The organism is Bacillus sp. FSL R5-0447, from assembly GCF_038606125.1.
GTDB classification, from domain to species: Bacteria; Bacillota; Bacilli; order Bacillales; family Bacillaceae; genus Bacillus; species Bacillus velezensis.
Genome location: NZ_CP152012.1, coordinates 3,492,586 through 3,723,271 on the forward strand (window position 1 = coordinate 3,492,586; position 230,686 = coordinate 3,723,271).

A 230,686-nucleotide genomic window follows, 5' to 3' on the forward strand; every position below is an offset into this window, starting at 1 on the left:
CGCATCTTTCACCTGCTCTAAGACGGCGGATGTCATCATAGAAATGGCAAAGAGCTGCTGGCTGACGGCATCGTGCAGATCGCGCGCCAGCCGCTGGCGTTCTTCAGTGATGACCGATTTTTTCATTTGATCCTGCCATTCCGCCCGTTCGTTGGAGAGCTTTTGCAGCGATGTGACCTGGAGCTCGACCCGCTTGGCCATTTCGTTGAGCTGGTCTGCCGCCAGACCGATTTCATCATCGCCGAGCGGCGGCACCCGATAAGCAAAATTGCCGTTTTCAAATTTCAAAACCGCTTCAATCAGTGTATCCATTCTTGTTTTCAGGCGGCCGCCGTATACATAACCGGAAATCAACCCCGCCGAAAGAGACGCCAAAAGCAGGATGACCACAAACGGAATACCGAACCAGCCGGAAGAAAACAGCAGCATCGGGTCAAGCCCGTAATACAGCAGCATCAGCGTAATAAACACCGCGCAAAGGAGCAGACTGAGTCCCGCGGTCATCCACATGGCGCGCCACTGAATATTGGCGAGTAATTTTTTCCTCATAAATACTTCACATCCACATCGCCGATGAATAACGAAATTGAAATTTTAATCCGCCGCGGCGAGTCGCCGTACTCAGACGATACTTTATACAGATTCGGGCTCATGCCGCTTTTCTTAGAGCCGAGCAGGTTCATATCGCCGATAAAAGCCGATGAACTGACGGACACTTCGATATCCGGCGGGACGTACACATCGACATTGCCGATGACACCGCTGATGGTCATCGTGCTTTCTCCTTCGGGAATCATCGCTTTTGACAAATCAATTTTCACATCGCCGATGAATCCGGAAACATTTAAATCATTCAGCTCAAACGGGTCCTTCATCATCCGGAGCTCGCCGATAAAAAAGCTGCGGAGGTCCGGCTGTCTGCTTTCCGTCTGGGCGGAAGGCTTTGGCTGCTCTTCTTTTTCAAGATTGATTTTCTTCTCTTTATGTTCATACACGCGCTTTCCTTTCAGGAGCCTGTAGCCCGCGTAGATGAGAAAAGCGGCGAAGGCATAGCCGAACAGGTTAAAGGTGGCGCTGAACAGGTTCCTCAAAAATAAAAAAGCGGCGAAGATATACAGGACGGAGCCGAGCCAGCCGCGGGAATATTTATTAAAAATATAACCTGTGATCAGAAAAAAGAGCGGCCAAAACAAGAAGTCGCCGATGCCGATAATACGCAAAAACATGCTGACGCCTAATAAGGCGATGATAAGTCCGAGAATCTGTTTTTTTGCCATCAGCTGCCTGCCCCTCCTTTCCTTGACTATTGCAGTGCAATATTGCCGCTCGTCACTTTTATATCAATCGGCCTGGCGCCGCTGCCTTTCATGCCGGTAAATGCCCCGCCTTCCTTACTCGTTTTCTCAAAGGAATAAGACGGCCGGATCCTTCCGCTTGCCGTCTCGGCGTTCACCGTAAAACTTCCGTCTTTCGGCAGGCTGATCGCTGCGCTGCCGCTCGCAAGCCTGACGGATACGGGAGCATCCGCCGTCTCAAGCGAGGCGTCGACACTGCCGGAAGCGACCCGCACGTCAAGGGCGCCCGACACATGTTGAAGCCCGACATGTCCCGAGGATAAGCGGACAGCCCCCGTTTTTGCCGCAAGGCCTGCTGCTGTGAGATTGCCCGACAGCCCCTTCGCTTCAAACACATCCGTCTTCACGTGCTTCAGCGACATGTTCCCGCTTACAGAACGGACGCCGAGGTGCGCAAGAGACAGCCCCTTGTTTCCGTCAACGGCAATGCTGCCGCTTGATGTATGGACGGTGATGTCCCGATGATAATCATACGGAATGCGGACAATCAGCAGAGGGCGCTGAAAGAGATTCAGAAATTGGAACCCTTTCTCCTTCGCTTTAAGATTGAGGGTCTTTCCCCTGCTTTGGACAAACATTTTCCCCGCCGGTCCCGTCATGTTTGCCGCGATATCATTCCGCGCTTCCGCGATGATTTTTACATCCGTCTGTTCCGATGAAACCGACAGGCTGTTGACGGCACGCGGCGGTATGCTTGCCGATTCCGCTTCTGTTTCGTACAGCGGAAAAAAACGCCCGGCAAACACTTCTTTCACCAAAAACAGACAGCAGATCAGAACGGACGCCGCCATCAGTCCTTTGGCAATCTTACGCTTCATTACGTTCCATCCTTTTTCATTCATTTTATTATAAAGGAAAAGCCGGATAATTGATACGTGCGTATAGGGAAGAGGCGTAAACGCGCCGATCTTCCCTTGTGCACATTATTCATGAGCCGCTTTTTGACGCTCTGTTTTTTCCAGAGAAAGCGAGCGCATTTTTTCAATCTCAGCTTCCACCTCGTCTGAATATTGGGAGCGGCTGTATTCTGTATTCGCCTCAGCTGAAGTGCCGTATTTGACGCGGACTTCCATTTCTTCAATGCGGCTTTCCATTCGAAGGAACTCTCTGTAGGCGCTTTCGCTGTCAATTTTGTCGAAAGAAGCGTTCATATGTTCCTTCGCATTTGCCGCGTTCGCGCGGGCGATGAGCGCCTGTTTTTTATCCTTTACGTCGCGGAGGCGCGTTTCTAAAGTTTCCAGCTGCTCTTTCAGCTCTGCCAGCTGTGTTTTCGCCTGCTCATACGCTTTTTCATGTTCGGCCGCTTTTCCCTCAAGGTATTTCATTTCAGTGAGGGCCTTTTTCGCCAGCTCCTCTTCCCCGGCGTCAAAAGCAAGCTGAGCCTGGTTTTTCCGTTTTGCCGCCGTTTCGGAGGCGTCTTCCTGTTTTTTCTTAAACTGATGGACGATCGTATGCTGTTTGACAATCGTTTGTTTCGCCTTGGCGATGTCACTTTCCATATCACGCACATATTGATTCAGCATGACTTTCGGATTTTCTAATTTATCAAGCCCTTCGTTAACAGATGCGACGAACATATTTCTTATTCTTTTTAAGACCATTTTGTCTTCCTCCTTATTTTTTCTTCAGAAATTCTTCCCATTCAGAGTCAAATCCGGATTGATAGCCCGGTGATGCCGCTTCTGGTTCATACTGGCGGGAAGCGGTGTCTGAGCCGCCCTGTTTCATCATCTTCCACCCGAAATACACCATGGCGCCGGCCAGTCCGATCGCAACGATAAATGGAAGAGAACCGACGAGAATCATAGCCCCGATGACGCCCGCGATGATACCCGATACCGCCCGGCCTTTTGAAAAACGTTTGATTCCCCAGTAAAGCATCAGGCCTCCGATCGCCAGCGGGATGATAAATGCGAAATGGCCTCCTCCGAAAAAGACAGAAAGTCCGAACACAATCAGCAGAAAGCCGCCTGCCGTTTTGCCATTTATATTCATGCAGATCCTCCTTTCGTTTTCCTTGTCTTTACTATAAACAAATCCCGCGGCCGGCAAAACGAGTCAGAGATTGATTTTCATATCAGACCGGAGTCGTATAAGCCCCCGGACCTTCGCATAAAAAAACGCCGCTGCACCGGACGGCGCAGGGCGTTTTACGAAAAATCTATATTCTGATGCTCGCTTCTTTTTCCCTGATGAGATCTGAGCGTTCGGCTTTGGCCAGCTTCGTAAAGAACAATATTCCGAGACCGGACAGGACTTCAACGAGACCGCCGGCGGCAATGACTTTTCCGGGACCGAAGGCGTTAGCCGCATACCCGCAAAGAACCGCGCCGAGCGGAATGGATATGTTTGAGATCATATGGATGACGGCATAGACTTGCGGCTGGTCATCATGGTCCACAGACGTCTGAATAATCGTATATTCCGGCACATTAATCGCGCTGACGGCAGATCCGAACGCAAACGCGGCGAGGAAGACGAGCGGCAGAAAAGTGTTGAGGCCGGTGATGAAAAATGCCGCTCCTTCTATGATTCCCGCTGACACAAACAGGAGACCGTATTTGTTCACCTTCACCTTAGCCAAAATAAAACCCATTAAAAAGGCTCCGCCCGTGCCTGTCGCTTTCAAAAGCGAGTAGATAATCGGCGGCATGTTTAAATCTTCGGCGACATAAACGGCAGAGAGCGCCTCCCACGGAGCGGCCGCAAAATTCATGAAGATACAATAGATGGCGAGCGGGTATAAAATCTGGTGTTTCCTGACAAGAACGAAACCCCGTTTGAGCCTTCCGAAATACGTCCCGCGCTGTCTGACGGCGACTGTATCCTGTTTGGCATGCTGGACTTGGTATGACATAAAGAGTACGAGAAAACCTGATAGAAGATAGAATATAAGAGCGATAAACAAAGAATAAGCGGGACTGATAAATGTTAAGAACACCCCGCTCAGCGTAATGGCGGCAAGCCTGACGATCTGGCCTGATGACTGGATGACCGCATTCGCTTTCTGCAGGCTGTTTTCTCTGACAATATTGGGGATTAATGAGATAGATGCAGGATTATAAGCGGCTCCCGTGGCTGAATGCACAATCATGAGAAGCATGACAAACCATAAAGGAGAAAAACCGTTAAAGTAACAGACCGGAATGATCAACACGACCGCCGCGCGCGTCAGGTCGGAGAAATACATCCAGAATTTCAGCGTATGCTGCTTCATAAAAGGCCCGGTAATCGGCGCCAGCATCGCCTCCGGAAGGAACGTGACCGCAATGAGCAGGGACGTGCCGATCGCGCCTTCCCCGTCAAAAATCAAAAACCACAGAATGGAATTAAAGGCAAAACCGTCGCCTGACAATTTAACCAGCCTTGAGATAAACAGAAGGGTGAAATTTTTATTCCAGATGCTTTCGCTCTTATTATATGTATCCATCTATCAAATCCCCCATTATTTTACAATGTTTCTTATAATATCTCATTTTTTAATTTTTCAGTCAATAATGCATAAGATACATTTTCCTCCTGTCAATAAAGGTTCAATTGATGGATATCTCTATAAAAAAACAGCCGGCTTGCTGATGCCGGCTGAACAAAACGTTATTCATCATCACGGAATACCGCGGCGCTTCTTTCATATTCTATATCCTGAACGCCCTGTCTTGCGTTAATTGCTCTTGCCGCCGCGAAAAAATAATCAGACAGGCGGTTCAAGTAACGCATCACCGTATCATTTATCTCTTCTGTTTTGCCGAGTTTCACGATGAGACGCTCAGCCCGTCTCGTGACGGTCCGCGCGATGTGAAGCTGAGCAGCCGCCTTATGCCCGCCCGGAAGAATAAATTTCTCAAGCGGGGGCGCTTCAGCCGTGTAACGGTCTATACAGTCTTCCAATGCGGAAATAGATGTCTCTCTTAATGCATAGCTTCTATGTTCAGTGACCGTCGCCAAGTCGCCGCCGCAGTCAAACAGCTCATGCTGAATGTTTCGGAGTTCGGCTTTCACATCACTGCAATTCTCACAATCATCAAGCTCCGCAAGCGCCAGCCCGATAAAGCTGTTCAGCTCATCAATCGTCCCGTAGCTTTCAACCCGCAGACTGTCTTTATCCGTTCTGCCGCCGATTAGGCTTGTCTGTCCTTTATCGCCGGTTTTTGTATACAGCTTCATCGTTGTATTCCTCCTTCTTCCGCCGCTTTTACACATGCCGCAGTTCCTCTTCTGACGGCTCTTTCCGCGTGAGGGACGTCCATCTCCTCTCCTGTCTGCAAGGCGCAAATGACAATGTCGCCTTTTGCCTGTCTGCCGGAAAGAGCCTGCATTCTCGCTTCAGCCGCTGCCGTTAACAGCCGTACAAATCCCTGTTCCGATAAACGTCCGCTGGTCAGCACCCAAACGGTATGCTGCGCAGTCACGGCAATTGTGACCGAATCAAACGTACGGCAGATCAAACCAGCGGCCGCTGAGCCGGAAAGCCGGCGGCTCCACGAAAAGCCCGGGCCGTCAGATGCGGTTGACAACATTCTGAACGGCCGTTCTGTATGAAGCGTTACGGTATTTCCGCTTTTGTTTATCAAAGAGGCGAACGGAACGTTGACAGGCTCTCTTTCCTCCTGCGCTTCCGGCATGAAAGCGATCAGCGGTTTCGGCGACGATTGCTGGGCAACAGCGCTGACGGTGATGCCGTAAATGTCTTCAATCGTCTCTTTTTTCAAAGCCTGATCCGGCGTCTGCTTCAGAAAAGCGCGTCCGTCTTTCATCATCAGGAGCTGATCACAATATTGGCCTGCGGCGTTTAGGTCGTGAAAAATACTGATGACCGTCAGGCCTCTTTCTCTCGTCAGCCGCTTCACCGTATCAAGCAGGTCTTTCTGATATTTGAGATCAAGAAAGGTCGTCGGCTCATCCAGACACAGCACCTCAGGCTGCTGAGCCAGCGCCTGCGCCAGATAGACGCGCTGCCGCTCTCCGCCGCTCAGATTGCGGACGGATTGCTGCGCATATCGGTCGATGCCCGTCATTTCCATCGCTTCCCGGACAATGTCTTCGTCATGTTGATCCATCTGTCTGAAGAGTCCTTTTTGATACGGGTATCTGCCGAAGGACACTGCTTCCTTAACGGTAAATGTAAAAGCTTGCTCCGTATGCTGCGGCAAAACGGCCATGATTTTCGCAAGTTCCCGCGGCTTGTATCCGCCGACGGGCCTGCCTGCTACGAGCACCTCGCCTTTTGACGGAGAGAGTATTCCCGTCAGCAATTTCATCAGCGTTGTTTTTCCCGAGCCGTTCGGACCGAGTATGCCGACAAATTCACCTTTTCCGGCGGTAAAGCTGACATCTTCCACAATCATCCGGCCTCCGTACCCGCCGGACAGGCTGCTCACCCTGATCATAAGCGTTTCCCTCCATGATGCTGGCGAAGCAGAATCAAGGCAAACACAGGCGCTCCCGCCAAAGCCGTCATAATGCCGATCGGCAATTCGACAGGCTCAATGACGGTGCGGGAAAACAAATCCGCCAAAATGAGAAAACCGGCGCCCGTCAATGCTGACAGCGGCAGTAAATGGCGATGATCCGTTCCCCATAAAAGCCGTGTCACGTGAGGAATGACAAGGCCGACAAATCCGATCGTCCCCGAGACGGCAACCGCTCCTCCCGTCAGCAGAGATCCGGCGGCGATCATCAGCCATTTTCTTTTTCCCGTACTGACGCCTAACAGCCTTGCCTTTTCTTCTCCATAAGTCATAATGTTTAATTCTCTGCCATTGATAAGCAGAAGCGCCGTCCCGGCCAGAAAAAAAGGCAGAAACAGCGCGACATAGCCCCAGCCCCTCATTGACACGCTTCCTAACAGCCAGCGGACAATCGGGAGCAGATCATTGCCCGTTAAAGCGATCACAAGCGATATGAGAGCCCCGAGAAAAGAATTCATGATGATGCCTGTCAAAATGAGCGTCGAAACCGACATCGACGCATGAACGAGGCGGCTGAAAAACAGAACCGCCGCCATGACCGCAATGGCTGCGGCGATGCTGACAACCGGTAGTGTGAACCGGCCGATGACGGGAATCTGAATGCCGAAAAACAAGGTGATAACGGCTCCCGCCGAGGCTCCCGAAGATATCCCGAGTGTATAAGGGTCGGCGAGCGGATTTTTCAGAAGTCCCTGAAACGCCGCTCCCGCAATGGATAACGCGGCTCCGACAAGAGCAGCCAGAACGACTCTCGGCAGGCGGATATTCATCATAATATTTACATTCATAGGGTCAGCCGAGGATGTCCGGCCGATCCCGATCCAAAAAACGTCGGATAAAGGAATATGCAGACTGCCGATTGAAATGCCGAGTGCCGTACAAACGGCTAAAAACAGCAGGCTGACCGTGTAGGCCAGCGGCCGGTTACTTTTTAAACGTTTCAGGATAAACGCTTTCTGCAAGCTTCTCGACCCCTTTGGCAAGGCGCGGGCCTGAGCGTGTGACAAGGTCGGGATCAACAGAATAGACATTGTGGTGTTTGACCGCATTGACGGCACCCCAGCCGGCGCGTTTTTCCACTTCAGCGGCCTTTACGCCGTCTGTCGTAATGATGACGTCCGGATTCATTTTGACAATCGCTTCATCTGTCAATTGCACCCAGCCGGTCTGGCTGCCGGCAGCATTTTTCGCGTGTATATCTTTAAGCATTTCGTTCATAAACGTGCCTTTCCCCGTCGTGTAGCCGTCAGGAGACACTTCGACGAATACTTTCTTTTCGTCTTTTTCAGAAATGGCCGCCGCTTTCTTTTCTATGCCGGAAAGGTCGGATTTCATCGATTTGATCAGCTTATCCGCCTGCTTTTCTTTGCCGGCCGCTTTTCCGATCATGCTGATTGATTTGTACACGTCTTGGAACGATTGCGCATCATTGACCGTTAAGACGGTGATGCCCGCATCTTTCAGCTGCTTCATCGCATCGGCGGAAGCGGACATAGAGGACGCGTGGGCAAGCACGAGATCCGGCTTCAGCGCGATGACTTTTTCAGCGTTCACATTCATATCTCCGACTTTCGGTTTTTTTACCGCTTCTTTCGGATATGTATCATTTGTCGTGACGCCTGCGACCTTATCTCCCAGTCCGAGCGCGTATGTAATTTCCGTATTGCTCGGCATGAGGGAAACGATTTTTTCCGGTGCCTGCTTTATGGTTACTTTTTCGTTCGCGGCATCCTTAATGGTTACCGGGAATGCTTCGGTTGAGACGGCTTTTTGTTTGGCCGCGCTTCCTTCTTCCTGTGCGCCGGAACAGCCGGCGATCACAAAGGCGGTGACCAAGAGCGCCGCCCAGACGGCAGTGATCTTCTTCATTCTTTTAACTCCCCCTGATTATGGTAAACGATTGTCTCTTTGACATTCGTATCCTTTTTTCGCAGTAATTATACTATAAGTCTTTAAGGCTTGTATATCTGGCCTTTTTGCATGAAAGCAAATTGTTCGTACACACTAAAATTCATCATGTATACTGTTACACAATGGTGTAAAAAGGAGGATTATCATGGAATTACAGCTTGAACGAAAGCTCGTGTTGATTACAGGATCAACCTCAGGCATCGGAAAAGCCGCGGCAAAAAGCTTTTTAGCCGAAGGCGCCGAGGTGATTATAAACGGAAGAAAAAAAGAAACTGTGGAACGGACGGTTGAGGAGCTTTCCGCTTACGGAACGGTCCACGGCATCGCTGCGGATTTATCGCGTCAGGATGAGGCGGATGACTTGATAAAGCGCGCCGGCGGAATCGGGGAAGTCGATATTCTCGTCAATAATCTCGGTTTTTTTGAAGTAAAAGACTTCGCTGAGGTATCTGATGACGAATGGACTCGATATTTTGAAGTGAATGTTATGAGCGCCGTGCGCCTGTGCCGGCGTTTTCTGCCGCAAATGCTCGAGAGAAACAGCGGACGGATTCTGAACATCTCCAGTGAAGCCGGTGTCAAACCGCTTGCGCAAATGATTCCGTATTCAATGACGAAAACGGCGTTAATCAGCTTGTCCCGGGGAATGGCGGAAATGACGAAAGGCACAAATGTCACGGTCAACTCCGTGCTGCCGGGACCGACATGGACCGAAGGCGTCGCTTCTTACATGGAAGGAGCCGCAAAGGCTGCCGGAGAAGACACAGACAGCTTCGTCCGGGATTATTTTAAAGTGAATGAGCCGACATCTTTGATTCAGCGCTATGCAACCCCGGAAGAAGTCGCCAATACGATTGTATTTCTCGCTTCATCAGCGGCTTCTGCCATTAATGGCACCGCACAGCGGGTTGAAGGCGGCATCATCCGCTCCATTTAACACAAAAAAGCCCGGCACAATGGAACTTCCCCATATGCCAGGGCTTTTTTTTACACCATGCCTGCAAACGGAACCGGCTCCCAGCCGCCCGTCTCAAGCTCTGCTGAAAACAGGCCGCCCGCATGCGGCTGCTCAAGTCTTTCGGCTTCCGTCAATTTTTCCGTCGCGGTCGTAATGTATAACGTGTTCAAGTCTCTGCCTCCGAACGCGCAGCAGGTGACGTATTTCGCCGGAACTTCGATAGATGCAATTTCCTTATGCAAAAACGGGTCAATCCGGACGGCACGGCCGCCTCCGAACAGAGCCACCCACAGCATTCCGTCACGGTCAATGGTCATTCCGTCGGGAGATCCTTGCGACTCCGGAAAGCGGTAGACCGTTTTCGGATCTGATACGGCTCCGGTTTCAGGATCATATGAATAACAGACGATTTCCTGCGTCGGAGTATCGATATAGTACATCAGGTTTCGGTCCCGATCCCAATCCAAACCGTTCGAGGTGGAGACCTGGTCTTTTATTTTGGCAAGGCTGCCGTCCGTATTCAGACGGTACAGCGAAGCCTCCTCTTCTTTGCCTTCCATGCTCGTCGTTCCCGCCCATAATCTGCCGGACGGGTCGCATTTTGCGTCATTGAAACGGATATCTTCCCGCATGTCTTTCGGCTGCTTCATCTTCGTCAATGTGTCTTCCCGAAGATTGTACAGGTAAAACCCGTCTTTCATCGTCATCACCAGCTCTTCCTTTGAATATAAGGCCAGAGCCGTGACAAATGATTTGAATTTAACGGAGCGGTTGATTCCGTCAGCCGGAGTGAAGATATGCAGCTGGCTGCCCAGTATATCCACCCAGTACAGGCATTGCTTATCCTTGTCCCATAAAGGGCCTTCTCCGATAACTGCTCTCGTATCTGCTCGTAATGCTGCTTCCATATGTGAACACCTCTTTTGCTTGTCAGTCTTCTATTGTTATTCCCGACAAAGCGGCGTCCAAACTTAATCTTTTTTAAAAAGAATCGTAATCACCGTTCCGGCGCTGATTCTGCTGTTGACATGGATGGTTCCGTTATGAAGGTGTACCAGCTCCTTGGCAATGGCGAGTCCGAGTCCCGTTCCTTCTGACGGTCCCTTCGTATTCGTTCCCCGGTAATAACGGTTAAACAGCTGGTGAATCGTTTCATCGTCCATTCCTCTTCCGTTATCTTTCACTTTCAGAATGAGCTGTTCGGCTGATTCCTCAAGCACGACCCGAATGGCGGTCCCTTTCTTATTATGCTTAACCGCGTTTGCCAGCAGATTCTCCAGAATACGGCGGAACCACGCTTCATCAATGGCGAAAAGAATGTCTTCCTTTTTGGTTTCAAAGGCGATGTCATAGCCTTCCGAGAACGTGTTTTTCGTGAAATCGTTCGTGACGTTTCTGATAAACGGCACGACGTTGATAAGCCGCCGTTCGATCGGGAGGGCCGCGTTTTTGAGGCGGTATGTTAAGTTTAAGTCCTCAATCAGCTTCGACATATATTCTGATTTTTCCCGGACGATCTGTCCCATTTCTTTGACTTCTTCCGGGGTCCAGTCGTATTGCTGCGATTCGAGCATCATGCTGTAGCCGTAAATCGTGCTCAGCGGGGTTTTTAAGTCATGGCTCAGCCCGGCGATCCATTCTTCCCTTGTCGCCTGGATTTTTTCTCTGTTTTTCTTATCCCGCTTCAGCGTGTCTGTCAGCTGATCCATCGATTCGAAAATCTCGGCGAAAAAGCGGAACGGCTGTTTTGTTTTGCCTTTTTTGTTTTTGCTGACCGGCTGTCCTTTGCGGTTCTTCGGCTCTTCAAGCCGGCCCTTTGATAAATTGACAAGCCATTTGATGGTATGAAACAGCGGCCAGCCGAAACGGAAAGAGTACCAGATGGTCAAGATGCAGATCATAAATACTAAGATTCCGATCAAGAGGAAGAGGGTTTTCATCACATTTCTCAAAAATGATTTGTTAAACTCGTGATCGGGGATGTACACGGGGTTCGGCACCGACGCGACCATCCATTTCGTTTTATCTAGTCTTTTAAAAGAAATTTCCCGTTTGTAATTCCACGGCTTGGAACTGTATTTCAGCAATTCAAGCTCATTGACGGTGTTCCGTTCTTTTTTCGTGCTGTTGATATCCCCGAGCAGTCTGCCTCTGTCTTCGAGAAGGTAGACCGCCCCTTTTTCCCGTTTAATATAATCAACCGTGCTTTTTTTATATTGAGAAAGGGAAGCAAGGGATGGCTCCTGTGATTCGATGTAAGTGAGAAGCTGCTCACTGGCGGATTTCCAGCCGAACAGAATCAAATAGGTCTCATCATTTATCGTGACCGTCCAGTAATTCAGCTTGTAGTTGTCAAAATTCCGGTACTGGTAAATGGATAAGAGATCTTTTCTGCTGTAATGGCTCGGGACGTCTTTCGGCACTCTGTACGCGTAGTCCGTTTTTTCATTGTCATTAATGATCTGCAGCCAGCCCTTCTGCTTTCGGACCGACATCTTTAAAAACTCATCGACATCCCATGTGCCGTCTTCGTTTTTATCAAGCCACGCTTCAAACGAGTCCGCGGTCGCTTTGGTCAGTCCCGCATTGGCTTCCGCTTCGCTGAAACGCCAATCCAAATAGAAGAAAGAAGCGACGGCCAAAACGGACATCAGCAGGATGACAAGCAGCAGCTGTCCGAAAAAGTGGAGCAGAAATTTTCCGCGCATTCTCATGAGCGGGTTCCTTTGTCTCCTTGATCGGGAATAAACCGATAACCGAGGCCGCGCACCGTTACAATATAAGACGGATTGCTGGGGTCTTTTTCAATTTTTTCTCTGAGCTTGCGGATATGCACCATGACGGTGTTGTTGTCGCCGTAAGACGGATATCCCCATACTTTTTCATAGATCTGATCTTTTGAGAGCACCACATCAGGGTGTTCACAGAAATATTGAAGCAATTGCAGAAGCTGTGCGGAGCAGCTGACGGGCTCTCCCCCGACGATCAGCTCGGCGTTTTGCGGTGAATAGGAAAAATGACTGTATGAATACGTCTTTACCGCCGTTTTCTCTTCGCGCTTATAGGTTCTCTTTAACGTCGCTCTGATCCGCGCCGCCAATTCGAGCGGATTAAACGGCTTTGTTATATAATCGTCAGCTCCCAATGCAAATCCTGACAGCTTATCCGCATCAGAAGAACGGGCGGTCAGAAAAAAGATCGGAGCGTCGGTATAGTTCCGGATTTCGGTGCATGCTTCAAAACCGGACATGCCTTCCATCATCACATCCAGCACGAGCAGATCCGCGGTTTCATGTTTAACAAACTCGATCGCTTCCTCAGCGCTTCCGGCTGTCTTAATGTTGTGATAGCCTTCTTTGACGAGAACGCGTTTGACCATATCAACGATCGCCTTCTCATCGTCTACAATTAAAATTGACGCATTTTCCACCTTGGACGTTCCTTTCTCTTTGTTTTTTTCATCATATCATTATATGGATAAGATTTGGTACCTTTTTAGTGCGGAGGTCTTGCGGGGAAACAGAAAAGAAAAACGAGACCGGACATCTCTTCTCGTTTTTCTCACGTTGTCAGAGCGGAATATCCATCATTCCGCCGCTTTTGTCAGGAGCTTTCATTTATAAGATGAAGTATAAATTCCCAAAAACCCGGCACTTCCTGGCATAACAGCATGTCCGCTTTTTCAACGATTTTAATCTTCAATTCTTGTTCAAGATCTTCTCTTTCCTGGTATGATGTATTGCTCAGTTTTTTTTTTATCATTGGCGAAAAACGCGAAATCAAAAGTTCCATTTCGTCGGTATCTGTGTTCTCTTTGTTGAAGTCAAATGGCCCGTTCACTGCTTATTTTCCCCCTTTTTTTGCTTGTCCAGCTGCTTTCTGAGATTGTCGAGCCCTTTTTTATGAATATTGGAAATGTTCTGCCGTGATTCACCCAGCGACTCGGCAATCTCCTTCATCGTCGCTCCGTGAAGATAAATATTCGTCAGCACGCTTTTTTGTTTATCGGTTAACGTCTGAAGCGCTTCGTATAAATCACGGTTTTGGACATGCTGGCTCAAATCCCCCTGCTTCCGCAGAAACTCTTCATATGCGTCTTTTCCCATTTCATAGGGAAGCGCTTCACCTCCCTCCGGCTGATCCACCGTCAGCGGATAGCGCTTCTGATTTTTACGGATGCGCTTGTCAAAATCGATGGAGAAAATCCGGATCATAGAGTTCATATATTTGATGATCCGGATTTCCTTATAAAACTGTTTAAAATGGTCGTCCAGTGATTTTGCATCCTTCTCGTCTGAATGTTCCAGCACATTTTTAAATTTCTCGTAATGCTTTGGGTCACTTAAAAAATGTTTAACGATCGGATGTTTCATAATTTCCTTGCATTTTGACCGTAAAAGAACTTGATAGTCCATAAAACCGCCCCCTATTTAAATTAAATGAAAGAAAGCAAAAAAAAGTAAACTACTCCTTTCCGACTAAGATTCCGCACTCCTTATGTCCCGGATTTGCCGGAACAAAAAAAAGACCCTCAACCGGGATATCAGGTTTACAGGAGCCGCTCTTTCTTTCACTTATATACATGACTGCAGGTCAAGTCAGGAGGTGGCTGATAATGGATCAAGTTTTTATAGAAGAAGCGGTCAGACAGATCGGCAATCTCGGCTTTCCGGCTCTGATTGCCATGTATCTTCTCACACGGTTTGAGAAGAAGTTTGACGCCCTGATCGAACTGATGACGGAACTGAAAGATCAGAAAATGAAAAATTAATTTTCACACGAAGTTGACTTTTCATCGGAACGCATCACTTAACAAAGCAGAAGGGAAAACGAAAGGCCTTTCACATTCTCTTTCTGAAAAAACAAAGCTTGAGAGGAGACGATTTACATGTCAAAAGAAAACAACTGCAATATCCCGCAGCCGATCAGAGGAGACAAAGGGGCGACCGTCACGATTCCGCGCAACCTTGAAAGAGACCGCCAAAATCCGGATATGCTGACGCCGCCGGAAACGGATCACGGCACAGTGGATAATATGAAATTCTCTTTCTCAGATGTGCACAACCGGCTGGAAAAGGGCGGATACGCGCGTGAGGTGACCGTTCGCGAGCTGCCGATTTCTGAGAATCTGGCATCTGTCAACATGCGTTTAAAACCGGGCGCCATCCGTGAGCTGCACTGGCATAAAGAAGCGGAATGGGCATATATGCTGACGGGCAAAGCGCGGGTCACGATTGTTGATGAACAGGGACGCAGTTTTATCGATGACGTGAAGGAAGGAGATCTGTGGTACTTCCCGTCAGGCCTGCCGCACTCCATTCAGGCGCTGAAAGAAGGCTGTGAATTCCTCTTGGTTTTTGATGACGGTTCTTTCTCAGAAAACAGCACATTCCAAGTGACTGACTGGCTTGCCCACACACCGCTTGATGTCATTGCCAACAACTTCGGGGTTTCAGAAAAAGACCTCGCCGGCCTGCCCGGGAAAGAAAAATATATCTTTGAAGAGCCGGTTCCCGGGAAGCTGAAAGATGACATTGTGGAAGGCCCGAACGGTGAAGTGCCTTATCCGTTCACTTACCGCCTGCTGGATGAAGGTCCGACTGCTGAGACGGATGGCGGCAAAGTATATATCGCGGATTCCACAAACTTCAAAGTGTCCAAAACGATCGCTTCAGCGCTTGTCGTGGTCGAACCGGGCGCAATGAGAGAGCTGCACTGGCATCCGAACACGCATGAATGGCAGTATTATATTTCCGGTAAAGGGCGGATGACGGTTTTTGCATCGGACGGCCATGCAAGAACATTTAACTATCAGGCCGGGGATGTCGGTTACGTTCCGTTCGCAATGGGCCACTATGTGGAGAATTGGGGAGATGAGCCGCTCGTCTTCCTGGAAATCTTCAAGGATGACCACTATGCCGATGTGTCCCTGAACCAATGGCTTGCCATGCTTCCTGAGAAATTCGTCCAGCAGCATCTGGATCTGGGCAAAGACTTTACGGATATTCTTTCGAAAGAGAAACACCCTGTCGTCAAAAAGAAATGCTGAAGATACACACCGACTTGCAGAGTTCCGTCTCTGCAAGTCTCCTCTGTGTGAAAAGGAGCTGAACAGATGATCAATCAAAACGGGACGAAAATGTTTTTTCTTCAGGTGCTCCGGTATGCCCTGGCAGCCGCTGCCGTATTATTCGGGTATTTTATCGTGATGATGGCTGTATTTTCATTAGCCGGGACGAGCTACGGATCGATGGCGTACGTCCTGCTTTTTTCCATGCTTTTTATTTTTCTCGGTTTATGTTTTGAACCGCTTGAGCGGCTGATGATACATAGCTTTACCTTTTTTGGGACGGGCAGGCTGCCTTTTCTCCTTTTAGCCAGCACCGTTCAGCTGCTGTTCCTCTGGATGACCGCGTATACGACGGATAAACTGATTGAAAAGATTTGGCTGTCAACGACGGAGGAGCTGATTGTGGCGGGGGTTTTTTTCGTTTTGGATAAATGCGTCTCCGGACAAAAGCAGCCCCGGGCGCAATAAAAAAACGCAGGCCGGAATGGCTCTGCGTTTTTTTTCATCATACCGTTGCGCTTTCATGCCGGATTAAATCGTAGGTTAAGCAGACCGGTTTGTTCGTGCGCGGATCTTTTACAATCTGTGCGTCAATTTGAAAAACGTCTTTCAATATGCCGGGAGTCATGACTTCCTCCGCCGTTCCTTCCTTGATGACGCGCCCTTTTTTCAGGGCGATCATGTAATGGGAAAAACGGGCGGCATGGTTCAGATCATGAATGACCATTAAGATGGTGCGGCCCTGCTCCTTGTTTAATTTGTCCAGCAGCTGCAAAATTTCAAGCTGATGGGCGAGATCTAAATAAGTGGTCGGTTCATCAAGAAGCAGCAGCTCCGTTTCTTGAGCGAGCGCCATGGCGATCCACACACGCTGCCGCTGCCCCCCGGAAAGCGCTTCGATCGGCCGGTCGTAAAATTCGGCCATCCCCGTCTCTTCCAGCGCCCATTTGATCATGTCACGGTCTTTATCACTCAAACGGCCCATTCCGGACTGATGCGGAAACCTGCCGTAAGAAACAAGTTCGTACACCGTCAGCCCGCTCGGCGCTTCAGGCGTCTGCGGAAGAATTGCCATTTCCTTGGCGATGTCTTTCGTGGATTTTTGCATGATCGCCTGTCCGTTTAAATAGACGGCGCCGGATTTCGGTTTCATGATTCTTGACATCGTTTTGAGAACCGTCGATTTTCCGCAGCCGTTCGGACCGATCAGTGTTGTAATTTTTCCTTTCGGGATGGCGATATCCAATTCTTTCGCTATCAAACGGTCGCCATAACCGACAGTAAGCTGTTCCGCCGATAATGAGTTCATCGCGGCAGTCTCCTTCCTCTATTTCGTTTTCATCAGCAAATATACAAAATACGGCGCTCCGAGCACGGAAATCACCAGGCCGACGGGAACTTCGGACGGTGCAAGCACATTTCTCGCCAGCGTATCGGCAAGCAGAAATAAAAATGCTCCGATTAAAGCCGAAACCGGGATAAGCGTCTGGTGGCGCGGTCCGGTAAGCCTTCTGGCCAAATGCGGCGCAATGAGTCCGAGAAAAGCGATTCCGCCGGCTGCCGCAACACATGACGCGGTCAGGGCAACGGCGCACATCAGCAGAACGCGCCGCTCCTTTTCAACCCGGGTGCCGAGCCCCGCCGCCAGCTGATCACCGAGCTGAAGCACATTTAAATACCTGGCTTTATAGAGGCTGAACGGTAAAAGAACCAGCAGCCACGGCAAAATGGACAGCACCATTTTCCAATTGGCGTTCCAAATCGAACCGGAAATCCATACAAGCGCCTGCATGAAATCCCGCGGGTCCATTTTCAGCTGAAAAATCAAGAGAAGCGCATTAAACCCCGCATTGACGCCGATCCCGACCAAAACGAGCCGGACAGGTGAAACGCCTTTTTTCCAAGCCATCACATAGATGAGCAGCGCAGCCAGAAAAGCCCCCGCCAAAGCGCTCACCGGAAGCAGCCATGTACCGGCCATGCTTAAATCAACAGCTGATCCTTGGAAAAAGAAGATAAACAGAACGACCGCCAAAGACGCCCCGGCGTTAATCCCGAGAATGCCCGGCTCCGCCAAGTCATTTTGAGACACGCTTTGAAAAATCGCGCCTGAAACCGCGATTCCGGCGCCGACCAGCAATGACAGCACCATGCGCGGCAGTCTGAATTCAAATAAAACGAGCTGATCCCGGGCATCCCCCTGTCCGAAAAAGACACGTAGCGTATCAAGAGGCGCAATCCGGATCACACCCATGTTTAAGCTGATAAAAAAGACGATACATATGAGCAAAAACGTAACGGCCATGACCGCCAGCGGTTTTTTCGATTTTACATTCATTACAGCCCTCTCCTTTCCCTGCGCGCCAAATAAAAGAAAAAGGGAACGCCGATAAGGGCGGTTAAAGCGCCGACCGGTGTTTCAAACGGCGCATTGACGAGTCTTGCGGCAATATCACTGAAGACTAACAGAACGGCGCCGAATACCGCCGAACAGGGAATGATCCACCTGTAATCTACCCCGACTAAAAATCGGGTGATATGCGGAATCACCAAGCCGATAAAAGAAATGGCTCCGGCGACTGAGACTGAAGCCCCCGTCAAGAGGACAACGACAAACATTCCGATTACTTTTACAAGCGATGTGTACTGCCCGAGCCCTTTGGCCAGCTCTTCACCCAAGCTCAGCACCGTCACTGAGCGCGCAATCAGAAATGCCAGCAAAAGTCCGATAACCCCGACCGCCAACAGCAGCTGCACGCCTTCCCATTTCACGGAAGCGACTCCTCCGGCGTACCAGAACTTCACATCCTGGGCGACATCAAAACGGATCGCAATCGCGCTTGAAAGCCCCGTTAAGAAATAGCCGACTGCCGTACCGGCCAGCGCGAGCTTCACCGGTGTCAGACCGCCTTTTGAAAACAGGCCGATGCCAAACACAATAAGCGCTCCGATTCCCGCTCCCGCGAAGGACCACAAAACAAGTCCCGCCGCAGACAGGCCCGGAAAAAAAGCAAACGCCAATGCGATCGCAAATCCTGACCCCGACGTCACGCCCATAATCGAAGGCTCAGCAAGCGGGTTCCGCGTCAGCCCCTGCATAATCGCCCCGGACACAGCTAAAAAAGCCCCGACGAGCGCGGCGGCGGCGGTTCTCGGCAGCCTCAGATCGCGTATGATTTGATGAGATGTATTTTGCGGCTGAAAGTGAAAGAGAGCATCCCACACCGTCCGCAGATGAATATCGGCAGCTCCGATGGAAACAGACAGAGCCGCGCCGATCAATAAAACCGCAATCCCGGCACACAGCAGCACAGCCGCTCTGAATGAACGCGCCGTCCACTGGATTTCACTCCCTGATGCCCCTAGAGCCGTCATTGTCTGTTTCTTTTTCAATAGACCCAACACTCGTTCTTCCTTTCTCAAAACAAGAATGGTAATGATAATGATTATCAATGACTTGTTTCAGTATAGCACTTTTATCTTCTCTTTTAATAGACCTAATTTCATATAAAAAAAGAAAGTTTTTCTTAAAAAAGAGCGTGCTTCTCTATGAAAGCAGTGATATAATCACACTGATAATGATTCTCTTTATCACTAATTTTCATGAAAGAAGGAATGTCAGATGTTCCATACATACAAGAAAATCGGCGCAGCGCTGATTGCCATGCTGCTCATCGCCGCTTTGGCCGCATGCGGCAATTCTTCAGACACGAAAGGTTCTTCTGAAAAAGAAGAAACCATCACGTATAAAGCCGAAAACGGCAATATTAAAATTCCGAAGCACCCGAAACGGGTCGTCGTCATGGCTGACGGCTACTACGGCGACTTTAAACAGCTCGGCATCAATGTTGTCGGCGCGCCGCAAAACGTATTTAAAAACCCTTATTACAAAGGGAAAACAAAAGGTGTGACAAACATCGGCGACGGCACGTCCGTTGAAAAAATCATTGACTTAAAGCCGGATTTAATCGTGGTCTGGACGACACAAGGCGCCGATATTGAAAAACTGGAAAAAATCGCGCCGACCATCGCCATTAAATATGACAAGCTCAGCAACATTGATCAATTCAAAGAGTTTGCGAAAATGACAGGCACTGAAGATAAAGCAGACAAATGGCTGGCTGAATGGGACAAGAAAACCGCTGCCGCTAAAACAAAGGTTCAAAAAGCGGTCGGGTCAAAAACCATCTCCATCATGCAGACAAACGGAAAAGACATCTATGTATTCGGTAAAGACTTCGGCCGCGGCGGAAGCATCATTTATGACAAACTCGGGCTGAAGGCCACAAAACTGACGCAGGAAAAAGCCATTAATCAAGGGCCGGGCTACGCCAGCATTTCACTCGAGAAACTGCCTGACTTCGCGGGAGACTACATCTTTATGGGGCCATGGCAGGCCGGCGGTGACGACAAAGGCGTGCTTGACAGCTCAATCTGGAAGAACCTCGATGCCGTCAAACAAAACCATGTCTACCGCATTGATCCGATCGGCTTCTATTTCTCAGACCCGATCTCACTTGAAGGCCAGCTCGACTACATCACAAAAAGCTTAACAAAGTAACCCCGAAGCCGCTGTCACAGCGGCTTTTTATTACGCTTAAAACTTGACAAAAAAATTTATTTATGCTATAATTTACATTTTTGGATTAACATGTATAATAAGATTCTCCCGGCCGGAGATTGATGTAAATAACGGAGGATCTTTATATGAAAGAAAACAAGGCGAGTATGACTTCCCTGCTGTCCGCTTTCGGAAGGGCGTACCACAGTAAATACGACACCCCGGTGATATTTGATGATTTTATGGCACAAGATCTGATTTCCGAAAAAGAGCATTCGGACATCCGCGATCATCTGATTCAAGGTATATCATTTTTCAGTAAAGACATGGCACAGAGGCTTCAAGGCCAACCGAATGACATCTTAAAATGGGTGACTCAAGTACAGCTGTCTCCTACACCGTTAGCCCGTGCCGCATATTGTGAAGAAGTGCTTTTGAATGAAGTGAAGCTCGGGGCCAAACAGTATGTTATCCTTGGCGCGGGGCTCGATACTTTCTGTTTCAGGCATCCTGAGATGACAAACGCCATAGACATATTTGAAATCGATCATCCCGCTTCACAGGAAGACAAAATAAACAGATTGAAACATCTGAACCTCGGTATTTCCCATCATCTTCATTTTGTACCGATGGACTTCGCCGCTTCGCTTTCTTTCAGCCGTCTGTATCAGGAAGGTTTTTCACGCCAAAAAACCTTTTTCAGCCTGCTCGGTGTGTCATACTATCTTACGAAAGAGCATCTCGCCCGCCTGCTCACACAATTATTTGCCGAAGTCCCGCCAGGAAGCTCTATCGTGTTTGATTATGCAGATGAGTCGCTCTTTGAAGAAAGAGGACTGTCAAACAGAGTGGAAAACATGGTGAAAATGGCTGCAGCAAGCGGAGAACCGATGTTATCGTGTTTCAGTTATAAAGAAATCGAAAAAATATTAGAATCATCAGGTCTGCTTATTTATGAACATTTATCTCCGGCGGACGTCAATGACCGTTTTTTCAGCGGACGCACTGACCATTTAACCGCATTCGAGACCATTCATTATATACATGCCGTCAAAAAGTAATCAGCTGCCGCAAACAAAAAAAGACATCTCACAGACGTGAGATGTCTTTTTGTCATACCGATTGTCTGTTGTTTGCAAATTTCTTTGAGACGAAAGGATATAACAGCAAACCGACGAAGAACAGCCCGATACCGAGAATAAAGGTCGTTAAATCGGCCGTTCCGGTAATAATGACATAAAAAGAATAAATGCAGGCAAGGATGGCGATGATACCGTCTCTTACTCTTGAACCCTTTATCTCGTCATACGTTTCACCCGTAAAAATGAGCTTCAGGCTGTAAAACGCTGAAACGAGATACGGAATCAGATAAGCGAGCGTCGCCGCCGTCGTTAAAAACGTAAACGCGTCACTGATCGTCCGGGAAATAACTGAAAAGATAAAGATCTGTGACATCACGTTCGTTACGATTAACGACACAACCGGGCTGCCCTGTTTATTCGTTTTTGCAAAAGCAGCGGGAAAGTCTCCTGATTTCGCCGCTTGATACGGAACCTCAGAGCCGAGAAGAATCCAGCCGAGCATCGTTCCGAACAGACACAAAATCGCCAGAATCGCCATGATGACGCTTCCCGCATTGCCGACGATCGCGTACAATACGTCAACAAACGGTTTTTCCGAGCCGACAAGCTTACCATGCGGAAGCACGCCCATCGTAATCAATGTCACGATGATATAGATGCCAAGCGCGATCAATAATCCGGTAATGGTGGCGCGTTTCACGTCACGCTGCGAACGGGCGCGCCCGGATAAAATGACTGCCGATTCAATTCCGACGAACGCCCATAATGTTGAAATCGCCGCATTGTGGATCTGTCCGCCGATTCCCTCAACTGTGTGAGGACCTGTTTGAACCGGAAAATAAAAATGATCGAAAAACGACGTTTGAAACACAAATAAACCTGCAATGATAAAGAAGATAAATCCTAATACTTTTGAAAACGTCGTGACAAAATTTAATTTACTCGCACCATTAATGCTGGTGACGAGAATCGTGTGAGTGCCCCATAATAAAACCGTACATACGGCAAACGTCAGCAGCTGGCCGAGCGTAACCGCCTGACCGCCGATCGAAAACATTTCACGCTTATCCGTTAAAATCGGGAAAAATGATGTTAAATATCCGGCAAGGCTCGTGATGATCGCCACGTTGCTGATCCAGCTCGCCACCCAGTAGCCCCAGACCATCGTGAAGCCCGCTGCATTCCCTTTTTTCCGATCGCTGAACAGCGCACGCGCATAGCTTTGCGGCCCCGCCGTCAGCTCAGGCTTGCGGATGGATAAGTGGCCGAAGACCAGCGCGATCATTAACACACCGGCTCCCGTTAAAAGCCATGCCGATGTGGCGCCGAACGGGCTCGCGATTTTTGCGAGCGTACTCGGAAGCGAAAAGATGCCCGAGCCTACCATATTTCCTACGACAAACGCCGTTAATAACCAAAAACCCCATTTTTTCGTCTGTTCCATTCCTGTACCTCCTGGTTGTTCATTCGTACGGACCAGACCCCGAGATCATATTTACACGCAAAAAAAGCCTGAACAAAAGTCCATGCTTAAAGAAACACACACACCCTTGATCTCCGGATAGCCCTCCGCGAAAAAGCACGCGGCAGTCCTGCACTTATTCAGATACAGTCCCAGCATAAAGAAGGATCGGCTTTCTTTACACTTCGGCGCTGATGCCTTTAACACATGTTTTACGGCCCCTATCAGCCTGGCATGTGCGACTCATCATCAAGCGCAACCTCTACCTCACCGAGAAAGAGTGAGGATTTTTATCATTCAATTCTACTCAGAGGTTATCAGAGATAAAAAGATCTGTCAAAGGGAAAAATTAGATGAAAACGGATAGAGCGTTCGCCCTACCCGTCTTATATGGTCAGCGGTTGTTTTTTTTCTTTTGAACAGCTTCTTGAAGCGGATCGTCTTTCAGAGCTGCACCGGCGTCTTCAAGCGCGCCTTGAATGACGTTTTTGTTTTTATCGCTGTTTTTTCCTTTTTCTTTGTTAAAGAAAGCCATCTGTATCACCTCTTTATCAAATATAGGTACACCTATAATGTGTCTTTTTCCGCGGCAGAATATGCGGAATCCCCGTCTCCTTCCTTTTGGCGGAACAGGTAAAGTTTGTTGATCAAACATGCATTCTCTTGATATATTTGTAATTCAGGGGATTTTGGCAAAAATAAAAAGGAGAAGCGAAAAATGACAGGAAAAACACACATCATGGGAGGCATCGCTTCTTGTTCCGCAATTGCGTATTATTACGGGTATGATCCGGTCCTTATGACCTCAGCGGGTGCCCTCGGGGCGCTGATTCCCGACATATGCCATACGAAAAGCAAAATCGGCAGAACGCTGCCCGTTCTGTCCAAAATCGTAAGCACGGTGTTCGGCCACAGAACGTTTACACACAGCCTGCTGTTTATGCTTATTATGTTTTTCATTACGGCAACCTATATTCCGAATCCGAGCATTTCCGCCGGACTGATGATCGGAATGGCGAGCCATCTTGTGCTTGACGCATGGACCGTCAACGGCATTAAACTGCTGTTTCCGTCCGCCATCCGCTTCCGTCTTCCCCTTTATATGAGAACGGGGAGTTTTTCGGAGCAGCTTGTGCTGGCCGGCTTAACGATTGTATCCTGCTATTATTTATACGAACTGGTTCACGGCCGTATCTCTTAAACAAAAAGCATCTTTCGCTTTTAGGGTGAGGAGTCATACATATGAAGAAAACCTTTTTCAGCAATCATCGGTTTTTATGCCTGTCCATCCTGTTCATGTGGATGAAAACCTATGCCGTTTATAAGCTCGGTTTTGATCTGCAGAACAATTCGGTTCTTGAGGAATGTCTGCTTCTCATTAATCCGCTGAGCTTCATTGTGCCGCTGTTCGGCATCGCCCTCTTGCTGACAGAAAAAAAACAGCGGATCTTTCTGCTTTCGGCAAATGTGATGCTGACGGGGATTTTAATCGCGAATACGGTGTTTTACGGGTTTTATATTGATTTTATCACCATACCGGTTTTGTTTCAGGCGAGCAATATGGGTGATATGGGAAGCAGCGTCCAAGAGCTGTTTCACCCGCTTTATATCGCTTTATTTTTGGATATTGCGGTTTTGTTTTACCTTGGTAAAAGGCATAAAGCCGATAAAGGGAAAGCCAGCACCCGTACCGTTAAAGCGTATGCGTGGGCATCAGCCGGCCTCATGCTGTGCAACCTTGCACTGTCTGAGGCCGAGCAGCCGAAGCTGTTCAAGCACCCTTTTGATCGTGAAGCGCTCGTAAAAGGAATCGGCCTGTTCCACTTTCATTTGTATGACACCATTTCGCAGACGCTGAATGCAGGGGCAAAAGCGTTTGCCGATGAAGACAGCCTTGCGGCGGTCGCGAATTACACTCAAGCCGACTACAGCAGGCCGTCCGAATCAAAGTTCGGGCTCGCAAAGGGGCGCAATGTGATTTTTGTTACGCTCGAATCAACACAGCGTTTTGTAATGGATGAGCGGGTCAACGGGCGGGAGATTACCCCGTTTTTAAATAAACTGCGGAAAAAAAGTTATGACTTCACTCATTTTTATCAGCAGACTGAACAGGGAAAAACCTCAGATTCAGAATTCATTACTGCGAATTCGCTGTATCCGTCTTCAAGCGGCGCCGTTTTTTTCACAAAAAGCGGCCACCGGTTCAATACGATGTACCATATGTTAAAAGACCGTCAATACTATTCAGCCGTTCTGCATGCCAATCATAAGGCCTTTTGGAACCGGGATGAGATGTACGGGGCATTCGGAATCGACCGTTTTTTCGACGCGGATGAATTTAAGGTGACACAGGAAAATTCAACAGGCTGGGGCCTGAAGGACAAGGAATTTCTCGAACAGTCAGCGGAAAAATTAAAGAAGCTTCCGCAGCCGTTTTACGCGAGCCTGCTGACTTTGACCAACCATTTTCCTTTTGAAATTGATAAACAGGATCAGCTCATTGAGGAACCGGACACAAGCAGCGAGTTATTAAACCGCTATGTGACGACGGTCCGCTATGAAGATGAGGCCCTGAAACACTTTTTCAAGAAGCTGAAAAAAGAAGGACTGTATGACAACGCGATGATCGTCCTGATGGGAGATCATTACGGTATATCCGAAGCCCATAATCAAGGACTTGCCGAATTCTTAGGGAAAGAGGAAATCACTCCGTTTGATACGGTTCAGCTTCAGCGCGTGCCGTTTATCATTCATATTCCAGGGGTGACCGACCGTGCGCCGGAAACGATTGCTTCCGCCGCGGGACAGGTTGATGTAAGAACGACGCTGCTTCACCTGCTCGGCATTGAAACGAAGGGCAGCATTCAGTTCGGCAATGATCTGTTTTCCGGAGAGCGGACTCCGTTTGCGGTGCTGAGAAACGGCAGCTTTATCACGGATGATCATATTTATACGAAAAATACGTGTTACAGCCGTAAAACGGGTGAACCGCTTTCTGACATGAGCGCGTGCAGCGATGAGAAAGAAAAAGCGGAACAAGAGCTGATGCTTTCCGATAAAATATTAAACGGCGACCTGCTGCGGTTTTATAAGCAATAAAAAAATCCCTCCGTTATATGGAGGGATTTTTCATGTTTCATATATAAGCCGTCCGGTCATTTTCGTATCATATCCGGATAATTGAGAAAGCTGAGACTTGAATTCCTCAGAATTAAGAATGTCCTGCACGCTTTGAACAAGCTCCCGGTTTTGTTTTAAGACGACCACATCGTACTGCTCACTGATCACCGGGATAAAGTCCGTGCCCGCCATATGCGCCGCATGCTGCGACCCGACTCCGATATCCGCCTTTCCGCTTGATACTTGTGAAGCCGCTGACAGATGGTCCGTGACAATGTCATGATAGCCGGCGACATCAGACGGCGTAATGCCGAAAGATCTGAGCTGTTCATCCAGCAGCACCCTCGCACCTGATCCTTTTTCGCGATTGACGATGCGGACATCTTTTCGGCACATGTCCTGAAAACCCTGAATGTTCAGCGGATTACCTTTTTTCACATATAATCCGGCCTGCCGCAGCACGACATGAAAAAGCGCAAACGGCTCCCCTGAAAGAATGCGCTTCACGTACGGGATGTTATACTGCCCCGTCTCCCCATCGTATAAATGCAGACTGACGATGTCACAGGCCCCGCGGTACATCTCGATCAGGCTGTTCAAACTGCCGCTGTACTTGCGGAGCGGAGCCGCCTGTATTGTTTGTTCCAGCTGTTTGCTGAGGAGGTCCATCGACACATCCTGCCCGCTGATGATAACGGACTGCCTTTTTTCCGGCTCCCGCCCGCGGGACGGGTCAGGCGCTTCTGCTGCGGATGGCTTTTTTGACATTCTCATGTTTGCTTTATATTGTTTTAAGTCCTCTTCATCGACCCTCATCTGTCTTCCGACCCTGTACGCCGGAATGAGTCCTTTTTTTATCAAATCATATACTGTCAGTTTGGAGACCTTCAAAAGGCCCGCAACTTCTTCTATTGTATAGGAAGTGGCTTCCGTCATATTATCACGCTCCGTTTTTATTATAACTGTTCAGATATTGAAAAAAAACCGCACCATCACGTACAATTGCGTTATAATTAGTTTGATCTAATGATATTTAGCTATAAGGGGTGCACAATGTTGAAAAAGAAAGCGACACTACTCACAACTGCGGCTATGGCCGTTTTCCTTGCAACTGCGGGCTGCTCATCCGGACAATCGTCCAAAGGCGGACAAAACGAAAAAGTCACGCTGACCGTCTCTGCGGCAGCCAGCGCTCAGGATGCACTTGAAGAAATCCAGACCAACTACGAAAAATCTCATTCAAACGTAACCATTCAAGACAACTTCGGATCATCAGGCACATTGCAAAAACAAATTTCACAAGGCGCGGGAGCTGATTTATTCTTCTCGGCAGCCGAAGATAAATTCGAAAAGCTCGTTCATGACGGAGATATCGATAAAAAGGACAGCACGGATCTTTTGAAAAATGATCTCGTCATGATCGTGCCTGAGAAAAACAGCGCACACCTGACACATCTGAATGACCTGAAAAAAGACAGCGCGGAAAAAATTGCGCTCGGCACGCCTGAATCCGTTCCGGCCGGACAATACGCCAAACAGTCATTGACGGCATTATCCCTGTGGGACAAGGTAAAAGATAAAGTCGTCTATGCAAAAGACGTTCGCCAGGTGCTTTCTTATGTTGAAACCGGAAATGTCGATGCCGGGCTTGTCTATAAAACAGACGCGCTGATTTCGAAAAAGGTGAAAATCACCGATGAAGCGCCGGCGAAAACGCACGATCCGATCGTTTATCCGCTCGGCATCGTCAAGGATACAAAGCACCGTAAAGAAGCAGAAGCGTTTTATCAGTATCTGCAGTCAGATGAAGCGATGAAAGTGTTTAAGAAATATGGATTTACTGCCAAGTAACATTACGGCTTCGGAATTTTTCACCCCAGTCGTATTGTCTTTTGAGGTGGCTTTGGCATCAGGCATCGCCGTCATCATTCTCGGGACGCTTGCCGGCGCCTGGATGGCGAAAGCGCGATTTCCCGGAAAAACGGCTGTGGAGACCCTGTTTATGCTCCCGCTCGTTCTTCCGCCTACCGTTGTCGGCTTCATTCTCATTATTATTTTCGGCAAACACAGCTTTATCGGCCGGGCGATTGAGCGGATTTTTCACCAGCCCGTCATTTTCACGTGGTCGGCCGCGGTGATCGCTTCGGCCATTGTTGCCTTCCCGCTTATGTATCAGTCCGCTAAAACGGGCTTCGCCGCGGTTGATGCCGACATCGAGGGAGCGGCGAAAGTAGACGGAGCCGGCAGGTGGCAGGTGTTCACCCGTATTTCCGTCCCGCTTGCCTTTCCCTCCCTCTTGACCGGAAGCATTCTCAGTATTGCACGTGCGCTAGGTGAATTCGGGGCGACTTTAATGTTTGCGGGAAATATTCCCGGTGTCACCCAAACGCTGCCGACAGCGATTTACGTCGCGATGGACTCCGGCAATGAAACACTCGCCTGGGTGTGGGTGATCTGTATTGTGATCATTTCTTTCCTGATGCTGTTTTTCATCCAATTGAAAAAACCCGCTTGACCGATCCGCCTTCCGCGCACCTTTCGCCGGGAGGCTTTTTGATTTAAAATCGGATGGTATATAATGAAACAAAAAACACACAAAGGGTGCGGCCATGAAGATTAATGTCATTATCGCGGATGATAATTCTTTCATCAGAGAAGGAATGAAAATCATTTTGCATACATATGAGGAATTTACTGTATCGGCAACGTTGGAAAACGGCCTGGAGGCGGCCGAGTATTGTAAACACAATCCCGTCGATATCGCCTTGCTGGACGTCCGCATGCCGGTGATGAACGGCGTCGAAGCCGCAAAACGGATCGCGGAGGAAACGGATACGAAGCCGATGATCCTGACGACATTTGACGACGATGAGTATATTTTAGAAGCGATTAAAAACGGCGCGAAAGGATATTTATTAAAAAACACCGAACCGGAACGGATACGCGATGCGATCAAAAGCGTTTTCAACGGACACAGCATTCTTCAGGACACCGTGCTGGATAAAATAAAAGACAGCCTTTTCCAGCCGGCGGAAGCCGCGCATCAGATTGATGAAAGCCAGTTTACTGAAAGAGAGCTCAGCATCATGTCGCTTATTGCGAAAGGACTGTCGAACAGGGAAATTTCAAAACAGCTTTTCATTTCTGAAGGGACGACGGCCAATTATATTTCATCTATTTTAGGGAAAACGGGGCTTGAGCACAGAACGCAGATCGCGATTTATTATATCACCGGGAAGGTGGATAACGGGCGTTGAACGGTATGGATTTTTGGATGCTGATGAGCAGACTGATTGCCATTTTTTATACGGCTTTTTTGTTCGTATCAGCAGACCGCCCTTACACGCCGTATGCCGTCTTGTTTCTGCTGCTTTATCTGTCTTTGGGCATTGCGGTCTGCATGATCAGGCCGCCCGCTTGGAGGCGCGGGATCACCCTCATGACGCTGGCATTGACTGCTTGGCTTTCCGCCTTAGGCCATCCGGCGTTTCTATTTCTTTTGCCGCCCGCCATTTTTGCCATTCTTGCCGAATATCCGGTTCACCGCTATGTGTTCTGCCTGCTCGTGTTTGTGCCGTTTTTATTTATCCCGTACGGCGACCTTCCGACTTATATCGTCATGACCTTGTTCTGCTTAGCGATATTCGTTTTGGCCGCCCGGTCCAGCGACCGGCTGAAAAAATATGAAGAGCAGTCAGACAATATGCGCTCAAGCATTGAAAAACTGACGAAACAGCTGCACAGCAGCACGGAATATATCAAACAATCGGAGTATACCGGCAAACTCGAAGAAAGAAACAGGTTGTCCCAAGCCATCCATGACAAAATCGGCCATTCCATGACAGGCGCGCTCATTCAGATGGAAGCGGCGAAGCGGATGCTCGGCTCCCATCCGGACAAAGCGGCTGAACTGCTCCAAAACGCCATTACCATTTCCAAAGAGGGCATTGAGGATATCCGCATAACGCTGAAAAATATGAAACCGCCCGCTGAACAAATGGGCATTCACAGATTAAGAACGTTTATTGATGAATTTTCGGCCAAAAACGGGATGCCGGTTCCGTTTACGCATCAAGGCGATTTGGACAGGCTGACGCAAATGCATTGGAGAGTCATTCAGGAAAACGTAACCGAAGCCTTGACCAATGCAATGAAATACGCCGATGCCACGCAGATTTTCATTGATATCCATGTGCTGAATAAAGCCGTGAAAGCGGAAGTGAAAGATAACGGAAACGGCGCCGCCCGCTTTAAAAAAGGCCTCGGCATGCTCGGTATGGAAGAACGGGCGGCCGTCCTGCACGGAACCGTTATTTTTGACGGCACGGCCGGTTTTTCCGTCACGACATTGCTTCCGGTTGAATAAGTGAATGTTTTCATGTGAAAAATATGAAGATTCTCATGTCAAAGGAATGAACAGCTGCACTAACGGCCGTTCATTCTTTTTTTTATAATAAGAGCATCATAAGACATAGAGGTGGAAACATGAACATTTTGGAGCTCAAACAGCTGAGTAAGAAATTCGGTGATTATGCCGCCGTTGACCAGATGTCGCTTGCCGTAAAAGAAGGTGAGATTTTCGGGTTTCTCGGCGCAAACGGAGCCGGAAAAAGCACGACGATCAATATGATCTCAGGCCTTTTAAAACCTTCAGGCGGAGACATTCTGTTTCTCGGAAAAGATATTTTCAAATATAGCAAAGCAACGAAAATGAATATCGGCATCGTCCCTCAGGACCTCGCGATTTACGAAGAATTAAACGCCTATGAAAATGTGAAGTTCTTCGCCGGGCTGTACGGCCTGAGAGGGGCGGCTCTGAAAGAACGGGTCGAGGAGGCCCTGACATTCGTCGGCTTAAGCGATAAACACAAATATTTGCCGAAGCATTTTTCAGGAGGAATGAAGCGCCGGCTCAATATCGCCTGCGCTCTTGCCCACCGGCCGAAACTGATCATCATGGATGAACCGACGGTCGGCATTGACCCGCAATCAAGAAATTATATTCTGCAATCAGTGAAAAAGCTGAATGAAATGGGCTGCACGATCATCTACACGAGCCACTACATGGAGGAAGTGGAAGAAATATGCACGCGCATCGCCATCATCGACCACGGAAAGGTCATCGCAGAAGGCACAAAAGAACAGCTGACCTCCATCATTACCGACACGAAGGACGTCGTGATTGAGCTGTCATCCGGAAACGGCATCAGCCTCGGCGATATTCAGGAGCTGCCCGGCGTCAGAGCCGCCACACTGGAAGAAAACAGCGTGAAAATCAGCTCTGACACAGGGGTCAACAATTTAAACCGCCTGATCCGGTACTTCATGGACAAAGGAATTGAAATCCGCTCCTTGCAGGAACAGGCCCCTGACTTAGAAACGGTATTTCTCACGCTGACAGGCAGAAGCCTGCGCGACTGACCCCGCTGAAAGGAGGATTGCAAATGAATATTCTGCACATCGCCGGGAAAGAAATCAAAATCAGTTTCCGCGACAGACGGACTTTTATTTTCATGCTTGCTTTTCCGATCGTCTTCATGCTGATTTTCACTGCGGCATTATCAAACGCCTTTGATTCAGAGGTGACGGTCGGAAACATCAAGGTGATATATACGGACCAGTCAAACGGCCCTCTTTCTCATGATTTTACTGAGTTTATGAAAGCCGCCAAAAAAGAGCATGTCTATTTTCAAAAAGCGGACACGGAGGCAAAAGGCAAAAACGAGGTTCGAGAAAATCAGGCGGATGCTTTCGTCACTGTAAAAAACACCGGTTTTCAAGTCTTTACAAATGACCGGAGCGGCATAAACGGCACGATCGTCCAAGGCATGCTGACCGCTTTTACCAATCAATACAAAGCAGGCGCCGCCGCTTACAAGGCGCATAAGGCACCTTCCGCCGGACAAATCAAAAGCGATTATATGAAGCAGACGTCTTTACACAAAGCGAAAGAACCGAAAGCGAAAGATTTTTACGCGATATCCATGACGACGATGATCGGGCTGTACGCCTCGATTTTTGCAAGCACCTTATTCCGCGGGGAAAGAATACGGCACACCGCAGATCGCCTGATCGCCGCCCCGCTCCGGAAAAGCGATATCTTTCTCGGAAAGATGCTCGGCATTTTGGCTGTGAATGTTCTGACGATTCTTGCCGTTGTCGCCTTCAGCAAATTTATCTTAAAAGCGAATTGGGGCAGCCACATGGGACTTGTGCTTTTGATTCTCGTTTCTGAAATTCTTTTGGCCGTCAGCTTCGGACTCAGCCTGAGCTATTTGACCAGAAAACCCGAAAGCGCCAGATTAATCACCGTCATCATCGTTCAGGTGATGTCCATTATCGGCGGCGCCTATTACAAATATGAAGGCGGAGGAATTTCCGCCCTGTCGCCCTTATCCTGGATCAATAAGGCGATTAACAACATCATTTACGCAAATGATGTATCAGCGGCATGGCCTGCACTCGGTTTAAATACAGCATTGGCGGCACTCTTTTTGCTGATCGCCGCATTTACGTTTCAAAGACGGGAGGGACTGTAATATGAAAAACTTCTGGTGGCTGTTTGCGCACACTCTCAAAGGGATTACAAAAAGCAAAAAACAGCTCATTCTTTATATCGGGGCTCCGCTGATCGGCGTCTTCCTCTCCTTCATGACCAATGCCAACGGCGGAGCCGAAACGCTCAATATCGGCATTCTCGATCAAGACGGCGGAGAAGTGGCGCAGGATACGGCCGCGTTTTTAAAAGGACTGGATCATGTGAAGATTTCGGAGGAAACGGCTGCGTCCGCCACATCAAAAATCGCTTCAGGAAAAATGGAGGCGCTCATTACGTTTGAAAAAGGCTTCTCCCAAAGTGTAAAAGCCGGGAAACCGTCTCACATCGGCATGACCTCGCTGAAAGGCGCCCAGGTCACCGGATATGTCAGCTCTTATTTGTACAATTATATGAACAGCATCGCCTCAATCGGCAAATCCTCCGGCGGAGACGCAAAGGCCTTTCAGGCGATGTACGCCGATTTCAAGCATTCTCCCATTCAAACGGAGTCCGCTGTTTTACAAGATACATCGAACCATAAAGAAATGACTTACTCAGTCATCGGGTATCTCATTATCATTATGCTCTATTCCGCCGGCAACCTGACGGAACTGATGATTAAAGAGAGAGAAAACAGGACATACTACAGGCTTCTGTCAACGCCGATCACATCAAAGCAGTATGTATTGGCGAACGCGGCGGTGAATATCATTATCATGGCCGTCCAAATTCTATTCGCCGTTCTCTTTATGGGCGCCGCTTTTCATATTCATCCGTCATTCCCGCTGTGGCAGCTGTTCGTCCTGATGATGCTGTTTGCATTAAGCGCGATCGGGATCGCCTTTATTGCCGTCGGTTTTTCCAACAGCAGCGCTTCGGCATCGGCGCTTTTGAATTTGATCGTCGTGCCGACATGCTTGCTGGCCGGCTGCTTCTTTCCGGGCAATATTATGCCGAAAACGGTGCAGACAATCGCCGAATTTCTGCCTCAGCGCTGGGTGCTCGATACGGTGGATCAATTGCAGCAAGGCCGCACGTTCCAAAGCCTGATGCTGAACATCATCATTTTGGGAGCCTTCGCCGCCGCCCTGTTATTAATAGCCGCATACAGGTTCAGCGTAAAACGTCAGACACAGACATTTATGTAAAGAAAAACAGCCCCGTAAAGGGCTGTTTTTTCTTAGAACAGAAGCTCGTCCGGATTCGGGCCGACACGCTCGTCTTTGTTCAATGCGCTGATCTTTTCCATTTCTTCCTGTGACAGTTCGAAATCAAAAATATCGGCATTTTCTATGATGCGGTGCTCTTTAATCGATTTCGGAATGGTAACGACTTCGTTTTGAAGATCCCAGCGCAAAATCACTTGAGCAACCGATTTGTTATGTTTTTCCGCAATTTGTGACAGCACTTCGTTATCGAGGAGCTGTCCCTGCATCAATGGAGACCATGCTTCCACTTGAATGCCCTGCGCTTTGCAGAAATCTCTTACTTCTTTTTGAGTCAGGCGCGGGTGGAATTCAATCTGATTGACCATCGGCTTGATTTCAGCATCTTTCAGCAGCTCTTCTAAATGATGCACTTGGAAGTTGCTGACGCCGATTGCGCGGATTTTGCCGTCTTTGTACAGCTTTTCAAGAGCGCGCCATGTGTCTTTATATTTATCCTTGCCCGGCCAGTGAATCAGGTAAAGGTCGAGGTAATCGAGGCCGAGGCGCTCAAGGCTTTTCTCAAACGCGTCAAGTGTCGTTTCGTATCCTTGATCTTCATTCCACACTTTTGACGTGATGAACAGCTCTTCTCTGGCAACGCCCGCAGCTCTGATGCCTTCGCCGACACCCTCTTCATTTTTGTAAATAGCCGCCGTATCAATGCTGCGGTAGCCGTTTCTGATTGCCGCTTCGACGGAGTCCGCCGCTACGCTTCCGTTTTCCACCTTGAAGACGCCAAGGCCGAACCACGGCATTTCAACGCCATTATGAAGCTTTACAGTATCTTTTAAGCTTTTTGCCACGTTGAACCATCCTTTCTAGTCATTATGTAAACGGTTATTATTATCTCACATTTCCGCCGTAAGAAACCAATTATACGCTCATCGTCATCACAAAAACCATCTTTAGTGCCCAAGCACCACTACCGTTATTATTTTCCTATTTTTCAAAAATCCCGGTTAACCGGGTAACTGTCCGGGTAAATCGCTACTGTAGCCACCACACAATTGAAGGAGGAAATCATATGAAACGTATGCGTATCCCGATGTCCGTTGCCCTTGGCGCCGCTTTGTCTCTGACTCCTCTGTCCTTTGTATCCGCAAAAGAAACCCCGGTCCCTCAAAACATGGCACAGCAATCATCAGATGTCTCAGCAAAAGATGTCGGATTAAACATTGACGTTGACCTGCTCGGCATCGGCAATTCGATTGCTGACGCGATTAAGTCGGCGCAAAACCGTGACGGCTTCGTCAAAAACTTAATGGAATCTTCATTCTACGCTTCCGGACAAAAATATAACGTCATGGTGTTTAATTTAAGCCAGGAATATGAAGATCATTTTAACGGTGTTCAGTTCTACGGTTCCGCCGTTTATGACGGCATCACGTACGGCATTTGGGTGTTTGAAGACGGAAGCTTCACCAATAAAGGTGATGGCGGCTGGATCAACTGGGCCTTCAGAGGCTGGTTTGACCGCGACGGCGATCACGTCGAATTCCATCGTCCGTAATCAAAAAAAGTCCGGCGACAGATGCCGGACTTTTTTGATTTATTCATCTCCGTCAAGCATGGCCGCTTCCACATCATTGATGTATTGGCGAAGCTCATGTGACATATCGCGGGAAATTTCCCGCTCTTCGAATAATGTTTGGATTTCGTTGCGGATGGCCTGCACGGCCCGCAGTTTGATTTCGAGTTTTTGATTTTCAAAACGGCGGCTTGGACTCTGTTCGTGATACGTGTGCCCCAGCCTGAAAATCAAGTGATTGTAAAAGGAAATGACGGCAAGCGTCACATCTTTATTTTCTTCAGTCATGTGTTTTTTCAGGCTTTCAATGGCCGCTTTTGCCGTTTTAACCCTTGTGGTGCGGATGAGGCCTTCTTCATTTAAAATTGACATTTCCGGCTTTTTTTGTTCACCGAAAAAGATCCAGTACATCAGGCGTTTCAGCTTTTTCTTAGATAAGCCGACTTTAAACGGGTTCGTATACAGCACTTCCAGTTCATCAAACCGTTCCTGAAGGCTGTCAGCCGTTTCTTCCGGTATGTCGCCCCGCTCAATCAGCCGCAGCAATTCTTCCTGTTCAGCCTGTATCCCTTGGGCGCGGACTTTCCGCTCATCTTTTTTCGTGCGGTTTTTGACGGTGAACTGCTGAAACCTGAGATTTTTCATTTTCTCATTGTATTCGGCAATAACCGCAAAAGAAGCCGTTTTGTTTGTCTCATTCATATTTTCTTTAATGGCCGTTAAGGCAGCTTTTATCAGCTTCCGTCTCGCTGTCAGCAATTTGACTTTCTTCTCTTTCACATTGTCTTCCGGCTTATCTGTCAAAATCGGCAGTACGATTGTCGCTAGCACCAATGTGCACATAATAACACCCGCGGCTAAAAAGAGAATCAAATTCCGTTCAGGAAACGGTGAGCCGTCAGAGAGCACGTAAGGAATGGAAAAGGAACCCGCAAGCGTGACCGCTCCCCTGACGCCTGAAACCGAAATCAGCAGGGTCGAGCGCAGGCCGGGTTTATAAATGCTCTGATCCTTGTTAAAAAACCACTTGCCGTTCCAAAAAAACAGCACCCACAAAAACCTGAGAATCATTAACGTCAGCGTAATGACGATAATGTACCCGATGACCATCATATTGTTAAACGCGGTATCATTAAAGATGACGGAAACCACATCCGGTATTTGCGCACCTAAAATAACGAAAACAAGACCGTTCAGAATGAACAAAATAATATTCCACGTACTTGAAGAGACGATTTGCAGTTTGACCATCGTTGATTCAAGACGGTCCTGCTCCACCGCATGCGTGATGCCGCCGGCCACAACAGCTAAAATGCCGGAAACGCCGATTTCTTCAGCCGCGAGATAGATGACGAACGGCGTCAGAATTTGAATCAGCATATGCATCGTGACATCCTGCATGCCGAGGCGGCGCAAAAACAGCCGGAAACGGATAATCAAAAAAGAAATGACGACACCGCTGAGTAAACCGCCGGCTGAAATCAGAACGAAACTGAAGGCGGCCTGCGCCAGCGAAAATGCGCCCGTCACGGCAGCCGCAATCGCAAATTTAAAAGCGACCAGGCCGGATGCGTCATTCATCAGTCCTTCTCCTTCAAGGAGACGCAGAATGCCTTTTGGCATCTTCACTCGCCCTGACAGCGCGCTGACCGCGACAACGTCAGTCGGTGACAGTATCGCCGCCAGCCCGAACGCGGCAGCCAGCGGGATGCTCGGAATCATCCAATGAATCGTGTAACCGCCGACAATCACCGTGGCAAACACGAGCCCGAGCGCAAGCAGCAGAATCGGCGCTCTTAAATTCCAAAGTTCCGCACGCGGCGTCCGTTTTCCATCGTTAAAAAGAAGCGGGGCGATAAACAAAACAAAAAACAATTCAGTATTCAGTTCAAAATGAAGCCCCTGCGGAAATGACGCCGCAATGATACCGAGCGCCACCTGAATCAGAGGCACCGGGATAAAGGGGACAAACCGATTTACGATATTTGAGATCGCGATGATGGTTAAAAGTACGAGTACGACTAAAAATATGTCCAAAGCATGACCTCCTTCATCTGCTGCATCATATATTATTGCCTGTTCTCTGCCTTTGCCAAAGGCCGGAGCCGATGATCGGGCAGATTCAATATATTTTCCGTACGCAACCATTCTTCTTTTATTTTACCCGTTTTTATTTAAAATTTCTCATAACGTGCTCACGGCGAACTTTTTTTGCCTTCAGCTACATTTTTTCCGGAAAAAGAAAAAGCCTGTTTTCTCTGAAAACAGGCTTTTTCGCAAGCTGCGTCATCTGTTTCATGACGCGGTGCAGCGTTTATGCTGCTTAGTAAAGGATAGAGAACGCACCGTCAGTGTGTCTCTATACTTGGTTTTAAGTGCTCATCTTATTCGTGAAAATTCGTGCCGTCTGTCGTCGCTTTAATGATGCCGGCGCGGATGACGAAATCGCCGAAGTGTTCGCCTTCCTCACGCTCTTTCGCGTAGCGCGGGAGAATGGTGCGAAGCTCATTCAGAATTTCCTCTTCACCGATATTTTCCCGGTACATTTTGCTCAAACGGCTGCCGTCAAACGCCGCTCCTAAATACATATTATATTTTCCGGGCGCCTTTCCGATAAATCCGATTTCGCCGAGCGCATGGCGGGCGCAGCCATTCGGGCACCCGGTCATACGGATGGTGATTTCTTCATCCCGCAGCCCGTTTTCGTCAACAATGTCTTCAATCTTATCAATCAATTTCGGCAGATAGCGCTCGGCTTCGGCCATGGCGAGCCCGCATGTCGGAAGCGCGACGCAAGCCATTGAACTGCGGCGGAGGGCGGAATGCTGCCGGCCGTCTGTCAGACCGTATTGTTCGATTAATGCGCTGATTTGTTTCTTTTTCTGGCTCGAGACATTGCCGATAATCAGGTTTTGATTAGAGGTGAGACGGAAATCTCCCGTATGGACTTTGGCGATTTCACGTAATCCCGTCATCAGCTTATAATTCTCATAGTCCGTGACGCGGCCGCCTTCGATAAACATCGTAAAGTGCCATTTACCTTTTACACCCTTCACCCATCCGTAACGGTCGCCGTTATGGTCAAAATGATAAGGTTTCGCTTCATCCAGCTGCCAGCCGAGGCGGTTTTCCAGCTCGGCTTTTACGTTTTCCAGCCCGAGACGGTCAACAGTGTACTTGAATCTGGCATTCTTTCTGACGGAACGGTTTCCGTAATCGCGCTGAATCGTAATGGTTTTTTCCGCTACATCATACAGCTGCTCCGGTTTGCAGAAGCCGATGACTTTTGAAAGCTGCGGATAAGTGGCCGTATCGCCGTGCGTCATTCCCATACCGCCGCCGATTGCCACGTTGAATCCGATAAGACTGCCTTCCTCCACGATGGCAATGAAGCCGAGATCTTGAGAAAAGACATCGATATCATTGGACGGAGGCACGGCGATTCCGATTTTGAATTTCCGCGGCAGGTACAGCGGCCCGTACATCGGTTCCGTTTCCGTGTCAGGAGTGCCCGCCACACGTTCCTCATCAAGCCAGATTTCATGATAGGCTCTCGTGCGCGGAAGAAGGTCATCGCTCAATTTCTTCGACCATTCGTATACTTCCGCATGAATTTCAGACTGGTGCGGATTTGAAGCGCACATGACGTTTCGGTTGACATCTCCGCAGGCCGCAATGGTATCAAGCAGCGCCGCATTGATTTTCTGAATCGTTTTTTTCATGTTCCATTTTAAAATTCCGTGCATTTGGAACGTTTCACGCGTTGTCAGCTTCAATGTATTGTTTCCGTATTTTTGCGCCAGTTCATCCATGACAAGCCATTGTTCCGGAGTTGACACGCCGCCTGGCATCCGGACGCGCAGCATGAACTGATAAGCCGGTTCAAGCTTTTGTTTTTGACGTTCATTACGGAGATCGCGGTCATCCTGCAAGTAGCTTCCGTGATGCTTCATCAGCCGGTTGTCATCGTCCGGGATGCCGGCTGAAATCCGGTCGAGCATGACTTCTTTCAATGTGCCGCGCAAATAATCACTTTTTTCTTTAATTTCCTCAACATCACTTGGAGGGCCTTCCGGCGCTTTTAAAATGTTGTTCACCATGCTGAATAAGCTCCTTTCAAACCAAAATCAATATACGTCACGCTGATAGCGTTTTTTCTGCTGCATGTCTGCCAGGAAGCTTTCCGCTTTTTCACGGCTCATGCCGCCTTCTTCCTGAATGATATCGAGAAGCGCCTGGTGCACGTCATGCGCCATATGCTGTTCATCACCGCAGATGTATACGGCGGCTCCCTGCTGCAGCCATTCATAAAGCTCTTTGCTTTGTTCTTTCATGCGGTGCTGCACATATACTTTTTCCTCCGAATCCCGGGAAAAAGCGACGTCCATTTTTGTGAGCACACCGTTTTGCAGCCATTTTTGCCATTCCGTCTGATACAGAAAATCAGTGACAAAGTGCTGATCCCCGAAAAACAGCCATGTTTTCCCTTCAGCTCCGGTTTCTTCACGCTCCTGCATAAAGGAACGGAACGGCGCGATGCCTGTCCCCGGCCCGACCATAATGATCGGTGTATCCGGATTTTCCGGCAGCTTGAAGTTTTGGTTGTGCTGAATGTAAATCGGAAGCGTATCTCCCGGCTGGAGTCTTTCCGCACACAGAATGCTGCAGACGCCTTTTCGTTCTCTGCCGTGCGCGTCATATCTGACCGCTCCGATTGTCAGATGCACCTCTTCCGGATTCGCTTCTAAACTGCTTGCGATCGAATAGAGCCGGGCCGGCATTTTACGCAGGATGGAAATAAAGTCTTCCGCTGTCGCTTCCCACGGCCCGAAATCCCGGACGAGATCAAGCAGATCACGGCCGTTGATGTATGCTTTCAGCTGCTCTTCGTTTCCTTCGGCCAGAAGTTCACTCAGCTTTTGGTCAGCCGTAAACTGTGCGGCCTTTTGCAGGAACGGTTTTGTTAAGACGGTTATTTCAAAATGAGAAGTAAGCGCATCTTTCAGCGGGAGGCACTCTCCTTGTTTATTCACCGCCACTTCCTGTTTTGGGTTCCATTTCAGCTCATTGATCAGCTCATCAACGAGCGCCGGATCATTTTCCGGATAGATGCCGAGGCTGTCTCCGGGCTGATACGCGAGGCCCGACCCTTCAAGCGAAAGCTCGAGATGGCGTGTTTCTTTATTCGAACCGCGTCCGTTCAGATTGATGTTCTCAAGAACCTCCGCCCGAAACGGGTTCGTTCTGGAATAAACGGATTCACCGAGAGCCGGCGTCTCGGCAGGCGCTTCGGCTGTTTGATTTCCCGCTCCTTCGTTCAAACCGCCGATGACCGCGTCAAGCCATTCAGAAAACGGCTCATCATAATCAAGATCGCAATCAACCCGCGGCGCAAGCTGGGTGCCGCCGAGCTCTTGAAGACGCTCGTCAAACTCTTTGCCGGTCTGGCAGAAAAATTCATACGAGCTGTCCCCGAGCGCCAAAACGGAGTAACGGAGCGCTTCAAGCTTCGGCGCGCGTCTGCCGTGAAGAAATTCATGAAAGGCCAGCGCGTTATCCGGCGGATCGCCTTCTCCGTGCGTGCTCACCACGATCAGTAAATTGTTTACTTTTTTCAGATTATTCGGCTTAAAATCGTTCATTGACGCGACGGTGACCTGGAATCCCCGTTCCTCAAGCGTCTTTACCGTCTGTTTCGCAAGACCTTCCGCATTTCCCGTTTGCGATCCGTATAATACGGTCACTTCTCTTGAGACTGCCGGGCTTTCTGCAGGAACCGGAGCAGCGGGTGCGGTTGTTTCACCGGATTCGGACCGGGCCGCAGCCAAATAACCGCTCAGCCAGATTTTCTGTGATTCTGTCAAGGTCGGCAGAAGGCGGTTAAGGAGCTCTGCCTGCTCCTGATTAAACGGACTGTTCATGACCTGAAGTTGCAACGATATCCACCTCACAAGGAATTAAACGTAACGTACGTTATTTCTATAGGAATTGTCAAAATAATATTCTAATTGAAACTTTACCGAAAGTTTGTATGTAAGTAAAATATATAATCATGATGACAATGATTAAGATTACTAATGATAAAAAGCCCTTTGCACTTGGCAAAGGGCTTACACGAATAAGCCGGCGGGCACTTCTTTTATAAAAGGAGAGGGTTCTCCCGGAGACAGCACGGTCAGATGATGCATCGCGCGCGTACAGGCCGTATATAACAGCTTACGGTCATGTTCGCTTTTGTACTGGGCAGCAGAGGCATCAGCGGCAATGACGGCGTCAAACTCAATGCCTTTTGCCAAATAAACGGGAATGACGCATACCCCTTTTTGAAAAGGCTGGTTTTCTTTATTGATCAAGCGGACACCGCTCTCGGCGCTGACTGTCTGAAACACTTTTTTGGCTTCCGCGGCCGTTTTGCAGATGACGGCGACCGTCTCCCAGCCTTTTTGTCTGAGCTCCCGGATTGTATCCGCCAATTGTTCCCGCCGCGCATTTTCTGTATCCGTCCGCAAAACACGCGGTTTTTCCCCGTTCCGGTTAAAAGGTTCAATGTCATCGCCGTCAGCCAGCAGCGCTTTCGTAAATTCAACAATCTGCCGCGTCGATCTGTAAGTCCGCTTCAGGCTGACATACTTTTCTGCACCATTGCGAAAGCAGCCGGCGAGGGAAGAAGGGCCCGTAATGGTGTGGGCATAAATCGACTGGCTGACATCACCGAGCACCGTCATCTTTGCAGCTGGGAAGATGCTTTGAATATACGTCAGCTGAAATGGAGAATAATCCTGCGCTTCATCAATGAAGACGTGCTTCATTTGTGTGTTTTTTCTTTTTCCTTCTAACAGATCCTGCAAATACAGATACGGAGCGGCATCTTCATACGGAAGTGACCGTTCTGCAAATGCGTTTCTGGTCAAAGCGCCGATGCTCTCCCAATGATCGGGCTTTTCATCAGCTCCCCAGTCTGAAAACAGCCGGAGATACATCCGTTTTATATCGAGAAAGCCGAGCCGTCTGACGGCCTGCTTAATCGGTTTAAAGGCTTTGCCGACAATAATGGCGCCAAGCAGCCGCTGTTCGCGCTGATGGTCGTCAAATGCAGGTTCATCATCTGCCGCCTGCTTCTTGAGTGTTTGATAAACCACAGCATAGTCTTCCTTATCAAGCAGCTCGCTCTCCTGCAAGACCCATTCCTTCTTACGCTCCTTTTTTTCGAGAGCGCTGATTTCCGCGAGAAGCCATTCCGCTGTCAGCTCCGCTCTGTTCGGAATCGGCAGCTGCTGATCAAGCGAATAAAAATAGTCTTCAATCCGTTCTTTTGAAATCAGGATGTCTCCCCGGAAGCTGATCTGTTTACACATCAGACCCGAGCCGGAAAGCGAGCCGGCGTAGCGGTCAATCATGGACTGGAAAGCTGATGACGCTTTGTAAGCAATGGCTGCAAGCCTTACAGAAAGTGCGTCCTGGTTTTGTTCAGTCAGGCAATATTCAAGCTGCTCGTACGGGCTTTCACAATCAAACTTTCGTCCGAGCCGGCGGATGATATATTCCTGAAAGGTGGCCTGCTCCATATTCTCTTCTCCCAATTCCGGCAATACGGCGGAAACATAACTGTTGAACAAAATGTTCGGGGAAAACAATACAATCTGACGGGCATCAAGCACCCCGCGACCGCGGTACAGCAAGTAAGCGGCCCGCTGAAGCGCCGCGGATGTTTTCCCGCTTCCGGCGGCTCCCTGAACGATGAGATATTTGCTTTTTTCATCCCGGATGATTTCGTTCTGTTCTTTTTGGATGGTTGACACGATGTTTTTCATATGCTGTCCGGAATGGCCGCTCAGCACCTCTTGCAGCATTTCGTCACCAATCGTCATATCCGTGTTAAACATCGCTTTAAGCGTCCCGTTTTTAATGATAAACTGCCGCTTCAGTGTGATGTCTCCTTCTATCGTTTCTTCGGGAACTTCATAGCGGGCTTTTCCCGGGGAATATTGATAGTAAAGAGATGAGATGGGCGCGCGCCAATCATAAATGAGAAATTGCTCGTTGTTTTCATCCATCAAAGAAGTCAGCCCGATATAAATCCGCTCGGAAGAGGACTCCCCTTTTTCCGTAAAATCGACACGGCCGAAGTAAGGAGAGGTTTTCAGCTTTTGGATTTTTTGAAGCTGCCGGTATTGAAGCCGATGCGTCCGTTCACGTTCTGAAAGCATTTCCGCCTGCTGTTTAATGCTTGAAAATGTCTCAGCCGCTTCATGGGCGTCATCCATATTCACGGTGACATCATCCCAAAACGTTTTTCTCAGCCCGACAATATCCTGCTTCAATCCGCCCGATGAGGCTTCAAGATGAGTTTGTTTCTGTTCCAGTTCCTTCATGACAAAATTGATTCTTTCCTGCTCTTCTTTCCACTCTTTATCACGTTTTGCCATCAGCGGCACCTCCGACATCAAGCTGACAAATCCGGCTTTCATCATACAAACATATATGCAACATATTATTCAGCATTATGGTCAAATACCCTTTTTCTTATCATATCGGGCGTCTTTTTTTATCAGAAGCCGTTATGCAAAAAAAACCGATTTCGTTTGTGAAATCGGTTTTTTTACTGATCTATATGATAGGAACGATTCGGCAGGCGCCACCTGAACACATAACTGCAGATGCGGCATGCCACAAGCACAAGAAACAGCACATACAAACCGGCGGCATCCCCGGCCCAGCCGAGGCCCACGATTAACCCTCCGAGCGCGGCCCAGACCGCGTAAATTTCCGCCTTGAGCACAAGCGGCTTCCTGCCCGCGAGCAAATCCCGTATGATGCCGCCCCCGCTGCCGGTGAGGACCGCTGCCGCAATCACCGCACTGAGCGGATGGCCCATTTTCACGGCATATAAAGCGCCTTGGATGGCAAACGCCGAAAGCCCGATGGCATCGGATAGGTTGCCCCATTTACTCCAATGCCTTAACAGCAGCTTCGGAAACAAAAAGACAATCGTAACTGATGCGAGAGCGATTTGAAAAAACGCGCCTTGCTCCCACAAGGCGGAGACCGGAACACCGATCAGCAGATTTCGGATCGCTCCTCCGCCGAACGCCGTTACAATCCCCAAGATATACACGCCTAAAATATCATACTCCTCTTCCATCGCAACAATCGCTCCGCTGACCGCAAACGCAATGATGCCGATTACACTAAGCAGCTCCCAGGCCATTCCATATGCTCCTTTTTATTTGTTAAATTTTCTGACGACCATTAGATTTTATAATCGCTTTCTCTTAAAATCAACCTTATTTTTGAAAGATTCTGATTCCTAACCCGGGACAACCTCACTCGCAACGGCTGGGAGCAAGAACATTTACCTATTTTATACTATTTTGGGAGGTTTATTGGAAGTTTCATTGAATACTTTCTCTAACAAAAAGGGGGTTATGAGATGAAAATCAGTTCACTTGTTTTTCCTGTTTTATTGGCCGCCGGATTAATTCCCGGCCTGCCGTCAGCCGAAAGCCATACGCATTCGCACACTCATGCGGAGCCGGCGAAAACGGTGTATACGGACCCGCTTCCGAAAGCCGATCATTTTAAAGATCTGAAGGGCCCGGTCCAAGTCGAACAGACGGTTGACACAAAAATTCTGGATGAAAACGGCAAGCAGGTCGGCACGAAACGATTCAATGCCAATGTCAGTCAGGATAAAGCCTCAACTAAAGCCAGCACGGGCAGCCAGAAGGTCAGAGTGCTGGCGGTGGCGGACGCTGAATACCGCGCCAAATACAGCGACTGGCAAACGCGAATCGTCCAGATCGTGGAGCAGGCGGATGTTGCTTTTAACCGTGATCACAACATTGATTTCGTCGTACAGGCCGTGCAGGCTTGGAATTCCTCCGGCTCAAACAGTTCTCAGATTTTATCGAATCTCCAAGGCAGCTTCAGAAATCAAAATTATCATTTTGTCGTCGGTTTTACCGCAAAATCAAGTTTTGACGCCGGCGGGATCGCGTATGTATATAACGGCAAACCGAGCGGCCCGGCTTTCAGCGTGAACCTTGATCAAGGAACGGCCAACACGGCGAAAGCGGCACAGCACGAGTTTTCCCATAACTTCGGACTTCAGCATGACGCCCAAGGCAGCGGCATCCGCTGCGTCATGAATTATGATTATGCCTATTCCGTGGATATTTGGGACAGCTCCCATAACAGACAGATTGCGACAAACAAAGCTTGGTACAAATAATAGAAAAAGAGCCGCTCCCATGGAGCAGGCTCTTTATTTTGCCGTGCGTTCCGTTTTGACAAAACACATACAGATAATAATGAGAATAAATGCCGTCAATGCCAGGAAAGGAATGGTAATGAAACCGAACCAGTTAATATATTCAGATGAGCAAGGCACGCCGTAGACACACGGCTTGATGCCGCTGAAACCGGGCACCTTCTGCTCAAGGTAATGCATGATCGATATAAACGCGCCGATGACGGCCATCGGCAGCACGTATTTTTTTACGCGCGTGTCACCCTGGAAGGTGGCGATTCCTAAAATCAGGACAAGCGGGTACATGAGAATTCTTTGATACCAGCACAGCTCGCACGGTATGAATTTTCTGATCTCGCTGAAATATAGGCTGCCGAGCATGGCAGCAAGAGCTATCACCCAAGAAGCATATAAAAATACGATTCTATTTTTCATTTTTCAGCTCTTTCTTAATCGTTTTTGAAATCTCCTCATAATCAGAGAATTTTTTAATCACTTTGTCATTTACGTAAATCGTCGGTGTCGCCGTTATGTTTAATTTATCATTCAGGTCAGTGTCAGCTTTCAGCTCTTTTGCAAATGTCTCTTTATCAAGGTTTTCCTTCAGCTTGTCAGGATCAACCTTTTTCGCGGTGCTTTTGACCGTTTTTTCAAGCAATGCAGGCGTGACCCATTCCTGTTCGCTTGACGGCTGCTGGTCAAACAGCTTTTCATGGAATGCCCAGAATGATGCCGGGTCTTCCTTCCACACCTCTTCTGAAGCAAGAGCCGCCAGACGCGAGCCGCTTCCGTGGTACATGACGTTCACAAATGAAAATTTCACGTCGCCTTTATCGATAAAATCTTTTTTGATTTTCGGAAAGATATCGCTGTTAAATACTTTGCATGACGGACACTTGTAATCTCCGAATTCAACTACCGTAACAGGCGCGCTGTCTTTGCCGAGCACGGGCTGTCCTTTAATGGAAGGCTGTTCGGCGACTGTTTCGCCCGCTTTTTCCGTTTGGTTGTTAATAATTACGATGGCCGCAAATAAAACGACAACGATTAACGTCAGTATCACCGCAAATTTCGCAGACGATTGTTTCTTTTTCACTCAGACACCTCATTGTTTTTAAAATAAAAAAGAAGCGGATGCCGGATGGCCCGCTTCTCTATTTTACCAAGACAACCTTGTTTAAGAAAACCCTGAAAAACGAATTATCTTTGACAATTATTCCGCTTTCACTCTCATGACGCGCATCGCGTTGGCAACAGCGATCAGCGTGACGCCGACATCTGAAAAGACCGCTTCCCACATGGTGGCGAATCCGAATGCGCCAAGCAGGAGAAAAATCATTTTTACGCCTAAAGCAAATCCGATGTTCTGCCAGACGATCCGGCGTGTGCGGCGTGCAATCCGGATGGCTTCGGCTGCTTTTGACGGCTGGTCTGTCATCAGGACGACATCGGCCGCTTCGACGGCGGCATCAGAGCCGAGAGCCCCCATGGCAGCCCCGATGTCAGCTCTGGCAAGCACAGGCGTATCATTAATCCCATCGCCGACAAACATCAGTTTTTCATTCGGTGAAAGCGCCGCTTCAAGTTCTTCGACGCGGTCTACCTTGTCACCCGGCAAAAGCTCTGTGTACACATCATCAATACCGAGCTCTCGGCCGACAGCTTCTCCGGTCTGCTTTGAATCACCCGTCAGCATCACTGTCCGCTTCACGCCGAGCGCTTTTAAATTGGCAATGGCCTGTTTGGCGTCCTCTTTGATTTCATCGGCGATCACGATCGCCCCCGCATACTGCTGATCAACGGCGACATAGACGACGGTTCCGTTGTTTTCAGCTGTGCCGGAAGCGATTTGTTCTTTTGCCATCAGTTTTTGATTTCCGGCTAAAATCGTTGATCCGCCGGTTTTCACCCGAATGCCGTGTCCGGGTATTTCTTCATATTCTTCAATCTCGTCTGCCGCGAGCGGTTGATTGTAAGCTTCACGGATGGAAGAAGCAATCGGATGATTAGAATGGGCTTCTGCAAGCGCGGCCGCATGAAGCAGGCTGTCTTTCGTAAACCCCGCCGCCGGTCTGATATCAGTAACGGCGAAATTGCCTTTCGTTAAGGTTCCCGTTTTATCAAACACGGCGTATGCCACCTGATTGAGCGCTTCTAAATAGTTGCTGCCTTTCACGAGCACCCCTGCTTTAGACGCAGCTCCGATACCGCCGAAAAACCCGAGCGGAATGGAGACGACGAGTGCGCACGGACAAGAAATCACAAGGAAAATCAGCGCGCGGTACACCCAGTCGGATAGCGCGGCTGAAGGCACGAGAAGCGGCGGTAAAAAGGCGAGAAGCACCGCAACAATGACAACGGCCGGTGTATAATACTTGGCAAACTTCGTAATAAAGTTTTCCGTTTTCGCTTTGCGTCCGGCCGCATTTTCGACCAGATCCAATATTTTTGACACGGCAGAGTCTTCATATCCTTTAGAGGTTTCAATATGAAGCACGCCGTTCTGATTCATAAATCCGGCCATCACATCTTGCCCCGGCTCCGCTTTTCTCGGCACGGATTCGCCCGTTAAAGCGGATGTATCAACCATCGAAGAACCGCTCAGCACCTTTCCGTCCAACGGAATCCGTTCTCCGGGATTCACGACGATGACCTGTCCGACTTTGACGTCCTGCGGCGGAACGGCAGTCATGCCGTTTTCCGTTTTCACATTGGCGTACTCAGGACGGATGTCCAATAACGCGCTGATCGATTTTCTGGATCGGCTGACGGCCGCTCCCTGAAACAGTTCACCGATTTGGTAGAACAGCATGACCGCGACGCCTTCCGGATACTGATGAATCATAAATGCGCCGATCGTGGCAAGCGCCATCAGAAAATGCTCATCAAATACCTGGCCGCGGAAAATGTTTTTTCCCGCTCTGGCTACGATATCGCCGCCGATAATCAAATATGAAGCAAAAAAGAGCAGAAACTCAAGGACGGCGCCCGTGTGTGCGAAGTAAGCGATGACGGCCAAAACGGCTCCCGCTGCCAATCTCACTAACATCAGCTGCAGCTTTTTGCGGTATTCATCCTCGCCGGGTTTGTCTTCGTGCTTCGAACGAACGGTCACATGAGGATCAATGGACTTTACTTTTTTCGCGACTTCGTCTTTCATCCATTGCTCGTTTTTGCCGCCGGCTGAGACCGTGATGGTGCTTGCCGCAAAATTGACAGCACAGCCGTCTATGCCGTCAATGGCTTTTACGCCGTTTTCTATTTTTTTTGCACAGTTGCTGCAATCAAGTCCGTCTAATACAAATTCACCTTTGGCTGCTTTCATTTTCGACTCACCCTACTTTCCGTAATAGGATTCCCATAACATCAATACAGCTAAACGGATTTATATATATGAACATATACTCATATATGTGTTTTCTCTATTATATGCAGGCTTTGAATAAAGTGTCAATAAAAAAGACAAAACAGGCATCAGCCTATTTTGTCTTTTTTCACCTTCTGTAAACGCAAAGCATTAAGGACGACCGATACTGAGCTGAACGCCATGGCAGCGCCTGCCACCCACGGGGCCAGAAAGCCGGACGCCGCAATCGGAATGCCGATGCTGTTGTATCCCAATGCCCAGCCTAAATTCTGCTTGATGTTTCTCATGGTCAGCCTGCTCATGCCGATGGCGTCGGCAATGCCGTTCAGGTCACCGCGGATCAGCGTAATATCCGCTGCTTCCATTGCGATATCTGTGCCGGTGCCGATGGCCATTCCGATATCGGCCACAGCCAGCGCCGGAGCATCATTGATGCCGTCACCGACCATCGCCACGCGCCGGCCTTCTTTTTGCAGCCGGGAAATTTCCGCCGCCTTTTGTTCGGGAAGCACTTCGGCGATCACGCTGCCGATGCCCGCGGCTTTTGCAATGGCTTCCGCGGTGTTTTTGTTGTCACCGGTCATCATGATGACGTCAAGCCCCATATCATTCAGGCGTTTCACCGCGGCCGGAGATGTGTCTTTGATTGTATCGGCGACTGCGATAAGCCCCGCCGCTTTGCCGTCTGCCGCAATAAGCATCACCGTTTTTCCTTCCGCCTCCAAGCGGGCCATGTGAGGAAGCAGCGCCTCATGTTCGATGTGTTCCGATTCCATCAGCCGTCTTGATCCGGCTAGAATCGTTCTGCCGTCAGCCTCGGCGTATATTCCGGAACCGATCCGGGCTTGGAACCGGGTGATTTTCGGGATGACAATCCCCCGTTTTTCGGCTCCTGACACGATGGCTTCTCCAAGCGGGTGCTCTGATCCCGTTTCGGCGGCCGCCGCCAGCCGCAGGAGTTCCTCTTCGTTCATTCCCGCTGCCGGTACGGCGTCTGTCAGAACCGGTCTGCCGTTTGTCACCGTTCCTGTTTTATCCAGTACGATGGTCGTCAGACGCTGTGTTTTTTCTAAATGCTCTCCGCCTTTAAAAAGAATGCCGAATTCAGCTGCGCGGCCGGAGCCCGCCATAATGCTCGTCGGAGTGGCAAGCCCGAGTGCGCACGGACAGGCAATGACAAGCACGGCGATGAATTTGCCGATCGCTTCAGAAAACTGTCCCGGCGCGGCCCATACATACCAAATGAGAAAAGTCAGCATGGCCAGCCCCAGCACAATCGGGACGAAAATGCCTGAAATGTGATCCGCGAGCCGCTGAATGGGGGCTTTTGATCCTTGGGCTTCTTCCACGATTTTAATAATGTGTGCAAGCGCGGTATCTTTCCCGACATTCACCGCTCTGATTTTGAGAAAGCCGTTTGCATTGATGGTCGCCCCGGTGACGGTGCTTCCGGGAGACTTATCGACAGGCATGCTCTCCCCCGTAATCATCGATTCATCAATTGCGGAATGGCCTTCAATCACTTCGCCATCGACAGGAACACGTTCTCCCGGTTTCACATATACGATATCCCCCGTCCGGACCTCGTCAATCGGAATCACCTGTACCTTCCCTTCCCGCTCAACCGCCGCCGTCTTCGCCTGAAGCTTCATTAACTTTTTAATCGCTTCTGATGAGCGGCCTTTCGCTTTCATCTCTAAAAGCTTTCCAAGCAAAATCAAAGTCAGCAAAATGGCGCTCGTTTCATAATAAAGCCCCTCTACATGTCCGTCTCGTCCGAGAGACGCAATCGTCATGTACAGGCTGTATGCGTAAGCGGCCGTCGTTCCGAGCGCCACGAGAACATCCATGTTGGCGCTTTTGTTTCTCAGCGCCTTATACGCTCCCATATAAAAAGGCCAGCCGATGACGAGCTGCACCGGGGTGGCAAGCGCGAATTGCAGCCACGGATTCATCAGGATATCCGGCATCCAGATAAAAGAAGTAAAAGAAAAATGGCTGACCATCGACCATAGAAGCGGAAATGAGAGAACGGCAGAAAATATCAGCCTGATCAGCTGTTTTCGCTGCTCTTTCTCCTTTTGGGATAATCCGCCATCTCCATCAACCGCTTGCTTCTCGTCTAATCTGTAGCCGAGTTTTGCCACGGTCTCTTTCAGCTCTTTCGGTGTCACCTCTTTCGGATTGTATTCAACGGTGACCGTTTCCAGAGCGAAATTCACCGGTGCGCTGTCAACTCCCCCTACTTTGTTCAGGCGCTTTTCAATCCGATTGGCGCAAGCGGCGCACGTCATGCCTTCAATCTGAAACTCGGCTTTTTCCGTCACAACATGGTAGCCGAGTTTTTCAATTTTATCCTTTATGGCGCCAGCTTCGATTTTGTCAGGCTGATAGGAAATATTTGAGGTCTCAAGCGCAAGATTGACGGAAGCGTCATTGACGCCGTCCATCCGTTTCAGTCCTTTTTCAATTCTAGAAGCGCAGGCGGCGCATGTCATGCCCCCCACTTGAATGGTCATTTCTTTCGGTTCACTCAATGTCCTCATCTCTCTTCATAAACCCCATGGGGGTATAAGTATGATAAAAGAAAACCGCGCCCGTTTCCGCAGCGCGATAAATCCTATACGACGTCATAACCTTGATCTTCAATCGCGTCTTTTATATCTGATACGGAGACTTTGTTCTCATCAAACGTCACATCCACCTGTCCGGCTTCCAATTTCACCTGAACCGCCGTCACTCCGTTCAGTTCTCCTACTCCGGTCTCTACTGCTTTGACGCAGTGCTGACAGGACATGCCTTCGACTTGCAGTGTTTTTTGTTCCATGATGATTCCCTCCACGTCTTGTTTTTTCTTCTTCATGTTACCATACCCCTGTAGGGTATTTCAAAACATTTTATTTTACGATTTTGCGATTTTTTTCACAACATCAAGCAGCTCGGCAATCGCCTGCTCCCCGTTTCCGCTCTCAATGGCGCCGGCTACGCAGTGATGGGCGTGATCTTCCAGCAGATGAAACGCGACTTTCTGCATGGCCGCCTGTACGGCTGAAATCTGCACGAGAATATCCACGCAGTATCGTTCGTTATCCACCATATTCTGAATGCCCCTGACTTGGCCTTCAATCCGTTTCAGCCGGTTCAGGATCTGGTCTTTTTCTTTGGCGCTTTTATGATTTAACGATTGATGCTCGGTATGTTTGTCCATTTTCCACCTCGGTTTTTTTCTTCGTTATCTTCATTATACAGACTTGAAAATCCGGTGTAAAAAATTTTCAACACACAAGTTTTACCAGTACGCCCGCGGGGTATATAATGTTATCACATATCAAGAGGGGGAAATTCATTGAAAACGATACAAGTCGGCATATTGGGGTATGGTTTGTCGGGTAAAGTCTTTCATGCGCCGCTTTTGGACGTCCTTGATGATTATCAGATCAAAAAAGTCATGACGTCCAGAACGGATGAGGTCAAACGTGATCTGCCGGGGGCTGAAGCCGTGCGCGCGATTGAAGACATTACCGGTGATCCTGACATTGATCTCGTCATTGTCACGACACCGAGCGGAATGCATTATGAATCAGCGATGAAATGTCTCCTGGCGGGAAAACACACCGTCGTGGAAAAACCGATGACGGCGACTTCAGCAGAAGCGGAGGAACTGAGAAGAACGGCTGAAGATAAAGGCGTCTTACTGAGCGTGTACCACAACCGGCGCTGGGACAATGATTTTTTAACGATACAAAAGCTGATTCGGGACGGGGCGCTTCAAGACATTCATACATATCAAGTCAACTACGATCTGTACAATCCGGTTGTCCAAGAAAGATGGCGCGAAAAAAGCGGACCCGCCACGGGAACGCTGTATGATCTCGGTTCACATATTATTGACCAGACACTCCTGCTTTTCGGAATGCCGGAATCCGTCACGGCAAATGTGATGAAACAGCGGGACAACAGTGAAACCGTCGATTATTTTCTGGCCGCGCTCCATTACGGCAAACTTCAGGTCATTCTTCAATCCGGCTCCATGAATGCGGCAAGCGGCCCGCGCTACCAGATTCACGGACGGAATGCAAGCTTTATCAAATACGGAAAGGACGGACAGGAAGCTGCGCTTTCAGCCGGCCAAAAGCCGATTGACGACAGCTGGGGCGCCGATGACCCTGACAACTTCGGAGAGCTGACAATCGCAGCGGATGAAAAACGGCATACAGAAACAATCCCCTCTGAGAACGGCTCTTACCTTACGTACTACAAACTGCTGGCAGACAGCATCTTAAACGGAAAACCGCTTCCCGTTACGGCAAAAGAAGGCATCGATGTCATCCGTGTCATTGAAGCGGCGATGAAAAGCAGCGAACAAAAACGGACGATTGCCCTTTAATATGAAAAACCTCCCAGCCGTACGGCAGGGAGGTTTTTTTAAGATCAGAATGATTTTCCGGCTTCTTTCGCGCGGGCAATCGCATCTTCTTTAATTTGCTGTGCTTTATTCGGTTCAGCATTATGGCCTTCAACGATTAATCCGTCAAAAGAAGGAACGCCGAAGAAGTTCATCATGATGCCGATGTAACGGTGGCCCATTTCCATGTCAGCCGCCGGCCCTTCAGAGTAATAGCCTCCGCGCGCCTGAATGTGGAGCGCTTTTTTGTCTGTCAACAGACCGATCGGGCCTTGCTCTGTATATTTGAATGATTTTCCGGCTACAGCCACAGAATCAAGATACGCTTTCATAACAGGCGGGAATGAGAAGTTCCAAAGCGGTGTGACGAATACGTATTTGTCAGCTGACGCGAATTGATCGCTCAGCTCGTTCAGACGGCTGACTTTCGCTTTTTCGTTTTCAGAAAGCTCTTCAAAACCTGTGCCGGATTGAAGTTTTCCCCAGCCGCTGAATACATCCGCGTCGATATGAGGAATGTTCTCTTTGTAAAGGTCGATATGTACAACCTCATCATTCGGGTTTGATTCTTTATAAGAATCGATAAACGCTTTTCCTGTCGCCATGCTGTAAGATGTCTTTTCATCATGAGGATGAGCAGTGATATAAAGTACTTTTGCCATTGTAAACAGCCCTTTCGTTTTCAAATTACACACACATTTATTATGAAATATGAATGTTTTTTTATACTGATCAGTTCTGTAATAATTATAGTTACAAAAAATTCTTTTCGCAACAATAATATCTCGAAATCAGTATATTTTTTTGAAAAGGCTGTAAGAAGTACCTCCAGCAAATCGAAAAAACTCGCGTTAAGCAAATTTCGACAAAGAAAAGACCGATTTTGACCATGTTAAGCCTAAATCGGCTGTTTCATTTCAGACAGTTGTGTGGAATTTATCCATGCAAAATGTTCCTGCTCTTATATTAGAGACAAACGAATTCCGCTTCATACGTTCGAATTTATCACACTCTTTTATTGCAGGTCTGCTTGCCAGTTTAACAAACGCTTCATTTTCTGTTCTGTTTCACCTTCTTGGCGAGGTTGGTAAATGGTTAATTTTAGTTCAGGGGCATCGTACACTTGAAGAGTAATATGATCCATAATCATTTCTCCAACTAAAGGATGCAGCAGTGTTTTTTTGCCGCAAGGAGTACCTAGAACTTCATGCTTGAACCACCAATTACGAAACTCAGGGCTCTTATTGGTAAGTTCTTTAATGATATCTTTAAACCACTCATCACCGACAAAACGTGTATAGGCTAAACGAAATTGAGCAATCAAGCGTTGCGCATGATCTTCCCAATTAAGAAAGAGGTCTCGGTATTCTTTAGACGTAAAGCAACGCCAGACTGCATTACGATCTCGATCATTCATTTTATTAAAGTCACCAAAAACCACGGCAGCAGCTTTATTCCAGCTTACTATGTTCAATTTTTCGTCGGTTACATATGTAGGGCAGTATTCTAATTGACTCAATACATTTTTCAGGACGCTATTTACACTTTCAACGAGAGGTCTTCCCACCTTAGATAGCAATGGCCGATTTGCTAATAAAAATAGATGCTCTTTTTCCTCTTCATTTAACCTGAATACACGCGAAATAGCCTCCAATACGTCTGAAGATACCTGTATATCACGCCCTTGCTCTAACCATGTATACCAGGTTACTCCTATTCCTGCCAGCTGAGCTGCTTCTTCTCGGCGCAGTCCTTCTGTTTTTCTGCGCGGACCAATAGGTAAACCAAAGTCTTGAGGAGATAATCGCGCCCGTCGTGTTTTTAAGAAATCCCCTAGTTCTTTCCTTCTTTCTTTGTCACTTAACATGAACTTCTCCCCTTATAAGTAGTAGTTTTAATAATAGGATAAACACACTCCTATTCCCATTATAAACCTTCATCTATTCTAATAAATGAAGGAGGTGAGTTTTATGGTTTTCAAAAATAGGGCTGAGCCTTTCCCAAAAGGATTAGTTCTCCTCATGGCTGCAGCATGTGGTTTTACAGTAGCTAATGTCTATTTAAATCAAACGCTCTTAGTCAGTATGGCAAATACTTTTCACGTTTCTGAAAACTATATAGGAATTGTAGCAACTTTAACTCAAGTGGGATATGCATTGGGAAATCTTTTATTGGTACCATTAGGTGACATTTTTGAACGGAGAAAATTGATCCTAAGTTTATTATCTATTGTATGTATAATTTTAGCCGCAACTGCTTTATCAATGAATGTAACGTGGCTGATTGCAGCAAACTTAATTCTTGGATTTGTTACCATAGTCCCTCAAATTATTGTTCCTCTTGCTGCTAATTTAGCTTCAGAAGAGAACAGAGGAAAAGTGTTAGGGAATGTTGCCATTGGCTTAGTGTGTGGGATTTTAGGCGCTCGATTTATCAGTGGTTTTGCAGATTCCCATTTTGGATGGAGATCAATGTATTGGGCTTCTTTTGCTGGCACAATGATAATGATCATTTTAATGGCAATGTATCTTCCAAAAAGCAAAGGAAATCATGCAATGCAGTATAAAACATTACTTGCATCTTTAGGCCCGTTATTTAAAAAAGAAAAAGTGTTGCAAAAAGCTTGCCTGAGTCAAGGAATGATGTTTGGTTCCTTTAGTGCCTTCTGGACAACTCTTATTTTTTTATTAAATACTTCTCCGTATTCTTATGGGAGCACCGCGGCAGGTTTAATAGGTTTAGTGGGAATAGCTGGAGCCTTTGCAACTCCCATGATTGGCCGGGTGATCGATAAAAAAGGATCAAAATTTGCTAATACCTTATGTATGTTTATTTCTTTAATCGCTTTTCTGACCTTAATATTCTTAGGATATTGGTTACCGGGATTACTTCTTGGCGCACTATTAGTAACAGTTGGCACGCAAGCAAATCAAGTTGCTTGTCAAGCTGCTATCTTTCAACTATCTCCTGAAAAGAGAAGCAGATTAAATGGTTTATACATGGTATCTACATTCTTAGGCGGATCTTTAGGATCATATCTAGGTGTACTTGCTTGGAGCAAATGGCATTGGTATGGAGTATGTACAGTTGGGATACTCATGATAGGTATTGCTTTTAGTTCCTTATTTAGCTTACCTAAAAAAAGAACAGTAAAAAATAGAGAATTCGAGAAAGGAAGTTATATCTAATGTCTGAAAATACAGAAAACTACAAAAAGGGATTGGAAGTTCTATCAAAAATAGATCCGCACAACTATCAAAATATCGTGAACAGTTTTAAAGATTCAGCAGCACCCGACTTGGGAACTTTGGCTGTGGAATTTAATTACGGTCAAATTTTTTCCAGACCGGGATTAGATTTAAAATCCCGCCTTCTTGCAGCAGTTGCTGGTCTGACTGCTTTAGGAAATACGGAACAATTAAAATTTTATATTAACGGAGCTTTAAATGTCGGATGGACCGAAGAAGAAATTGTGGAAGCTATGATGCAAATGTTAATTTATGCAGGCTTTCCTGTCGCATTAAATACCATTTTAACAATAGCTACTGAAGTATTTTCTAAAAGACGAAATCAGCTGTCAGCCAATTTATTGGAAGGAGAGTAAAAAATGATTATTGATAGTCATGCCCACGTAGTTCTACCTGTAGAAAAACACATTGAAATGATGGATTCAAGCGGGATAGATAAAACTATTTTATTCTCTACGCTTGTTCATCCAGAAAAAAGTGAAAGCTACGATGAATTTATTCAGGAAATGGATGTACTGAATCAAATTTTAAATAACGAAATAAATCCCCTAGAAGCACGATCAAAAGCTTTAGAAGAATTGAGGGATGCTATCGCAAAATATCCTGACCGTTTTATTGGATTTGGATCAGTTCCCCTTTTAAGTTCCTCCGGAGAACTGCATGATTGGGTTGAGAAGATTGTAAAAGATTATAAAATGAAGGGGCTTGGAGAATTCACCCTGGGTTCAGGCCAAATTAAAATGCTTGAGCCTGTATTCCAGGCAGCTGGTGATTATAATTCCTTTCCGATTTGGGTGCATACATTCCATCCACTCAATTTAAATGATATTCGGGAATTGTTCGCTTTAACTCGTAAATATCCCACTGTCCCTGTAATCTATGGCCATTTGGGAGGGATTCATTGGCAGCAAGTTATTGCATTAACAAAAGAAACAAAGAACGCCTACCTGGATATTTCTGCATTTTATACAACCTATGCATTATCTTTGGCTATAAAAGAACTCCCAGAGAAAACTTTATTTAGTTCTGATTTTCCATATGGTGATCCATTCCTAAATAAGTTGGCAGTTGAACGCCATGCTTCAAGTGAAGAAGTCGCACAACGAGTACTAGGCGGAAATATTGCTAACCTCTTAAAGATTTAACTTATTTTTATAACAATTTCTTAGGGAATATAAGTTTGAAGGATTGCATTCAACAGGTTTTCATTCCTTACGTCTTTTAATAGTAAAGAGCCGATTTACTCTTAATGGTTAACGGGGTAAATCGGCTCTATTCTTATCCAAAATGCTGGCGGGATCCCTTTAATGACGGGAATGGCAAGCAGCAGAAAAAGCAGAAACATTTAGTTTCTGCTCAAAATCGGATTTGATTTACAGACCGGAATATCCAACCCGAGATTCCCCCGCAGTGTATCGGCCGGATAGCTTTTTCGGTACAGCCCCTTTTCCTGGAGGATCGGTATGACTTGATCCACAAAGGCTTCAAGCATGCCGGGGATGTCAGAGTGAATGATAAACCCGTCCGCCGCTTCCCGCTGAAACCATGTTTCAATTAATGACGCTACACGTTCAGGTGTGCCGATAAAATGGGTTCGCGGAAACGCGGCTTCGCGCGCCACTTGACGCAACGTAAGATTCCGGGCTTTCGCCTCCCTTTTGATACGGTCTGTCGTGCTTTGAAACGCGTTTTTCCCGACGTCGCCCAAATCAGGGAACGGCTCATCCAGCGGAAAACGGCTCAGATCATAATCGTCAAAAAATCTGGCCACATATTTAACGGCGTTCTCTATCGGAATCAGCTCGGCGAATTCTTGGTATTTCGCTTCCGCTTCTTCTTGTGAGCCGGCTATAATCGGACTGATTCCCGGAAAAATCCGCAGCTTGGTAGCGTCCCGGCCGTAATCCGCCGCCCGCTTCTTCACATCATCATAAAAAGCTTTCGTTTCCTCAAGTGAATTGGAGTGCGTAAAGACTGCATCTGCATTCCTCGCGGCAAACGACCGACCGGTTTCTGAAGACCCCGCTTGGAAAACGACCGGCTCTCCCTGTTTGGACCGGCCGATATTCAGCGGGCCCTCCACTTTGAAATACTCGCCTTTGTGATACAGGCGATGCAGTTTGTCAGGGTCAAAAAACTGCCCGGTTTCTTTGTTGCGGACGAAGGCATCTTCTTCCCAGGAATTCCACAGACCGCGCACCACGTCCACATGTTCCTGGGCGATGGCATAGCGCCGGCTGTGGTCGGGAAGGCTTTCTTTGCTGTGATTGCGCGCGGCTCCCGCCTGCGGAGAGGTGACGAGATTCCAGCCCGCCCGGCCGCCGCTGATATGGTCAAGAGACATCAGCTGTCTTGCGATGGTGAACGGCTCAGTGAACGATGTGGAAAATGTGCCGATTAAACCAAGATGGGTTGTAGAGGCGGCAAGCGCCGATAAGATAGTGATCGGCTCAAACCGATTTAAGAAATGCGGGATGGACTTTTCAGAAATGAACAAGCCGTCCGCAATAAAAGCAAAGCTGAACAGCCCTCTTTCTGCAGTCTGCGCTTTTTGCCTGTAAAACGCCGCATTCGTGCTTGCTGTCGGATCGGCGTCGGGATGACGCCAGCCGTCCGTTGTGCCGCCGACACCGTGAATCATGGCTCCGAATTGAATAAGATCCGTCCGGCTCATTTTCTCTCCCCCTTTTTCCCCTCGTAATCGGCAAGCGCCCGTTCTACATGTTCAATGCCGACTTGAGTAACGGCCTGATACACACGGCTGTCACCGCTGCCGAGTTCAACGACGGGGACATGACGGATGCCGTATTTCATCTGCAGCACGTCACGCAATTCGTCCCGTTCTGTCACATCAATTGTTTCGTACGCAATGGCCTTTTCCCGCAAATATCCTTTCACTTCATCGCAATACGCACAGCCCTGTTTGCTCCAGACCACAACGTTTACTTCATGACTCATGTTCATCCCTCCTGTAATTGTGGGGCCGGCTGCACCGCTTCGCTTAACAGCCGGTAAGACAATCGTTTTTCCTCAGCGTTTTTGATAGGCGACAAAATCACAAAATCAGTAATGCTGTACTGAACGGATAATCGTCGCAGCTCGGCGGCAGTCTCTTCTTTTGTCCCGGCAATCACACCCGTCTTTTGTGTAATCAGCTTATACGGCTGCGTGACTTGTTCAAGAAACGCTTCCGCTTGTTCCCGGGAACCGACATTCACCTTTTTGCCGTCTTCGAGAATGATTTTGACCGACTCACGCGATACGACGTGTTTTTCCGCTTCTGCTTTTGTATGCGCGGTAAAGACCATCGGCGCAAGGTGAAATTCCGCCTTCGATCCTTTCGGCAGATGCTCGTCAAAGGCGTGGCGCGCTTTTTCTAACGCAGCCTCTTCACCGTTTATGAAATAGGCGAAAACGAAGGAAATGCCGAGTTTGGCCGCGGATATCGCGCTTTCCGCGCTGCCGCCGAGCAAAAAGAGGTCAGGCGCATACTCAGTATGCGGCGCCGGCCGCAATGACGCATAGCGGTGTGAGTCCGGAAAATCATTTCGGATGAAATGAGTCAGCTCCTCAAGCTTTTCTTCAAATAAACGGGCGGGCTGGATAAGCTCCCGCTGCAGCGCATCGGTTGACAGCTGAAATCCGCCGGGCGCTTTGCCGACACCAAGCGCCACACGGCCGGGAGCAAGAGCGGACAAAACCCGGAACTGCTCCGCCACTTTATAAGGACTGTAATGCTGCAGCATCACCCCGCCGGATGCGAGACGGATTTTTTTCGTGCTTGCGGCAAGATACCCCAGAACAATTTCCGGAGCTGATCCTGCTATCTCTTCATTGTTATGATGCTCCGCCGCCCAGAAACGGTCATATCCGTATTGTTCGGCCTCCTGAGCCAATTTCACCGTTTGCCGCAAGGCTTCTTCTGCGGTTTGGTTTTCCGCGGTGACACTTTGGTCTAAAATGCTTAAACGAATCATACGACAGGCTCCTTTATGCGCTCTTTTATGTCATAACCGTAATCAGGCAGCACGCGGCGGAGGAACTTCTTCGTTCTTTCTTTTTTCGTCTTGTAAAAGACTTCCTCAGGCGTTCCTTGTTCCACGATTGCTCCTTCATCCATAAACACAATTTGGTCGGACACTCTTCTGGCGAATTCCATTTCATGTGTGACAATGATCATGGTGGCGCCGGTCCGCACAATGTTAAGCATCACATCGAGCACCTCGCCGACAAGCTCCGGATCAAGGGCTGCGGTCGGTTCGTCAAACAGCATCACATCAGGATGAATGGCAAGCGCCCGGGCAATTCCGACCCGCTGCTTCTGTCCTCCCGATAGCTGATTCGGATAGGCGTGCAATTTATCCTGAAGCCCCACCTTGGCCAGTTCCCGCTCGGCAATGGCGTACGCATCTGTTTTTTTCATTTTCCTTGCGACCGTCAGGCCTTCCATGACATTTTGAATCGCCGTTTTATGCGAAAACAAATGATATTGCTGAAAAACCATCGCCGTCTGTTTCCTCAGTCTGAGAATGTCTTTTTTGGCAGGCTTTTTGCAGTTAATGACTTCACCGTGCAGCGAAATGGCGCCCTCATCCGGCCGCTCAAGTAAATTAAGGCAGCGCAGAAAAGTGGTTTTCCCGGAACCGCTCGGGCCGATGATGGTCACGACTTCTCCTTTCCGGACACTTAAATTGATCCCCTTTAGCACGTGATGACTGCCAAAATGTTTCTGAATGTTTCGGATTTCGATCATAATGCGCCTCCTTGATATCTGGCCGCTCTTTTTTCCGCCAGACTGTTTACAGCTTCGAGAATCAGCGTTAATCCCCAATAAATCACGGCCGCCCCGATAAATGCTTCCAGAAACGCATAGTTATCGGATGCCGCAATCGTCGCCGTTCCTGTAATTTCAGGCACTGCAACAATTGCCGCGATGGAAGTGGTATGCAAAAAGCCGATGCCTATATTGGTGAAGTTCGGCAGCGATATCATGAACGCCTGCGGCAGAACCACGCGCCGAATCATCTGTCCCCGCGTCAGGCCGATTGAATATGCCGCCTCCGCCTGCCCTGTATCGACGGCCATGATCCCGGATCGGAGAATTTCCGTCATATAAGCGCCTGCCGTTAATGACAGTGCCATGATGACAAACACGGCGACCGGAATCTGATTGGCCGACCAGCCGAGATGAAACGCGCGGCTGAATTGATCGGCAATCAGCGGAATCCCTAAATAAATCAGCATAATATGGAGAATCGCCGGGGTGCTGCGGAAAAAAGACACGTAAAACGATGAGCAGGCCAGCAGCCATTTGATGCGGAATATACGCACCGTGATATTGCCGAGAGCTATGAAAAATCCGGTGATAATCGGAATGACCGTCATCGCCAATGTAAGCGGAACGGTTTTCACCATTTGTTTTATCGCAGTGCCGATAAACGGAATGTCCAGCTCCACTGTTCTCCCTCCTTTTCAGCCGTGCGCGCTCATGTCAAAAACCGTCACAAGGCGCGTCTCATCTTTCTTGATTCGTTTTTCGGCCCATCTGAAGACACATTCAAATAAAAGGGCGGCCGCATAATACAGAACAGAAAGCGAGATATACACTTCTAAAGAATGATTGCTCGATGTAATCAAGGTCTGTCCTCTGCCCGACATATCCATCACCCCGATCGAAAAAGCGAGTGATGTATCTTTTAAGAAACCGATCACCATATTCCCGATGTTGGGAAAGGCCTGCACAAGCGCCTGCGGCAGAATGATGCGCCGGAATGTCTGCCCCCCGTTCAGCCCGATGCTGAACGCCGCCTCCGCCTGCCCGCGGTCGACGCTGTTCACACCTCCCCTGATGATTTCGGCCGCTCTTGCCGCGCTGCTCAGCGCATACGTGGCGATGGCCGCATACAAAGGGTCCATTTTGGAGGTATCAATTCCGGCGAGCGCCGTGAGCGCCGGAATGCCGTAAAATACAATGAACAGCTGCACCATGATAGGCGTTCCTCTAAAAAAAGAGATATACAGCTTCGCAAACTGATTCAAAACGGGAATGCGATAGATGCGGGGCAGCGCCAAAAGCAGCCCCAATAGAAAGCCGAACAGCAAAGACACCGCCAATATATACAGCGTGACGGGCAAATACCCGAGCAATGTCGGCACAAAGGACGCGATCATACTGATATCAAACGCTTTTTCCATTGCCGATCCCTCTCTTTTTCACTTAATATTGCTCCTTTGAATAATCCGCGCCGAGCCACTTTTCACTCAGCTTTTTAAGCGTGCCGTCATCAATGATTTCCTGCAGGGCTTTATCAATGTCATCGCTCAGCGTTTGTTCATTTTTGTTAAACATAAAAAACACTTTGGCATTTGACAGCACCCCGCCGACTGTTTTTTCTTTGATCGCGCTCGTTTTGTTTTGGAAATCGACGGCAAACGGCGTAGAAATCGTCGCATCGGCGCGGCCGGATTTCAGCTGATTGGCCGCATCGTTTGAACCTTGGCCGGCATAAGCGATTTCAAACGGACTGCCGTGTTTTTCATTCCATTTTTTCAGCACAAGCGCGCCGTTTGACGTCGGACTCGTAATGACCCGCTTCCCTTTCAAGTCCTCAATGCCGTGAATGTTCCCGTTATCTTGGAGCACCGTGATTTTCAGCGGGAAGTTGTTATACGCGACTTGATTGAACAGAAATTTTTTCTCCCGTTCGGCGCTTTTCTCCATTTGATGGGCTACGATATCGACTTTATGCTGGCCGAGGCTGACAAGCAGGTTGGAGAAATCCATCGTTTTAAAAGTGAAACGATAGTCCGGCAGGCGCCTGTCAAGCTCTTTCACCAGCTCAACGTCGTAGCCCGTCAATTTGCCTTTATCATCAATAAAGCAAATATTCGGAAATTGAGTTCCCGTGCCGACCGTGATGTTCTTCACGTTTTTCTGATTGCCTGATGCCGCCTCCCCGCCCGCGCCGCAGGCTGATAACGCCGCCGTTGCGGCAATTGTTAATGACATGACCGCCAGTCTTATTTTCATGTGATCGCCCCGTTTTCTGCTTCAGTTATTTCGTGAAACTTGATTTTGAATAATCCGCGCCGAGCCATTTTTCACTCAGCCTTTTCAATGTGCCGTCCTTCTCAAGCTTTTGAATCGCCCGATCCGTATCGTCCGCCAGGGTTTGGCTGTTTTTATTGAACATAAAATACACCTCGGTATCCAGCAGCACATCACCGACCGTTTTTTGTTTGAACGCGTGCGTCTTATTTTGAAAATCGACGGCAAACGGCGTGGATACGGTGGCGTCAGCGCGTCCCGTCTCAATTTGGTTTGCTGTATCATTGCTGCCCTGCCCGGCGTATTTCAAATGTATCGGGCTGCCGTGGGTTTTGTTGTATGCCGTCATATAGTCCGCCGCGTTTGACGTCGCGCCGACGATGACGGTTTTCCCTTTTAAATCCCGGAGCGTGTGTATCGCGTCATTATCCGCCTTCACCGTGATGTACATCGGCGAGTAGTTATACGGGATCTTGTGATACAAAAAGCGTTTCTCCCGTTCCTTATTTTTCGCCATATTGTGCGCGATCACGTCAATTTTCCGGTTTCCGAGACTTGTGAGCAGATTCGAAAAATCCATCGTCTTAAAGACAAATTTGTATTGCGGCAGCTGTTTATCAATGGCTTTCATCACTTCAATGTCATAGCCGGTCAGCTCGCCTTTTTCATCCATAAAAGCAATGTTCGGAAAATCAGTTCCCGTGCCGACAATGACGGTCTGCACGCCGCTCCCCGCTTTTGTGCTTTCTCCTTGCCCGCACCCGGCCAGCACGCCGAGCAGCAGAAGCAGACAGCCGGCTCTGATCCGTTTTTTTATCATTGCGCCCAGCTCGGTGTGCCTAACAGCGACGCGTCAAACCGCTCCGGTATGAGCACCTTTCTCATCATGACTCCGATGTCTCCGTCTTTCTCCTGCTCAAAATACACTTCATACCCCCTCCGTCTGTACATATCTACAAGCCAGGGATGCTTGCGCGCCGAAGTGCCGAGCGTGATGGCCGGGGCCTTCAGCGTATCCCGCAGCACGTGTTCTTCCACATAAGTCAAAAGTTTGCTGCCGATGCCCTGCCCCTTCAGCTCAGGAAGCGTCGCAAACCACCAGACAAACGGATATTTTGACGGAGGCGTGTCACTCTCCCACGGAAAACGGATCGTAATTGTTGAAAGAAGCCGTCCGTCCCGTTCGAGCACGACGGCTGAATGATTTTCAATATTTTCTGTTACCATATCGATGTCGGCCCGCGCCGACGGCCAGTCAATCTCCAAATTGCGGATCGGCTGAAACGCGCTGTACAGCAGCTCTAAAAACTCCGGCGCATCCTTTTTCTCAGCCAATCGAAATATGTCTTCACTCATTCCGGTCACTCTCCCCGCAAAAATATATAATTCCAATTTGTTTACTAAGCTTTGATTGTTTATACTATAAAACAAACTGATTTATTTGACTAATCAAAAAAAGTAAAGGAAAGGTTCAAGAAAATTAATGAACAGCCGGGAGGGGATTTCGTTGGAATTACGCACCATTAAAACGTTTCATACCATCGTACAGTCAGGCAGCTTTTATAAGGCCGCCGAAATTCTGAACTACTCACAGCCGACGATTTCAATGCGGATTAAACAGCTGGAACAAGATGTAGGCGCGCAGCTGTTTGAACGGGGAAAGAAGCTGAAACTGACAAGGGCGGGGCGGCTGTTTCATGAGCGGGCCGGGCAGCTTCTCGCGCAATACGAGGTGCTTGACCATACTTTGGCCGACATCAGACAGGGCCAGGCCGGCCTTATTCAGATCGGCATATCCGAACCGACGGCAAGCCTGATCTTCCCTGCCGTACTGCGGGGTTTCTTACATGATTATCCTGACATGTCGGTCAATGTCAGCGTGGATGATGCCAATACATGCAGCCGCAAACTGCTGGAGGGCGCCATTGATTTTGCCGTATGCGGCGAGCCGGAGCTGATTCTGGAAAATTATTTCGATCCGTTTTTCCATGACTCGCTCAATGTCATCGTGTCAGACAGACATCCCCTTGCCGACAAAGCAAGCGTCAATCTCGAGGATTTAGAAAATGAATGCCTGATTTTCACGCCCGCCAATTGCCCGATCCGGATTCAAATTGAACAGCACCTGCAGCGTGCCATCGGGAGCCGCTATCGAAAAATGGAGCTGACCAGCAGCATGGCTCATCAATACTATGTCAGGGAAAATATCGGCGTCTCAATCTTTACGGCGACGGCGCACTCAGAACCGATCGAGGGCACGAAGGTCATTCCGATCAATAACTTAACAATTTCACCACCGGTCGGGCTGTTGACAAACCAAAAAGAAGAGCATTTTGACTGCGCCACAAAAGATTTAATCAGCAGGATCATCGGCCGGTTTCAGCGTGATCCGCATTAAAAAAACCCCCGCTTTACGGGGGTTTTTTTACGTTCATCTTATATAATGCTCCGCACCAAGCCGCCGTCGATCCGCAATGCAGATCCGTTAATGGCAGACGACAGCGGGCTGCTTAAAAAGGCGACAAAGTGGGCGATTTCTTCCGGACGGATCAATCGCTGAATGATCGACGTCGGACGATTTTCCTTCATAAATCGTCTCTCCGCCTCCACCGCGGTCAGGTTTTCACCGGGATAAAGCGACTCGAGCATTGTTTCGACGCCCTCTGTTTTCGTGGAGCCGGGCATGACCGTATTCACCGTCACATTCGTCCCTTCCGTGAGCTCGGCCAGACTGCGTGACAGCGACAGCTGCGTCGTTTTCGTAGCGCTGTAATGGGCCATTTCCTGAGAAGGCATGACGGCCGCTTCACTCGCGATAAAAATCACCCGCCCTTCCTTCCGTTCAATCATCCGCTTTGCATACCGGCGTGTCAGCCTCACGCCGCTCATGATATTCACCTCGAAAAACCGGAGCCACTCTTCGTCAGGAATATCAAAGTATTCCGCAGGTTCAAAGATTCCTAAATTGTTGACGAGAATATCCACATCCGGATACTGCTGAAAAATCGCGCCGCACCCTTCCGCCGTGCCTAAATCAAATGCGGCCGGATAGAGACGGGCATCCGGCGTCTGTTTCTCTAGTTCCCGGATCGTTTCGTTCACCTTTTCTTCACGGCGGCCGTTAATGATCACGGCCGCACCTTCTGCAATCAGCGAAGCCGCAATCGCCTTCCCGATGCCTGACGTAGATCCTGTCACAAGCGCCGTCTTCCCTTTCAACTGCAAATCCATCATCCATTCCTCCCTATCGCAAGTCTCTTCTTATATATGGACAGAAATCGAAAGCCTGAAACCTTCCGTCCCTATTATCGGATAGAAAAATAGATGAGGGGAAGTACGCACTTTTTAGTGCCTGTCCGTTGTCCCGGCTGACGGCTGATCGATTTGAATGACAAATCGATTCCCTAACTCTTCCTGAGCCTCTTGAAGCAGCTCCAAGACATCGTCCGCATCCGAACCCAATGCCTTTTGACTGGCCTCAAAGTTCTTCCACACCAAAGTCAGCGGAAGTTCGATCCAGCCTGTCAGACAATCCCATAAGGCATTCAGATTTTCACCATAATAGTCCGGGAAATCTAATTGATCTTTTAAGATTCGGTGTAATGCTTCTGTGCTTGTAACATCTTTTCCGTCTATGATGACTTTTAACATCAATAACACCTTCCACTATTTTATTTTATGAAATGTTTTATAATGGTCTGTTGTTTTATAGATTAACCCATCATTAGAATAAAGAAGTCCGTCCCTATTATCGGATAGAAAAATAGATGAGAGGAAGTACGCACTTTTTAGTGCCTGTCCGTTGTCCCGGCTGACGGCTGATCGATTTGAATGAAAAATTCACCATCTAATTCTGCCTGAGCCTTTTTTAATATCCTTAATACATCATCAGCATCCGAACCCAATGCCTTTTGACTGGCCTCAAAATTCTTCCACACCAAAGTCAGCGGATATTCTATCCAGCCTGTCAGACAATCCCATAAGGCATTCAGATTTTCACCATAATAGTCCGGGAAATCTAATTGATCTTTTAAGATTCGGTGTAATGCTTCTGTGCTTGTAACATCTTTTTCGTCTATGATGACGATTTCCATTCACTTTCACTCCTTGATTTCGGCATGAAAAAACCGCAGTGCGTCATGTGACGGCACTGCGGTTCCTCTGTTATGTATGGAGACGGTGGGAGTCGAACCCACGTCCAGAAACATCGATTACTTAAGCGTCTACGAGCGTAGCCTGCATATTTCGTGTTTCACTCGTCTTCGTGCCTGCGGGCGGGCCTTCCGAGAGCTAGTCTGTCAGTCTCTTCTTACGTTCTCAGACGGGAACGCAAGCGTAGCCTACTTGGATGTGCTCTTCACGGACACATAGGCAATGTCAGGAAGAGCTCGCTGCGTTTATTAGGCAGCTAGTGCTAAGTTTTGGTTAAAACTTTTAGTTTTGCCAGTTATATTTAGGTGCGTGTTAACGAGATCGCCTCTCGGCTCGCAGCTCAAGCTCGATCCATCCCTGTCGAATCCGTAACGTCCCCTTGTTAAGGGTATACGGGAGATCTATCAAGCTCTTGCTCAACTGGCTGTACTGTTATTATACCATGATCACAGGCAAATTCAATTGGGAATGTCTTCAATAAACAGCCTGTGAATCTGATGTGTGAACAGTATAGCACAGGGCATATCATCACATCAAGGCTCATGCATCAGAAGCCTTTTTGTCTGTCTCTGAACGCTCTTTCGATTTCTCTTTTTGCGTCTTTTCGTTTTAAATCTTCGCGTTTATCGTATGTTTTCTTCCCTTTTCCGAGGCCGATTAACACTTTGGCGAAGCCGTTTTTCAAATACAGCTTCAGCGGCACGAGGGAATAGCCTTTCTCTTTCGTCAGGCCGATCAGCTTATTGATTTCTTTCCGGTGCATCAAAAGCTTTCTCGTCCGGAGCGGGTCGTGGTTATAGCGGTTTCCCTGCTCGTACGGGCTGATGTGCATGTTGTGGAGGAACACTTCGCCGCGCTCGATTTTCGCAAAGGAATCCTTCATGTTTACGCGGCCGGCGCGGATGGACTTAATCTCCGTTCCCTGCAGCACGATGCCTGTTTCATAGGTTTCTTCTATAAAGTAATCATGGTTTGCTTTTTTGTTTTGCGATAATACTTTGCCTGATCCTTTTGGCATGCCTTATCCTCCTCTCTCCGCAAAAACCGTTCATGTGTGCGATACGCTTTATTTTAGCAAATGGAGCGTTCCGCGACAATGAAAATGCGGCTTGCGAAAGAAAGCAAACAGAGCATTTTGCCCCATTTGCTTTTCGCATTTACTTCTTCTTTTTGCGTTTTTGTTTCGGCGCGTTTTGGAAACCGCGTTTTTTCTTTTTCTTCTTCGGTTTTGTAAACCATTCCCCTTTTTCCTCCGATTTCGGCGGTGAAGCCGGGGTATTGCTGTTTAACACGCGTTTCCGCGCCGGTCTGCCGCGTTTTCTGCGGTCGCCTGTCGTTTCTCTCGGACGGCGGGTGCCTTTCATGCCGACAATTTCAAAGTCGATGTTTCTCTCATCTTTATTGACGTCGACGACTTTGACCGTGATTTCGTCTCCGATGCGGTAAACGTTGCCCGTGCGTTCACCGATCATGGCGAAATGCTGCTCGTCAAAACGGTAATAATCATCCGTCATAAAGCTGACGTGCACAAGCCCTTCAATCGTATTCGGCAGCTCGACAAACATTCCGAAATTCGTGACGGAACTGATCATGCCGTCAAATTCCTCGCCGATTTTATCAAGCATATATTCCGCTTTTTTCAGATCGTCCGTTTCCCGCTCTGCATCAACGGCACGACGTTCCATCGTTGACGTATGATCAGCGATTTCCGGAAGGCGTTCGGCCCACTTTTCTTGAGTCGCTTCGTCCGATTGTCCGTTGATCAAATACGTTCTGATCAGCCTGTGAACGATTAAGTCAGGATAGCGGCGGATCGGCGATGTGAAGTGCGTATAAAATTCAGTCGCCAGCCCGAAATGGCCCAGGCTTTGCGGGTCGTATTTCGCCTGCTTCATGGAACGGAGCATGACGGTTGAAATCACCGTTTCTTCCGGACGGTCCCGCACTTCGTCAAGAATGCTTTGCAGCGCGCGCGGATGAATGTCTCCGGCTTTCCCTTTGACGATATAACCGAATGTCGTGACGAACTCCAGGAACTTTTGCAGTTTTTCGGCGTTCGGCTCTTCGTGAATCCGGTAAATAAACGGCACGTTCATCCAATGGAAGTGCTCGGCCACCGTTTCGTTTGCCACAAGCATGAATTCTTCAATCAGCTTTTCCGCTACTGAGCGCTCTCTGATGACGACGTCTTTAACGGCGCCTTCCTCATCGACGAGCACCTTCGCCTCTTTGAAATCAAAATCCACGGCGCCTCGGTCCATCCGTTTCGCCCGGAGAATTTCGGCCAGACGTTCCATGTCTTTAAACATCGGGACGAGCGGCTCATATCTTTCTTTCAGCTCGGCGTCGTCTTCTGTGAGGATCCGGTTGACATCTGAATAGGTCATTCTTTCCGTCGTTTTAATGACGCTTTGGAAGATCTCGTGCTCTGTCACCTGGCCCTGCTGGTTGATTGTCATTTCGCAGGAAAGCGTCAGCCGGTCGACCTTCGGATTTAAAGAACAGATTCCGTTAGACAATCTGTGCGGAATCATCGGAATGACCCGGTCAACCAAGTACACGCTTGTCCCTCTTTCCAGCGCTTCTTTGTCAATCGGGGAATTCTCCGTGACGTAATGGCTGACGTCCGCAATATGGACGCCGAGCTTGTAGCTGCCGTTATCAAGCTTTGTCACGGTGACGGCGTCATCCAGATCCTTCGCATCCGCGCCGTCAATGGTGACAATGACCTGATCGCGGAGATCACGGCGGTCTTTGATGTCTTTTTCATCGATGGTATCCGGCGTGCTTGTTGCCTGCTCCATCGCTTCAGCCGGAAAATCTCCCGGCAGGCCGTGCTTATGGATAATTGATAAAATATCGATGCCCGGATCATTTTTATGGCCGAGTATTTCAACGATTTCTCCTTCGGCGTTCATTCTGCCTTCAGGGTAGCTTGTCAGTTTGACGACGACTTTATGGCCTTCCGCAGCGCCGTTATTGGCATGTTTCGGAATAAAAATATCACTCGTGATTTTCTTATCATCCGGGATGACAAAACCGAAGCTTTTCGTTTCTGTGTATGTGCCCACGACGCGGTCGATGCTTCTTTCCAAGATGCGGATGACCGTGCCTTCCTGTCTCGATCCGCTTGACTGGGAATTGAGCCGCACCATGACGATATCGCCGTTCATGGCCGTATTCAGCTCATTCGGCGGAATAAACACGTCGCTTAAAGAGGTATCCTCCGGCAATAGAAACGCGAAGCCTTTCGCATGCGCGGAAATTTTTCCTTTTACTAAATTCATTTTTTCCGGAAGCCCGTAGCGGTTGCTTCTGGTGCGGACGATCTGTCCCGTCTCCTCGAGCGCCACCAGCGCTTTTACCAGCTCTTTGAATTCATCTGCTTCCGTGATGTTCAGCATCTCCTCAAGTTCCTGAACGGTAAGGGGCTTGTACGCCTCTTCCTTCATAAACGCGAGAAGACGGTCCATAAACGCTTCTTTTTCCATTATTCGACCTCCTGTTTGTTACCAATCGAGTTTCTCTAAAAATTCGTACACATCCTGATGAACGAGGTCCCGTTCTTTATCGAGCGTAATGACATGGCCTGATTCTTCATACCATTTCAGCTGTTTGTCGTCCGTTTCCACCTCGTTGTAAATGATGTTCGCACTTTCTGTATTAATCATATGGTCATGCCGTGCCTGAACCACAAATGTCGGGGAATAGATCATGTCGACGTTTTTGCGCACATCGGCAATCAGCTCCTGAAGCGATTTGAGCGTATTCATCGGTGTTTTTTCAAACTCCTTCATTTCCTTTTCAATCTGCTCCGGCTGTTTTCCTTCGAATTTTTTATAATTGCGCGCGTAGGAAAGAACTCCTTCGTACATAACCTCTTCACTTTTAATGTGCATCGGCGCACACATAGGAACAATTCCCTTTATGGGTACAGTGTAACCCAATTTCAATGAAAAAACCCCGCCAAGCGACAGTCCGCAGGCCGCAATGTTTTCATAGCCTTCAGACCGTAAATATTCATAACCGTCCATGACGTCTTTCCACCAATCTTCAGGCCCCGTATGTACCAGCTCTTCCGGCGGAACGCCGTGCCCTTTATATTGAGGCGCGTGACAAGTGTAGCCGCGCTCATTCAAATAGCGGCCGAGCATTCTGACGTCTGCCGTATTTCCCGTAAATCCGTGCAGCAGAAGCACCGCTTTGTCTCCGCCTTTAAATGTAAATGGTTTTGGTGTCACAATTTTCATGCTCATAACCCCTTTTTTGCACATTCAATTTAGTTTTCCACAGTTTTGCGAGAAACAAACGCCGTCTCTCAACAAGAAAAAGGCCTGATATTAAATCAGACCTTATACAAACATTGCCTTATACGATATACGCCAGCGAAATCGTCAACACGAAAAACAAGACTGCCAGCACAACGGTTGTGCGGTGAAGAATCAGATCAAGGCCCCTTGCTTTCTGTTTTCCGAAAAGCTGCTCCGCCCCGCCTGAAATTGCACCCGATAAACCGGCGCTTTTGCTGGTTTGAAGCAATACGACAATAATAAGTGCAATACTGACGATGACCAATAAGGTAATCAATAATGTGTGCATCCCATACACCTCCAGACTGACTGGCCTACATTGCTTCTATTTTACATGAAAAACAAAGGCATGTCACGCCGTATCGGTGCACATCATGTCAGAAAAACGGAAATGCGTTTGAATCTTCCATCATCATTGACTTTTGTCAACAAAGTCGTAGTAAAAAAGATCTTCAAATTTCATGTCAAAGTAATAGAGCATTTTTCCGATGACCAGCTGGCCCGGCCTCCGCTCTCCATTCAGTACACGGCTCAGTGTGGCGGGAGATATTCCGATCTCCAGGGCGAGCTGGTTTAACGAGTAGTCATTATTGACCATATACTGCAGCACATAATCTCTTCTGATCTGTATCTTTTCGACCACTTTCTTCACCTTCCGTTCTGTCAAATACTTTCTTTCTTATACATAAGATACGGCTTTTGTTAACTTTTGTCAATACTTTTCCAGCCTGGCTATTCCCTTTAGTCAATAAACATACTAGAATATAAATAGATCGCGGGAGGGGGAGAGACTGTGGAAAGCTTCGGGAAACAATTGCGGACATTGCGGGAAAAAAGGCATCTGACAGTGAATCAGCTGGCAACGTATTCAGGCGTGAGCGCCGCGGGAATCTCGCGGATTGAAAACGGCAAACGCGGTGTGCCGAAACCTGCAACCATTAAAAAGCTCGCAGATGCGTTAAAAATCCCGTATGAGGAACTGATGCAGACGGCGGGATATATAGAGACCGTTCAGGAAACGAGAGCCCCGTACGACACGGGCTGCACCTTGCTGGAAAAAGCCGAAACGTATGAGCTGCATGATTTATCCCTATTGGAGCGGGAGAACTGGCGGCACCTGTCGAAAGAAGACTTGGTTCTGCTTGATAAATACTTTGCGTTCTTATCGGCTGAAGCCAAAAAAAGAACAAATGAAGACTCATGACTTTGCACATGTGAGGCGATCTTATTGAACACATTCGGAAAGCAATTAAGAGAGCTGCGCCGCGCCCGGAAGCTTACCGTCAATCAGCTTGCCGTCTATTCCGGCGTCAGCTCGGCGACCATTTCCAGAATTGAAAACGGGCACCGCGGCATTCCTAAACCCGCGACCATCCGAAAATTGGCGGACACATTAAAAATTCCGTACGAGGAGTTAATGGCGCGGGCCGGACACATCAAGGCATTTCAGGAGGAAATCCGCGAAACCTCTGAAAGCTATCAATCCATCTGCGCCATCTATCAGACCGCCGTTGACAGAGGCGCGGAGCATCTGCCGCTGTTTGACAGCAAAAAGTGGCAGCATTTCACAAAAGAAGATATTGAAAGCGTCAGCAAATACTTTGATTTTATCGCGGCTGAAGCGAAAAAGCGCTCCCCGGATTCCTCATCCTCTTTTTGATCCTCTCCTCAACTTAACAAGCGCCAGACGTACGTTCCCTCCGATTTTGCGGTATAATAGCAGAAGACGAGGTGAAAAAGCATGAACCAATCAGAAATGTGCCCCAGATTCGAAAAAGCGGTCGACATCCTAAGTAAACGCTGGGTGGCTCTAATCGTCTTTCAGTTATTGAACGGACAGCAGCGATTTAGCGAAATTGAAGCGGCGCTTCCGAATTTAAGCGGAAGAGTCTTGTCAGAACGTCTGAAAGAACTTGAAACAGAAGGTGTCATCAAACGGGATGTTATCCCCGAAACGCCTGTCCGCATTGAGTATTCTTTAACGGAAAAAGGCTGCGCATTAGCCCCTATTTTAGAGGAAATTTCCAAGTGGTCTTCAACATGGATTGATCCTTCCTGATAAACTCTTTTCCGCATAAGCGGCTGATCTCTCAAACGGACAGCCGTTTTTATTTTTGCTTTTCTTAAACAGAAAAACAAGCCCTCAGGCGTGCAGGGCTTGTTTTTGTCTGACGCCTTCCAGCGGAATTCGAATCTCCGCCCGGGCTCCTCCAGACTCCTGATTTTCAAGTATTAATTCGCCGTGGTGAAGATGTACGACATGATGGGCGAATGTAAGCCCCATGCCATGATGCCCCGCCGAATGTCTGCTTTTATCCTCCGTGTAAAAAAGCTGTGTCGCTCTTTTCAGCGCTTCCGGCGAGAACCCGCTTCCGCTGTCGGATACGGCGAGATGGAGGGCGGAAGCGGTGCACAGGACGTCCACAAGGATTTCCCCTCCTTCCGGCGTATAGTCGACGGCATTTGCCGCGATATTCATGACCGCCCTGTGGAGCAGCTCATGATCGATCGGCGCTTCAATTCGGTCAATTCCCCGTTCGCTGAGGACGAGATCAATCTGTTTCGGCCCCGCAAGCGCCGCCGCGTCACGATATATGTTTTGAATCCACTCTTTGAGGTCGGTATATTCCACATGAACGGCAACTGCCTCCTCCGCTTTAGAAAGCTGGATCAGCTGTCCGACATAATGCTCGATTTTGTTTCCGGCATCCAGAATATACTGCGCATATTCCGCCTGCTCCTCATCAGGCTCTGTTAACTGAAGCAGCTCGGCATTTCCTTTAATGATCGTTGCCGGAATTTTAATATCATGCGCAAGCGCGCCGATTTGTTCTTTCTTTATCCGCTCCGCCTCCCACTGCGCCGCCAAAGATGCCTGAAGCGCGTCTTTCATTTTCAGCAGAGAGTCAATGACATCGTCAAATTCCTTTATGCGAGACCTTTTTGGATTGATATTTAAATTCTGTTTTTGAATGCTTGCCGTAATGGAGCTGAGTGTGCTGAAATGCCGTCTCAGCTGATTGGCGAAACGCGTCGTCACGATAAAAACGGTCAAAAGAAGCAAAGAGATCAGAATCGTAAGACCCGTCCATTCATAATTCGGCAGATAGCGCCTTAACAGCGGCGACTGAAATTCCGACCTGAGTGAATATTGGAGAACGCCGTATTCATCTTTCCGATTTATCACCATGAATCCTTTTTGTGCATAATTAAAATACGGCTGATGCTGAATCTTTTTTCTGGCGTTGGCCGCATCTTGTTCCGTCATCGTTCCTTTTGTCATCCGCTTTGTTTTTTTATCAAAAACAGCGTATGTCATACCTGCGGGGATCATGTCTTCGGTTATCTTTTCCGTTGATTTCAGGCGGGGTTTGATCTGTTCCGCCTCATGCTCGCTGTAGTTTGCGGGCAGGATCGCTCCGGCATTCATGGCAATGGCATTTAAGGCGACACATAATGCCGCCACCCCCATCGTGCTCAGACACAGTGTGATCGTAAATTTGACAAGCTCTTTGCGGATGCTGGATTTTCCTTTTGCTATTCCCATTTGTATCCGACACCCCACACCGTTTTGATCGGATCAGCCCCGTGTTCTTTACATTTTTTCCGGATGGTTCTGATAAACTCCGTAATGGTTGAATAGAGCGCATCGCCGTCCAAGCCGTACACTTCCTCGTAAATCTGCTCCCGTGAGAATGTTCTGTTTTTATGCTGTGCCAGACATTCAACGATTTTATATTCGTTTTTCGTAAGAGGCAGTTTCCGGTCATCAATCCATACTTCTTTATTGTCAAAATCAAACATGAAGCCTGATATCAGCCGTTTCGTCTGATGCTTTTCCCGCCGTTCCCTTCTGACATGCGCGTTTACCCTTGCCATCAATTCCTGTACGCCGAACGGCTTTGTGATGTAATCATCAGCGCCTGTCATGAGGCCTTTCACAATGGATTCTTCGTCAGACTTTGCCGTTAAAAACAGGATCGGGCTGTCCACCAGCGGGCGAATCCGCCGGCAGAGTTCAATCCCGTCTGTTCCGGGCATCATGACATCAAGAAGAATCAAATCATAGCCTTGAAAAAAATCCAATGACTGATCCTCCGCTTTTTCCAGAATCGTTACTGTATGCTGATCACGCTGTAAAATGTTTCTGATCAGAACGAGAATATCTTTTTCATCATCAATTGCTAAAATGTTTGCCACCGGCCGAATCGCTCCTTGCCTTTATTCATATGAACGCCGCCCTTCCCATCTTCTGCACCAATAAAGGCCGGCCAGACATAATATCACTATAGAAAAATATAACATTATTTCTCCGAATCTCATATCGTATCTTACATAAGGGAGGAACTCTTTTTTGACTTTGTCAAAATGCAGCAGCCCTGCAAGGCCCGAAAGCCGCACGCTCCATGCCCACGGAAAAAAACGCCAGATGGTATCGCCAAGTCCCGTATTCATGAGCGCCGCCATTAATAATCCCGCACCCCCTAAAAGCCCGGACGGTCCCATGCCGTACTTTATGCTGACAAAAAAAGACATCATATAAAGCGGAATACTGCCGTCAATCAGCCACGCCCCTCCTTTTAAAAAGAGAAGATACGGGAGATCATTGATGTGAAGAACAAATTTCATCCCCGCCAAATAAAGACAGATGGCAAGACCTGCCGATAACACATTCAATAGGAGCAGCAGAAGCAGCTTTCCCGCAAAACTGATAATTTTAGAATACGGAACCGCCAGCATCATCTGAAAATGACCAGCCTGTTCCTCGACGGAGGCAGACATGCCGCAGACAATACTGATGATGAAAGGGTATAAAACGGCAATCGCGCTGAAGAAGACGCTGTACAGCACATAAGGCTCCTGAATCCTTCCATACATCATATATAACAGGAAAAATCCCGCGCATAAAACCGGCGCCGCAGCATGCATCCATATGAGCGGCGTGCGCTTCATTTTTAATACATCGGCCCACATATATCGTAAAAGCACGGTCATGACCGGTTTCCCCCTTTTGAAAAAGACACGGCGGAAACAAAACTTACCGCGATAAAAGAAAGAATAGAAAGAATAATAGCCGGAATGATCACGTTTCCGTTTAATAAGCCGCTGTTTGCGGGAAGCGGAATTCCGTTCGGATGGATCCCGAGAATCGGTGACATCACCCGGACTGACCAGCTCCATGGACTCAGCCACCACAATGAACCTGACGCCGGCACAATGCCTAAAACAAAGGCGGCGATCATATTCATGAGGATGACTGCTGTAAACCCGAACTGTCTGGCAATCCATAAGCAGAACGGAATTTCCCAAAGCGTAGACAGCCACAAAAGGGAGCTTGCTTCAATACCTTTCAGCTGAACCGCAGCAATTGCCGGAAACACAAGGCCAAGCAAAAATATGATAACTAAAAAGACGATTTGCGACAGGAGTGAATACAGCGCGATCAAGCTTATTTTTGAGAACCATATGCTCTTCAAGTCAGCCGGCAGTGAGTACACCGCACGGTCATGCGCTGATTTTTTCTCTTTTTTAACAGATAAACCGCACATTAGAGCAATCATGAGCGGCATGAAAATAACCGCCCACCAATTGAACGTGCCCGTCATAAAATAGGCGGCATTCAGCAGAAAAGAAAAAGCCGTGTTCAGAAGCGGGATAAGAATGATCAGCTTTCTGATAAATGTTCTTTTAGATGTAAGGTGTTCCGCCTGCATGTACTGAATCATTTTCCTGTCCCCGCTTTCTCCCGTGTTGATTTGACTACCTCCAGAAACAGCCGCTCCAGATCGTCTTCCCGGCTGATTTCTCCCTGATATCCTAAAACGCCGTCACTGATAATTCCGATATGGTCTGCGATCTGCTCGACTTCTGATAACAGGTGGCTAGATAAAATAACCGTCATTCCCTGTCCGGGCAGGGAGCGGATAAATTCCCGCAAATCCTGAATTCCCATCGGGTCCAATCCGTTTGTCGGCTCATCAAGAATTAAGAGCGACGGACGGTTTAATAATGCTAACGCAATGCCGAGACGCTGCTTCATTCCCATAGAAAATTGTCCGGCGCGCTTTTTTCCGGTTCCCGTTAATCCCGTGATTTCCAGTACTTCCGCAATTCTTGAATCAGGCAGTCCGAGCATCACGCAGCGGACTTTCAGATTTTCAGCGGCTGTCAAGTTGCTGTAAAGCGGCGGCGCTTCAATCAGGGAACCGATGCTTTTCAAATCTTCGCGCTTCCTTGTATGTCCGTCGAACAGAACCTCGCCGGATGTTTGCTGCAAGATTCCGGTCAATATTTTAAGAGTCGTTGATTTTCCGGCGCCGTTCGGACCGAGCAGGCCGTATATACTGTTGCGCTTAACCGATAGAGACACATCAGCCACTGCCTGTTGTCTGCCGAATGATTTTTGCAGCTGTCTCGTTTCTAAGATGTTGCTCATTTGATTACCCCTCTGCTTTGTTATTTGATAAGTAAGACTTTACAGCGCAGTTATCAAAATTTAATCAAGAAATCAAAAAAAGCATCCTTCACGCGGAAGAATGCTTTTTTTCATGAGGCTGAGCGTACGATCAGCTTTCTTTTTTGTTTTTTCACCGGGCTGAGGGCTCGTTCCAGCCACGCCATCAGCAGGTCTGCGGCTACCGCCATCAGCGCGGTCGGGATGGCGCCCGCCAAAATAATGGCGGTTCCGTTTGTCGCGTTCGACCCTCTGACGATCATATCGCCGAGGCCGCCTGCCCCGACGAAGGTGCCGATCGCCGTGATGCCGATGGCAATGACGAGCGCCGTTCGGAGACCCGCCATAATGACGGAAAGCGCAAGCGGCAGCTCCACCATACGAAGGATTTGGTATTTCGTCATGCCCATCGCTTTTCCCGACTCGAGATAAGCGTGCTCGATATTGATAATGCCCGTGTGCGTATTTCTGAGAATCGGCAGCAGTGAATACAAAAACAAAGCCGTGATGACCGTATTGGCGCCGAGTCCCATGACGAGCATCAGGACGGCGAGCATCGCAAGCGCCGGAACGGTTTGAATCACGTTCGCCACAGCAAACACCCAGCCGGCGAGACGCCCGTGCCTTGCTGTCACAATTCCGGCCGGAATGGCGAGAATGGCGGCGAAAACGACGCCGTACGCCGACATGAGAAAGTGCCGCCAGCACTCATACAGAACATAACTGCCGTTTTGAGCATAATACGTAAACAGCTCCTTCATCGTGTCCATCCGCACATCTCCTTTCCGTTATTCAAAGTAATGATGTTTTTCTAAATATTCCTTGGCCACGACGGACGGCTCTTTTAATCGGCCGTCAACTTCGTAATTCATTTTCTGCATCATCTTTGTATCAATCGCGCCGATCATTTTATTGATCACGCCCTCCAGTTCGGGATGCTCTTTTAATACTTGATCCGGAACGACGGGTGAACAGTCATACGGAGGAAAGAACCGCTTATCATCCTTCAGCGTTTTCAGTCCGTAAGCGATGATTCTTCCGTCGGTGGAATAAGCGAGCGCGATATCCATCTTTCTGCTTTTCAGCGCGTCGTAAACAAGGCCGATCTGCATCGGATACGTGCCTTCAAATGACATTCCGTATGTGTTCATAAAATCCTGATATCCGTTGCCTCTCAGCTTCATCCAGTAGTTATCGACGCCGAATTTCAGATGAGACGCTTCTTTTTTGACATCGGATACCGATTCTAAATGGTACTTGCGGGCAAGCTGTCCGGAAACGGTAAAGACGTATGTATTATCAAAGCCGTAAGAATCAAACCATTTCATGTCATATCTGTTTTGAAATTCACGCTGAACGAGCCGCAGCGCTTTGTCCGGGTCTTTTTCCGGCTCCATGCGAAGCGTCCCGGTCAGCGCGTCACCTGTATAGCGCGTCGCGGCGATATCAATATCACCGTTTATCAAGGATTGCTGCTGTACGGCATTGGAGCCGAGATTTTTAATAACGGATGTTTTCAACCCACTGTGATGTTCGATCATCTGTCCGAGCATGCTCGCGATGATTTCTGATTCGGTCATGCTTTGCGCGCCGATTTTAATGGTGTCCTCCGATGCGGCGCTCAATCCCGGGAGCGAGCATCCGCCAAGGAGCAGCATGCCGATACAGGCGATTGCGAGCAGCCGTTTTTTGCATCTATTCCCCATGAGAGACCTCCTCCTTATGAAGCGTCCTTTATGCTTTTCAGCCCGTCAGGCGTGACTTTCCGTTCTGTCATCCCCAGCATGTAATCGACGGCTGCCGCCAGCATCGTGACCGGAACGGCGCCTGCGATAATATACTCCGGCTGGTAAAGGTTCAAGCCGATAAAAATGTAATCTCCCAGCCCGCCTCCGCCGATAAAGGAGGCGAGCGTCGCCCAGCCGATTAAATAAATCGAAGACGTCCTGATGCCCGCCATGATGACCGGAGCGGCAAGCGGGAGCTCTACAAGCCTGATCTGCTCCCATGCCGTCATGCCGATTCCTTTTCCCGATTCCAGAAGATGCCGATTGACGCCGAGAATCCCCGTATACGTGTTTCTGAGAATCGGCAGCATGGAATAGAAAAACAGCGCCGCAACGGCCGGGATCTTTCCTACGCCTAAAAGCGGAATAAAAAACGCAAGAATGGCAAGGCTCGGCAAGGTTTGAATGATGTTGACGATGCCGATGACGGCGCCGGCTCCTCTTTTCATCCTCGTCAGCACGACGCCGAGCGGAACGGCGGCGAGAATGCCCGCCATGACGGCGATTAATGAGATGTACAGATGCTCCCATGTTTTATAAAACATCTCTCCTCCATTTGCCTGTAAAAATTGCACGGTCTGATTCATATCAATTGAAGCCTCCTCATGACATCACCGCGAGCTGATTCTCTTCTCCCCAGATGGAGTCATAGACGATGTCAACGAGGCTTGCCCTTGTCACGATTCCCGTTAGCCGGCCGGCTTCATCAAGGACCGGCACAAATTTCATGCCTCTTTTTAAAATTTTATGGACGGCGTCGCGGAGCAGAGTGCCGCTTCTGACCGTGTACAGATCCCGGTCAAGCACTTCCGCGACGGTTACCGCTTGTCTTCGTTTGCGGTCAATCATCTCCACATCGACATAACCTTGGAGAACGTTCTTTTCATCAATGACGAGCAGCGAATCCACCCGCTCGGCACGCATCAGCTGAATGGCGGCTGACAGTGTTTTCTCAGGTGTTACCGTCACGGGATCGGGATTCATGATCTGCTCCACCCGTTCAATATCAGGGCTGGATGATTGGATCAGCCGTTCCTTGCCGATAAACTCCTCAACAAATTCATTCGCCGGAAATCTGAGAATCTCATCAGGCGTTCCGGCCTGGACGATTTCTCCCGCTTTCAGAATGACGATTCTGTCCGCAAGCTTGATGGCTTCGTCCATATCATGGGTAACAAATACGATGGTTTTATGTAAGGTTTTTTGCAGTTTTTTAAATTCTTCCTGAAGGGAATCTCTCGTAATCGGGTCAAGCGCCCCGAACGGTTCATCCATTAAGATGAGCGGCGGCTCTGCGGCAAGTGCCCGTAATACACCTATTCGCTGCTGCTGTCCTCCGCTCAGTTCATGAGGGTAACGGTCTAAATATTCAGGCCCCATATCAACGAGCTTTAAAAGCTCCTGCGCCCGTTCCTTCCGTTTTTCGGCAGGATGCTTTAAAAGCTTCGGAACGAGCGTAATGTTCTGCTGAATGGTCATATGCGGAAACAGCCCGATCTGCTGGATGACATAGCCGATGCTTCTTCTGAGTTCCACCGGGTCTTGTTCCATAATGTTTCGGCCCTCTATCAGGATTCTGCCTTCTGTCGGTTCAATTAAGCGGTTGATCATTTTCATCGTCGTCGTTTTGCCGCAGCCGCTCGGCCCGATAAAACAAATAAATTCGCCTTTGGCGATATTCAGGTTGATGCTGTTGACGGCTTTTTTCCCGCCTTTATACATTTTCGAGACATTTTCTAATGTCAGCAAACACTCACACCTCCATGATTAAGTTTATTCAATTCGTTAAATTCAAATTTAACTTTTCAGACAATTGAACGTTTCCCATTATAAATTAAACTTTGTAAATTAAAAAGTTTACAATTTGTCCATATTATATATAAAGGTTGTGTAAGCACTGATTAACCCGTATTGACCGGCAAAGTTCTTCTTATTGCTCCGGATTACTGCCAAATTCTCTCGGAAGAGCATTTCCGCCGGTTTAAAAATGTGGTATATTGACATCGGAATTGCTGACTGAAAGGATTGAAACTGTTGGAGAAAGATCCGTTACACGTAATCGAACAAGCTGAAGATCATTTGATAGAACGAATCGCTGAAAATATGCATACATTCGGAATGCCCGCGACGGTGGGGCGCATTTTAGGCATTATTTATATGAACCGCAAGCCGATGACCTTAACTGAATTATCAGAAGCGACCGGCATGAGCAAGACGAGAATGAGTCAGGCGGTCCGTGAAATGCTTGACGTCAATCTGGCGGAAAAAGTGTTTGAAAAAGGCGTCCGCAAAGATTTATACGACGTCGAGCAGGATTATTACCAAACCTTTATTACGCTGTTTACGGCCACCTGGAGCAAGGTCGTCAGCAAAAATAAAATGATGCATAAAAAGCTGAACCGCGAACTGACGGCCGTCCTTGAAAACGGCGTGCCGGAAGAAGCTGAGGAAAAAATCAACGAACTGCTGAAAGAATTAAAGGATTGGCTTGATTACTACAACTGGATCAGCCGTCTGATCGAGTTTTTTGAAAGCGAAGAAATTTTCAAGCATGTTCCGAAGCCATAAGAAAAAAACGCCCTGACCCGCAAGGCGTTTTTTTCATGCCGCATTCGGCGCTTTGGTTCGTTTTTTCTTTCTCACCGGACTCAGCGCCCGCTCCAGCCATGCCATCACAAGATCTGCGATAACGGCCATCAGCGCTGTCGGAATGGCGCCGGCCAAAATAATCGCGGTTCCGTTCGTGGCGTTTGAGCCCCTGACAATAATGTCACCGAGTCCGCCCGCGCCGACAAACGTACCGATTGCCGTAATGCCGATCGCGATGACGAGCGCCGTCCGCAGCCCCGCCATGATGACGGAAAGCGCAAGCGGCAGCTCCACCATGCGGAGCACCTGAAATTTGGTCATGCCCATCGCTTTTCCCGATTCAAGATAAGCGTGTTCAATGCTGGCGATTCCCGTGTACGTATTCCGGATGATCGGAAGAAGCGAATATAAAAACAGCGACAATATCACCGTATTGGCGCCGAGCCCCATGACGAGCATCAGCACCGCAAGCATCGCAAGCGCCGGCACGGTCTGAATCACGTTTGTCACCGCGAATACCCAGCCGCTTAATGTTCTGTACCTGGCAATGAAGATGCCGAGCGGAACCCCGACGATCGCCGCAAATAAAACGCCGTATACCGACATGAGAAAATGGCGGTAAAACTCCTGAAGCACATAGGCGCCGTTTTGAGAATAATAAGTGCCGAGCTGCTGCAGCACTTCCATTTGCTCCACCTCATTTCTTATTCAAAATAATGATGTTTCTCCAAAAATTCTTTAGCGACGACGGACGGTTCTTTCAGCTTGCCATCCACCTCGTAATTCAATTCCTGCATCGTTTCCGTATCGATTTTGCCGATCAGTTTATTCACAATGCCCTTCAGTTCAGGATGCTGCTTCAGCACGCTGTCGGGAATGACCGGCGAACAGTCATACGGCGGGAAAAACTGCTTGTCGTCTTTTAAAATTTTCAGATCGTACGCTTTAATCCGTCCGTCCGTTGAATAGGCGAGGACGGCGTCCATTTTCCCGTTTTTCACGGCATCGTATACAAGTCCGATCTGCATCGGATAGGTTGTGCCGAATTCAAAACCGTACGTGTCGGTAAAACCTTTATAGCCGTCACCTTTTCTTTTCAGCCACGCATTGTCTACACCGAGCTTAAATTGACCCGCATGCTTCTTAATATCGGACACTTTGTCTAAATGGTCTTTTTTCGCAAGCTCTTTCGTGACGGTAAAAGCGTATGTGTTCTCAAATCCGTAAGAATCAAACCATTTGTAATGGAAGCGTTTCTCAAATTCTTTCTGTACGATGGATAATGCTTTTTTCGGGTCTTTTTCCGCTTCCATGCCGAGGGTGCTCGTTAAATCCGTTCCCGAGTAGCGCGTCGCGGCGATATCGATTTCACCGCCGAGCATCGCTTGCTGCTGGACATAGTTCGATCCGAGGTTTTTAATTAATGCCGTATTCAAGTCTGTATTGTGCTCAATCATCTGTGCGATCATATTGGCGATAATTTCTGATTCCGTCATGCTTTGCGCCCCGATTTTAATCGTATCATCGGAAGCCCCGCTCAGGCCGGGAAGGGAACAGCCGCCTAGAAGCAGAGCAGCTGACAGCGCCAGTCCGCACATCCATCTCTTTTGGTTTCTTTTCACAACAGCCAACTCCTTATGATACTTCCTTCAGTCCTTTCAGCCCTTTCGGCGTCACCTTCCGTTCCGTCGCCGCCAGCAGATAATCAATGATAATGGCTAAAATGGTGACCGGCACGGCGCCGCCGATAATATATTCAGGCTGATAGAGATTCAGGCCAATAAAAATATAGTCTCCGAGCCCGCCGCCCCCGATAAAGGAAGCAAGCGTCGCCCAGCCGATCAGATAAATGGTGGATGTGCGGATGCCCGCCATGATCACCGGAACCGCAAGCGGCAGTTCCACAAGCCTGATCTGCTCCCAGACCGTCATGCCGATGCCTTTTCCCGATTCCAGCAGATTTTTGTTTACGCCTTGAATGCCGGTATACGTGTTCCGGAGAATCGGCAGCACCGAATAGAAAAACAGCGCGACGATCGCGGGCACCTTTCCCACGCCTAACAGCGGGATAAAAAACGCCAGTATCGCGAGACTCGGCAAGGTCTGCACAATGTTGACGGCGCCGATGACGGCGCCTGCGCCCTTTTTCATTCTCGTCAGCGCCACTCCGAGCGGAACGGCGACGACAATGCCTAATATGACGGCGATAATCGAAATGTATAAATGCTCCCACGTTTTATATAACAGTTCTCCGCCGTTCGTCTGCAAAAACTTAATCATTTCATTCATTGTAAGCGTTCCTCCCCTTGTCAGCCTGTCACCAGCTGGTCTTCCTCGCCCCAGATTGAATCGTAAACGATGTCGACAAGGCTCGCTCTCGTGACAATTCCGACTAAATGCCTTTGTTCATCAACGACGGGTACATATTTCATTCCGCGCTTTAAAATTTTGCGTACGGTATCGCGCAGCAGTGTCCCCTGCTCGACCGTATACAGATCAGAGCGGAGCACGTCGCCGACGAGGCTCGCTTTTTTCCGGTTCTGATCAATGATTTCGACATCCACATATCCTTGCAGCACATTCAGGTCATCAACGACAAGCAGGGAATCGACACGGTGTTCCCGCATCACCTGTATCGCCTGCGAAAGCGTTTTGTCCGCCGTAACGGTGACAGGTTTTTTGTTCATCATCTGCTCGACGCGTTCAATATCCGGTCTTGATTGCAATAACCGTTCTTTGCCGATAAATTCTTCAACAAACTCATTAGCCGGATTCCTGAGGATGTCATCAGGAGTGCCGGCCTGAACGATCTCTCCCGCTTTTAAAATGACGATCCGGTCAGCCAGCTTAATGGCTTCATCCATATCGTGGGTTACAAACACAATCGTTTTATTCAATGTTCTTTGCAGTTTTTTGAATTCTTCCTGAAGGGAATCCCGCGTAATCGGGTCAAGCGCTCCGAACGGTTCATCCATGAGAATAAGAGGCGGTTCCGCTGCCAGGGCGCGCAGCACGCCGATTCTCTGCTGCTGTCCCCCGCTCAGCTCGTGAGGATAGCGGTCTAAATATTCCGGGCCCATATCGACGAGCTTCAAAAGCTCCCGCGCCCGTTCCTTCCGCTTTTGTTCCGGCCATTTCAGCAGTTTCGGCACGAGGGAAATGTTCTGCTGAATGGTCATATGAGGGAAAAGTCCGATCTGCTGAATGACGTAGCCGATTTTCCGTCTCAGCTCCACCGGGTCCTGCTCCATAATGTTTTCGCCATCGATAAAAATCTTTCCGGATGACGGCTCAATCAGTCTGTTAATCATTTTCATCGTCGTCGTTTTTCCGCAGCCGCTCGGCCCGATAAAACAAATAAACTCGCCTTTTTCGATATTTAAATTAATGCTGTTGACAGCTTTTTTTCCGCCTTTATAGACTTTTGATACATTTTCTAATCTCAGCAATCTGCGCACCTCCGAAGGGTTCCGTTATTTTTCTGAAAAGTATAATCTTTATTATAAGATGAAATTTGTAAAATAAAAAGTTTACAATGTGTTGAAATTATATACAATATACGTATTTTTTCATGTTATCCCGCTGACAATGCGGATGTTCTTACAATCGCTCCCGATAGCTCGCATATCCTGCCGCATCATCTTTTTCATCAACTGTAAAAAATATGATATATTGTCAGCATGAAAAGCCAGTGAAGGGATGATCAGCCGTGGAAAAAAACGCTCTTGATATCATCGGGCATGCTGAAGAGCATCTCATTGAGAGAATCGCCGAGAATATGCATACATTCGGAATGCCGGCCACACTGGGACGTGTGCTCGGTATTATTTATATGAACCGCAAGCCGATGACGTTAAATGAGCTGTCAGAGGCGACCGGGATGAGCAAAACGAGGATGAGCCAGGTGGTCCGCGAAATGACCGATGCCAATCTGGCTGAAAAAGTGTTTGAAAAAGGCGTTCGGAAAGACCTTTACGACGTTGAGCGTGATTATTACCAGACGTTTATCTCCCTGTTTACGGCAAATTGGACAAAGGCGGTCAGCAAAAACAAAATGCTCTATAAAAAGCTGAACCGCGAGCTGACTGAGCTTCTGGAATCGGAAAATCTCAGTCCCGATATTGAAGAAAAAGCCCGTCAGCTTTTGGATGAACTGACGGATTGGCTCCATTATTATGACTGGCTGAGCCGTTTGATAGAATTTTTTGAGAGTGAAGAAGTGTTTCAGCATGTGCCGAAAATAGAAAAAAGCAGCACCCGAAGATAACCGGGCGCTGCTTTTTTAAGTCAGGAAACCAATATCGGGAACATGCCTTTCAGACCGGCGCCGATCATGCCGATCGCCACCACCGCCAAAATCAGCCCCATCAGCCGGGTAATGACGTTCATTTCGGTTTTCCCGAGCTTATTGCTGATGAAAGATGAATAGTGAAAGAAGATGAACGTCATCGCGATGACGGCCGCAATGCCGATAAGCACGCTGATGTAATGGAAGATGCCGCCATGGCCGGCTGACAGACTCATCACCGTCGCGATCGTACCGGGTCCGGCGATAATCGGAATCGACAAAGGCGTCACAGATATATCAGCTTTCTCCTTGCTCTCCCCTTTCTCTTCATGATGGAGAGACTGCACATGAGATTTCTTCGCGTTCAGCAGATTATAAGCGATGCCGAAAATAAAAATGCCGCCCGCGATACGTAAGGCATGAATGTTAATGTCAAACAGTTTAAAGATCAGATGGCCGAAGATTAAAAAAGCCGCCAAGATGATAAACGACAGCACGGAAGCCTTGCGCGCGATCGCTGTCCGTTCTTTCTCCGGGTACCCTTCCGTCAGTGAAAGAAAAATCGGCACGTTTCCGATGGGATTGGAGACTGCAAACAGTGAAATGAAGACATGAATGATGAATGAAAACATGCGTACCTCCTTATGACTTGCCATTATTGAGTTATGTTTTGTTCTCCGCTGTTTCTTATGCATGGTTTTTACCCCGGGGGCTGCTTTTTATAACCTCAGCCGGACAATCTGGAAACAGAAAAAACCGTCCTTGTAAGGACGGTTTTTTCTGTTTGCTATCTCCATAAGCCTTTTCCGAATTTCAACAGCCGATAAAGCATTTTCAATTTTTTTAGCATGCGTTAATTTCCTTTTTCACTCTGAATCAATGCGCCGAGAGACATGATATCTATCAGCTCCAATAAAATTCTACCATAAAGGGTACTTTTTCTCTATTATCAATTCATAGAGAAGGTGATTTGTATATCTTTAGAAAACTCCGTTACATCCGTCCTATTTTCTTTTATAATGTAAATATTGAACAAAATCCCTATATTACTTGTAAAAGGAGTTTTAGAATGTATTGTTCTCAATGCGGCCATCATACTGATGGCGGAAAGTTTTGTGAAAAGTGCGGGGCGCCCCAGCCCGGGCAGGGAGGCGCAGGCCAAACGCAAGGCCAGGCCGCTCAGGCCGGCGCCGCGGCTAAGCAGGCTTCAAAGCAATTTGCCTTATTCGTGCTTGATGTGTTAAAGCGACCGTATCAAACATGTAAAACGACAGGCGGCGAACAGCTTGTCAGCAGCATCATCAACATGGTGCTTTTCTGTCTGGTGACGCCGATTATGTTTTATATTCTCCTATCAGACGGCTTTCGTGACATCAGTTTTACCGCGGTTGTGGTCAAACCGGCGCTTACCTTTGCATTATGCGTTTTTTGCCTGTATCTCTTGATTTTTATCGCTTTGAAGGCCGGCGGCGCCCAGGTGTCATTTAAAGATTCGCTGTCCAGATTCGGGGCCTTTTTGATTCCGTTTACAGCTATTTTGCTTCTTGCACTTATTTTTATGCTGCTTCATACAACCGTTTGCTTCACCATTCTGGCTGTCGGTCTTTTAGGAGCGGCGTTTGCCGTGCCTCCGCTCATGCTGGCGAGCTATCAGCATCAGCTCACTACTAAGGCGGATATCATTTATTCTGTTATCGTCATCTATTTGATCATTTGCGTAACATTTCAATTCACGATCAAGCATTATATAAAAGAACTCATGAATTATTTCTTCTTTTAAAAACGGAAACCCCCGCCGCCTGATTGGCGCGGGGGTTTTTTTATTGAATGGATGTTAAATAAATTCTTCCGTCTTTAACAACGCCGCCATACGTCCAATTGTATGATCTGAGCTTCGGACTCCCGCCGGCTTTCGTAATATAAAACTCCTCGTACGTATGAATCGTCAGATGAGAGCCTTTCTGTGAAAAGCTTTTGACATTCACTTCATTAAATACTTCGGTCGTCCCCTCGCTGTGCAGTTTTTTGACCAGTTTCTGCTGATCTGCATACAAAGGGCTTCCCTCTTCTAAATTGCCCGCCATGATGGCAAAATTGTTAAGGCTGACGGCGCTTGATTGATTTGTCAGGTAATCAGTCATAAACGATGTGACTTGCTCGTTTGTCACGCTGCCTGAAGCTGTATTTCCTTTGGAAGATGCCCATGCGGATGTATAGGTTTTCGGCTGGTCGTTTTTTATTTTTTTTACATTTGTCCCAGAAGAATCTGAGGCTGGATCAGCTTTTTCGAAAACCCATTTTTTATGTTTTGTATCATATGAGAGTACATAATGAAAGCTCGGCTCAGCCTCTTCCATATCAGGCTTCGTATTCCCGTCGAAATAAGCAGACTCATGAAGCTCTTTACCCGTAACAGTTACTTGCCAGCGGCCGTTCTCTTGAGAAATCGCAAATGAATCCAGATCAAAGCTTGTCTCTTTATACTGATCCTTCAAAAAGGTGCCGGAACTCTTCATGCCGGATACCACTTCTTTCGTCTGCTCTTTCCAGGCGGAACCAGCCTCGGTCATCTGATCGGTATTTCCGTCTGCCATCGCTTTTGTATACTGCTTCGTTGTTTTGACAATCGTGTCCATGATTGTTTGTTGTGTATCTTGATCCGGGATAAGCGTTAATTCCATATCAGTACCGTTGATCGGAACATCGGCAGTTTTCATTTTTCCCCAAGGAAAATCAGCCTCCACGGCGGCTGTCATGGAACCGTCAGTTAAGAGCGGACCGTATGTAACGGATGTAAACGGATCTTTATGGACGGACTTGCCGTTTATCAGCAGATCGCCTTTCGCGCTTTTGAAGCTGTCTGCCGGAGTGAATGTCACATCCTCGGCATCTAACGGCAGGTCAAACTCAACATTCCGGCTGCCGGCCGCCTCTGCCTCTTGTTTTTTGACAACGTCAACCGTCTCATTTTTAAGCTTGGCTTCCGCCGTGTAGACACCGGGTGCATACGGGCCGAAGATTTGGGTTTCATCGGCTTTTTTGACCGTACCTGTTTTCTCGCTGTTGATATAAAGATCGGCGCCTTTATAATTGCTGGTGACGCGGAAATAAACCGGATCGACTTTCAGTTCGTAATGGTCAAACAAAAGAAGGGTTTTTCCCTCTTTTTTTACGTATACCGCATCTTTTTCTGATGAATTGCCGCGAAGCGCTGCCAGCAGTTCATCGTGTTTCTTTGCGTATGCAAGGAGCGGTTTGACATTGGTCTCATTCAGCTTCAGTTTTTTGTCTGAAGGAGTGAGCAGGGCTGCGAGCTTTTTCGTGTCCCCGTCATGAACCGCCTGTTCGAATTGATCCGTGAGCCTTTTTTCAGATGTCAGCCAGGCTCCGATTTTATATGCGGCAATCAATAAGATCAGCGCTGCGGCAATGCCGCCCCACATGAAGAGCGTTTTTTTAGGGATCGGCTTTCTCATTTGTGAAGCAGGTTCAGCCGCTTTTACAGCCGCCTGCCGCTCCAGCCGGCTTCCTTTCCCGATCGGTTTTCCGCATTCTTTACAGAAATGCGCTTCTTCATTGTTCTGCTGGCCGCAATGCTTACAAAAAAACATGACTTTCCTCCTATTCAATCTGCAAAACTTGTATAACTTTTCCTATGTTTCATATTTTATAATAAAGTAGAATGATTTTGGAGTTATTTTCAAAAATAGCTGTCGATCATAACGGAGGAGGAGAAACGGACATGCAAAAACTGAGCATCCGAAAAGCCGCGGAGCCGGATGAAGCGCTGTATGAACTATTGCTGCTGGCCGATCCGTCGAAAGAGATTGTCGATGATTATCTTGTAAGAGGAGAATGCTATACGGCCTGGACGTCAGACGAGCTTGCAGGGGTTTACGTTTTATTGCAAACAAGGCCTAAAACGATAGAAATCGTAAACATCGCGGTAAAAGAATCGCTGCAGAACAGGGGATTCGGAAAACAGCTGGTGCGGGATGCCATTGAAAAAGCGAGACAATCGGGGGCTGACACGATTGAAATCGGCACCGGAAATTCCAGTATTCATCAGCTGTCACTCTATCAAAAATGCGGATTCCGCATTCAGGCTGTCGACCATGATTTTTTTATCAGACATTATGATGAAGACATTTTTGAAAACGGCATTCAATGCCGGGATATGATACGGCTTTATTTGGATTTATGATAAAAAGGGCGCCGGCTGACATCGGCGCCCCTTCGTTTACCATTCAGACGGATTGATCCGCTTGTTTCTCTGTATTTCTTTGACTTCCTTGTCTGACTGAAAAAACAGCAAAAACGATCGTAAGGGTCAGTCCGACCGCCGCAAAAATATAATCCGCATTCATCAACAGCAGAAGCCCTGTGTAGACAGCGGCCGACAGCGGTTCACCCATTTTGACAATGGAAAAAATCAGTGCAAAGACCCTTCCGAAATATGCGGCCGGAACCGTCTTTTGGAAATACAGCACCGTTTGCACATCAATATACGAGATGATGATGCCAAGCACCAGGAAGATGATGCACTCAAACCCATGAAGGGGAAAAAACAGGAGCATAATGAGCAGTCCCGCTGCCGTTAACGTCCGCGGGTACAGCCGGTTCAAGCGTTTTGTATTCCATTTGAAAAATACGGCCAGATTGCCCAAAAGCATCCCCGCCTGAAACATAGAATACATGACGGCAAACCATACAGAATAGTTCTGCTGAAAACGCTCCACAGCAAGAATCGGCCCCATTACTGAAATAAGGCCGGCAATGACGAGATTTACGACGAAAAAGTATCCGACCGATGTCAGCCATGCCGCATTTCCTTTCAGCATTCTGTAACCGGCTTTTACATCTTCAGTTCCGTTGCTTTTTTCATTGGGCTGTTCTGAAATACGAATAAACGCGATAAATGCCGCAGAGATCAAAAAAGCAGTTCCGTTTATGGCAAACAGCAGCCCGAACGGAATAGCCGCAATCATGATCCCGCTGATCAATTTTCCGACGATGAGTCCGATCAAGTCACTCGTATTGATCAGAGATGTCGCCTGATCAAGATGCTGTTTGCGGACGAGCAACGGAATGATCGCGACTTTCGCCGGCGCAAACAGCATCGATTGCAGAGATAGACAAAAGGCGCACACCCCGGCTATCCACACGGTTAATAAATCGTTCGCGCTGAGCACCGCCAAGAGGATCATGATGACGGCCCGGCCCGTATTGCACAAATACAAGATCGACTTTTTTCGGAATAAATCAATCAGCGGCCCCGCCAGCACGCCAAATGTCAACGGCACGAGTTCGATAAAAGAAATAACGCCGACTAGAATTTTGCTGCCGGTCAATTCTAACACTAACAGCGGCAAAGCAATGAGCCAGACCCCATCCGCTGCTGAAGAAAACACCTGTGCACACCAAAGCTTTGCATAGTTCGGTGTTCGATATGTCATATCAGGCCCTTTTTTGATCCTCGTCATCAGAAACACCGCCGAACCATTCCAGCGTTCTCCATGATTCCCGTCTTTCCGTATAATCCTCTTCCATCACCTCAAATACAATGCCGGTATCTTGATTCCGATAAAGCTCCTGCAAAGTATCGGCAGCCCGTCTCAGCAGCTCCTCAGCGATCGTCCCTTCACTCGGATGGCGGCCCTCAAAACAGCGGACGCCCCCATGCGGGAACGCAAGCTGGCGAAATGAGCTGAAGTGATAATGCTTAATGCTCTCTTTTATCGACAGAAACTGAAAGAAATCGGGATATTTCAGCTGATCATTTCTGAACATAAGCGCGGAAGATAAGTGAGTCTGATAGGTAATCGCCCAGTGGCACAGATCCCACGTAATACCGACATGCTTCAGATCCAGCTGCACCAGCTCTGTAAAATCCTCAGGATAAATGAAAATCGGATCAAAATCCTCTCCCAGATTCCCGATGATCGGAAGGTTTTCCACACCGATCCAAATGTCTGTCCCTTTCAGCCGCTCATCAAACTCCGCGAAAAACTCAACGATTTTTTTACGGTTTCCTTCCAGGTCATAGACTTGAAATTCCTCAACCGTCATAAATTGATTCGCATGAACGGTTATGCCTTTGGCACCGTATTTCACAGCGAGCTCCGCAAAGTGATAAAGCTGTTTTTTGATGTGATCTTCATGCACATAATCGGCATGATCTGTCGGGAAATGCAGCGTCAATAATGAAGGATCAAGCTGTTTCGCATATTCCAGCGTCTGATTAAATGTTTTGAGATAATCCGCTTCCGCAAAGGAATGGCCGTCAAAAATATTCGCTTCCAGACCGTATCCCGCTTCCACCCATTTCTCATCGATTTGCTTCGGATCAAGTCCGAAAAACGGAATTTGAGCAATCATAGGACAGTCACCATGTTCCTCTCACAAGCATAAACGCTTCCGCAGCCGAAAAACCCGCTTTTGCTCCCCACACACGGGCATTATGTTCGATCGCCTGCAAAGAGCGGGGATGAGGGAAGTCTCTGAGCTCGGAACCGTAACACGCCATCGATTTCAATTTCGTTTCAAGCTCGTCTTCAATATTAACGAAGAAATTGGCATGAAACTGATCCTTCTGACAGTAATTCCATTCCGTCGAAGACAATGTTTCATAGGCAAAAACCCGTTTTACCGTATGACCGGGAAGCGGACGGGTTGCCGTCATGACCGCTCTGAATACGACAGAGTGGTCAATATTAATGTCACCGCCGTACTGGGTATACACAATGTCAGGCTGAAAACGATTGATTTGTTTCTCCGCTTCCTTCACGACATCCAGCAAATCCATTGAATCCATTCTGTTATCAGGAAGGTTCAGCCTGACAAAATCATGGATGCCCAAAGTGCTGAGCGCCTGCTCCGTTTCTTGATTAGAATGCTCCATAACGGAATCTTCAGGCTTTTTGTAATCCGTTTTTCTTGATGACTTGCCTTCCGCCATAATGACTGCCGACACGCTGTCACCTTGGCGGACATGTTTGGCGAGCGTGCCGCCGACGCCGATAATTTCATCGTCGGGATGCGCTGCAAATACCATTACTTTCATCATATTGCCCTCCTTTAACTAACATTTCAGCTGTATCCGCTCCGCAGTTCATCAGCATATCGAGCATGGAGAGGTGAGGGATATGCTCCCCGAATAATTGAGGATAGCCAAAATGTCGGATCTGCTGATACTCAATGACAATTCCGTTTCTTTCAAAATCGCTTTCTATTAAATAGTCGGAACCCTGACTGCCTGAATAATAACGGTCCGCCCCCAGCTCCTGACAAAGCGCTAAAACAAAATCGCTTTTTTTCTCCTTCCGGCATTCAAGCTCAGAGACATAACAGAGCGGCGTTTCAATTCGGAGCTCTTTTCGGAAAAATTCAATGATGTGCATATTCAAATCATGGAGATATTCCCACTCCCGCTGATAGACATCTTGAAAAAAATGCTGGTATCGCTCAAAATAGGGAGCTTTCGCATAGTTCATCTTAATCGCCATCCAATGTTTTTTCCGCCAATCCTGTGTCTGGTCGATTTTCATATGCCGAAGCTCTATGTCTTTATATTGTTTCATCTGCAAAGGCACTGTCAGCCATCTGGGGCCTTGCGGCGTTTTGATTCTGTTGCGGTTGAGAAATCCTTTTTTCTCAAATTGAGCTGTGTCATGAATGGCAAACAGATCCGACTTATACATTTTTTCAAAAAAACCGTACCACGGCAGATAACTGGATTGATGGCCGCTTATTGTTTTCATTCCGGTTTCGTAAAAAGTCGGCATTGTTTTTCTTCAGCTCCCCAATATCGTTTCGGTCTCGCGATTTCTTTACTGTGTGAATAGCCAAAATCAGCCCATTGAAGCTTGCGGCAAATGGCGAATTGCAGGGCGTCACGCATCAATAAGTAAGAGGCCTGCGCTTTTTTTCCCGCCAGGCTGTTTACATTCTGCCAATAATAGAAATGAGAGCGGTCATAGAGAAAAATACTGCTGCTGATCAGCGTCTCATCCTGATATGCTCCGATCCAAAACATTCGGTCCGCAAACGTGTCAAGCAGCTTTTGGAAAAAGCCCTGGCTCAGCACATAAGCCGCGCCGATTGACGCTGTATGCTCTTTGTAGAGGTCATAAAACGCGCTAAGTTCTTTTCGCCCGATCAGCCGGGTGACAATATTCTCTTTTTCAGCGTATCTGACTGCCGTCCGGGCTTTTCCGGAAATACCCGTCCAAAGCTCGTCAAACGTGTCCGGAAGCGAAAGAATCCGTGTCGCCTTTTCCGTCCATCCTTCCCTGATTTCTTCTGTAAAAGAAGTCTGACCGTACGGCAGCAGCATCCGGGATATGTTCCGGCCGAATATGGCCTGGATTTCACTTTGAAGCCATTCAAATGAGATGGGGCGATCTGAAATAACGCCGCCGTATCCGATCATATTGCCGGATAATACGCCCTTCTGTTCAAAAAGCGGAAGATAGATGACTTGTCCTCCGTCCGTTGTCAGTCTGACAGGGTGAAATGACGTGCCGGGAAGCTCTTCCATGAGGATTCCCCAATCATAGCTTTGAAACAATCCCGCCTGATACATGTCAGCGGCCCGATCCCATGCCTGGCGGGTCGTGCATACTGCTGTTTTTTGCATAGTTATCACCACTATTCAGTCTTATTCTGTTGCTCACAATATGATAAAACGGATTCGGCTATATATCTGACTTGCTCCTTTTGAAGAGGAGGTTTAAACGGCAGGGAAAGAACTCTCTTCCAAAGCGGGTCTTCCCCGCCTTCCCCCGCGTATGTTTCATAAATCGGAATACGTCCGAGGGGAAGATAGTTCCAGCATGTTTGGATGCCTCTTTCGGCTAAATAAACGGAACACCCGTACCGCTCTTCATCCCGGGGAAATACAACCGTTAAATAATTCAGATGTTCTCCTTCTTGGGGCTGGATCATTCTTATGCCGTTTGTTTCTCCCGCCTTTGCAAAGATTTCTCCCGCCGTCTGTAAGTTTCGGAGCGAAGCTGTTACAAGCTGATCCATACGTGAAAGCTGATCATCAATAATGGCTTCCCTTGCCGGATGCATGCGAAGCACGGGTACAACAGCCGGTTTATCCGGCAGAGTTTCGAGCTTTGTGGCTTTCATGGAAGGCATGGCGCCCGCTTTTCTAAACATATATGAAATAGGATGATGCCGTTTCCGTTTCATTACAGCTTGGATTCTTTGATTTCTGATATAGATTCGATAGTCAGCTGCCACTTGGCTGCGCTGTTCCATCGGGAGATTTGCTTTTTGCCGAAGCCATTCTTTCGGCGCGATTAACGCGCCGCCTCCGATACTCGCAAGCGGCTTTGAGGGGCCGAAGCTTAAAATGCCGAAATCGCCCAAACCGCCGGCAAATGTATCCGCTTGTTTTGTAAACATGGCTTGAGCGGCATCATCAATGACAGCAATTCCGTTTTCCTTCGCCCAGTCAATGATAGCGGTATTTTCTCTCCGGCCGTATACATGCGTGAGGATAACCGCACACGTCTGCCTTGTCACTTTTTTTTTGACATCCTCAAAAGATAAGGATAGATGCTCATCCAGCTGCGCAAACACAGGCGTCGCACCGGATTGCAGTACGGCATCAATGACATTCGGGCAGCTGAAGGATGAGAAAATCACTTCTTTCCCCGGCCCGGCCCCCGAATAAGTTAATGCGAGCACCAGTGCCGCACTGCCGCTGGATGTCAGCACAACCCCTTTTCCGTAACGTTTTTCCAGTTTTTCAGTCAGTCCGCTTTGTCCGGCAGTAAGCAAGTGTTTCACTGCGCGCAGACGGCCGCTGACGGAAAACTGTCCGGGATAAACGGGATATTTGACCACTTCCGGGTTTTTAGGAAAGTGAAAGTTTGTGCTTTTGTCTTTCATCTTTTATGATCTCCAGGCCTTCATTCAGACTTACTTTCGGAGCGTAACCGAGCAAACGTTTCGCCTTCTCGATTGACGGCGCCCGTTTAAAAATCTCGATGTCTTTTCCCCTCACGCCGTCTTCGCCCAGCTTTTTAAACAGATAGTTATCCTTCTCTCTGCCTGAGAGCACATTGACTTTTTCAGCCAGTTCTTTTATCGTGATCGGCTGGTCGTTCCCGATATTGAAGTCTTCAAAGACGGCTCCTTCATGAATGAGAGCGAGATAAGTTCCGGTGACGATATCACTGATGTAGCTGAAGCAGCGTATTTGTCCGCCGTCCCCGTAAAGAGGCAGCTCAGAGCCATTCTCGGCCAGGCTGAAAAACTTGTTGATGACAAAATCCTCGCGCTGTTTCGGCCCGTATACATTAAAATACCGGACGACCCGAATATGAAGTTCGTCGGAAGCCTGTTCTCTCAAATATTCCTCTGATTGCAGTTTGGCTTTTCCGTAAGCCGATTTCGGAAGCTTTCTGCTTGTCTCGGTATAAGGAAAATCCGGTGAATCTCCGAACACTTCTGAACTCGATGAGAAAAGAAGTGTGCTGATTCCCAATTCACCGCATACCTCGGTGACGTTTTTCGTTCCTTCAAAATTGACCCGTATGACGTCTTCTTCATTGCTTCGGCAGCTGTCTACTCCGACCATTGCCGCCAAATGGACAACCGCATCCGCTCCCCGCAGTGATTCGCGGAGGGACGACCGGTCAAGAATATCCGTTTGGCGGTATTCAGTGTCAAAAGCCGGCTCCTTTTGATCTGCAATGATGGTGTGATAACCTTTATCCTGTAATAATGCCGCCAGTTCGCTTCCGATAAAACCGGCTCCTCCGATAATCGCAATATGTTTCATGATCCTACCTCCTGGCTGATAGTCAAAACTTCTTTTATAGACTTGACAATATAGCTGCAATCCTCATCTGATAACTGGCTGTAAAGAGGCAGTGACACGATCTCCCGGAAAACACGTTCAGTTACCGGAAGCTCGGCAGGAAAATGTTTTTTATAGTAAGGATGCAAATGCACGGGAATAAAGTGCACGCTCAGCCCGATTTGTTTTTCTTTCATTTTCTCAATAAACAGATCTCTGTCCATACCGCCGTTTTCTCGAATGCGCAAAATAAATAAATGCCATGAGTGCGTTATGCCGCTTGGAATGTCAGAAAGCGGAAGCGCCGCTTTGTCAGATTGACCTGACAGTTCACGTACATAAAATTGAGCGATCTGTTCCCGTTTTTCTTGAATGTCGTTTGAGCGCTTCAATTGAACCAGACCGAGCGCGGCCTGAATATCCGTCATATTATATTTAAAGCCCGGCAGTAAAACGTCGTATCTCCAGCTGCCTTTTTCACCGTACCGGTTCCAGGCATTTTTTGTGATGCCGTGCCATCCGTACAGCCTCGCTCTTTCTGCGGCCTGTTCGTCTTTCATGACGAGGGCTCCGCCTTCCCCCGTTGTAATATTTTTGGTGGCATAAAAGCTGAAGCACACGGCATCGCCGTGAGTGCCGATCATGCTTCCATTATATTTTGTACCGAGCGCATGAGCGGCGTCTTCAATCAGATACAATCCGTTTTCTTTACAAATGGATTGCAAGTTTTCCAGATCAGCCGGATAGCCGGCAAAATGAACCGCAATTACCGCTTTTGTGCGCGGCGTTATTTTCTTCCTGACATCTTCGGGATCGGCACATAGACTTTTCTCGCATATATCCGCAAACACCGGAACGGCTCCGGCGTGCAGAATGACATTGACACTGGAACAGAACGTGAAGCTCGGCACGATGACTTCATCGCCTTCTCCCACACCGAGCGCCAATAAAGCCATATGTAATGCAGCGGTGCCTGAATTACAGCTGATGACGTGTTCGGCTCCTATACATTCTCCCAGCTTTTTTTCAAAATCGATTACCTTCGGGCCTTTCGAAATCCAGCCCGATTGAATCGTTTCGGTTACGCTTGCGATTTCTTCGTTTGTCATATCAGGTCTGTGAAAAGAGATAAATCGATTACTAATGACGGTTCCCTCCTATAAAGTGACAACTCTGCAATTGTCGGCTGATTTTTCCTTGCATACATTTCTTGTGTCAAAGATAATCGGTGAGGCATCCTTCAAAATACTGTAGTCGATGACATCGTGATCTGTATGAATGATGATGACGTCGTACTGATTGATTTGTTCTTTTGTGAAAGGGACAGATTGTTTGCAGCTTCCGTCATTCAAGCGGATCTCGCTGATAAACGGATCATGATAATCAATCGCGCATCCCTTGTCCATCAATTCTTCCATTATCGTAAACACTGAGGATTCACGCGGGTCATTTGTATTTTTTTTATAAGCGGCCCCTATTATTAAGATGCTGCATTTGTCTTTGCCCGCCAGTTTCAAAGCATAGTCAGAGACAGAAATCGGCATGTTGGAATTGATTTCGTCCGCGAGATCAATTAATTTTGTCTGCAGCCCTTTTTCATTCGCGATCCATTTGAAGTAAAAAGGATCAATCGGGATACAATGGCCTCCGACTCCGGGGCCCGGGATAAATTTTTGAAAGCCGAACGGCTTCGTGTCCGCCGCGCAGATGACTTCCCATATATCAATATCAAGTTCACGGCAATTAAGCGCCATTTCATTGATAAGAGCTATATTGACATAACGATAAGTATTCTCTAGGAGTTTAGCTGTTTCAGCTACTTCGGGTGAGGTGACCGGGTGAATGCTTGTAACAATGGTGCTGTAAAACGCTGAGGCAAGTTCTGTGCAAGTCTGTGTGGTTCCGCCGACTACTTTAGGAATATCTGAAACTTCATATTGCCTGTTGCCCGGATCGATTCTTTCCGGAGAATAAGCCGTAAAAAAGTCTGTTCCTATTTTCATGCCGCGGCTTGATGCCATTCTGTCGGCAATCTTTTTTTTCGTTGTTCCGGGATAGGTGGTGCTTTCTAAAATTAAAAGCTGATGCTGCCTTCCATAAGCAATCATGCTGTCAACTGCACTGTCGATGTAGGTTAAATCGGGGATCTTGTCTTTTTTGTTCAGGGGTGTCGGCACACATATCACAATGATGTCGCATTTTTGGATGAGCGACATGTCGGCGCTGATTTGAAAGCGTTTTGTTTGTAAAGCCGAGTTCAGTCTGTCGTCCTCTATATCTTGAATATGGCTGCTTCCGGCGGCTAACAAGGAAACCTTTTCACTGTTTTTGTCGAATCCGATAACATTGTATCCTTTATCGACGCATTCCAGCGCAAGAGGGAATCCCACATATCCCATGCCTAACACGCCTACAATCGCCTGCTTCGTTTCAATCAGATGTAACAGCCGTTTTTGACCGAGGTTGCTGGCTTCTTTTGTGACAGTATTCATTTTTCGCCCCCTAATAGATAGAAAAGAGTATTGTTTTTTACAATTTAAAACAAATATCGATCGATATCGCAATTATAACAAAAGTTAAAATTTGATAAATGAGTTTTACATCCTTTTATAAATTAGGTATTATCTATTTATTTTTCTTTTATTTGTAAAATAAAATCCTGTCAAATGGTATGTATCTGGTAACGAGTGAGAAAATCTCCCTTAATTGAGAGAATATACAGAAAACAATATAAAAAAACAGGCCGAAGCCTGTTTTTTTATTCTTTCACTGCCTCAGTTACAGCCGCGGAAACGAGTGATCCCGCTTTCTCTAATCGTTCTTTGCTGATGTGTTTCATATTATCATTTTCGGTGTGATACCAGGGCCCCGGCTTCTGTGTATCGGGGCTGAGCCAAATCCAGTTAGCCGACGGAATCCCCGCTTCATAAAAAGAGACATGGTCTGAGTAACCGAGCTGAATCAGATTTGGCTTGACCAACCGGGATTTTTCAGCGGCTTTTTCAGCATACCGGACGCTCGGGTTTTCCTTGCCGTCAGGAGTCGTGACACACATTTGACTCGCTTCTTCCCAGTCAGTCGCAATCATATCGGCATTAAAATTGGCTTGGCTGTGCTTTCTTTCATTGTTCGTGAGTGTACTGACGTAATAAGATGAACCCGCAGACCATAATTCTTCTGCACCGAACAGGATAAAGCGGATCTCTTTGTCTTTCGGTATGTGTTTGAGTTGCTTGCTGATTTCCAGAACGGCAGATGTGCCTGAGGCGTTATCATCCGCTCCGGGTGCGCCTTTTACGCTGTCATAATGCGCTGTGACATAAATAATATCAGCATCAGAAGAGTTGGCCTGTGCCGCTTTGCGCGTTCCTATAATATTTTGTGAGGTGCGGTTTTTATAGTTTTTAAATTGAATGACTGCCTGCTTTTCCTTCAGCAATGCTTCACCGTCTTCTTTTTTCATACCCGCCGCCGGTATCGTGATTCCTTTATCGGTATGCGGACGGACGGCGAGCGGTTTTGTTGTCTGATTATAAATAATGACTGCTTTGGCTCCCGCTTGTTCGGCATGTTTGATCTTTTGAGAAACGGGGATCTTTCCTTCGCGTATCACTGCAATCTTTCCTTTGGCTCCTGTTACGTCATCGCGTGATCCGCAGCCGCCGTCAAAAATCCCTCCCTCAATTCTCAGCTCTTTTTCAACAGCGGATTGATCAGCGGAGCGGAGCGGAAATTCATGATCTCCCGCTGTGACTGAACCTGAAAAGTACTTTTTCAATGGAAATGACTGTACTTTGACACTGGCGCCCTGAGCCCGCAGGCGATTCGATATGTATTCAGCCGCTTCCTTTTCTTTCGCAGTTCCGGTTTCCCGCGGTCCGATGGTTTCACTCAGATCATGCATCGTGTCCAATGCCTCATCAGCATCAAAAACCGGCGCGGTCACGGCTGAATAAGCATGAGTTTCGGACAGCGGCCCGGCAGACGCGCCCCATATGACGCTTGCTGCCACCGCGGCTGACATAAATGAAAATTTCATCATAATCCCTCCTCTTATTAACACCTCTTCCCTTTCGATTGAAGAACACTGATTCCTTTAAAAAGGGGAAAAATGAATATTATTGACCAAATGAAGATGATGAAAAAGGAGGCAAAAGCCCGGGAGCATAAAAAAACGCCGGGAGAATATCTCCCGGCGTCCATTCCATTACTTATTCAAGTTATAGAAAGAGTTGATACCGTGGTATTGAGCAGTTTCAGCCAACTGATCTTCGATGCGAAGAAGCTGGTTGTATTTCGCAACACGGTCCGTACGGGACGGAGCACCTGTTTTGATTTGTCCTGCATTAGTTGCCACAGCGATGTCAGCGATTGTGCTGTCTTCAGTTTCACCTGAACGGTGAGAGATAACGGCAGTGTAGCCCGCGCGTTTCGCCATTTCGATCGCATCGAATGTTTCAGTCAATGTACCGATTTGGTTTACTTTGATCAGGATAGAGTTGCCTACGCCGTTTTTGATACCTTCAGCAAGCTTTTTCGTGTTTGTAACGAAAAGGTCGTCACCGACAAGCTGAACTTTTTTGCCAAGACGCTCTGTAAGAAGTTTGTGGCCTTCCCAGTCGTTCTCGTCAAGTCCGTCTTCGATAGAGATGATTGGGTATTTAGAAACCATTTCTTCGTACCAGTCAACCATTTCAGCAGATGTTTTCACAACACCTTCGCCAGACAGATGGTATTTGCCGTCTTCTTTGTTGTAGAACTCAGAAGATGCAGCATCCATCGCAAGTTTCACTTCTTCGCCAGGTTTGAAGCCGGCTTTTTCGATCGCTTCAACGATTGTTTGAAGCGCTTCTTCGTTAGAACCAAGGTTCGGAGCGAATCCGCCTTCGTCACCTACAGCTGTGTTCATTCCTTTAGCAGAAAGAACTGATTTCAGGCTGTGGAAGATTTGAGCGCCCATGCGAAGCGCTTCACGGAAGTTAGGCGCGCCTACAGGCATGATCATGAATTCTTGAATGTCTACGTTGTTGTCAGCATGCTCTCCGCCATTTACGATGTTCATCATCGGTACAGGAAGCGTTTTTGAGTTGAATCCTCCAAGGTATTGGTAAAGAGGAATCTGTAAGAAATCAGCAGCTGCGCGCGCACAAGCCATAGATACGCCAAGGATTGCGTTCGCACCGAGTTTGCCTTTGTTTTCAGTTCCGTCAAGCTCGATTAAAAGCTGATCGATTGCGTTTTGTTCAGTTACGTCAAAGCCGAGAAGCTCTGGAGAAATGATTTCGTTTACGTTGTTAACAGCAGTTAACACGCCTTTTCCAAGGTAACGGTCTTTGTCGCCGTCACGAAGCTCAACCGCTTCGTATTCACCTGTAGAAGCTCCGCTTGGCACTAATGCGCGGCCGAAAGCTCCTGTTTCTGTATATACTTCAACTTCAACTGTTGGGTTGCCGCGGGAGTCAAGGACTTCGCGTGCATAAACATCAACAATGTATGGCATGAGTTTGTCTCTCCTTTTGATTTACGCTTATTTTTGAATTAAAGATGTTCCGGTCATTTCTTTCGGTTTTTCAACACCGAGAAGGTCTAATAACGTTGGTGCGAGGTCGCCTAGGATTCCGCCTTCGCGCAGCGTCACGCCTTCTTTCGTCACAATGACAGGGACTGGGTTTGTCGTATGGGCAGTGTGCGGTTCGCCTGTTTCTGTAATCAGAATGTCCGCATTACCGTGATCAGCGGTAATGATGGCATGTCCGCCTTTAGCGATGATGGCGTCAACCACTTCGCCTAAGCATTCGTCCACTGCTTCAATTGCTTTAATCGTCGGTTCGACCATTCCGGAGTGGCCGACCATGTCAGGGTTTGCAAAGTTCAGGATGATCGCGTCGTGCTTGTCAGCCGCGATTTCTTTTACAAGAGCATCCTTCACTTCATACGCGCTCATTTCAGGCTTCAGGTCATATGTCGCGACCTTCGGCGAGTTAATGAGGATGCGCTCTTCGCCCGGGAATTCTTCTTCGCGGCCGCCGCTCATAAAGAACGTAACGTGCGGATACTTTTCAGTTTCTGCAATGCGAAGCTGTTTTAACCCGTGCTGTGCCAATACTTCACCGACCGTATTGTCAAGGTTTACCGGTTTAAAAGCCACATATCCGTCAACAGATTCACTGAAGTGAGTCAGGCAGACGAAATACAGGTTTTTCGGATGATTTTCACCGCGGTCGAAATCGCGGAAATCTTTGTTGGTAAACGTGTTTGAAATCTGGATGGCGCGGTCTGGTCTGAAATTATAGAAAATCACAGAATCGCCGTCATGAATTTTCGCAACGGGTTCACCGTTTTCTTTTGTGATGACGGACGGAATGACGAATTCATCATGAATGCCGTTCGCATATGAATCGTCGACTACATCCATCGCGCTGCGGTAAGACGGGCCTTCGCCGTAAGCCATTGCGCGGTACGCTTTTTCCACACGGTCCCAGCGTTTGTCGCGGTCCATGGAGTAGTAGCGTCCGGAAATGCTGGCGATTTCGCCGACACCGATTTCTTCGATCTGCTCATTCAGCTGCTGAATGTAAGTTTTCGCTGTTTGCGGACCTACATCGCGGCCGTCGAGGAAACCGTGAATATACACCTTCGTCAGTCCTTCACTTTTCGCAAGCTTCAGCAGCGCGAATAAATGATTGATATGACTGTGTACGCCTCCGTCAGAAAGAAGGCCGAACAGGTGAAGCGCTTTGTCGTTGTCTTTCGCGTTTTTGATGGCGTCAAGGAACGTTTGATTGCGTTCGAATTCGCCTTCGCGGATGGCAACGTTCACGCGTGTTAAGCTTTGGTACACAATACGTCCTGCGCCGATATTCAAATGACCGACTTCAGAGTTCCCCATCTGTCCTTCAGGCAGTCCGACTGCTTCGCCTGATGCCGTCAGCGTCTGATGAGGGTATTGGTTCCAATAACGGTCGAAATTCGGTTTTTTCGCTTGTGCGACTGCGTTTCCGACTGTTTCATTGCGTAATCCGAACCCATCAAGAATGATGAGTGCAGCTGGTTTTTTACTCATATTGACCTTCCTCCAATAATTGAACGAATGACTGCGGTTCAAGGCTTGCGCCGCCGACCAAAGCACCGTCAATATCGGACTCTGCCATATATTCTTTAATATTTGCAGGTTTTACGCTGCCGCCGTATTGAATGCGGAGCTTGTCAGCAGTTTCCTGGCTGAAGCTTTCAGCAACGACTTTACGGATATGCGCGCAGACGTCGTTAGCATCTTTCGCTGTAGAAGATTTGCCTGTTCCGATTGCCCAGATTGGCTCGTACGCAATAACGGAAGCGGCAACTTGCTCTTCAGAAAGACCCGCAAGACCTTTTTTCACTTGATCGGCAACAAGATCATTTGTTTTTCCGGCTTCGCGCTCTTCAAGCGTTTCACCTACGCAAATGATCGGCACAATGCCGTGTTTGAAAGCGGCATGCGCTTTTTTGTTAACTGTTTCATCAGTTTCAGCGAACATTTCACGGCGCTCAGAGTGGCCGATGACGCAGTAATCCACGCCAAGGTCTTTCAGAGCGACCGGGCTTATTTCACCTGTGAACGCACCGTTTTCTTCAAAATGCATGTTTTGGGCGCCGACTTTCAGGTCAGTTCCTTTAACAGCAGAAGTCAGCTTTTCTAAGAAAAGAGCTGGTGCGCAAACAACGGCTTCCGCTTTGTCTGCTGCTGGAATGGAAGATTTCACTTCTTCAACGAAGCTGACAGCCTCGCCGAGTGTTTTGTTCATTTTCCAGTTACCGGCTATAATTGGTTTTCTCATCTGTTCCACTTCCTTATAGCAGTTTTTATTTATCGTTCAGCGCAGCTACACCTGGAAGCTCTTTGCCTTCCATGAATTCAAGGGATGCGCCGCCGCCTGTTGAGATATGGCTCATTTTGTCAGCAAGGCCGAATTTTTCAACGGCTGCCGCAGAGTCTCCTCCGCCGATGACAGAGTATGTATCGTTTGCCTCTGCCAATGCTTCAGCCACTGCTTTTGTGCCTTGAGCGAACAAGTCGATTTCGAATACGCCCATCGGTCCGTTCCATACGACAAGTTTGCTGTTTTTGATAACTTCAGCGTACGTTTCGCGGGTTTTCGTTCCGATGTCGATCGCTTCTAAATCACTTGGGATCTCAGAGATCGGCACGATTTGGACGTTTGCATCGTTAGAGAAATCATCAGCAACGAGAACGTCTTCCGGCATATAGAATTTAACGCCTTTTTCTTTCGCGCGGTCCATGAATGATTTTGCAAGTTCGATTTTATCTTCTTCAAGAAGAGATTTACCGACTTCATAACCAAGCGCTTTTACGAATGTGTAAGCAAGACCTCCGCCGATGATCAAGTTGTCCACTTTATCAAGCAGACTTTCGATTACGCCGATTTTGTCTTTTACTTTCGCGCCGCCGATGATTGCCGTAAACGGGCGCTCAGGATTTGTCACGGCTTTGCCGAGAACGTCAAGCTCTTTTTCCATCAGGAATCCTGCAACCGCCGGCAGATGCTCGGCAATTCCGGCTGTAGATGCGTGAGCACGGTGGGCAGCACCGAATGCGTCATTGACATATACATCCGCTAGCTCAGCAAATGCTTTAGCAAGCTCAGGATCGTTTTTCTCTTCACCAGGGTAGAAACGTACGTTTTCCAATACAAGAACGTCTCCGTCCTTCATATCAGAAATTTGTGCTTTTACAGCATCGCCGTAAGCTTCATCCGCTTTTTTCACTTCTTTGCCGAGCAGTTCGCCTAAGCGTGCAGCGACAGGAGTTAAACGAAGCTCCTCAACCACTTCGCCTTTCGGGCGGCCTAAGTGGCTCGCAAGAAGGACTTTCGCGCCTTGGTCTGCAAGGTGTTTGATTGTTGGAAGCGCAGCGCGGATACGAGTATCGTCTGTTACTTCCCCGTCTTTCATTGGAACGTTAAAGTCAACGCGGCAGAATACGACTTTGCCTTTTACGTCGATGTCTTTTACTGTTTTTTTATTCATGCCTTAGGAGATCCTCCTTCAAAATGGTTTGCATAGCACGAAAAACGTGAAACGTGAAACCGCCTCATGATGCTTCCGCCGCGGGGCAGATTGCAGCTTCCGGACACGGGGCAGATCGTTTTCTGAGCCAGGGCAGGCGGCTCAGAAAACGAAAGTGCCGCGGAAACTTCAAAACGCGGACGTTCTGCAGCAATCCGGCGCTTTCTGAAAGCCGGTTCTCATGGAAAAAGGGAAAGGGAGTCCGTCCCCTTCCCTTGTCCGCTTTCATTATAGCGTTTCTGTCCGAAAGAACCAAGTCCGGCCCTTTCCGGGAGCTATGAATTAAAGACCTTGTTTTGCGATGTAAGCTGCAAGGTCAACAACGCGGTTAGAGTAGCCGCTTTCGTTATCGTACCAAGAGATTACTTTTACCATGCTGCCTTCCATAACCATTGTAGAAAGAGCATCGATTGTAGAAGAGTTAGCATTGCCGTTGTAGTCTCCGGATACTAATGGCTCTTCGCTGTAGCCAAGGATTCCTTTAAGATCGCCTTCAGCCGCTTCTTTAAGAGCTGCGTTTACGTCTTCAGCCGTTACGTCTTTGTTAAGTTCAGCAACTAGGTCAACAAGAGAAACGTTTGGAGTCGGCACACGCATAGCTCCGCCGTTCAGTTTGCCTTTCAGTTCAGGAAGAACAAGGGAAACTGCTTTAGCAGCACCAGTTGATGTAGGAATGATGTTTTCAGCTGCTGCACGCGCACGACGGTAGTCTTTGTGCGGAAGATCAAGAATTTGCTGATCGTTTGTGTAAGAGTGAACAGTTGTCATCATACCGCGTTTGATGCCGAATTTGTCGTTAAGTACTTTTGCAAACGGCGCAAGGCAGTTTGTTGTGCAAGATGCGTTAGAGATAACATCGTGGTTAGCCGCATCGTATTTGTCTTCGTTAACACCCATAACGATTGTGATATCTTCTTCGTTAGCAGGAGCAGAGATGATAACTTTTTTCGCGCCTGCTTCTAAGTGTTTCGCAGCGTCTGCGCGTTTTGTGAAGAAACCAGTAGATTCAACTACGATTTCAACGCCTTGTTTGCCCCAGCTGAGTTTCGCAGGATCGCGCTCAGCAGAAACTTCGATTGTTTTGCCGTTAACAACAAGGTTGCTGCCGTCAACTTTAACTTCTGCATCTAATTTTCCGTGTACGGAATCATATTGTAAAAGATGAGCAAGCATGTTAGCGTCTGTTAAATCGTTAACCGCTACTACCTCAACTTCAGGATTGTTTAATGCTGCGCGGAATACGTTACGTCCAATACGACCAAAACCGTTAATACCGACTTTTACTGCCATGATTATTTCCTCCTTTAAATAAGTGAGAGATATTTATATTGAGGGACTGTTATCCCTTAATAACTTCTTTGCGGCTCCTTCGTCCGTGACGAGAACCGTGTTTCGCTGCTTTTTAAAATAAGCTTCGATTGCTTCTGCTTTTGATGATCCGCCCGCTACCGCGATAATGTCGGGAATGGCATCGAGGTCATCGAGCTGCATTCCGACTGAATGCACCTTGTGAACGACTTCTCCGTCCGCATTAAAGTAGTAGCCGAATGCCTCTGTCACCGCATGATTGTCATCTATTTTCTTCAAATCTTCCAAAGGCGTGTTTCTTCGCTCCGCCATTGTTCTAGCTTCGCCGATTCCGTGAACGAGCATACTCGCTGATTTAATCGTGTGAAGCACCTCTTTTACGGAAGGCTCTTCAATAATAGATGAGTAGGCGCCTTGTGACAGCTGCCCGGGAACGAACAAAAGCCGGTAAGTGCCTGAAGCCTTTTCCGCCATATGCGCGCATATGGTGTTCGCCTGGTTTTTCACATCTTCGCCTAAACCGCCTCTTGCGGGCACAAACAGGAGCTCGCGGTTTTTTGAATCCGGCGTCATCATATCGGCGACGGCTTCAATTGTCGTACCGCCGGTTACAGCGACGATATTTTTGCCTGAAAATCTCTTTTTCATACATGCAACGGCCGCTCTCCCTAATTCTTTTTTGACCCAAGGAGATTGGTCGCTGTCTCCGGAAACGATAATGGCGTCTTTCAGATTAAGCCGCTCTTTTAATGTCTTTTCCAAAAGCGTCAACCCTAAAACATCCTTCATCGTATCTTCCAGAATCGAAAGCAGTGAATAGCCCTCTTCCGTCATTGTCATGCCGTTTGTTTTAATATCGATGAGATTCTGTTCTTTCAAAAACTGAACCTCGCTTCTGAGAACGCGCTCGGTCAATCCGAGGCTGGCTGCAAGACTTCTGCGGCCGATCGGTTCGGTAAGCCTGATATACTGCAAGATTTCAAATCTTTTCTGCATCACAAGCAAAAGATCAGGCAATAATTTTTTTTGAGCTTGTATTAACTGGTTCATGACTCAAACGTTCCTTCCTATTCATACTGGACAGAAAATGTCCCGCTATGACAAAAAACGTCCCATCATAGCCAAAAAAAATTATGTCTGCTTTCTTTAATTATTTTAACAGGATGACTTTGTTAATTCAACTGTTAAAGGTCAATTCCTCGACATTCTTCGCAGGATTTTCCAGTATCTCCTTGATACAGTCATTATATACAGAAACGGAATGAAGGTGACAGACAAAAGCCCGCCGGAGCGGACTTTTGTCGTAAAACGCTTTCATTTTATCCAGAGTTTTTCTATTTCTTCTAATGATTTATTTTTCGTCTCAGGACAGATCGTCACGACAAACAAGAAACAGAGAATATTAATGACGGCGAATATCCAGAAGGTGTACGCGAGCCCTAACCCGCTGATCATCATCGGCACGAACTGGCCGATCGCCCAGTTGGCCCCCCATAAGAATATCGTCGCAATACCGGCGGCGCGTGCGCGGAGGTGATTCGGAAAGATCTCCGAAATCATGATCCACGTAATCGGCCCGACCGATACGCAGAAAGCGGCGACGAATCCCAATATGATGACGACTAAAGCCGGACCGCTCGCCAGCTGAAAATAAAAGGATGCCCCGATTAAGATCATGAACAGCGCCATAAAGGCAGATCCGACCCCCATCAGCTTTTTCCGGCCCACCTTATCGACTAAAAGAACCGCGATAATGGTGAAAATCACTTCAACGACACCGACGATGCATGTCGTGATAAACCCCGCATTCTGTCCGAAGCCCATCATTTTGAAAATTTCCGGCCCGTAATACGTAATTGCGTTCATGCCGATGACCTGATTGAATAAAGCCAGCAGAATCCCGATCACAAGCGCTTTTCTCAGCCCCGGTTTAAACAGCTGAGACAATGACCCCATTTTTTCTAATTGTAAAGACGTTTCGATTTGTTTGATTTCTTCTTTCGCGGTCTGCTCGCCGTTAATGCGCGTCAGCACGGCGAGGGCTTCATTCCGGCGCCCCGCTTTCGCAAGCCAGCGCGGACTTTCCGGCACGATAAGCAGCACGATAAAAAAGATGACGGACGGAATCATGCCGTAAGCGAGCATCCACCGCCAGCCAGTGTGCACTCCCCATTCATACGAGCCGGACTGCTGGACGGCGAGGTTAATAAAATAAGTGCCGGATATCCCTAATATCGTAAACAGCTGATACAGTGAAGACAGACTGCCGCGTATGGCCGGCGGAGCGGCTTCGGTAATATACGTGACAGAAAGCGAGGAGCCCATGCCGATTCCCAGACCGCCGATGACTCTGGCGATCACTAAGGAAGACACACTTTGAGAAAGCGCAGAGACAACCGCTGACACCGCAAACAACAGCGCCGCTGCCATCAAAATCTTTCTCCGTCCGAAACGGTCACTCAAAAATCCGGAAATCCCGACGCCGAAAACACCGCCGATCATAATGCTTGAAATCACGAGCCCTTCCATAAAAGGACTTAAGCGGTACAAATCTTTCAGAAAACCGATGGCGCCGGAAATCACCGCCGTGTCATAACCGTACAAAAGCCCTCCCAGTCCGGCCGCGCATGAGATGAGAATGACGAACCACTTGGAATGCTGCCGAGTGACAGGTACATTTGAGCCAATTGGTGCCGGGTGATTCTTCATGAATTTTACCCTCCCGCGAATAATAGAATAAAAACGCTTACAAATCTGAGTGCGGCGCTTGATGTTGCTTTGTTTTCTTCAGAACCGCCACATTTGTACGTACTTATAAAGAATTTTATCTAAAAATAAGGAAAATTAGTACGTACAAATAAAGAATAAGCAGTTTTTCATAATCTGTCAATTATTTTTACAGCTTGATGAAAGGGCTTACTATGTTATACTGGAATTTGTCCGTATACATTTTGGAGGAATTGATATGCTACCGAAATATGCTCAAGTAAAAGAAGAAATTTGTTCATGGCTGAATCAAGGAAAAATACAGCCGGACGAAAAGCTGCCTACGGAAAATGAGCTGATGCAGCAGTTCGGCGTCAGCCGCCATACCATCAGAAAGGCGATCGGAGATTTGGTCTCGCAGGGGCTGCTGTACAGCGTTCAGGGCGGAGGCACCTTCGTCGCTTCACGCACGGCGAAATCAGCCATGCATTCAAACAAAACGATCGGCGTCATTACAACGTACATATCAGACTATATTTTCCCGAGCATTATCAGGGGAATCGAATCTTATTTAAGCGAACAGGGCTATTCCATGCTGCTGACGAGCACCAACAACAATACAGAAAGTGAACGGCGCGGTCTTGAAAACCTGCTGTCCAAAAATATAGACGGGCTGATTGTCGAGCCTACGAAAAGCGCGCTGCAGACGCCCAACATCGGCTACTATCTCAATCTGGAGAAAAACGGCATTCCGTTTGCCATGATTAACGCCTCTTATGCGGAGCTGGCCGCACCAAGCTTTTCCGTCAATGATGTCAAAGGCGGCATGATGGCTTGCGAATACGTCATGTCCCTCGGCCACACGCACATTATGGGAATCTTTAAAGCGGATGACACGCAGGGCGTCAAACGGATGAACGGCTATCTGCAGGCGCATCGGGAGCGCGGGATTTTCCCGTCTCCGGACATGATCGTCACTTACACGACTGAAGAAAAAGAAACCGTGCTTCTTCAAAAAATTAAACATACCCTTGAGCAAAACAGCGAATCACACCCGACGGCCATTCTTTGCTACAATGACGAAATTGCGCTGAAGACGATTAATCTTCTCAGGGAATTCGGGTTAAAGGTGCCTGATGACGTATCGGTCATGGGCTATGACGATTCACATTTCGCCCAGATTTCCGAGGTGAAGCTCACCTCTGTCAAGCATCCGAAATCCATTATGGGGAAAGCGGCGGCAAAATACGTCATCGACTGCTTAGAGCATAAAAAACCGAAGAAGGATGACGTCGTGTATGAACCGGAACTCGTCATCCGGAATTCAGTCAGGCGGATCGGCGAATAAAAAAAGCAATGTGCGCGGCACATTGCTTTTTTTTGCTCAGCTGTTTTTTAATTCGGCGATGATCTCAAATGATCTCATTCTGTCAGCATGCTCAAAGCTTTCTGAATTCACCATGATTTCATCCGCCTGTGTTGTCCGGATGAAGCTTTCCAGCTTTTCCTTCACACGCTCCGGTCCGCCGACGATCGTTGAACTGAGCTGTTCATTGACCATCGCTTTTTCATACGGCGACCAGATTTGATCCATGTCTTCAACAGGAGGCTTCAGCTGGTTCGGCGTGCCGCGGACGAGGTCTAAAAATCTTTGATAATGCGATGTTGCCAGATGCTCCGCCTTTTCGTCCGTATCGGCGGCAATGACGGTGACGCCGACCATCGCGTACGGTTGATCCAGTACGTCTGACGGACGGAAGGAGCTGCGGTACAGCTCAAGGGCGGGCACGGTGTTTTTCGGTGAGAAGTGAGCCGCAAAGGCGAACGGAAGCCCGAGCTCTCCCGCAAGACGCGCGCTGAAGCCGCTTGAGCCCAAAAGCCAGATCGGCACGTCCAGCCCTTCGCCCGGAATGGCGCGGACTTGATTGCGCACATTGCCGGACGGTTTGAAGTAATTTCTCAATTCTTCAAGCTGCTCCGGAAAATCTTCCCCGCTGTTTATGTTTCTTCGTAAGGCTCTCGCCGTTAATTGGTCGGTCCCCGGCGCGCGTCCGAGCCCCAGGTCAATCCGCCCCGGATACAACGTTTCAAGGGTTCCGAATTGCTCCGCGATCACAAGTGAAGAATGATTCGGCAGCATAATACCCCCAGAACCGACGCGGATTTTTTTCGTGCCGCCGGCGATGTGGCCGATCAGCACCGCCGTTGCCGAGCTGGCGACTCCTTCTATATTATGATGCTCCGCAAGCCAATAGCGGTTATAGCCCCACTCCTCGGCGCGGCGCGCTAAATCCATGCTGTTGCGGAACGATTCAGCAACCGTTCCCCCCTGTACGACCGGCGATAAATTCAATACGGAAAACGCAGTATCTTTCAATGTATGTTCAGCCATCGTTTTCTCCTTTATGGTTTAGTGTAAGCAGATCTTAAACAAGGTCTCTACCACACACCTTACCACAGCTTTTCCCGTGAGTTAAACAATTTGATTCGATGATCTTCGAACAATCAGTCAGCGGTCGTCACTAGTGAACTTTGTATGAATGAATCTATTACATTCAGATATGATGAGCTTTTCATCCTATAAAAGTGAAAATCTATCGTTGAAAGAACAAACCCAATAATGTTAAGATATGTATGATATTGAATAGGAAGGAAGTCATTGTCTATATGCGTAAAAAAATCTTAATGGCACTCACAACAGCTTTACTGGCAGCTATCTTCTTTACAGGAAACACCGATAAGGCATACGCCGCAGACTTTTATTCCGGCACTGAGCAGAATTTAAATGTAAGCGGATTTACCGATGCCTCCTACTACACGAAAAAAGCGAAAAGTGTCGATTTTACTCTCAGTACAGCGTATCCGTCAAATCGAACCTTTAAAGGAAACCTATACTTACAGCGAAAGTCCGGAAAGAAATGGACGACTTGCAAAAAGACAAGCTTCACTTTCAAATATCACGTAACTAAGTCATTCCCTTTAAAAGGATGCAAGACAGGTTATTATCGTGTCAAAGCCACGTTCAGCGGTTCAAAACTTGTCAATACGACAAACTCTTTTAAAATTAACCGATAAGATTCAGGGCCCTATGATTATTAGGGTCTTTTTTATTCGTTCTTTGTGAGTTCCTGCGCGATTTGAATAAAAAGTTTTGCCGCCAATGAAGCCTCCTTTACGGACGGAACGGCAAGCAGAACATCGCGGTACACCGCCTGATTCAGGTCTCTTGTCACGACATTGTCCGGCAGCGATATTCCCGACATAGACATTTGTGATAATATCGCAATCCCCAGCCCTTCTTTAATCATGCTGATGGACGTATTGACGTTGTAAACAGTGAATGCGGCAGTCAGCACAGATCCTGCCTCCTTAAACATATCAATAAACGGTGATTCGTATCCTCCGTCACAGATGATCATCGGCTGTCGGTCAAGATCTTTCAGAGTAATTGACTCACAGCTGCAAAGCGGATGATCATTTCTAAGCACGACGGCCATTTTATCTTTTTTCAGCGGCAGATATTCCATGTCTTCCGTAGGAAAAAGAGTGATCCCCACATCTATTACCCGGGAGCGGAGCCATTCCTTTACTTCGTTAACCGTTCCTTCATGCAGTACCAGCTCAAGCTTCGGATACCGATTTTTAAACACGCTGATCAGCTTTGGAATGAAATAAGCGGAAGCGGCCGGAAATGTGCCGATGTGAATCGTTCCCTGTTCAAGCCCTCTTTCCGCGGCCGCCAGCTGCTCGGCTTTTTCTATCCCTTTGAGCACCTCTCTGATATGAACGAGAATTTTTCCGCCCGTGTCCGTGAGCCTTACGCCGTTGCGGCGCTCGCGGATGATCAGCTTGATGCCGAGCTCTGACTCAAGCGCAGAGATGGCATGGCTGACAGCGGGCTGCGTCATATTCAGCGCCTGCCCCGCTTTTGTAAAGCTTCCCGTTTCAGCGATTTGAACAAAAACCCGCAGTTGTGTAATCGTCATAACGTTTTACTTATGCTCCTTATAAAAAAGATTCATTTTATTTATCTTACTGATTACCGTATCATATGATGGAATTGTTCTACAAGGAGTGAACGACGTGAAACAGCTTTCGAAAATACAGACGGCTCTTATGCTGGCGTTTCTAGTCACGGTGTGGGGAATTAACTGGCCGCTGACAAAGGCCGCACTTGCCTATTCGCCGCCTCTTCTGTTTGCCGGAATCCGCACGCTGATCGGCGGACTTCTATTATTAATGGTGGCGCTGCCCCGTTTTAAAAAGCTGCGTTTTAAAGAAACGTGGCCGATCTATCTTATTTCTGCCATTTTAAATATTACTTTATTTTACGGCCTGCAAACGGTCGGCTTGAATTACCTGCCTGCCGGCTTATTTTCAGCCATCGTGTTTTTCCAGCCGGTTTTAATGGGCGTTTTTTCTTGGCTGTGGCTCGGGGAATCGATGTATCCTTTAAAAATAGCCGGTCTTATTCTGGGCTTTGCCGGTGTCGCCGTCATCAGCGCAGCCGGTTTCGGAGGCCATATTTCCATCGCCGGCATTCTTTTGGCCTTAGGCTCCGCGGTCAGCTGGGCGCTCGGCACGGTATATGTGAAAAGAACGGGCGGACGCGCGGACTCTATTTGGATGGTCGCTCTTCAGCTTCTGATCGGCGGCGTGCTGCTTGTCAGCTCCGGCCATTTTTCAGAAAGCTTTTCAGCGATTCAATGGAAAGCTCCGTTCATTCTCAGCCTTCTGTTCATTTCAGTTTTTGTTATCGCGCTCGGCTGGCTCGCCTTTTTTACGCTTGTCGGTTCAGGGGAAGCAAGCAAGGTTGCCTCTTACACCTTCCTGATCCCGCTCATATCTATTGTCGTCAGCTCGATATTTCTGCATGAGCCGCTGACCGTCAGCCTTTTAGCCGGACTGCTTCTGATCGTCACAAGCATTTGTTTTGTGAATATAACACCGAAGAAACTGAAAACACCTGCTCTGGCCGCAGAAAAAAAGGCCGTTCATTAAAAAAACTCTTGCCGCGGGGCAAGAGTTTTTTTATTTATTGACGTCTCCCTTTCACGAGATACGCAGCCGTAATGAGGAGATAGATGGCCGCAGTGATGCATGTGATGACGATGGACGTCGTCGCAATTACTCCGATTAGGATGGCCAAAAGCGCAAGCACCGCGAACCATGTCGTATACGGGAACCATTTGACGTAATAAGCCGGCTGTTCTGTTGAATGTTTTCTTGATTTCAAATGGGCGAATCCGATAATCAGCCAGATGAACAGCACGGTATAGCCGAGGGAACCCATCAAATAATTAAATGTCTGGCTTCCTGCGAATAAAGAAATCAGGACGCCTACATATAAAAATGACGTACAAGTCAGAATCGCATAAACGGGAACCTTTTTCTTCGATAGTTTTGAAAAGATTTTCGGCAGCCGGCCGTCAGAAGCCTGCGTAAACAAGACGCGGGATGACCCGTACAGTCCCGAGTTCATAGACGAGATAATCGCAAGAAGAATGACGGCATTCATAATATGGTCGGCACCCGGAATTCCGATCATCTTAAATACTATGACAAACGGGCTTTCGGGAACGCTGTTGACTTGATTCCAAGGAATCAGGCTGACGATGATGAAAAACGGCAGCAAGTAAAAAGCGACAATCCGCGTTAACGTGCTTCGGACAGCTTTCGGGATCACCTTTTCGGGGTTTTTTGTCTCCGCCAGCGTGACGCCGATGATTTCCGTTCCGCCGTATGAGTAGATCACGACGAGCATCGCCGTAATGACACCCCCCGCTCCATGCGGGAAAAACCCTCCGTGATCCGTTAAATGAGACAGCCCCGGCGCCGTGTGATTGCCGAATGAGAAAAATAATAGCAGAATCCCGCATAAAATAAAGATGACAATCACTGTAATTTTAATGAGCGCGAGCCAGTACTCCGTCTCGGCAAACAGTTTCACAGAAAGCATGTTTACGACCGTCACCACAATGGAAATGATCAAAGCCAATATCCATATCGGACATTCCGGCAGCCAATATTGAATGAAAATGGCGGCTACGACCGCCTCAGCGGCAATATTGAGCACCCACATTTTCCAATAGATCCAGTCTAAAAAGTATGCAGCGTACGACCCGAGAGACTGCTGAACCAAATCACGGAACGTCCTTGCATGTTTGTTTCTGACAGCCATTTCGGCCAGCCCCTGCATAATAAACAGCAGAATGATTCCGCCGAGGAGGTAGGCCAGCAGCACGGACGGCCCCGCTTCATCAATCGCCGTGCTGCTGCCTTTAAAGAGCCCGGCCCCGATTGCGCCTCCAAGCGCCATCATCATAATGTGTCTGGACGACATCGTCCGTTTTAACGTTTGCTTGTCCTTTTCCATCTATCACACGCCCTCTCGCAAAAAGTGTTCATCACATAAAAAAGCACGCCGCCTCTTTTTAGAAAAGAGACGGCGTGCCTCAGGCAGCCGCGGTACCACTCTTGTTGATCCCGAATATCCGGAATCCAGCTTAAAAACCTTTTAACGAAGGTCAGCCGTTAGGACATAGGGAATATTCCGATAATTCCGTTCCGCCCTGCCACTTCCGGGCGAGTTCAAAGAACAATCAGTCCGCGTTGCACCAACCCGCGGCTCTCTTTTTCTGATTGGATTCTTTTACTGCTCCCGTTCACAGTGTTTTATGTTAAATGAATCTCTTGAGTTTTTATTTTCTGAATATAGTAACATAATATACAGTCTTCTATTTTCAAAGTCAATACTAATTTTTGCCGCTGGTTTTCTTATCACCTATATAAGACATTTTGACTGAACATGTTTAAATTCATATGCGGGGTGAGCCGGCCCCTAATATAGCGTAATCAGCACTTTATATATATTGTTCAAACAGAAATTCCGACGAAAGGTTTTCCACGATATATGGACTGAGCGGCAAAAAGTTAGCAGAAATATGAAAGGTTTTACTCTTATGCTGGTATCCCAGCTTAGCAACTGTACACATTTCATTTCTAATCGTTCAACTCCAATGACTCCACAAGGTTCTATACCCGGAAGTCATATTCCATTTATTAAAGCTATTGACATGAAACCAATTCCACAAATTAAACTCGTGGAGAACACTAGTTGGCGTAACACGAAACAGTATAGAAGCATTTGTGGCGTTACAGCTAGTGTTTTTGAGTGTTTAAAGGAGAGTTTCAGGATACAAATAACAATAACGAGAACATCAGATGTAGAAAGTCGAATAAAAAACCTATATTTTTACAAAAAGTGATAATAAAAGGTTGATATGGTACGGGTTTCATACTTTAAGATGATGATGTGTCTTCACTGAATACTAAATAAACATTTCCAGGAGGCGTTTCCTATGCAGTCTAGCACATCATTTAACAGCCCGGCTTACCTTGAAACAAATGGAGTAATGAAAATCGCTGATATAACCTATAGTAATAACGAATGGCTGAACTTCGACATTGGAGGAGAAGGAATTTTTAAGAAATCAGGTTCTTATTTAGTTCCATCTCTTCCAGTAGAATTTCATTGTCATGGAATCGGTCACTATGATTTTAGCAATTTAGATCAATTAGATATTGAAAAGATCAATACACTAGCTGAAATAGAAGGGATTTTCTGTGTACCCTCTATTTTTCTTCCTCATAATCAATTAGATCAATTTGCAGCCTTTATGAAAGAGTTCCATACACAAAAGAGAAAGGGACGTTACCGTAATATTTTAGGTATTTCACTAGAAGGACCATTATTGGCCAGCTTTGCAGGCACACCGGAAAAAGGGAATTGGGCACCCTTAAAAGAAGAATGGGAAAAGATCGCTTCTTGCGGAGAATACGGTCTTATTTATACTGTACTGTCCCCAGATGCTATGACTAAAAACTCCTATCTAAAGAAATATATGACAGAAGAACATCCGAGTTTAGAATGGATTGTGGATACACTTGTGGAGGCTGGAGTAAAACCGGCGCTGGGTCACTTCCAAAAAGCATACCCGGAGGAAACCTCTGAACTTATAATGAAAGTTATAGATACAGCGCAAAAACGCAGCAATTACACTGGATCAGATGCCGTTTTAACAGATCATTTGTTTAATGATATGCCAAACAATTTTAAACACACCTGGAGAACACCCCAAGAAAGAGTACATAGATTAGAGGGGTTAAAAGATGCTCGGTTAGATAAATGGAACATAGATAATATCAACACACTTGTCGGAGAAGTTCCCGGTACTTTGATGAGAGCCGCGAAAGAAGGTTTACTAACCATTTGTATGAATTTTGATAGTGAACATGTAGACTTAGAAGTTGCACGACGGGTTGTAGAACTTGTTGGCTCTAAGGGTATTATAGCAATGACAGATCGCATTGACACAGATTCCATGTGCGGCCAATCACTGGAGAAAATTGAAGGGAATAATCTGTGGTATCAAGGGAAAGGGTATGTAGCAGCAGGGTCTTACACAATTGATCGGCTTATGCATAATATTCGTGCTATAGGTTTTAATGAGAAAGTTGTATGGAATATGACATCATTTGTACCATTAAAAGCTTGTCATTTCCTAAATGAACTTGAAAACCTATCCATGAAGCCCTTCAGTTTTATAGATGAAACGAAAAAAAGAGCTCATTTCAAAGCGCCTGCCCCAGAGCTGGTTCTGCGCTAAGCAAAAAAGACCACCATAAAGTGGTCTTTTTAAGTTGACTTTCTTTTCATAAGTTTTAGGTTCAACTTATTTATATTGGGGACATCTTTGTTATTCATTAAGTTATATAATAAATTTGCTGCTGTTTGTCCCAACTCTTTAATAGGTTGATGTATCGTTGAAAGTTCTATTACCTTAGATATCGGCTGATTATCAAATCCTATAACCGCCAGTTCTTCAGGTATTCGTATTCCCTGTCTTTTCGCTTCATAAATGATCCCCGCCGCAACATAATCACTTCCTACAACCATTGCCGCAGGACGAGGTGACTTATTTAGCAATAATTTTGCTATTTCTATACCATTCTCAATAGTGTACTGTTCCTCAAAGTACCAATTATCACTCCATTTCAATCCGTATTCATTTTGAAAGTGAAAAAATGATTTTTTTCTGCTTATGCCAACACCGCTCTTAGGATTTCCTATACACAGACCAATGGATTGATGTCCTTGATTTCGCAGATGATCAATTGCCATTTTGATTCCTGACTCATGATTAATAAATATATGTGCAACCTGTTTGCTTGCAGAAGCTTCACAGGAAACAATATTGCCAAACCCAGATATCTCGTCGAGTACGTGAGGGGGGCTTACACAGGATCCCAAAATAAGACCGTCAATAAGTTTGTATTTCAGTCTGTTAAAAAACTCCATTTCTTGTTCAGGATCGTTATTTGATTGGTGCACAAGTAAACTGTAATTATGTTTATTACACTCTTCGCCTATTCCGGCAATCAGTTTACTGAAAAACGGATGGTTGATTTTAGGAACAATGACTCCGAATACATTTGTCTTCCCCCTGGATAGGTTAATCGCGTTGAAATTCGGTACATAATTTAATTCCTTCATAGCTTTTAACACAGCGTCCCGCTTCTCAGGTTTTACATAAGGATGATTATTGAGAACTCTGGAAACTGTTGTCCGAGAAACGTTCGCTTTCTTTGCTATCTCTGTAATGTTTGTCATTACTGTTACTCCTTCTTAGACAGCGTTATCAGGATTTTACACTGAACAACACAAGGGAAAATAAGCATTTAATGAATTGTTTTATCATGGCCTCCATGAATATGTGCGCCTTCCTGTCCCACACTATAGATAGAACGGGGCTTCCCCATCTTGTGTAATAGTTTGTCAAATAAACCTACTAATATCCCCAGACATAGCAGCACAATGATGGTTCCTATCCCAATCGGCCCCTGAAGAATGATTGCAAGCACAAAAGCTAAAGCTTCCCCTATCGTCTTTGTAATATTAATACCCCAACCTGTACGTTCAGTAATAGCCAACATTAATTCATCATTCGGTATCGAAGGAAAAGATGCTCTTAAATAAATAGCGATTCCCATAGCCAATATACACAACCCTATCAAAAATAAACTCCATTGAAGAATGACAGCATCTGTTTTTAAGAACGAAAGAACCTTTAGGTTTAAAAGGTCAACAAAACTTCCAATAATAACAATCGGAATAAAACCGGCTAGATTAGGAAACCGCATTTTTATGAGGCTGTTTATAAAGATAAGGATTCCTCCGACAATGAAAACCCATGATCCGATTGTAAGGCCAATGAGTTCTGATAAAGCCACGTTCAGAGCATCCCAGGGGGCAATCCCGGTATTAGATTTAATCATACATACAACCCCCACGGATAAAATAAACAATCCGGCAATATAGATTAAACACCTTTTCACAAAATGGCTCATGGCTGTATACTCCGCGGTTTAGGGTCTTCTTCTTTCGTCAGAATGTAATGATGAAAAGCATAAGATACACCACACTCATCATTCGATAACGTTTTAAAAGCAGCCAATTGAATAAGCTTCTTATCTGCATTTCCCATGGCTATCCCTATTCCTGCTGCATGAAACATAGGCAGATCATTTAAATTATCACCTATTGCGATTGCATTCCGCGCATCCGTTCCATAATGTTCACAAAGTTTATTTAATGACGCTCCTTTATCTACTCCTGCACTTGTGATTTCAAGATTGAATGCTCCTGAACTCGTTACGGCACACTTCTTCAGTTGTCCAAAATATTCTTTAGCTTTTTTTAATTTTCTTTGGTTTGGCGAAACGATCATACATTTTATGACATACCGATAATCGATAGGGTCAATTGTACCCGGTATTTCCTCTAACCCGTATTGATGGATTTGAGCTTTAATAGAATTCCAAAATACTTCTTGATTAAAATGAGGTTCTTCCATTACTGTATTGTAAAGTTCTTTTTCAAGCTGCTGAATTCCTTGATTTGATACGACAATTTTGTCAGATAAGTAAAGCTGATAATAGATTTCTTCTTTATTTAACCATGTGATGATAGGTTGAATTACATCTGAATCCATAAAATGTTCGAATATTACCTGATTTCCCACATCAATTTGAGCGCCGTTTGAAGCAATAATCGGAAAATCCAAATCATATTTATTGATGATGTGTTTTGCATCAAATAAAGCTCTCCCTGTAGCGATTGTTACAAGATGACCTTGTTTTTGTCCGAGCTTTAAAGCTCTTACATCTTGTTCCTGGATAGTTAAGTTCTCTGATAACAGCGTGCCATCTAAGTCAATTGCAATTACTTTCATGTGAATTTCCTCCTCAGAGTTTAAAAATCATTGAAAGTATAATGTATGGTACGCGTTTCAGAGCAATTAGATTATTATATTAATTTGAAGTTTTTCTCCAGAAGCTGATTAGACCTGTGCTTCTCAAGTGTTCTCCTGCTTAATGATCCTTCTCTTTTGATCAATCCAGTTAATAAAGAACTGACTGCTAATGGCGGAACACTAATTTGAAGAAATTCATCTGGAACTTCAAGCGCTGGCAACTCACTAGAAACTGAACTGTAACAGGACAGCTTACACTTATGGCCGGCGACTTGGGCACCGGCACTTTTCAGAGAACGATCACTTTTTGTAAAAACCGGATGTATGAAGTGTCATTGAGGCGGTGTCCCCGATATACTTTTCTCTTTTCTTTCATTTGCGGTAAAGAAAACAAAACCTGATTCCCTTATGACAGAACTTGCTTTATCATAAAAGTATGCGTTTACATTCGAGTAGGGAGGTTATAGCATGACCCCTGTGAATTCAAGCAGCATCGGGAAGATTCAGGCGGCCAGCAAAGGTTTGTCGCCAAAATTAAGAGCGATTGCAGACCATATCGTGAAGGAACCGAAAGACGTGGTTCACCTTTCCATCATTCAGCTGGCGGAAAAAACGAAAAGCTCTGAAGCGACGATTTTCAGGCTGTGCAAACGGCTCGGTTTTTCCGGCTATCAGGATTTAAAAATCGCGCTTGCTCAGGAGATCGTTCAGGAGCCGGTGCAGCACATTCATGAAGAAATGAGCCCCGACGACGATATTGAAGTCATCATCCGGAAAGTTTTCCGCACAAACATTTCCGGTCTGACCGATACCTTTCAATTATTAGATCCGGCCGACGTTGAAAAAGCGGTAGAAATGATCCACCGCGCAGACAGAATCGAATTTTACGGAAACGGCGGTTCCGGGCTGATCGCCACAGACGCGTATCACAAATTTATGCGTACGGGTATAAATTGCATCGCGCACACGGATTCTCACTTTCAGGCGATGTCGGCGGGTCTTCTCGGTCCCGAAAGCGCAGTCATCGGCATTTCTCATTCGGGAAGCAACAAGGACGTGCTCGACGCGGTGAAAACGGCCAAATCGCTCGGCGCCGGCACGATCGGCATTACAAGCTACCAAAAGTCGCCGCTCACCCAGATTTCCGACGTGGTGCTGTATACGTCAACAAGGGAGACGGCTTTCAGAACGGAAGCAATGTCCGCAAGGCTTGCCCAGCTGTCGGTCATTGATACCCTGTATTTCGCCACGGCCCGGCTGCGGCAGGAGAAAACGCTCGCCAACTTGCAGCAAATCAGAAAAATGATCGCGCACAAACGTTTGTAATATTTATTTTTCAAAAGAGAAAATGCCGATACAGCGGGAATTGAGGCAATTTTATGAAAAAATTTTTCTTCTTCATCGTTGATTTATAAAAAAATTATTCCTATAATTGACTTTGTAAGGGCATACATTATCAATCTATCTTATTATTCAATCAGATTAGGCGGGATATATTATGAAGGAAACCCAAGCTGTTATCGGTCTGGATATCGGCACGACCAGTACGAAAGCCGTTCTGTTCGGACCAAGAGGCACAGTATTAGCCAAGCATTCGGTTCACTATGATTTGATACAGCCAAAGCCGGCATGGGCCGAGCAGGATCCTGAGCACATTCTGGAAGCGGTTATCGGAAGCATCAGAGGCGCCGTCACAAAGGCCGGACTGAGCCCTGACAATTTGCTTGCAATCGGTATCAGCACCGCCATGCACTCATTGATAGCTGTCGATCAAAACGGCGGCCTGCTGACCAAAAGCATCATTTGGGCGGACAACCGCAGCGCCGAGCAATCAAAACGGATTTTAAAAGAGATGAACGGTTTTGATATTTATAAAAGAACGGGTACGCCGATTCACCCGATGTCTCCGCTTTCCAAAATTGTGTGGATGAAAGAACAGGACAAGGAGACATTCGCGAAAACCGCCAAATTCATCAGTATTAAAGAATATATTCTGCACGAGTTTTTCGGAACTTATGTCGTCGATTATTCGATCGCTTCGGCAACGGGGCTGTTCCGTTTAGATACGCTTTCCTGGGATGAAGAAGCGCTCCGGATTGCCGGAATCCGGGAAGATCAGCTGTCGGACATCGTGCCGACCACTCATCAGCTGCGCGGCCTTGCGCCGGAAATCGCTGCACGGATGGGCATTCATGCGGATACACCGTTTATTATCGGCGCAAATGACGGCGTGCTCGCCAACCTTGGAGTCGGCGCGATCGGCAAAGGCGAAGTGGCCGTTACGATCGGAACAAGCGGAGCCGTGCGTTCGGTGACGGATGCGCCGATTACGGATGAAAAAGCGCGGACATTCTGTTACGCACTGACTGACAAGCATTGGGTCATCGGAGGCCCGACGAATAACGGAGGCATTATGCTGCGCTGGCTTCGAGACGAATTCGCTTCTCCGGAAGTCGAAACGGCGAAGCGGCTCGGCATTGATCCGTATGATTTAATGATTGATATCGCTGATAAAGTGCCCGCAGGCTCTGAGGGATTGCTGTTTCTGCCGTTTTTATCAGGGGAGCGCGCGCCGTTTTGGAATCCGAATGCCCGCGGAACGTTTTTCGGCATCAGCCTCCGCCATAAACGGGAGCATTTTATCAGAGCGGTGCTGGAAGGCGTCATCATGAGCGTCTTTTCAATCGGTGTCGCACTGAGAGATTTGGCGGGCCCTGCAAAAGACGTGCGGGCATCGGGAGGATTTGCGAGATCGCCGCTTTGGAGGCAGATTTTGTCCGATACGATGGGACGGGAAGTCCTCGTTCCGGAAAGTTACGAAGCCTCGGCGCTCGGAGCGGCCGTCCTCGCTTTGCACAGCCTTGGCGAAATGGAACGGATCGAGGATGTTCAGGACTGGATCAGAATTTCTCACCGCCATGAACCGAACGTCAAAAACAGCGAAACATATATTGAGCTGTTTTACTTATACGAGCGGCTGTATGACAAGCTCAAAGATGAATTTGACGTCATCAGTGAATTTCAGCTCAAACAAAGCCGTTAATTCTTCTTTGAAAGGGTGAAAAGGTCATGTTACTGTTTATTGTCATTGCCGCTATTATCGTTTTACTCTTATTGATTACGGTCGCTAAATTAAATCCGTTTATCAGTCTTTTGATTACATCCATCCTTGTCGGTTTCGCAACGGGCATGAATCTGCCGGACATTATCGCTTCGATGAAAACCGGGCTCGGCAATACGCTGTCGCTGCTTGCGATCGTGCTGGCCCTCGGTACGATGCTCGGAAAAATGATGGCTGAATCAGGCGGTGCGGAGCGTATCGCCCACACCCTGATCGGCCGCTTCGGCAAAAAGAAAGTGCATTGGGCGATGATGGCCGTCGCTTTTATCGTCGGCATCCCGGTCTTTTTCCAGGTCGGCTTCGTCCTGCTCGTGCCGCTTTTGTTTACGATTGCGATTGAAACCGGGGTTTCATTAGTGACGATCGGGATTCCGCTCCTTGCGGGACTTTCCGTCGTGCACGGATTGGTTCCGCCCCACCCGGCGGCGATGGCGGCTGTCGGCATTTATCACGCCAATGTCGGAAAAACGATTTTGTTTTCTTTAATCGTCGGGATTCCGACTGCCATCATCGCGGGGCCGCTTTACGGAAAATGGATTGGTAAGCGCATTCATAAACCCGTTCCCGAACTGTTGAAAAAACAATTTATTGAACGGAATGAAAAACGCAAGCTTCCGGGATTCGCAAATACATTGTTTACGATATTGATACCGGTGATCCTGATGCTTATGGCAACGCTTGCCGAAATTGCGCTTCCGGAAAAAAGCACGCTCTATGAAACTTTTAAATTTATCGGCGACCCTGTCACGGCGCTTTTGATCGCCACGGTTTACTCCTTTTTCAGCCTTGGTTTTTATCAGGGCTTTGACAGAGAAAGCATTTTAAAATTCAGCAATGACTGTCTGGGACCGATTGCTTCCATTCTGCTTGTGATCGGAGCCGGCGGCGCTTTTAACAACGTCCTGATTGATTCAGGCGTCGGCACGTATATCGCTGACATGGCGAAACACTCAAGCTTCTCTCCCGTTCTTTTAAGCTGGACGATCGCGGCGGTCATCCGTGTCGCCACAGGTTCAGCGACTGTCGCCATGATGACGGCGGCCGGCATTGTTGCACCGATTGCATCTGTCATGCCGGGCGTCAGCAGTGAGCTTCTCGTATTGGCAACGGGAGCGGGCTCTTTGATTCTGTCACATGTCAATGACTCCGGTTTCTGGCTCATTAAAGAGTATTTCGGAATGACGGTAAAAGAAACGTTCCTGACATGGACGGCGATGGAAACGATTATTTCTGTCAGTGCGATTTGTTTTATCATGATCATTAACGCGTTTATATAAAAACAAACCCCGGCCGCAAACCGGGGTTTGTTTTTTATCGGTCATTCACGAGGATATAAGCGGCTTTAACGGGTCCGTGGACGCCGACAACCAAATCCATTTCGATATCGGCCGAGTTGCTCGGTCCAGTAATATAGTTGATGCAGGAAGGAACGGTGACGCCGTCTCTGATCTGCTGTTTCAGTATATCGCTGGCCTGTGTCATTCTCGGCACAATGGAAGATTTCGGGATGATTGCGATATAGGTGGTCGGAAGCAGGCTGACAGAACGGCCGGCATGCTCTGACGCATACAAAACGACGGTGGCTGATTCCGCAAGCGTGATCTCGCTGAATGTAATGCCCACATTCGCTTGTTCCGCTTTTTCAATATTTTTCGCTCCTTGTTCCGCGTCCCATTCCCAAACGGGAATCCCTTCATCCGGCCACTCTTCTGTCATAAGGGTCTGCAAGCCGTACGTTTCAAACCGGCTGTCCTTCGGAATGATGACAGGCCCTCCTTCAAAGCGGTTCACCTGCGTGCGCAAAGCGTCGTAAAGCCCGGCTGCATCCGTTTCGATCAGTTCGGTATGAATGTTGACGCAGTGGTCTTTCAGCATCGTGACAAGATCGTCTTCCGTACAGCCCGCATGCGTTTGATATTGGGGCTGATACTTCCATTCAGGCAGGGACACGCCTGATTTCCTGCGCTCTCTGCCCAGACTTTTGGCGATCCGGTTTAAAAAGGATTCCTGATGTGTAACCGTCCCTTTCATCATCATTCTTCCCCCTTTTGTTTTTCCCGGTCTTTAAACCAATCTCTGAATCTCGATTTATGCGGCGCCGGGAAGTCCCGTATTGCCGTCCATTCTTTTAACGGCCCCGGCCCTTTTGATATTTTGTCATCTTCCGTAAACGGCGTCATGGCGGCAGGCGCCCATTTCGATCCCATTTTATAAAGGGACGGGGATGATGAGCCGAGCCCGAAGGCTTTCATCGCCAGTTTTTCGCTGATCGGCGCTTTGCCCTCTTTTTCCACGATGTTCTGCCGATGCTTGAGCAGCAGCTCGTGCAGCGGAATTTTAACGGGACATGCTTCCGTACAGGCCGCGCATAAGGAAGATGCGTACGGGAGCTCCTTGTATTCGTCATATCCGCCGAGAAGAGGCGATAAGACGGCGCCGATCGGACCCGAATAGATGGACCCGTACGAGTGTCCGCCGACATGCCGGTACACGGGACAGACGTTGATGCAGGCGGCGCAGCGGATACATTGCAGCACCGATTGAAATTCCGTGCCGAGTATGCGGGAACGCCCGTTGTCCACAACCACGAGGTGGAATTCCTCAGGCCCGTCAGCTTCTCCTTGCTGCCGGGGTCCCGTCAGCGCCGTAATGTAACTTGTAAGCCGCTGACCGACCGCGCTTCTCGTCAGCATGCTGACGAGCACTTCAAACTCAGAAAATGACGGAACGATCCGCTCCATTCCCATCACGGTGATCTGCGTCTTCGGCAGCGCGGACACAAGGCGGCCGTTTCCTTCGTTCGTCACGAGACTGACCGAACCGGTATCCGCGATCGCAAAGTTGCAGCCTGTAATGCCGACATCCGCTTCGAGAAATTTTTTCCGGAGAACGCTGCGCGCGTGCATGACGAGCTCTTCCGGTTTTTCCGTCTGTTTGTATTCGAGTCTCTCTTTAAACACGTCACGGATCTGCTCTTTGTTTTTGTGAAGAGCGGGAGCAACGATATGTGACGGCGGATCGTGATCGTCAATCTGGAGAATGTATTCGCCGAGATCCGTTTCTGTGACTTCACAGCCCTCTTCCTCAAGCACTTCGTTCATATTGATTTCTTCTGTCACCATGGATTTGGATTTTACGATTTTTTTGGCGTTTTTCTGCCGGATGACATCGCGGATATAGGAGGACGCTTCTTCCGCCGTTTCGGCGAAAAAGACGTGTCCGCCTCTGTTGGCGACATTTTCGGCGAGCTGTTCCAAATAGAAATCAAGATTGTCCAGCACATGCTGTCTGATTTCTTCCGCATGGGAACGCCAATCCTCCCAGTTTCCCAATTCTTCGGCCGCCTGAAGCCTTCTTATCCTGAGCCGTTCCTGCGCTCCGGAGACGGCTCCTCTCATAAACTCATTATCTATTCCTTCTGATACCCGCTCTTTAAAAGCGGCGGTACCGATTTTCATCGCCATGATTTTCCCCCCTTGTTGTTTCTCGTGTTATCTGCTGTTCAGCACTTCGGCGATGTGCATGACTCTGACGTTTTTATCCTTACGGTCAAGACGCCCGCCGATATTCATCAGACAGCCGCAATCCGCCCCGATCAGCACTTCGGCCTCCGTGTCTTCCACGCAGGCGACCTTCTCATCCACCATTTGTTCAGAGATTTGCGCCATTTTCACAGAAAACGTTCCTCCGAATCCGCAGCATTGGTGCTTTCCGGGAAGCGCGGTCAGCTCGAGCCCCTTGACATGGCGCAAAAGCTTCATCGGCTCCTCCGACACGCCGAGCAGCCTCGTCATGTGGCATGATGTATGGACTGTCGCTTTTTTATGCAGCACCGCCCCGACATCCTCCACCCCGAGAACGTTGACGATAAAATCCGTTAACTCATATGTTTTGTCCGCAAGCTGCTGCGCTTTTGCCGCCCACTTCGGATCGTCCTGAAACAGATGCGGATATTCACGGAACATCGTCGTACAGGAACCTGACGGACTGACGACGTACTCCGCTTCTTCAAACGCGGCAATCATCCGCTTCATCGCTTTTTTCGCATCCGTCACATACCCGCTGTTGTATGCGGGCTGCCCGCAGCAAATCTGCCCCTCGGGAAAATCCACCTCACACCCGAGCCGTTCCAGCACCTCAACCGTCGCCTTTCCGACATTGGTCTGGAACATATCCACAAGGCACGTGACAAATAATGAGACTTTCATGATGAACCCCTCTTTCATCCTCAATATGTGATCCGGTCATCTGATGACCTGTTTTTGGGAAAGCTCTATGAATATCCTACACTATTCTGAATATGGATTGGAAGGTTTTTCTGAAAAATCCTTTCGTCCGATGCGCTGAAGGGGACAAAAAAAAGAGAAGCCCGAAAGCTCCTCAAGCTGCTCTACATCCCGTTTTCCAGCAGACGTCCCAGTTTTTGCACACCCTCTTTTATCGCGGCTTTACCGGCATAACTGAACGACAGGCGAAGATATTCCGCACCGTCTTCCTGATGCAGAAAAAAATATTTACCGGGGACATAGGAAACGCCGTGAGAAAGAGCCCTCGCCAGCATTGCGGATGTATCCGCTCCCGGCGCTTTCACCCATACAAAGTAACCGCCTTCAGGCACGTGCCAGGATGCGGATTCCGGAAGATATCGCGCTGATGCGGCGAGCAAAACGTCACGTTTGCTTTGATATGCTTCCCGCAAGGCGGTGAGCCGTTTTTCAACATTCGTTTGTTCCAGATAGACGGCGGTCACCGCTTGGGAAAACGGGTGGCCTAAGTCTTTTTTTAACCATGACAATGCCGTGATGAATGCGGCGTCCCCTGCAATCCAGCCGATCCTCATACCCGGGGCGATGACTTTTGATAATGAACCGGCGTACAGCACCCGGCCGTTTTGATCCATGGCTTTCAAGGGCGGCGGAATATCGGTGAATCCGAGCTCGCCGTATGCATCATCCTCCAAGATGAGAAAATCATACGTTTCGGCAAGCTGAAGCAGGCGGGTTCTCCGCTTCGCTGACATTACGGTTCCCGCAGGATTCTGAAAAGCGGGTATCGTGTAGAGAAGACGGGGAAGCAGAAGCCCTTTTCGTTTTCTTTCCTCAAGCATGAACGCTAATGTTTCTGTTTGCAGGCCCTCTTGATCTGTCGGAATGCTCATGATATGCGGTGTATAATTTTTAAAAATCTCGAGCGCTTCCATGTAGACCGGAGCTTCAACGGCAGCGGCGGTTTGTTCATCGAGGAAAACCCGTGCAGCCAGATCTATCGCCTGACAGGCGCCTGACGTCACGAGCAGCTCATCGTCCCGACAGTGAATTCCGCGGATGGCTAACCGTTCTTGAATCTGCTTTTTTAAAACGGCCGTCCTCGGGCTTCCCATATAATGTAGCGGCAGATCGCGCTCCTCATCCAGAAGGCGGGCGGCGGCTTCTTTCAGTTCCTTATCAGGAACGAGTGCGGGATCGGGATAGCCGGAATGCAGGGGGATGCACGCTTTCGGAACTGCCGGCATCCATTCCCCTGGAGGATCGTTTGTCAGAGCTTTCTTTACATGGTCAGAAAAAAAAGATTCGGCCTGCATGTGATGTTATCCCCTTTCACAAGTCAGCTTCTATACATTTTCTTCAAAATAAGCCCCCAGCACGTCTTCCACATTCGTCAGGTGCGCGGTCATCGCGGCTTCCGCTTCATCCGCGTCTTTGGCGGCGACGGCACTGTAAATGCGTTCATGCTCTTCATACAATCGCTGCACGCTCGTTCGTTTAGAAAACAGCCAAATTTTTCTCGTTTCTCTCATCGTTTCCAAAAGGAGCGCGGAGACATGATTCATGAGATGCTTGAGCAGCCCGTTTTGTGATGCTTCCGCCAGCGCCATGTGAAAGGAGAAATCCGCTTTTTCGCCCAATTCTTCGTCTCCGTCAATGTCTTTCATCTCCAGGAGAGCCTGGCGGATTTTTTGTAAATCGTCTTCGGTGCGTTTTTCAGCGGCCATGGCGGCGACGCCGAGTTCAAGCAGCTTTCTGACTTCGAGCAGCTGTTTGACGTCCTCTTTTTTCATCAAGAGGGCGGAAGAAAGCGGCTGGGAAACATGAGACGGCTCAAATTCTCTTATGTATGTGCCTTCTCCCTGCTTCATGTCGACGAGCCCCATCGCTTTCAAAGCCGACAGCGCTTCTCTCACCGCCGAGCGGCTGACCTGAAAACTCTCAGAAAGCGCCTGAACGGAATCAAGCTTTTCACCCGGCTTAAGCTCGCCCGCTTTTATCTTCTCCAGCAATGCGTCAGCGACTTCCTCGTAGATTTTTTTCGTTTTAATTTGTTTATATTTCAACGCGATCACCCCGTCACTTGTGAATCTTGATGTTTATCGTCTATTATACTTCTTTTTTTGTATTGCCGACAGGTTCAGACAATTTGTTCAAGAAAAGTATTGTACTTTCAAAACTTTCAAAATATAATGCTAATTAACCCGGTCATCAGATGACCTTATCATAAAAAGTAATCGCTTACATGACATAAGGAGGGGTTTTTTAGGGATGCAATGGACACAGGGGTACGCTCCTTTAGGGGGAAATTTGCTTTTATCGGCAGCTTGCGCGCTCGTGCCGATTATCTTCTTTTTTTGGGCGCTTGCGGTGAAACGGATGAAGGGGTACATCGCGGGGCTTTTAACGTTAGCCGTTTCACTTTTAATCGCTGTATTTGTTTACGGCATGCCGGCGGAAAAAGCGGTGATGTCCGCTTCTCAGGGAGCGGTATACGGGCTGCTTCCGATCGGCTGGATTATCGTCACATCGGTCTTTCTGTATAAAATCACCGTGAAAACAGGACAGTTTGAGATTATCCGGAGTTCGGTGCTCTCAATTACAGATGACCGGCGTTTGCAGGCGCTGCTCATCGCCTTTTCATTCGGGGCGTTTTTAGAAGGCGCCGCCGGTTTCGGCGCTCCCGTCGCGATCTCGGCCGCTTTGCTCGTCGGACTTGGTTTTCAGCCGCTGTATGCGGCGGGAATTTGCCTGATTGCCAATACGGCGCCCGTTGCCTTCGGCGCGATCGGCATTCCGATTACCGCCGTCGAAGGTCCGACCGGGATACCGGCAATGGAAATTTCTCAAATGGTCGGCCGGCAGCTTCCGTTTTTATCCGTCTTTATTCCGCTGTACTTAATTATTTTGATGAGCGGATTTAAAAAGGCTTTTGAGATATGGCCGGCCATTCTTGTTTCCGGCGTCTCCTTTGCGGCCGTGCAGTACGCAAGCTCGAATTTTTTAGGGCCTGAGCTCCCGGATGTGCTGTCGGCGCTTGTTTCCATGGCCGCGCTCGCTCTGTTTTTGAAATTTTGGAAACCGAAAACGGCCTTTCGTTTCGCGGCAGAACGGGAATCAGCAGCGGCCGCTGACCGGGCGCCGATCAAGTACGGGGGCGCCGCGGTGTTTAAAGCGTGGTCTCCTTTCCTTCTTCTTACGGCCATGATATCCGTCTGGGGGATTCCCGGCGTGAAGGCTGCCTTAACCGGTCATTATGAAGGAACGTCAATGTGGCTTTCCTGGCTGAATGCAGCCGGGCGTACATTGACCTTCACGCCTCCCGTCCCATTTGTAAATCAGCAGATTCTTCAGGCGGACGGCACGCCGATTGAAGCCGTGTACAAACTTGAGCTTTTCGGTTCAGCGGGGACGGCGATTCTGATTGCCGCCGTCATCTCCAAGTTCGCCCTCGGCATGTCGTGGAAGACATGGGGCGAAGCGTTTATAGAAACGGTGAAAGAGTTAACGCTTCCGGTCGTCACCATTGTTTCTGTTGTCGGCTTTGCTTATGTGACGAATGCTTCCGGCATGAGCACGACACTCGGTCTTGCGCTTGCCATGACGGGCGCGATGTTTACCTTTTTTTCGCCGGTGCTCGGCTGGCTCGGGGTATTTATTACCGGCTCTGATACGTCGGCCAATCTGTTGTTCGGCGGATTGCAAAAGGTGACGGCGCTCTCTGTCGGGATGGACCCGGTTCTCTCCGTTGCCGCCAATTCATCAGGCGGTGTCACCGGAAAAATGATTTCTCCGCAATCCATTGCGGTTGCCTGTGCCGCTGTCGGTCTGGCGGGCAAGGAAGCCGACCTTTTCCGTTTTACGATTAAGCACAGTCTGTTTTTGCTTCTGCTCGTCTGTCTTATTACATTTTTACAGCATCATCTGTTTTCATGGATGATCCCGTAACACGGAGAACCTCCCCGGGGTTTGGCTCGGGGAGGTTTCAGCTGTACCGTTTTCTCGCCGATGACGGCGGAATATTTAATTGGTCACGGTATTTGGCGACGGTGCGCCTTGAGATTCGGATGTCATATTGTTCATGCAGCAGATCGGCAAGCTTTTGGTCTGAAAAAGGTTTCTTTTTATCTTCTTTACCGACCAATGCCTCCAGATGCGCTTTTACGGCATAATTGGAGGCGCCGCCGTCCCCCGACGATTCAGCTTTCGCCGAGAAAAATGTTTTCATTTCATACAGTCCGTACGGCGTCTGAACGTACTTCCCTTTGATGGCCCGGCTGATCGTTGATTCGTGGAGCTCCAGCGTTTCCGCCACCTCTCTTAAGGTCAGCGGCTGCATTCCGCTTTTTCCTGTGAGAAAAAAGGATTCCTGCCGTTCAGTCAGGACGCCGATAATTCTCGTGATCGTTTGTTTTCTTTGCGACAAAGCCCGGTTCAGCCAGCGCCATTCCTGATATTTTGCCGACAGATAATTTTTCGTGTCACGGCACCCGGCAGCTGACAAGAGCGGCTGATAATGGGTATGAAGCTGGATATCAGGAAACGAACGGCTGTTGAGCCGCGCTTGAATGATGCCGTTTTTCACTGTGATGAAAATATCCGGTTCCACGTAAAAACCCGGCTCCTCATGCGCATAACGGAGCCCCGGCCTCGGATCAAGGGCGCTGATCATGTCAGCGATGTCCTGAATGTCTTTAAGCGGAATGCCCGTTTCCAGTGTAAGCGCTTTCCAGTTCTTTCTTGCAAATAGCTCAAAATAGGCGTCGGCAATCCATTCCGCCTGTTCGTTCCGCTCGGGAAGACGGCGGAGCTGAAGAAGGATGCATTCCTGCAAAGACCGGGCGCCGATTCCCGCGGGCTCAAGGGATTGAAGCTTTTTCAGAACCGCTTCCGTCTCCTCTTGTGAAGCGGATACATGGTCGGCGGCAGCTGGTATGTCCTCTTTTAAATATCCGTTTGAGTCCAATGAATGTATCAGATAATTGAAAATCTTTTTCTCATCATCGGACAGCTTCATATCTAAGGCTTGCTGTTTGATCGAATCCTGCAGCGTTTTGCGGGTAAGTCTGATCTGCTGGCTTCCGTCCCGTTCTTTCATCCTGTTTTTACTTGTTTTATGGTAAGATAGTGGCGGCGTGTCTGTTTCCTTTCGTTCAATCAGAGGGTTTTCCAGTGAGAGCTCATCAATATATCCGGCCAGTTCCGCGGAATTGTATCCGAGTAATGTGATAGCCTGTTTAAGCTCTTGCGTTAATTGAGGCTTTAACATTTGTGTTTGCTGAAGTTTGATATCCATCATGCTCACTCCCCTTTTTTCATTGTACATGATTGGTTTCATACCGTATATACTTATTAAAAGGAGTTGCTTTATAGATGTCAGAACTTTTTTCTGTTCCTTATTTTATTGAAAACTTTACACAGCACATTGAAATGAATCCGAATGAAGACCGAATTCATGCGATGAACAGCTATTACCGCTCCGTCGTCTCAACCCTTGTTCAGGATCAGCTGACGAAAAACTCGGTTGTGCTCAAAAGAATTCAGCATTTGGATGAAGCGTACAACAAAGTAAAACGCGGAGAAACAAAATAAACCTTCCGCTCATTCAAAGCGGAAGGTTTTCCTTCGTGCCGGCGGTTTCCCCGATCAGACGGACATCCGGCGCTTCGTGCATCCAGGTGTAATAATAGTTGGCGTTTTTCCCGTATGAATTATCAATGACGGTATTCGGTTTCCCGAGAAGCGAGGACAGAATGTGGCCGTGAAGCCTTGACGTTTCCACCGATTCGTACCTGCTGAAAAACAGGACCGCTTTTTTCGTTAAGAAATCGGAATAGCGTTTCCAAAACCGCGCAATCGGCAGCGGGTTTCCCGCTTTTTTATTCAAAACATTCAGCGTTTGGAAAAAAGCGATTCCCCTGCGGTCGCTTGCTGACAGCACATCCTGCCAGTCGCAGCTTTTAACGGAAGAATTGTTTTGCAGCTTCGGATTGATTTCCCCATCCGTGCGGATAAAATGAAGCCTGCCGCGTGACGGAGCCGCTGACGCCGCCATCGGATACAGCTGATGGGCCATGTCAGGCATAAGCCCGATATGATTCGCCGAAAAAAAGCATTTCGCGGTCTCGTATGACACATGATCTCTCGTAAACAGGTGGAGATCCTTGTGCTTCGCAAAAAGCGCCGATGTCTTCTCAAGTCGTGTCTCATCCTGATAATAGATGGATTGCGGCAGGATGACGATCCTGTTTTCCGGAAAGGATTTGACGATTTTTTCCCTGAACGTCTGATAGTATGGATAGAGATCCCCGAAATTTCCGCCACCCTGACAGACGATGATCGTCTTTTTGTCCGCCCGGCGCCCGAATGGAAAATTGTCGGGATTCCAGCGCTGTTTCACGCGGATGCCGTGCGCTTTAAAAAACGCCTCCGTCCCTTTCATTATCAATAAATCCCCTACATTTCCGTAGAGGGGATAGTCGGCATATATGATGTCAGATTGCGGCGGTATAACGCTGAGCAGACCCGTCAGCGTCTCTTTTAATCGGCTCATAACATGGCGGCTGTCCATGTTTTCTCCCCTTTCGTTTCAAACAATTGCGCAAGTGCGTCAATGACGCGCTGCTGCTCCTCAGAAGACAAGTCAGACCCGGACGGCAGACAGATGCCCCGGCTGAAAAGGTTCTCAGAGACACGCTCATGTTCGCTGTGAGGATAAAAGACGGAAGATGAGAAAAGCGGCTGCGTATGCAGCGGTTTCCACAGCGGCCGGGCCTCAATGTTCTGTTCCGCAAGACAGGCGACGGCTTCTTCCGGCGTCACGCCGTTATCAAGCGTCAGAGCCGTCAGCCAGCGGTTTGAAACCGTTCCTTCAAGCTCCGGCATCATGCGGATGCCCGGATACGTTTCCAGCGCTTCCCGATACCTGTGAAAGATTTCTCTCCTCGCCCGGACGCGATCTTCGAGCACTTCCAGCTGCGATATCCCCACGCCCGCGAGAATGTTGCTGAGCCTGTAGTTATACCCGAGCTCGCTGTGCTGGTAATGAACGGCGGCATCTCTCGCCTGGGACGCAAGAAACCTCGCTTTTTCAATCGCGGCCTCATCGTCAGACACGAGCATGCCGCCTCCCGATGTTGTAATGATTTTGTTGCCGTTAAAGGAATAAATGCCGAAACGGCCGAACGTGCCGCTCTGCCTGCCTTTATATGTTGATCCTAAGGACTCGGCAGCGTCTTCAATCAGACAGACGCCGTATGCGTCACAAAGGCTCATTAATTCATCCATTTTCGCGCTTTGGCCGTAAAGATTGACGGCGATCACCGCTTTCGGGAGTCTGCCGCGCCGCTTTGCATCCCGCAGCGCCCGCTCAAGCGCATCGGGCGACATATTCCACGTCTCCCATTCCGAATCAATAAAAACGGGCTCAGCCTGCTCATACACAATCGGATTCGCCGTGGCGACAAACGTAAAGGAAGGACAAAATACAACGTCTCCTTTTTTCACACCCGCAAGCCTCAGGGCAAGATGGATGGCGGCCGTTCCCGAGCTTACGGCCGCCGCGCTTTTCACTCCCGCATATTCCGCGAGCCGCGCTTCAAACGAATTGACGAGCGGACCGAGCGGGGCAATCCAATTGGAACGGAAGGCTTCTGCGATGTATTCCTGTTCTTTTCCGCTCATATGAGGCGGAGACAAATAAATCCGTTTGTTTGTTTGCATGAAATCATCCTTTTTCATTATGGATAGGGGAGATGACGCGGGCCGGAACGCCGACCGCCGTCACATGGCCGGGAATCCGGCTGATGACCGCAGCCCCCGCGCCGATAACGGACCAAGGGCCGATGTCAATCTGCGGTATAACGGACGCGCCGATTCCGATGTGCGTTCCTTCCCCGACTTTCACTCCGCCGGCAAGCGCCGCGCGCGGTGAAAGATGGACGTAATCTCCGATGGCATTGTCATGATCGGCAACCGCCCCCGTATTGATGATGCAATGGGCGCCGATGTCAGCGCCCGCCTGAATGACGGCGCCCGCCATCACAACCGTTCCGTGTCCGACGGAAGCCGTTTCACTGACGATCGCCCCGGGGTGAATGAGTGCGGCATAATCGTCATCTTCAAGCCCAAGCGTTTCAGCGAACTGCTTTCTGACGCCGTTGCGGCCGATGCATATCGTGAACACGGCTTCGGGGACGAGTTTCCGAAGCATGGGCACGTCTTCCGTCCGGCCCGTATATAAACCGTTCCGAACGGCAAAACCGCTGAATCCGTCATCCAATACGCCCGCAAGCTCCATATCGGAACGGGCCTGCACGATTTCCTTCACGACTTTTCCGTGTCCGCCGTTTCCGATCAGCACGACCTTTTTCACGATGACATATCTCCGCTGCCTGTGAAGCGCTTTGCCGTCACATGGCCGGCTTGATGTATGCCTTCTGACACGAGAACTTTTTTCACTGTTAAAAGCAGAATCTTTAAGTCGAGAAGAAATGTGCGGTTGTCGACGTACCACACGTCGAGCTTGAATTTTTCCTCCCATGAAATCGCGTTTCTCCCGTTAATCTGCGCCCAGCCCGTAATCCCCGGCTTCACCTCGTGGCGCCGCGCCTGCTCCGCCGTGTAAAGCGGCAGATAATCCATCAGCAAAGGGCGGGGGCCGACAAGACTGATATCTCCTTTGAGCACATTAAAAAGCTGGGGAAGCTCATCGATGCTCAGTTTTCTGATCAGCCTTCCCGTTTTGGTCAGACGGAGATGATCCGGAAGCAGTACACCGTTTTCATCACGCGCATCCGTCATCGTTCTGAGTTTATACAACGTAAACGGACGCCCGTTATGCCCCGGTCTCGTCTGTTTGAACAATACCGGAGACCCGATGGCGCATCTGACGGCTGCCATGGCGAAGAGAAGGATGACGCTCGCGCCGCACAATAACAACACCGCGGCCGCTATATCAAATACACGTTTCGCCTTCAAATCTGAACAGCTCCTTTCACTTTTCGGCATTTCTGTAAAGCAAGCCGCCTTTCTTCTTTCGTACAAATGAAGAAAAAAGCGAATGCGGCATAGCTCATGCATACGGCAAGCCCCGCGGCGATCAGGCCGGCCCAGCTGTCAAGCGGTGAAAACAGCCGGATACCCCGGCAGACAGCCCAGGCAAATACGGCCGCCGCCAACGGGCCGAACATGCCTTTGTAAAACGCGGTTTTCTGAAAACCGGTAATATGCGAAACATACAGCGGCGTGAAGACGGCATTTTTCAAAATGAGAGAGACTGCACCGGCGATGGTGATGCCGTACAGTCCGAGATGAGCCGGACCGCTGAGAACCACGGCCAATACGACATTCAGTCCGCCTAAACATAAAGTAACGACGGCGGGCGTTTTTTGTTTATTAAAAGCCGTCCATACGTAAAAAAGCGGCATGACAGAGAGACTGACCGCCAAATACCCGGCGTGAATGTATAAAAGCGGCGCCGTCTGCACAAACGACGGGCCCAGCCAAATCGCCAGAAACGGTTCGGCAAGCCCTCCTAATAATGCGGCGGGAAGCGCGAGGAGAAGCCCGTTCATCCGCACAGCCTTATTGGCGTAAGACAGGAGACCTTCCATATCCCCTTTTGAGTAATAGGAAGTCAAAACCGGCGCAAACAGTGAAGCAAGCGTCCCGGCAAGACTTCTGAGCAGGAGCGGGAATTGAATAATCGCCGCATAGACACCCGCCTCAGACGGCCCCAGCACGAGGTTGGCCGTCATGAGATCAATCTGCAGAAACAGCAGCACGCCGATCTGGTTGACAGAGCTCCAGGCACCGGCCGAAAACAGCACTTTGCTCGTCTGTAATGACAAGGTTTTACGGCTGAAAGAAAACCACGGAATCAATTTCTTAAAGAAGAAAAAAGTCAGCACGGCCGCACAGACGGCTCCCGCTAATGCCGAAAGCTGAATCTGCCAGATTTTCGGCGGCAGGCACGTAAACAGAGCGAGCACACACAGCACCCTGACCAGCATTTGCACGGCCTGAATGGAGCTTGTGATATAAAGCTTGTTGGCAAAAAACGGCCCCGTCGCGAACCCCGCCATAAAAAACGTCAGCATAAACAGCACGCTGCCGATCACGATAGACAGCCTCACATCCGTTAAGAGCCCGGCCGGCACATTCATAATCTTGTCAATAAAAAAAGCCGTCCCGGCGAGCGGCACAGCGAGTAATAGAGATATCACGACAGACGCGGCTAAATAATTGCTTACATACGCATTGGCCTCATCCCTGTTCCCCCTGTGGGCGGCGACGGAGAAAAACCTCACAACGACAGAGCTCAGCGCAACGGTAATAATAGAGAAATAGTTAATGATATTCTGTGTCAGATGGACAAATCCAAAAGCCTCCACACCTAATGTTTTCACAATAAAGGGCGTCATCCACACTGATAAAAACACCGATAGTAAAAACGCCGTCACATTGGCGCCGAAATTAATGGCAAATTTCATGCTCCTTCCGCACTGCCTTTCTCTTTCGATTTCCGTTCGAAAAACGCATGCAGAAGAAGAGGAAGGCGCATTTTGCACAGACCGAGCACCACGCGCTCCCCCGCCAGCAGCTGTTTATGGCGGCACGGCGTCCTGCGCACCGCCGTTTTTACCATGTCATACGTTAAGATTCTGCCGATGTGCGCCGTAATCTGATGTGACGGCTGCGGGGCGGCGCATGCGTTGGCGATCAGCATCGGAATCTGATGCTTGCACAAATATGTATCGATATCGCTCCGGCAGGCGTCCGTCAGCCCGTTTTCCTCATAAAAAGCCATTTTCGCTTTATATTGCTTTTGCAGTTCGTGATCTAAGTGGGGCTTAAACGGTGTTTCTGTAAGACTTTGCGGATTTTCCCGGTAGATATACAGCCCTTCGTCTATCACTTTGATACGCGCGGCTTGGCGGAACGCTGCCAAATTAAACGGAGAGTCCTCGGCAAACCGGATATCTTCATGGAACAGCAGCCCTTGCAATGCTTCTTTCCGGTATATATAGCGCCACACATACCAAATAAACCGATGTTCGTGCGCACGGGTCAGCAATGCTGTCATTTCATCCGCTGTGAAGACGCGGCCCGGCGGAAGGGACGGCGGCATATATGTTCTTTTCTTAGACGGCGTTTCTTTATAATAGCCGCAGCCGGCGATATCCAGCCGGTTCTTCTCCGCTTCTTCATAAAGCCGCTCGAACATCGTTTCCGTCACATAGTCATCGCCGTCCGCAAAACCGATATAACGGCCGCGGGCGGCTTTTATTCCGGCATTGCGGGCCGAGCTAAGGCCGCCGTTTTCTTTATGAATCACCCGGATTCTCGCATCTTCTGCGGCGAATTGTTCAGCAATCCGGCCTGACCGATCCGGTGAACCGTCATTGACGATAATGATTTCGATGTCTCTCAGCGTCTGTTTTGTTAAAGAAACCGCGCATTTTTTCATAAAAGGCTCTGTCTTATACATCGGCACGATCACGCTCACAAGCGGCGCGGTCATTGGGCATCACCGCTGATTTTCGAGCGCAGCCCCGCAAAATAAACACTGCGCAAAGAACCGCCTTCCTCTTGCTTGCCGCTGAGCAGCCGGTTTACGGCGGACGTTACGGCTTCAGGGTCTGGACGTTCAAGCAATGTCATGTTCGGTATGTTTTTCAGCCATTGATAGCCTTCCATCACTTTATGATCAAACGAACGAATGACGACACAAGGCGTTTTCGTCAGCGCACAAAAAATCATCCCGTGAAGCCTGTCAGTGACGACGGCTTCCGCGCCTTTCAGCGTATTCCAAAGCGCTTCCAGCTCCTTTTCGCGTGTATGGCGGCTGACCCTCCGGCCGACCGTCGTGGTAAAGGAATGCAGCTCGCCGTACTCTTTTGCCAAAGCTTCTTTTACCATCGTTCTGTCCTCAGCCGTCAGCGCACTCTCCTTATCCTCCCGTAAACAGAGGTAGATCCCTTCCCGCGGGATGCGCCGCTCGCTTTTATCCAAATATAAGACCATGTCAGGCTGTTTGAGCACTGTTTTTCCGGGAAAATGACGCTTCATCCATTGATACGTCGTCTCATCTCTCGCCATTAACAAAAGGTCGGGATGCGCATTGTACACTTTTCGGGCGCGCTTCAGTTCCTTCCGTCCCTTTTTTGATTCAGAAAAGTGAGCCGTCGCCGGAAGCTGAACGATCCGATATTCCCGGAATGTTTTTATGATAAAGCGGCGCGTCCATTCCTCATACCGGTACAAATCCCCCATGTTCCCGCCGCCGATGATGAATACCATATCATCGGGGTGGCGCTGTTTGATCAGCGCTTTTGCGGATCTGTATATATCCTTCATATCCACCTCGACAATGTCAAAATCGGGATACTCCCGTTCAAGAAACGTTTTGCTTGCGTAGGCGATGGCGTGATCGCCGAGATTATCGTGGGACGGGAGCAGCGTCAGAATGATCTTTTTTCTAGCCGCTGTAAGCCCCGCCCCATCCGCTGCCGTTCCGAAATGAAATTGGGACGGGTATTTGACCTTAAGCAACAGCCATTCCGCGAGATTGATTTTTAAAGATTGTATCGACATGTCTTCACCCTCTGATTTTCATTTTGTACTCGATTGCCCGCTGATACGCGGCTGATGCCAGCGACACGAACGGAATCAGCTTCAGCTTCGCCAAAAGCAGAAGGCATGAGCGTTTGGCGTCAAACGGCGCCGTTCCGGTTTTGGAAAGGCTCAGGCGAAACACGGGATCAGCGCATATCCGGCTGATATTCTTCCACTTCTCAGAAAACCGGCCGCCGTTATTCCGCTTCCATTCATTCAGCAGGCAGACTGTTCCGTGCTGAACGATGAAAAAATCCAGCTCCTGCCGGTATTCCTGTAAGCAGCCGTTTTCACGCAAAAAAGCCTCGTTCAGCCGATAGAGAACGAGACCTGAGTCAAACAGCTTTTTCTGATAGCTTTGCACAATGGAAGTCAAGTGAATCCGATAATGATAGAGCGGCTGATCCACGTACGAGACCGCACCTGCGAAAACATGCGCCCGGAGGCTGAAGTACTGATCCTCCACGTGCTCCAGCTCATCACGAAGCGGAAAGCGCAGCTGATGATGCTCGATCATGGTTCTTTTGTACAGCTTGTTCCATGAAAAACCGCTGACTCTTCCTTCAAATAAATCTTTCAGGTACAGTTGTTTCGGGTGCCCCGCGTACGCTGAAGCGATCGTTGAAACGGCGGTTTTCCCCGTATCCGCAAACTCGGCCGCATATTCGCAAATCACGAGATCAGCCTGATCAGCCTTCGCTTTTTCATACATGCGCAGGCAATAATCAGGTTCAACCCAGTCGTCCGCATCAATAAAAGCGATAAATTCACCGCGCGCCGCCTCGATCCCCCTGTTGCGGACTGCGCCGAGCCCCCGGTTTTGCTGATGAATGACCCGGATTCTCTCATCCCGCTTCTGATAGGTTTCAAGAATCGCCGGGCTTTGATCCTTTGACCCGTCATTAACGGCCACGATTTCGATATTGGCGAGCGACTGATTGAGCAATGAATCTAAGCATCTTTCTAAATAAGTTTCCGTATTATACACAGCAATTAATAAACTGACCGCGGGTGTTTCCATATAAACCTCCAGTGTCCATTACCGGGAAAAAATCGTTCTGTACGGAAGCACAGACGAATCGACCGGCATAAGCAAGTAACTGTAAAGAAAATAACAGACAATAATGGCGATATAAATCAGCGCATTTGATTTTTCATCAAAAATCCTCACAAAATAAGGGATCAAGATCATTTGGTACAGGCCGAAATATATATTAAACCGGGCGAAAATAACATCCTTTGTCGCCAAAAGACCGAAGAGCAGGCCGAGCAGACAGAAATTCACAATGACATCAATGTCAGGCCAGATCTTCCGCAGCCGCTCCCGATAGCAGAAAGCCAAAAACAGCGGCAGAAGCAGCACCGCGATTTTTACGACGTTCATCCCGTTCGTATTGGTCATCAGCCATTTCTCATAATGGCCGTATGAGCTGTTTTCCAGCACGACGACAAAAAGCGAAATGAACTTCTGATACAGAAACGTCATAAGAAGAAACAATGCCGACAGTCCGAAAATCGCAGGCGACCAGGCTCTTTTTCTGACGAGAAAATAAACCGGAATCATAATCAGCGCTGAGGAATGAAAAAGCGAACACAGCAGCACGATTGACATATAACGCTTCCAGCTTCCGCTGATCACGTAGCGGACGGCCCAAAACAAAACGGCCGCCACCATATACTGCCTGATCCCGTTAAAGGAAGCGTAATAGTGATACGTGCCCAAAAACAAAAACACACTCAGCTCAAACGGACGGCCGAACTCAACGAGCCCCTTTAAAATAAAGCTGCACGTCACGACCGCCACGGTGAAATACATGATTTGCGGATCTTTCGTGATAAAATTCATGAGCCAGATGAGAGCCGTAAACCCCGGATCAACGGCTGCTTTTTTCGCTCCAAACCCGAAGATCTCCCAAATGCTGCCGTAATTTCCCGCCAGCTTGTACATCAGCGCGTACGTCTGAAAATCCGTCCCGACTCTGTAGCGCAAACCGGAGACCAATACGAGCGATAGCAGCGGAACGATCATGACGAGCTGATTCGGCCGGTATCCGGTCGAAAGCGATTGATCACGCCCGCCGCACATTTTCGCGAACCATGACCAAATATAAACAATTCCCATATTGACTACATATACAATCATTCGTTACTGTTCCTTTTTCCAATTCATATTGTAAAGCTTCATAACAGCCCCCGCATTTTCTCCCGCGTCATATCCCTGCCGTCTGAGGGTTTCTTTAATGCGCGCCCAGTCAGGCTTTGCCGCCTCTGCTGCCCGTAACACCGCGGATGCCCATTGTCCGGGCGGTTCTTTGAGGCTGAGCCTTTTGACCAGCCCGAGCCCGGCATCGGCTTCTTCCGTTATGCCGTCTGATATTATGCACGGCACCCCGGAGGCCTGCGCTTCAACGAGCGTGACGGGCAGCCCTTCATAAAGAGACGGCATGACAAATACATCCAGCGTTTTCAGCAGGGCATGAACGCGGTCTTCTATGCCGATAAAACGCACATCATCATCAAGCCCCAGCTTCGCCGCCAGATTTTCCATATCGGTGCGAAGCGGACCGTCTCCGGCGAGAATCAGCTGTAAACCGATGCCCCGCTCTTTCATATCAGCGGCCAGCCGGAGCAGAAATTCGTGGTTTTTTTCTTCTGTAAAGCGGCCGATATGGCCGATCACCAAACGGCCGCCTGCAATGCCACGCTTCCTTTTTTCAGCTTCTGTGTCCGCGCACCCGCCGGCAAATAAGTCGAGATCAATGCCGTTCGGCAAAAGATGCACGTCTTTTTCTTTCCCGAATAAGAAACGGCCCGCGTCTTCCCCGCAGGCGCACAGTGCCGTGGCGTTTGCCGTGATCAGCCGTCTGAAAACAAACAGCTGCATCCCGGCAAGCCGCGACGCCCGCCCCCGCCACGACGTACTGTGCGAATGGCAGATCCGCACCGGGACGCCGGCTAAACGAGCGGCAAGCGCGATGAATCCCGACTGAAAATCGGTATGGGCGTGCACGGCGGCAAACGGGCCTTTTTCCTGAATCACCCGCTTGACCTGTTTCACAAATGTAATCGGGTTTGTGCTGCCGATGCTCGGCACATAAAAAAGCCGTCCGCCGAGAGCGAGAATTTCCTCATCATAAGCGCACGGATCGTTCCTATGGGTTAAAAAATCAAACTGCACCTTCGTTCTGTCCATCTTCCGGTACAAATTCATCATCATCGTTTCTGCGCCGCCCCTGTTCATCCCGCTGAAGATGTGCAGCACCCGCATCGGTTTGTCAGTCATGTTCGGCAAGCCCTTCTTTTTGGCGGATGTCCCTGTTTTTATGATAACGGTTCATGACCGCGGGCGGCGTAATGGCGCGGATGAGCGGTTTTGCGATATACGCGTAATGGGAAAGCGGCAGCTTCAGCCGTCTGCATGCCTGAAAAACGAGGACCGCGTTATCAATGGAATACGTAAACGATCTCCTTTTAAACGCATCACTGTCCTCTCTGACTTTATACAGCGTTTCTTGGAGATTGTACCCCCGGAAACCCGCTTCAAAAAAGCGCAGCCACAAATCGATATCCTCCATCCGCCGCGTCCGCCTGACTGACCGGTAGCCGCCAAGCGCTTTGTACGCTTCAGCCCGCATCATAATGGTGCCGTGGCAGAACGGTGTGCCTTTCGCCATAATTCCCGGTTTCGGCACGGGCGGCAAAAGCCGGGCGCCCCTTACACCGAATTCGTCAAATACGAGCATCCCCGTGCCTACGACTTGATAGTGGGCGTGCTTGTTTAAGAAAGCGGCCTGTTTTTCCAGTCTCCTCGGGTTGGAGATGTCATCACCGTCCTGCCTGGCGATATAATCCCCCGTTGCGTATGTCAGACAGCGGTTCAGCGAAGCGGCAAGCCGTTGATTTGTCTTATTTTGAATCAGCGTGATCCGGTCGCCGTAATGATCCGCGTAACGGCGCGCAATCTGATACGTTCCGTCAGTTGACGCGTCATCACACATAATCAGTTCCCAATTCTTATAAGATTGGCTCAGGATGGATTCAATACTCTCCGCTAAAGTCTCTTCGCAATTATAAATTCCCATGATGACGGAAATTTTCGGTTGTGCTCCTGCATTCATACGCTTTTCTCCTTTTTATCCATATAACCGGCGTAAATGTGCGCCATTTCCTTTACCGTACGTGTTTCTGAAAAACATTCCGCCGTGCTGCGCCCTTTTTGCCCCATTGCTTTTCGCAGACACGGTGAGCGGTACAGCTTTTCAATCCGATCGGCAAACGCCGCGCTGTCCCCGGCCGGCACGAGAAAACCGTTCACACCGTCTTCGATGATCTCACGGTGCCCCCTGTTGTCTGCAGCAACGGCCGGCTTTTCGGCAGCCATTCCTTCAAGCAGATTCATGCCGAGTCCTTCCCGGATGCTTGAGGCGACAGACAGATCGGCAAGCTGAATCAGTTCATGAATATCGCGGCAAAAACCGTAAAACCGCACCATGTCGGATACACCGAGTGATTCAGCCTTTTTTCTGTACGGCGCTTCCATCGCGCCTTCTCCGGCAAATACGAGTTTCAGCTCCGGGATGCGGTTCTTCAGCAGTGCCGCAGTCTCAATGAGAAGTCCCTGATTTTTATTGCCGTTTAATTCAGCGGGGTATACGAGAATAAATTCCCCGGCGCCGAAGCCGTATTTTTCTCTCAGACGTTCACTCTCTTCCCGGCTCACAGGGCGAAACCTGTCTGTATTCACCCCGATGCCGTGTATTTTTTTCGCGCCGCAAGCTGTTTTTTTCATTTGCTTGGCCCGTTCGTAATCCTCTTCATTAATCGTAATCAGACAATCCGTGTAAGAAGAAAGAAATTTTTCGATCGGGTAATAAAGAAGCCAGTTTTTCAGAGGCGCTCCGTCACAGAAGTGAAAGCCGTGCGCGGTGTACAGCACCTTTGTCCCTTTTTGGCGCGCTTGTCTCGCGGCAAGGCGTGCGAGCACGCCGCCGACCGGTGTATGACAGTGAATCATGTCGTAGCCGTTGTCCTGAATGAGCCGTTTCAGCCGCCTGTAAACAGAAAGATTTTCGGGATGAAACGGCGAGCGCCGGATCGGAATGGAAAACTTTTCATCAACGAACGGAAGATTCATATTGCCGCCTGCCGCGACGTGCACCTCCCAGCCCATATCCTGAAACCATTGAAAATACGGAAGATGAAAGGCTTTAAAATGATAATCGACAGTGGCGCAGAATAATACTTTTTTCGTCATCTTTCTGTCCTCCCATCACACGCCTGCGGCCGCTTCTTCATGTACTGATTCGATCGCCTCAAACAGCCTTTTTCTCAGCTCTTCTTCAGGCAGACGGCTGAATTCCTCCATAAAACGGATGAGCACGGCCCAATTCCCGTCCACCGCTTTCCCTATATGGATTTTCGGAAAAATCTGCTCCGTATGTACTTCATTATGATTCAGCAATTCTTCATACATCTTTTCTCCCGGGCGGATGCCGGAGAATTCGATGGGAATCTGTTCTGTCGTATAGCCTGATAAATGAATCAGGTTTTTGGCCAGATCGACGATTTTGACGGGTTCTCCCATATCCAGAACGAAAATCTGCCGCCCTTTTGCAAGCGCCCCCGCCTGAATGACGAGTCTTGACGCTTCGGGAATCGTCATAAAATATCTTGTCATCGCCGGGTGCGTGACGGTGACGGGTCCGCCTTTTTCAATCTGCTTTTTGAAAATCGGAATGACGCTGCCGCGGCTTCCGAGCACATTTCCGAAACGGACGGCGGCGAATTTGGTGCTGCTGACCTTTCCGAGGTTCATGATGACCATTTCCGCAAACCGTTTCGTCGCGCCCATGACATTGGCCGGATTGACCGCTTTGTCAGAAGAAATCAGCACGAAGGTTTCCGTTCCGCACATGTCGGCGGCTTCGGCGACATTTTTCGTGCCGATAATGTTGTTTTTAACGGCTTCTTCCGGATTATGTTCCATTAACGGCACATGTTTATGGGCAGCCGCATGATAGACGACGTGCGGCTCGTATTTTTTCATCAAAGCAAAGATTTTATCTCTGTCCTGAATATCGGCGATCTCCGCGTGAAAGAGCACCTCTTTGCCGAAGCGTGCGGACAGCTCGGTATGTACGGAATGAATGCTGTTCTCCCCGTGGCCGAGAAGGACGATTTCCCGCGGAAGAAACGCGCTGATCTGGCGGCAGATCTCAGAACCGATTGAGCCGCCGGCGCCCGTGACCAGAATCGTTTTTCCCTTGATGCTGTCAGAAATTTTGCTCGTATCAAGGGTGACCGGCTTTCTGCCGAGCAGATCTTCGGCTTTTACATCTCTGATGTGTCCGGCAGCCTGCGTTCCGAGCAGGATCTCGTCAAATTGCGGCATGATTTTAATATGGGCGCCCGTCTGCACACATTCTTTGTATAACGTCTGAAGCTCATGGGTGCAAAGAGACGGAATGGCAATGATGATATGGTGAATTCTCAGCCTCTGCACCGCCGGCATAATGCTTTCTTTTCCGCCGATGACGGGCAGGCCCATGATTTCAAGCTTATGCTTTGTCTGATCATCATCAATAAAAGCCACAGGCATGATTCCGAGATCGTTTTTCTGGGTAAGCTGACGGACGAGCAGCGTCCCCCCCGAACCTGCGCCGATGATCAGCGCCCGGGAAGAGTCATTTTGCTTCCTGCCGATCGTTTCTTTCAGCACCCGTGAAATCATCCGGCTTCCTCCGATGAACAATAGCTGAACCATCCAGCTGACGGCCAACAGCCGGAACAAAATCGTGTGGAACACCCCGTATTGGACGGCGGCTGTCACAGCTGCGGACAGTGTGATCCCCTTCAGCAGATCAAGCAGCTCGCCTATTCCCGTGTACGTCCATACCTGCTTATACTGGTGAAACATAAAAGCGCATACATGATGGCTGATCAGCATGCTCACGGCAGTCAGCAGCAACGCTCCGGAGTCATAAAAGTGATAAGAATCCTCAAAAAATTGATATCCTATAACAACGGAAAGTAAAACGAGATACGTATCCAATGCAAAAATCATTGAAAGTCTTCTCCGGTAAGTCAATCTTTCCCCTCCTCATTTATCGGTTTAGCTGATACGGTTTTCGTAAAAACAGACATAACAGCTAAGCCGATAACAATGCATCATCTTAAGATAAAATTGGGCATTTAACCCGTCCTCACACCCCGCCACCGACGACCAGCATCTAAGGCGGCGGAAAACGCCGCCCACAGCAGAGCCGAGTGCCTCCGTTGATAAAGGTAAGGAGACATCACCTGCACCGCTCAATACGAGTAGTGCTCCGTTTTTTTGATTTTCTTTTTATTCAGCAGCGCCCCCAAAAGCTTTGCCTTTGACTGCTGGAGAGCGTCTCTCGCCTTTTGGACGGTATCCATTTTCGTTTTTCCGCTCAAGACGACGAGAACGCTTCCATCTGTCTGGTTCGCTAAAATCTGTCCGTCCGCCACAGCCAAAAGCGGAGGTGAATCGAAAATAACCAGACTGTACCGGCTGTACATCTCCTGAATCAGCTCTCCCATCGCCTTTGAAGATAAAAGCTCAGCCGGATTCGGCGGCGTCGGCCCGCTCGTTAAGACGTAAAGGTTATCAATCAGCGTTTTTTGCACCGTTTCGCCGAGGGAAGCGTTTCCGACTAACACATTCGTAAGGCCTTGTACATTTTCAAGCTGATAGGTCTCGTGTATCGTCGGTTTTCGTAAATCCGCATCGACGAGCAGCACCTTTTTTTCCTGCTGCGCAAATACCGCGGCAAGGTTGGCGGCGCTGAATGATTTTCCTTCTCCCGGAACGGAAGAAGTGACGAGAATAGAGCGCAAATGGGTCTGAACAGAGGAGAACTCAATATTTGTCCGAATGGTGCGGTATTGTTCAGCCACCAATGATTTGTGATGTAAAACGGATATTTGAGCCAGTCCCCTTCTTGATTTCTTTTTTCTGAATCCCAAACGCCTCACTCCCCGAAATGTTTTTCATCAGACCGTGTCTGCTGATTTTTGATGTCATACACAACCCCTAAAACAGGCAAGTCTGTTTTTTCGCTGAGCTGCCGCTCGCTTTTAACGGTTTCATCAAGAAAATGGAGAAAAAACGCAAGCGTCACACCCGCCATGAGAGCCGCACCGAACGCCATCATGATATTCCTGATGCGCGAAGGCTTGACCATCGGGCTTTCCGATGCTTTTGCCTCGGACAAAACAATGACGCCTTTTATATTCATCCTGTCACGGACTTCTTTTTTAAATGTCTTCATCAGCGTGTTCGCTATAGCGGCGGCCTGTTTCGGGTTCTCGTCCTGCACCGCTACGGTAATGATCTCTGAATCGGTTTCGCTGCTTGTCGTGATCTTTGCTTTTAAAGCGGATGCCGTCTCAGAAAGATGCAGCTTCTGTTTCACTTTCTCAAGCACAACCGGGCTTTTCATTATCGTTTGAAACGTATTGTTGTAATGAAGATTCAGCTGAACGTCGCTGAGATTCGAATTTTTTTCACCGCTTGTTTCATGAATGAGCACTTGGGTCGATGCCTGATAAACGGGCGAAACCACCCGGAATTGGATGTATCCCGTCACCAGCGTTACAACTGCTGTCATGATAAAAATCAGTAAAAGTCTGTGTTTAATAATGTCAAATAATTCTTTAAAACTCATATTCTCATTCATGTAATTACAGCCTCATCCTTATTGCATCAGGCTTAAACGCCCCCTTCTGTTAATGATTGGATTATAAAAGAAAAGGTCGAAATTTGAAAATTTCAAATTAAGCCATTTAGTTCTTTTTAAAGAACATTATCATGATTTTCCTCTTATTTACTGCACTTACCTTATAATTTTAAATTTTATAAAGAACGAAAAATTTCTTATAATGAACAAAAAATGCCAGTATACAGGGGAGAATTCAGCACAATGATTGGAAGAATAATTCGTTTATACCGCAGAAGAAAAGGCTACTCTATTAATCAGCTAGCAGTTGAAGCAGGTGTCTCTAAATCTTATTTAAGCAAGATAGAACGGGGGGTTCACTCAAATCCATCCATCCAATTTCTGAAAAAAGTATCCGCCACCCTGCAGGTCGATCTGACGGAGCTTTTTGATGCCGAAACGATGCTGCATCACATGGGAGGCACGGAAGATGAGTGGCGCATCCACCTTGTGCAGGCCGTGCAGTCGGGCATGCCGAAAGAAGAACTGTTCACCTTTACGAACAAATTGACTGAAAAACGCCCGGAGCCCGCACCCTACCGCAACAGAAAACTGACTGAATCCAACATTGAGGAATGGAAAGCGCTGATGCAGGAAGCCAAAGAACTCGGCTTGTCCGTTCAGGAAGTCAGATCATTTTTAGAACGGAAGCGTTACTAATGATATGCTGATGAAAAGGCTTTTATTCGCTTCATGTCTTCATCTCTGTTTATAATGAAAAGAAAAAAGGGGATGAAATCATGACAAAACTTACCGTTCAAACCCGCTCCGGCGCACTGAAAGGAACTGCCGGCCGCGGTGCCCGCACATGGAAGGGCATACCGTACGCGAAGCCGCCCGTCGGAGAGCTCAGATTTAAAGCGCCGGAGCCGCCCGCACCTTGGGACGGCGTAAAACATGCCGATTCGTTCGGACCGGTTTGTCCGCAGCCGGATGATATGCTGTCTATATCGTTTTCCGGAGATGTACCGCCTCAATCTGAAGATTGCCTTTACCTCAATGTTTTCGCCCCCGATTCAGAGGGCGAAAAAAAGCCTGTCATGGTATGGATACACGGCGGGGCATTTTATTTAGGTGCCGGAAGCGAACCGCTTTACGACGGATCTGCCCTTGCCGCTGACGGAGATGTCATTGTAGTGACACTCAATTACAGGCTCGGACCGTTCGGCTTTTTACATTTGTCTTCTATTCATGACGCGTATTCCGCCAATATCGGGCTGCTCGATCAGATCGCCGCGCTGCGCTGGGTGAGGGACAATATCTCCGAATTCGGAGGAGACCCGGATAACGTCACGATATTTGGTGAATCGGCAGGCGGCATGAGCATCGCCTCCCTTATGGCAATGCCTGACGCAAAAGGCCTGTTTCATAAAGCCATTTTAGAAAGCGGCGCCTCTCATACGATCCCGGCGGACATGGCAAAAGACATCGCGGCGGCATTTATTCATGAAGCCGGCACTGATCAATTGCAGGAGCTTTCCGTTAATGACCTGCTTAAGACTGCGGATAAAGTGCGGCGCTCACTAGATCAAAACATTTTTCAACTTTTGTTTCAGCCCGCCATCGATCCGGCCACATTGCCTGCGGAACCGGTGAAAGCCATAGCAAACGGAGCCGCAGAAGGCATACCTATGATCATCGGAACCAATCGTGATGAAGCATATTTGTTTTTCACCCCTGATACAGACATTCATTCCGAGAAAAAGCAGCAAGATTATTTGCATTATCATCTTGGAGAGAACTGCACCGAGCAAGCAGCAGATTTATATCCGCATTCATTAAAGGGACAAATCGATATGATGACGGATCTGATTTTCTGGCGGCCGGCTGTCGCTTTCGCACAAGGACAGTCGCAGCACGCACCGGTCTGGATGTACCGCTTTGATTGGCATGGCGAAACACCGCCGTTTCATAAAGCCGTTCACGCTCTGGAATTGCCGTTTGTGTTCGGAAACTTTGATTCTTTGAGAAAGACGCTGCAAGAACCGCTCGGTGATGACGCAGAACAGCTTGCCAAACAAATCCAATCCGCATGGCTCGCTTTTGCAAAAACCGGAAACCCGAACACCTCTCACTTCAATTGGCCTGAATATGATACCGATTCACGCGAAACTTTGCTTTTCAATACGGATACCGCTGTCGAAAGTGATCCCGATTCAGCAAAACGCCGCATCCTGTTTCAAGCATAAAAAACGCCAAGGGAGCCGGCTCCCTTGGCGTTTCGTTTTCATCTCACTTCATAATGCAACTCCGCAAATTGCTTATAGCGCCTGACATCAGTCAGCTTCAGACCTGTCTCCCGGTCTCCGGGTTTGAACAAAGAAATTCCGCGGCCGAGCAGAACGGGTGCGATCTGAATGATAAACTCATCGACAAGTTTTTCCTCCAAAACCGGGTGCAGCAGATCACTCCCGCCGACAATCCAAATCCGCTTGCCTTCTTGACGTTTCAATGCTTTTATAAAATCGGCAGGCTCTTCATGAATAAACCGCACATGTTCAGTGCCCCCGGTCAATGTCCGCGAAAACACATAGCATTCTTTACCTTTGTACGGAAATTCCTCAGGCAATAAAACCAATATTTCTTCGTATGTTTTTCTGCCCATGATGATCGTATCGACAGATTCATAGAAAGCTTCATAATCGGTGCTGTCTTCACCTTCAGTTCCGATTAACCAATCTAAAGAATGATTTTCCCGCGCAAGATAGCCATCTGCGCTGACAGCTCCGTAAAAAACGAGCTTTCTTTGACCGCTCATAAAAATCCCTCCCCCTTTTTTATTATACCTTAAACATGCGGGTGAAATGAAAAATAATAGAATCGGGTAAAAACCGCCGTTACCGGGTTTTCGTTTCTTCCTGCTTTGGAGATGCTGTTAATATGCCGTCTATCCATCTTCTGGTAATCGGCATAAAGAAATGAAGGATGATCCCGCCTAAACAAACGGTTAATAACGTTCCGATGCCTACCGGACCTTTTAGCATCACGGCCAGTATGAAAAATATGAAGTAAATGACCGTTCTTGAAAAAAAGATGCTTCTCCCGGTTAATTCGCGGACAATTAGCGTTAACCGATCAACCGGGATCGGTGCGAAATTTGTGTGCAGGTAGGTTGCGGTTCCTATCCCTATCACAACTAAACCGATTGCAAAACAGCCCGCCTTTCCGTACCATAGTTCAGGCGTTATGATTCGGTGCAGGAAAAAAAGCCACATATCAATCCCGATTCCCGTTATAAACGCCGTAATCATCCCTGTAAATTCCGGTCTTTGTCTTTTTAACATTGAATTACAGCAAATTAACAGGAAAGCGATGATGATTTCCCAGCTTCCCACGGTAAGCCCTGCATGGACGGATAATCCCACAATAAGCGCATCAAAAGGCGATGTTCCAAGATCTGATTGAATCGTGACAGAAATACCAAAGGTCAAGATCATGATTCCTAAAACATAAAAAACATATTTCACTTTATCGTCCTCATTTTCTTATTTTATGTTGCAAATACTACAAAAATACGGTATGTTTACTATACGGTATTTTCATTGCAAATACAACAAAAAAACCAGCTGATATGATAAATGAAGAAAGGAGCTGTATGACCATGAGTATTCAATTAAAAAAGTGCAGCCTTAACGATATAACAGAGCTTCGGGAGATAAGCATTGAAACATTCAATGATACATTTAAGGATCAAAATTCACCTGAAAATATGAAAGCTTATTTGGAAAATGCATTCCGCTCTGAACAGCTGAAAAAGGAATTATCCAATCCGTCTTCTCAATTTTATTTTATTTATTATCTTGATGACCTTGCGGGGTATGTAAAAGTCAACATGAACGAAGCACAGTCAGAAAAAATGGGGGAAGATTCTCTTGAGATTGAGAGAATTTATATAAGAAAAAGCCATCAGAAACACGGGCTTGGCAAATATCTGCTGAATGAAGCTGTGAAAATCGCAACAGCACACAATAAAAAGAACATCTGGCTGGGCGTATGGGAAAAAAACGAAAATGCAATCGCCTTTTATCAAAAAATGGGGTTTGTCCAAACCGGAGAACACTCTTTTTATATGGGGGATGATAAACAAGTCGACTTTATCATGACCAAAACCCTGTCGTAAAAGGATACAAAAAACCCGGCCAAGCTGCCGGGTTTTTTCTCTTATTTTAATTTTCCCGCACGGATATCATCGGTCATTCCTTCGTACGGCGCTTCTGAAATCAATGTTTCGTTATTGATTCCCGCATTGTTGAGATACGTAATATCCGCAAACTCGGGAACGACATATTTCGGGTACGTTTCATATTTCTCACGTGACTCTTTCATCACGTCAATGTAATCATTTTGGTAGCACACCGTGATTTCCGGATGCTCATGCACCCATTTCGGGAAGAAAATAATTCCGTGCATCCGTTTTTCATTCGGCATAAAGTTTAAGGAAACATCTGTGCCTGTCGGTTCAGTCCATGACACTTTGTATACGCCTTCTGTCAGCTTGACGATATTCACTTCCTGGTCGCGCACCCAGCGGCCGCCTACCATTCCGCTATGAATCCGATAGTCGATCGTATGATCATTTTTAATATAGATTTCATACTCCCAGCCGTTTTCATACGTGTAAATCATATGGCTTCCGATAAAGTTTTCCATGTTGACTCACTCTCCATCTTATTATTGAACTTCATAAATATCTAACCGAATGTCATCCGGCCATCGGACCGCAGCCCCGATAAACAGCCGGTTCTGCAGATGCTGATATGCCTCGCTGCTTGTTTCAAACACAGGCACAGTGCGGAAATACGTGTGCTCGGGATCAATGATGCGCCCCTCTGCAGCCTGTTGGCGGAACGGTTCACTGACTTGGCGGATGCCGTTGTTCTCTACATAGATGACCTCTTGCTCCTCCGTCTCCAGCGCATATCTGGCAGAAAGATCGACCCGGCCGTTCGGACGAATGATCTGGGCATCTGCCCCGCCCGGAAGCACACGTCCCTTTACGGCGCCGCTGACCGTTCCGCCCCGTATCGGAATCAACTGCCTTTTCCCTAATCCAGTCTGCCCCGCAACGATCGGTTCATCCACTTCAATCTGCAGAGACATCACTTTTTTTAAAGAAGGTTCCTTCAAGACGTATCACCTCCCGAGACATTATGTTTATTTAAACATGTAACTATTTACACGTTTAATTGTAACGCTGTTAAAATAGACTGTCAAATAATGAGCTGTTTCTGAGAAAGTTTACCCGAAAAAAGAGGTGTTCAACAAAAAAGACAAGGGCGGCACATGCCGCAACCCTTGTCTTTTTCATTAAGCTCATCTATAAAAAACGCAGACGAGCGTCTTCTTAGTAATCACAATCTTTATCTCTGCATTCTTTCTTACTTACAGCGTCTATTGAGTGCCCCATGATCTTGTCATTTGCTTTATCATAAATACCGTCAAATTTATTCGATGTATCACCGTTGTAATAGCCAAATACCTCTATCCCGCCCATTGGATCTATCTCGTATTTATCTTTAAATGTAACGTTATGTATGCCTTCATAATTCACTTTGATAAATTTTTCCATTCGTTCTTGAGCAATCTTTATCTCTTCAGCCTGAGCATTTTTATCATTCATACTTTTCATTATAAAACCTCCGGCTGCTATTAAGATAATGAACATAATAATATATTTTTTCACAGAAACATCCGTCCCATCAGTTATGATGAAGCTCGCGGACTAGAAAAATGGTGGTGACATCCGGTGCATTTAGGCATCTTAAGATTTTTCTTCCGCATCCACAGAGGAGCTCCCTATTTTGTCACCTACAGGATCATATAAGCCGTCAAATTCTTTAGTTTTATCACCGTTTAGATACCCCTCAACTGTAATTCCGCCGGTTGGATCAATAAAATAATCATCATAAGAAATTTTATCTATACCCTTGTACTCGCTACGCAAGTATTCGGTCATTTTACTTTTGGCTTTTTCGAAAAGAGCATTTTCTTCCTTTTTGACATCATATTGATGCTTCATAATCAGCCCTCCAACAGTTATAATTAACACTAGTACAATAATAAGGTATTTTTTCAAAAAAAATCATCCTTTCCTTACCCTATTTTACATGACAAGAAAGGTGCTGTATATCTTGAGCAAGAAAATCAGGACTTCAAACCTGACAGATGAAACATATTACAGGATGAGTCAACGTGCTTATAACTATGACTATCTTAAAAGGAAATTAAAGAAGAACGATTATATACGTATTAATTCTTCCATTTCAAAACCTACTTACTGGTACGTCGATCAAATAAAATCAGACGATAATACAGGACTTGATGCGGTTGTATTAGTACAAGCAGTGAAGAATAACGGAAAATGGACAAAATCAAAAAACCCCGAAAACGTGGTCGTCGCCTTTGCGGGAACCGATATCGGAAAAGACCCGATTAATGACGGCGTAAAAGCGGACGGCGGCAATATTGTTTTCGGAAATGATCCGAAAAAAGAAGTGTATTACAAGGAGAAAAACAAGAATGGCTACTCTTTAAGGAAAGGGATTTATCCGTTAGAGTTTTTGGGGCCAGCCAATAATTTAAAATGACGCCAGTTAGGCGTCTTAAGATTTTTCTTCCGTATCCACAGAGGAGCTCCCTATTTTGTCATCTGGAGGATCATATAAACCGGCAAATTCGTTTGGAATTACATTATTCAAAAATCACTAAACTGTATTTTCGCCAGCAAATCCAGCGTCTTTTTTAGTATTCACATTCTTTTTCCTGACATTCGGGTTTCTCTTCTGCATCGACTGACGAAACTCCTATTTCATCATTCGTTTTGTCATAAAGTCCAAAAAATTCTTTTTCCTTATTACCATTCAAGTACCCCTTCACGGAAATACCACCCATAGGATTTATTTTATAATCGTTAATGTATGTAATTTGCTTTATATTTTTGTAATTAGCTTTTATATAGCTTTCCATTTTATTTTTCGCTTGGTTAAAAAGTTCTTGCTCTGCTTCTTTTTTATCATGGTGGTACTTCATGTAGATACTTCCTGACGCTATAGTTATTACAAATATCAGGACAACCATGTATTTCTTCACAGACTCATCCTTTCTTAGATTAAATTTACATCAACCTCAGAGTGTTGTACATGTCTAAAAAATATCAATGTATCAAGTATCAGTGATCGAGAATACTTTTATATAAGCGTTAGTTAGACTATCCTAAAAGTGTGCGAATTTCTACAAAAGCTTATAGTTAGATCTAGGTTAAATGAAGTGATGAAGGAGAAAGGAATTCAAATCCAGAAGGAATTGGCTGATTTAGTTGGTTCTACTGAGGCTGCGATAAGCAGATTTAAAACAAATACAAGATATGATATCACAACACTATTCATTATTAACTGAGGATTAAATGTACCTATGGAAGATTTGTTTTATGTCGAGGAGATAGAGTAAGAGCAATAAAACAAAATTAGCCCAGCTCGATTGAGCTGGCTAATTTATCTTGTACAAAGCTTATCTTTACATTCTTCTTTGGGTTCGGCATCAACCGTATACGACAATATTTCTTTATTGCCTGGATCATATAGACCTTCAAACTCTTTTTTTCCATTCGTATAACCCTTAATACTAATACCACCCATTGGATTAATATGGTAATACTCGGAAAAATGGATATTATCCACATTTTTATAGTTCGTTGTTAAAAACTTTTCCATATGATTCTGGGCTTCTTCGAATAACGCAATCTCTTTTTCCTTTTGATCATACTGATGCTTCATAAAAAGTCCCCCAACTGCTATAATTATTAAAATAAGGATAATTATGTACTGTTTCTTTTTCATTTGGAAATCAATCCCTTCCTATAAATAACTGTCGTTCTTAAGTAAACGAAATGAGCGAAAACTTGATATGAATATACTTTCAGCATGTCAAAAGCAAAGCTAACCAATTCAGAATTCATCGCGATTGTTGCTGACAAGTTAAGATTGGAACTTAAAGCGAGTAAAATGCTGATCTGACGTTTTCCTGTCGTTGAGTTGTCATGATATTTGTACGCGTTTACCGTTAATATCGGGGATACCTCGACAAATGAGACGGTAGAGGCGATTGATCTCAGGAATAGGTTTGAACTGTATGAGAAACATATCACGAATTTTGTAAGATAATTAAACAAAATAAATACCCACTCATCCTGAGGTGGGTATTTTACCTTTCTTCGGCATTGACCACTGAAATACCTATCTCCTTGTTCGTTGGATCATATATACCGGAAAATTCTTTTTCTTTATTATTATTTATGTAGCCTGAAACTTCAACTCCGCCTGTCGGATCGATATTGTAGTCTTTTGAAAAGTGAACTTCCTGTACATTTTTATAGTCTTTTTTTAAGTAATTCCTCATATGATCTTGCGCCTCAATCACAAGTTTTTCTTCGTTTTTATGTTTATCATATTGATGCTTCACGAAAAAACCTCCCACTGCTATAATTATAACAATTAGGATAATAATGTATTTTCTCATGCGTATCATCCTTTCGGAACTATTTTACAATATAAGAAAGGTGATGTATATATGCCAAAAGGAAAAGAAATAACCGTCTCTGATGTCACAGATAAAGAATATTACCGTTTGAGTCAAGCAGCTTACAATTATAAAATGTTAGCCCTGCATATGAAATATAAAACTCCTTATAAAATAAGTAAGACGTCATATTGGTACGTTGAGAAAGTGAAGCAGGATTCTGATACGGGACTTGATGCCTTTGTATTCTCAAAAGGCATCAAGTCCAAAAACGGAAAATGGATAAAATCAAAAAACCCCGAAAACGTGGTCGTCGCCTTTGCGGGAACCGATATCGGAAAAGACCCGATCAATGACGGCGTAAAAGCGGACGGCGGCAATATTGTTTTCGGAAATGATCCGAAAAAAGAAGTACATTATATTGTAAAAAAAGACGCAAAGGATACCTCGAAAACGCTCGGAGCCTATCACGGAACGCCCTCTCAAGACGCCATGCTCACAACCGGAAAGTATAAGCTGATGACGAAAACTTCGCAAATCGATCAAGCCGATCAGCTGGTACGCAGCGTAAAGAAAAAGTATGCCGGAACGTCAACGATTATTTCAACAACCGGCCATTCACTCGGCGGCGCTGAGGCCGAATACAGCGCAGTGAATAATGATGTGTATGCCGTCGCGTTTAACAGCCCTTCCGTCGTAAAACTGCACGATGAAGAAACACAGAAAGAAATCAACAGCGGCATATACGATCCTTACATCCGGTCAATTATCAATCCGGACGACATGGTCGGGGCAGGTTATTGGAACGAATATGACCGCCACAACGGGACAACAATTTATACGAAAAACCCCTCGCTCTCACAGTTCAGCCGAAACCAGCGGCTTGATGGGAAATTGAGCGAGCAGATCGGAAAAAATCTCGCTTATTTCTTCACTACTGTCATTCTGAGAAATCCGGATACACACGGCTTAAACGAAGCAAATTTCGTGTTCGACAGAAACGGAACTATCGCAAATCCGAACGGAGATGAATTAGTCTTTGACAAAAACCTCGGCGCTCTTCTGCCGGCCGGTGCGATCGGAAGCGGAGACGCGATAAAAGTAACGCCGAAAAACGCAAAGAAGCTGGCTGAAAAGGTGCAGGCCATGACTGAGGATTTGCGGACGATGAAAAAAGAAGCGCAGAACGCCTATCAGGAGCACGATGAAAAAATCGCCGAGCTGAAAACAGAATTTTACGGCCAAGTCGGACACGGCTTGTTTGATCAGCTTCAAGCACAGGACGTGACCAATACAATTGAAGATATTGCGCAATCCTACGATAAAGGCCCGATTTTTTACGACACTCAGGCTGAGCAAGCGTTTATTGATTCTTTGCAGGCCGCGATCACGGACCTTGAAGAGATCGGCGGATTCTTACATAAAATAGCGGACGAATTTCAGGAAAAAGACCAGATGCTCGCAAACTGGTTAAGATGATAGAGGTGGATACATAATGCCGACATTAGACGAACTTTTAGAACACAAGGATGACCCGATGAAGAAAAGGCTTCAGCGGCAAATGCTGAAAACCGTCATGACGCAGGCAACGGGAACAAAACTGGAAACAGTGCGCCAAACGCTGAAGCCGACATTCGAAATGGACACATTGAAAGATGAATTATATGAAGTGTATTCAGCCCTATTGAACAGCTTTGAAGGCAAGGCGCAAAAAGCTCTCGCACAGCGGATCAGTGAAAGTGCGCGGCTGATTGCCGGCACCGAACATAACAGAGACACATTTGTTAACAGTTTCAAAACAAGATAAAATAAAAAAACCTCGCAGATTTATCATCTGCGAGGTTTTTCCTATCCTCTTAACTGAGACGCGCTCGGAGGGATTCGAACCCCCGACAGACGTGGTACCGGAAACCACCGCTCTATCCAACTGAGCTACGAGCGCACGTTTTTTCAATCAGATACCTTTATATTATAATAAAGAAACGCGCAGAAAGCAACTCTTTTTTGATAATGCACAACAGGATTATGCAGCGTCCTCATGCAGCATAATCCTGCATCGTTTACCGGCATTGATTTTCACAAAAAACCCATTTCAGGCGGACTGCCCCCGGCTCAGTACATTTTCAAACACTGCAAAAAAAAGCGGTAATCACCCGTTTCAGCTTTTTTTCCAAATGTCCTTTAACGTCCAATAGGTGAATTCCTCAACCTTTACGGCGCCTTTCTCAGAAAACAGCTCAATCCCCAATCTGCCTTCATTCGGATAGATACGGCTTGTCATCGTTGTTTCTCCATGATTTGCGAATACTTCAATCGAGGATCTGTCAATAAAGATACGCAGCGCCAGCTTGCCGTTTGTATCCGTCTGCACCCTTCTCACACCGTCTTTCGCTTTCCCCATCTTGGTGCAATCAAGTGTCAGCTTTTTATCCGTTAGATTGTATGTCAGCACAAGTTCTTCTTCGTCAAGGCCGCGAATCTTAAAGCCTGCTGTTTCGGCATCGGAATCGTTTACATCAAACACGGCTCGGACTTCAAGCAGGTCTTCGGACGTCTTTGCCAAGTAACTCCCTGAAACCGATCGTCCGGCACATTCCCGATATTCCATTTTCCGCAGCTGTTTGGTTTCTTCCACGGGATTCATCAAAAGTTTTTGATCATCACGCAAAGTCAGTTCTCGCGGCAAAGTCAGTGCACCGCACCATCCGTCCGCTTTTGTCGGCATCTCAGATTCCCACATATCCATCCAGCCGATAGCAATTCTGCGTCCTTTATCATCTAATAATGTTTGCACGGCGTAAAAGTCATGGCCGTAATCCAGCTCTGTAAAAGCGCCGTGTGTAAATTTGTTTGTTCCATCATGATAGTCACCGATTAAATAGCCGGTTTGATGTAAATTTTGATAGGAATCACCGTCCGCCTCGATCCCCTGAGGCGAAATCAGCAGGACATGCTTGCCGCCTAATTCAAAGAAATCAGGACATTCCCACATATAGCCGAGATTACCGTCACTTTGGGCGAGAACACCCGCGTATTCCCAATCACGCAAATCAGGTGAACGGTATAAAACGACCCGTCCGACGTTTTCTTTTGAAGAGTTGCCGATGACCATATACCAAACATCGCGATGCTTCCATACTTTCGGATCGCGGAAATGACGGGCGCTGTCTTCCGGCGGTTCCGCAATAACAGGGTTTTCCTGAAGCTTTTCAAACACGATTCCATCTTGGCTGACAGCGATATTTTGAGTTTGATAGAATAGGTCTTTCTCTTGATCAATTATATTATGTCCTGTATAGATGAGGGCTAATCTTCCATGATCATCGACCGCGCTTCCCGAAAAACAGCCGCTTTGGTCGAATGCATCGCCCGGAGCTAAGGCAACCGGCAGGTGCTCCCAATGAATGAGATCTTTACTTTTTACATGTCCCCAATGCATCGGCCCCCAATGCTCATCATACGGATGATGCTGAAAAAAGACGTGGTATTCTCCTTTAAACTGAATAAGCCCGTTCGGATCATTGATCCAATTCGCCCGGGGCATAATATGGTACCCCAATCGATATCTTTGTTTCACTTTACCCTCGGCTTCCTTCAAAGCTTCTTCCGCCTGCTGAATTCTATCCATTTGTAACATCCTCTCTATCCGATTTTTTGCAGACGCTGGACACGCCTGCTGTTTTGTTTCGGGCCCAATAAAGTAAATATGGAGATGACGGTAAAACCGAAGACGACGATTCCCATGATGAGATAGGTTTGACGGAACCCCGCACTGTCATATAATCCTCCCGCAAGCGGCGACAGAATCGACGCGCCTGCCTGAGATGCGAATTGAAAACCGACGAGATAAAGGACGGACGACAGACGCGTATCAAAATTGGCAGCCAAATATTTAAAAACGGCGATCAGCATAATCGGCAATTCCAGTGCGTGGATGAGTTTCATTGATGAAATGCCTACAGGCTCAACTGCAATTCCGGACCCGACGATGCGGAAAGCCATTAAAAACCCCGCTAAAATCAAACTGTTTTTCGCCCCGAACTTATTGACGATAAAAGGCGCAAGAAACATCATGCCGGCCTCTAAAAATACCTGGACTGAATTAAGATAGCCGAATACTTGGTTGCCTATCGACACTGAAGGAAACAAAGACGCATAGTAGATCGGGAACTGCTGATCATATACGCCGTAAATGCAAGTCACCCCGATAATGTACATCATAAAAAACCAGAAATCTCTTAGTAAAAAGAGCCGCCCCACATCTTTTAACCGGACCGAATCCGCTCTGTTTTTCTCATGATCGGTCATTTCTATTTTCACAGACATGATAATGGCCGTTAATATGACGGCTGAAACAGACGCGATCCAGAAGTTGATATTGGGATTGATATTGAAAAGCTGCCCTGCAAAAAATGCAGCCGCCGCCCAGCCCAGCGAGCCCCACATTCTTGATTTTCCATACTCGAAATCATACTTACGGCTGACCTTTTCAATGTACGTTTCAATCGCGCCTATCCCCGCCAAAAAAGCGGCTCCCAAATATAAGCCTCCGACAACGGCGCCAAGAAAGACGTTGTATTGTAAAAGCGGCCCATAGACGAAGATATAAAACGGACCCGTGAATATGAGAAGACAGCTGATCATAAACAATATCTTTTTCTTCAGCCCCAATTTGTCAGAGATAAAACCGTAAAGAGGCTGCATGCAGAGAGCAAATACGGCGTTTACAGAAAAGATAATGCCTGTCGCTGATCCGTTTAAATTGATTTCCTGCCCTAACCAAATCGCAAATAAAGAATAGCTGGAAGACCAAGTAAAAAAGAAAAAAAAGAAATAAGCACTCAGTTTCCAATACAGACTTTTTGAGCTTTTCATTTGCACCGCTCCTTTAAGAGGACCTTTTAATAGGCGTTTTAGAGCCGCATACTTCCTTCTTCATTTTCATCACATACATGCGACCCCCTGAGTAAGCGCTTACTTTCTATCACTGCTTAATTCTTTCACTTTATTGCCGCCAGCCATCTCTCCATACCCGCCACTTCCCTTCACTTCTTAAATAAAGCGCTTTCAAAAAGAATTGTATGTCAACCGGTTCCATATGTCAATCGGTTGACATACAATTTTCTGATTATTTTAATCAAACAAAACGCACCCTCTTTATATGAAAACAGAAACATGGAATGTCCTTGCACATGTCAGCCTGATTCTCTAAAATAAGTGCGTGACGGAAATTGTAAGCCATTTCAGTAAGCAGGAGGGCACGGGAATGAAGCCTAACATTCATGATGTTGCGAAAATAGCGGGAGTTTCATCTACAACCGTTTCGCGGGTATTAAATAACCGCGGCTATATCAGCGAAAAAACAAAAGAAAAAGTGTACAAGGCGATGGAAGAAATCAATTACTTTCCAAACGATCTGGCCCGCTCTTTATTCCGAAAACGAACCAATTTAATAGGGCTTATCATCCCAAACTCCAGCAACCCGTTTTTCGGCGAACTCGCCTTTCATATTGAAAGCATTTGTACGTCCATGGGCTACAAACTGCTGCTTTGCAACAGTTTACATCGAAAGGATAAGGAAGAAAAATATTTGGAGATGCTGATAAGAAACCAAGTGGACGGCGTGATCGCCGTGACTTACAACCGGGGAATTCTCAATGATCACAAGCAAAATCTGCCGATTGTCGCCATTGATCATTACTTATCGGACACGATTCCCGTCGTCGGCTCAGACAACTATGACGGCGGAAAAAAGGCGGCAGAACTGCTGATTGAAAAAGGGTGCCGGCACATCGTCCATATCAACGGCCCGATTGAACTCGAAACACCGGCAAACCTCAGAAGAAAAGCATACGAAGACGTCATGCATGAACACGGACGGAAGCCTATTACATATGAAGTACCCTTTTATCAGCATTACCATGACATTATTTCAACATTATTCGATGAACAGCCTGACACCGATGGAATTTTTGCCAGCGATGATATCATGGCGGCTGCAGTGATGACCGAGGCCAAAAAACGGGGAATAGACATCCCGAATCAATTAAAAGTGATCGGTTATGACGGCACTGAAACCGTTCAATCGGTTCTGCCGGACTTGGCAACCATCCAGCAGCCGATTGAATTGATTTCCAAAACAGCCATCGAGATTTTAGCAAAAGAAATTGAAGGCGAATTTGATGATTTGCCGCTGGAAACATATTTGCCGGTACGGCTTTTGGAAGGGCGGACAACGTAGTCAGACCGTTCAGCCGTACGTAGCGACGCCATTGCGGTCTATTTTGAGCGCTCCGGCCATATCATTTTCTCAAGGCTCCGGCATTGATCATCCTCATTTCCACTTTGCTGTTTGAACTTTTTGTTTTATGGGAAAAATGGTGTTAGAAGAAAAGGTTGGCATTTTGGTCAGCGTTTTGTTTGACCTTTATTGACCAAAAATGTATCATGTAAATACATACTTACCTAAAAGGTGAAGGAGGAGCATTATGAATTTAATACCTACAGTCATTGAACAAACGAACCGCGGAGAAAGAGCTTATGACATTTACTCCCGTCTTTTGAAGGACCGTATTATCATGCTTGGATCTGCGATTGATGACAACGTTGCGAACTCCATCGTGTCACAGCTTTTATTCCTTGAAGCGGAAGACCCTGAAAAAGATATTTCCATTTACATTAACAGCCCTGGCGGATCAATCACTGCCGGCATGGCAATCTATGATACAATGCAGTTCATTAAACCGAAAGTATCCACGATCTGCATCGGTATGGCCGCTTCTATGGGAGCATTTTTACTTGCAGCCGGAGAAAAAGGCAAACGTTACGCGCTTCCTAACAGTGAAGTTATGATTCACCAGCCGCTTGGCGGAGCGCAAGGACAGGCGACAGAAATTGAAATCGCGGCAAAACGCATTCTCTTGCTTCGCGACAAATTAAACAAAGTGCTTGCTGAACGTACCGGCCAGCCGCTTGAAGTCATTGAGCGCGATACAGACCGCGACAACTTCAAATCAGCTGATGAAGCCTTAGAATACGGCTTAATCGATAAAGTGCTGACACGCAATACAGAAGACCAGAAGTAATGCCAAAAAACCTGCAAGAGCTGATGTCTCTTGCAGGTTTTTTTATGCTTTATTCCCATTCAAAAAAGTAATGAATGCTTTGACGACAGATAATTCTAACGCTGAAGAATTATACATAAGCCAAGTATCGCGTATCACAGGCTCGTTATTTTTATAGGATAGCGCCAATGTGTATAATTCATCAGAAGGCTGAAGACAGATTTCCGGCACAACAGAATAACCGAGACCGTTTTTCACCATCTCTTTACAGGTTTCCTGCCTGTCTACCTCCATCGCAATGAAAGGCGGTTCGGTAAATTGGTTATTCCACCATTTTTGAATCAAACTTTTCAAAGAAGCATCAGTTTGATAATAAATCATCGGCAATTTGGGAAGGTCCTCACTGTTGATTTCAGTTTTTGAAATAAGGTACAGTCTCTCTTCATTTAGCAGTTGTTTTTTCCCTTGCCAATCATAATCTCCCCTCATAATCCCAAGGTGTACCCCCGAATGATGAAGCAGATCCATCACCTTCGCACTCCATCCCGTATTGACGTGGAATTGAACAGATGGATACTGATCAGAAAACCGTTTTAGAATCGCCGGGAGCTTATACTGAGCAAAATTGCTTGAGACTCCTAATCTGAGAACCCCGCTGACTTCATGGCTCATATTGAGCATATCATCCTTCACTCTTCTGAATTCCTGCAGCATCTCTTTCGAATAATCAACCAGATGTTCACCTTCTGAAGTGAACTCCATCCCTTTTTTTCTTTTATAAAAAAGGCGCACTCCGAATTGTGCTTCCAGGTTTTTGAGCCGATAACTTAACGCCGGCTGTGTCATATATAATCGCTCTGCCGCCTTCGTCATATTTTTTTCTTCGAATAATGTAATGAGCACAATCCAATCCTTTTCATCCATATGAAATCCCCCAAAATATTTTTCTGCTATAAAATTCCCTCCTATTATAAAAGTTTTTTATTCAACTTTATAAAAATTATATGTTTTACTTATAATCCTTATTTATCATACGATATTTTCCAAAGGGACCGGTACCTTTTTATCCACACAAAATGATGTAAGGATGAGACAGCATGGAAAAAGTTCCTGTAACCGTCATGAGAGGCGGCACCAGCAAAGGCGTTTTTATTCATCAAAAAGACATGCCAGACGATACAAACCTATGGAGCGATTTTCTTTTAGACATTATGGGGAGCCCTGACGAGAGACAAATTGACGGTCTCGGCGGCGGCCATTCACTCACAAGCAAGGCAGCCATTATTAAGAAATCCGACAGAAAGGATGCAGATGTTGAGTATACGTTTGCTCAGGTCAGTTTGACTGACCATTTTACCGACTTCAAAGGCAATTGCGGAAATATCTCTTCTGCCGTAGGCCCTTATGCTATTGAGAAAGGGCTCGTTCAAGCTGAAGAGCCGGTTACAAAAGTCAGAATGTTAAATACAAACACTCAAAAAGTGATCGCAGCAGAAGTTGAAGTCAGAAATGGAACATTTCATTACCAGGGGGACTGCTCTATCCCCGGGGTTCCAGGTACAGCTTCTCCTATTTATCTTTCATTTCACCAGGCTGAAGGGGCGGTGACCGGTAAACTGTTTCCGACCGGTCAGCCTATTGATGTTCTCGATACACCGTATGGGAATATCTCCGTATCGATTATTGATTACGCCAATCCGCTTGTCTTTGTAAAAGCAGAGGACACGGGGCTTACCGGCTTAGAACTTCCGGATGAATATACTCCGGATATATTGGAAAAGCTCGAAATGATCCGATCAATTGCAGCCGAGAAATGCAGATTCGCTCCGAGACATGAGGCTGCTGCAAAATCACCGGCCGTACCAAAACTGACTTTAATCTCGTCTCCAGCGGATTATATTGATACAAAAGGGATAAAGAGACACGCAGAAGAGATGGATCTTGTCATTCGTATGATGTCCATGCAAAAACCGCATCAAGCTTTAGCCATTACAGGGGCGGTTTGTACGACTGCCGGTATGCTATTGCAGGATACAATATTATCTGAATTTTCATTCTACGGCAGAACGATTCGATTGGGACATCCAAGCGGCATTTTAGAAACCGAGGCAGATGCTGATCCGGATGGAACAACGATTAAAGTAGTACGCACAGCAAGAAAAATCTCTGAAGGCTATGTGTTTACAAAGCAAAGTTACAACCTGAATACGCTGAATCGCATTGGTTAATACCAGTCTTCAGACAAGTCAAAGATAAACGGAGGAATACGAGATGATCAATGTAAATGCGTCTAATCGATTAAACAGACTGCCTTTTTCAAGGGCCCATCAAGCAGTGCTCGTTATCCTTTCATTCGCTTACTTTTTTGATTTTATCGATTTAAATACGTTTTCATATGCGGCGCCTTCACTTTTAAAGGAATGGAACATTTCGACTCATACCATCGCTTTTATTACGTCTGTCTCCTATTTCGGAATGTTTATCGGCGCCTCTGCAGGAGGATGGTTTTCAGACCGTTTCGGAAGGAAAAAAGGTTTAATTCTGGTTGTCACTTTTTTCTCTTTCTTCTCCCTCCTCTCTTCTCTGGCTTGGAACCCAGAAATACTCGGTGTTTTTAGATTTCTTACGAGTTTAGGTATCGGCGCCACAACGATTGTGGCAAGTACGTATATCAGCGAATTTTTCCCATCCGCAACTAAGGGTAAGTACCAGGCAATCTGTATTACAATCGGCATATGCGGAATTCCTGCAGCCGGCTGGGTGGCTAAATTGGTCGTGCCGTCCGCCTCTTACGGCTGGCGGTTTATCTTTCTATTCGGCGCGGTCGGTATTTTTTTTCCGCTGATCGCCAGAAAACTGGAAGAATCACCGAAATGGCTGGACACGAAAGGAAAAAGCGAACAAGCACACCGCATTCTGCTTGAACTGGAGGCAAAAGCAGAAAAAGAAAAGGGTGAACTGCCTGAACCAGCTCCGGCTCTACGAAGCAGACAAACCGCTGTAAAATCCGTTCCATATCGGACGTTATTTCAAAAGCCTTTGGCAGGAAGAACTTTTGTTTTAATGACGATGTGGGCAGCTTCCACGATTGCAATTCAAGGCTTTGGCACATGGGTTCCCACCCTTTTGGTAAAAGAAGGCGTATCAATGGATGAGTCTATCGTATACGTCACTCTGGGAACGATCGGTGCCCCGCTGGGCGCTCTCATTGCGTCGCAAATCTCTGACCGTGTGGATCGAAAGTGGGCCATTTCTGTTTTATCGTTAATTATTATGGCGCTTGGATTCTTTTACGGCATCAATCCTTTGCCGATGGTCATTGTCATATGCGGATTTCTCATGCATATGTTTGAGCGTACGTTCAGTTCGATCGCATATGCCTATACGCCGGAATTATATCCGGTTGAAGCCAGGGCGTCTGGAAATGGTCTCACTTACGGCGTAGGACGTCTTGCGAATGTAGCCGGTCCCTTTGTCGTCAGTTTCCTGTATTCAGGCTACGGATTTTTAAGTGTATTCTTGTTTTTTACAGGCTGCTGGTTTCTTTGTGCACTGACAGTCGGTATATTTGGAATCAGTTCAAAAAAACAAAAGATGCAGCAGGATGATTTCATATCGGAGGAAACATTCGTGCAACAAAAGTTGTAAACGCATACAGTATGCAAACCGCAAAACATCCATCTCCTCTGAGGAAATGGATGTTCTTCTTTCAACCCCAACAGCATTCTCTTTCTCATCTTATTCTCATACATATGTCTTATCATGAAGAAAGGCGTGGTACGCATGAGAAGGAGAAAAGAACTTTCCGTCAGAATGAATCAGATGCAACCGCCGAAACATAATTTCAGACCTCCACCTTACAATTCCCTCCATTTCTTATCTAAAATCGGGTATGTATACCGATTCATCTGCTCAATCAGCTCATCCGGCCGGGAGGAACTGTGGATCAGCTTCAAATGAGACTCATTCGAAAATCCTTCCTGAATGCTGTACTTGACCATCTTCATCATCGGCTCAAAATACCCGTTCACATTGTACAGTCCGATCGGTTTTTGATGAATGCCGATTTGCGCCCAGCACAGCACTTCAAATAACTCTTCATATGTTCCGAAGCCTCCGGGCATGGCAATGTACCCATCGGCAAGTTCACTCATTTTCGCTTTCCGCTCATGCATGCCGCTGACTTCAATCAGTTCCGTAAGATTCTGATGAACAATCTCTCCGCTGAACAGCCCGCTCGGCATGACGCCGACAGCTTTTCCGCCGCCTGCCATTAACGCATCGGCGACGGTTCCCATCAGACCGACCCGTGAACCGCCGTAAACAAGGCCGATTCCCTGCTCCGCCATATATTCACCCAGTTCGGTCGCTTTGCGTTTGTACTCTTCATTTACCCCCGGGTTTGACCCCGCAAATACACAAATGGTTTTCATTTTTTCATCTCCGCATCTATATATGTACATCAATAAATCAAAACACACTATATATTGTCCCATCTCTATATGATAATATCAATAAGAATCATACAGGACATAAGGAGTGTTTCACATGCAGATGGCTGAAGCAGAACAATGGACGAAAGATTTTTATGAAAAACGAGGATGGACGGCGTACGGGCCATTTATCAGAATCGGTTTTTTAATGGAAGAGGCGGGTGAGCTCGCCCGAGCGGTAAGAGCATATGAAATCGGCAGAGACCGGCCGGATGAAAAAGACGCGACCCAGGCTGAACGCAGGCAGGAGCTGATTGAAGAAATGGGTGACGTCCTCGGAAATCTGGCCATCCTTGCCGATAAGTACGGCATCACGTTAGAAGATGCGATGAAAGCCCATCAGGAAAAACTGATCAAGCGCTTTGAAACCGAATAAAAACACGGCCTGTCCGCTTTTTCATGGACAGGCCGTATCTGAATTTTATCCCGTTATCTCGTCCTGATGCTCAAAGAAATGCTGTTTCCCGATTTTATGAAACAGCCCCGTCTTCCGGATCAGCTCTCTCGGCTGTGATTGCAATCCGACGATCATCAATCTCCCGTTATGCCGTTTGATCCGGTTCATCACATTCCCCAGCACCGCTTCTGCGGAGGTATCCATGTAATGTACATTATTCATCAGCAGAATAAGCGTCTTCGGCTTTTCCTGAAGCCTCTCCAGCAGCGATGTTTCCAGTGAATCAATTGAACCGAAAAACAGCGGCCCTTCAATGGAATATGTGCTGACGGACGAATCATTTTTAACCGATTTGACAGCGGCATGCGGTGTTTTGATGCTTGTTGATTCGCTCATTTTCCTGATAAAGAAAACAAAAGCGAGCACGAGACCGGCAGAAACGCCGATGATTAAATCAAACAGAACCGTCAGCAAAAAGGTTGCCGCCAGTACGAATGAATCAGTGTTTTTCAGCCGCATCATATTGGCGACTTCCCTCCGCTCACTCATGTTCCAAGCCACAACCATCAATACCGGCGCCATGCTTGCCAGTGGTACGTGAACGGCAAGCGGGGCGAAGACGAGCAGGACGAGGAGGACGGTGACTCCGTGGACAACACCGGAAATCGGAGAAACTGCGCCGTTTTTAATATTTGTTGCGGTCCGCGCAATCGCTCCCGTTGCCGGTATACCGCCGAAAAGCGGCGCTGCCATATTGGCGATGCCCTGCCCGACAAGCTCCCTATTGCTGTCATGCCGTGATCCTTTCATATTGTCCGCGACCATCGCCGATAATATGGACTCAAGTCCGCCGAGAAGCGCAATGATCAGAGCCGACGGAAACATCATGATCATGTTATCGATTGAGAAATCAGGAAGCTGGAAAGCCGGAAGCTGCCGCGGGATTTCCCCGTAAGCAGAACCGATTGTCGCCATTTTGTCAGGAAAAAACACGACCGCCGCGGCTGTAGAGACAAGCAGCGCCACAAGCGCGCCCGGAATCTTCGGCATCAGCCTGGCTGATAACAGCAAAATGGCCAAAGCAATTCCCGCGATGAGGATGCTGTACAAATTAAAGGTTCCGATCTTCTTGCCGATTTCCGCAATGTTGAGGATAAAGCTTTCATGCTTTTGGATATCGCGCAGACCGAGAAAATGGGCAATCTGCTCCGAGAAAATCAGCACCGCGATTCCGGCCGTAAATCCGACGATCACCGGCTTCGGCACGAATTTCATAATCTTTCCGAGCTTAAATACGCCAAACAGGACGAGCATGACGCCTGCCATAAAACCGGCTACAAGTAAATTCTCAAAACCATACTGCATCACAATGGCAAATAAAATGGGAACAAACGCCCCCGTAGGCCCGCCGATCTGATATTTAGAGCCGCCCAACAGCGAAATCAGAATTCCGGCCACAATAACGGTGTAAAGCCCGTATTCCGGACCGACCCCCGAGGCGATGGCAAAGGCCATTCCCAGTGGAATCGCTACAATTCCCACCACAATTCCCGCGATTAGGTCTTTCTGAAATTTCTGCAAATTGTATCCCTGATATCTGCCGGTAAATTGCATCGTCAGCTGCATCCTCCTTTGACTGTTTCATAACCGTCAACGACAACATCCAGCGTCCCCGTCCCCGGATCGATCACCAGCCCGTGCACCGGCACCTCTTCAGGCAAGAGCGGATGATGCCTGACCATATTCACGCTGTGGGCCACGCTTTCTTCAACGCTGTGAAAGCCGGTCAGCCATGTTTCCAAATCGACTCCCGCATGCTGCAGAAGGCTGAGACATTTGTCCTCCACGCCGCGCTCTTTCGCTTTATTTAATATGGAAGCCGCATTTAATCCCGACATTCCGCACTCGCGGTGACCTATGATGCAGACTTCCTCTGCCTGCAGTTCATAAACGGCAACCAAAATGCTCCGCATGACACTTCCAAATGGGTGAGAAACAATGGCTCCCGCGTTTTTTATGATTTTGGCATCGCCGTTTCTGAGTCCCATCGCCTGCGGCAGAAGCTCCGTCAGCCTTGTATCCATACAGGATACGATGACAAGCTTTTTTTTCGGGAATTTTGTCGTTTGGTAAGGTTCATATTTCCTTTCTTGGACAAACTGCTGGTTGTGCTCCAAAATGCTTGATAAAGAAACCATTTTTCTATTCATCTCCCATCCGATTGTATTGCAAGCCTTCTTACCCAGCTTACAGTAAGGAATTATAGCACAGAAAAAGGCCTCAAAAGCGCTTTCAAAAAAAGACACGATAATTTAACTGTAAATTCAGATTATGTTCATTTATATCTTTCAAAAATAATAAAATTTATCTTTACACCAACCTATAAAGCTTTTGAAAACAGCGGTTCCGCTCATTTTGCCTTCAGAAATATAGGCGGATTCTGTTATTGTTTGGAGAAATCAAGCATGTACATTTCTTTTTCTTTCATTTTAAGTTCAAAAGAACCAGAAATTTATCGTAATGCGTTTGAATATTTCTCACGTTACCGCTTCTCTTATATAATAAAATAGAGAAGAAAGACAAAGGAGGAGAAGCCCGTTGAAACCCTATGTATTCATCGCGAAACCGATACCGCCGGAAGTCGAACAAATGATAGGCGAGCATTGCCGGTATGACATCTGGAAAGAAGATACCATTCCAAAAGAGGAACTGTACGAAAAAATGAAAGATGCCGAAGGGCTGCTGACATCCGGAACGGCGATTGACAGTGATTTACTGGATCACGCGCCGAAGCTGAAGGTCGTCAGCAATAATTCTGTCGGCTATGATAATTTTAATATTGAAGAAATGAAAAGACGCGGGGTTGTCGGCACGCATACGCCGTACACCTTAGATGACACTGTCGCTGATCTGGCTTTTTCATTAATCCTGTCTTCCGCCAGACGGGTTGCCGAATTGGATCGATTCGTCCGCGCCGGCAAATGGGGAACCGTTGAGGAAGAATCTCTTTTCGGTATGGATGTCCACCATCAGACATTAGGAATTATCGGCATGGGCAGAATCGGTGAACAAGCTGCCAAACGGGCAAAATTCGGCTTCGATATGGACGTGCTGTATTATAACCGCAGCAGAAAACCGGACGCTGAGAAGGAACTCGGGGTTACATATGCCGAATTAGATACACTGCTGAAAACATCAGACTTTGTGCTGTTAATTACGCCGCTTACTGACGAAACGTATCATATGATGGGAGAGCGGGAATTTAAATTGATGAAAGATACGGCATATTTCGTCAATATTTCCCGGGGAAAGACGGTTGATGAGAAAGCGCTCATCCGCGCATTGCAGGAGGGCTGGATAAAAGGCGCCGGTTTAGATGTGTTTGAAAAAGAGCCGATCGCCGAAGACAATCCGCTCCTGCAGCTGGAAAACGTCACATTGCTTCCGCATATCGGGTCAGCAACGGCAAAAATCCGCTTGAATATGTTCAAGCAGGCCGCACAAAACATGATAGACGCCGTATACGGAAAAACGCCGAAAAACCTCACGAAGGAATTTCAATGAGATGAAAAACCCCGGCCGTTTCAGCCGGGGTTTATTTTTCGCTAGATCAAAAGGACTATTTTTAAATTCTTTCTATTCCTTTCTCTCGATGCTGATACAATGAAAAGGAATCAGCTTCACATGATAAAAATGGGAGGTATTGCTTTGAAAAAACGATTATCGTGGATTTCCGTTTGTTTGCTGGTGCTGTTCTCCGCGGCGGGGATGCTGTTTTCCACGGCTGCCAAGACGGATACATCTTCTCACAAGGCGCACACTGAAGCACAGGTTATCAACACGTTTGACGGGGTTGCGGATTATCTTCAGACTTATCATAAGCTTCCTGATAATTACATTACAAAGTCAGAAGCGCAGGCCCTCGGCTGGGTGGCATCAAAGGGGAATCTTGCAGACGTCGCTCCGGGGAAAAGCATCGGCGGAGACATCTTCTCAAACAGGGAAGGCAAACTCCCTGCCAAAAGCGGACGGACGTGGCGTGAAGCGGATATTAACTATACATCAGGCTTCAGAAATTCAGACCGGATTCTTTACTCAAGCGACTGGCTGATTTATAAGACGACAGATCATTATAAAACCTTTACAAAAATGAGATAAACACATACAAAAAACGGCTTCCCTGCGGAGGCCGTTTTTTTTTTGCAGAGAACCTGCGAGCTTCATATAAAATGAGCAGTAAATTTTTCTTCAAACTCTGACCGGTCTATTCTGCTGTTTTCCGCCGTGCCATCGTGTTTTTTTATTGTTATATTGCGTTCAGACAGAACCATGTGCCCTTCCGGTGTCCGCTTAGAAGCAAGCAGGCGTTTGTTGAAAGGAGAGCGTTCATGTTCAAAGATTGTTTGTTTCATAGACTTGAGATCCTTTTCATCGATTTCTTCAAGCGAAAATGCGTAACCTGTCTGCCAGCCGTCCCCTTTGTTCATTTCAAGCAGGTATGTCCCGAATTCCGTCTCTTCTATCCTCACGCGGAACGCTCCGGCCGCTGATACCGTCTCGTCTCCCGACATCGGCACAGGCTGCATGGCGAGATTGAGGCCGAAGCCTGCATCAGCGATGTACTCATTCCCCCCGGCGGAAAGAAGTACGGCCGCATGTGTGCCGGGCAGCGCCCAGCCGTTTTTCCAGACCGTTCCGCGGATCAATTTGACATCAAATCCGGCATCTTTCAGGATGAAATAAAGCAGTCCGTTCAAGTCATAACAAAGGCCGCCATGAGGTTCCTTCACCATGTGCCGCCACAGTCCTTCTTTCGTGACGTCATATTCTTTTTTGGACAAAACCGCGCGATTTTCAAACGGAAACCGATATGCGAGCGCCTTTAAAAACTCCGGCAGGTTGCTGAAATCGAGGGAATCCTTTTCCCAGCCTATCGTTTGATAACAATCTTTCAGAAACTCATTCATCGTTCCGTCCCCCTTACAAAGTGTTCACACTTCTTCCTGCACATAAGCGGACAACTTTTCCAGCGCTTCCTTTTCATCGTCGCCTTCAGCGATCAGAGTGACTTCCGTCCCCGTGCTGACCGCCAGACTCATTAATCCCATAATGCTTTTGGCATTCACTTTCTTGCCGTTTTTCTCAAGAAACACATCTGATGCAAAACGATTTGCCTCCTGTACAAACAATGCAGCGGGGCGCGCCTGTAATCCCGTCTTTAAACGCACTTCCACTTTCTCCTGAACCATAAGATCTCCCCTTTTCTGTACGGTTATTTCAAAGTGATGCTTTGTCCTGTACGCAGCTGTTCTGCGATTTCATCGAGCTTTCTCAGCCTGTGATTGATGCCGGATTTGCTGATTTTCCCGCTTGCAACCATTTCCCCCAGTTCTTTCAGCGTGACCTCCTGATAATCAATCCGCAGCTGCGCAATTTCGCGAAGCTTTTCCGGCAGCGCTTCAAGACCGATCCGTTCATCAATGTATTTAATATTTTCCACCTGTCTGAGCGAAGCACCGATGGTTTTGTTTAAGTTTGCTGTTTCACAATTGACGAGGCGGTTCACTGAGTTTCTCATATCTCTGACAATCCGCACATCTTCAAAACGCAGCAGTGAATTGTGAGCGCCGATGACATTCAGAAATTCAGTGATTTTTTCCGCCTCTTTTAAATACGTAATATAGCCTTTTTTCCGTTCAAGCGTTTTGCTGTTCAGATGAAATTCATTCAGCAGCGCGCATAATGAATCGTTATGTTCCTTATAAAGCGAGAAGATTTCCAAGTGGTACGACGAGGTTTCGGGATTATTCACAGATCCCCCCGCCAAAAACGCCCCTCTCATATAAGAACGTTTGCAGCAGCGTTTCGCCACCAGTTCCTCAGAAATATTCCGTTCAAATACAAAGTTCTCTCCGAGGATTTTCAATTCCTCTAAAATCAGCTTTGCATTTTCAGAAAAGCGCACAATATAAACATTGTTTTTTTTCAGCCGCATTTTTTTTCTGACTAACAGTTCGACCGATACATCATATTGTTTCTTCAGCAATGTATAAATGCGGCGGGCAATCGCCGCATTTTCGGTTTGAACGTCAAGCACGAGATGGCGGTTTGAAAATGACAGGGAACCGTTCATCCGAATCAGCGCGGACAGCTCCGCCTTGGAGCAGCAGTCCTTCACTTCCAGATTCGTCAGTTCTTTTTTTGTTTCCGATGCAAATGACATATTAGCCACCTCATTTCAAAAGGCCTCTAGTCCCTTAATAAATCGACAAGAAGAGAAGCCACTTTATGTGTATCGTGACGGATTACGCCATTTTTATACGTGATAATCTGATCCCTGATGACCTCAAGCCCCATGGATTTCAGCTTTTCAACATTGAAGTCGACGGGCCGGGCCAGCTCTTTCGCATATTTGCTTTTGATTTCGTCAGGGATCTCCTCATTGTTGATTAAGATCGTGTCGATAAACGGCTGCTCCATATGATCGTTCAGCGCCTTGACATGGTCGGCCGCACTGTATTGCAGCGTCTCTCCGGGCTGTGTCATGACGTTGCATATATATACTTTTTTGGCCGCAGCCTTGACGACTTCCTCTCCGATTTTCGGTACGAGCAGATTCGGAAGAATGCTTGTGTACAGGCTTCCCGGACCGATAATGATTAAATCGGCCTGACGGATGACGTCAATCGTTTCCGGGAGCGGATCAATTTTTTCAGGCGTAAGAAACACCCGTTTAATCTGCTGGCCGTAAGAAGGGATTGTCGATTCTCCGGATACGACCTGCCCGTCCTCCATTTCAGCGTGAAGAACGACACTGGTGTTGGCAGCCGGCAGCACTCTGCCGCGGACATTCAGCACCTTGCTCATTTCGGTGACAGCGTGAAAGAAATCACCGGTTATATTTGTCATCGCTGCCAAAATCAAATTGCCGAGCGAATGTCCGGTTAAGTCGCTTCCTTTGTTGAAACGGTGCTGAAACAGATTTTCAACGAGCGGCTCAACATCTGACAAAGCGGCCAGTACGTTACGGATGTCACCCGGCGGCGGAATTTGAAGTTCATCCCGCAGACGGCCTGAACTTCCGCCGTCATCAGCAACTGTCACAATCGCCGTAATATCAACGGGCTTATGCTTTAACCCCCGAAGCAGCACGGACAGACCCGTTCCGCCGCCGAAGATTGCGATTTTCGGCTTCTTATTCATTTCCGGCTTCTCTTTTCAATGTCCCGGTGAGTGACATGAGTATAGAAATCTTTTTTAAAATAGTCAGCCAAATACTCAGCGAGCGTGACGGAGCGGTGCTGGCCGCCCGTACAGCCGATCGCGATGACAAGCTGGCTTTTACCTTCCCGCTTATAAGACGGAAGCATAAAGCCGAGCAGATCAACAAGCTTTTCAATAAACTTTTGTGTTTCGTTCCACTTCATCACATAGGATGACACTTCCTCATCTTTCCCCGTAAGCGGCCTCATGCTTTCAATGTAGAACGGATTCGGCAGAAACCTTACATCAAACACGAGGTCGGCATCTATCGGAAGCCCGTATTTGAAACCGAATGACATTACGTTCACTGTAAATGTTTCACCTTGGTTCGTGGCGAAATGCGCCACGATTTTTTCACGCAGATCACGCGGTTTCATATCCGATGTGTCATAGATCAGCTGAGAGCGCCCTTTCAATTCTTCAAGCAGCTGGCGTTCCAGCGCGATTCCTTCGAGAGGAAGCCCGGTAGCGGCCAGCGGGTGAGAACGCCTCGTTTCTTTGTATCTCGTCACAAGGATGGAATCCTTAGCGTCTAAAAAGAGAATGCGCGGTGTAATCCACGGATTTTCCGCCATTTCATCCAGCGCCTCAATCAGCCTGTCAAAAAATTCACGTCCCCGCAGATCCATGACAAGCGCGACCTTGCTCATTTTTGAACTTGATTCTTTCATAAGCTCCAAAAATTTCGGCAGCAAGGAAGGCGGCAGATTGTCGACGCAAAAATAGCCGAGATCCTCAAAGCTTTGAATGGCGACGGTTTTCCCCGCTCCAGACATTCCCGTAATGATGACGAGCTGAATATCATGGTTTTCATTCATACTCATCTTTCTCCCCCCTGCGGTCTTTCTTTTATTTGATAAGCTGCGGATCTAAACGATAGCTGAGCAGCTCGAAGTCCGGCGTATACGTAAAGGTGCCGTGCAAAAGCCCTTGGCCCTTGATCATAAAATCAAGGATATGCCCGTCTCCGGGGGCCATCGGAAGGCTGTGGATATCTTTTACGTCATGCCACTTCAGAACGCCTTCCTCTGATTCAGCGACATTCCGCCCCGTGTACGAGTCGGCGACGAAAGTAAACATCATCCACTCTGACACGATTTGTTCCTGTTCCTTAATAATAAAGGTAAACACGCCTTTTAACTGCGGATTTAGTATATAAATGCCCGTCTCTTCTCTGTACTCTCTGATGACGGAATCTCTGACGGATTCGCCGCTTTCCATCTTCCCGCCGGGCGCGACCCACCAGCCCCGTCTCGGCTTTTGGAGAAGGAGAACCTGATCATCTGTCTGCAGCACACAATTTGTCACTCTTTGCACAAGTACGTCACCTAACCTTCTCAACAAATCATCGTCTCTTCATTATACCGTTTCGGCATGTCTCTCACAATGCAGAGACACCGACATCCTTTTCTTTTATTTGACAGAAAACAGAAAATCGCAAAAAAAGGGCACGGATACTGGAATCCGTGCCAAAGTGTATTCATTAAAAAGGGGGTCAATTACTACATTCATCTTAAAACATCAGTATTTCACCCGTGTTACAGCGTAATTAAAACACAGTAACGATTCAAAAACTGAACATTACAGTGATTATTTAACGGTTTTGAGCGTTTCCTCAAGCTCTTCCACATAATGCTGAACGCTTTGAGCCGCAATACTTCCGTCACCTGTCGCCGTTACGATCTGGCGGAGCGTTTTTTCACGGATGTCTCCCGCGGCAAAAATGCCTGGAACTTTTGTTTCCATTTGAGCGTTTGTTTCAATGTAGCCTTCTTCATTTGTGATGCCCAAGTTTTCGAACGGTTTAGAAAGCGGAAGCATACCGATATAAATAAAGACGCCGTCAGCTTTGAATTCTTCCTCTTCTCCCGTCACGGTATCCACAAGAGTAAGTCTGCCGACTTTTCCGTTTTCCTCATGGATTTCTTTTACGGTTTTGTTCCATTTGAAGTCAATTTTCTCATTGTCAAAGGCACGCGCCTGAAGAATGCTTTGCGCACGCAATTTGTCACGTCTGTGAACGATGGTGACTTTTGAAGCGAAGCGTGTCAGATAGACGCCTTCTTCAACGGCGGAGTCTCCGCCGCCGACAACGACAAGCTCTTTATTTTTAAAGAACGCGCCGTCACAAACCGCGCAGTACGATACGCCGCGGCCGCCCAGTTCTTTTTCGCCGGGAACACCGATCTTTTTGTATTCCGCTCCGGCAGAAATGACGATGGCGCGCGCTTTATATTCTTTTGAACCGGCTTTGACCGTTTTATATTCTTTGCCGTCAACGATTTCTTTAATATCGCCGTACGCATATTCCGCACCGAATTTTTTCGCATGTTCAAACATTTTATTAGAAAGTTCAGGGCCGAGAATGCTTTCAAAACCCGGATAGTTTTCAACATCCTCCGTGTTGGCCATCTGGCCGCCCGGAATTCCTCTTTCGATCATTAATGTGGATAAGTTCGCTCGTGATGTGTAAACAGCAGCGGTCATCCCCGCCGGACCCGCGCCGATAATGATCACATCATAAATTTTTTCTTCTGACACCATGATTCACTCCTTTTCGAAATGGGGCGCACCCTATATGACTAAGAATCCCCATCAATCGTATTCCTTACCCATATCCTATTAAATCTGAGGGCAATTCGCTATTTTTTTGCTCATTTTTCTAAGAAACCGTGATTAGGCAGCTCCTGAGCGGGTATACAAATAAAGAAAGAGCCTTCCGGGATAGAAGGCCCTTGTCTTATTCATTATTGCACGACACGTCTTACATTGCCGTTGAATGCTTTCTTCCAGTAAGGGTTGCTCATAGAATCAATGGATACACCGTGTGATGTATTATCGTTCAGGAACGTTCCGTTACCTAAGTAGATGCCGACGTGGCCGTTTGTTTTATACGTATTGAAGAATACTAAGTCTCCGCGTTTCATGTCAGACGCGCTTACTGCTTTACCTCTTCCGATTAATGTATCTGTGTTTGTGCCGCTTGCAGGTCCGAGGTTAACGCCTGCGTTAGCATAAGCCCAGCGTACGAATGAAGAGCAGTCAAAAATACGGTTGTTAATATCAGATTGAGTGCGTCCGCCGCCGAATTTGTACGGGGATTGACCCACAAGGCTTGAACCTACGCTGATCGCGCCTTCAATACCGCCTGAATTTGAAATAACAGATCCGCCGTCAGAATCATCTGAACCGCCGCTGTTATGAGATGATCCGCCTGAAGTGCTCTTCGGTTTGCTTGAGCTGTCAGATGATGTTGAAACAGCCGCTTTTTTCACAGTTTTAACCGCCGGTGCCGGCTGGCTGTCATCTTTTTGGTTTTGGTCTTCAGAAGCTTTTTGCGCTTCTTCCTGTTTTTTGATCAGGGCAGCCGCTGCAGCCTGCTCAGCTTTAATGCGCTTCTGTTCTTTTTCAGTATCAGCTTTTTCGTTTGCAAGCTTTGATGCTTCTTTTTTCAGATCAGAGATAGCGGAAGCCGCTTTTTTCTGTCCGTTTTTCGCTTCGTCAAAAAGCTTGTCTTTCTGATCAAGCTGTTTGTTCAGGTCTTTTTGCATAGACTCGAGTTTCGCAAGATCATCTTGAACTTTTTTCAGCTTCACGTTAAGTTCAGCTTCTGCGTCTTCGAGTTTCGCTTTATCCTGCTCCTGCTGTTTGATCAGCTCTTTATCCGCATCAACGATAGAAGATACCGCAGTCGCACGGGAAATGAAGTCTCCGAAGCTTGTCGCCCCTAAAAGAACATCTATGTATCCTTGAGAACCGCCGTTTTCCTGTAAAGAACGAACGCGTTTTTTCAGGATGTCATTGCGTTTTTCAATACGCGCTTCTGTTTCTTTGATTTCTTTTTTCAAATCAGCGATCTGCTTTTTCGTTTTTTCGTTTTCAGCTTTTTTATCTTCGATTTTATTGCTTGTATCCAACGCTTTAGCGTTAATGTCTTTCAGTTCTTTTTCAATCTTAGCCTGCTTGTCCTGAAGCTTAGACAATTCTCTTTCTTTTGCTTCAAGGCTTGAAGCCACCTCAGATTGCTTGCTTTCGATTTTTGCTTTTTTGTTGTCTAATGTTTCCGCCGATGCAGTTTTTGTAAACGGGATCAAAAAACTGCTTGTCCCGATGACGGAAGCCAAACCAAGTGTTAATAAACTCTTTTTCACTTTTTCTTTCCTCCCTTTTACTTTAAACCTGTTCTCATTTGGAATTCTATTATGAACATCAAAGTTACGCTCCCTCACATACCCGTGAGGCTGATGATTTTTATGTATGAATCTTTAAATCTTTTAAATTGGTATAGATTATACAGCACATGTAAAATAAACTAATCTCTTATGTACGAGACTCATTATACCATCATGTTTCGACAATTTTTATTACAGTTATATTTCAATGTGATTGCAAATCTCATATTTTGCAAAATAAACGGTGATTACGGCCTGATTTCGATTCGAAAAGCAAAAAAATACGTATGAATACCTCTTTATTCGGCGGTAAAGTTCTGTTTTGCCCCTTTCTGATAAAAAAAGAACCGACTCTTTATATAGAAAGAATCGGTTTTATTCTAATATATCGTCTATTTGTCTGATGTATTTCGAAAGTGTTGCCGGCGTTATACCGTAAACGGCGGCCGTTTCTTTTTTCGTCGTTTTTTCGCCGTTTGCTTCTTTCCATACATATGCGATGGCTGCGGCCCATGCCCGCTCATTCTGTACGGCAGCGGCGGCGCGGATGTGCTGAATGACGTGAAAAACCCAGCAGCTCATGACGTCAGTTTTTAAACTGTCGGCTTCCGCTTTCTCCAGCAGCTTGACCGTCCGATACGTGAACAGCGCATCACCGGAGACGCCTGAAGCGCCTTTTTCACCGGAAAGCAGCAGTTTGACGAAATCTTGTTCAAACGGTGAAACGGCGCGTTTTGCCGTCAGAACTTTTTCAAGCTGGTTCCGCTCTCCTTCAGCGCTGCTGATATAATAGGCGGCAAGCCGCTGTTCAAGTGAAGCAGGCAGCGGTTCCTGCCGCTCCGCCCAAGGCGCGGGCCGGTCTGATTCGGGAAATTCGGCTTCGGCCTTTTTCCAAATGGTTTCCGCAAATTCTGTGCGGCCTGTCCCGTAGGCTGAGGCGGCCAGCCAGTAATAAAACGTTTCGTCGCCTTCGAATCCGCTTTTGTAAAGAGAACGGAGCCATTTATAACCGAGATCATGTCTGCCGACAAGCGCAAGCGTCGCCCCCAGCTTATAGCGCTGTTCGAATAAAATCGGATACACATTGGCGAGTTTTCCGCTCAATTCTCCGACTTTTTCATCTTCCCTCTCGTAATAGCAGAATACAAGGAGGTTGCACAAGGCATGGAGATTGCCTTCATTTTTCTCAAGCACTTCGAATACCGTTTGTTTCGCTTTTGTGACATTGCCTGAGTAAAAGTAAGCGAGCGCCAGGTTGTTGTATGCAGACCAAAGCTCGGGGTAATCGGCCGTAATCTCTTCAAGCATGACAACCGCTTCATGAAGCTGGCCGCTCTCAAGAAGCGTTTTTGCCCGATCCTGCCTGATCAGCAGTTCATCCTGGTCATAGAGCGATTCGTTTTCACCCGCTTCGCCGAAATCCAATAGCTCCATCAGATTTTCTATCTCTTCGCTGAATTCACCGTCCGGATCGGCATCTGAATAAGCCGCTGCTTCTTTGTATGCTTCCTGAAAGAGTCCCAAATGCGCGAAATTATTCGCTTTAAAGTAATGACACTCGGGCATTTCTTCTTTCAGGTTCACCAAAATAAAGTCGAACAGCTCATTTGACTGCTGGTAGTGGCCCATTTCAGAATAAATGACGGCCAGCCGGGACAGCATTTCGGAATCATTCGGCTCGAGGTGGACGGCCCGCTGAATCAGTTTGCTGGCCCGCTTTAAATTCCGCTCTTTATATGCTTTTAAGCCTTTATGAAAAAAATATTGTCCATCCTGAAGCAGCTGGACAATTTGCGCGTGCTTTTTCTGTTCAGAAGTGTGTTTTCCCACAAATATCCTCCGTTTTATACGTATTACCGTCAGTAGTATACCATAAAACGGTTTCACCTCAATAGTTCAAAAGACAGGATCGGCTTCGTTTTTTACTGGCTGGTTCGACCAGATTTTAGCTGTTTTTTTCACGAGGCTCGGCTGGAAGAATGACGCGGAAAAGGGTTCCTTCGCCGCGCTTGCTCTCAACCTCTATCGAACCGCCGTGCAGCTCGGCGATTTTTTGGGCGATGGACAGGCCGAGCCCGCTTCCTCCTTCGTTTCTCGCCTTGTCCGCTTTATAAAACCGTTCAAATACACGCTCCGCCTGCTCAGGCTCCATTCCGATTCCGTCGTCGGCGATTTCGACAGCCGCCGCTCCCGGCAGATCTGCAATTTTAACGGAAATGCGGCCGCCTTCACCGGTAAATTTTACGGCATTGTGAATCAGATTCATCCATACTTGGCTGAGCAGCGCTTCATCTCCGTACACATACGACTCCTGTAAATCAATGAGAAACTCAATCTGTTTGGCGGACCACTCAGGCTCACAGGTCAATATGGTGCGCCGCAGCTGTTTGTCAATGCGGAACGGTTTTTTTTGTATCGGTTCGGTTTGGCGTTCGAGCGCAGTGAGCTTCAGCAGATTTTCACTGATTTTTGATAATCGTTCTGTTTCTGTTTCGATGATGTGTAAGTAGCGCCCCCGCTCCTCATATGATAAATCCGGTTTTTTCAGAAGATGCGCGTAGCCCTTTAATGAAGTGAGCGGGGTTTGGATTTCATGGGAAACGTTCGAAATAAATTCTTGTTTCAGTTTTTCCATTTCACTCAGTTCCGCGGCGAGTGTCGACAGTTCATCAGCCAATTTCGTCACGGGATGGTTCCGCTCAATCTTCTCCATTTTCCGGGAAGCGGCCGCTGTGAAGTTGCCGCTCGACATTTGCTTGATCGTGGCGGTCAGCGAATCCCAGATCGCATGATGTCTTTCACGTGCTGACTTTGAAAAAATAAACATCGTTACGAACAGCAGGCCGAAAACAAGCCAAAGCGTCAGAATCTGCTCGGCGTACGGCACAAGCAAAATCGGCCATATGAGACCGAATCCCTGAACAATCAGGTGAGCCGCCAGCCATAAGAATGCGGTGACAGTGAGAAGGATGATGATTTTTCCAGCCGTTCTGAAGATCCGTTTCATCCTGTCACCACAAACCGATACCCGAGCCCCCGCACCGTATGGATGGCAAACGGATAGTCTTTTTCCGGAAACCGTTCTCTCAGCCTTTTAATATGCACATCAACGGTCCGCTCGTCACCTTCATAATCAAAGCCCCAAATATCTTCTATTAATTGTTCTCTTGAAAACGTCTTATTCGGATAACCGGCGAGCTTAAATAAAAGCTCAAATTCACGCCGGGGCAATGTCAATCCCGCTCCGCCGCCGCGCGTTACAGTGCGGGATTGCTTATCTAATGTGACCGTTCCGATGGTCAGCAGTTTTTCAGCGGTGATCCGGTACCGTTTCAGCAATGCTTTGACCCTTGCTTCCAGCTCAAGCGGCTCAAACGGTTTGACGAGATAATCATCCGCTCCGGAAGTAAAACCTTGCACTTTGTCCAGCGTTTCGCCTTTTGCCGTCAGCATCAAAATCGGAATGTCCGTAAAGCTGCGGACGGCTTCACTGACTTCAAACCCGTCCATTTTCGGCATCATCACATCCAGTATGATGAGGTCTATAGGTGCTGATTCGATCAGCCGCACCGCCGCTTCCCCGTCTTCCGCTTCTGCGACGTCAAAACCGCTCTGCTCCATCATAAGGCGGACAAGCTCACGGATATGGCGGTCATCATCCGCAACCAATATGACAGCCATGAAAATCCCTCCTTCTGCTTTTTTGCCTGTCTTCTTTTAATGAATCGACATGATGTCTATTAACCGTCTTATTTTTTCATTGTCTCCTGTATCGACAGACACTTTTTTTGTATGGCGGATCATTTCCTCCGTCACTTCTTTCATTACGCCTTGATCAGTATCTTCACGAGACTCCCAGCGCAAAGGAACATTGTATACCTGAATGGTCCCGTCACCATTGCTGCTGTAAGTGACTGACCCATCGATTAACCGGGAGCCTGCTAACTGCGTAACATCTTCCGGATAGCGTGCGCTCGTGTGATCGTCAGGGTTGACGAGTGCTCCGGCCGGAATGCGGCGAACGTTCAATTCATCTATCTGCTGATTTTCCCCAAGCTGCAGCCAGATGCGGGCATATTCAATTTGCAGAGGAGAATAATCTGCCGACATGTTATCCGGTTCGCTTTTGTCCGCAGAGACGTGATGTGAATCTTTGTTTACGGGTTCTTTTTTTTCTGCCGCTGATGCTGTTTCAGCCTTTTTGATGCCGCTGCTTTCTCCGGCCGGACTTGAAGAATGGCTCGGCTCTTCATCGTTACCACCCGTACACCCGGCAGTCATAAATACGAGCAGTAAGGCCGCGTGACAATAAAAAATCTTTGTGCGTTTTTTCATCATTTAACCCTCGCTTCCAATGAATAGGATTCCGGCTGCAAAATAAAAAGCAGCTTTTTCAGCTGCTTTTTATTCATAAAGTCTTGCTTTACACAGCTTTGTTTTCTAAGTCGGCATTCAGCTTCAGCTGCTGCTCCGCAAAATCGCGGTACAGCGAATGGGATGCCATTAATTCATGGTGTGTGCCCCGTCCGGTGATTTCACCCTGTTCGACAAAGAGAAGCTGATCTGCATCCACAACCGTGGATAAACGGTGGGCAATCACAATCGTGGTGCGGCCTTTCATTAGAACTTCCAGCGCCTGCTGCACCCATTTTTCAGATTGGCTGTCCAGACTTGATGTCGCTTCATCAAGCATCAGAATGCTCGGGTTGCGAAGGAGAGCTCTGGCAATGGCGATGCGCTGGCGCTGTCCTCCTGAAAGCATAATTCCCCGCTCACCGACCTCGGTTTCAAATTTCTTCGGTAAGTCTTCAATAAATTGCAGGGCGTAGGCCATGTCAGCCGCTTGCCTCAGTTCCTCATCAGTCACCTCGCGTTTTAATCCGTAGCAGATATTGTCGCGGATGGTGCCTGACATTAACGGGCTTTCTTGCGACACGTAGCCGATATGCTCCCGCCATGACTCAAGGGAATACGCATCAATCGGTTCATTTCCGAGCAGGATGCTGCCCGCAGTCGGATTGTAGAATCGTTCAAGCAGCTTAAATAACGTTGTTTTTCCGCCGCCGCTCGGTCCGACGATCGCGGTGACTTTGCCGGCCTCAATCGTAGCCGTAATGTCTTTTAAGATGGTTTGATCTGTTTTGTAGCCGAATGAGACTTGTTCGAGCTTAATCGGCTGATCCGCGTTTTCAATGGCTTTTCCGGTTTGGATATCTTCTTCTTTTTCTGCAAGAATATGAATCATCCGTTCCGTTGCGCCGACGGATTTTTGAAGCTGTGTGAAAAATGAAGTGATCTGGCCCATCGGCATAATGATCTGAAACAAATACAGGATAAAGGCAACGAGTGCGCCGGCTGTCAATTCACCGGATGACACCTGCATCCCTCCGTACCCGATGACAGCGACCAGCGCCGCCATTAATACAAGTGTAATAAGCGGACCTACGAGCGACTGCACCTTCGCTTCACGCAGCCCGAGTTTAAAGAGTGCCATGATGCCTGCTTTTCCGCGTCCGTATTCCGCTTCTTCAGCGTTTGACGCTTTTACAAGCCTGATTTCCGGGAGGATGTGGTTTAATAATCCGGTGAATCTCGCCGTTTCATCCTGTGTTTCCCGAGAAATTTTAAACATTTTCCGGCCGATCGGCACTAAAATCACCGCAGCCAGCGGCACGACGATCAGCACGAGCAATGTGAGCTTCCAGTTCATGAAAAATAAGATCGTCAGTGACCCGATAACGGAAATGATTCCGGTAATAAATCCGCTGATATTGTTTGTGATCAGCTCTTTTACCACCATTGTGTCATTGGTGACACGGCTGATCGTTTCTCCCGTGGCGTTTTTGTCAAAATAAGAGACGGGCAGTTTAATTAATTTCTGCCACAACAAATCACGCAGTCCCGAGATGATTTTCTGGCCGCTGTAGTTCAGGGCGTAGGTGGCGTAGGCGCTTAATGCGGCCTGTACGATAAACACGGCTGCGATGATTCCGATTTGCACGCCTGACAGCGACGACATGGAAAAGCCGTCAACGAGCTGCTTTGTCAACAGCGGAATCAGCAGGCTGACGAGCGTTGTCACAATACTGAGAGACAGCGCGAAGGCCAGCATACCGTATGATGGTTTTGTTTTTTTGACTAATGAAAAGAATGAGCTGAATTTCCCTTTAGGTTTTGGTTGTTTATTCGGCATATGTTTTCCTCCTATATCACTGTTTATACTATAACGGATGTGCATGAACGGAATATGAACAAAACGTATATTTTTAATAAAAACCAAAATAAACTCTATTAGTCAATATTATCAAATTCATCTGCCTCCGGTTGCGGAAATAAGGAATATTTAATTGAATGTTTAAGTTTGACAGATTAAAAACCTCACGGATCTCTCCGTGAGGTTTGTTTTACTCAGATGCTGAATGGCGTTTCGCAAGGACGTCAAGCACGTCGTCCAGAGGAAGCGACTGCTCACGCAGAAGAACGAGCAAATGATACAGCAAATCCGCCGCTTCCCATTTTAATTCTTCATGGTCGCGGTTTTTCGCGGCGATAATAACCTCTGCGGCTTCTTCGCCGACTTTTTTGAGGATTTTATCGACGCCTTCCCGAAACAGATACGTTGTGTAGGCTCCGTCAGGCATCTCCGCCTGCCGTTTGGCGATTACGCTTTCCAGTTCATTTAAGATGCCGAAACGATCCTGCGCGTCCGCTTTTTCCGAAGAAAAGCAGCTGTAGCTTCCCTTATGGCATGCGGGTCCTGAAGGCTCCGCAAGCACGACAAGAGCATCTTGATCGCAATCATAGCGGATGGCTTTCACCTTTTGGGTATTCCCCGACGTCGCTCCTTTATGCCACAGCTCCCCGCGTGAACGGCTGTAAAACCAGGTTTCTTTCGTTTCTATCGTTTTTTCGTAGGATTCACGATTCATATAAGCCAGTGTCAGTACTTCTTTGCTTGCCGCATCCTGCACGATGGCGGGAATCAGTCCGGCCTCGTCAAACCGCAGTTCATCTGCCCGTTTCATCTCACATTCACCCCGTGTTTCTTCATATAATCTTTCACTTCTTTTATAGATGTCTCTTTGTAATGGAAAATGGAAGCTGCAAGCGCGGCGTCCGCTTCACCGATCGTGAAGGCTTCAAGCATATGGCGCGCGCTGCCGGCTCCCCCTGACGCAATGACGGGCACCGGGACGGCACGTGTGACAAGCTGTGTGAGCGTATGATTAAAGCCTGTTTTCTCACCATCTGCGTCCATGCTTGTCAGCAGGATTTCACCCGCTCCCCGGCTGACGGCTTCTTTTGCCCAGGCCTGGACTTCCCACTCGGTTTTCTTTCTGCCGCCGTGTGTGTACACTTTATAGCACTCCGAATCTTCATCATACTTTGCGTCAATCGCCGCTACGATGCATTGCGAGCCGAAAAAATCTGCTCCTTCCGTAATCAGCTCGGGGCGGAGGACGGCCGCTGTATTAACGGATACTTTATCAGCGCCGGCGCGAAGCATTCGTTTCATATCGCTTAATTGATTGATTCCGCCGCCGACCGTAAACGGAATCGCCAGTTTTGCCGCAACTTGTTCTACGACGTCTGTCATCGTCTTGCGGCCTTCGTGAGAGGCGGAAATGTCGAGAAAAACAAGTTCGTCAGCGCCCTCCCTGTCGTAAGCTTCGGCCAGCTCGACAGGATCGCCCGCATCTTTCAGCCCGAGAAATTGAATGCCTTTGACGACGCGGCCTTCTTTCACATCGAGACACGGAATGATTCGTTTCGTGATCATGCGTCCTTCACCCCGCTGAGCGCTTCAGCCAATGTAAATTGTTTTGTATACAGCGCTTTTCCGATAATTGCTCCCGATACGCCGGCGTCTTTGAAGCGGGCCAGTGCTTTGAGGTCGGCGACTGAGCTGACTCCGCCTGAAGCGATGACGGTTTTTCCCGTTGCTTTTGCGAGCTGAACGGTGCTTTCGATGTTCGGTCCTGACAGCATGCCGTCAGTTGCAATATCCGTGAAAATGAAGGTTTCCGCTCCTTCGGCCGCCAATTCACGGCCCAGATCGGCCGCCCTTACCGAGGATGTTTCCAGCCAGCCTTCCGTCGAGACATATCCGTTCCTTGCATCGAGACCGATCGCGATTTTGCCGCCGTATTGTTTCAGCATGCTCTTCACAAATGCCGGATCGGAAACGGCCGAGCTGCCGAGAATGACGCGATCAACACCTTGTGATAAATAACCGTACACATCCGCTTCAGAACGGATCCCGCCGCCGATCTCGACTTTGACATCAAGCTGCCGCGCAATGTCAAGAACATGCCTGTCGTTTACTTTCCTGCCTGCTTTCGCGCCGTCAAGATCCACGAGATGAATCCATTCGGCACCTTCGTTTGCAAATTGCGCCGCCATGTCTAAAGGAGAGTCACCGTATATCGTTTCCTTGCCGTAATCGCCTTGGATGAGGCGGACGCATTTGCCGTTTCTCATATCGATTGCCGGATATAATGTAAAAGCGTTCATTTCTTCACCTTCTGTTCCGCTGCCATTTTTGTAAATTGCGTTAAGATCGCCATTCCGGCCGTACCGCTTTTTTCCGGGTGAAACTGTGCACCGAAGACATTGCGTTTCCCGACGACCGCCGGAACACGAACGCCGTACTCAGCGCTTGCCAGAAGATCGCCGTCTTCCATCCCGTCTATATAATAGGAATGGACAAAGTAAACGAAGCCTTCTTCCGCTTCCGAAAGCAAAGGAGACGTTTGGTGAACCGTCAGCCGGTTCCAGCCCATATGCGGCACCTTCAGCTTATTTCCTTCGGCATCCCTGTCTTTGAGTCTCACAGCTTTTCCGGCTAATAAACCGAGTCCTTTTGCAGAGCCGTTTTCGGTGCTTTCTTCGAAAATGAGCTGCATACCGAGGCAGATGCCGAGGAGCAGCTTCCCCTCGTCAACCATACGGTGTATGAATTGATCAAGCTTCGCGCTGCGTAAATTGTCCATGGCGTCACTGAATGATCCGACACCGGGGAGAATAAAAGCATCCGCTTTTTCAAGCTCTTCCGGCCGGTCTGATACGACATACGGGACACCGACGCGTTCCAGCGCCTTCGACACGCTGAATAAATTGCCCATACCGTAATCAATTACACCGATCATTTACAGCATTCCTTTCGTAGACGGCACGCCCTTGACGCGCGGATCAATGGATGACGCTTCGTCCAGCGCTCTGCCAAGCGCCTTAAACACGGCTTCTATCATATGATGCGTATTCGTGCCGTAATGAACGATGACGTGCAGATTCATTCTCGCTTCGAGCGCCAGTTTCCATAAGAATTCATGTACCAGCTCGGTATCAAACGTTCCGACTTTCGCTTGCGGAAATGCACCGCGCATCTCAAGGTGCGGCCGGTTGCTCAGGTCTACGGCGACTTGGGCGAGAGCTTCGTCCATCGGTACCAGCGCTGATCCGTACCGTTTGATCCCTTTTTTATCACCGAGCGCCTCCAAAAAAGCCTGCCCTAAACAGATGCCGATATCTTCAGTCGTATGGTGATCATCTATCTCCGTATCACCTTTTGCGTCAACAGTTAAATTGAATTGCCCGTGCTTTGTGAACAAATCAAGCATATGAGTCATAAACGGCACATCCGTGCTGATGTCGGCTTTTCCTTCTCCGTCTATTTCGAAAGCCAGCTTAATATCCGTCTCATTTGTTGTTCTGGCGCGTTCCGCTTTTCTCATCGGTCATTCCTCCGTTTCTCGCTTCAATCGATCTTGCGTGCGCTTCAAGCCCTTCCAGTCTCGCGAAGGCGGAAATGCTGTCCGCGTGCGTTTCAAATGCCTTCCGGCTGTATGAGATGATGCTCGATTTCTTTTGAAAATCTGTTACATTCAACGGGCTTGAAAACCGCGCCGTTCCGTTTGTCGGCAAAACGTGATTCGGTCCGGCAAAATAATCGCCGACCGGTTCAGCGCTGTATCGCCCTAAGAAAATCGCCCCCGCGTGTCTGATGCTTCCAAGCAAAGCCTCCGGCGAATGCGTCATGATTTCTAAATGCTCGGGCGCCAGCGCATTCACCGTGTCCACTGCATCTTCCATCGATTCCGTAATGTAAATGCGTCCGTGATCCCTGATCGACGCTTCGGCGATTTCTTTGCGCGGCAGCGTCTGAAGCTGTTTATTCACCTCATCTGATACGGCTTCGGCAAGCTTCCGTGAGTCAGTGACAAGCACGCTTGAGCTGAGCGTATCGTGTTCTGCCTGTGAAAGCAGGTCAGCAGCTACTTCTTTGGGCACCGCCGTATCGTCTGCCAGGACCACGATTTCACTGGGCCCGGCAATCATGTCAATATCCACAACGCCGAAGACTTCGCGCTTCGCGAGTGCTACAAATATATTGCCGGGGCCCGTGATCTTATCAACAGGCTGTATCGTTTCGGTTCCGTAAGCGAGCGCGGCAATCGCCTGCGCGCCTCCCGCTTTGTAAATTTCCTTTATGCCGAGCTCAGACGCCGCCGCCAGAACGCCCGGCGAAAGGCGGCCGTCTTTTCCCGGAGGACTGACGAGAACGATCCGTTCCACTCCCGCAGCGAGAGCGGGGATGACATTCATTAAAACGGAAGACGGATAAGCGGCCGTCCCGCCCGGCACGTATACGCCTGCGGAATCGAGCGCCGTTATTTTCTGCCCGAGCATCGAGCCGTCTTTGCGATGGTAAAACCACGAGGATTGCAGCTGGCGTTCGTGATATTCTTTAATATTGGCAATCGCCTGTCTGATCACTTCCAGCAGCTGATCATCAAGCAGACGGTACGCCTCGGTGACTTCCTCTGCACTCACGGCCATTTGGTTCAGGCTGATGCCGTCAAATGTTTTTGTATAGGCCAAAACGGCTTTGTCACCGTTTTGTCTGACGTCTTCAATAATCCCCCTGACGGTTTTCCGCTGCTCTTCGGTTCCGCTGTCGATGGAACGCTTCAGTGAAAACCGCTCGCTTCTTTTTACTGCGGTTATTTTCATTGTGCAGTTTCTCCTTCCACAACCCTGGCCAGCCTGGCCGCCATTTCGTCGATTACATCATCCTTCATGCGGTAGCTGACCGGATTGACGATAAAACGCGATGTGATGTCACAAATATGTTCTGATTCAACGAGACCGTTTTCTTTTAATGTCCGCCCGGTTGATACGATATCTACGATTCTGTCAGCAAGCCCGATTAAAGGCGCCAATTCAATCGAACCGTTCAGCTTAATGATTTCCACCTGCTCGCCCTGCTCTCTGAAATAACTTGACGCAACATTCGGATATTTCGTCGCAATCCTCGGGGCGACTCCGTTCCAATCAGCTCCGGGAAGCCCCGCAACGGCGAGATGGCATTTGCTGATTTTCAGATCGAGCACCTCATACACGTCACGCTCTTCCTCAAGCATGACATCCTTTCCGGCAATACCGGCATCAGCGACGCCATGTTCGACATAAGTCGTCACATCCATCGGCTTTGCCAGAATAAAACGGAGATTTTCTTCAGGTACGTCAATGATCAGCTTTCTCGATTCTTCAAACTCCTCGGGCAGCCTGTACCCGGCCTGCCGCAGCAACCCGGCCGCTTCTTCGAATATCCGTCCTTTTGGCATTGCCATTGTGAGTACCTTACCCATTCTGCTCTTCCTTTCTGGCACCGATAAAGTATGTGACGTTTGCAAATGATTTTGTCATATGATCGATATTTTCAATGCCCGCCAGATCCTGCAGGACGACTTTTCTGCCTCTCGCCCTTTCTTCCTCCGCGAATAAAATGGCCTGCGCCCGCTGCTCCTTGCTGAAAATCACGGCGTCCGCTTCACTAGTTTCTTCCTGGATGCCGAGCGCTTCAATCAGCCTGTCGATACGGAGCCCGAAACCCGTGGCGGGAGCGGGACTGCCGAAATGGCCGAGAAGATTGTTATAGCGTCCGCCGCTTCCAATGACAAAACCGACATTTGCCGCATACACTTCGAATAAAATTCCCGTGTAATAACTCATATGGCTGACCATATTCAGATCAAGGCGAATATGCTCGGCACATCCGTAATCCTCAAGAATGTCCCACAGGTCTTCCAGCTCCTGAATCAAGCTTTGTCCGGAGATGCCGATGATCTCCTCCGCCTTGGCGCAGATCTCTTTCCCGCCTCGCAATTCCAGAAGTGCGAGCAGCCGGCTTTTGTCTATTGAAGAAAGCGGAAGCGATTTGACATGTTCCCTGTATCCCACGTAATTCTTCTCAAAGAGAAAGCGCCGCAGAACATCCGCCCGCTCAGCATTGCCCAGAACCTCGACAAACAGCTCATCAGCGAGTCCGGCATGGCCGATCGCGATTTTAAACCGGTGCAATCCCGCGTTTTTCAAAGCGCCGGCCGCCAGCGCAATCACCTCGGCGTCCGCGCTTGTTGATCCGTCGCCGATCAGCTCCGCGCCGACCTGTTCGAATTCTGCCGGACGTCCGCCTTCCCGCTCCTGAGCGCGATAGACGCTTGCCGCGTACCCCGCTCTGAGCGGATGATTGTGTTTGTGCAGCTTAGACGCCGCCACCCTGGCAATCGGTCCGGTCATGTCAGGCCGAAGCACAAGCGTTTTTCCGTCCTGATCGAGAAGCTTAAACAGCTGCTGTTCTTCAATGGCTGACTGGACGCCTACTGTTTCATAAAATTCAAGGGTCGGCGTCTCCATAAACTGATAACCCCATTTATCAATTAAATCCGTCAGTGTGGAACGGACTTTTTTCTTTGCTTCGTATAAACCGGGCAGCGTATCTCTCATGCCATGCGGTTTCTCAAACATAAACATTTGCCTTTTACACCTCCGCTTTGTCTGAAGGAAAATTCCAAATCCTTTAGTTCGCTAATATGATAATATGTTAGCAGATAAAAGAATGAATTGCAACGCCCAATGTCCGCCTACTCTTTTCCATAAACATGGCTAAAGAATGAACAAACCTGTAAACATATCGGAACGATCGAATCATATTGAGCAGAAGTGCTATAATACATAGAATAGCTTCAACAGAAACAAGGGAGAAGAATTGATAATGAAGACGCTTGGAACATTATGTGTGCTGATTCTGACAGCCGTCCTTGTCTATCTGGGATATAACATCTATACAAACGATATTCATTTGAATTTTTTCAATCAGCAGTCCGACGAGCCTGATGAGAAAACACCGTTAAAAGGGAGTGCGTCACCGCTGAATGTCGTTCTGTACAGACAGATGGATTCTCCCAGACTGTACAATGGCTGTGAGGTGACAAGCCTTGCCATGATTTTGAACAATGCCGGATATCATGTGTCAAAAAATACATTGGCGGATAAAATCAATAAAGTTCCGCTCACATACAGCAGCGGGCTGAAGGGAGATCCGAATGAAGGATTTGCCGGAGATATGGAAAACGGCCCGGGTTTAGGCGTTTATCATGAGCCGATTGATAAACTTGCCAAAGAATATGCGGGAAACAAAGTATACGACCTGACGGGAAAAGACATTTCTTCAGTGTACCGCCAGCTTGAAAAAGGGCGGCCGGTCTGGGTGATTACCACCACATCCTTTAAGCCGGTTGATAATATGCAGACTTGGAATACGCCGAACGGAAAAATCGACATTACGTTCAGCATGCATAGCGTAGCCGTTACCGGTTATGATCACGATTATGTATACGTTAATGATCCTTACGGCTATAAAAACAGAAAAACAAACCGATCTGACTTTGAAAAAGCCTGGAAGCAGATGGGCAGCCAGGCCATTGTGATCAAGTCATAAAAAAACCCCGCTGACGTTAATCAGCGGGGTTTTCCCATTCGTTCTTTCATTTCTTCGTCCGTATAGATCACCTGCATCGGATTTCCTCCGACAAACGCCCCGGCCGGGACATCTTTGTGCACCAGCGTGCCGGCTGATACAACGGCTCCGCTCCCGATGGTGACGCCGGGCAGAATCGTTGTGTTTGCCCCGATCATTACCTCGTCACCGATTGTGACATCACCGGTCCGGTACTCATGTATTAAATATTCATGAGCCAAAATCGTCGTATTGTAGCCGATGATGCTGTTTTCTCCGACAGTGATTTTTTCAGGAAACATAATATCCGGCATCACCATCAGCGCGAATGAGGTTTGTTTTCCGACATTCATTTTCAAAAAGGTTCGGTACAGCCAGTTTTTCACGCTTAAAAACGGCGTATACCTTGCGATCTGAATGATGATGAAATTTTTCATCACCTTCAGAAAGGGAACCGTCTGATAAACATGCCACAATGAATTTGCACCTGAAACCGGATAGCGGTCTGTTTTTCTCACGGATTACTTCACCCCGGTGATGTGCAATAAATCACTCATTTTCTCAAGCATATAATCGGGTTCATAGGCGGAAAGCGTCTGTGCGCCTTTAATCGTCCACGCGACGCCGGCTGTTTTCGTGCCGGCGTTTTTTCCCGCCATGACATCATGATAATTGTCACCGACCATTATGGCTTCCGACGGATCGCACCCAAGCCGGCTGAGAGCAAGCCGCACAGGCTCGGGGTCAGGCTTCGGATGCTTTACATCATCAAGCGTGACGACAGTATCGAAAAACGCCCCGATGCCTGTCAGCTTCAATCCCATATTGACTGTATCCCTCAGCTTCGTGGTGACAATCCCGAGCTGATAGCCCGCTTTTTTCAATTCATCCAGCGTTTCGTAAACCGTTTCGTACTCCGTGACGAGCTCATCGTGCTTTTCATGGTTGAATGCTCTGTACATGCTGATCATCTCATCGCACTTTTCAGCATTAATGCCTGAAAACGTTTCATACAGAGGCGGGCCGATAAACGGAAGCACATCTTCCCTTTTGAACTGCCCCGGGCAATAATGATCAAGCGTATGAAGGTAAGAAGCGATAATCAGTTCATTCGTGTCAATCAGCGTGCCGTCGAGATCGAATAAAATGGCGGTTACACGTTTATCAGTCATCTTATGTCCTTTCCGATTTCAGGCGTCAGTCCGTATCTCCATACCGCTTATCGGCATACCCTTTAACGCGTCTGAAAACCATTAAAATAATCGCAAGTACAATCAGCACAATGGAAATGACCTGCGCAATCCGAAGCTGGCTCGTAAGCATCAGGCTGTCCGTCCGCATTCCCTCAATAAAGTATCTGCCGATCGAATACCAGATCACATACGTCAAAAACAGATTGCCCCTGCGCAGGTTCACGCGGCGGAGCAGAAGCAGAATCAAGACGCCCGCAAAACTCCACAGCGATTCATACAAAAACGTCGGGTTATAATATTGTCCGTCTATGTACATCTGATTAATGATGAAATCCGGAAGATGCAGACTTTCCAAAAATGACCGGCTGACCGCTTCACCGTGAGCCTCCTGGTTGATAAAGTTCCCCCAGCGCCCGATGGCCTGGCCGAGCAGAATACTCGGCGCGGCAATATCCGCCAGCTTCCAGAATGAGATCCCTCTTACTTTTGAAAAGACGATTCCCGTTGCGATCGCGCCGATCAATCCGCCGTGAATCGCGATGCCGCCTTTCCAGGTTTTAATGATTACCCCGGGGTGTTCCGAGTAATAGCTCCACTCGAAAAGCACATAGTATGCCCGTGCGCAAATGATTGCGATCGGGATGGCGAAAAGAACAAGATCAATAAAAATGTCCTTTTTCAGCCCCCGCTTTTCACTCTCCCTCATGGCCATCCAAAGCCCTAATAACGCGCCCGCGCCGATAATGATTCCGTACCAGTGCACGGATAATGGCCCGAGCTGCAAGGCAATCGGATTGATTGGTGTTCCTGCTTCGTTCATATTATTGCCAACTCCTATTCGTCTTGTTCGCCGTCCTCAATGACATCCGCCAGTTTATTCGTAAATTGCTCGGCAGCATTTAAGCCCATCCGCTTCAATCTGAAGTTCATCGCCGCAACTTCGATAATAACGGCGAGATTTCGCCCAGGGCGGACTGGAATGGTCAGTTTTGTAATTTCCGTATCAATGATTTTCATTTTTTCTTCTTCAAGTCCGAGACGGTCGTATTGCTTCCCTTGCTCCCAAAGCTCAAGGTCCATGACGATTGTAATTCTTTTATTGCTTCTGACGGCGCCCGCTCCGAACAGCGTCATGACATTTATAATGCCGAGACCCCTGATTTCAAGCAGATGCTCAATCAGATCAGGCGCATTCCCGACGAGCGTATCCTGATCCTCCTGCCGGATTTCGACGCAGTCATCCGCGACAAGACGATGGCCGCGTTTGACGAGCTCCAGGGCCGTTTCACTTTTACCGACGCCGCTTTTTCCCGTTATGAGCACACCGACGCCGTATATATCCACAAGCACGCCGTGAATGGCGGTTGTCGGCGCGAGACGGCTCTCAAGAAAATTCGTCAGCCGGCTTGACAGTCTGGTTGTTTTCAGAGGGGATCTGAGCACAGGCACGCCGTTTTTCTCGGATGCTTCTACAAGCTCCGGCGGGATCGGCATATCTCTGGAAAGTATGATAGCCGGCGTCACATCGGTGCACAGCGATTCCATCCGCTGTTTTTTATCCTCCTCAGGAAGCTGATCGAAAAATGACAGCTCCGTTTTTCCTAAAAGCTGCACCCGTTCTCTCGGGTAATATGTAAAATAACCGGCGATTTCAATACCGGGCCGTGATAAATCACTCATCGTAATCGGGCGGTTAATCCCTTCTTCTCCGCTGATCAATTCTAAATGGAACTGCTCCATTACGTCTTTGGTCCGAACCTTTGCCAAGATATGTTCCTCCTGTTCTGGGATGTTCCGAGCTTTGAACAGTTATATTTTATCACTTTACCGTCTGAACCAAAACAGATTTATACAATTCCGGCATAACTGGTCTAGATAACTAGTCTGAAAAAGAGTAAAATAAAACTAACAACTAACCAGAAAGGCGTGTTTTAAAGTGGCTGAAAGCTTGTTAATCAGCGGTGCGGACATCGTAACAGAAGAGGAAATCATCCGAAACGGTTTTCTCGGTATAAAGGACGGCATCATTTCTTACGCGGGGAAAACAAGACCGCAAGAAACGTATGAGAAGGAATGGAAGGCGCCCGCGGGCTCGTATGCGCTTCCCGGAATGATTGATATTCATATTCACGGCGGATACGGCGCGGATACGATGGATGCTGATATTGCAGCTCTTGATACAATGTCCGCCCGGCTGCCCGAAGAAGGAACAACCTCTTTTTTAGCGACAACGATCACACAACAGCACGAAAACATTGAAAAAGCGCTCGTCAACGCCAAAAAATGGGCGTCTTCCTCACCGCAGGCCCAAAAAGGCGCTGAGTTGATCGGCATTCATTTAGAAGGACCGTTTGTCTCTCCGAAAAAAGCGGGAGCACAGCCGAAACAATGGATTACGCCGGCCGATGCCGGGCTCTTTCAGAAATGGGAGAGGCTCTCCGGAGGTCTGATTAAAATCGTGACGCTTGCACCGGAAGAAGATCCTGATTTCAGCCTGATCCGTTATTTAAAAGACCGGAACATCATCCCGTCAATGGGACACACAGACGCGGGAGCCGATCTTTTACAAAAAGCGGCGGATGCCGGGGCGGTGCATATGACACACCTCTTCAACGCCATGAGCTCCTTTCATCACCGTGAGCCGGGGGGCATCGGTACGGCTCTCGCCTGCGGCCGCATCACGGCGGAGCTGATCACTGACGGCATTCATTCCCATCCTTTGGCCGTTAAGCTTGCCTATTTGGCGAAAGGAAGCAAAAACCTGATCATGATTACAGACTCCATGCGGGCAAAAGGGCTTAAGGACGGAGAATACGAATTCGGCGGACAAAGAGTCACCGTTTGCGGAGACAAAGCGCTTCTCTCTGACGGGACGCTGGCCGGTTCCATTTTAAAAATGAATGAAGGCGCAGCGCTCATGCGCAGGTTTACAAACTGCTCATGGCTGGATATAGCAAATATGACATCGGCAAATGCGGCCCGCCGCCTCGGCATATTCGACCGTAAAGGAAGCATCGCCGAAGGAAAAGACGCCGACGTTGTTCTGACGGACGGACAGTGCGGCGTGCTGGCCACGATTTGCCGCGGAAACACCGCATATATCTCAAGGGAGGCTGATTGGATATGAACGTTATCACATGCAGACATTATGAAGAATTAAGTGAAAAAGCCGCAGCGATTATCGCTGAAACAGTGAAACAAAAGCCGGATGCCGTTCTCGGCCTTGCGACGGGAGGCACTCCTGAAGGCGTATACAAAGAACTTGTGCGGATGCACCGCTCAGAGGGCTTGTCATTCGGGGATGTCACGACAATCAACCTTGATGAATACGCCGGGCTTTCTCCCGAGGACAAAAACAGCTATCATTATTATATGAATACACATTTTTTTGCACATATCGACAGCCGAAAGGACCGCCACTTTCTCCCTGACGGACGGGCAGACGATCTCGATGCCGAATGCGGACGCTATGACCGATTGATTCAAACACTCGGCGGAGCGGATATACAGCTTTTAGGCATCGGACACAACGGCCATATCGGCTTTAATGAACCCGGGACGCCATTTGAATCCCGAACCCATGTCGTTGAGCTGAATGAAGAGACAAGACAGGCGAATGCGCGGTACTTTCCGTCAATTGATCAAGTCCCTGTAAAAGCCCTGACAATGGGGATCGGGACGATTTTGTCCGGCAAACGGATTTTGATCATGGCATCCGGAAAAAGCAAGGCCCAAGCGGTGAAGCAGCTTCTGGACGGGCGCATCAGCGAAGCATTCCCCGCCTCCGCCCTGCACGCGCATCCGGATGTGACGGTCTTGATTGATGAAAAGGCTGCGGGCGGCGATTGAAAGGATTTGACCTATGCAGATTGATAAACAATCTCCGATTCCGATTTACTTTCAGATTATGGAACAATTAAAAACACAAATCAAAAACGGCGAGCTGAAAGCGGATGCGCTGCTTCCGTCGGAGCGGGAATACGCCGAACAATTCGGCATCAGCCGAATGACGGTGCGCCAGGCGCTTTCCAATCTGGTGAATGAAGGATTTTTATACAGGCAGAAAGGCCGGGGAACGTTCGTCAGCAAACTGAAGATGGAACAGCCGCTTCAAGGGCTGACAAGTTTTACGGAAGATATGAGAAGCCGGGGCATGAAGCCGGGGAGCAGACTTGCCGAATACCAGCTGATTCAGGCGACGGAAGAATTATCTTCTATCCTGGGATGCGGCTATCAGGCAACGCTTCATAAAATCATCCGCGTCCGGCTGGCGAATGATATCCCGATGGCGATTGAAGCCTCGTACATTCCGTTTGACAAAGCGGGAAAACTGGACGCCTCTCATTTTCAATCATCCATGTATGAGCATATTGAAGCGTACAATCAGATGCCGATCTCACGGGCAAAACAAGAGCTTGAACCGGGAGCCGCTTCCGAGGAAGAAGCTGAGCTGCTCGGTATCCAGCCCGGCGCCCCCGTCCTCTATATCAAGCGGACCACTTATCTGCAGGACGGCACTGCCTTTGAGCACGTCAAATCCGCCTACAGAGGCGACCGCTACACATTCGTGCATTATATGGACAGGGTGAAATGAAACATCTCCAACCGTTACGGGTTGGAGATGTTTTTTTGATCTGCCATTTTCAAATCAAGCCGGGGAATGTTCTCTATGACTCTGTCAAAACGGAGAGGCTGGGGTTCTGATATCTATTTTTATAAAGAAAAGAGTAATAAAATGCTACCCTCTGTTTTGGACAATATACGGAACCTGCTTTGAAACCAGCAGCAGCGGTTCTTTGTTTTTATGAGCCAGTGAAAACATGATTGCGCCTTCAATCATCGAGTTGATTGTCACCCCGAGCTTCTCCGCTTCCTCTTGTTCAAACCCATGTTCAAGAAATTTTGCCGCAAACACATCCGTCCACTTCTTGAACACCTCAACACATGTGCATCTTAACGTTTCATTGATCAGAGCGGTCTCACCCGCCAGCAATCCAACCGGCACGCCCTCAATATTCTGCGGATCATTAAACTGTTCAGCCGTTACATGAATAAAGTGCTGAATCGCTTCTATAGGGTCCGCGAATTGAGACATACTATTCTGTATTTGCTTTTCAACGCATCTTCCCGTATATTTGATCGCCGCAATGGCGAGTTCTGCTTTTCCATTTGGAAAGTGATGATACACAGACCCTCTGGGTGCTCCGCTCTCTTTTATAATTTGATTCAAACCAGTCGCATGATATCCCTGAATCTGAAAAAGATATGCAGAGGTTTGAATAATTCTTTCTTTTGTCCCGGTTTTACTGTTCATTATGTTTCCTCCTGCATATTACGAAAACCAATCGATTTTAGTATAGAAAAGGGACATAAAAAAGTCAAAAGCACTTAGTACCGCCATGCATGTTACAGAAAAAAACCTGCTGACCGTCAGATTTTCTTCTGACGATCAGCAGGCTGTATGTTTTCGTTATGGGTTTGAGGCATGCCTGAAATCAAACTGATCCGGAGCCGGGCGATACGGCGTATTTCCCGTTTTGAACATCCACAGCGGTGATATTGTTTTGCCGTTGTACGGGTCCTTCACGACGGTGTACCAGTAATAAACGGAATCAGGCTGCAGGCCGTCCCAGACCCAATTTGCGGTTTTTCCGCTTTTTACGTGTTTTTTATGACCGAGCAGTTCGTTCGTATAGACGTTGCATTCAAAATAATCGGTCGCTACCCTTTTCCTCTTCGGCTGTAAATCCATTTCTGCTGAGAATTCGTCTTTATCAGCGAACAGATCGGTGTCATAGTAATTGATGTCATCCGTGTACGGCGAGTAGGAGAACATGTGAACCTGATTGGCGGCCTGATCGAATTGCATCATGCGCATAAAGCCCTGCCCCCCTTCCGGACCGTCCTGGTAGTCGGTCAGAATTTGGTGGACGAGGCGGTCCGGTTTTCCGTCCCCGTCATCGTCAAGCGCATCGGTTTTTTTCATGGCGTTATGGTAATGGCCGCTTAATACCATCGCCACATTGCGATTCGGCTTGACGACTTTTCGATAGATCGTCTCCCCGATCGGGCTTCGATTTCCGCTCACAAGCAAGTACTCATGAAAGCATAAGATGGCGGTTCGGTCCGGATACCTCTTCAGCACTTGATTGATCCAGTCAATCTCTTGTTCCGCAATGCCCCAGCCCATATAAATCATAATAAAATCGTTCCCGCTTGCCGACAGCAGATCATAATGCCCGCGGTTATTTTTGTATGATCCGCCGTAATGCATGTTCTGTTCAAATCGGCGGCTCCCGAAGAAATCCCCGAATGTTCGGTATGTGCCGTCTTTATGGCCGACGTCGTGATTGCCGGCAAGCACTCCGTACGGAATTCCCGCCTTGTCAAGTGTCCGCATGGAGTGATCGGCGTTTTTCCACTGTTTCATCACCATTGAATCATCGACGATATCACCGGTATGAAAGACATATTTAATATTGTGCTTTTCCTTATTTTCTTTGATCCACTCCGTCATTTTGTCAAAAATGTGCGGGTGCCCTTGTGCGTAATACTGTGTATCCGACATCCAGATAAACGTGTAATTGCCTTTCGCCGGTATTTGATCCTGCACGATGACATTCATTTTTGAGTTCTTCACCACATCCGCTGCGGAAACGGCGGCTTTTAATGTAAACGGCTTTTTATCTTTGGCAAGAACGCTGTCCGCCTCCTGCCAGCGGCTTGTCCGGTAATTCCAAATATACATGGTTACCTTTCGGCCGGGCAGAGAGCTTCCTTTCCAGACCGCCTCAGCCAGATCCGTTTCGTCGATAGACGGGTCAACGGAGACTTCGAACCGGTGATAAGGAAAACGCTCCATACTTTCCGCCGATACGGTTTTTCCGTCATTTGCCGAGATGCGGTTCATTTCCGGCAGGGTAAACGGCATTTCATTTTCTTTTATGCCCCTCGGCGGTTCCGTTAATGAGGCGTGTTTATACACTTTCACGCTGCCCGGATTCCGCGCGGTATAACGGAAGCCGCGATAAAATGATACATTCATGTCATCCTTCGTCGGGTCTTTTACCCGGACGGACAGCTTTGCTTTGTGGGCGCCGATTTTTTGATCGGCAAGCTCCGGCTGGTTCGGCTCCTCCCGTTTGATATGGAAGGTGCGGACGGACGTTGTTTCATTTCCGGCAAGGTCTGCCGCAATGATGGTAAGGGTATGTTTTCCGGGCTTAAGATCGGCTGATGACGTGTGATGCGGGAGCGTAATGCTTTCTCCGTCCAAAAACGCTTTGACCTCTTCCACTTTGCTCCATTTGTCACGAATGTCCGCATTCAGCTCAACATTACCTTTCAGCGCCGCGCCTTCTTTGATACTCGGGACAATCTTCGGCCCTGTATTGTCCACCCGCACAGATTGGCTCAGCTGCTCCTCACCGTCGCTAACAAAAATATGGTGATAGCCTTCAGAAAGCTTCGTCGTGTTCCACGGCAGCAGCCGTGACGTAAACAAATGATCCGGCAGGCTGAATGAGAAGGTCTTCTGCTGATTCGCCCGCCTGCCGTCACCGATAAACAGCTGCTCAGCCGGATCCGTCTTCCCGTCTTTGATCACCGTTCCATCCGAAAGCACCAGACGGGCATGTTTCACGACAAAATCATCCCGATTCTCTCCCGTATCATACGGAGAAACCTTTGAGCCCGAACGGATGGATACTTTCTGTGTTTTGCCCCCTTTTTGCAGCAGACGTTCCGGAAGGAGAACCGAGTGCGTTCTGTAACGGTGAGACGGATCGTCAAAAATGTGCAGCACCTCATTTTCCATTATGACGGTGTTTTGAAAATAAAGATTCGTTTTCCGGGCATCGAAGGCGAAATAGACCTCTTTTTCCAGCGCCGGCCGGGTCTCCTGCCGCTTGCCGTCAATCCACAGCTTGATCTTATCGGCGCTGACGTCGGAAGTCGCTTTGAGCAGATAGGTGCCGGATATCGTATCTTCGGGTTCAACATTCATTCTGAGTCCGTGTGATTTGCTCGTCTGTTCAATGTCAATCATTTTGACGGGCGTTTTTGCTTCATTTTCTCCATCACTGGCTGCGATATAATACTCAAGCTGATCCTGGCCGAGCAGTTCCGGGGAATAAAGAATGTGATGGTATAAGCTGTCGTTGCGGTCTTTTTCGGCCAGAATTCGTTTGAATGGTTTTTTCTCATTGGTCCGGTAATAAAACGCGGCTGTTTTGACAAGGTTTTTGTCTTTTATGTCAGCCTTTAATTCAATGCTTTCAGCGGGCCGGACGGGCTTTCTGTCTGTAAGGTCTTCGATGACCGGTTTTTCCTTGTCAGGTTTGATCACCCTTTTCTGCTGCGGGATCTGCGCCTGAAAAACAGAGCCCGGTGACGGCTTATGCTCGCTCGTGGAGATCCTCAGCAATTCTCCCGTTCCGTTCAGCGGATATTTGTACAGCAAAGAAGTCAGCCGGCGGAAAGCGTGTTTCCGGTAATGCGCTGAGGCGATACCCTTTCCGGTATTTGCCGACAGCACCACCGTACGCGGGCGGCCGTTGGACATTCCGTCCGTCCCTTCGATGACGGCGAGATGTTCTCCCTCCTTCAGGCGTGTCCTGTAATAGCGATTGAAATCATCTATCGTCAGTTCTGATGCGGCGCGTCTCAGCCAAAACACGTAAGTCCCGCCTGACGGAATGACGGTATCTTCTTTCGGCCTCCATATCATATCTGATTCCGGCCCTTCCTTCGGATAGCGGTAGCGGATGTGATAGTCTTTAAAATGAATGGGTCTGTCCGTCGTGTTATACACCTCGATAAATTCATAGGCATCAGCGCCGTCTTCATTTTTCGTATCAACCGCAAGCTCCGTAATCATCAGCTCGGGAATATGATTCAAATCGGCTTGATAGCCGTCCAGCTTCAGCCGCTTTTTCTCCGATTCCGCCCGCTGTCTGCCGTTGGTGAAAACGAGGTAATATTCCAATTCTCCATTCCAGATATCCCGTTTTGAAACCTGGGCCGTAAACAGCCGGATTGCGCCTGGCGCGGGCTCCATCGGCACCATTTTAAACCCCAGCTCATTGCTTTGTTTATAAAAAAGAAACGCCGAAAACGCTTGATAGTCAGCATTCCGTACATGAGCCTGTATGAACAGGTTTCTTTTCATTTCCGCCTTTACTTCGATTTGGGGAGGATTCTCCAGAAGCGGTATGTAATGAGGCGGCTGTCCGAATTCCTGCTGATTCACGGGGATTGCCGATTCTTTGCGCGCCGCATCCGCAGAAGGACTCACACAAAGCAAACCAATCAGAAAAAAGAGCGTCATCACAAGTTTCATCTCATTACCTCCCTATGCATTATGTTGCGTCAGGAGGCTGCCGCTTATGTAAATCACACATAAAAAAGCTGCCCTCTCGGGACAGCTCGTTTTTTACCTTTTTCTAAGCGGCTCCAATATGCCTTTTTGGATCAGCAAGTGGAAAACGGACAGCACGACGGATGCCCAAATGGCGGTGCCGAATCCATCAATCTGAAAGCTGTCTCCCATCAAGGCTGCGGTCATCATTAACGTAATGGCGTTGATGACAAACAGAAAGAGGCCGAGGGTCACAACCGTGACGGGCAATGTCAATATGACGATGATCGGCTTGATCAGCACATTTAACACAGAAAGAATCACACTGGCGATGACAGCCGCTCCGATACTGCTGATATGGACGGAATCAAAATATCCCGCGATAACGATTAATAATAAAGCATTTACTAAAATGCTGACTGCCCATTTGATCATTTATTTCAAATCTCCTTCTAAAGGTACAACAAAACACCAGATAATATATACAATCGGCACGATTCCGCTCGTGACAAGCGCTAATACAACAGTGATAATGCGCAAAAGCGACGCATCCATATTGATGTACTCCGCCAAACCGCCGACGACGCCGGCGATTTTACGGTTTTTTTCTGAACGGTAAAGTCTTTTCATCCAATCACCTCTGAGTATGCTTGAGCTTAATGGCTCCTGTTAACGATTCTGAGAAAATCGAGAGATGCTGATCATGGCCTTGATTTGATGCCAGCATCAGTTCTTTTTGAATGGTATCATTCTTTTCCTTTAAAATTTCCGCATCAATCAGCTCATGGCTGAGAGAGCCGAGATTGCTTTTCAGCTCCGCTTTCACCGCCGAATCATCAGGCAGAGCGATCTCCACGTTTCCGGTCGTCGTTTTCGTGTAGATGGAGCGGCAGTGCGGCGCTGTCACGGTAAGCATGATATTGCCGTTAAAGCTTTGAACGTCAATGGATTCACTCGATCCGCGCAAATCAATCAAGCCGTTGATCGTTTCCGCTTCAATCGCGCCGCATTGATGTCCGGCCAGCTTGATTTGTCCGTTAGCCGTTTCCGCCGACGCTTTATCAGCCGTCAAATGAGAGAATGACAGAACGCCGTTTGTCGTTTTCGCCGAGAATTCTTTTACATGTAAATGTTCCCCTCTGATCGGTCCGTTAAACAGCTTCACTCTTATCTTATCGTACTCTTTCTGGGGAACATAAAGCGTAACATTGGTTTTCATCGTTTTCTTTTCCGTGCGGACAAAAAACTTATTGCCCTTCACTTCACACTCAATGTGCTGAAGAAATGCGGTGCGCGCCGCCTCCTGACTGTCCGCCCGGTACACTTTCGCCTGGCACTCCGCTCTGATATCTTCATCCGCCCACGGCACGATATTGACGCTGCCGTTTGCGATCTGCATATCAATGGCCGAGAATTCACTGTCTTTAAATTGAAAAATATGCTGCACTTCGTGTGCGTGGCCGAAATTCAGATCAAGATCCGCTTCCTTCACTTTTTTGACGGCAGAATCAATCCAGTCGAACAGCTTCGCCCCGAGCGACGGCTTTTGGCTTCCTTTTGCCCCGCTTTCGAAATCTTCCGCAGGTTCCTGGACCTCTGCAGATAATGCGGTGATCTGCTCTTCTTTTTCTTTATATTCATGATCCAGTTTTTCAATGAGCGTCAGTGCTTCCTGCGCCGTCAGCATGCCGTCTTCCACAAGCTTTAAAATCCGTTCTTTCTCCTGTTTCATACAAAACGCCTCCCCCGACTTTTCTTACACCTGGCGTAACACCTTAATTCCCTGCACGATATTCCAAATGACCATTCCGATGAGGATCAGAAAATAAACAGCTGCTCCTGTTATCATAACAAAAACGGGCACCATACTCTCCCCCTGAGCCGTAATCAATCCGCCGACAACACCCGCGGTCACAATCAGCAATCCCGCAAACGGAATGATATGGGAAATCAGAGCGCGCATGGCATGCCGCTTCGTCTCTTTTTCATCGACGACAAAATAAGCCACAATCGGAAGAATGAGCGGCGCGAGAAACACGCTGAAATAACAGATTGATGCGATAATCGCTTGATTTCGGTTCAATAAAAACACTCCCTGTGCCGTGATGTAAAAACCCTTCCTTATACATACGTATGACGAATGGGCGGGTTTCATTTTCATGCTAAGGACATGCTTCGTTATACGTAATTTTTGATTTCAGAGATTTCACTATAGAATCTTTTCCCCGAACCGATTACAATATGTAACAAAGCCTGACCGTATGCAAGGAGGACATACAAATGGAGAAAGATCCCGAAAACGCCCAAGTAACGGAAGAGAGTCTGCGAAATTTAATTCGCGAACAGAAAAGAATGAACAGCGAAATGCTGGCTGAATTGGAACAGATCAAAGCAGCCCCTCTTCCCATTTCCCATGATATCCAATATATAAAAGTGCTGCTGGACAGCAGCAGCACCCATATTCTGCAGGACTTAATGCATTTAAGCAAACAGCTTCCCCAACAGAAAAAAGCCTGTAACACAACAGCCCAAAACCGGTGAGTTTTGGGCTGTTTTTATTGATCTATTATGTGGCTGCCGTTTCTTTTTCAGCCAGCAATGTTTTCATCCGTTTTTTATCACGTTCCATTACCGGTTTCAGATAGCGGCCCGTATATGATTCTTTCACTTCGACAACTTCTTCAGGCGTCCCGGAGGCTACGATCGTGCCGCCGCCCGCTCCGCCTTCAGGTCCCAGGTCTACGATGTAGTCCGCCGTTTTAATGATGTCGAGATTGTGTTCAATGACCAAAACGGTATCACCGTTATCGACGAGTCTTTGAAGCACAACCAAGAGCCTTGCGATATCATCAACGTGGAGGCCTGTCGTCGGTTCGTCCAAAATATACAGCGTCCGGCCGGTGGAACGCTTATGCAGTTCGGAAGCGAGCTTGACGCGCTGCGCTTCTCCGCCTGACAGCGTCGTCGCCGGCTGGCCGAGCGTCACATACCCGAGTCCGACATCGGCAAGCGTTTGAAGCTTGCGTTTGATTTTTGGGATATTTTCAAAGAAAGACAGAGCATCTTCCACCGTCATATCCAAAACGTCAGAAATGCTTTTTCCTTTGTATGTGACCTCCAGCGTCTCCCGGTTGTAACGTTTGCCGTGGCACACTTCACACGGGACGTACACGTCAGGAAGGAAATGCATCTCAATTTTGATGATGCCGTCGCCGCGGCAGGCCTCACAGCGCCCGCCTTTTACATTAAAACTGAACCGGCCTTTTTTATAGCCGCGCACCTTTGCTTCATTTGTCTGCGCGAATACATCGCGGATATCATCAAACACACCCGTGTAAGTTGCCGGATTTGATCTCGGTGTCCGGCCGATCGGCGCCTGGTCGATGTCGATCACCTTATCAAGGTGGTCGAGGCCTTTGATTTCTTTATGGCTTCCCGGTTTCGCTTTGGCTTTATGAAGCTTTTGCGCAAGCGCCTTATGCAGAATTTCATTCACAAGCGTGCTTTTTCCGGAACCGGACACACCTGTCACCGCCGTAAAAGTGCCGAGCGGGAATTTGGCGTTCGCTTTTTTCAGGTTGTTTTCTGAAGCGCCTTTGATTTCAATGAACCGGCCGTCAGGCTTTCTTCTCTCCGGAGGCATCGGGATGAATTGAGCCCCTGACAAATAGCGTCCGGTCAGAGAGTCCGCATCATTCATCACTTCTTCAGGCGTCCCCGCCGATATGACGCGGCCGCCGTGAATGCCGGCGCCCGGACCGATATCTATCAAATAATCGGCAGCCATCATCGTATCCTCATCATGCTCAACGACAATCAGTGTGTTGCCGAGATCCCTCATGTTTTTCAGCGCGCTGATCAGACGGTCATTGTCACGCTGGTGAAGGCCGATGGACGGCTCATCAAGAATGTACAGGACGCCTGACAAACGGGAGCCGATCTGCGTCGCAAGCCTGATGCGCTGCGCTTCTCCGCCTGACAGCGTGCCCGCCGCCCGGCTCAGCGTCAGATAATCAAGACCGACTTTATCTAAGAAGCTGAGCCGCTCCACAATCTCTCTTAAAATTAAATCGGCAATCTGCATATCTTTCTTAGACAGCGTCAGGTTTTTGAAAAATTCAAGCGCGTCGCCGACGGAAAGCTCCGTAATGGTTCCGATATGACGCCCGTTGACCAAAACGGCAAGCGCTTCTTTCTTCAGCCGGTAGCCTTTGCACGTCGGGCACGATTTCTGTGACATGTACTGCTCCATCTGTTCACGGATATAATCGGAGCTTGTCTCTTTATACCGTCTCTCAATATTGCGCAGCACACCTTCAAATTCAATTTCATTTTCGCGCACTTGTCCGAAATCATTCTCGTATTTAAAGTAAATCCGTTCATTGCCGCTGCCGTACAGCACTTTATCAAGCTGATGCTTCGGCAGGTCTTTGACCGGAGTCTCCATATCAATGCCGTAATGGCGGCAGACCGCCTGAAGCAGCTGCGGATAATATTGTGAACTGATCGGCGTCCACGGCGCGATGGCGTGTTCCTTTAATGACAGCTCGGGATTGGGGATGACGAGCTCAGGATCCACTTCCAGCTTCAAGCCGAGACCGTCGCAAGTCGGACAGGCGCCGAACGGGCTGTTAAACGAAAACAGCCGGGGTTCAAGCTCCCCGATAGAAAAACCGCACAGCGGACAAGCGTGATGCTCGCTGAACATCAGCTCCTCCTGACCGATGACATCTATCATGACACGGCCTTCCCCTAAACGGAGCGCGGTTTCCAGCGAGTCGGAAAGCCGGGCGGCAACGCCTTCCTTGACAACGATCCGGTCAATGACTACTTCAATGGAATGCTTTTTGTTTTTTTCAAGTTCAATATCGTCAGAAAGCTCGGCCATTTCTCCGTCAATCCGCACCCTTACGTAACCTTGCTTTCTGATTTGGTCAAGCACTTTGACATGGGCGCCTTTTCTGCCTGAAATGATCGGCGCAAGCACTTGAAGCTTCGTCCGCTCCGGATATTCAAGAATCCGGTCAACCATCTGTTCAATCGTTTGCGACGTAATTTCAATGCCGTGCTCCGGGCAGTGAGGCTTCCCGACTCTCGCGTACAGCAGCCGGAGATAATCATAAATCTCCGTTACCGTTCCGACGGTTGACCGCGGATTGCGGCTCGTCGTTTTCTGATCAATGCTGATCGCCGGAGAAAGCCCTTCGATCGCATCAACGTCCGGCTTATCCATCTGCCCTAAAAATTGGCGCGCATAGGCAGAAAGCGATTCAACATACCGCCTCTGTCCTTCCGCGTAAATGGTGTCAAAGGCAAGGGATGATTTTCCCGATCCGGACAGCCCCGTCACGACGACGAGCTGATCCCGCGGAATCGTTACATCAATGTTTTTTAAATTGTGCGCCCTTGCGCCTTTCACCTCGATCCGGTCAATTGCCATGTGTTCATCATCCTTCCGCTTTAAGCTCTAACAGTAAATCACGAAGCTCTGCCGCCCGCTCGAAATCAAGCGCTCTGGCCGCTTCTTTCATTTCGTGCTCCATTTGCTCAACGACTTTCTGGCGTTCTTTCTTCGTCATCTTCGCCAGTTTAGGCGCGGCTTTTGTTTTATATTCTTCTTTATCCTCAGCGGCCTGCGTCGCGCGGATCACATCGCGGATTTCCTTATTGATCGTTTGCGGCGTAATGCCGTGAATTTCGTTAAAGCGCTCCTGCTGTTCCCGGCGGCGCTTCGTTTCATTAATCGCGATTTCCATCGAATTTGTGATTTTATCGGCATACATGATGACGCGGCCTTCCGCGTTTCGTGCCGCCCGTCCGATCGTCTGAATTAGCGAACGTTCAGAACGGAGGAAGCCTTCTTTATCCGCATCGAGAATGGCGACAAGTGACACTTCCGGAATATCAAGCCCTTCCCTCAGCAGGTTGATGCCGATTAACACATCATGTTTTCCGAGGCGGAGGTCACGGATGATTTCAATCCGTTCAAGCGTCTTAATCTCGGAATGCAGATAATTGACCTTGATGCCGATTTCCTTGAGATAATCGGTCAGATCCTCTGACATTTTTTTCGTTAAAGTCGTCACGAGAACGCGTTCATTCCGTTCTATCCTCGCCTGAATCTCGCCGATCAGATCATCAATCTGTCCTTCGATCGGACGGACGTCAATGAGGGGATCGAGGAGTCCCGTCGGTCTGATGATCTGCTCGATCATTTCCGGCGTATGCTCAATTTCATACGGTCCCGGAGTCGCCGACACGTACACGATATTGTGCATGTGTTTCTCAAATTCCTCGAATCGGAGCGGACGGTTGTCAAGCGCTGACGGCAGGCGGAACCCGTGATCGACAAGCACCTGTTTTCTCGCCTGGTCACCGTTGAACATGCCGCGCACCTGCGGAATCGTCACATGTGATTCATCAACGACAATCATAAAATCGTCCGGAAAATAATCAAGCAGCGTATACGGCGTAGAGCCCGGCGGACGGAGTGTCAAATGTCTTGAATAGTTCTCGATCCCTGAGCAAAAACCCATTTCCCGCATCATTTCAAGATCATATCTCGTCCGCTGCTCAAGCCGCTGCGCTTCAAGGAGCTTGCCGTTTTCGTGCATGACTTTCAAGCGCTCCTCAAGCTCCTGTTCAATATTCAGAATCGCTTTTTCCATCTTTTCCGCCCGGGTGACGAAGTGGGAAGCCGGGAAAATCGCCACATGGTCACGGTCGCCGAGAATTTCTCCGGTCAAAGCGTCGACCTCTCTGATCCGCTCAATTTCATCTCCGAAAAATTCCACTCTGATACAATGTTCGTCACGGGAAGCCGGGAAGATTTCCACAACGTCTCCGCGCACGCGGAACGTCCCGCGCTGAAAGTCGATATCATTGCGGGCATACTGGATATCTACAAGCTTTCTCAGCAGCTCGTTCCGCTCAATCTCCATTTCCGGTCTGAGCGACACGACCATCTCCCGGTATTCTTCAGGTGAACCGAGACCGTATATGCATGACACACTCGCGATAATAATGACATCTCTCCGTTCAAACAGAGAGGATGTCGCGGAGTGTCTCAGTTTATCAATTTCATCATTAATGCTTGCGTCTTTCTCTATAAAAGTATCCGTTTGAGGCACGTACGCCTCCGGCTGATAGTAATCGTAATAGCTGACAAAATATTCGACAGCATTGTTCGGGAAAAACTCCTTAAACTCGCTGTACAGCTGTCCGGCAAGGGTTTTGTTATGGGCAATGACCAGTGTCGGTTTATTCACTTCTTTAATCAGATTGGACACGGTAAAGGTTTTGCCCGTCCCTGTCGCACCCAGGAGAGTCTGGTGTTTTCTGCCTTCCTGTATGCCTTTGACAAGCTTCTCAATCGCTTGCGGCTGATCTCCCTGGGGCTGATATTTCGAGACTAACTCAAAACGATCTTTCACAAAAAAGCCTCCGTTTCTTTACGAAATCTTCCTATTGATATAGTAACACAATGACGGGCAAAATCACTAAAAATACGAACTAAAGTTCGATGGTTTATTTTTACCAAGTCAATTTTTGTATAAAAAACCTGCTTTTATGGCGTAAAAGCAGGCATTCTATTTCATATTCACCATGTCAGGCATTGTCTTTCTTTTTGTCTGCTTCTTTTTTGGCCATGTACAGCCCTCCGGCCACCAGCGATACGACATCCAATCCAACGATAAAATACGTTTCGGTGTAACCCTTTAAATAGGATGCGAAAAGCAGTGCGGCTGTGAGAGCGATCGCCACATAGTGGTTAAACGTGACGCGCGTAAAAAGGACGACCAGCATAAAAGGGAAACATAATGCAAAAACGGCTTTTGTAATCACAAAAACCCTCCTCGGGAATTCTTCATCTCATCTGATTATAGTAAAAAATGAAGAATCGGACAATCGTTCCCCTGCTATCACAATACCCTTTTTCAGCAGTCTTCAATCATCTGTCAAAAAAAATGTGAATATAAATCCATTGAACCATTAACCAGATGAACCGAATTACCTTTCTTCAGCCGAAAGGATGAGAAGGTTTAGGTCTTTGTATCTTTGACAGTTTCTTCCTCCCTCTTTACAATGTAATGATAGTGTTTACTATCATTTTTCTTGGATGAAGAAAAAAAGGGGGTCATACCGCATGTATTCAGTGCGATTTCAAAAAGCGGAAGAATCGAGCCGCTCTGCAGGAGCAAAAGGAATGAACCTGATTAAACTGACGAAAAACGGGCTGCCCGTTCCCGGCGGTTTCATCATTCAGACGAATGCCCTGACACGTTTTATGGAAGACAACGGGCTTCAAGCAGATCAGGAACAGATGGAGCGCGCCATTATGAACGGCACGTTTTCAAAAGAGCTTCGGGAGGAACTGACCGCGTCGTTTTATGAATTGAGAGAATCATACGCCTCTGTCGCCGTACGTTCCTCCTCCGCGTCCGAAGATCTTGAAGGGGCTTCTTTCGCGGGCCAGTACGAAACCTATTTAAATATCAAAACAGAAGAAGAGTTTCTCGGAAAAGTGAAAGAATGCTGGGCTTCCTTCTTCTCGGCGCGGGTCAGCGGTTATAAAGAGAAAATGAACAATGACACCGCAGAACCGTTAATGGGCGTTGTCGTGCAAGGGCTTATCAATTCCGAGGTTTCAGGAGTCATTTTCAGCCGCAACCCCGTCACACATGATGACGGAGAGCTGATGATCAGCGCGAGCTACGGTCTCGGAGAAGCAATCGTCTCCGGCAGCGTGACGCCCGACACATTTATCGTCAATAAAGACACACTTCAGATTGAAAAAGAAATCGGCTTAAAAGAAATGTATATCGTTTCTAAAGACGAAGGCGTGACGGAAAAAGAGACGACCGCTGACATGAGAAACCGCTTCTGCCTTGATGACGAGAGCATCAAAGAGCTTGCCATGCTGACGATAAAGACGGAAGAACTGTACGGTTATCCCGTGGATCTCGAATTCGGATTTGCCGAAAATAAGCTGTATCTGCTTCAGGCCAGGCCGATTACAACGATCGCGCAGGATCAGAAAGCGGCAGACGAAGAACGGGAATTTATCATGACGCCCCGGGATCAGAAAGAGTTTTGGCTCAATATGGAGGCCAATATAGAAGGCCCTGTCAGCCCGTTATTCGCCTCACTCATTGTGCCGGCTTTGGAATACGGCCTCAAAGAGAGCACGAAGGCATTCCCTGTAATGGGCATCGAAATCGAGCGTGTCAAACTTCATCAGGGCCGTGTTTTTTCCAGACAGCATAAGACGGATGACAAGCTGCCCGCAGAACAGTTAGAAGCGCTTTTCCCCGTCTTGGCTGACCGCATGTACGATATTATTCAGGAAACCTTTCTGCCTTTTTATCAAAAGCTGGACGAACTGGCGCATACAGACCATACGCCGGAGACTGCCCTTAATGCGTTCCGAAACCTGCAAGACTTCTATTTAAAAGGATACGCAGAACATTTCAATATTGTCTTTCCGCAGGTTGCGTTAAACATGATACTGGAATCCATGTACGGACAGGTTGAGAAAGAAAACACATCCCTTCTGTACGAAATGCTGGCTGGCGTCATGAATAAGTCATTGGAGACCGACAGACAGCTCTGGCTGCTTTCCGGACAAGTAAAAGACAGCCCTGAGCTGCGGCGCGTCTTTACGGTTTCTCATGCCGATGAACTGCATCAGACGCTTCTGCAATCAAATGAGGGTAAACGCTTTCTCGAACAAGTCGGTGAATTTTTACAGGAATACGGCTGGAGATCCGTGAAAAGTCATGATCTGATTGAAGAAACTTGGGCGGAAAACCCTTATTTCGCTTTGGCCAACATTCAGAACTATGTCCGGAACGGATACGATTTTGACAGTGAGTTTCATAAAACGATAGAAAAACGAAAACAGCTCTACGCCGACTTTATGGATAGAATTGAAGATGACGGCTTCCGGGAGACGTTTGACCGCTATTATCAGTGGACATTGTCTTCATCCGTCATCAAAGATGATCACCATTTTTATATTGATGCGATGCTGGACGCCAAAGCGCGCCTTTGCCTTCTGAAAATCGGCGAGCTGCTTCAAAAACAAGGCGTAGTCGATGATCGGGAGGATATGTGGTACTTATACAGCGATGAAGTCGAGAAAGCGCTCGTGTCGCCGGTTCCGATGCAGGAAAAAGCCGCTGAACGAAAACAGCTCTTCCAGCAATATCAATTGCTTGAAGCCCCCGCTTATCTCGGGACTCCGACTTCGGAACAGCTGAAAATAGCTGAACAGATTACCGGCTCCATCACAGAAGATGAAAAAAACACTGAACATCAAATTTACGGACTTGCGGCGTCAAGCGGAATCGCAAGCGGCCCTGTGAAAGTCATTCGTGACGCAAGTGAATTTTCCCGTTTTTCAACAGGAGACGTGCTTGTCTGCAAAATGACGACACCGCTGTGGACCAGTCTGTTCCAGGATGCAAAGGCCGTCATTACGGACACGGGCGGCATCCTGTCACATGCGGCGATCATCGCGAGGGAATACGGGCTCCCGGCCGTTCTCGGCACACGTGCCGCGACTGACAGGCTCAACGACGGAGATATCGTCACGGTGGACGGGACAAACGGCAAGATTACGATTGTCAAACGCGCTTCATGCTAGGTTTCCCTCTTTATTGACGGGCAGGGCGGGTGTATACTTGTCCTGCCAGTATTTACGCGAGGTGAAACACGTTGAGAACGACGAACAAGAGAATTATTGACGCCGCGATGAATCTGATCATCCAAAAAGGATACCGCGCAGCGACAACAAAAGAAATCGCAGAAAAAGCAAAAGTAAGCGAAGCAACGATTTTCCGTAATTTTAAAAACAAACAAGGATTAATGAAAGCCATGATTGAACAGCAGACGCCGGTTCCGGAAAGCATGATCACCAAGGCGGAAGGCGATTTGTATGAGGATCTTCTTCATTTCGCCGCGACCCTTCTTCAGCAATTGGAACAAAAAAAAGAAGTATTCCGCATCTGCCTGCGCGAACCGGAACTATTCGAAGACGTCCTGCAGGATATTGTCGTATATCCGCAATCCGTGAAAAAGCATTTAATCGTTTACTTTAAGGAGCTGACAAAGAAAAATATGATAAGCCCCGGCAGCGAAGAAGCTAATGCAGACGTCTTTATGACGATGATTTTCGGTTATTTTATACACCGGCTGCAGCTGGGGAAAAGAGTCATCACTCTCTCTGAGGAAACGATGCTGAAACACAGCACTGAGATTTTCATGAAAGGCATTACCGGCCGGTCATTTTCCGGCTCCAAGGAGGATGAAGGATGGGTTCAAAGAAAGAATGGGCGCTGATCGTTTCGCTTTTGCTGGGAGCCATACTCGTTCCCATCAATTCTACGATGATCGCAGTCGCCCTTTCATCCATTTCCCGCTCATTCAGCGAATCAATTGCCAGCATCACATGGGTAGTGACCGTGTATTTAATCGTGATGGCCGTGACACAGCCCATTGCCGGCAAACTCGGTGATATGTACGGAAACAAAAAAATGTATTTATGGGGCGTCGGCCTTTTTCTCATCGCATCATTGGGGTGCGCCCTCTCGCCAAGTCTTTTCTTATTGATTTTCTTCCGGGCGCTTCAGGCTGCCGGCGGCGCTTTGCTTACGCCAAACAGCATCGCCATCATCCGCCATGTCGTGTCTGAAAAACGGCTTCCGAAAGTATTCGGCTTTTTCGGCCTCGGTGCCGGGCTGGGCGCGGCTCTCGGTCCGTTTATCGGCTCTCTTTTAATTGAGAGCTTCAGCTGGCATTCGATCTTTTGGGTCAACATTCCGTTTCTTGCAATCGCACTCGTGACGGCATTAGTGATGTTTCCTAAATATAAAGAAGAAACGTCTGACGCTCCGCTTGATATCATCGGTTCCGTTTTGCTTGCCGGAAGCATTGTATCTATTATTCTTCTGACGAAAAATGAAAGCTCTTTGGGCTATTGGGTGTACGCACTGCTCATTCTCGTATTTGTTCCGCTATTTTTCAGGCGGGAGCTGCGCACGAAACATCCGATTATTGATTTTGATCTGTTTAAAAACACGACCTTTACGAGCGCCAATCTGTCGGTTCTGTTAAGCAATTTAATGATGTACGCCGTGTTATTGATTATGCCGCTCTTTATGACCGGCCACTTCAGCATGAACACGTCGCACAGCGGCATGGCGCTGTCAGTCTTTTCTGTTTTCATGTCCGCCAGCAACTGGGGCGGAGCTCAGCTGCATCAGAAATGGGGCGCGCGAAGAATGATTTTTCTGTCCTTCGGGCTGATGGCCGTAGCCAATCTCTTATTTTTTCTTTTGGTTTATTCCCATTCCGTTCCGTTTCTTATGGCATCGCTTATTGTCGGAGGCATCGCGTCAGGTGCGGGGCTGACGAGCATGCAGGTATCTTCTCTTGCGACGGTAGAACCGGGCATGTCCGGCATCGCATCCGGGATTTTCTCCACCTTCCGTTATTTCGGAAGCATTATTTCTTCAGCGCTGATCGGTTTAATCTCCGGGTTTCATATTCTGTTTATCATATTGATCGGAGTTTCTGTGATCGGCTTGTTCGTATCGCTTGGTATCAAGTCCGGGGAAACCGTTCAGACGAAAAAAAGCCATTCGGCATAACGAAAAAGGTTCCGTAAGCATCTGCTTTCCGGAACCTTTTCTAGTTTTCCTTCTTCATTTTCTCTCTCAAAGTGTCACCGCAATGCCGTTTGCTCTATGAGAATCTTTTGATTTACAAGAGAAAAGGGGAATGTAAATGGCTGAGAGTTCCGATCAAGTTCGGCGCTGACATCGTAATCCGGCCGTAAAAAAAAGCCCGGCCGCCGTGTTGTTAGCGGCACCAGGCTTTTTATATGTGATTTTTCATAATTAATAAAACTGAAAGCTTATTATTTCCAATGTTTTTTCTTAATTTTTTTCATAATTCTCCTTACTAAAACCTACCTAAAACAATTATTGAATATTACTTTTATAATTAAGCAAATTAAGTAACAATCATTGAAGGATTCTCAGACTGATAAAATTTATTTTAAATATAATATTTCAAAACACATTCAAACTGTACAAAGAAAAGAAAGTCTAAATTTTTATTTTTGTGAGATTCATCTATAGAAGCCACTGTTTTGATCCTCCTTCTAAAGTTGAGTCGCGTCACTTTAGTAGAATCATACCGTGGCTTCCCTTGTCAAAAGGCACAGTTCTTTTTTACACCAACTACTTGAGACTTTAACGTTTCTCTCATTTGAATTAATTCAAAATAGAATTAATGGGGGAGATTACCCCCGTATTTCCAGGCGATCCAGGTGGGTGGCCTGGTAAATATTTTAAGTCTCTGTATCTTTAACAATAGTATTTACAATATCATTAGGATACCGATTCAAAAAAAAATGTTCTCCTTTAAACTTATGAAATTTCACGTTTCCTTCAACAACTTCACTCCATTTATGCATTTCATTGATATGAGTCGAAAAATCGCTATCCGCATAAAAAACGCTTACTCCACAACTTATTTTTTCTGCTTTGGGCTGAAACTTATAATTGTCCAAAATTATAAAATCTGCTCGCAAAATCGGAAGAAACATATCCATAATCTCTTTTGTATAAAACTCCTCTGGTATTCCCCCATATTGTTCCACCTTTGTCAAGAAAGTTTCATTAGTCATATTTTCAATGTCTTCTCTCTTTTCAAAAATATGTGGAGCATCTCGCCCAGAAAAAAACAGATGCCTTGGTTCCTTAGTTCCCATTTGCTTAAGTTTATAATATATCTCATAAGTCAATAAGGCTCCCATGCTGTGTCCAAATATAACATATTCATCGTCATATTCTAATTGTTCACTTATTCTTTTGGCGATATCTTCACTTGCTTCACCAACAGACTGGTAACAAGGCTCTGTGAATCGAGTTCCTCTTCCAGCCAATTCACATATACACAATTCATATCTATCCGGCAGTAGTTTTTTCCATTCATAATATGCATTTACCGACGCTCCAGCATATGGAATAGGAAATACTTTTATTTTATTTATTTCACTCACTCCTATGTTCAACTTGAGCCCACTATCATTACTATATAAACCTATAAGTATTCAAGATACATTTAATTGTACTTCTCTATCTCTCGCTGCTCTGCCAGCAACAAATTCACCATATCACTATAGCTATTCATACCGTCTGTCTGATTATTTGCCTTCAGATATACATCATTTACATTTCTTGAAATACTTGAAATAACACCCTCATACTTATCCCGGTACTGCTCATTTTGTTCTATATCATGCTGCACCGCCTTGGACAGACTGGACATTATATCAGACGCCTGATCTGGATCCACTTTCTTTAGCTCAGATATAGAATAATCAAATGCTAGAAAAAAACCACTGTAAAGTATCATTGGATCATCCTGCTGCTTACATGCCAGATATGCTATAAAATTTGCCTCATCCTCATGCATGAAACCACTCTGATGTGCCAATTCATGTGCCATAGTAGCAGGCACCAAGAAAACGGGCACATTAACATTGATATTGGATTCATAAGTAAAAGGGACAAAGATACCATTTATCCCTGCATGCGACATTAGCTTTGACATCACAACTGGTTTTGGTGTTGAGTATAAAGAATGCTCCAAAATAGGATATTCCTTTGATAACATTTGCATCGAGAACACTGCGTGTTGTGCATAATAATCAAAAACCTCCGGTACTTGAGCCAAAAGATCAGTGTCCGCTAACTTTTCCCTTGCCAATCCCATTTCAACGGCAAGCGACTTACTCAATTTGACCAGTTCCTCCTTGCTGTAGTTCTCTTCTTTATATTCGGTATAAGACAAAAAAGAATATCTGTAATAGTTTATTCCACCCAAAATAGTATAACAAAAATATATCACGCTACAGATCGTAACTATTCCTAGAGCACCACGATAAACTACCATCCTACGTACATCTTTACTCATGATAACCTTGCGCACATAATAAACGATATAAAATAGAAAAAGTAACACAACCAACACGACGAGCCATTCACTAACAGAAAACTTGACCCAAGAAGGTACAAATCCTACTATTTTTGACAATAACGGATATACAGACCTACTGTATTTTTCCGCCCAATCCTGTTGGTTCTGCGCGTATATTGTCAGTATGTAAGCTATAACTCCAAGTGAAATCAACGGTAATCTCTTAAGTAAAAGCTTTTTTATAATGTACTCCCCCTATCCAATAAATATCAGATGTACGCCATGTAACCTAGTCATATCATTTCTTTATTTCAACATACTTTTCCTCATAAAAATCATGCTTATTAGAAAAAACATATTGATTCATAAAATCTATAGGAAGTACTTCATAAGCCCAGTAGGTACCATTAGGTCTATTACTTGAAATAACTTGTCGGGCGATTTCAGCAGCCACTGTACCCGTTAACTCTGAACTCGTTTCCATTTGTAAATTCAATCTGCACCTAACATCCTTTCCATTTTTCACTCCTGTAGCATCAATGACTAAAGCTATCCATTCCTCTTTAGGTTGCTCCTCTAAACGAATATCTAGTTTTTTCAGGGCTTCTTCAACCGAAGACTCAAGTTGCATTTGATAAAATTGCATTGCTAAACGAAAAATATTATCATTTGCTGCTATATTGTACCAGTGGAGTTCTTGTACCGAACTAACTTCCAGAATATCAATGATCTCTTGACTTAAATACGGTTTCTTATAGACAGGGACATCCACTTCAGGTACAAATTCTTTCTTCATCATATTTATATTTTCCGTTTTTACACAATGATCACTCCAATAAGAATCTGTTTTTCCAATTACACTATGGCCACTCATTAATATATCTGAGATAGAAGTTTTCGTATAATGTTCCGCACCACCAATATAACAATTCACATACTTCGTTTCGTCTAATAAATGATTTATTACTCGTTTTAATAGCAGACCTGTAATTCCAGGACAAAAACCAGCTCCTATGTAATTTACACCGTTAGCTTTAAGCTCTATTTGCTCCTGACTCAATAATAAAGCATTGGAAGCATCGACATATTTTGCTCCTACTTCCATAGCTGCCTGAGCAACTCTATCTTTAATTATAAATTCAGGCCCTGCACAATTAATGACAACCGTACAATCAGTACAGAACGCAATCAAGTTCTCCCAGTCAGAAACATCCAGTAATTGGTAGTTAAAATTATTAAGGTTCATTAATGCTGTAGGTTCACGCCGCTGTCCGCCCTTAACAATAAAGTCTTTACATAAGTTCTTACAGATGACTTCACCGATCATTCCGCCACACCCAACAACTGCGATTTGCTCCATCCGTACGACACCCCTTTCATCTTATACAAGATTTAAAATACAAGACTAGTTATACCTTTCTCTATTAAAAGATCATTATTATGTCTACTCAACATACTCAATGCATAAAATCTTTGTTTGGCTTCCATTAATTTATGATACGTGCCATGTTCTTCAATTTTCCCATTATTCAATAAGACAATTTCATCATATCCACTAAGAATTGATTCATCTAGCCTATGAGTAATGGAAATTCTCGTAATGCCCTGCATTTCACTTAACATACACTCAAGGTCACTAGCTGTTTGATTGTCCAACGCTGAAGTCGCCTCGTCCATAAGTAATATAGGTGATTTTCTCAGGAGTGCTCTTGCTATAGAAATTCTCTGTTTTTCCCCACCTGAAAAATGGATTCCATTTTCTCCACATAATACATCAAAGCCGCCTCTGTCATGAATCAATTTCTGTAACATACTCTTCTTTATTACTTGCTCAAACTCATCTGTGTTACATTCACGAAACAATTTAATATTTTGTTCAATCGTATCATCAAAGATAAAACAGTCCTGATGAATAAAACTAACGTTTTGGAAAATGGACTGATCACTTATTTTCTCAAGATCTACCCCGTCATACCTGATATTTCCTTCATACCCATCATAAAACCCAGTCAACATCTTTAATAAGGTTGTCTTTCCACTCCCACTTGTTCCTACAATGGCATAAGACTTTCCATATTCAAATTCAAAATTAATATCATCTAAAATTTTTTTCCCATCTACGCTTAACGAAAGCCCATTTAGAGAAATTTTATTACTGAATTTAGGGATATCAATTCTTTGAGTTTGATCCGTTTTTGCCTCTCCAATTTTATTGAAATTCATTAATAAAGCCCGACTGGCCTTCCTTTTGGTAAAACCGGTTATGAGTCTATTAATGGGAACTGTTACACAATTTAACAATTGAATAAAAGCCATAATCTCTCCTACTGTAATTTCTCCTTTCATTAGCTGCTGAGTACCCACAATAAATATGACTACAGCAACAAGAAAAGTTGAAATATCAGTAAGTGACATAATGAGTGACAACAGATTTTCGTATACCATTTTTGCTTTTTCCTGCTTGTTCGCCTTTGCCTTTGCCCTTTCAAAAATCTCCTTTTCGATGTTAAAGCTCTTAACAACCTGATTTCCAGACAATATATCTTTAATGAAAGATACATAATTTTTATTTTGCTCAGCCACTTCACCTTGTGCTTTTTGCATACGATTATTAAATATACTCGAAACTGCAAGTGGAATGATACAAGTGAGTAATATACTCAATGCAAGGAATGAATTAATGATAAACATCGCAAGCACTCCACCTACAAGCATAGCTAGCTGAACAAATATTTCCACGGTCCCTTTTATATAATCGTTTTGAATTATCGTTATATCATTTGACAATCGTGATATGTAGGTTCCATTACTCTCCTTGTTGAAACTTCTCATATCTAACCGCAAAATATTTTCAACAAGGGTATTTTTCAGGTTTAACGTTGCCCTTTTTGTATATAAATTTTTAACAGCATACCCCACATACATTCCCACTGCACCTAAAGGCAATAAAATAACGGAAACAGTAGTCACCTTAATGATATTGTCAATATCTTTATTAATAGAATAATCAATAAACTTTTGTAGTATAATTGCCAATGCAATAAACAGAATAGATGTCATGATACCAAGTAAGCAGGACAAAATAAATAAGCCTATATTCTTTTTGTATATGCTTTTTGAAATTTTTTCATTCATACTCTAAGCCCCCTTCTTGTTTCTAATTTCATTTAGAGCATGTCTAATTTACACTCCAATTGTTTATTGCTAGATCATGTGCATATTTCAGATATGTTGGGTGGGACCGCGAGCATATGCACATGATCTGGCATCATATGTCTTTTTATGACCCCTCCACCCGCATAGCGGGTGGTTTTACGGGTAAGATACAACATTAAATATTCTTCATGACATCATTAAGGAGCTCTTCTTCAATTGTAATGCCTGTAATGCGAGCAATTAGAGTACTATTTTGAATGTAAAAGTGCATGCTAACTCCAAAATCTTCAGACTCTATAATCTGTGTTTGTAAAAACATCTTCTCAAGTGATATGTCATCTCTACTTGCAAACTTATCAAGGACTCCCTGATAATTAATGATTGGAATGCGGTGGGACATTTCATTAAAATCGTACTTTTGTGCTATAAGAAACAACTTTTCTGTAATTGCAGATTGATTAATACTCGATTTTTCTGATGTTGATAAAAGCTGTTTTTGCGTTTTACTTTTCCTATCATAAATTGAATAATCTAAATTTAAAGTTAGCCCCAACATTTCCTTATTGAATTCATCTCTGTTATGTGTCAAAACAGAAACAGGGATGTTATTTAATTCTTCAGGTAAGTCACTATACATAAGCCTTGATATAAATTCTACTGCTGTATTAATGGGTTGTTCGCTAAATTTCTGATATTGTAACTCATTTAGTTTTACATGAATTTCTGTAGACCTCTTAGTGTCTCGTCGAGAGACCAAATCAGCTGATTGTTTAGCAGCTTCAATATACTCTTCCATGTTAGACTCTTGAGCATCTGGAATTTCCAGTTCGTCAACTTTCTTTTTAATCATTTTGCAATATTCTATGAAAGAATAGTTATAGGGAGTGGTAAGTCTGTTGTTCAAAGTTTCATGAAGCATAACCTTAAACAAATCTTGTGAGACTCCATCCCATATTAAATGATGAATTGCACTAAGTACTAAGCAATGATCTGCATCTATTTCTACGATTAAAAATCTAGATAACAGCTTATCATCAGTTAGAAAACTCATTTCATTCACAATTTCTTTAAATTGTTCTGCAGATAATTCTAAGGTTCCTTTCACTACTGGAATTTCCCACTCATCTGAATAATCGTATTCTTCTAAATAGGTCATTTTTTGATTTAATTTCGTTCTTAATGCCCCCTGCCTGGAAATTATTCCTCTGAGTGATAAAGAAGCGTTCTCTGCCGTTCCTTCTATTGTTATGATTTCAGTAATAATTTCTGTATCCGGTCGCAAGAAGTCCTCCTGTCCTGTCAATACAGGACATTCTAAAGTAGAACGTGTTTTAATATAGTTATCTCCATAATAATTCAACTGTTTTTGTATCATGCACTTTAGATCGCCATCACGGTTATCACCAATTAATGTTTCATCTAATGGCATTTTTACTGTTCCTTTTCTGGTTAAACACGTTTCGACAACATCCTTAATTGCTCTTTCATATGCCAATACCAATGTTTGAGCATCCTCGTCAGTATACAATCCAGTATCATATATGATGTCAAATTCAAGTTGCCCATTTAAAACAGCCCCATTTAGAGACAATCCCATTCCTGATGAATTTTTTTCTGACATACTTCTTCCTAATGGCATTCCCGACATGGATATTCCTTCAATTCTGTCTATCTCGTTATCCAATTCTCCAAGATAATTGAATGTTATTGCTGCGCTCATCTCAAGTCCGCTATGCTCACCAAGATATCTCAAAATTCCATATCCAATTCCATGATTAGGGACCTGTTTCAATGTTTGTTTTGCCTCCAAAATGCTTTCTTCAACAGTATCTTTTGTCTCCAAAATAATAGGATATACACTTGTAAACCAACCAACTGTACGATCGATGGCGATCTCTCTATCTATTGTCTCTCTCCCGTGACCCTCCATTTCTATGGTTAGGTACTTAGAGTTTCTCCATTCTTTTACTGCAATGGTCAGCGATGCCAGTAACAAGTCGTTTATTTCTGTTTTATATGTCTTTCCAGCTTCGAGCAACAGCTTTTTCGTCGTTTCAGAGTCCACTTTCACTACTTTATTTTTATATTGACCACTTGCTGTTTGTGTACTCTTGAATGTCTCAGTACTATTTGATTTATCCGATATATTTTTCCAGTATGCTATTTCATCTGAAAGCACTTCACTCTTAGCATATTGTGTTAAAGCATTCGCCCATTCCTTGTACGAAGCCGTTTTCATTGGCAGCGTGATTTTACCTGTCTCTTGTATTTGTCGATATCCACTAAATAAATCCTCCAGCAGAATTCTCCATGATACACCGTCTATGACCAGATGATGTACACAAATTAGTAAATGATCTCCACTGTCTGAATGGAACAGCCCTACTTTTACTAAAGGCCCGGTGGCTAGGTCTATGCTTGCCTGTAATTTATCGCTGGCATACTCTATCTCTTTCGATACATCTTGCACTTTTGTATAATCTTTTTCATACCAATCATATAGCTTGCTTTCCTCTGTAGACAGCGTGATTTGACGTTGTCCGTCATATACATTTCTTAAAGCGTCATGATGTTTAATGATTTCAGTAATTGCTGTCTTTAAACTAGGTATGTCAAATGGCTCATCACTTCTTAACATTAAGGCCTGATTATAATGATTAGGTACGACGTGATTCTTATTGAAAAATTCTAGTTGTATAGGGGTTAATGGACTTGCCCCATTGATTTCTCCCTGTTCGTATACTTGATTTACTTCTCCCATTTGAATATTTTCCCCAATCTTTCTTGGGGTCTGCTGATACATTAATGCGGCGAAAGAAAGCTTATAACCTTTTTCCCGTAACTTCGAAACGGCCTTAATCGCTTTAATAGAATCTCCGCCAAGTTCAAAGAAACTGTCTTCTATTCCGACTGGAGATATTCCTAAGATTTCTTCAAATATGTCCGTAATGACTTTCTCTGTTTTAGTTCTTGGTGGCATATATTCCTGTCCTGCTAATGCATTTAGTTCTGGCAGTGCTTTTGCATCCAGCTTCCCATTTGGAGTCAGTGGCAAGGCATCAATCTGCATCATAAAGCCAGGTAACATATACTCAGGCAGTTTGTCTCTCAAATCATTTTTGATTTCAGACATATCCAGTTGCTGCTCTTGATTTGTCGGGATTAGGTAGGCACATATACTCTTGTCACCGCCTACTTCCAATGCAACAACGGCTACATCAGATATACCCGGCTGATTCCTTAGAACGCTCTCGATCTCGTACAACTCGATCCGATATCCTCGGATTTTAACCTGTTCATCTATTCTTCCCAGGTATTCCATCTCTCCGTTAGGCAGCCATCTCGCCAAATCTCCAGAGCGGTATAACTTCCCTTCGCCATATGGATTGTCGATAAACTTCTCCGCTGTTAATTCAGGCTGGTTTAGATAGCCTTTGGCTACTCCGTCTCCTGCGATGCATAGCTCACCAGGAACGCCTACACCACATAACTCCATCTCATTCAGTATATAGAGCTGCATATTGGCAATGGGATGTCCGATTCCTACACTTAAACCCTTATCTTTTTCGCTGGAATAGACATAGTCACAGCATCCTACGGTAGTCTCTGTAGGGCCATATTCGTTATGGATCTTGACGCTTTCACCCAATAGCTTCTGCGTTTTCCACGCCGTATCTGTGGTGAACTCCTCTCCACCGACAATCAGCGTTTCTAAATTCGCCACATCTACGCCGTCTGCATAGGTTTCCAGCATTTTTAAATGTGACGGGGTAAGCTTCAGGAAGGTTACCCTGTTATCTTTGAATGCTGCACGCAGCCTTTCCTCCGCGTCTCCTCCCTTTAATAGAAAAGATCCACCACTAATCAGCGGTAAGAACAAGGACGTTACGGAAAGGTCGAAACTTAAGCTTGTCATTAATACCGTCGTACAAGCTTCCTTCTGGTATTCTTGATCTGCATACGACAAGTAATGATCCAGATTGCCTCGTGTCACCGCCACACCTTTGGGCTTTCCTGTCGTTCCTGATGTGTAAATCACATAGGCTATGTCACTTTTTTCAACAGCACACGCTGGATTTGTCTCCTTCTCACCCAGATCTTCAAGATTCATCGAGATGAATGGGACTTCCGTTTCCATAGTCTTCTCTCTTGTTAAAATGACCTTGGGTGCTGCATCGTTTAAGATATGCTCTATTCGTTCCTTCGGAGTCGCTGGATCAATCGGGACATAGGAAGCTCCACTCTTTAGCACGCCTAAAATGCCAATGATCGTTTCCGCTCCCAGTGAAGCCATGATGGCCACTCGATCATTGGGCTGGACACCTAACGAAATCAGTTCCCATGCCAATGCATTGGCCTTGCGGTTGACTTCTCCATAACGAAGTACTCCCGTTTCGTATTCGATTACCGTCTTCTCGGGTGTCTGTTCCGCATGTTTCTCGAATCGTTCCACTGCCGTATGATGCTGTGCATACTCCGTATGCTCCGTATGGGTATTATTGAAAACCGTTAGTATTCTTTGTTGTTCTACCTCACTGACCATGTGTAGTTCAGACAATTTCATATCAGGGTTAGCAATCACTCTATCCAGCAATACCTTAAAATGCTCCAGTATGACCTGTGCTGAAGTCTCGGTAAATAAATCACTGCAATATACCAGATCTAAAGCGTACCCCTCTTCATACGCTGTAGCTTGTAAATCCAAATCAAATTTGGCATCAATGAAAGGAATGCCCAGCATCTCTACCTGTGCTTCGCCCATTGCAAGATGGATTTCCTCGTTATTCTGCATGGTAAACATCACGTCAAACAGCGGATTGCGTGACAGATCACGGCGTACTTCTACTTCCTCTACCAATTCTTCAAACGGGTATTCTTGATTCTCATACGCGTTTAAGGCCAGCTCTTTTATCTCGCTTAAAAATTCTAAGAACGTTTTTTCAGCCCTTGGATACCCTCTCATTGCCAGCGTATTGACAAACATGCCGGCTATTGTCTCGGTGTCCTGATGCACTCGGCCTGAGATGGGTGTTCCTACCACGATATCTTGTTGCCTGCTGTATTTATGCAGTTCTATCATAAATACAGCCAGTAAGGTCATGTAATCTGTCGTTCCCTGTTGTTTATTTATATTTTGAATGCCAGCTTTCTGCTCTCGGCTAAGCTG

Annotated in this window: 224 protein-coding genes, 1 tRNA gene, 1 other RNA gene, 2 pseudogenes, 1 riboswitch and 1 other annotated feature (2 of these 230 running past the window's edge); of the genes and pseudogenes, 61 read left to right on the plus strand and 167 right to left on the minus strand. The window is 47.3% G+C overall.

All coding sequences use genetic code 11. The annotated features are described in order from the left end of the window. The 10 genes from liaS to NYE68_RS17735 form a co-directional block, all read right to left on the minus strand. Positions 1-549 carry the 5' portion of a two-component system sensor histidine kinase LiaS gene (gene liaS, locus NYE68_RS17690; protein WP_324636406.1) on the minus strand. 534 nt of this gene lie to the left of the window's left edge, so the window shows 549 of its 1,083 coding nt (coding positions 1-549); the start codon lies at positions 547-549; its stop codon lies beyond the left edge, outside the window. Beyond that, positions 546-1,277, minus strand: a complete 732-nt coding sequence (liaF, locus tag NYE68_RS17695; protein ID WP_003151794.1) for a cell wall-active antibiotics response protein LiaF — start codon at positions 1,275-1,277, stop codon at positions 546-548. The genes liaS and liaF overlap by 4 nt, the downstream gene beginning before the upstream one ends. Positions 1,278-1,303: 26 nt before the next feature. Beyond that, positions 1,304-2,173 carry a DUF4097 domain-containing protein gene (locus tag NYE68_RS17700; RefSeq protein ID WP_113766701.1) on the minus strand — a complete coding sequence of 290 codons (870 nt, stop codon included), beginning with the start codon at positions 2,171-2,173 and terminating at the stop codon, positions 1,304-1,306. A gap of 105 nt (positions 2,174-2,278) precedes the next feature. Beyond that, the gene (locus NYE68_RS17705; RefSeq protein WP_007410057.1) at positions 2,279-2,956 is read right to left on the minus strand and encodes a PspA/IM30 family protein; all 678 of its coding nucleotides are present in this window, start codon (positions 2,954-2,956) and stop codon (positions 2,279-2,281) included. Positions 2,957-2,969: 13 nt separating this feature from the next. Next, on the minus strand, positions 2,970-3,350 hold the full coding sequence (locus NYE68_RS17710; protein WP_007410056.1) for a protein liaI: 381 nt from the start codon (positions 3,348-3,350) through the stop codon (positions 2,970-2,972). 166 nt (positions 3,351-3,516) lie between these two features. Further along, the gene (locus tag NYE68_RS17715) at positions 3,517-4,785 is read right to left on the minus strand and encodes an MFS transporter (RefSeq protein ID WP_007410055.1); all 1,269 of its coding nucleotides are present in this window, start codon (positions 4,783-4,785) and stop codon (positions 3,517-3,519) included. Between the two features lie 164 nt (positions 4,786-4,949). Then, positions 4,950-5,519: a cob(I)yrinic acid a,c-diamide adenosyltransferase gene (locus NYE68_RS17720; RefSeq protein ID WP_324636403.1), complete on the minus strand. Its 570-nt coding sequence runs from the start codon at positions 5,517-5,519 to the stop codon at positions 4,950-4,952. Then, positions 5,516-6,742 carry an ATP-binding cassette domain-containing protein gene (locus NYE68_RS17725; protein WP_324636402.1) on the minus strand — a complete coding sequence of 409 codons (1,227 nt, stop codon included), beginning with the start codon at positions 6,740-6,742 and terminating at the stop codon, positions 5,516-5,518. The genes NYE68_RS17720 and NYE68_RS17725 overlap by 4 nt, the downstream gene beginning before the upstream one ends. Continuing rightward, a complete protein-coding gene (locus NYE68_RS17730; RefSeq protein ID WP_031378363.1) occupies positions 6,739-7,785 on the minus strand; it encodes an iron ABC transporter permease in 1,047 nt (348 codons plus the stop codon). The genes NYE68_RS17725 and NYE68_RS17730 overlap by 4 nt, the downstream gene beginning before the upstream one ends. Further along, positions 7,748-8,692, minus strand: a complete 945-nt coding sequence (locus NYE68_RS17735) for an ABC transporter substrate-binding protein (RefSeq protein ID WP_324636401.1) — start codon at positions 8,690-8,692, stop codon at positions 7,748-7,750. The genes NYE68_RS17730 and NYE68_RS17735 overlap by 38 nt, the downstream gene beginning before the upstream one ends. 187 nt (positions 8,693-8,879) lie before the next feature. On the opposite strand from NYE68_RS17735, the gene NYE68_RS17740 reads away from it, so the two are divergent. Next, the gene (locus NYE68_RS17740; RefSeq protein ID WP_012118416.1) at positions 8,880-9,671 is read left to right on the plus strand and encodes an SDR family oxidoreductase; all 792 of its coding nucleotides are present in this window, start codon (positions 8,880-8,882) and stop codon (positions 9,669-9,671) included. 50 nt (positions 9,672-9,721) lie between these two features. On the opposite strand, the gene NYE68_RS17745 is transcribed toward NYE68_RS17740, so the two are convergent. The 5 genes from NYE68_RS17745 to NYE68_RS17765 all read right to left on the minus strand — a co-directional run bounded on the left by NYE68_RS17745 (position 9,722) and on the right by NYE68_RS17765 (position 14,065). Beyond that, entirely contained in the window at positions 9,722-10,600 is an 879-nt protein-coding gene (locus NYE68_RS17745; protein WP_039253895.1) for an SMP-30/gluconolactonase/LRE family protein, read from the minus strand. A gap of 63 nt (positions 10,601-10,663) precedes the next feature. Next, positions 10,664-12,406 (minus strand): HAMP domain-containing sensor histidine kinase, encoded by a 1,743-nt coding sequence (locus tag NYE68_RS17750; protein ID WP_031378360.1) that lies wholly within the window; start codon positions 12,404-12,406, stop codon positions 10,664-10,666. Then, entirely contained in the window at positions 12,403-13,122 is a 720-nt protein-coding gene (locus NYE68_RS17755; RefSeq protein WP_031378359.1) for a response regulator transcription factor, read from the minus strand. The genes NYE68_RS17750 and NYE68_RS17755 overlap by 4 nt, the downstream gene beginning before the upstream one ends. Positions 13,123-13,295: 173 nt before the next feature. Beyond that, a complete protein-coding gene (gene rsoA / locus NYE68_RS17760; protein ID WP_003151778.1) occupies positions 13,296-13,532 on the minus strand; it encodes a sigma-O factor regulator RsoA in 237 nt (78 codons plus the stop codon). Next, entirely contained in the window at positions 13,529-14,065 is a 537-nt protein-coding gene (locus tag NYE68_RS17765; RefSeq protein ID WP_087920805.1) for a sigma-70 family RNA polymerase sigma factor, read from the minus strand. The genes rsoA and NYE68_RS17765 overlap by 4 nt, the downstream gene beginning before the upstream one ends. A gap of 242 nt (positions 14,066-14,307) precedes the next feature. Between NYE68_RS17765 and NYE68_RS17770 the strand changes: the two genes are divergently transcribed. From NYE68_RS17770 to NYE68_RS17780, 3 genes are all read left to right on the plus strand, one after another. Then, on the plus strand, positions 14,308-14,463 hold the full coding sequence (locus tag NYE68_RS17770; protein WP_012118419.1) for a YvrJ family protein: 156 nt from the start codon (positions 14,308-14,310) through the stop codon (positions 14,461-14,463). Positions 14,464-14,580: 117 nt separating this feature from the next. Next, the gene (locus NYE68_RS17775; RefSeq protein WP_251257621.1) at positions 14,581-15,741 is read left to right on the plus strand and encodes an oxalate decarboxylase family bicupin; all 1,161 of its coding nucleotides are present in this window, start codon (positions 14,581-14,583) and stop codon (positions 15,739-15,741) included. A gap of 66 nt (positions 15,742-15,807) precedes the next feature. Continuing rightward, entirely contained in the window at positions 15,808-16,230 is a 423-nt protein-coding gene (locus NYE68_RS17780) for a YrvL family regulatory protein (protein ID WP_324675324.1), read from the plus strand. Positions 16,231-16,267: 37 nt separating this feature from the next. On the opposite strand, the gene NYE68_RS17785 is transcribed toward NYE68_RS17780, so the two are convergent. Genes NYE68_RS17785 through NYE68_RS17795 form a run of 3 tightly spaced genes read right to left on the minus strand, consistent with a single transcriptional unit; the run spans position 16,268 to position 19,137 of the window. Continuing rightward, a complete protein-coding gene (locus tag NYE68_RS17785) occupies positions 16,268-17,071 on the minus strand; it encodes an ABC transporter ATP-binding protein (RefSeq protein WP_015418195.1) in 804 nt (267 codons plus the stop codon). 18 nt (positions 17,072-17,089) lie between these two features. Then, entirely contained in the window at positions 17,090-18,100 is a 1,011-nt protein-coding gene (locus tag NYE68_RS17790) for an iron ABC transporter permease (RefSeq protein WP_033574859.1), read from the minus strand. After that, complete coding sequence (locus NYE68_RS17795; protein WP_031378357.1) at positions 18,100-19,137, minus strand: iron ABC transporter permease; 1,038 nt, start codon at positions 19,135-19,137, stop codon at positions 18,100-18,102. The genes NYE68_RS17790 and NYE68_RS17795 overlap by 1 nt, the downstream gene beginning before the upstream one ends. A gap of 247 nt (positions 19,138-19,384) precedes the next feature. On the opposite strand from NYE68_RS17795, the gene NYE68_RS17800 reads away from it, so the two are divergent. Both NYE68_RS17800 and NYE68_RS17805 read left to right on the plus strand, forming a co-directional pair. Next, the gene (locus NYE68_RS17800) at positions 19,385-20,323 is read left to right on the plus strand and encodes an iron-hydroxamate ABC transporter substrate-binding protein (RefSeq protein WP_012118425.1); all 939 of its coding nucleotides are present in this window, start codon (positions 19,385-19,387) and stop codon (positions 20,321-20,323) included. A gap of 146 nt (positions 20,324-20,469) precedes the next feature. Then, positions 20,470-21,384 carry a class I SAM-dependent methyltransferase gene (locus tag NYE68_RS17805; protein ID WP_174747303.1) on the plus strand — a complete coding sequence of 305 codons (915 nt, stop codon included), beginning with the start codon at positions 20,470-20,472 and terminating at the stop codon, positions 21,382-21,384. A 52-nt stretch (positions 21,385-21,436) separates the two neighbouring features. Here the strand turns inward: NYE68_RS17805 and NYE68_RS17810 are convergent, their stop codons facing one another. Next, positions 21,437-22,849 (minus strand): amino acid permease, encoded by a 1,413-nt coding sequence (locus tag NYE68_RS17810; RefSeq protein WP_007410036.1) that lies wholly within the window; start codon positions 22,847-22,849, stop codon positions 21,437-21,439. Between the two features lie 110 nt (positions 22,850-22,959). After that, positions 22,960-23,140: riboswitch (Lysine riboswitch) on the minus strand. A 121-nt stretch (positions 23,141-23,261) separates the two neighbouring features. Next, a complete protein-coding gene (sspJ, locus tag NYE68_RS17815; RefSeq protein WP_007410034.1) occupies positions 23,262-23,402 on the minus strand; it encodes a small acid-soluble spore protein SspJ in 141 nt (46 codons plus the stop codon). Positions 23,403-23,585: 183 nt separating this feature from the next. On the opposite strand from sspJ, the gene NYE68_RS17820 reads away from it, so the two are divergent. Together NYE68_RS17820 and NYE68_RS17825 are read left to right on the plus strand one after the other, a co-directional pair. After that, positions 23,586-24,068 carry a metal-dependent hydrolase gene (locus NYE68_RS17820; protein ID WP_003151759.1) on the plus strand — a complete coding sequence of 161 codons (483 nt, stop codon included), beginning with the start codon at positions 23,586-23,588 and terminating at the stop codon, positions 24,066-24,068. Between the two features lie 41 nt (positions 24,069-24,109). Beyond that, on the plus strand, positions 24,110-25,966 hold the full coding sequence (locus NYE68_RS17825) for an LTA synthase family protein (RefSeq protein ID WP_324636399.1): 1,857 nt from the start codon (positions 24,110-24,112) through the stop codon (positions 25,964-25,966). 30 nt (positions 25,967-25,996) lie between these two features. On the opposite strand, the gene NYE68_RS17830 is transcribed toward NYE68_RS17825, so the two are convergent. Continuing rightward, positions 25,997-26,923, minus strand: coding sequence for a substrate-binding domain-containing protein (locus NYE68_RS17830; protein WP_064115991.1), 927 nt, complete (start codon positions 26,921-26,923; stop codon positions 25,997-25,999). A 117-nt stretch (positions 26,924-27,040) separates the two neighbouring features. Between NYE68_RS17830 and modA the strand changes: the two genes are divergently transcribed. From modA to NYE68_RS17865, 7 genes are all read left to right on the plus strand, one after another. Further along, positions 27,041-27,838, plus strand: a complete 798-nt coding sequence (gene modA / locus NYE68_RS17835; protein ID WP_040238895.1) for a molybdate ABC transporter substrate-binding protein — start codon at positions 27,041-27,043, stop codon at positions 27,836-27,838. Beyond that, on the plus strand, positions 27,819-28,502 hold the full coding sequence (modB, locus tag NYE68_RS17840; protein ID WP_014305804.1) for a molybdate ABC transporter permease subunit: 684 nt from the start codon (positions 27,819-27,821) through the stop codon (positions 28,500-28,502). The genes modA and modB overlap by 20 nt, the downstream gene beginning before the upstream one ends. A 94-nt stretch (positions 28,503-28,596) precedes the next feature. Further along, positions 28,597-29,244 carry a response regulator transcription factor gene (locus NYE68_RS17845; protein ID WP_033574855.1) on the plus strand — a complete coding sequence of 216 codons (648 nt, stop codon included), beginning with the start codon at positions 28,597-28,599 and terminating at the stop codon, positions 29,242-29,244. 5 nt (positions 29,245-29,249) lie between these two features. Continuing rightward, the gene (locus NYE68_RS17850; protein ID WP_170936338.1) at positions 29,250-30,353 is read left to right on the plus strand and encodes a sensor histidine kinase; all 1,104 of its coding nucleotides are present in this window, start codon (positions 29,250-29,252) and stop codon (positions 30,351-30,353) included. A gap of 119 nt (positions 30,354-30,472) precedes the next feature. Next, entirely contained in the window at positions 30,473-31,408 is a 936-nt protein-coding gene (locus NYE68_RS17855; RefSeq protein ID WP_020956334.1) for an ABC transporter ATP-binding protein, read from the plus strand. A 23-nt stretch (positions 31,409-31,431) separates the two neighbouring features. Continuing rightward, entirely contained in the window at positions 31,432-32,526 is a 1,095-nt protein-coding gene (locus NYE68_RS17860; RefSeq protein ID WP_031378352.1) for an ABC transporter permease, read from the plus strand. 1 nt (position 32,527) lies between these two features. Continuing rightward, on the plus strand, positions 32,528-33,673 hold the full coding sequence (locus tag NYE68_RS17865; RefSeq protein WP_163068953.1) for an ABC transporter permease: 1,146 nt from the start codon (positions 32,528-32,530) through the stop codon (positions 33,671-33,673). A gap of 32 nt (positions 33,674-33,705) precedes the next feature. On the opposite strand, the gene NYE68_RS17870 is transcribed toward NYE68_RS17865, so the two are convergent. Next, on the minus strand, positions 33,706-34,536 hold the full coding sequence (locus NYE68_RS17870) for an aldo/keto reductase (protein ID WP_007410023.1): 831 nt from the start codon (positions 34,534-34,536) through the stop codon (positions 33,706-33,708). A 221-nt stretch (positions 34,537-34,757) separates the two neighbouring features. On the opposite strand from NYE68_RS17870, the gene NYE68_RS17875 reads away from it, so the two are divergent. Continuing rightward, entirely contained in the window at positions 34,758-35,243 is a 486-nt protein-coding gene (locus NYE68_RS17875; RefSeq protein WP_007613741.1) for a hypothetical protein, read from the plus strand. Between the two features lie 39 nt (positions 35,244-35,282). Here NYE68_RS17875 and NYE68_RS17880 read toward each other — a convergent pair whose 3' ends face one another. From NYE68_RS17880 to NYE68_RS17900, 5 genes are all read right to left on the minus strand, one after another. After that, the gene (locus NYE68_RS17880; protein ID WP_017418924.1) at positions 35,283-37,298 is read right to left on the minus strand and encodes a Na+/H+ antiporter; all 2,016 of its coding nucleotides are present in this window, start codon (positions 37,296-37,298) and stop codon (positions 35,283-35,285) included. Positions 37,299-37,645: 347 nt separating this feature from the next. Next, complete coding sequence (gene cysI / locus NYE68_RS17885) at positions 37,646-39,361, minus strand: assimilatory sulfite reductase (NADPH) hemoprotein subunit (RefSeq protein WP_031378348.1); 1,716 nt, start codon at positions 39,359-39,361, stop codon at positions 37,646-37,648. A gap of 27 nt (positions 39,362-39,388) precedes the next feature. Next, entirely contained in the window at positions 39,389-41,197 is a 1,809-nt protein-coding gene (locus NYE68_RS17890; RefSeq protein ID WP_033574851.1) for an assimilatory sulfite reductase (NADPH) flavoprotein subunit, read from the minus strand. A 174-nt stretch (positions 41,198-41,371) separates the two neighbouring features. Further along, positions 41,372-43,687 (minus strand): RNA polymerase recycling motor HelD, encoded by a 2,316-nt coding sequence (gene helD, locus NYE68_RS17895; protein WP_061890821.1) that lies wholly within the window; start codon positions 43,685-43,687, stop codon positions 41,372-41,374. Positions 43,688-43,860: 173 nt separating this feature from the next. Further along, complete coding sequence (locus tag NYE68_RS17900) at positions 43,861-44,469, minus strand: trimeric intracellular cation channel family protein (RefSeq protein ID WP_007410017.1); 609 nt, start codon at positions 44,467-44,469, stop codon at positions 43,861-43,863. 222 nt (positions 44,470-44,691) lie between these two features. Between NYE68_RS17900 and NYE68_RS17905 the strand changes: the two genes are divergently transcribed. Next, entirely contained in the window at positions 44,692-45,492 is an 801-nt protein-coding gene (locus NYE68_RS17905; protein WP_007410016.1) for a zinc-dependent metalloprotease, read from the plus strand. A 33-nt stretch (positions 45,493-45,525) separates the two neighbouring features. On the opposite strand, the gene NYE68_RS17910 is transcribed toward NYE68_RS17905, so the two are convergent. From NYE68_RS17910 to csoR, 6 genes are all read right to left on the minus strand, one after another. Further along, on the minus strand, positions 45,526-45,945 hold the full coding sequence (locus NYE68_RS17910) for a disulfide oxidoreductase (protein WP_007410015.1): 420 nt from the start codon (positions 45,943-45,945) through the stop codon (positions 45,526-45,528). Next, the gene (locus NYE68_RS17915; RefSeq protein WP_053574080.1) at positions 45,935-46,606 is read right to left on the minus strand and encodes a DsbA family protein; all 672 of its coding nucleotides are present in this window, start codon (positions 46,604-46,606) and stop codon (positions 45,935-45,937) included. Before NYE68_RS17915 ends, NYE68_RS17910 begins: the two co-directional genes overlap by 11 nt. A gap of 117 nt (positions 46,607-46,723) precedes the next feature. After that, positions 46,724-48,835, minus strand: a complete 2,112-nt coding sequence (locus NYE68_RS17920) for a heavy metal translocating P-type ATPase (RefSeq protein ID WP_033574848.1) — start codon at positions 48,833-48,835, stop codon at positions 46,724-46,726. Positions 48,836-48,984: 149 nt separating this feature from the next. Continuing rightward, on the minus strand, positions 48,985-51,414 hold the full coding sequence (locus NYE68_RS17925) for a heavy metal translocating P-type ATPase (RefSeq protein ID WP_268556595.1): 2,430 nt from the start codon (positions 51,412-51,414) through the stop codon (positions 48,985-48,987). A gap of 83 nt (positions 51,415-51,497) precedes the next feature. Next, complete coding sequence (gene copZ, locus NYE68_RS17930; protein ID WP_015240581.1) at positions 51,498-51,704, minus strand: copper chaperone CopZ; 207 nt, start codon at positions 51,702-51,704, stop codon at positions 51,498-51,500. A 75-nt stretch (positions 51,705-51,779) separates the two neighbouring features. Continuing rightward, positions 51,780-52,085 carry a copper-sensing transcriptional repressor CsoR gene (csoR, locus tag NYE68_RS17935; RefSeq protein ID WP_003151723.1) on the minus strand — a complete coding sequence of 102 codons (306 nt, stop codon included), beginning with the start codon at positions 52,083-52,085 and terminating at the stop codon, positions 51,780-51,782. 138 nt (positions 52,086-52,223) lie between these two features. Between csoR and NYE68_RS17940 the strand changes: the two genes are divergently transcribed. Continuing rightward, positions 52,224-53,264, plus strand: coding sequence for an oxidoreductase (locus NYE68_RS17940; protein ID WP_224462849.1), 1,041 nt, complete (start codon positions 52,224-52,226; stop codon positions 53,262-53,264). 44 nt (positions 53,265-53,308) lie between these two features. Here the strand turns inward: NYE68_RS17940 and NYE68_RS17945 are convergent, their stop codons facing one another. Both NYE68_RS17945 and NYE68_RS17950 read right to left on the minus strand, forming a co-directional pair. After that, positions 53,309-53,944 carry an FMN-dependent NADH-azoreductase gene (locus NYE68_RS17945; protein ID WP_053574150.1) on the minus strand — a complete coding sequence of 212 codons (636 nt, stop codon included), beginning with the start codon at positions 53,942-53,944 and terminating at the stop codon, positions 53,309-53,311. A gap of 353 nt (positions 53,945-54,297) precedes the next feature. Continuing rightward, the gene (locus NYE68_RS17950) at positions 54,298-55,149 is read right to left on the minus strand and encodes a helix-turn-helix transcriptional regulator (protein ID WP_324636396.1); all 852 of its coding nucleotides are present in this window, start codon (positions 55,147-55,149) and stop codon (positions 54,298-54,300) included. A gap of 103 nt (positions 55,150-55,252) precedes the next feature. On the opposite strand from NYE68_RS17950, the gene NYE68_RS17955 reads away from it, so the two are divergent. Genes NYE68_RS17955 through NYE68_RS17965 form a run of 3 tightly spaced genes read left to right on the plus strand, consistent with a single transcriptional unit; the run spans position 55,253 to position 57,675 of the window. After that, positions 55,253-56,470 (plus strand): MFS transporter, encoded by a 1,218-nt coding sequence (locus NYE68_RS17955; RefSeq protein ID WP_324636395.1) that lies wholly within the window; start codon positions 55,253-55,255, stop codon positions 56,468-56,470. Then, entirely contained in the window at positions 56,470-56,886 is a 417-nt protein-coding gene (locus NYE68_RS17960; protein WP_007410005.1) for a carboxymuconolactone decarboxylase family protein, read from the plus strand. Before NYE68_RS17955 ends, NYE68_RS17960 begins: the two co-directional genes overlap by 1 nt. A 3-nt stretch (positions 56,887-56,889) precedes the next feature. After that, the gene (locus NYE68_RS17965) at positions 56,890-57,675 is read left to right on the plus strand and encodes an amidohydrolase family protein (protein ID WP_015418218.1); all 786 of its coding nucleotides are present in this window, start codon (positions 56,890-56,892) and stop codon (positions 57,673-57,675) included. A gap of 200 nt (positions 57,676-57,875) precedes the next feature. Here NYE68_RS17965 and NYE68_RS17970 read toward each other — a convergent pair whose 3' ends face one another. Genes NYE68_RS17970 through NYE68_RS18010 form a run of 9 tightly spaced genes read right to left on the minus strand, consistent with a single transcriptional unit; the run spans position 57,876 to position 64,934 of the window. Further along, positions 57,876-59,204, minus strand: a complete 1,329-nt coding sequence (locus tag NYE68_RS17970) for an LLM class flavin-dependent oxidoreductase (protein WP_025285269.1) — start codon at positions 59,202-59,204, stop codon at positions 57,876-57,878. Next, complete coding sequence (locus tag NYE68_RS17975; RefSeq protein WP_031378341.1) at positions 59,201-59,488, minus strand: glutaredoxin family protein; 288 nt, start codon at positions 59,486-59,488, stop codon at positions 59,201-59,203. The genes NYE68_RS17970 and NYE68_RS17975 overlap by 4 nt, the downstream gene beginning before the upstream one ends. A 2-nt stretch (positions 59,489-59,490) precedes the next feature. After that, on the minus strand, positions 59,491-60,507 hold the full coding sequence (locus NYE68_RS17980; RefSeq protein ID WP_053574073.1) for an LLM class flavin-dependent oxidoreductase: 1,017 nt from the start codon (positions 60,505-60,507) through the stop codon (positions 59,491-59,493). Then, positions 60,504-61,283 (minus strand): amino acid ABC transporter ATP-binding protein, encoded by a 780-nt coding sequence (locus tag NYE68_RS17985; RefSeq protein ID WP_014418886.1) that lies wholly within the window; start codon positions 61,281-61,283, stop codon positions 60,504-60,506. Before NYE68_RS17985 ends, NYE68_RS17980 begins: the two co-directional genes overlap by 4 nt. Continuing rightward, complete coding sequence (locus tag NYE68_RS17990; RefSeq protein ID WP_014418887.1) at positions 61,280-61,987, minus strand: amino acid ABC transporter permease; 708 nt, start codon at positions 61,985-61,987, stop codon at positions 61,280-61,282. Before NYE68_RS17990 ends, NYE68_RS17985 begins: the two co-directional genes overlap by 4 nt. Positions 61,988-62,002: 15 nt before the next feature. Next, positions 62,003-62,725 (minus strand): amino acid ABC transporter permease, encoded by a 723-nt coding sequence (locus NYE68_RS17995; protein ID WP_007409997.1) that lies wholly within the window; start codon positions 62,723-62,725, stop codon positions 62,003-62,005. 22 nt (positions 62,726-62,747) lie between these two features. Continuing rightward, positions 62,748-63,560: an amino acid ABC transporter substrate-binding protein gene (locus NYE68_RS18000; RefSeq protein WP_020956346.1), complete on the minus strand. Its 813-nt coding sequence runs from the start codon at positions 63,558-63,560 to the stop codon at positions 62,748-62,750. 25 nt (positions 63,561-63,585) lie between these two features. Continuing rightward, positions 63,586-64,398: an amino acid ABC transporter substrate-binding protein gene (locus NYE68_RS18005; RefSeq protein ID WP_014418889.1), complete on the minus strand. Its 813-nt coding sequence runs from the start codon at positions 64,396-64,398 to the stop codon at positions 63,586-63,588. Next, positions 64,395-64,934, minus strand: coding sequence for a GNAT family N-acetyltransferase (locus tag NYE68_RS18010; protein ID WP_003151702.1), 540 nt, complete (start codon positions 64,932-64,934; stop codon positions 64,395-64,397). Before NYE68_RS18010 ends, NYE68_RS18005 begins: the two co-directional genes overlap by 4 nt. Before the next feature lie 151 nt (positions 64,935-65,085). Here NYE68_RS18010 and NYE68_RS18015 point away from each other — a divergent pair, with 151 nt between their 5' ends. Next, on the plus strand, positions 65,086-65,976 hold the full coding sequence (locus NYE68_RS18015) for a LysR family transcriptional regulator (protein ID WP_017418907.1): 891 nt from the start codon (positions 65,086-65,088) through the stop codon (positions 65,974-65,976). A 38-nt stretch (positions 65,977-66,014) separates the two neighbouring features. Here NYE68_RS18015 and NYE68_RS18020 read toward each other — a convergent pair whose 3' ends face one another. The 9 genes from NYE68_RS18020 to NYE68_RS18060 all read right to left on the minus strand — a co-directional run bounded on the left by NYE68_RS18020 (position 66,015) and on the right by NYE68_RS18060 (position 72,638). Further along, positions 66,015-66,809 carry an SDR family oxidoreductase gene (locus tag NYE68_RS18020; RefSeq protein WP_014721805.1) on the minus strand — a complete coding sequence of 265 codons (795 nt, stop codon included), beginning with the start codon at positions 66,807-66,809 and terminating at the stop codon, positions 66,015-66,017. Between the two features lie 114 nt (positions 66,810-66,923). Then, positions 66,924-67,229, minus strand: a complete 306-nt coding sequence (locus NYE68_RS18025; protein WP_014418892.1) for a barstar family protein — start codon at positions 67,227-67,229, stop codon at positions 66,924-66,926. Between the two features lie 137 nt (positions 67,230-67,366). Then, positions 67,367-67,672, minus strand: a complete 306-nt coding sequence (locus NYE68_RS18030) for a barstar family protein (protein WP_014418893.1) — start codon at positions 67,670-67,672, stop codon at positions 67,367-67,369. A 74-nt stretch (positions 67,673-67,746) separates the two neighbouring features. Beyond that, positions 67,747-68,109: a transfer-messenger RNA gene (gene ssrA, locus NYE68_RS18035) on the minus strand. A gap of 168 nt (positions 68,110-68,277) precedes the next feature. Then, a complete protein-coding gene (gene smpB, locus NYE68_RS18040) occupies positions 68,278-68,748 on the minus strand; it encodes an SsrA-binding protein (protein WP_003151688.1) in 471 nt (156 codons plus the stop codon). Between the two features lie 139 nt (positions 68,749-68,887). Then, complete coding sequence (gene rnr, locus NYE68_RS18045; protein ID WP_012118465.1) at positions 68,888-71,221, minus strand: ribonuclease R; 2,334 nt, start codon at positions 71,219-71,221, stop codon at positions 68,888-68,890. 18 nt (positions 71,222-71,239) lie between these two features. Then, entirely contained in the window at positions 71,240-71,980 is a 741-nt protein-coding gene (locus tag NYE68_RS18050) for a carboxylesterase (protein ID WP_007409986.1), read from the minus strand. A gap of 118 nt (positions 71,981-72,098) precedes the next feature. Then, complete coding sequence (gene secG / locus NYE68_RS18055) at positions 72,099-72,329, minus strand: preprotein translocase subunit SecG (RefSeq protein ID WP_003151681.1); 231 nt, start codon at positions 72,327-72,329, stop codon at positions 72,099-72,101. A 123-nt stretch (positions 72,330-72,452) separates the two neighbouring features. Continuing rightward, positions 72,453-72,638 carry a helix-turn-helix transcriptional regulator gene (locus NYE68_RS18060; protein WP_087920807.1) on the minus strand — a complete coding sequence of 62 codons (186 nt, stop codon included), beginning with the start codon at positions 72,636-72,638 and terminating at the stop codon, positions 72,453-72,455. A 195-nt stretch (positions 72,639-72,833) separates the two neighbouring features. Between NYE68_RS18060 and NYE68_RS18065 the strand changes: the two genes are divergently transcribed. The 3 genes from NYE68_RS18065 to NYE68_RS18075 all read left to right on the plus strand — a co-directional run bounded on the left by NYE68_RS18065 (position 72,834) and on the right by NYE68_RS18075 (position 74,099). Beyond that, a complete protein-coding gene (locus NYE68_RS18065) occupies positions 72,834-73,244 on the plus strand; it encodes a helix-turn-helix transcriptional regulator (RefSeq protein ID WP_003151677.1) in 411 nt (136 codons plus the stop codon). Positions 73,245-73,268: 24 nt separating this feature from the next. Beyond that, entirely contained in the window at positions 73,269-73,700 is a 432-nt protein-coding gene (locus tag NYE68_RS18070; protein ID WP_003151674.1) for a helix-turn-helix transcriptional regulator, read from the plus strand. Between the two features lie 81 nt (positions 73,701-73,781). After that, on the plus strand, positions 73,782-74,099 hold the full coding sequence (locus NYE68_RS18075; RefSeq protein ID WP_003151672.1) for a winged helix-turn-helix transcriptional regulator: 318 nt from the start codon (positions 73,782-73,784) through the stop codon (positions 74,097-74,099). 84 nt (positions 74,100-74,183) lie between these two features. On the opposite strand, the gene NYE68_RS18080 is transcribed toward NYE68_RS18075, so the two are convergent. From NYE68_RS18080 to NYE68_RS18120, 9 genes are all read right to left on the minus strand, one after another. Then, complete coding sequence (locus NYE68_RS18080; protein WP_324636381.1) at positions 74,184-75,587, minus strand: HAMP domain-containing sensor histidine kinase; 1,404 nt, start codon at positions 75,585-75,587, stop codon at positions 74,184-74,186. Then, positions 75,578-76,240, minus strand: a complete 663-nt coding sequence (locus tag NYE68_RS18085; RefSeq protein ID WP_007613820.1) for a response regulator transcription factor — start codon at positions 76,238-76,240, stop codon at positions 75,578-75,580. Before NYE68_RS18085 ends, NYE68_RS18080 begins: the two co-directional genes overlap by 10 nt. A 21-nt stretch (positions 76,241-76,261) precedes the next feature. Continuing rightward, positions 76,262-77,035, minus strand: coding sequence for a lantibiotic immunity ABC transporter MutG family permease subunit (locus tag NYE68_RS18090; protein ID WP_324636380.1), 774 nt, complete (start codon positions 77,033-77,035; stop codon positions 76,262-76,264). Continuing rightward, complete coding sequence (locus NYE68_RS18095) at positions 77,032-77,766, minus strand: lantibiotic immunity ABC transporter MutE/EpiE family permease subunit (protein ID WP_227051101.1); 735 nt, start codon at positions 77,764-77,766, stop codon at positions 77,032-77,034. Before NYE68_RS18095 ends, NYE68_RS18090 begins: the two co-directional genes overlap by 4 nt. Next, the gene (locus NYE68_RS18100) at positions 77,763-78,476 is read right to left on the minus strand and encodes a lantibiotic protection ABC transporter ATP-binding protein (protein ID WP_064107484.1); all 714 of its coding nucleotides are present in this window, start codon (positions 78,474-78,476) and stop codon (positions 77,763-77,765) included. Before NYE68_RS18100 ends, NYE68_RS18095 begins: the two co-directional genes overlap by 4 nt. A gap of 110 nt (positions 78,477-78,586) precedes the next feature. Further along, complete coding sequence (locus tag NYE68_RS18105) at positions 78,587-79,264, minus strand: ABC transporter permease (RefSeq protein WP_040238875.1); 678 nt, start codon at positions 79,262-79,264, stop codon at positions 78,587-78,589. A gap of 18 nt (positions 79,265-79,282) precedes the next feature. Beyond that, positions 79,283-80,152 (minus strand): osmoprotectant ABC transporter substrate-binding protein, encoded by an 870-nt coding sequence (locus NYE68_RS18110; RefSeq protein ID WP_223204412.1) that lies wholly within the window; start codon positions 80,150-80,152, stop codon positions 79,283-79,285. A 62-nt stretch (positions 80,153-80,214) separates the two neighbouring features. After that, positions 80,215-80,868: an ABC transporter permease gene (locus NYE68_RS18115; protein ID WP_015418235.1), complete on the minus strand. Its 654-nt coding sequence runs from the start codon at positions 80,866-80,868 to the stop codon at positions 80,215-80,217. A gap of 16 nt (positions 80,869-80,884) precedes the next feature. Further along, on the minus strand, positions 80,885-82,030 hold the full coding sequence (locus tag NYE68_RS18120; protein ID WP_015418236.1) for a betaine/proline/choline family ABC transporter ATP-binding protein: 1,146 nt from the start codon (positions 82,028-82,030) through the stop codon (positions 80,885-80,887). A gap of 285 nt (positions 82,031-82,315) precedes the next feature. Between NYE68_RS18120 and NYE68_RS18125 the strand changes: the two genes are divergently transcribed. Beyond that, positions 82,316-82,849: a GbsR/MarR family transcriptional regulator gene (locus NYE68_RS18125; RefSeq protein WP_003151660.1), complete on the plus strand. Its 534-nt coding sequence runs from the start codon at positions 82,316-82,318 to the stop codon at positions 82,847-82,849. 33 nt (positions 82,850-82,882) lie between these two features. On the opposite strand, the gene opuCD is transcribed toward NYE68_RS18125, so the two are convergent. Genes opuCD through opuCA form a run of 4 tightly spaced genes read right to left on the minus strand, consistent with a single transcriptional unit; the run spans position 82,883 to position 86,319 of the window. Beyond that, entirely contained in the window at positions 82,883-83,557 is a 675-nt protein-coding gene (gene opuCD / locus NYE68_RS18130; protein WP_003151658.1) for a glycine betaine/carnitine/choline/choline sulfate ABC transporter permease OpuCD, read from the minus strand. A gap of 17 nt (positions 83,558-83,574) precedes the next feature. Beyond that, positions 83,575-84,468, minus strand: a complete 894-nt coding sequence (opuCC, locus tag NYE68_RS18135; protein WP_108702434.1) for an osmoprotectant ABC transporter substrate-binding lipoprotein OpuCC — start codon at positions 84,466-84,468, stop codon at positions 83,575-83,577. A gap of 37 nt (positions 84,469-84,505) precedes the next feature. Next, positions 84,506-85,159 carry an ABC transporter permease gene (locus NYE68_RS18140; protein WP_003151654.1) on the minus strand — a complete coding sequence of 218 codons (654 nt, stop codon included), beginning with the start codon at positions 85,157-85,159 and terminating at the stop codon, positions 84,506-84,508. Between the two features lie 20 nt (positions 85,160-85,179). Then, positions 85,180-86,319, minus strand: a complete 1,140-nt coding sequence (gene opuCA, locus NYE68_RS18145; RefSeq protein WP_083061869.1) for an osmoprotectant ABC transporter ATP-binding protein OpuCA — start codon at positions 86,317-86,319, stop codon at positions 85,180-85,182. Positions 86,320-86,579: 260 nt separating this feature from the next. On the opposite strand from opuCA, the gene NYE68_RS18150 reads away from it, so the two are divergent. Continuing rightward, positions 86,580-87,137, plus strand: coding sequence for a GbsR/MarR family transcriptional regulator (locus NYE68_RS18150; RefSeq protein ID WP_014418904.1), 558 nt, complete (start codon positions 86,580-86,582; stop codon positions 87,135-87,137). A 20-nt stretch (positions 87,138-87,157) separates the two neighbouring features. On the opposite strand, the gene NYE68_RS18155 is transcribed toward NYE68_RS18150, so the two are convergent. Then, positions 87,158-87,790 (minus strand): NAAT family transporter, encoded by a 633-nt coding sequence (locus tag NYE68_RS18155; RefSeq protein ID WP_015418237.1) that lies wholly within the window; start codon positions 87,788-87,790, stop codon positions 87,158-87,160. 437 nt (positions 87,791-88,227) lie between these two features. Here NYE68_RS18155 and NYE68_RS18160 point away from each other — a divergent pair, with 437 nt between their 5' ends. After that, on the plus strand, positions 88,228-88,938 hold the full coding sequence (locus NYE68_RS18160; protein ID WP_015418238.1) for a hypothetical protein: 711 nt from the start codon (positions 88,228-88,230) through the stop codon (positions 88,936-88,938). Between the two features lie 40 nt (positions 88,939-88,978). Here the strand turns inward: NYE68_RS18160 and NYE68_RS18165 are convergent, their stop codons facing one another. Continuing rightward, the gene (locus NYE68_RS18165) at positions 88,979-90,769 is read right to left on the minus strand and encodes a zinc ribbon domain-containing protein (RefSeq protein ID WP_031378324.1); all 1,791 of its coding nucleotides are present in this window, start codon (positions 90,767-90,769) and stop codon (positions 88,979-88,981) included. A 131-nt stretch (positions 90,770-90,900) separates the two neighbouring features. Here NYE68_RS18165 and NYE68_RS18170 point away from each other — a divergent pair, with 131 nt between their 5' ends. Further along, complete coding sequence (locus NYE68_RS18170; RefSeq protein WP_007409969.1) at positions 90,901-91,362, plus strand: GNAT family N-acetyltransferase; 462 nt, start codon at positions 90,901-90,903, stop codon at positions 91,360-91,362. Between the two features lie 43 nt (positions 91,363-91,405). Here NYE68_RS18170 and NYE68_RS18175 read toward each other — a convergent pair whose 3' ends face one another. From NYE68_RS18175 to NYE68_RS18255, 17 genes are all read right to left on the minus strand, one after another. Continuing rightward, on the minus strand, positions 91,406-92,641 hold the full coding sequence (locus NYE68_RS18175) for an MFS transporter (RefSeq protein WP_053574062.1): 1,236 nt from the start codon (positions 92,639-92,641) through the stop codon (positions 91,406-91,408). Further along, positions 92,616-93,536 carry a TIM barrel protein gene (locus NYE68_RS18180; protein ID WP_053574061.1) on the minus strand — a complete coding sequence of 307 codons (921 nt, stop codon included), beginning with the start codon at positions 93,534-93,536 and terminating at the stop codon, positions 92,616-92,618. Before NYE68_RS18180 ends, NYE68_RS18175 begins: the two co-directional genes overlap by 26 nt. A gap of 7 nt (positions 93,537-93,543) precedes the next feature. Continuing rightward, positions 93,544-94,221 carry a PIG-L family deacetylase gene (locus NYE68_RS18185; protein ID WP_053574060.1) on the minus strand — a complete coding sequence of 226 codons (678 nt, stop codon included), beginning with the start codon at positions 94,219-94,221 and terminating at the stop codon, positions 93,544-93,546. Continuing rightward, a complete protein-coding gene (locus NYE68_RS18190; RefSeq protein WP_007409964.1) occupies positions 94,184-94,942 on the minus strand; it encodes a WbqC family protein in 759 nt (252 codons plus the stop codon). The genes NYE68_RS18185 and NYE68_RS18190 overlap by 38 nt, the downstream gene beginning before the upstream one ends. Beyond that, a complete protein-coding gene (locus NYE68_RS18195) occupies positions 94,915-95,796 on the minus strand; it encodes a GNAT family N-acetyltransferase (protein WP_053574059.1) in 882 nt (293 codons plus the stop codon). Before NYE68_RS18195 ends, NYE68_RS18190 begins: the two co-directional genes overlap by 28 nt. An 11-nt stretch (positions 95,797-95,807) precedes the next feature. Beyond that, positions 95,808-97,064, minus strand: coding sequence for an aminotransferase class V-fold PLP-dependent enzyme (locus NYE68_RS18200; protein WP_053574058.1), 1,257 nt, complete (start codon positions 97,062-97,064; stop codon positions 95,808-95,810). Continuing rightward, positions 97,030-97,959 carry an NAD(P)-dependent oxidoreductase gene (locus tag NYE68_RS18205; protein ID WP_053574057.1) on the minus strand — a complete coding sequence of 310 codons (930 nt, stop codon included), beginning with the start codon at positions 97,957-97,959 and terminating at the stop codon, positions 97,030-97,032. The genes NYE68_RS18200 and NYE68_RS18205 overlap by 35 nt, the downstream gene beginning before the upstream one ends. Further along, positions 97,956-99,086, minus strand: a complete 1,131-nt coding sequence (locus NYE68_RS18210) for a DegT/DnrJ/EryC1/StrS family aminotransferase (protein WP_053574056.1) — start codon at positions 99,084-99,086, stop codon at positions 97,956-97,958. Before NYE68_RS18210 ends, NYE68_RS18205 begins: the two co-directional genes overlap by 4 nt. Positions 99,087-99,134: 48 nt before the next feature. Beyond that, positions 99,135-100,469 carry a nucleotide sugar dehydrogenase gene (locus NYE68_RS18215; RefSeq protein WP_007409958.1) on the minus strand — a complete coding sequence of 445 codons (1,335 nt, stop codon included), beginning with the start codon at positions 100,467-100,469 and terminating at the stop codon, positions 99,135-99,137. A 266-nt stretch (positions 100,470-100,735) separates the two neighbouring features. Then, complete coding sequence (locus tag NYE68_RS18220) at positions 100,736-102,016, minus strand: M20/M25/M40 family metallo-hydrolase (RefSeq protein ID WP_324636375.1); 1,281 nt, start codon at positions 102,014-102,016, stop codon at positions 100,736-100,738. 168 nt (positions 102,017-102,184) lie between these two features. Then, positions 102,185-103,477 (minus strand): phosphopyruvate hydratase, encoded by a 1,293-nt coding sequence (gene eno / locus NYE68_RS18225; protein WP_007409956.1) that lies wholly within the window; start codon positions 103,475-103,477, stop codon positions 102,185-102,187. Between the two features lie 27 nt (positions 103,478-103,504). Next, positions 103,505-105,040 (minus strand): 2,3-bisphosphoglycerate-independent phosphoglycerate mutase, encoded by a 1,536-nt coding sequence (gpmI, locus tag NYE68_RS18230; RefSeq protein WP_003151620.1) that lies wholly within the window; start codon positions 105,038-105,040, stop codon positions 103,505-103,507. Continuing rightward, a complete protein-coding gene (gene tpiA / locus NYE68_RS18235) occupies positions 105,033-105,794 on the minus strand; it encodes a triose-phosphate isomerase (RefSeq protein ID WP_003151618.1) in 762 nt (253 codons plus the stop codon). The genes gpmI and tpiA overlap by 8 nt, the downstream gene beginning before the upstream one ends. Before the next feature lie 25 nt (positions 105,795-105,819). Further along, positions 105,820-107,004 carry a phosphoglycerate kinase gene (locus tag NYE68_RS18240; protein WP_003151616.1) on the minus strand — a complete coding sequence of 395 codons (1,185 nt, stop codon included), beginning with the start codon at positions 107,002-107,004 and terminating at the stop codon, positions 105,820-105,822. A 321-nt stretch (positions 107,005-107,325) separates the two neighbouring features. After that, the gene (gene gap, locus NYE68_RS18245; protein WP_007409954.1) at positions 107,326-108,333 is read right to left on the minus strand and encodes a type I glyceraldehyde-3-phosphate dehydrogenase; all 1,008 of its coding nucleotides are present in this window, start codon (positions 108,331-108,333) and stop codon (positions 107,326-107,328) included. A gap of 33 nt (positions 108,334-108,366) precedes the next feature. Beyond that, on the minus strand, positions 108,367-109,401 hold the full coding sequence (gene cggR / locus NYE68_RS18250) for a gapA transcriptional regulator CggR (RefSeq protein WP_003151607.1): 1,035 nt from the start codon (positions 109,399-109,401) through the stop codon (positions 108,367-108,369). A 264-nt stretch (positions 109,402-109,665) separates the two neighbouring features. Next, on the minus strand, positions 109,666-111,060 hold the full coding sequence (locus NYE68_RS18255) for a sugar porter family MFS transporter (RefSeq protein ID WP_003151605.1): 1,395 nt from the start codon (positions 111,058-111,060) through the stop codon (positions 109,666-109,668). Between the two features lie 256 nt (positions 111,061-111,316). Here NYE68_RS18255 and NYE68_RS18260 point away from each other — a divergent pair, with 256 nt between their 5' ends. Continuing rightward, on the plus strand, positions 111,317-112,405 hold the full coding sequence (locus NYE68_RS18260; protein ID WP_061860888.1) for a GntR family transcriptional regulator: 1,089 nt from the start codon (positions 111,317-111,319) through the stop codon (positions 112,403-112,405). Between the two features lie 36 nt (positions 112,406-112,441). Here NYE68_RS18260 and NYE68_RS18265 read toward each other — a convergent pair whose 3' ends face one another. Next, entirely contained in the window at positions 112,442-113,449 is a 1,008-nt protein-coding gene (locus NYE68_RS18265) for an LLM class flavin-dependent oxidoreductase (protein WP_007613877.1), read from the minus strand. A gap of 275 nt (positions 113,450-113,724) precedes the next feature. Between NYE68_RS18265 and NYE68_RS18270 the strand changes: the two genes are divergently transcribed. After that, positions 113,725-114,132, plus strand: a complete 408-nt coding sequence (locus NYE68_RS18270) for a hypothetical protein (RefSeq protein ID WP_060674061.1) — start codon at positions 113,725-113,727, stop codon at positions 114,130-114,132. Between the two features lie 32 nt (positions 114,133-114,164). On the opposite strand, the gene NYE68_RS18275 is transcribed toward NYE68_RS18270, so the two are convergent. Continuing rightward, on the minus strand, positions 114,165-115,043 hold the full coding sequence (locus NYE68_RS18275) for a LysR family transcriptional regulator (RefSeq protein WP_064115361.1): 879 nt from the start codon (positions 115,041-115,043) through the stop codon (positions 114,165-114,167). Between the two features lie 97 nt (positions 115,044-115,140). Here NYE68_RS18275 and NYE68_RS18280 point away from each other — a divergent pair, with 97 nt between their 5' ends. Further along, positions 115,141-116,058: a DMT family transporter gene (locus NYE68_RS18280; RefSeq protein ID WP_003151595.1), complete on the plus strand. Its 918-nt coding sequence runs from the start codon at positions 115,141-115,143 to the stop codon at positions 116,056-116,058. 34 nt (positions 116,059-116,092) lie between these two features. Here NYE68_RS18280 and NYE68_RS18285 read toward each other — a convergent pair whose 3' ends face one another. Further along, positions 116,093-117,433: an amino acid permease gene (locus NYE68_RS18285; protein WP_007407366.1), complete on the minus strand. Its 1,341-nt coding sequence runs from the start codon at positions 117,431-117,433 to the stop codon at positions 116,093-116,095. 62 nt (positions 117,434-117,495) lie between these two features. Beyond that, positions 117,496-117,735, minus strand: a binding site (T-box leader). A 683-nt stretch (positions 117,736-118,418) separates the two neighbouring features. Here NYE68_RS18285 and NYE68_RS18290 point away from each other — a divergent pair. Then, positions 118,419-119,726, plus strand: coding sequence for an N-acetylglucosamine-6-phosphate deacetylase (locus NYE68_RS18290; protein ID WP_324636374.1), 1,308 nt, complete (start codon positions 118,419-118,421; stop codon positions 119,724-119,726). A 29-nt stretch (positions 119,727-119,755) separates the two neighbouring features. Here NYE68_RS18290 and NYE68_RS18295 read toward each other — a convergent pair whose 3' ends face one another. From NYE68_RS18295 to NYE68_RS18305, 3 genes are all read right to left on the minus strand, one after another. Next, positions 119,756-120,730: a LacI family DNA-binding transcriptional regulator gene (locus NYE68_RS18295; RefSeq protein ID WP_007407368.1), complete on the minus strand. Its 975-nt coding sequence runs from the start codon at positions 120,728-120,730 to the stop codon at positions 119,756-119,758. A 68-nt stretch (positions 120,731-120,798) separates the two neighbouring features. Beyond that, a complete protein-coding gene (locus NYE68_RS18300; protein ID WP_039253782.1) occupies positions 120,799-121,467 on the minus strand; it encodes a DUF6198 family protein in 669 nt (222 codons plus the stop codon). After that, complete coding sequence (locus tag NYE68_RS18305) at positions 121,464-122,351, minus strand: Cof-type HAD-IIB family hydrolase (protein ID WP_015418254.1); 888 nt, start codon at positions 122,349-122,351, stop codon at positions 121,464-121,466. The genes NYE68_RS18300 and NYE68_RS18305 overlap by 4 nt, the downstream gene beginning before the upstream one ends. A 489-nt stretch (positions 122,352-122,840) precedes the next feature. Between NYE68_RS18305 and NYE68_RS18310 the strand changes: the two genes are divergently transcribed. The 3 genes from NYE68_RS18310 to NYE68_RS18320 all read left to right on the plus strand — a co-directional run bounded on the left by NYE68_RS18310 (position 122,841) and on the right by NYE68_RS18320 (position 126,770). Next, a complete protein-coding gene (locus NYE68_RS18310) occupies positions 122,841-123,698 on the plus strand; it encodes a MurR/RpiR family transcriptional regulator (protein WP_003151588.1) in 858 nt (285 codons plus the stop codon). 172 nt (positions 123,699-123,870) lie between these two features. Further along, on the plus strand, positions 123,871-125,415 hold the full coding sequence (gntK, locus tag NYE68_RS18315) for a gluconokinase (protein ID WP_015418255.1): 1,545 nt from the start codon (positions 123,871-123,873) through the stop codon (positions 125,413-125,415). A gap of 26 nt (positions 125,416-125,441) precedes the next feature. Next, positions 125,442-126,770 carry a GntP family permease gene (locus tag NYE68_RS18320; protein ID WP_064108159.1) on the plus strand — a complete coding sequence of 443 codons (1,329 nt, stop codon included), beginning with the start codon at positions 125,442-125,444 and terminating at the stop codon, positions 126,768-126,770. A gap of 34 nt (positions 126,771-126,804) precedes the next feature. Here NYE68_RS18320 and NYE68_RS18325 read toward each other — a convergent pair whose 3' ends face one another. From NYE68_RS18325 to NYE68_RS18345, 5 genes are all read right to left on the minus strand, one after another. Beyond that, the gene (locus tag NYE68_RS18325; protein ID WP_031378312.1) at positions 126,805-127,527 is read right to left on the minus strand and encodes a lactate utilization protein C; all 723 of its coding nucleotides are present in this window, start codon (positions 127,525-127,527) and stop codon (positions 126,805-126,807) included. Next, complete coding sequence (locus tag NYE68_RS18330; RefSeq protein WP_031378311.1) at positions 127,527-128,957, minus strand: LutB/LldF family L-lactate oxidation iron-sulfur protein; 1,431 nt, start codon at positions 128,955-128,957, stop codon at positions 127,527-127,529. Before NYE68_RS18330 ends, NYE68_RS18325 begins: the two co-directional genes overlap by 1 nt. A gap of 27 nt (positions 128,958-128,984) precedes the next feature. Continuing rightward, entirely contained in the window at positions 128,985-129,701 is a 717-nt protein-coding gene (locus NYE68_RS18335; RefSeq protein WP_007613889.1) for a (Fe-S)-binding protein, read from the minus strand. Positions 129,702-129,883: 182 nt separating this feature from the next. Then, the gene (locus NYE68_RS18340; protein ID WP_031378310.1) at positions 129,884-131,074 is read right to left on the minus strand and encodes a PLP-dependent aminotransferase family protein; all 1,191 of its coding nucleotides are present in this window, start codon (positions 131,072-131,074) and stop codon (positions 129,884-129,886) included. A 30-nt stretch (positions 131,075-131,104) separates the two neighbouring features. After that, positions 131,105-131,824, minus strand: coding sequence for a FadR/GntR family transcriptional regulator (locus tag NYE68_RS18345; RefSeq protein ID WP_007407377.1), 720 nt, complete (start codon positions 131,822-131,824; stop codon positions 131,105-131,107). Positions 131,825-132,029: 205 nt separating this feature from the next. Between NYE68_RS18345 and lutP the strand changes: the two genes are divergently transcribed. Further along, positions 132,030-133,706 (plus strand): L-lactate permease LutP, encoded by a 1,677-nt coding sequence (gene lutP / locus NYE68_RS18350; RefSeq protein ID WP_324636373.1) that lies wholly within the window; start codon positions 132,030-132,032, stop codon positions 133,704-133,706. 37 nt (positions 133,707-133,743) lie between these two features. Here the strand turns inward: lutP and rpoN are convergent, their stop codons facing one another. Further along, positions 133,744-135,054, minus strand: coding sequence for an RNA polymerase factor sigma-54 (rpoN, locus tag NYE68_RS18355; RefSeq protein ID WP_324636372.1), 1,311 nt, complete (start codon positions 135,052-135,054; stop codon positions 133,744-133,746). A 77-nt stretch (positions 135,055-135,131) separates the two neighbouring features. Here rpoN and yvfG point away from each other — a divergent pair, with 77 nt between their 5' ends. Further along, the gene (gene yvfG, locus NYE68_RS18360; RefSeq protein ID WP_003151570.1) at positions 135,132-135,350 is read left to right on the plus strand and encodes a protein YvfG; all 219 of its coding nucleotides are present in this window, start codon (positions 135,132-135,134) and stop codon (positions 135,348-135,350) included. Between the two features lie 13 nt (positions 135,351-135,363). On the opposite strand, the gene NYE68_RS18365 is transcribed toward yvfG, so the two are convergent. The 15 genes from NYE68_RS18365 to NYE68_RS18435 form a co-directional block, all read right to left on the minus strand. Further along, positions 135,364-136,329 carry a polysaccharide pyruvyl transferase family protein gene (locus NYE68_RS18365; RefSeq protein WP_324674470.1) on the minus strand — a complete coding sequence of 322 codons (966 nt, stop codon included), beginning with the start codon at positions 136,327-136,329 and terminating at the stop codon, positions 135,364-135,366. Further along, positions 136,308-137,480: an aminotransferase class I/II-fold pyridoxal phosphate-dependent enzyme gene (locus tag NYE68_RS18370; protein WP_007407381.1), complete on the minus strand. Its 1,173-nt coding sequence runs from the start codon at positions 137,478-137,480 to the stop codon at positions 136,308-136,310. The genes NYE68_RS18365 and NYE68_RS18370 overlap by 22 nt, the downstream gene beginning before the upstream one ends. A gap of 4 nt (positions 137,481-137,484) precedes the next feature. Next, entirely contained in the window at positions 137,485-138,132 is a 648-nt protein-coding gene (locus tag NYE68_RS18375) for an acetyltransferase (protein WP_031378307.1), read from the minus strand. Continuing rightward, on the minus strand, positions 138,129-138,737 hold the full coding sequence (locus NYE68_RS18380; RefSeq protein ID WP_007407383.1) for a sugar transferase: 609 nt from the start codon (positions 138,735-138,737) through the stop codon (positions 138,129-138,131). The genes NYE68_RS18375 and NYE68_RS18380 overlap by 4 nt, the downstream gene beginning before the upstream one ends. Beyond that, entirely contained in the window at positions 138,734-140,251 is a 1,518-nt protein-coding gene (locus NYE68_RS18385) for an MATE family efflux transporter (RefSeq protein ID WP_031378306.1), read from the minus strand. Before NYE68_RS18385 ends, NYE68_RS18380 begins: the two co-directional genes overlap by 4 nt. Continuing rightward, on the minus strand, positions 140,248-141,282 hold the full coding sequence (locus tag NYE68_RS18390) for a glycosyltransferase (protein ID WP_324636371.1): 1,035 nt from the start codon (positions 141,280-141,282) through the stop codon (positions 140,248-140,250). Before NYE68_RS18390 ends, NYE68_RS18385 begins: the two co-directional genes overlap by 4 nt. Beyond that, positions 141,279-142,355, minus strand: coding sequence for a polysaccharide pyruvyl transferase family protein (locus NYE68_RS18395; RefSeq protein ID WP_064108167.1), 1,077 nt, complete (start codon positions 142,353-142,355; stop codon positions 141,279-141,281). The genes NYE68_RS18390 and NYE68_RS18395 overlap by 4 nt, the downstream gene beginning before the upstream one ends. A 4-nt stretch (positions 142,356-142,359) precedes the next feature. Next, positions 142,360-143,397 carry a glycosyltransferase family 2 protein gene (locus NYE68_RS18400; RefSeq protein WP_064108168.1) on the minus strand — a complete coding sequence of 346 codons (1,038 nt, stop codon included), beginning with the start codon at positions 143,395-143,397 and terminating at the stop codon, positions 142,360-142,362. 18 nt (positions 143,398-143,415) lie between these two features. After that, the gene (locus NYE68_RS18405) at positions 143,416-144,519 is read right to left on the minus strand and encodes an EpsG family protein (RefSeq protein ID WP_064108169.1); all 1,104 of its coding nucleotides are present in this window, start codon (positions 144,517-144,519) and stop codon (positions 143,416-143,418) included. 3 nt (positions 144,520-144,522) lie between these two features. Beyond that, entirely contained in the window at positions 144,523-145,659 is a 1,137-nt protein-coding gene (locus tag NYE68_RS18410; protein WP_254003412.1) for a glycosyltransferase family 1 protein, read from the minus strand. Further along, positions 145,652-146,494 carry a glycosyltransferase family 2 protein gene (locus NYE68_RS18415; RefSeq protein WP_012118512.1) on the minus strand — a complete coding sequence of 281 codons (843 nt, stop codon included), beginning with the start codon at positions 146,492-146,494 and terminating at the stop codon, positions 145,652-145,654. Before NYE68_RS18415 ends, NYE68_RS18410 begins: the two co-directional genes overlap by 8 nt. After that, on the minus strand, positions 146,491-147,630 hold the full coding sequence (locus NYE68_RS18420; RefSeq protein ID WP_060674034.1) for a glycosyltransferase family 4 protein: 1,140 nt from the start codon (positions 147,628-147,630) through the stop codon (positions 146,491-146,493). Before NYE68_RS18420 ends, NYE68_RS18415 begins: the two co-directional genes overlap by 4 nt. Before the next feature lie 15 nt (positions 147,631-147,645). Further along, positions 147,646-149,463 (minus strand): nucleoside-diphosphate sugar epimerase/dehydratase, encoded by a 1,818-nt coding sequence (locus NYE68_RS18425; protein WP_172798706.1) that lies wholly within the window; start codon positions 149,461-149,463, stop codon positions 147,646-147,648. A gap of 221 nt (positions 149,464-149,684) precedes the next feature. After that, complete coding sequence (locus tag NYE68_RS18430; RefSeq protein WP_007407393.1) at positions 149,685-150,365, minus strand: CpsD/CapB family tyrosine-protein kinase; 681 nt, start codon at positions 150,363-150,365, stop codon at positions 149,685-149,687. A gap of 5 nt (positions 150,366-150,370) precedes the next feature. Continuing rightward, positions 150,371-151,078 carry a Wzz/FepE/Etk N-terminal domain-containing protein gene (locus NYE68_RS18435; protein WP_017418864.1) on the minus strand — a complete coding sequence of 236 codons (708 nt, stop codon included), beginning with the start codon at positions 151,076-151,078 and terminating at the stop codon, positions 150,371-150,373. A 243-nt stretch (positions 151,079-151,321) separates the two neighbouring features. Between NYE68_RS18435 and NYE68_RS18440 the strand changes: the two genes are divergently transcribed. Next, on the plus strand, positions 151,322-151,777 hold the full coding sequence (locus NYE68_RS18440) for a helix-turn-helix domain-containing protein (protein ID WP_003151541.1): 456 nt from the start codon (positions 151,322-151,324) through the stop codon (positions 151,775-151,777). An 80-nt stretch (positions 151,778-151,857) separates the two neighbouring features. After that, complete coding sequence (locus NYE68_RS18445; protein WP_060674032.1) at positions 151,858-153,306, plus strand: carboxylesterase/lipase family protein; 1,449 nt, start codon at positions 151,858-151,860, stop codon at positions 153,304-153,306. 38 nt (positions 153,307-153,344) lie between these two features. Here NYE68_RS18445 and NYE68_RS18450 read toward each other — a convergent pair whose 3' ends face one another. Together NYE68_RS18450 and NYE68_RS18455 are read right to left on the minus strand one after the other, a co-directional pair. Next, on the minus strand, positions 153,345-153,875 hold the full coding sequence (locus NYE68_RS18450) for a dihydrofolate reductase family protein (protein ID WP_015418275.1): 531 nt from the start codon (positions 153,873-153,875) through the stop codon (positions 153,345-153,347). A gap of 79 nt (positions 153,876-153,954) precedes the next feature. Continuing rightward, the gene (locus NYE68_RS18455; RefSeq protein WP_061860896.1) at positions 153,955-154,584 is read right to left on the minus strand and encodes a YitT family protein; all 630 of its coding nucleotides are present in this window, start codon (positions 154,582-154,584) and stop codon (positions 153,955-153,957) included. Positions 154,585-154,718: 134 nt separating this feature from the next. Between NYE68_RS18455 and NYE68_RS18460 the strand changes: the two genes are divergently transcribed. Then, positions 154,719-155,237 carry a GNAT family N-acetyltransferase gene (locus NYE68_RS18460; protein ID WP_324636370.1) on the plus strand — a complete coding sequence of 173 codons (519 nt, stop codon included), beginning with the start codon at positions 154,719-154,721 and terminating at the stop codon, positions 155,235-155,237. Positions 155,238-155,278: 41 nt separating this feature from the next. Here the strand turns inward: NYE68_RS18460 and NYE68_RS18465 are convergent, their stop codons facing one another. From NYE68_RS18465 to NYE68_RS18480, 4 genes are all read right to left on the minus strand, one after another. Then, positions 155,279-155,767: a phenolic acid decarboxylase gene (locus tag NYE68_RS18465; RefSeq protein WP_014305882.1), complete on the minus strand. Its 489-nt coding sequence runs from the start codon at positions 155,765-155,767 to the stop codon at positions 155,279-155,281. A gap of 21 nt (positions 155,768-155,788) precedes the next feature. Further along, on the minus strand, positions 155,789-156,244 hold the full coding sequence (locus tag NYE68_RS18470; RefSeq protein WP_324636369.1) for a DUF3237 domain-containing protein: 456 nt from the start codon (positions 156,242-156,244) through the stop codon (positions 155,789-155,791). Positions 156,245-156,461: 217 nt separating this feature from the next. Continuing rightward, positions 156,462-156,746, minus strand: coding sequence for a DUF1433 domain-containing protein (locus NYE68_RS18475; RefSeq protein ID WP_095284462.1), 285 nt, complete (start codon positions 156,744-156,746; stop codon positions 156,462-156,464). A gap of 132 nt (positions 156,747-156,878) precedes the next feature. After that, the gene (locus tag NYE68_RS18480) at positions 156,879-157,193 is read right to left on the minus strand and encodes a DUF1433 domain-containing protein (RefSeq protein WP_012118520.1); all 315 of its coding nucleotides are present in this window, start codon (positions 157,191-157,193) and stop codon (positions 156,879-156,881) included. 106 nt (positions 157,194-157,299) lie between these two features. Between NYE68_RS18480 and NYE68_RS18485 the strand changes: the two are divergent. Next, a pseudogene (locus tag NYE68_RS18485) lies at positions 157,300-157,620 on the plus strand (lipase); the annotation flags it as partial. A 238-nt stretch (positions 157,621-157,858) separates the two neighbouring features. On the opposite strand, the gene NYE68_RS18490 reads toward NYE68_RS18485, so the two are convergent. After that, entirely contained in the window at positions 157,859-158,146 is a 288-nt protein-coding gene (locus NYE68_RS18490) for a DUF1433 domain-containing protein (protein WP_025285326.1), read from the minus strand. Between the two features lie 240 nt (positions 158,147-158,386). Here NYE68_RS18490 and NYE68_RS18495 point away from each other — a divergent pair, with 240 nt between their 5' ends. Beyond that, positions 158,387-158,512 carry a hypothetical protein gene (locus NYE68_RS18495; protein WP_015387666.1) on the plus strand — a complete coding sequence of 42 codons (126 nt, stop codon included), beginning with the start codon at positions 158,387-158,389 and terminating at the stop codon, positions 158,510-158,512. A gap of 95 nt (positions 158,513-158,607) precedes the next feature. Here the strand turns inward: NYE68_RS18495 and NYE68_RS18500 are convergent, their stop codons facing one another. Further along, entirely contained in the window at positions 158,608-158,952 is a 345-nt protein-coding gene (locus NYE68_RS18500; RefSeq protein ID WP_264101205.1) for a DUF1433 domain-containing protein, read from the minus strand. A gap of 60 nt (positions 158,953-159,012) precedes the next feature. On the opposite strand from NYE68_RS18500, the pseudogene NYE68_RS18505 reads away from it, so the two are divergent. After that, a pseudogene (locus NYE68_RS18505) lies at positions 159,013-159,129 on the plus strand (sporulation transcription factor Spo0A); the annotation flags it as partial. A gap of 187 nt (positions 159,130-159,316) precedes the next feature. Here NYE68_RS18505 and NYE68_RS18510 read toward each other — a convergent pair. Beyond that, positions 159,317-159,631, minus strand: a complete 315-nt coding sequence (locus NYE68_RS18510; protein WP_014305887.1) for a DUF1433 domain-containing protein — start codon at positions 159,629-159,631, stop codon at positions 159,317-159,319. A gap of 51 nt (positions 159,632-159,682) precedes the next feature. Here NYE68_RS18510 and NYE68_RS18515 point away from each other — a divergent pair, with 51 nt between their 5' ends. Together NYE68_RS18515 and NYE68_RS18520 are read left to right on the plus strand one after the other, a co-directional pair. Further along, on the plus strand, positions 159,683-161,110 hold the full coding sequence (locus NYE68_RS18515) for a lipase (protein WP_324636368.1): 1,428 nt from the start codon (positions 159,683-159,685) through the stop codon (positions 161,108-161,110). Positions 161,111-161,126: 16 nt separating this feature from the next. Further along, on the plus strand, positions 161,127-161,438 hold the full coding sequence (locus tag NYE68_RS18520; protein WP_015418282.1) for a hypothetical protein: 312 nt from the start codon (positions 161,127-161,129) through the stop codon (positions 161,436-161,438). 59 nt (positions 161,439-161,497) lie between these two features. Here the strand turns inward: NYE68_RS18520 and NYE68_RS18525 are convergent. From NYE68_RS18525 to NYE68_RS18535, 3 genes are all read right to left on the minus strand, one after another. Further along, positions 161,498-161,573, minus strand: a tRNA-Arg gene (locus NYE68_RS18525). Between the two features lie 216 nt (positions 161,574-161,789). Further along, positions 161,790-163,259 carry a glycoside hydrolase family 32 protein gene (locus NYE68_RS18530; protein ID WP_324636367.1) on the minus strand — a complete coding sequence of 490 codons (1,470 nt, stop codon included), beginning with the start codon at positions 163,257-163,259 and terminating at the stop codon, positions 161,790-161,792. Between the two features lie 14 nt (positions 163,260-163,273). Then, the gene (locus NYE68_RS18535) at positions 163,274-164,506 is read right to left on the minus strand and encodes an MFS transporter (RefSeq protein WP_061890842.1); all 1,233 of its coding nucleotides are present in this window, start codon (positions 164,504-164,506) and stop codon (positions 163,274-163,276) included. A gap of 391 nt (positions 164,507-164,897) precedes the next feature. On the opposite strand from NYE68_RS18535, the gene NYE68_RS18540 reads away from it, so the two are divergent. Both NYE68_RS18540 and clpP read left to right on the plus strand, forming a co-directional pair. Then, on the plus strand, positions 164,898-165,872 hold the full coding sequence (locus NYE68_RS18540; protein ID WP_015418285.1) for a LacI family DNA-binding transcriptional regulator: 975 nt from the start codon (positions 164,898-164,900) through the stop codon (positions 165,870-165,872). Between the two features lie 247 nt (positions 165,873-166,119). Then, positions 166,120-166,716, plus strand: a complete 597-nt coding sequence (clpP, locus tag NYE68_RS18545; protein WP_003151513.1) for an ATP-dependent Clp endopeptidase proteolytic subunit ClpP — start codon at positions 166,120-166,122, stop codon at positions 166,714-166,716. Positions 166,717-166,758: 42 nt separating this feature from the next. On the opposite strand, the gene NYE68_RS18550 is transcribed toward clpP, so the two are convergent. Next, positions 166,759-167,619 carry a LysR family transcriptional regulator gene (locus tag NYE68_RS18550; protein WP_033575187.1) on the minus strand — a complete coding sequence of 287 codons (861 nt, stop codon included), beginning with the start codon at positions 167,617-167,619 and terminating at the stop codon, positions 166,759-166,761. A gap of 173 nt (positions 167,620-167,792) precedes the next feature. On the opposite strand from NYE68_RS18550, the gene NYE68_RS18555 reads away from it, so the two are divergent. Both NYE68_RS18555 and NYE68_RS18560 read left to right on the plus strand, forming a co-directional pair. Beyond that, the gene (locus NYE68_RS18555; protein ID WP_225045948.1) at positions 167,793-168,923 is read left to right on the plus strand and encodes a PrpF domain-containing protein; all 1,131 of its coding nucleotides are present in this window, start codon (positions 167,793-167,795) and stop codon (positions 168,921-168,923) included. Between the two features lie 43 nt (positions 168,924-168,966). Next, positions 168,967-170,343 (plus strand): MFS transporter, encoded by a 1,377-nt coding sequence (locus NYE68_RS18560; RefSeq protein WP_015240656.1) that lies wholly within the window; start codon positions 168,967-168,969, stop codon positions 170,341-170,343. A 209-nt stretch (positions 170,344-170,552) separates the two neighbouring features. On the opposite strand, the gene NYE68_RS18565 is transcribed toward NYE68_RS18560, so the two are convergent. Continuing rightward, positions 170,553-171,128: a TIGR00730 family Rossman fold protein gene (locus NYE68_RS18565; protein ID WP_061860904.1), complete on the minus strand. Its 576-nt coding sequence runs from the start codon at positions 171,126-171,128 to the stop codon at positions 170,553-170,555. Positions 171,129-171,243: 115 nt separating this feature from the next. Between NYE68_RS18565 and NYE68_RS18570 the strand changes: the two genes are divergently transcribed. Continuing rightward, positions 171,244-171,564 carry a MazG-like family protein gene (locus NYE68_RS18570; RefSeq protein ID WP_003151506.1) on the plus strand — a complete coding sequence of 107 codons (321 nt, stop codon included), beginning with the start codon at positions 171,244-171,246 and terminating at the stop codon, positions 171,562-171,564. A 45-nt stretch (positions 171,565-171,609) separates the two neighbouring features. Here the strand turns inward: NYE68_RS18570 and NYE68_RS18575 are convergent, their stop codons facing one another. Continuing rightward, positions 171,610-173,199 carry a SulP family inorganic anion transporter gene (locus NYE68_RS18575; protein WP_015418289.1) on the minus strand — a complete coding sequence of 530 codons (1,590 nt, stop codon included), beginning with the start codon at positions 173,197-173,199 and terminating at the stop codon, positions 171,610-171,612. A 2-nt stretch (positions 173,200-173,201) separates the two neighbouring features. Then, a complete protein-coding gene (locus NYE68_RS18580) occupies positions 173,202-173,795 on the minus strand; it encodes a carbonic anhydrase (protein WP_087920781.1) in 594 nt (197 codons plus the stop codon). Positions 173,796-174,183: 388 nt separating this feature from the next. On the opposite strand from NYE68_RS18580, the gene NYE68_RS18585 reads away from it, so the two are divergent. Then, positions 174,184-175,149, plus strand: a complete 966-nt coding sequence (locus tag NYE68_RS18585) for a D-glycerate dehydrogenase (protein ID WP_061860905.1) — start codon at positions 174,184-174,186, stop codon at positions 175,147-175,149. Between the two features lie 204 nt (positions 175,150-175,353). Further along, entirely contained in the window at positions 175,354-175,743 is a 390-nt protein-coding gene (locus tag NYE68_RS18590; RefSeq protein ID WP_223204413.1) for a ribonuclease, read from the plus strand. A 62-nt stretch (positions 175,744-175,805) separates the two neighbouring features. On the opposite strand, the gene NYE68_RS18595 is transcribed toward NYE68_RS18590, so the two are convergent. The 21 genes from NYE68_RS18595 to NYE68_RS18695 all read right to left on the minus strand — a co-directional run bounded on the left by NYE68_RS18595 (position 175,806) and on the right by NYE68_RS18695 (position 195,836). After that, entirely contained in the window at positions 175,806-176,552 is a 747-nt protein-coding gene (locus NYE68_RS18595; RefSeq protein WP_007407420.1) for an arylamine N-acetyltransferase, read from the minus strand. 24 nt (positions 176,553-176,576) lie between these two features. Continuing rightward, a complete protein-coding gene (locus NYE68_RS18600; RefSeq protein ID WP_012118534.1) occupies positions 176,577-176,834 on the minus strand; it encodes an HPr family phosphocarrier protein in 258 nt (85 codons plus the stop codon). Between the two features lie 23 nt (positions 176,835-176,857). After that, positions 176,858-177,808 carry a DNA-binding protein WhiA gene (gene whiA, locus NYE68_RS18605; RefSeq protein ID WP_033575191.1) on the minus strand — a complete coding sequence of 317 codons (951 nt, stop codon included), beginning with the start codon at positions 177,806-177,808 and terminating at the stop codon, positions 176,858-176,860. Positions 177,809-177,834: 26 nt separating this feature from the next. Continuing rightward, the gene (locus NYE68_RS18610) at positions 177,835-178,788 is read right to left on the minus strand and encodes a YvcK family protein (RefSeq protein WP_064108177.1); all 954 of its coding nucleotides are present in this window, start codon (positions 178,786-178,788) and stop codon (positions 177,835-177,837) included. After that, positions 178,785-179,672 carry an RNase adapter RapZ gene (rapZ, locus tag NYE68_RS18615; protein ID WP_012118535.1) on the minus strand — a complete coding sequence of 296 codons (888 nt, stop codon included), beginning with the start codon at positions 179,670-179,672 and terminating at the stop codon, positions 178,785-178,787. The genes NYE68_RS18610 and rapZ overlap by 4 nt, the downstream gene beginning before the upstream one ends. A 25-nt stretch (positions 179,673-179,697) precedes the next feature. After that, on the minus strand, positions 179,698-180,165 hold the full coding sequence (locus NYE68_RS18620) for an 8-oxo-dGTP diphosphatase (protein WP_003151491.1): 468 nt from the start codon (positions 180,163-180,165) through the stop codon (positions 179,698-179,700). 273 nt (positions 180,166-180,438) lie between these two features. Continuing rightward, complete coding sequence (trxB, locus tag NYE68_RS18625; RefSeq protein WP_007407423.1) at positions 180,439-181,389, minus strand: thioredoxin-disulfide reductase; 951 nt, start codon at positions 181,387-181,389, stop codon at positions 180,439-180,441. 206 nt (positions 181,390-181,595) lie between these two features. Next, complete coding sequence (locus tag NYE68_RS18630; RefSeq protein ID WP_324636366.1) at positions 181,596-182,999, minus strand: NlpC/P60 family protein; 1,404 nt, start codon at positions 182,997-182,999, stop codon at positions 181,596-181,598. A gap of 396 nt (positions 183,000-183,395) precedes the next feature. Next, positions 183,396-184,850, minus strand: coding sequence for a tetratricopeptide repeat protein (locus NYE68_RS18635; protein ID WP_040238853.1), 1,455 nt, complete (start codon positions 184,848-184,850; stop codon positions 183,396-183,398). A 115-nt stretch (positions 184,851-184,965) separates the two neighbouring features. Beyond that, positions 184,966-186,027: a HAMP domain-containing sensor histidine kinase gene (locus NYE68_RS18640; RefSeq protein ID WP_007614006.1), complete on the minus strand. Its 1,062-nt coding sequence runs from the start codon at positions 186,025-186,027 to the stop codon at positions 184,966-184,968. Further along, a complete protein-coding gene (locus NYE68_RS18645) occupies positions 186,024-186,701 on the minus strand; it encodes a response regulator transcription factor (RefSeq protein WP_012118540.1) in 678 nt (225 codons plus the stop codon). Before NYE68_RS18645 ends, NYE68_RS18640 begins: the two co-directional genes overlap by 4 nt. A 36-nt stretch (positions 186,702-186,737) precedes the next feature. Beyond that, a complete protein-coding gene (locus NYE68_RS18650; protein ID WP_039255029.1) occupies positions 186,738-187,355 on the minus strand; it encodes a hypothetical protein in 618 nt (205 codons plus the stop codon). An 88-nt stretch (positions 187,356-187,443) separates the two neighbouring features. After that, the gene (locus NYE68_RS18655; RefSeq protein WP_012118541.1) at positions 187,444-189,213 is read right to left on the minus strand and encodes an ABC transporter ATP-binding protein; all 1,770 of its coding nucleotides are present in this window, start codon (positions 189,211-189,213) and stop codon (positions 187,444-187,446) included. Positions 189,214-189,424: 211 nt separating this feature from the next. After that, a complete protein-coding gene (gene hisIE / locus NYE68_RS18660) occupies positions 189,425-190,045 on the minus strand; it encodes a bifunctional phosphoribosyl-AMP cyclohydrolase/phosphoribosyl-ATP diphosphatase HisIE (RefSeq protein WP_015418300.1) in 621 nt (206 codons plus the stop codon). Beyond that, on the minus strand, positions 190,042-190,800 hold the full coding sequence (gene hisF / locus NYE68_RS18665) for an imidazole glycerol phosphate synthase subunit HisF (RefSeq protein WP_324636365.1): 759 nt from the start codon (positions 190,798-190,800) through the stop codon (positions 190,042-190,044). Before hisF ends, hisIE begins: the two co-directional genes overlap by 4 nt. Further along, positions 190,797-191,534 carry a 1-(5-phosphoribosyl)-5-[(5-phosphoribosylamino)methylideneamino]imidazole-4-carboxamide isomerase gene (gene hisA, locus NYE68_RS18670; protein WP_015418302.1) on the minus strand — a complete coding sequence of 246 codons (738 nt, stop codon included), beginning with the start codon at positions 191,532-191,534 and terminating at the stop codon, positions 190,797-190,799. Before hisA ends, hisF begins: the two co-directional genes overlap by 4 nt. Next, a complete protein-coding gene (gene hisH, locus NYE68_RS18675) occupies positions 191,531-192,169 on the minus strand; it encodes an imidazole glycerol phosphate synthase subunit HisH (RefSeq protein WP_015418303.1) in 639 nt (212 codons plus the stop codon). The genes hisA and hisH overlap by 4 nt, the downstream gene beginning before the upstream one ends. Next, positions 192,170-192,754, minus strand: coding sequence for an imidazoleglycerol-phosphate dehydratase HisB (gene hisB / locus NYE68_RS18680; RefSeq protein WP_015240671.1), 585 nt, complete (start codon positions 192,752-192,754; stop codon positions 192,170-192,172). Continuing rightward, the gene (gene hisD / locus NYE68_RS18685) at positions 192,720-194,033 is read right to left on the minus strand and encodes a histidinol dehydrogenase (RefSeq protein WP_015418304.1); all 1,314 of its coding nucleotides are present in this window, start codon (positions 194,031-194,033) and stop codon (positions 192,720-192,722) included. The genes hisB and hisD overlap by 35 nt, the downstream gene beginning before the upstream one ends. Beyond that, on the minus strand, positions 194,030-194,671 hold the full coding sequence (gene hisG, locus NYE68_RS18690; RefSeq protein WP_012118547.1) for an ATP phosphoribosyltransferase: 642 nt from the start codon (positions 194,669-194,671) through the stop codon (positions 194,030-194,032). Before hisG ends, hisD begins: the two co-directional genes overlap by 4 nt. After that, on the minus strand, positions 194,664-195,836 hold the full coding sequence (locus NYE68_RS18695) for an ATP phosphoribosyltransferase regulatory subunit (protein WP_007407436.1): 1,173 nt from the start codon (positions 195,834-195,836) through the stop codon (positions 194,664-194,666). The genes hisG and NYE68_RS18695 overlap by 8 nt, the downstream gene beginning before the upstream one ends. Before the next feature lie 241 nt (positions 195,837-196,077). On the opposite strand from NYE68_RS18695, the gene NYE68_RS18700 reads away from it, so the two are divergent. Then, entirely contained in the window at positions 196,078-196,803 is a 726-nt protein-coding gene (locus NYE68_RS18700) for a C39 family peptidase (RefSeq protein WP_031378286.1), read from the plus strand. A gap of 20 nt (positions 196,804-196,823) precedes the next feature. Here the strand turns inward: NYE68_RS18700 and NYE68_RS18705 are convergent, their stop codons facing one another. Genes NYE68_RS18705 through hprK form a run of 4 tightly spaced genes read right to left on the minus strand, consistent with a single transcriptional unit; the run spans position 196,824 to position 199,781 of the window. Next, positions 196,824-197,339, minus strand: a complete 516-nt coding sequence (locus NYE68_RS18705) for an acyltransferase (protein ID WP_039253698.1) — start codon at positions 197,337-197,339, stop codon at positions 196,824-196,826. Between the two features lie 3 nt (positions 197,340-197,342). After that, positions 197,343-197,993 carry a pyrophosphatase PpaX gene (gene ppaX / locus NYE68_RS18710; protein WP_012118550.1) on the minus strand — a complete coding sequence of 217 codons (651 nt, stop codon included), beginning with the start codon at positions 197,991-197,993 and terminating at the stop codon, positions 197,343-197,345. Positions 197,994-198,018: 25 nt separating this feature from the next. Further along, positions 198,019-198,834 (minus strand): prolipoprotein diacylglyceryl transferase, encoded by an 816-nt coding sequence (gene lgt / locus NYE68_RS18715; RefSeq protein ID WP_324636364.1) that lies wholly within the window; start codon positions 198,832-198,834, stop codon positions 198,019-198,021. A 14-nt stretch (positions 198,835-198,848) separates the two neighbouring features. Then, a complete protein-coding gene (gene hprK, locus NYE68_RS18720) occupies positions 198,849-199,781 on the minus strand; it encodes an HPr(Ser) kinase/phosphatase (protein ID WP_013353746.1) in 933 nt (310 codons plus the stop codon). Positions 199,782-199,950: 169 nt separating this feature from the next. Here hprK and nagA point away from each other — a divergent pair, with 169 nt between their 5' ends. Genes nagA through NYE68_RS18735 form a run of 3 tightly spaced genes read left to right on the plus strand, consistent with a single transcriptional unit; the run spans position 199,951 to position 202,608 of the window. Continuing rightward, on the plus strand, positions 199,951-201,141 hold the full coding sequence (nagA, locus tag NYE68_RS18725) for an N-acetylglucosamine-6-phosphate deacetylase (RefSeq protein WP_060673998.1): 1,191 nt from the start codon (positions 199,951-199,953) through the stop codon (positions 201,139-201,141). Next, on the plus strand, positions 201,138-201,863 hold the full coding sequence (gene nagB / locus NYE68_RS18730) for a glucosamine-6-phosphate deaminase (RefSeq protein ID WP_031378282.1): 726 nt from the start codon (positions 201,138-201,140) through the stop codon (positions 201,861-201,863). The genes nagA and nagB overlap by 4 nt, the downstream gene beginning before the upstream one ends. A gap of 13 nt (positions 201,864-201,876) precedes the next feature. Then, entirely contained in the window at positions 201,877-202,608 is a 732-nt protein-coding gene (locus NYE68_RS18735) for a GntR family transcriptional regulator (RefSeq protein WP_015418311.1), read from the plus strand. A gap of 144 nt (positions 202,609-202,752) precedes the next feature. Here the strand turns inward: NYE68_RS18735 and NYE68_RS18740 are convergent, their stop codons facing one another. The 6 genes from NYE68_RS18740 to NYE68_RS18765 all read right to left on the minus strand — a co-directional run bounded on the left by NYE68_RS18740 (position 202,753) and on the right by NYE68_RS18765 (position 209,455). Beyond that, the gene (locus NYE68_RS18740) at positions 202,753-203,328 is read right to left on the minus strand and encodes a TetR/AcrR family transcriptional regulator (protein WP_015418312.1); all 576 of its coding nucleotides are present in this window, start codon (positions 203,326-203,328) and stop codon (positions 202,753-202,755) included. Between the two features lie 156 nt (positions 203,329-203,484). Then, positions 203,485-207,354, minus strand: a complete 3,870-nt coding sequence (locus NYE68_RS18745; RefSeq protein ID WP_324636363.1) for a metallophosphoesterase — start codon at positions 207,352-207,354, stop codon at positions 203,485-203,487. 93 nt (positions 207,355-207,447) lie between these two features. Beyond that, a complete protein-coding gene (locus NYE68_RS18750) occupies positions 207,448-207,807 on the minus strand; it encodes a phage holin family protein (protein WP_007407446.1) in 360 nt (119 codons plus the stop codon). After that, positions 207,808-208,002 (minus strand): PspC domain-containing protein, encoded by a 195-nt coding sequence (locus NYE68_RS18755; RefSeq protein WP_003151448.1) that lies wholly within the window; start codon positions 208,000-208,002, stop codon positions 207,808-207,810. 4 nt (positions 208,003-208,006) lie between these two features. After that, positions 208,007-209,104, minus strand: coding sequence for a DUF4097 domain-containing protein (locus NYE68_RS18760; protein WP_007407448.1), 1,098 nt, complete (start codon positions 209,102-209,104; stop codon positions 208,007-208,009). 24 nt (positions 209,105-209,128) lie between these two features. Further along, positions 209,129-209,455: a hypothetical protein gene (locus tag NYE68_RS18765; RefSeq protein ID WP_003151444.1), complete on the minus strand. Its 327-nt coding sequence runs from the start codon at positions 209,453-209,455 to the stop codon at positions 209,129-209,131. Between the two features lie 197 nt (positions 209,456-209,652). On the opposite strand from NYE68_RS18765, the gene NYE68_RS18770 reads away from it, so the two are divergent. Continuing rightward, positions 209,653-209,913: a hypothetical protein gene (locus NYE68_RS18770; RefSeq protein WP_012118557.1), complete on the plus strand. Its 261-nt coding sequence runs from the start codon at positions 209,653-209,655 to the stop codon at positions 209,911-209,913. 25 nt (positions 209,914-209,938) lie between these two features. On the opposite strand, the gene uvrA is transcribed toward NYE68_RS18770, so the two are convergent. The 3 genes from uvrA to NYE68_RS18785 all read right to left on the minus strand — a co-directional run bounded on the left by uvrA (position 209,939) and on the right by NYE68_RS18785 (position 215,217). After that, complete coding sequence (gene uvrA / locus NYE68_RS18775) at positions 209,939-212,812, minus strand: excinuclease ABC subunit UvrA (RefSeq protein ID WP_324636362.1); 2,874 nt, start codon at positions 212,810-212,812, stop codon at positions 209,939-209,941. Positions 212,813-212,819: 7 nt separating this feature from the next. Next, a complete protein-coding gene (gene uvrB, locus NYE68_RS18780; RefSeq protein ID WP_003151439.1) occupies positions 212,820-214,805 on the minus strand; it encodes an excinuclease ABC subunit UvrB in 1,986 nt (661 codons plus the stop codon). A gap of 175 nt (positions 214,806-214,980) precedes the next feature. After that, a complete protein-coding gene (locus NYE68_RS18785; protein WP_003151438.1) occupies positions 214,981-215,217 on the minus strand; it encodes a CsbA family protein in 237 nt (78 codons plus the stop codon). Between the two features lie 301 nt (positions 215,218-215,518). Here NYE68_RS18785 and NYE68_RS18790 point away from each other — a divergent pair, with 301 nt between their 5' ends. The 3 genes from NYE68_RS18790 (at position 215,519) to NYE68_RS18800 (ending at position 220,025) form a co-directional block, all read left to right on the plus strand. Beyond that, the gene (locus NYE68_RS18790; protein ID WP_324636361.1) at positions 215,519-218,020 is read left to right on the plus strand and encodes a PEP/pyruvate-binding domain-containing protein; all 2,502 of its coding nucleotides are present in this window, start codon (positions 215,519-215,521) and stop codon (positions 218,018-218,020) included. Positions 218,021-218,091: 71 nt separating this feature from the next. After that, on the plus strand, positions 218,092-218,715 hold the full coding sequence (locus NYE68_RS18795) for a TetR/AcrR family transcriptional regulator (protein WP_015240677.1): 624 nt from the start codon (positions 218,092-218,094) through the stop codon (positions 218,713-218,715). After that, on the plus strand, positions 218,688-220,025 hold the full coding sequence (locus NYE68_RS18800; protein WP_015418317.1) for an MFS transporter: 1,338 nt from the start codon (positions 218,688-218,690) through the stop codon (positions 220,023-220,025). Before NYE68_RS18795 ends, NYE68_RS18800 begins: the two co-directional genes overlap by 28 nt. Positions 220,026-220,729: 704 nt before the next feature. Here the strand turns inward: NYE68_RS18800 and NYE68_RS18805 are convergent. The 5 genes from NYE68_RS18805 to NYE68_RS18825 all read right to left on the minus strand — a co-directional run. Further along, positions 220,730-221,455 (minus strand): thioesterase domain-containing protein, encoded by a 726-nt coding sequence (locus tag NYE68_RS18805; protein ID WP_039253674.1) that lies wholly within the window; start codon positions 221,453-221,455, stop codon positions 220,730-220,732. Positions 221,456-221,505: 50 nt separating this feature from the next. Continuing rightward, positions 221,506-222,576 carry a DUF3810 domain-containing protein gene (locus NYE68_RS18810; RefSeq protein WP_342493984.1) on the minus strand — a complete coding sequence of 357 codons (1,071 nt, stop codon included), beginning with the start codon at positions 222,574-222,576 and terminating at the stop codon, positions 221,506-221,508. An 85-nt stretch (positions 222,577-222,661) separates the two neighbouring features. Beyond that, the gene (locus NYE68_RS18815; RefSeq protein WP_015418319.1) at positions 222,662-223,723 is read right to left on the minus strand and encodes a saccharopine dehydrogenase NADP-binding domain-containing protein; all 1,062 of its coding nucleotides are present in this window, start codon (positions 223,721-223,723) and stop codon (positions 222,662-222,664) included. Between the two features lie 32 nt (positions 223,724-223,755). Then, positions 223,756-225,498: an ABC transporter ATP-binding protein gene (locus NYE68_RS18820; RefSeq protein WP_015418320.1), complete on the minus strand. Its 1,743-nt coding sequence runs from the start codon at positions 225,496-225,498 to the stop codon at positions 223,756-223,758. 196 nt (positions 225,499-225,694) lie between these two features. Further along, positions 225,695-230,686 carry the end of an amino acid adenylation domain-containing protein gene (locus NYE68_RS18825; protein ID WP_342493985.1) on the minus strand. It continues 6,336 nt past the right edge of the window, so only the last 4,992 of its 11,328 coding nucleotides appear in the window; the start codon falls outside the window, past its right edge — the gene reads right to left on this strand; it ends in the stop codon at positions 225,695-225,697.

Excerpts from the sequence above, each read along its gene's own strand:
- liaF (WP_003151794.1), bottom strand. The coding sequence starts at position 1,277 with ATGGCAAAAAAACAGATTCTCGGACTTATCATCGCCTTATTAGGCGTC.
- NYE68_RS17700 (WP_113766701.1), bottom strand. The coding sequence starts at position 2,173 with ATGAAGCGTAAGATTGCCAAAGGACTGATGGCGGCGTCCGTTCTGATC.
- NYE68_RS17705 (WP_007410057.1), bottom strand. The coding sequence starts at position 2,956 with ATGGTCTTAAAAAGAATAAGAAATATGTTCGTCGCATCTGTTAACGAA.
- NYE68_RS17710 (WP_007410056.1), bottom strand. The coding sequence starts at position 3,350 with ATGAATATAAATGGCAAAACGGCAGGCGGCTTTCTGCTGATTGTGTTC.
- NYE68_RS17715 (WP_007410055.1), bottom strand. The coding sequence starts at position 4,785 with ATGGATACATATAATAAGAGCGAAAGCATCTGGAATAAAAATTTCACC.
- NYE68_RS17720 (WP_324636403.1), bottom strand. The coding sequence starts at position 5,519 with ATGAAGCTGTATACAAAAACCGGCGATAAAGGACAGACAAGCCTAATC.
- NYE68_RS17725 (WP_324636402.1), bottom strand. The coding sequence starts at position 6,742 with ATGATCAGGGTGAGCAGCCTGTCCGGCGGGTACGGAGGCCGGATGATT.
- NYE68_RS17735 (WP_324636401.1), bottom strand. The coding sequence starts at position 8,692 with ATGAAGAAGATCACTGCCGTCTGGGCGGCGCTCTTGGTCACCGCCTTT.
- NYE68_RS17740 (WP_012118416.1), top strand. The coding sequence starts at position 8,880 with ATGGAATTACAGCTTGAACGAAAGCTCGTGTTGATTACAGGATCAACC.
- NYE68_RS17745 (WP_039253895.1), bottom strand. The coding sequence starts at position 10,600 with ATGGAAGCAGCATTACGAGCAGATACGAGAGCAGTTATCGGAGAAGGC.
- NYE68_RS17750 (WP_031378360.1), bottom strand. The coding sequence starts at position 12,406 with ATGAGAATGCGCGGAAAATTTCTGCTCCACTTTTTCGGACAGCTGCTG.
- NYE68_RS17765 (WP_087920805.1), bottom strand. The coding sequence starts at position 14,065 with ATGAAACATCCGATCGTTAAACATTTTTTAAGTGACCCAAAGCATTAC.
- NYE68_RS17770 (WP_012118419.1), top strand. The coding sequence starts at position 14,308 with ATGGATCAAGTTTTTATAGAAGAAGCGGTCAGACAGATCGGCAATCTC.
- NYE68_RS17775 (WP_251257621.1), top strand. The coding sequence starts at position 14,581 with ATGTCAAAAGAAAACAACTGCAATATCCCGCAGCCGATCAGAGGAGAC.
- NYE68_RS17780 (WP_324675324.1), top strand. The coding sequence starts at position 15,808 with ATGATCAATCAAAACGGGACGAAAATGTTTTTTCTTCAGGTGCTCCGG.
- NYE68_RS17785 (WP_015418195.1), bottom strand. The coding sequence starts at position 17,071 with ATGAACTCATTATCGGCGGAACAGCTTACTGTCGGTTATGGCGACCGT.
- NYE68_RS17790 (WP_033574859.1), bottom strand. The coding sequence starts at position 18,100 with ATGAATGTAAAATCGAAAAAACCGCTGGCGGTCATGGCCGTTACGTTT.
- NYE68_RS17795 (WP_031378357.1), bottom strand. The coding sequence starts at position 19,137 with ATGACGGCTCTAGGGGCATCAGGGAGTGAAATCCAGTGGACGGCGCGT.
- NYE68_RS17800 (WP_012118425.1), top strand. The coding sequence starts at position 19,385 with ATGTTCCATACATACAAGAAAATCGGCGCAGCGCTGATTGCCATGCTG.
- NYE68_RS17805 (WP_174747303.1), top strand. The coding sequence starts at position 20,470 with ATGAAAGAAAACAAGGCGAGTATGACTTCCCTGCTGTCCGCTTTCGGA.
- NYE68_RS17810 (WP_007410036.1), bottom strand. The coding sequence starts at position 22,849 with ATGGAACAGACGAAAAAATGGGGTTTTTGGTTATTAACGGCGTTTGTC.
- sspJ (WP_007410034.1), bottom strand. The coding sequence starts at position 23,402 with ATGGCTTTCTTTAACAAAGAAAAAGGAAAAAACAGCGATAAAAACAAA.
- NYE68_RS17820 (WP_003151759.1), top strand. The coding sequence starts at position 23,586 with ATGACAGGAAAAACACACATCATGGGAGGCATCGCTTCTTGTTCCGCA.
- NYE68_RS17825 (WP_324636399.1), top strand. The coding sequence starts at position 24,110 with ATGAAGAAAACCTTTTTCAGCAATCATCGGTTTTTATGCCTGTCCATC.
- NYE68_RS17830 (WP_064115991.1), bottom strand. The coding sequence starts at position 26,923 with ATGACGGAAGCCACTTCCTATACAATAGAAGAAGTTGCGGGCCTTTTG.
- modA (WP_040238895.1), top strand. The coding sequence starts at position 27,041 with ATGTTGAAAAAGAAAGCGACACTACTCACAACTGCGGCTATGGCCGTT.
- modB (WP_014305804.1), top strand. The coding sequence starts at position 27,819 with ATGGATTTACTGCCAAGTAACATTACGGCTTCGGAATTTTTCACCCCA.
- NYE68_RS17845 (WP_033574855.1), top strand. The coding sequence starts at position 28,597 with ATGAAGATTAATGTCATTATCGCGGATGATAATTCTTTCATCAGAGAA.
- NYE68_RS17850 (WP_170936338.1), top strand. The coding sequence starts at position 29,250 with ATGGATTTTTGGATGCTGATGAGCAGACTGATTGCCATTTTTTATACG.
- NYE68_RS17855 (WP_020956334.1), top strand. The coding sequence starts at position 30,473 with ATGAACATTTTGGAGCTCAAACAGCTGAGTAAGAAATTCGGTGATTAT.
- NYE68_RS17860 (WP_031378352.1), top strand. The coding sequence starts at position 31,432 with ATGAATATTCTGCACATCGCCGGGAAAGAAATCAAAATCAGTTTCCGC.
- NYE68_RS17865 (WP_163068953.1), top strand. The coding sequence starts at position 32,528 with ATGAAAAACTTCTGGTGGCTGTTTGCGCACACTCTCAAAGGGATTACA.
- NYE68_RS17875 (WP_007613741.1), top strand. The coding sequence starts at position 34,758 with ATGAAACGTATGCGTATCCCGATGTCCGTTGCCCTTGGCGCCGCTTTG.
- cysI (WP_031378348.1), bottom strand. The coding sequence starts at position 39,361 with ATGGTGAACAACATTTTAAAAGCGCCGGAAGGCCCTCCAAGTGATGTT.
- helD (WP_061890821.1), bottom strand. The coding sequence starts at position 43,687 with ATGGCAAAACGTGATAAAGAGTGGAAAGAAGAGCAGGAAAGAATCAAT.
- NYE68_RS17900 (WP_007410017.1), bottom strand. The coding sequence starts at position 44,469 with ATGGCCTGGGAGCTGCTTAGTGTAATCGGCATCATTGCGTTTGCGGTC.
- NYE68_RS17905 (WP_007410016.1), top strand. The coding sequence starts at position 44,692 with ATGAAAATCAGTTCACTTGTTTTTCCTGTTTTATTGGCCGCCGGATTA.
- NYE68_RS17910 (WP_007410015.1), bottom strand. The coding sequence starts at position 45,945 with ATGAAAAATAGAATCGTATTTTTATATGCTTCTTGGGTGATAGCTCTT.
- NYE68_RS17920 (WP_033574848.1), bottom strand. The coding sequence starts at position 48,835 with ATGAAAGCAGCCAAAGGTGAATTTGTATTAGACGGACTTGATTGCAGC.
- copZ (WP_015240581.1), bottom strand. The coding sequence starts at position 51,704 with ATGGAACAAAAAACACTGCAAGTCGAAGGCATGTCCTGTCAGCACTGC.
- csoR (WP_003151723.1), bottom strand. The coding sequence starts at position 52,085 with ATGGACAAACATACCGAGCATCAATCGTTAAATCATAAAAGCGCCAAA.
- NYE68_RS17945 (WP_053574150.1), bottom strand. The coding sequence starts at position 53,944 with ATGGCAAAAGTACTTTATATCACTGCTCATCCTCATGATGAAAAGACA.
- NYE68_RS17950 (WP_324636396.1), bottom strand. The coding sequence starts at position 55,149 with ATGTTAAGTGACAAAGAAAGAAGGAAAGAACTAGGGGATTTCTTAAAA.
- NYE68_RS17955 (WP_324636395.1), top strand. The coding sequence starts at position 55,253 with ATGGTTTTCAAAAATAGGGCTGAGCCTTTCCCAAAAGGATTAGTTCTC.
- NYE68_RS17960 (WP_007410005.1), top strand. The coding sequence starts at position 56,470 with ATGTCTGAAAATACAGAAAACTACAAAAAGGGATTGGAAGTTCTATCA.
- NYE68_RS17965 (WP_015418218.1), top strand. The coding sequence starts at position 56,890 with ATGATTATTGATAGTCATGCCCACGTAGTTCTACCTGTAGAAAAACAC.
- NYE68_RS17970 (WP_025285269.1), bottom strand. The coding sequence starts at position 59,204 with ATGAGCCGGACGGATCTTATTCAATTCGGAGCCATGATTCACGGTGTC.
- NYE68_RS17975 (WP_031378341.1), bottom strand. The coding sequence starts at position 59,488 with ATGAGTCATGAAGTAAACGTTGTGGTCTGGAGCAAACAGGGCTGTGCG.
- NYE68_RS17980 (WP_053574073.1), bottom strand. The coding sequence starts at position 60,507 with ATGATTCGTTTAAGCATTTTAGACCAAAGTGTCACCGCGGAAAACCAA.
- NYE68_RS17985 (WP_014418886.1), bottom strand. The coding sequence starts at position 61,283 with ATGATCGAAATCCGAAACATTCAGAAACATTTTGGCAGTCATCACGTG.
- NYE68_RS17995 (WP_007409997.1), bottom strand. The coding sequence starts at position 62,725 with ATGGAAAAAGCGTTTGATATCAGTATGATCGCGTCCTTTGTGCCGACA.
- NYE68_RS18000 (WP_020956346.1), bottom strand. The coding sequence starts at position 63,560 with ATGAAAATAAGACTGGCGGTCATGTCATTAACAATTGCCGCAACGGCG.
- NYE68_RS18005 (WP_014418889.1), bottom strand. The coding sequence starts at position 64,398 with ATGATAAAAAAACGGATCAGAGCCGGCTGTCTGCTTCTGCTGCTCGGC.
- NYE68_RS18010 (WP_003151702.1), bottom strand. The coding sequence starts at position 64,934 with ATGAGTGAAGACATATTTCGATTGGCTGAGAAAAAGGATGCGCCGGAG.
- NYE68_RS18020 (WP_014721805.1), bottom strand. The coding sequence starts at position 66,809 with ATGGATTTGCAGTTGAAAGGGAAGACGGCGCTTGTGACAGGATCTACG.
- NYE68_RS18025 (WP_014418892.1), bottom strand. The coding sequence starts at position 67,229 with ATGTTAAAAGTCATCATAGACGGAAAAGATGTTACAAGCACAGAAGCA.
- NYE68_RS18030 (WP_014418893.1), bottom strand. The coding sequence starts at position 67,672 with ATGGAAATCGTCATCATAGACGAAAAAGATGTTACAAGCACAGAAGCA.
- smpB (WP_003151688.1), bottom strand. The coding sequence starts at position 68,748 with ATGCCAAAAGGATCAGGCAAAGTATTATCGCAAAACAAAAAAGCAAAC.
- rnr (WP_012118465.1), bottom strand. The coding sequence starts at position 71,221 with ATGGAAAAAGAAGCGTTTATGGACCGTCTTCTCGCGTTTATGAAGGAA.
- NYE68_RS18050 (WP_007409986.1), bottom strand. The coding sequence starts at position 71,980 with ATGAAAATTGTGACACCAAAACCATTTACATTTAAAGGCGGAGACAAA.
- secG (WP_003151681.1), bottom strand. The coding sequence starts at position 72,329 with ATGCACACATTATTGATTACCTTATTGGTCATCGTCAGTATTGCACTT.
- NYE68_RS18060 (WP_087920807.1), bottom strand. The coding sequence starts at position 72,638 with ATGGTCAATAATGACTACTCGTTAAACCAGCTCGCCCTGGAGATCGGA.
- NYE68_RS18075 (WP_003151672.1), top strand. The coding sequence starts at position 73,782 with ATGAACCAATCAGAAATGTGCCCCAGATTCGAAAAAGCGGTCGACATC.
- NYE68_RS18080 (WP_324636381.1), bottom strand. The coding sequence starts at position 75,587 with ATGGGAATAGCAAAAGGAAAATCCAGCATCCGCAAAGAGCTTGTCAAA.
- NYE68_RS18090 (WP_324636380.1), bottom strand. The coding sequence starts at position 77,035 with ATGACCGTGCTTTTACGATATATGTGGGCCGATGTATTAAAAATGAAG.
- NYE68_RS18095 (WP_227051101.1), bottom strand. The coding sequence starts at position 77,766 with ATGATTCAGTACATGCAGGCGGAACACCTTACATCTAAAAGAACATTT.
- NYE68_RS18100 (WP_064107484.1), bottom strand. The coding sequence starts at position 78,476 with ATGAGCAACATCTTAGAAACGAGACAGCTGCAAAAATCATTCGGCAGA.
- NYE68_RS18105 (WP_040238875.1), bottom strand. The coding sequence starts at position 79,264 with ATGGACACGATGAAGGAGCTGTTTACGTATTATGCTCAAAACGGCAGT.
- NYE68_RS18110 (WP_223204412.1), bottom strand. The coding sequence starts at position 80,152 with ATGCTGCTCCTTGGCGGATGCTCGCTCCCGGGATTGAGCGCCGCATCG.
- NYE68_RS18115 (WP_015418235.1), bottom strand. The coding sequence starts at position 80,868 with ATGAATCAGACCGTGCAATTTTTACAGGCAAATGGAGGAGAGATGTTT.
- opuCD (WP_003151658.1), bottom strand. The coding sequence starts at position 83,557 with ATGGAAGTGCTGCAGCAGCTCGGCACTTATTATTCTCAAAACGGCGCC.
- opuCC (WP_108702434.1), bottom strand. The coding sequence starts at position 84,468 with ATGTGCGGACTGGCGCTGTCAGCTGCTCTGCTTCTAGGCGGCTGTTCC.
- NYE68_RS18140 (WP_003151654.1), bottom strand. The coding sequence starts at position 85,159 with ATGAATGAAATGATTAAGTTTTTGCAGACGAACGGCGGAGAACTGTTA.
- NYE68_RS18155 (WP_015418237.1), bottom strand. The coding sequence starts at position 87,790 with ATGTTTTCATTCATCATTCATGTCTTCATTTCACTGTTTGCAGTCTCC.
- NYE68_RS18160 (WP_015418238.1), top strand. The coding sequence starts at position 88,228 with ATGTATTGTTCTCAATGCGGCCATCATACTGATGGCGGAAAGTTTTGT.
- NYE68_RS18165 (WP_031378324.1), bottom strand. The coding sequence starts at position 90,769 with ATGTTTTTTTGTAAGCATTGCGGCCAGCAGAACAATGAAGAAGCGCAT.
- NYE68_RS18170 (WP_007409969.1), top strand. The coding sequence starts at position 90,901 with ATGCAAAAACTGAGCATCCGAAAAGCCGCGGAGCCGGATGAAGCGCTG.
- NYE68_RS18175 (WP_053574062.1), bottom strand. The coding sequence starts at position 92,641 with ATGACGAGGATCAAAAAAGGGCCTGATATGACATATCGAACACCGAAC.
- NYE68_RS18180 (WP_053574061.1), bottom strand. The coding sequence starts at position 93,536 with ATGATTGCTCAAATTCCGTTTTTCGGACTTGATCCGAAGCAAATCGAT.
- NYE68_RS18185 (WP_053574060.1), bottom strand. The coding sequence starts at position 94,221 with ATGAAAGTAATGGTATTTGCAGCGCATCCCGACGATGAAATTATCGGC.
- NYE68_RS18190 (WP_007409964.1), bottom strand. The coding sequence starts at position 94,942 with ATGCCGACTTTTTACGAAACCGGAATGAAAACAATAAGCGGCCATCAA.
- NYE68_RS18195 (WP_053574059.1), bottom strand. The coding sequence starts at position 95,796 with ATGCAAAAAACAGCAGTATGCACGACCCGCCAGGCATGGGATCGGGCC.
- NYE68_RS18200 (WP_053574058.1), bottom strand. The coding sequence starts at position 97,064 with ATGAAAGACAAAAGCACAAACTTTCACTTTCCTAAAAACCCGGAAGTG.
- NYE68_RS18205 (WP_053574057.1), bottom strand. The coding sequence starts at position 97,959 with ATGAAACATATTGCGATTATCGGAGGAGCCGGTTTTATCGGAAGCGAA.
- NYE68_RS18210 (WP_053574056.1), bottom strand. The coding sequence starts at position 99,086 with ATGACAAACGAAGAAATCGCAAGCGTAACCGAAACGATTCAATCGGGC.
- NYE68_RS18215 (WP_007409958.1), bottom strand. The coding sequence starts at position 100,469 with ATGAATACTGTCACAAAAGAAGCCAGCAACCTCGGTCAAAAACGGCTG.
- NYE68_RS18220 (WP_324636375.1), bottom strand. The coding sequence starts at position 102,016 with ATGAAATTTTCATTTATGTCAGCCGCGGTGGCAGCAAGCGTCATATGG.
- eno (WP_007409956.1), bottom strand. The coding sequence starts at position 103,477 with ATGCCATACATTGTTGATGTTTATGCACGCGAAGTCCTTGACTCCCGC.
- gpmI (WP_003151620.1), bottom strand. The coding sequence starts at position 105,040 with ATGAGTAAAAAACCAGCTGCACTCATCATTCTTGATGGGTTCGGATTA.
- tpiA (WP_003151618.1), bottom strand. The coding sequence starts at position 105,794 with ATGAGAAAACCAATTATAGCCGGTAACTGGAAAATGAACAAAACACTC.
- NYE68_RS18240 (WP_003151616.1), bottom strand. The coding sequence starts at position 107,004 with ATGAATAAAAAAACAGTAAAAGACATCGACGTAAAAGGCAAAGTCGTA.
- gap (WP_007409954.1), bottom strand. The coding sequence starts at position 108,333 with ATGGCAGTAAAAGTCGGTATTAACGGTTTTGGTCGTATTGGACGTAAC.
- cggR (WP_003151607.1), bottom strand. The coding sequence starts at position 109,401 with ATGAACCAGTTAATACAAGCTCAAAAAAAATTATTGCCTGATCTTTTG.
- NYE68_RS18255 (WP_003151605.1), bottom strand. The coding sequence starts at position 111,060 with ATGAAGAATCACCCGGCACCAATTGGCTCAAATGTACCTGTCACTCGG.
- NYE68_RS18260 (WP_061860888.1), top strand. The coding sequence starts at position 111,317 with ATGCTACCGAAATATGCTCAAGTAAAAGAAGAAATTTGTTCATGGCTG.
- NYE68_RS18265 (WP_007613877.1), bottom strand. The coding sequence starts at position 113,449 with ATGGCTGAACATACATTGAAAGATACTGCGTTTTCCGTATTGAATTTA.
- NYE68_RS18270 (WP_060674061.1), top strand. The coding sequence starts at position 113,725 with ATGCGTAAAAAAATCTTAATGGCACTCACAACAGCTTTACTGGCAGCT.
- NYE68_RS18275 (WP_064115361.1), bottom strand. The coding sequence starts at position 115,043 with ATGACGATTACACAACTGCGGGTTTTTGTTCAAATCGCTGAAACGGGA.
- NYE68_RS18285 (WP_007407366.1), bottom strand. The coding sequence starts at position 117,433 with ATGGAAAAGGACAAGCAAACGTTAAAACGGACGATGTCGTCCAGACAC.
- NYE68_RS18290 (WP_324636374.1), top strand. The coding sequence starts at position 118,419 with ATGCAGTCTAGCACATCATTTAACAGCCCGGCTTACCTTGAAACAAAT.
- NYE68_RS18295 (WP_007407368.1), bottom strand. The coding sequence starts at position 120,730 with ATGACAAACATTACAGAGATAGCAAAGAAAGCGAACGTTTCTCGGACA.
- NYE68_RS18300 (WP_039253782.1), bottom strand. The coding sequence starts at position 121,467 with ATGAGCCATTTTGTGAAAAGGTGTTTAATCTATATTGCCGGATTGTTT.
- NYE68_RS18305 (WP_015418254.1), bottom strand. The coding sequence starts at position 122,351 with ATGAAAGTAATTGCAATTGACTTAGATGGCACGCTGTTATCAGAGAAC.
- NYE68_RS18310 (WP_003151588.1), top strand. The coding sequence starts at position 122,841 with ATGACCCCTGTGAATTCAAGCAGCATCGGGAAGATTCAGGCGGCCAGC.
- gntK (WP_015418255.1), top strand. The coding sequence starts at position 123,871 with ATGAAGGAAACCCAAGCTGTTATCGGTCTGGATATCGGCACGACCAGT.
- NYE68_RS18320 (WP_064108159.1), top strand. The coding sequence starts at position 125,442 with ATGTTACTGTTTATTGTCATTGCCGCTATTATCGTTTTACTCTTATTG.
- NYE68_RS18325 (WP_031378312.1), bottom strand. The coding sequence starts at position 127,527 with ATGATGAAAGGGACGGTTACACATCAGGAATCCTTTTTAAACCGGATC.
- NYE68_RS18330 (WP_031378311.1), bottom strand. The coding sequence starts at position 128,957 with ATGGCGATGAAAATCGGTACCGCCGCTTTTAAAGAGCGGGTATCAGAA.
- NYE68_RS18335 (WP_007613889.1), bottom strand. The coding sequence starts at position 129,701 with ATGAAAGTCTCATTATTTGTCACGTGCCTTGTGGATATGTTCCAGACC.
- NYE68_RS18340 (WP_031378310.1), bottom strand. The coding sequence starts at position 131,074 with ATGCAGGCCGAATCTTTTTTTTCTGACCATGTAAAGAAAGCTCTGACA.
- lutP (WP_324636373.1), top strand. The coding sequence starts at position 132,030 with ATGCAATGGACACAGGGGTACGCTCCTTTAGGGGGAAATTTGCTTTTA.
- rpoN (WP_324636372.1), bottom strand. The coding sequence starts at position 135,054 with ATGGATATCAAACTTCAGCAAACACAAATGTTAAAGCCTCAATTAACG.
- yvfG (WP_003151570.1), top strand. The coding sequence starts at position 135,132 with ATGTCAGAACTTTTTTCTGTTCCTTATTTTATTGAAAACTTTACACAG.
- NYE68_RS18365 (WP_324674470.1), bottom strand. The coding sequence starts at position 136,329 with ATGGACAGCCGCCATGTTATGAGCCGATTAAAAGAGACGCTGACGGGT.
- NYE68_RS18370 (WP_007407381.1), bottom strand. The coding sequence starts at position 137,480 with ATGCAAACAAACAAACGGATTTATTTGTCTCCGCCTCATATGAGCGGA.
- NYE68_RS18385 (WP_031378306.1), bottom strand. The coding sequence starts at position 140,251 with ATGAAATTTGCCATTAATTTCGGCGCCAATGTGACGGCGTTTTTACTA.
- NYE68_RS18390 (WP_324636371.1), bottom strand. The coding sequence starts at position 141,282 with ATGACCGCGCCGCTTGTGAGCGTGATCGTGCCGATGTATAAGACAGAG.
- NYE68_RS18395 (WP_064108167.1), bottom strand. The coding sequence starts at position 142,355 with ATGTCGATACAATCTTTAAAAATCAATCTCGCGGAATGGCTGTTGCTT.
- NYE68_RS18400 (WP_064108168.1), bottom strand. The coding sequence starts at position 143,397 with ATGGAAACACCCGCGGTCAGTTTATTAATTGCTGTGTATAATACGGAA.
- NYE68_RS18405 (WP_064108169.1), bottom strand. The coding sequence starts at position 144,519 with ATGATTGTATATGTAGTCAATATGGGAATTGTTTATATTTGGTCATGG.
- NYE68_RS18410 (WP_254003412.1), bottom strand. The coding sequence starts at position 145,659 with ATGACTGACAAACCGATGCGGGTGCTGCACATCTTCAGCGGGATGAAC.
- NYE68_RS18415 (WP_012118512.1), bottom strand. The coding sequence starts at position 146,494 with ATGAATGCAGGAGCACAACCGAAAATTTCCGTCATCATGGGAATTTAT.
- NYE68_RS18420 (WP_060674034.1), bottom strand. The coding sequence starts at position 147,630 with ATGACGAAAAAAGTATTATTCTGCGCCACTGTCGATTATCATTTTAAA.
- NYE68_RS18435 (WP_017418864.1), bottom strand. The coding sequence starts at position 151,078 with ATGAATGAGAATATGAGTTTTAAAGAATTATTTGACATTATTAAACAC.
- NYE68_RS18440 (WP_003151541.1), top strand. The coding sequence starts at position 151,322 with ATGATTGGAAGAATAATTCGTTTATACCGCAGAAGAAAAGGCTACTCT.
- NYE68_RS18445 (WP_060674032.1), top strand. The coding sequence starts at position 151,858 with ATGACAAAACTTACCGTTCAAACCCGCTCCGGCGCACTGAAAGGAACT.
- NYE68_RS18450 (WP_015418275.1), bottom strand. The coding sequence starts at position 153,875 with ATGAGCGGTCAAAGAAAGCTCGTTTTTTACGGAGCTGTCAGCGCAGAT.
- NYE68_RS18460 (WP_324636370.1), top strand. The coding sequence starts at position 154,719 with ATGAGTATTCAATTAAAAAAGTGCAGCCTTAACGATATAACAGAGCTT.
- NYE68_RS18465 (WP_014305882.1), bottom strand. The coding sequence starts at position 155,767 with ATGGAAAACTTTATCGGAAGCCATATGATTTACACGTATGAAAACGGC.
- NYE68_RS18475 (WP_095284462.1), bottom strand. The coding sequence starts at position 156,746 with ATGAAAAGTATGAATGATAAAAATGCTCAGGCTGAAGAGATAAAGATT.
- NYE68_RS18490 (WP_025285326.1), bottom strand. The coding sequence starts at position 158,146 with ATGAAGTACCACCATGATAAAAAAGAAGCAGAGCAAGAACTTTTTAAC.
- NYE68_RS18495 (WP_015387666.1), top strand. The coding sequence starts at position 158,387 with ATGAAGGAGAAAGGAATTCAAATCCAGAAGGAATTGGCTGATTTAGTT.
- NYE68_RS18500 (WP_264101205.1), bottom strand. The coding sequence starts at position 158,952 with ATGAAAAAGAAACAGTACATAATTATCCTTATTTTAATAATTATAGCA.
- NYE68_RS18510 (WP_014305887.1), bottom strand. The coding sequence starts at position 159,631 with ATGAGAAAATACATTATTATCCTAATTGTTATAATTATAGCAGTGGGA.
- NYE68_RS18515 (WP_324636368.1), top strand. The coding sequence starts at position 159,683 with ATGCCAAAAGGAAAAGAAATAACCGTCTCTGATGTCACAGATAAAGAA.
- NYE68_RS18520 (WP_015418282.1), top strand. The coding sequence starts at position 161,127 with ATGCCGACATTAGACGAACTTTTAGAACACAAGGATGACCCGATGAAG.
- NYE68_RS18530 (WP_324636367.1), bottom strand. The coding sequence starts at position 163,259 with ATGGATAGAATTCAGCAGGCGGAAGAAGCTTTGAAGGAAGCCGAGGGT.
- NYE68_RS18535 (WP_061890842.1), bottom strand. The coding sequence starts at position 164,506 with ATGAAAAGCTCAAAAAGTCTGTATTGGAAACTGAGTGCTTATTTCTTT.
- NYE68_RS18540 (WP_015418285.1), top strand. The coding sequence starts at position 164,898 with ATGAAGCCTAACATTCATGATGTTGCGAAAATAGCGGGAGTTTCATCT.
- clpP (WP_003151513.1), top strand. The coding sequence starts at position 166,120 with ATGAATTTAATACCTACAGTCATTGAACAAACGAACCGCGGAGAAAGA.
- NYE68_RS18550 (WP_033575187.1), bottom strand. The coding sequence starts at position 167,619 with ATGGATGAAAAGGATTGGATTGTGCTCATTACATTATTCGAAGAAAAA.
- NYE68_RS18555 (WP_225045948.1), top strand. The coding sequence starts at position 167,793 with ATGGAAAAAGTTCCTGTAACCGTCATGAGAGGCGGCACCAGCAAAGGC.
- NYE68_RS18560 (WP_015240656.1), top strand. The coding sequence starts at position 168,967 with ATGATCAATGTAAATGCGTCTAATCGATTAAACAGACTGCCTTTTTCA.
- NYE68_RS18565 (WP_061860904.1), bottom strand. The coding sequence starts at position 171,128 with ATGAAAACCATTTGTGTATTTGCGGGGTCAAACCCGGGGGTAAATGAA.
- NYE68_RS18570 (WP_003151506.1), top strand. The coding sequence starts at position 171,244 with ATGCAGATGGCTGAAGCAGAACAATGGACGAAAGATTTTTATGAAAAA.
- NYE68_RS18575 (WP_015418289.1), bottom strand. The coding sequence starts at position 173,199 with ATGCAATTTACCGGCAGATATCAGGGATACAATTTGCAGAAATTTCAG.
- NYE68_RS18580 (WP_087920781.1), bottom strand. The coding sequence starts at position 173,795 with ATGAATAGAAAAATGGTTTCTTTATCAAGCATTTTGGAGCACAACCAG.
- NYE68_RS18590 (WP_223204413.1), top strand. The coding sequence starts at position 175,354 with ATGCTGTTTTCCACGGCTGCCAAGACGGATACATCTTCTCACAAGGCG.
- NYE68_RS18595 (WP_007407420.1), bottom strand. The coding sequence starts at position 176,552 with ATGAATGAGTTTCTGAAAGATTGTTATCAAACGATAGGCTGGGAAAAG.
- NYE68_RS18600 (WP_012118534.1), bottom strand. The coding sequence starts at position 176,834 with ATGGTTCAGGAGAAAGTGGAAGTGCGTTTAAAGACGGGATTACAGGCG.
- whiA (WP_033575191.1), bottom strand. The coding sequence starts at position 177,808 with ATGTCATTTGCATCGGAAACAAAAAAAGAACTGACGAATCTGGAAGTG.
- NYE68_RS18610 (WP_064108177.1), bottom strand. The coding sequence starts at position 178,788 with ATGAATAAGAAGCCGAAAATCGCAATCTTCGGCGGCGGAACGGGTCTG.
- rapZ (WP_012118535.1), bottom strand. The coding sequence starts at position 179,672 with ATGAGTATGAATGAAAACCATGATATTCAGCTCGTCATCATTACGGGA.
- NYE68_RS18640 (WP_007614006.1), bottom strand. The coding sequence starts at position 186,027 with ATGAAACGGATCTTCAGAACGGCTGGAAAAATCATCATCCTTCTCACT.
- NYE68_RS18645 (WP_012118540.1), bottom strand. The coding sequence starts at position 186,701 with ATGGCTGTCATATTGGTTGCGGATGATGACCGCCATATCCGTGAGCTT.
- NYE68_RS18650 (WP_039255029.1), bottom strand. The coding sequence starts at position 187,355 with ATGAAAAAACGCACAAAGATTTTTTATTGTCACGCGGCCTTACTGCTC.
- NYE68_RS18655 (WP_012118541.1), bottom strand. The coding sequence starts at position 189,213 with ATGCCGAATAAACAACCAAAACCTAAAGGGAAATTCAGCTCATTCTTT.
- hisIE (WP_015418300.1), bottom strand. The coding sequence starts at position 190,045 with ATGAAACGGGCAGATGAACTGCGGTTTGACGAGGCCGGACTGATTCCC.
- hisF (WP_324636365.1), bottom strand. The coding sequence starts at position 190,800 with ATGATCACGAAACGAATCATTCCGTGTCTCGATGTGAAAGAAGGCCGC.
- hisA (WP_015418302.1), bottom strand. The coding sequence starts at position 191,534 with ATGAACGCTTTTACATTATATCCGGCAATCGATATGAGAAACGGCAAA.
- hisH (WP_015418303.1), bottom strand. The coding sequence starts at position 192,169 with ATGATCGGTGTAATTGATTACGGTATGGGCAATTTATTCAGCGTGTCG.
- hisB (WP_015240671.1), bottom strand. The coding sequence starts at position 192,754 with ATGAGAAAAGCGGAACGCGCCAGAACAACAAATGAGACGGATATTAAG.
- hisD (WP_015418304.1), bottom strand. The coding sequence starts at position 194,033 with ATGAAAATAACCGCAGTAAAAAGAAGCGAGCGGTTTTCACTGAAGCGT.
- hisG (WP_012118547.1), bottom strand. The coding sequence starts at position 194,671 with ATGGGTAAGGTACTCACAATGGCAATGCCAAAAGGACGGATATTCGAA.
- NYE68_RS18695 (WP_007407436.1), bottom strand. The coding sequence starts at position 195,836 with ATGTTTATGTTTGAGAAACCGCATGGCATGAGAGATACGCTGCCCGGT.
- NYE68_RS18700 (WP_031378286.1), top strand. The coding sequence starts at position 196,078 with ATGAAGACGCTTGGAACATTATGTGTGCTGATTCTGACAGCCGTCCTT.
- ppaX (WP_012118550.1), bottom strand. The coding sequence starts at position 197,993 with ATGACTGATAAACGTGTAACCGCCATTTTATTCGATCTCGACGGCACG.
- lgt (WP_324636364.1), bottom strand. The coding sequence starts at position 198,834 with ATGAACGAAGCAGGAACACCAATCAATCCGATTGCCTTGCAGCTCGGG.
- nagB (WP_031378282.1), top strand. The coding sequence starts at position 201,138 with ATGAACGTTATCACATGCAGACATTATGAAGAATTAAGTGAAAAAGCC.
- NYE68_RS18735 (WP_015418311.1), top strand. The coding sequence starts at position 201,877 with ATGCAGATTGATAAACAATCTCCGATTCCGATTTACTTTCAGATTATG.
- NYE68_RS18740 (WP_015418312.1), bottom strand. The coding sequence starts at position 203,328 with ATGAACAGTAAAACCGGGACAAAAGAAAGAATTATTCAAACCTCTGCA.
- NYE68_RS18745 (WP_324636363.1), bottom strand. The coding sequence starts at position 207,354 with ATGAAACTTGTGATGACGCTCTTTTTTCTGATTGGTTTGCTTTGTGTG.
- NYE68_RS18750 (WP_007407446.1), bottom strand. The coding sequence starts at position 207,807 with ATGATCAAATGGGCAGTCAGCATTTTAGTAAATGCTTTATTATTAATC.
- NYE68_RS18755 (WP_003151448.1), bottom strand. The coding sequence starts at position 208,002 with ATGAAAAGACTTTACCGTTCAGAAAAAAACCGTAAAATCGCCGGCGTC.
- NYE68_RS18760 (WP_007407448.1), bottom strand. The coding sequence starts at position 209,104 with ATGAAACAGGAGAAAGAACGGATTTTAAAGCTTGTGGAAGACGGCATG.
- NYE68_RS18770 (WP_012118557.1), top strand. The coding sequence starts at position 209,653 with ATGGAGAAAGATCCCGAAAACGCCCAAGTAACGGAAGAGAGTCTGCGA.
- uvrA (WP_324636362.1), bottom strand. The coding sequence starts at position 212,812 with ATGGCAATTGACCGGATCGAGGTGAAAGGCGCAAGGGCGCACAATTTA.
- NYE68_RS18790 (WP_324636361.1), top strand. The coding sequence starts at position 215,519 with ATGTATTCAGTGCGATTTCAAAAAGCGGAAGAATCGAGCCGCTCTGCA.
- NYE68_RS18800 (WP_015418317.1), top strand. The coding sequence starts at position 218,688 with ATGGGTTCAAAGAAAGAATGGGCGCTGATCGTTTCGCTTTTGCTGGGA.
- NYE68_RS18815 (WP_015418319.1), bottom strand. The coding sequence starts at position 223,723 with ATGGAGCAAATCGCAGTTGTTGGGTGTGGCGGAATGATCGGTGAAGTC.
- NYE68_RS18820 (WP_015418320.1), bottom strand. The coding sequence starts at position 225,498 with ATGAATGAAAAAATTTCAAAAAGCATATACAAAAAGAATATAGGCTTA.